Annotated in this window: 194 protein-coding genes, 1 other RNA gene and 2 pseudogenes (1 of these 197 only partly in view); 83 read left to right on the top strand and 114 right to left on the bottom strand. The window is 71.1% G+C overall.

Annotated features, from left to right (window positions below):
* Positions 1-69: 69 nt before the first annotated feature.
* From OHB13_RS09495 to OHB13_RS09485, 3 genes are all read right to left on the bottom strand, one after another.
* Positions 70-396 (bottom strand): antibiotic biosynthesis monooxygenase family protein, encoded by a 327-nt coding sequence (locus OHB13_RS09495; protein ID WP_328326079.1) that lies wholly within the window; start codon positions 394-396, stop codon positions 70-72.
* 44 nt (positions 397-440) lie between these two features.
* Complete coding sequence (locus OHB13_RS09490; protein WP_266857497.1) at positions 441-1,127, bottom strand: O-methyltransferase; 687 nt, start codon at positions 1,125-1,127, stop codon at positions 441-443.
* A 102-nt stretch (positions 1,128-1,229) separates the two neighbouring features.
* Positions 1,230-2,276: a DUF2330 domain-containing protein gene (locus OHB13_RS09485; protein ID WP_328380254.1), complete on the bottom strand. Its 1,047-nt coding sequence runs from the start codon at positions 2,274-2,276 to the stop codon at positions 1,230-1,232.
* A gap of 723 nt (positions 2,277-2,999) precedes the next feature.
* Here OHB13_RS09485 and OHB13_RS09480 point away from each other — a divergent pair.
* Complete coding sequence (locus tag OHB13_RS09480) at positions 3,000-5,024, top strand: bifunctional glycosyltransferase 87/phosphatase PAP2 family protein (protein WP_328380253.1); 2,025 nt, start codon at positions 3,000-3,002, stop codon at positions 5,022-5,024.
* 36 nt (positions 5,025-5,060) lie between these two features.
* On the opposite strand, the gene OHB13_RS09475 is transcribed toward OHB13_RS09480, so the two are convergent.
* On the bottom strand, positions 5,061-6,305 hold the full coding sequence (locus tag OHB13_RS09475; protein WP_328376757.1) for a cytochrome P450: 1,245 nt from the start codon (positions 6,303-6,305) through the stop codon (positions 5,061-5,063).
* A gap of 281 nt (positions 6,306-6,586) precedes the next feature.
* Between OHB13_RS09475 and OHB13_RS09470 the strand changes: the two genes are divergently transcribed.
* Entirely contained in the window at positions 6,587-7,756 is a 1,170-nt protein-coding gene (locus OHB13_RS09470; RefSeq protein WP_328376756.1) for a steroid 3-ketoacyl-CoA thiolase, read from the top strand.
* On the opposite strand, the gene OHB13_RS09465 is transcribed toward OHB13_RS09470, so the two are convergent.
* The 8 genes from OHB13_RS09465 to OHB13_RS09430 all read right to left on the bottom strand — a co-directional run bounded on the left by OHB13_RS09465 (position 7,740) and on the right by OHB13_RS09430 (position 16,549).
* Complete coding sequence (locus OHB13_RS09465; RefSeq protein ID WP_443062936.1) at positions 7,740-8,627, bottom strand: ECF transporter S component; 888 nt, start codon at positions 8,625-8,627, stop codon at positions 7,740-7,742. The two genes, OHB13_RS09470 and OHB13_RS09465, sit on opposite strands and share 17 nt — an antisense overlap.
* Complete coding sequence (locus OHB13_RS09460) at positions 8,624-10,225, bottom strand: ABC transporter ATP-binding protein (protein ID WP_328376755.1); 1,602 nt, start codon at positions 10,223-10,225, stop codon at positions 8,624-8,626. The genes OHB13_RS09465 and OHB13_RS09460 overlap by 4 nt, the downstream gene beginning before the upstream one ends.
* Positions 10,222-11,448 carry an energy-coupling factor transporter transmembrane protein EcfT gene (locus tag OHB13_RS09455; RefSeq protein ID WP_328376754.1) on the bottom strand — a complete coding sequence of 409 codons (1,227 nt, stop codon included), beginning with the start codon at positions 11,446-11,448 and terminating at the stop codon, positions 10,222-10,224. Before OHB13_RS09455 ends, OHB13_RS09460 begins: the two co-directional genes overlap by 4 nt.
* Positions 11,445-12,158 carry an SCO2322 family protein gene (locus OHB13_RS09450; RefSeq protein WP_405944786.1) on the bottom strand — a complete coding sequence of 238 codons (714 nt, stop codon included), beginning with the start codon at positions 12,156-12,158 and terminating at the stop codon, positions 11,445-11,447. The genes OHB13_RS09455 and OHB13_RS09450 overlap by 4 nt, the downstream gene beginning before the upstream one ends.
* On the bottom strand, positions 12,158-13,354 hold the full coding sequence (locus OHB13_RS09445; RefSeq protein WP_328376753.1) for a prenyltransferase/squalene oxidase repeat-containing protein: 1,197 nt from the start codon (positions 13,352-13,354) through the stop codon (positions 12,158-12,160). The genes OHB13_RS09450 and OHB13_RS09445 overlap by 1 nt, the downstream gene beginning before the upstream one ends.
* Before the next feature lie 399 nt (positions 13,355-13,753).
* On the bottom strand, positions 13,754-14,938 hold the full coding sequence (locus OHB13_RS09440; RefSeq protein WP_266857507.1) for an SPFH domain-containing protein: 1,185 nt from the start codon (positions 14,936-14,938) through the stop codon (positions 13,754-13,756).
* 11 nt (positions 14,939-14,949) lie between these two features.
* Complete coding sequence (locus OHB13_RS09435) at positions 14,950-15,210, bottom strand: hypothetical protein (protein WP_266857509.1); 261 nt, start codon at positions 15,208-15,210, stop codon at positions 14,950-14,952.
* A 193-nt stretch (positions 15,211-15,403) separates the two neighbouring features.
* Positions 15,404-16,549, bottom strand: a complete 1,146-nt coding sequence (locus OHB13_RS09430) for an MBL fold metallo-hydrolase (protein WP_328376752.1) — start codon at positions 16,547-16,549, stop codon at positions 15,404-15,406.
* A gap of 199 nt (positions 16,550-16,748) precedes the next feature.
* Between OHB13_RS09430 and OHB13_RS09425 the strand changes: the two genes are divergently transcribed.
* Together OHB13_RS09425 and OHB13_RS09420 are read left to right on the top strand one after the other, a co-directional pair.
* Positions 16,749-18,224, top strand: coding sequence for an aldehyde dehydrogenase (locus OHB13_RS09425; RefSeq protein WP_328376751.1), 1,476 nt, complete (start codon positions 16,749-16,751; stop codon positions 18,222-18,224).
* Positions 18,224-18,457: a ferredoxin gene (locus tag OHB13_RS09420; RefSeq protein ID WP_266857515.1), complete on the top strand. Its 234-nt coding sequence runs from the start codon at positions 18,224-18,226 to the stop codon at positions 18,455-18,457. Before OHB13_RS09425 ends, OHB13_RS09420 begins: the two co-directional genes overlap by 1 nt.
* Positions 18,458-18,529: 72 nt before the next feature.
* Here the strand turns inward: OHB13_RS09420 and OHB13_RS09415 are convergent, their stop codons facing one another.
* Entirely contained in the window at positions 18,530-19,150 is a 621-nt protein-coding gene (locus OHB13_RS09415; protein ID WP_328376750.1) for a TetR family transcriptional regulator, read from the bottom strand.
* A 208-nt stretch (positions 19,151-19,358) separates the two neighbouring features.
* On the opposite strand from OHB13_RS09415, the gene OHB13_RS09410 reads away from it, so the two are divergent.
* Genes OHB13_RS09410 through OHB13_RS09400 form a run of 3 tightly spaced genes read left to right on the top strand, consistent with a single transcriptional unit; the run spans position 19,359 to position 22,531 of the window.
* On the top strand, positions 19,359-20,681 hold the full coding sequence (locus OHB13_RS09410) for a glycosyltransferase family 4 protein (RefSeq protein ID WP_266857519.1): 1,323 nt from the start codon (positions 19,359-19,361) through the stop codon (positions 20,679-20,681).
* A 42-nt stretch (positions 20,682-20,723) separates the two neighbouring features.
* The gene (locus OHB13_RS09405; RefSeq protein WP_164265932.1) at positions 20,724-21,455 is read left to right on the top strand and encodes a class I SAM-dependent methyltransferase; all 732 of its coding nucleotides are present in this window, start codon (positions 20,724-20,726) and stop codon (positions 21,453-21,455) included.
* Entirely contained in the window at positions 21,452-22,531 is a 1,080-nt protein-coding gene (locus OHB13_RS09400; protein WP_328376749.1) for a prenyltransferase/squalene oxidase repeat-containing protein, read from the top strand. The genes OHB13_RS09405 and OHB13_RS09400 overlap by 4 nt, the downstream gene beginning before the upstream one ends.
* A gap of 31 nt (positions 22,532-22,562) precedes the next feature.
* On the opposite strand, the gene OHB13_RS09395 is transcribed toward OHB13_RS09400, so the two are convergent.
* Positions 22,563-22,853 carry a hypothetical protein gene (locus OHB13_RS09395; protein WP_328376748.1) on the bottom strand — a complete coding sequence of 97 codons (291 nt, stop codon included), beginning with the start codon at positions 22,851-22,853 and terminating at the stop codon, positions 22,563-22,565.
* 269 nt (positions 22,854-23,122) lie between these two features.
* On the opposite strand from OHB13_RS09395, the gene OHB13_RS09390 reads away from it, so the two are divergent.
* A complete protein-coding gene (locus OHB13_RS09390) occupies positions 23,123-23,899 on the top strand; it encodes a maleylpyruvate isomerase family mycothiol-dependent enzyme (RefSeq protein ID WP_328376747.1) in 777 nt (258 codons plus the stop codon).
* A 95-nt stretch (positions 23,900-23,994) separates the two neighbouring features.
* Here the strand turns inward: OHB13_RS09390 and OHB13_RS09385 are convergent, their stop codons facing one another.
* The 5 genes from OHB13_RS09385 to OHB13_RS09365 form a co-directional block, all read right to left on the bottom strand.
* Positions 23,995-25,005 (bottom strand): LLM class F420-dependent oxidoreductase, encoded by a 1,011-nt coding sequence (locus OHB13_RS09385; protein WP_328376746.1) that lies wholly within the window; start codon positions 25,003-25,005, stop codon positions 23,995-23,997.
* 134 nt (positions 25,006-25,139) lie between these two features.
* On the bottom strand, positions 25,140-26,006 hold the full coding sequence (locus OHB13_RS09380; protein ID WP_328376745.1) for a hypothetical protein: 867 nt from the start codon (positions 26,004-26,006) through the stop codon (positions 25,140-25,142).
* Positions 26,007-26,117: 111 nt separating this feature from the next.
* Positions 26,118-27,077 carry an N-acetylmuramoyl-L-alanine amidase gene (locus OHB13_RS09375; protein WP_328376744.1) on the bottom strand — a complete coding sequence of 320 codons (960 nt, stop codon included), beginning with the start codon at positions 27,075-27,077 and terminating at the stop codon, positions 26,118-26,120.
* Positions 27,078-27,139: 62 nt separating this feature from the next.
* On the bottom strand, positions 27,140-27,781 hold the full coding sequence (locus OHB13_RS09370; protein ID WP_266857533.1) for a class I SAM-dependent methyltransferase: 642 nt from the start codon (positions 27,779-27,781) through the stop codon (positions 27,140-27,142).
* Positions 27,782-27,929: 148 nt separating this feature from the next.
* Complete coding sequence (locus tag OHB13_RS09365; RefSeq protein ID WP_328376743.1) at positions 27,930-29,741, bottom strand: MFS transporter; 1,812 nt, start codon at positions 29,739-29,741, stop codon at positions 27,930-27,932.
* 187 nt (positions 29,742-29,928) lie between these two features.
* On the opposite strand from OHB13_RS09365, the gene OHB13_RS09360 reads away from it, so the two are divergent.
* The 3 genes from OHB13_RS09360 (at position 29,929) to OHB13_RS09350 (ending at position 35,259) form a co-directional block, all read left to right on the top strand.
* Complete coding sequence (locus OHB13_RS09360; protein ID WP_328376742.1) at positions 29,929-32,124, top strand: acyl-CoA dehydrogenase; 2,196 nt, start codon at positions 29,929-29,931, stop codon at positions 32,122-32,124.
* A 165-nt stretch (positions 32,125-32,289) separates the two neighbouring features.
* Positions 32,290-33,480, top strand: coding sequence for a lipid-transfer protein (locus tag OHB13_RS09355; protein WP_266857537.1), 1,191 nt, complete (start codon positions 32,290-32,292; stop codon positions 33,478-33,480).
* A gap of 315 nt (positions 33,481-33,795) precedes the next feature.
* Entirely contained in the window at positions 33,796-35,259 is a 1,464-nt protein-coding gene (locus tag OHB13_RS09350) for an MFS transporter (protein ID WP_328376741.1), read from the top strand.
* A gap of 61 nt (positions 35,260-35,320) precedes the next feature.
* Here the strand turns inward: OHB13_RS09350 and OHB13_RS09345 are convergent, their stop codons facing one another.
* Genes OHB13_RS09345 through OHB13_RS09330 form a run of 4 tightly spaced genes read right to left on the bottom strand, consistent with a single transcriptional unit; the run spans position 35,321 to position 38,871 of the window.
* A complete protein-coding gene (locus OHB13_RS09345) occupies positions 35,321-35,926 on the bottom strand; it encodes a response regulator transcription factor (RefSeq protein WP_266857540.1) in 606 nt (201 codons plus the stop codon).
* A 34-nt stretch (positions 35,927-35,960) separates the two neighbouring features.
* Positions 35,961-37,163: a sensor histidine kinase gene (locus OHB13_RS09340; protein ID WP_328376740.1), complete on the bottom strand. Its 1,203-nt coding sequence runs from the start codon at positions 37,161-37,163 to the stop codon at positions 35,961-35,963.
* An 11-nt stretch (positions 37,164-37,174) separates the two neighbouring features.
* Entirely contained in the window at positions 37,175-37,900 is a 726-nt protein-coding gene (locus OHB13_RS09335) for an ABC transporter permease (RefSeq protein ID WP_266857543.1), read from the bottom strand.
* Positions 37,900-38,871, bottom strand: coding sequence for an ABC transporter ATP-binding protein (locus OHB13_RS09330; protein ID WP_328376739.1), 972 nt, complete (start codon positions 38,869-38,871; stop codon positions 37,900-37,902). Before OHB13_RS09330 ends, OHB13_RS09335 begins: the two co-directional genes overlap by 1 nt.
* 352 nt (positions 38,872-39,223) lie before the next feature.
* On the opposite strand from OHB13_RS09330, the gene OHB13_RS09325 reads away from it, so the two are divergent.
* The 3 genes from OHB13_RS09325 to OHB13_RS09315 all read left to right on the top strand — a co-directional run bounded on the left by OHB13_RS09325 (position 39,224) and on the right by OHB13_RS09315 (position 42,257).
* Positions 39,224-40,078: a MaoC/PaaZ C-terminal domain-containing protein gene (locus OHB13_RS09325; protein WP_328376738.1), complete on the top strand. Its 855-nt coding sequence runs from the start codon at positions 39,224-39,226 to the stop codon at positions 40,076-40,078.
* 59 nt (positions 40,079-40,137) lie between these two features.
* Positions 40,138-41,214, top strand: a complete 1,077-nt coding sequence (locus tag OHB13_RS09320) for a Zn-dependent alcohol dehydrogenase (protein WP_266857549.1) — start codon at positions 40,138-40,140, stop codon at positions 41,212-41,214.
* A 101-nt stretch (positions 41,215-41,315) separates the two neighbouring features.
* Complete coding sequence (locus tag OHB13_RS09315) at positions 41,316-42,257, top strand: 3-oxoacyl-ACP reductase (protein ID WP_328376737.1); 942 nt, start codon at positions 41,316-41,318, stop codon at positions 42,255-42,257.
* A 193-nt stretch (positions 42,258-42,450) separates the two neighbouring features.
* Here OHB13_RS09315 and OHB13_RS09310 read toward each other — a convergent pair whose 3' ends face one another.
* A complete protein-coding gene (locus OHB13_RS09310) occupies positions 42,451-42,630 on the bottom strand; it encodes a hypothetical protein (RefSeq protein ID WP_328376736.1) in 180 nt (59 codons plus the stop codon).
* Positions 42,631-42,773: 143 nt separating this feature from the next.
* Positions 42,774-44,099 (bottom strand): hypothetical protein, encoded by a 1,326-nt coding sequence (locus tag OHB13_RS09305; RefSeq protein WP_328376735.1) that lies wholly within the window; start codon positions 44,097-44,099, stop codon positions 42,774-42,776.
* Between the two features lie 187 nt (positions 44,100-44,286).
* Here OHB13_RS09305 and OHB13_RS09300 point away from each other — a divergent pair, with 187 nt between their 5' ends.
* The 4 genes from OHB13_RS09300 (at position 44,287) to OHB13_RS09285 (ending at position 48,188) form a co-directional block, all read left to right on the top strand.
* Complete coding sequence (locus OHB13_RS09300; RefSeq protein ID WP_328376734.1) at positions 44,287-45,324, top strand: ABC transporter substrate-binding protein; 1,038 nt, start codon at positions 44,287-44,289, stop codon at positions 45,322-45,324.
* Positions 45,325-45,409: 85 nt separating this feature from the next.
* A complete protein-coding gene (locus OHB13_RS09295) occupies positions 45,410-46,273 on the top strand; it encodes a Nif3-like dinuclear metal center hexameric protein (RefSeq protein ID WP_328376733.1) in 864 nt (287 codons plus the stop codon).
* A complete protein-coding gene (locus tag OHB13_RS09290; RefSeq protein ID WP_266861126.1) occupies positions 46,270-47,013 on the top strand; it encodes a zinc ribbon domain-containing protein in 744 nt (247 codons plus the stop codon). Before OHB13_RS09295 ends, OHB13_RS09290 begins: the two co-directional genes overlap by 4 nt.
* Positions 47,013-48,188, top strand: a complete 1,176-nt coding sequence (locus tag OHB13_RS09285) for a bifunctional RNase H/acid phosphatase (RefSeq protein ID WP_328380250.1) — start codon at positions 47,013-47,015, stop codon at positions 48,186-48,188. The genes OHB13_RS09290 and OHB13_RS09285 overlap by 1 nt, the downstream gene beginning before the upstream one ends.
* 101 nt (positions 48,189-48,289) lie before the next feature.
* On the opposite strand, the gene eda is transcribed toward OHB13_RS09285, so the two are convergent.
* Together eda and yaaA are read right to left on the bottom strand one after the other, a co-directional pair.
* Positions 48,290-48,907 carry a bifunctional 4-hydroxy-2-oxoglutarate aldolase/2-dehydro-3-deoxy-phosphogluconate aldolase gene (gene eda / locus OHB13_RS09280; protein ID WP_266857559.1) on the bottom strand — a complete coding sequence of 206 codons (618 nt, stop codon included), beginning with the start codon at positions 48,905-48,907 and terminating at the stop codon, positions 48,290-48,292.
* A gap of 175 nt (positions 48,908-49,082) precedes the next feature.
* Positions 49,083-49,865: a peroxide stress protein YaaA gene (gene yaaA, locus OHB13_RS09275; RefSeq protein WP_328376732.1), complete on the bottom strand. Its 783-nt coding sequence runs from the start codon at positions 49,863-49,865 to the stop codon at positions 49,083-49,085.
* Positions 49,866-50,083: 218 nt separating this feature from the next.
* Here yaaA and OHB13_RS09270 point away from each other — a divergent pair, with 218 nt between their 5' ends.
* Both OHB13_RS09270 and rnpB read left to right on the top strand, forming a co-directional pair.
* The gene (locus OHB13_RS09270) at positions 50,084-50,662 is read left to right on the top strand and encodes a Uma2 family endonuclease (protein WP_328376731.1); all 579 of its coding nucleotides are present in this window, start codon (positions 50,084-50,086) and stop codon (positions 50,660-50,662) included.
* Between the two features lie 52 nt (positions 50,663-50,714).
* An RNA gene (rnpB, locus tag OHB13_RS09265) (RNase P RNA component class A) lies at positions 50,715-51,119 on the top strand.
* 69 nt (positions 51,120-51,188) lie between these two features.
* Here rnpB and OHB13_RS09260 read toward each other — a convergent pair.
* The 4 genes from OHB13_RS09260 to OHB13_RS09245 form a co-directional block, all read right to left on the bottom strand.
* Positions 51,189-51,974, bottom strand: a complete 786-nt coding sequence (locus OHB13_RS09260) for an SAM-dependent methyltransferase (protein WP_328376730.1) — start codon at positions 51,972-51,974, stop codon at positions 51,189-51,191.
* Positions 51,975-52,085: 111 nt separating this feature from the next.
* Positions 52,086-52,922, bottom strand: coding sequence for a sugar phosphate isomerase/epimerase family protein (locus OHB13_RS09255; protein ID WP_328376729.1), 837 nt, complete (start codon positions 52,920-52,922; stop codon positions 52,086-52,088).
* Positions 52,923-52,942: 20 nt separating this feature from the next.
* On the bottom strand, positions 52,943-54,739 hold the full coding sequence (locus OHB13_RS09250) for a thiamine pyrophosphate-binding protein (protein WP_328376728.1): 1,797 nt from the start codon (positions 54,737-54,739) through the stop codon (positions 52,943-52,945).
* A gap of 2 nt (positions 54,740-54,741) precedes the next feature.
* Positions 54,742-56,334: a GMC family oxidoreductase gene (locus OHB13_RS09245; protein ID WP_328376727.1), complete on the bottom strand. Its 1,593-nt coding sequence runs from the start codon at positions 56,332-56,334 to the stop codon at positions 54,742-54,744.
* A 305-nt stretch (positions 56,335-56,639) separates the two neighbouring features.
* Here OHB13_RS09245 and OHB13_RS09240 point away from each other — a divergent pair, with 305 nt between their 5' ends.
* Positions 56,640-57,695: a LacI family DNA-binding transcriptional regulator gene (locus OHB13_RS09240; RefSeq protein ID WP_328376726.1), complete on the top strand. Its 1,056-nt coding sequence runs from the start codon at positions 56,640-56,642 to the stop codon at positions 57,693-57,695.
* Positions 57,696-57,697: 2 nt separating this feature from the next.
* On the opposite strand, the gene hisD is transcribed toward OHB13_RS09240, so the two are convergent.
* From hisD to OHB13_RS09225, 3 genes are all read right to left on the bottom strand, one after another.
* Positions 57,698-59,026: a histidinol dehydrogenase gene (gene hisD / locus OHB13_RS09235; RefSeq protein WP_328376725.1), complete on the bottom strand. Its 1,329-nt coding sequence runs from the start codon at positions 59,024-59,026 to the stop codon at positions 57,698-57,700.
* A gap of 84 nt (positions 59,027-59,110) precedes the next feature.
* Positions 59,111-60,604, bottom strand: coding sequence for a CoA-acylating methylmalonate-semialdehyde dehydrogenase (locus tag OHB13_RS09230; protein ID WP_266857578.1), 1,494 nt, complete (start codon positions 60,602-60,604; stop codon positions 59,111-59,113).
* Between the two features lie 148 nt (positions 60,605-60,752).
* Positions 60,753-61,859 (bottom strand): zinc-binding dehydrogenase, encoded by a 1,107-nt coding sequence (locus OHB13_RS09225; RefSeq protein ID WP_328376724.1) that lies wholly within the window; start codon positions 61,857-61,859, stop codon positions 60,753-60,755.
* A gap of 444 nt (positions 61,860-62,303) precedes the next feature.
* Between OHB13_RS09225 and OHB13_RS09220 the strand changes: the two genes are divergently transcribed.
* Positions 62,304-63,908, top strand: coding sequence for a PucR family transcriptional regulator (locus OHB13_RS09220; protein WP_328376723.1), 1,605 nt, complete (start codon positions 62,304-62,306; stop codon positions 63,906-63,908).
* Here OHB13_RS09220 and OHB13_RS09215 read toward each other — a convergent pair whose 3' ends face one another.
* From OHB13_RS09215 to OHB13_RS09205, 3 genes are all read right to left on the bottom strand, one after another.
* Positions 63,909-65,603, bottom strand: coding sequence for an APC family permease (locus OHB13_RS09215; RefSeq protein WP_328376722.1), 1,695 nt, complete (start codon positions 65,601-65,603; stop codon positions 63,909-63,911).
* 431 nt (positions 65,604-66,034) lie between these two features.
* Positions 66,035-67,519 carry a sodium:solute symporter family protein gene (locus OHB13_RS09210; RefSeq protein WP_328376721.1) on the bottom strand — a complete coding sequence of 495 codons (1,485 nt, stop codon included), beginning with the start codon at positions 67,517-67,519 and terminating at the stop codon, positions 66,035-66,037.
* Positions 67,516-67,749 carry a DUF3311 domain-containing protein gene (locus tag OHB13_RS09205; RefSeq protein ID WP_401600238.1) on the bottom strand — a complete coding sequence of 78 codons (234 nt, stop codon included), beginning with the start codon at positions 67,747-67,749 and terminating at the stop codon, positions 67,516-67,518. The genes OHB13_RS09210 and OHB13_RS09205 overlap by 4 nt, the downstream gene beginning before the upstream one ends.
* A gap of 382 nt (positions 67,750-68,131) precedes the next feature.
* Here OHB13_RS09205 and OHB13_RS09200 point away from each other — a divergent pair, with 382 nt between their 5' ends.
* Positions 68,132-69,277, top strand: a complete 1,146-nt coding sequence (locus tag OHB13_RS09200; protein ID WP_328376720.1) for a D-alanyl-D-alanine carboxypeptidase family protein — start codon at positions 68,132-68,134, stop codon at positions 69,275-69,277.
* Between the two features lie 74 nt (positions 69,278-69,351).
* Here the strand turns inward: OHB13_RS09200 and OHB13_RS09195 are convergent, their stop codons facing one another.
* From OHB13_RS09195 to OHB13_RS09180, 4 genes are all read right to left on the bottom strand, one after another.
* Entirely contained in the window at positions 69,352-70,242 is an 891-nt protein-coding gene (locus tag OHB13_RS09195) for a PhzF family phenazine biosynthesis protein (protein WP_328376719.1), read from the bottom strand.
* A 29-nt stretch (positions 70,243-70,271) separates the two neighbouring features.
* Positions 70,272-70,607, bottom strand: a complete 336-nt coding sequence (locus OHB13_RS09190; RefSeq protein WP_328376718.1) for a MazG-like family protein — start codon at positions 70,605-70,607, stop codon at positions 70,272-70,274.
* Positions 70,608-70,689: 82 nt separating this feature from the next.
* Positions 70,690-71,148 (bottom strand): lamin tail domain-containing protein, encoded by a 459-nt coding sequence (locus OHB13_RS09185; protein WP_328376717.1) that lies wholly within the window; start codon positions 71,146-71,148, stop codon positions 70,690-70,692.
* A 201-nt stretch (positions 71,149-71,349) separates the two neighbouring features.
* On the bottom strand, positions 71,350-72,102 hold the full coding sequence (locus OHB13_RS09180; RefSeq protein ID WP_328376716.1) for an SDR family oxidoreductase: 753 nt from the start codon (positions 72,100-72,102) through the stop codon (positions 71,350-71,352).
* Between the two features lie 145 nt (positions 72,103-72,247).
* On the opposite strand from OHB13_RS09180, the gene OHB13_RS09175 reads away from it, so the two are divergent.
* From OHB13_RS09175 to OHB13_RS09145, 7 genes are all read left to right on the top strand, one after another.
* Entirely contained in the window at positions 72,248-73,525 is a 1,278-nt protein-coding gene (locus tag OHB13_RS09175; protein WP_328376715.1) for a multidrug effflux MFS transporter, read from the top strand.
* 192 nt (positions 73,526-73,717) lie between these two features.
* Positions 73,718-74,878, top strand: coding sequence for a beta-ketoacyl-ACP synthase 3 (locus OHB13_RS09170; RefSeq protein ID WP_328376714.1), 1,161 nt, complete (start codon positions 73,718-73,720; stop codon positions 74,876-74,878).
* Entirely contained in the window at positions 74,875-76,101 is a 1,227-nt protein-coding gene (locus tag OHB13_RS09165) for a beta-ketoacyl-[acyl-carrier-protein] synthase family protein (RefSeq protein WP_266857600.1), read from the top strand. The genes OHB13_RS09170 and OHB13_RS09165 overlap by 4 nt, the downstream gene beginning before the upstream one ends.
* A 3-nt stretch (positions 76,102-76,104) precedes the next feature.
* Positions 76,105-78,048 (top strand): acyl-CoA dehydrogenase family protein, encoded by a 1,944-nt coding sequence (locus OHB13_RS09160; protein WP_328376713.1) that lies wholly within the window; start codon positions 76,105-76,107, stop codon positions 78,046-78,048.
* Between the two features lie 305 nt (positions 78,049-78,353).
* Complete coding sequence (locus tag OHB13_RS09155; RefSeq protein WP_328376712.1) at positions 78,354-78,617, top strand: acyl carrier protein; 264 nt, start codon at positions 78,354-78,356, stop codon at positions 78,615-78,617.
* Positions 78,614-79,840 (top strand): beta-ketoacyl-[acyl-carrier-protein] synthase family protein, encoded by a 1,227-nt coding sequence (locus tag OHB13_RS09150; protein WP_266857602.1) that lies wholly within the window; start codon positions 78,614-78,616, stop codon positions 79,838-79,840. Before OHB13_RS09155 ends, OHB13_RS09150 begins: the two co-directional genes overlap by 4 nt.
* Before the next feature lie 214 nt (positions 79,841-80,054).
* Entirely contained in the window at positions 80,055-81,092 is a 1,038-nt protein-coding gene (locus OHB13_RS09145; RefSeq protein ID WP_328376711.1) for a small ribosomal subunit Rsm22 family protein, read from the top strand.
* Between the two features lie 194 nt (positions 81,093-81,286).
* Here OHB13_RS09145 and OHB13_RS09140 read toward each other — a convergent pair whose 3' ends face one another.
* Complete coding sequence (locus OHB13_RS09140; RefSeq protein ID WP_328376710.1) at positions 81,287-81,811, bottom strand: VOC family protein; 525 nt, start codon at positions 81,809-81,811, stop codon at positions 81,287-81,289.
* A gap of 77 nt (positions 81,812-81,888) precedes the next feature.
* Here OHB13_RS09140 and OHB13_RS09135 point away from each other — a divergent pair, with 77 nt between their 5' ends.
* The gene (locus OHB13_RS09135; RefSeq protein ID WP_328376709.1) at positions 81,889-82,323 is read left to right on the top strand and encodes a winged helix-turn-helix transcriptional regulator; all 435 of its coding nucleotides are present in this window, start codon (positions 81,889-81,891) and stop codon (positions 82,321-82,323) included.
* Positions 82,324-82,511: 188 nt separating this feature from the next.
* Here OHB13_RS09135 and ddaH read toward each other — a convergent pair.
* Positions 82,512-83,342, bottom strand: a pseudogene (ddaH, locus tag OHB13_RS09130) (dimethylargininase); the annotation flags it as partial.
* 201 nt (positions 83,343-83,543) lie between these two features.
* Here ddaH and OHB13_RS09125 point away from each other — a divergent pair.
* Both OHB13_RS09125 and OHB13_RS09120 read left to right on the top strand, forming a co-directional pair.
* Positions 83,544-84,230 carry a TetR/AcrR family transcriptional regulator gene (locus OHB13_RS09125; protein WP_328376707.1) on the top strand — a complete coding sequence of 229 codons (687 nt, stop codon included), beginning with the start codon at positions 83,544-83,546 and terminating at the stop codon, positions 84,228-84,230.
* A 99-nt stretch (positions 84,231-84,329) separates the two neighbouring features.
* Positions 84,330-85,058, top strand: a complete 729-nt coding sequence (locus OHB13_RS09120) for a bifunctional DNA primase/polymerase (RefSeq protein WP_266857613.1) — start codon at positions 84,330-84,332, stop codon at positions 85,056-85,058.
* Positions 85,059-85,156: 98 nt separating this feature from the next.
* On the opposite strand, the gene OHB13_RS09115 is transcribed toward OHB13_RS09120, so the two are convergent.
* From OHB13_RS09115 to efeO, 4 genes are all read right to left on the bottom strand, one after another.
* Positions 85,157-86,128: a hypothetical protein gene (locus tag OHB13_RS09115; protein WP_328380249.1), complete on the bottom strand. Its 972-nt coding sequence runs from the start codon at positions 86,126-86,128 to the stop codon at positions 85,157-85,159.
* Positions 86,016-86,984, bottom strand: coding sequence for an iron uptake transporter permease EfeU (efeU, locus tag OHB13_RS09110; protein ID WP_266857615.1), 969 nt, complete (start codon positions 86,982-86,984; stop codon positions 86,016-86,018). The genes OHB13_RS09115 and efeU overlap by 113 nt, the downstream gene beginning before the upstream one ends.
* 94 nt (positions 86,985-87,078) lie before the next feature.
* A complete protein-coding gene (gene efeB / locus OHB13_RS09105) occupies positions 87,079-88,404 on the bottom strand; it encodes an iron uptake transporter deferrochelatase/peroxidase subunit (RefSeq protein WP_328376706.1) in 1,326 nt (441 codons plus the stop codon).
* Positions 88,405-89,550 carry an iron uptake system protein EfeO gene (efeO, locus tag OHB13_RS09100; RefSeq protein WP_328376705.1) on the bottom strand — a complete coding sequence of 382 codons (1,146 nt, stop codon included), beginning with the start codon at positions 89,548-89,550 and terminating at the stop codon, positions 88,405-88,407. It lies immediately after the preceding gene.
* A gap of 449 nt (positions 89,551-89,999) precedes the next feature.
* On the opposite strand from efeO, the gene OHB13_RS09095 reads away from it, so the two are divergent.
* Positions 90,000-90,713, top strand: a complete 714-nt coding sequence (locus tag OHB13_RS09095) for an urease accessory protein UreF (protein ID WP_266857620.1) — start codon at positions 90,000-90,002, stop codon at positions 90,711-90,713.
* 142 nt (positions 90,714-90,855) lie between these two features.
* On the top strand, positions 90,856-91,875 hold the full coding sequence (locus tag OHB13_RS09090) for an urease accessory protein UreD (RefSeq protein ID WP_328376704.1): 1,020 nt from the start codon (positions 90,856-90,858) through the stop codon (positions 91,873-91,875).
* 27 nt (positions 91,876-91,902) lie between these two features.
* Here OHB13_RS09090 and map read toward each other — a convergent pair whose 3' ends face one another.
* The gene (gene map, locus OHB13_RS09085; RefSeq protein WP_266857623.1) at positions 91,903-92,760 is read right to left on the bottom strand and encodes a type I methionyl aminopeptidase; all 858 of its coding nucleotides are present in this window, start codon (positions 92,758-92,760) and stop codon (positions 91,903-91,905) included.
* A 30-nt stretch (positions 92,761-92,790) separates the two neighbouring features.
* Between map and OHB13_RS09080 the strand changes: the two genes are divergently transcribed.
* Positions 92,791-93,024, top strand: a complete 234-nt coding sequence (locus OHB13_RS09080; protein WP_266857625.1) for a hypothetical protein — start codon at positions 92,791-92,793, stop codon at positions 93,022-93,024.
* An 81-nt stretch (positions 93,025-93,105) separates the two neighbouring features.
* Here the strand turns inward: OHB13_RS09080 and OHB13_RS09075 are convergent, their stop codons facing one another.
* Together OHB13_RS09075 and OHB13_RS09070 are read right to left on the bottom strand one after the other, a co-directional pair.
* Positions 93,106-94,401, bottom strand: coding sequence for an MFS transporter (locus OHB13_RS09075; RefSeq protein WP_328376703.1), 1,296 nt, complete (start codon positions 94,399-94,401; stop codon positions 93,106-93,108).
* Positions 94,402-94,444: 43 nt separating this feature from the next.
* Entirely contained in the window at positions 94,445-95,047 is a 603-nt protein-coding gene (locus OHB13_RS09070; RefSeq protein ID WP_266857629.1) for a hypothetical protein, read from the bottom strand.
* 94 nt (positions 95,048-95,141) lie between these two features.
* Here OHB13_RS09070 and npdG point away from each other — a divergent pair, with 94 nt between their 5' ends.
* Together npdG and OHB13_RS09060 are read left to right on the top strand one after the other, a co-directional pair.
* Positions 95,142-95,846 (top strand): NADPH-dependent F420 reductase, encoded by a 705-nt coding sequence (gene npdG / locus OHB13_RS09065; protein ID WP_266857630.1) that lies wholly within the window; start codon positions 95,142-95,144, stop codon positions 95,844-95,846.
* Between the two features lie 65 nt (positions 95,847-95,911).
* On the top strand, positions 95,912-96,103 hold the full coding sequence (locus OHB13_RS09060) for a hypothetical protein (RefSeq protein ID WP_328376702.1): 192 nt from the start codon (positions 95,912-95,914) through the stop codon (positions 96,101-96,103).
* 37 nt (positions 96,104-96,140) lie between these two features.
* On the opposite strand, the gene OHB13_RS09055 is transcribed toward OHB13_RS09060, so the two are convergent.
* Positions 96,141-96,941 (bottom strand): site-2 protease family protein, encoded by an 801-nt coding sequence (locus tag OHB13_RS09055; RefSeq protein ID WP_266857632.1) that lies wholly within the window; start codon positions 96,939-96,941, stop codon positions 96,141-96,143.
* Between the two features lie 120 nt (positions 96,942-97,061).
* Here OHB13_RS09055 and OHB13_RS09050 point away from each other — a divergent pair, with 120 nt between their 5' ends.
* A complete protein-coding gene (locus tag OHB13_RS09050) occupies positions 97,062-97,454 on the top strand; it encodes a DUF6578 domain-containing protein (protein WP_266857634.1) in 393 nt (130 codons plus the stop codon).
* A 28-nt stretch (positions 97,455-97,482) separates the two neighbouring features.
* Positions 97,483-100,893, top strand: coding sequence for an AfsR/SARP family transcriptional regulator (locus OHB13_RS09045; protein ID WP_328376701.1), 3,411 nt, complete (start codon positions 97,483-97,485; stop codon positions 100,891-100,893).
* A 35-nt stretch (positions 100,894-100,928) separates the two neighbouring features.
* Here the strand turns inward: OHB13_RS09045 and OHB13_RS09040 are convergent, their stop codons facing one another.
* The 3 genes from OHB13_RS09040 to panB form a co-directional block, all read right to left on the bottom strand.
* Complete coding sequence (locus OHB13_RS09040; RefSeq protein WP_266857637.1) at positions 100,929-101,765, bottom strand: ABC transporter permease; 837 nt, start codon at positions 101,763-101,765, stop codon at positions 100,929-100,931.
* Positions 101,762-102,796 carry an ATP-binding cassette domain-containing protein gene (locus tag OHB13_RS09035; RefSeq protein WP_328376700.1) on the bottom strand — a complete coding sequence of 345 codons (1,035 nt, stop codon included), beginning with the start codon at positions 102,794-102,796 and terminating at the stop codon, positions 101,762-101,764. The genes OHB13_RS09040 and OHB13_RS09035 overlap by 4 nt, the downstream gene beginning before the upstream one ends.
* A 132-nt stretch (positions 102,797-102,928) precedes the next feature.
* A complete protein-coding gene (panB, locus tag OHB13_RS09030) occupies positions 102,929-103,813 on the bottom strand; it encodes a 3-methyl-2-oxobutanoate hydroxymethyltransferase (protein WP_266857640.1) in 885 nt (294 codons plus the stop codon).
* Between the two features lie 171 nt (positions 103,814-103,984).
* Here panB and OHB13_RS09025 point away from each other — a divergent pair, with 171 nt between their 5' ends.
* The 4 genes from OHB13_RS09025 (at position 103,985) to OHB13_RS09010 (ending at position 108,842) form a co-directional block, all read left to right on the top strand.
* On the top strand, positions 103,985-105,595 hold the full coding sequence (locus tag OHB13_RS09025) for an MFS transporter (protein WP_328376699.1): 1,611 nt from the start codon (positions 103,985-103,987) through the stop codon (positions 105,593-105,595).
* A gap of 25 nt (positions 105,596-105,620) precedes the next feature.
* Positions 105,621-106,250 (top strand): TetR/AcrR family transcriptional regulator, encoded by a 630-nt coding sequence (locus tag OHB13_RS09020; RefSeq protein WP_266857643.1) that lies wholly within the window; start codon positions 105,621-105,623, stop codon positions 106,248-106,250.
* A gap of 152 nt (positions 106,251-106,402) precedes the next feature.
* Positions 106,403-107,437: an endonuclease/exonuclease/phosphatase family protein gene (locus tag OHB13_RS09015; RefSeq protein ID WP_328376698.1), complete on the top strand. Its 1,035-nt coding sequence runs from the start codon at positions 106,403-106,405 to the stop codon at positions 107,435-107,437.
* A gap of 181 nt (positions 107,438-107,618) precedes the next feature.
* Complete coding sequence (locus OHB13_RS09010) at positions 107,619-108,842, top strand: MFS transporter (protein WP_266857647.1); 1,224 nt, start codon at positions 107,619-107,621, stop codon at positions 108,840-108,842.
* Here OHB13_RS09010 and OHB13_RS09005 read toward each other — a convergent pair.
* The 4 genes from OHB13_RS09005 to OHB13_RS08990 all read right to left on the bottom strand — a co-directional run bounded on the left by OHB13_RS09005 (position 108,814) and on the right by OHB13_RS08990 (position 114,170).
* Positions 108,814-110,565 (bottom strand): NAD+ synthase, encoded by a 1,752-nt coding sequence (locus OHB13_RS09005; protein ID WP_328376697.1) that lies wholly within the window; start codon positions 110,563-110,565, stop codon positions 108,814-108,816. The two genes, OHB13_RS09010 and OHB13_RS09005, sit on opposite strands and share 29 nt — an antisense overlap.
* Positions 110,566-110,771: 206 nt before the next feature.
* Positions 110,772-112,724, bottom strand: coding sequence for a S53 family peptidase (locus OHB13_RS09000; RefSeq protein ID WP_328376696.1), 1,953 nt, complete (start codon positions 112,722-112,724; stop codon positions 110,772-110,774).
* Between the two features lie 109 nt (positions 112,725-112,833).
* Entirely contained in the window at positions 112,834-113,421 is a 588-nt protein-coding gene (locus tag OHB13_RS08995; protein ID WP_328380248.1) for a DUF305 domain-containing protein, read from the bottom strand.
* A 68-nt stretch (positions 113,422-113,489) separates the two neighbouring features.
* A complete protein-coding gene (locus OHB13_RS08990) occupies positions 113,490-114,170 on the bottom strand; it encodes a DUF3105 domain-containing protein (protein WP_328376695.1) in 681 nt (226 codons plus the stop codon).
* Positions 114,171-114,312: 142 nt separating this feature from the next.
* Here OHB13_RS08990 and OHB13_RS08985 point away from each other — a divergent pair, with 142 nt between their 5' ends.
* From OHB13_RS08985 to OHB13_RS08955, 7 genes are all read left to right on the top strand, one after another.
* Entirely contained in the window at positions 114,313-114,486 is a 174-nt protein-coding gene (locus OHB13_RS08985; protein WP_328376694.1) for a hypothetical protein, read from the top strand.
* On the top strand, positions 114,483-114,941 hold the full coding sequence (locus OHB13_RS08980) for a monovalent cation/H+ antiporter complex subunit F (RefSeq protein ID WP_266857657.1): 459 nt from the start codon (positions 114,483-114,485) through the stop codon (positions 114,939-114,941). The genes OHB13_RS08985 and OHB13_RS08980 overlap by 4 nt, the downstream gene beginning before the upstream one ends.
* Positions 114,934-115,200: a DUF4040 domain-containing protein gene (locus OHB13_RS08975; RefSeq protein WP_266857659.1), complete on the top strand. Its 267-nt coding sequence runs from the start codon at positions 114,934-114,936 to the stop codon at positions 115,198-115,200. The genes OHB13_RS08980 and OHB13_RS08975 overlap by 8 nt, the downstream gene beginning before the upstream one ends.
* Complete coding sequence (locus OHB13_RS08970; RefSeq protein WP_266857661.1) at positions 115,197-115,946, top strand: MnhB domain-containing protein; 750 nt, start codon at positions 115,197-115,199, stop codon at positions 115,944-115,946. Before OHB13_RS08975 ends, OHB13_RS08970 begins: the two co-directional genes overlap by 4 nt.
* Complete coding sequence (locus tag OHB13_RS08965) at positions 115,946-116,293, top strand: sodium:proton antiporter (protein WP_266861136.1); 348 nt, start codon at positions 115,946-115,948, stop codon at positions 116,291-116,293. Before OHB13_RS08970 ends, OHB13_RS08965 begins: the two co-directional genes overlap by 1 nt.
* A 14-nt stretch (positions 116,294-116,307) precedes the next feature.
* A complete protein-coding gene (locus tag OHB13_RS08960) occupies positions 116,308-118,056 on the top strand; it encodes a complex I subunit 5 family protein (protein ID WP_328380247.1) in 1,749 nt (582 codons plus the stop codon).
* A gap of 271 nt (positions 118,057-118,327) precedes the next feature.
* Positions 118,328-119,689 (top strand): glutamine synthetase family protein, encoded by a 1,362-nt coding sequence (locus OHB13_RS08955; RefSeq protein WP_266857663.1) that lies wholly within the window; start codon positions 118,328-118,330, stop codon positions 119,687-119,689.
* 89 nt (positions 119,690-119,778) lie between these two features.
* Here OHB13_RS08955 and OHB13_RS08950 read toward each other — a convergent pair.
* Positions 119,779-120,335, bottom strand: a pseudogene (locus OHB13_RS08950) (GNAT family N-acetyltransferase); the annotation flags it as partial.
* A 346-nt stretch (positions 120,336-120,681) separates the two neighbouring features.
* On the opposite strand from OHB13_RS08950, the gene OHB13_RS08945 reads away from it, so the two are divergent.
* A complete protein-coding gene (locus OHB13_RS08945) occupies positions 120,682-121,515 on the top strand; it encodes an NAD(P)H-binding protein (RefSeq protein ID WP_328376693.1) in 834 nt (277 codons plus the stop codon).
* 214 nt (positions 121,516-121,729) lie between these two features.
* On the opposite strand, the gene OHB13_RS08940 is transcribed toward OHB13_RS08945, so the two are convergent.
* Positions 121,730-121,876 (bottom strand): hypothetical protein, encoded by a 147-nt coding sequence (locus tag OHB13_RS08940; protein WP_328376692.1) that lies wholly within the window; start codon positions 121,874-121,876, stop codon positions 121,730-121,732.
* Between the two features lie 86 nt (positions 121,877-121,962).
* Here OHB13_RS08940 and OHB13_RS08935 point away from each other — a divergent pair, with 86 nt between their 5' ends.
* The 3 genes from OHB13_RS08935 to OHB13_RS08925 all read left to right on the top strand — a co-directional run bounded on the left by OHB13_RS08935 (position 121,963) and on the right by OHB13_RS08925 (position 126,811).
* On the top strand, positions 121,963-122,640 hold the full coding sequence (locus tag OHB13_RS08935) for a PstS family phosphate ABC transporter substrate-binding protein (protein WP_328376691.1): 678 nt from the start codon (positions 121,963-121,965) through the stop codon (positions 122,638-122,640).
* Positions 122,641-122,845: 205 nt separating this feature from the next.
* The gene (locus OHB13_RS08930) at positions 122,846-123,601 is read left to right on the top strand and encodes a DUF3472 domain-containing protein (protein ID WP_266857680.1); all 756 of its coding nucleotides are present in this window, start codon (positions 122,846-122,848) and stop codon (positions 123,599-123,601) included.
* Between the two features lie 204 nt (positions 123,602-123,805).
* A complete protein-coding gene (locus OHB13_RS08925; RefSeq protein WP_328376690.1) occupies positions 123,806-126,811 on the top strand; it encodes a bifunctional [glutamine synthetase] adenylyltransferase/[glutamine synthetase]-adenylyl-L-tyrosine phosphorylase in 3,006 nt (1,001 codons plus the stop codon).
* A 16-nt stretch (positions 126,812-126,827) separates the two neighbouring features.
* On the opposite strand, the gene OHB13_RS08920 is transcribed toward OHB13_RS08925, so the two are convergent.
* The 3 genes from OHB13_RS08920 to OHB13_RS08910 form a co-directional block, all read right to left on the bottom strand.
* A complete protein-coding gene (locus tag OHB13_RS08920) occupies positions 126,828-127,742 on the bottom strand; it encodes a phosphatase PAP2 family protein (RefSeq protein ID WP_266857682.1) in 915 nt (304 codons plus the stop codon).
* A 68-nt stretch (positions 127,743-127,810) separates the two neighbouring features.
* Positions 127,811-128,872, bottom strand: a complete 1,062-nt coding sequence (locus OHB13_RS08915) for a LacI family DNA-binding transcriptional regulator (protein ID WP_266857683.1) — start codon at positions 128,870-128,872, stop codon at positions 127,811-127,813.
* A gap of 25 nt (positions 128,873-128,897) precedes the next feature.
* On the bottom strand, positions 128,898-130,511 hold the full coding sequence (locus OHB13_RS08910) for a glycoside hydrolase family 13 protein (RefSeq protein ID WP_266857684.1): 1,614 nt from the start codon (positions 130,509-130,511) through the stop codon (positions 128,898-128,900).
* A gap of 295 nt (positions 130,512-130,806) precedes the next feature.
* Between OHB13_RS08910 and OHB13_RS08905 the strand changes: the two genes are divergently transcribed.
* The 6 genes from OHB13_RS08905 to OHB13_RS08880 all read left to right on the top strand — a co-directional run bounded on the left by OHB13_RS08905 (position 130,807) and on the right by OHB13_RS08880 (position 137,303).
* Complete coding sequence (locus tag OHB13_RS08905; RefSeq protein ID WP_328376689.1) at positions 130,807-132,078, top strand: extracellular solute-binding protein; 1,272 nt, start codon at positions 130,807-130,809, stop codon at positions 132,076-132,078.
* 87 nt (positions 132,079-132,165) lie between these two features.
* Entirely contained in the window at positions 132,166-133,146 is a 981-nt protein-coding gene (locus OHB13_RS08900) for a carbohydrate ABC transporter permease (protein WP_328376688.1), read from the top strand.
* A 33-nt stretch (positions 133,147-133,179) separates the two neighbouring features.
* A complete protein-coding gene (locus tag OHB13_RS08895) occupies positions 133,180-134,097 on the top strand; it encodes a sugar ABC transporter permease (protein WP_328376687.1) in 918 nt (305 codons plus the stop codon).
* 51 nt (positions 134,098-134,148) lie between these two features.
* Entirely contained in the window at positions 134,149-135,822 is a 1,674-nt protein-coding gene (locus tag OHB13_RS08890) for a glycoside hydrolase family 13 protein (RefSeq protein ID WP_328376686.1), read from the top strand.
* The gene (locus OHB13_RS08885; RefSeq protein WP_401600670.1) at positions 135,807-136,841 is read left to right on the top strand and encodes a LacI family DNA-binding transcriptional regulator; all 1,035 of its coding nucleotides are present in this window, start codon (positions 135,807-135,809) and stop codon (positions 136,839-136,841) included. Before OHB13_RS08890 ends, OHB13_RS08885 begins: the two co-directional genes overlap by 16 nt.
* A 114-nt stretch (positions 136,842-136,955) precedes the next feature.
* Positions 136,956-137,303: a 5-carboxymethyl-2-hydroxymuconate Delta-isomerase gene (locus tag OHB13_RS08880; RefSeq protein ID WP_266857695.1), complete on the top strand. Its 348-nt coding sequence runs from the start codon at positions 136,956-136,958 to the stop codon at positions 137,301-137,303.
* A gap of 116 nt (positions 137,304-137,419) precedes the next feature.
* Here the strand turns inward: OHB13_RS08880 and OHB13_RS08875 are convergent, their stop codons facing one another.
* Together OHB13_RS08875 and OHB13_RS08870 are read right to left on the bottom strand one after the other, a co-directional pair.
* A complete protein-coding gene (locus OHB13_RS08875) occupies positions 137,420-138,145 on the bottom strand; it encodes a TetR/AcrR family transcriptional regulator (RefSeq protein WP_328376685.1) in 726 nt (241 codons plus the stop codon).
* Between the two features lie 113 nt (positions 138,146-138,258).
* Positions 138,259-139,392 carry a CaiB/BaiF CoA transferase family protein gene (locus tag OHB13_RS08870; RefSeq protein WP_266857699.1) on the bottom strand — a complete coding sequence of 378 codons (1,134 nt, stop codon included), beginning with the start codon at positions 139,390-139,392 and terminating at the stop codon, positions 138,259-138,261.
* A 180-nt stretch (positions 139,393-139,572) separates the two neighbouring features.
* Between OHB13_RS08870 and OHB13_RS08865 the strand changes: the two genes are divergently transcribed.
* The gene (locus OHB13_RS08865; protein ID WP_328376684.1) at positions 139,573-140,742 is read left to right on the top strand and encodes an acyl-CoA dehydrogenase family protein; all 1,170 of its coding nucleotides are present in this window, start codon (positions 139,573-139,575) and stop codon (positions 140,740-140,742) included.
* Between the two features lie 24 nt (positions 140,743-140,766).
* Here OHB13_RS08865 and OHB13_RS08860 read toward each other — a convergent pair whose 3' ends face one another.
* The 8 genes from OHB13_RS08860 to OHB13_RS08825 all read right to left on the bottom strand — a co-directional run bounded on the left by OHB13_RS08860 (position 140,767) and on the right by OHB13_RS08825 (position 151,467).
* The gene (locus tag OHB13_RS08860; protein WP_328376683.1) at positions 140,767-141,837 is read right to left on the bottom strand and encodes a hypothetical protein; all 1,071 of its coding nucleotides are present in this window, start codon (positions 141,835-141,837) and stop codon (positions 140,767-140,769) included.
* Between the two features lie 196 nt (positions 141,838-142,033).
* Positions 142,034-142,738, bottom strand: coding sequence for a Clp protease N-terminal domain-containing protein (locus OHB13_RS08855; RefSeq protein WP_328376682.1), 705 nt, complete (start codon positions 142,736-142,738; stop codon positions 142,034-142,036).
* A 113-nt stretch (positions 142,739-142,851) separates the two neighbouring features.
* Positions 142,852-144,348, bottom strand: coding sequence for a PucR family transcriptional regulator (locus tag OHB13_RS08850; RefSeq protein ID WP_328376681.1), 1,497 nt, complete (start codon positions 144,346-144,348; stop codon positions 142,852-142,854).
* Positions 144,349-144,473: 125 nt separating this feature from the next.
* Entirely contained in the window at positions 144,474-147,755 is a 3,282-nt protein-coding gene (locus OHB13_RS08845) for a GH92 family glycosyl hydrolase (RefSeq protein WP_328380246.1), read from the bottom strand.
* Positions 147,756-148,069: 314 nt separating this feature from the next.
* Positions 148,070-149,149, bottom strand: a complete 1,080-nt coding sequence (locus tag OHB13_RS08840) for a PDR/VanB family oxidoreductase (protein WP_328376680.1) — start codon at positions 149,147-149,149, stop codon at positions 148,070-148,072.
* Between the two features lies 1 nt (position 149,150).
* Positions 149,151-150,050: a metal-dependent hydrolase gene (locus OHB13_RS08835; protein WP_328376679.1), complete on the bottom strand. Its 900-nt coding sequence runs from the start codon at positions 150,048-150,050 to the stop codon at positions 149,151-149,153.
* 129 nt (positions 150,051-150,179) lie between these two features.
* On the bottom strand, positions 150,180-150,584 hold the full coding sequence (locus OHB13_RS08830) for a nuclear transport factor 2 family protein (protein WP_328376678.1): 405 nt from the start codon (positions 150,582-150,584) through the stop codon (positions 150,180-150,182).
* A 37-nt stretch (positions 150,585-150,621) separates the two neighbouring features.
* Positions 150,622-151,467 (bottom strand): DUF1684 domain-containing protein, encoded by an 846-nt coding sequence (locus OHB13_RS08825; protein WP_328376677.1) that lies wholly within the window; start codon positions 151,465-151,467, stop codon positions 150,622-150,624.
* 297 nt (positions 151,468-151,764) lie between these two features.
* On the opposite strand from OHB13_RS08825, the gene OHB13_RS08820 reads away from it, so the two are divergent.
* Positions 151,765-152,730: an NAD(P)/FAD-dependent oxidoreductase gene (locus OHB13_RS08820; protein WP_328376676.1), complete on the top strand. Its 966-nt coding sequence runs from the start codon at positions 151,765-151,767 to the stop codon at positions 152,728-152,730.
* A 103-nt stretch (positions 152,731-152,833) separates the two neighbouring features.
* Here the strand turns inward: OHB13_RS08820 and OHB13_RS08815 are convergent, their stop codons facing one another.
* From OHB13_RS08815 to OHB13_RS08800, 4 genes are all read right to left on the bottom strand, one after another.
* The gene (locus tag OHB13_RS08815; protein ID WP_443062991.1) at positions 152,834-154,783 is read right to left on the bottom strand and encodes a hypothetical protein; all 1,950 of its coding nucleotides are present in this window, start codon (positions 154,781-154,783) and stop codon (positions 152,834-152,836) included.
* Positions 154,784-154,842: 59 nt separating this feature from the next.
* Positions 154,843-157,944: an alpha-N-acetylglucosaminidase gene (locus tag OHB13_RS08810; protein WP_328376674.1), complete on the bottom strand. Its 3,102-nt coding sequence runs from the start codon at positions 157,942-157,944 to the stop codon at positions 154,843-154,845.
* A gap of 548 nt (positions 157,945-158,492) precedes the next feature.
* Entirely contained in the window at positions 158,493-159,140 is a 648-nt protein-coding gene (locus OHB13_RS08805; protein WP_266857719.1) for a response regulator transcription factor, read from the bottom strand.
* A complete protein-coding gene (locus tag OHB13_RS08800) occupies positions 159,104-160,393 on the bottom strand; it encodes a sensor histidine kinase (protein WP_328376673.1) in 1,290 nt (429 codons plus the stop codon). Before OHB13_RS08800 ends, OHB13_RS08805 begins: the two co-directional genes overlap by 37 nt.
* Before the next feature lie 234 nt (positions 160,394-160,627).
* On the opposite strand from OHB13_RS08800, the gene OHB13_RS08795 reads away from it, so the two are divergent.
* Positions 160,628-162,739 (top strand): MMPL family transporter, encoded by a 2,112-nt coding sequence (locus tag OHB13_RS08795; protein ID WP_328376672.1) that lies wholly within the window; start codon positions 160,628-160,630, stop codon positions 162,737-162,739.
* A gap of 130 nt (positions 162,740-162,869) precedes the next feature.
* On the opposite strand, the gene OHB13_RS08790 is transcribed toward OHB13_RS08795, so the two are convergent.
* Together OHB13_RS08790 and glnII are read right to left on the bottom strand one after the other, a co-directional pair.
* Positions 162,870-163,433, bottom strand: coding sequence for a winged helix-turn-helix domain-containing protein (locus tag OHB13_RS08790; protein ID WP_328376671.1), 564 nt, complete (start codon positions 163,431-163,433; stop codon positions 162,870-162,872).
* 380 nt (positions 163,434-163,813) lie between these two features.
* Positions 163,814-164,833, bottom strand: coding sequence for a glutamine synthetase (gene glnII, locus OHB13_RS08785; protein ID WP_328376669.1), 1,020 nt, complete (start codon positions 164,831-164,833; stop codon positions 163,814-163,816).
* A 154-nt stretch (positions 164,834-164,987) separates the two neighbouring features.
* On the opposite strand from glnII, the gene OHB13_RS08780 reads away from it, so the two are divergent.
* Positions 164,988-165,959 (top strand): Gfo/Idh/MocA family protein, encoded by a 972-nt coding sequence (locus OHB13_RS08780; protein WP_328376667.1) that lies wholly within the window; start codon positions 164,988-164,990, stop codon positions 165,957-165,959.
* Positions 165,960-166,018: 59 nt separating this feature from the next.
* Here OHB13_RS08780 and OHB13_RS08775 read toward each other — a convergent pair whose 3' ends face one another.
* The gene (locus tag OHB13_RS08775; protein ID WP_328376664.1) at positions 166,019-166,378 is read right to left on the bottom strand and encodes an ArsC/Spx/MgsR family protein; all 360 of its coding nucleotides are present in this window, start codon (positions 166,376-166,378) and stop codon (positions 166,019-166,021) included.
* 129 nt (positions 166,379-166,507) lie between these two features.
* Here OHB13_RS08775 and OHB13_RS08770 point away from each other — a divergent pair, with 129 nt between their 5' ends.
* On the top strand, positions 166,508-166,765 hold the full coding sequence (locus OHB13_RS08770) for a hypothetical protein (protein WP_266857733.1): 258 nt from the start codon (positions 166,508-166,510) through the stop codon (positions 166,763-166,765).
* A gap of 144 nt (positions 166,766-166,909) precedes the next feature.
* Here the strand turns inward: OHB13_RS08770 and OHB13_RS08765 are convergent, their stop codons facing one another.
* The 6 genes from OHB13_RS08765 to OHB13_RS08740 all read right to left on the bottom strand — a co-directional run bounded on the left by OHB13_RS08765 (position 166,910) and on the right by OHB13_RS08740 (position 172,285).
* Positions 166,910-167,740: a putative protein N(5)-glutamine methyltransferase gene (locus tag OHB13_RS08765; RefSeq protein WP_328376661.1), complete on the bottom strand. Its 831-nt coding sequence runs from the start codon at positions 167,738-167,740 to the stop codon at positions 166,910-166,912.
* Between the two features lie 211 nt (positions 167,741-167,951).
* Positions 167,952-169,328, bottom strand: a complete 1,377-nt coding sequence (locus tag OHB13_RS08760) for an alpha-amylase (protein ID WP_328376659.1) — start codon at positions 169,326-169,328, stop codon at positions 167,952-167,954.
* Positions 169,329-169,544: 216 nt separating this feature from the next.
* A complete protein-coding gene (locus OHB13_RS08755) occupies positions 169,545-170,309 on the bottom strand; it encodes a (2Fe-2S)-binding protein (protein ID WP_328376657.1) in 765 nt (254 codons plus the stop codon).
* A gap of 62 nt (positions 170,310-170,371) precedes the next feature.
* Positions 170,372-171,238, bottom strand: coding sequence for an Fpg/Nei family DNA glycosylase (locus OHB13_RS08750; protein ID WP_328376655.1), 867 nt, complete (start codon positions 171,236-171,238; stop codon positions 170,372-170,374).
* Positions 171,239-171,355: 117 nt separating this feature from the next.
* Entirely contained in the window at positions 171,356-171,727 is a 372-nt protein-coding gene (locus tag OHB13_RS08745; RefSeq protein ID WP_266857740.1) for a nuclear transport factor 2 family protein, read from the bottom strand.
* 207 nt (positions 171,728-171,934) lie between these two features.
* Positions 171,935-172,285 (bottom strand): hypothetical protein, encoded by a 351-nt coding sequence (locus OHB13_RS08740; protein WP_328376653.1) that lies wholly within the window; start codon positions 172,283-172,285, stop codon positions 171,935-171,937.
* 358 nt (positions 172,286-172,643) lie between these two features.
* Here OHB13_RS08740 and OHB13_RS08735 point away from each other — a divergent pair, with 358 nt between their 5' ends.
* The gene (locus tag OHB13_RS08735; protein ID WP_266857744.1) at positions 172,644-174,611 is read left to right on the top strand and encodes an amidase; all 1,968 of its coding nucleotides are present in this window, start codon (positions 172,644-172,646) and stop codon (positions 174,609-174,611) included.
* Between the two features lie 105 nt (positions 174,612-174,716).
* Here the strand turns inward: OHB13_RS08735 and OHB13_RS08730 are convergent, their stop codons facing one another.
* Complete coding sequence (locus tag OHB13_RS08730) at positions 174,717-175,388, bottom strand: response regulator transcription factor (protein WP_328376652.1); 672 nt, start codon at positions 175,386-175,388, stop codon at positions 174,717-174,719.
* Between the two features lie 9 nt (positions 175,389-175,397).
* On the bottom strand, positions 175,398-177,380 hold the full coding sequence (locus tag OHB13_RS08725; protein WP_328376651.1) for a sensor histidine kinase: 1,983 nt from the start codon (positions 177,378-177,380) through the stop codon (positions 175,398-175,400).
* Positions 177,381-177,592: 212 nt separating this feature from the next.
* Between OHB13_RS08725 and OHB13_RS08720 the strand changes: the two genes are divergently transcribed.
* Positions 177,593-179,005, top strand: coding sequence for a GntP family permease (locus tag OHB13_RS08720; RefSeq protein ID WP_328376649.1), 1,413 nt, complete (start codon positions 177,593-177,595; stop codon positions 179,003-179,005).
* A 147-nt stretch (positions 179,006-179,152) separates the two neighbouring features.
* Here OHB13_RS08720 and glnA read toward each other — a convergent pair whose 3' ends face one another.
* On the bottom strand, positions 179,153-180,562 hold the full coding sequence (gene glnA, locus OHB13_RS08715; protein WP_266857753.1) for a type I glutamate--ammonia ligase: 1,410 nt from the start codon (positions 180,560-180,562) through the stop codon (positions 179,153-179,155).
* A gap of 209 nt (positions 180,563-180,771) precedes the next feature.
* Between glnA and OHB13_RS08710 the strand changes: the two genes are divergently transcribed.
* Positions 180,772-181,239 (top strand): RDD family protein, encoded by a 468-nt coding sequence (locus tag OHB13_RS08710; protein ID WP_266857754.1) that lies wholly within the window; start codon positions 180,772-180,774, stop codon positions 181,237-181,239.
* 172 nt (positions 181,240-181,411) lie between these two features.
* Here the strand turns inward: OHB13_RS08710 and OHB13_RS08705 are convergent, their stop codons facing one another.
* The 4 genes from OHB13_RS08705 to lipB all read right to left on the bottom strand — a co-directional run bounded on the left by OHB13_RS08705 (position 181,412) and on the right by lipB (position 184,606).
* Positions 181,412-182,107, bottom strand: a complete 696-nt coding sequence (locus OHB13_RS08705) for a DUF4191 domain-containing protein (protein WP_266857756.1) — start codon at positions 182,105-182,107, stop codon at positions 181,412-181,414.
* Between the two features lie 19 nt (positions 182,108-182,126).
* The gene (locus tag OHB13_RS08700) at positions 182,127-182,333 is read right to left on the bottom strand and encodes an SCO2195 family GlnR-regulated protein (protein WP_266857758.1); all 207 of its coding nucleotides are present in this window, start codon (positions 182,331-182,333) and stop codon (positions 182,127-182,129) included.
* Between the two features lie 351 nt (positions 182,334-182,684).
* The gene (lipA, locus tag OHB13_RS08695; protein WP_266857759.1) at positions 182,685-183,638 is read right to left on the bottom strand and encodes a lipoyl synthase; all 954 of its coding nucleotides are present in this window, start codon (positions 183,636-183,638) and stop codon (positions 182,685-182,687) included.
* Positions 183,639-183,808: 170 nt separating this feature from the next.
* Complete coding sequence (gene lipB / locus OHB13_RS08690) at positions 183,809-184,606, bottom strand: lipoyl(octanoyl) transferase LipB (RefSeq protein ID WP_266857761.1); 798 nt, start codon at positions 184,604-184,606, stop codon at positions 183,809-183,811.
* Between the two features lie 220 nt (positions 184,607-184,826).
* Here lipB and OHB13_RS08685 point away from each other — a divergent pair, with 220 nt between their 5' ends.
* Positions 184,827-186,308, top strand: a complete 1,482-nt coding sequence (locus tag OHB13_RS08685; RefSeq protein ID WP_328376645.1) for a regulator — start codon at positions 184,827-184,829, stop codon at positions 186,306-186,308.
* 135 nt (positions 186,309-186,443) lie between these two features.
* On the opposite strand, the gene OHB13_RS08680 is transcribed toward OHB13_RS08685, so the two are convergent.
* Positions 186,444-187,838: an NAD(P)/FAD-dependent oxidoreductase gene (locus OHB13_RS08680; RefSeq protein ID WP_328376643.1), complete on the bottom strand. Its 1,395-nt coding sequence runs from the start codon at positions 187,836-187,838 to the stop codon at positions 186,444-186,446.
* A 240-nt stretch (positions 187,839-188,078) separates the two neighbouring features.
* A complete protein-coding gene (locus tag OHB13_RS08675; protein WP_328376642.1) occupies positions 188,079-188,966 on the bottom strand; it encodes a TIGR01777 family oxidoreductase in 888 nt (295 codons plus the stop codon).
* Between the two features lie 70 nt (positions 188,967-189,036).
* Between OHB13_RS08675 and OHB13_RS08670 the strand changes: the two genes are divergently transcribed.
* Positions 189,037-189,534 carry a GNAT family N-acetyltransferase gene (locus OHB13_RS08670; protein WP_328376640.1) on the top strand — a complete coding sequence of 166 codons (498 nt, stop codon included), beginning with the start codon at positions 189,037-189,039 and terminating at the stop codon, positions 189,532-189,534.
* 33 nt (positions 189,535-189,567) lie between these two features.
* Here the strand turns inward: OHB13_RS08670 and OHB13_RS08665 are convergent, their stop codons facing one another.
* Positions 189,568-190,086: a DUF4240 domain-containing protein gene (locus OHB13_RS08665; RefSeq protein ID WP_266857770.1), complete on the bottom strand. Its 519-nt coding sequence runs from the start codon at positions 190,084-190,086 to the stop codon at positions 189,568-189,570.
* A gap of 148 nt (positions 190,087-190,234) precedes the next feature.
* Between OHB13_RS08665 and OHB13_RS08660 the strand changes: the two genes are divergently transcribed.
* Complete coding sequence (locus tag OHB13_RS08660; protein WP_328376638.1) at positions 190,235-192,229, top strand: hypothetical protein; 1,995 nt, start codon at positions 190,235-190,237, stop codon at positions 192,227-192,229.
* A 70-nt stretch (positions 192,230-192,299) separates the two neighbouring features.
* Positions 192,300-193,223, top strand: coding sequence for an SDR family oxidoreductase (locus tag OHB13_RS08655; protein WP_328376637.1), 924 nt, complete (start codon positions 192,300-192,302; stop codon positions 193,221-193,223).
* 44 nt (positions 193,224-193,267) lie between these two features.
* Here OHB13_RS08655 and OHB13_RS08650 read toward each other — a convergent pair whose 3' ends face one another.
* From OHB13_RS08650 to OHB13_RS08620, 7 genes are all read right to left on the bottom strand, one after another.
* Positions 193,268-194,392 (bottom strand): helix-turn-helix transcriptional regulator, encoded by a 1,125-nt coding sequence (locus tag OHB13_RS08650; RefSeq protein ID WP_328376635.1) that lies wholly within the window; start codon positions 194,390-194,392, stop codon positions 193,268-193,270.
* 39 nt (positions 194,393-194,431) lie between these two features.
* A complete protein-coding gene (gene aceE / locus OHB13_RS08645; RefSeq protein ID WP_328376633.1) occupies positions 194,432-197,101 on the bottom strand; it encodes a pyruvate dehydrogenase (acetyl-transferring), homodimeric type in 2,670 nt (889 codons plus the stop codon).
* Positions 197,102-197,307: 206 nt separating this feature from the next.
* Entirely contained in the window at positions 197,308-197,931 is a 624-nt protein-coding gene (locus OHB13_RS08640) for a GntR family transcriptional regulator (protein WP_328376631.1), read from the bottom strand.
* 124 nt (positions 197,932-198,055) lie between these two features.
* On the bottom strand, positions 198,056-199,813 hold the full coding sequence (gene sucB / locus OHB13_RS08635) for a 2-oxoglutarate dehydrogenase, E2 component, dihydrolipoamide succinyltransferase (RefSeq protein WP_328376630.1): 1,758 nt from the start codon (positions 199,811-199,813) through the stop codon (positions 198,056-198,058).
* A 111-nt stretch (positions 199,814-199,924) separates the two neighbouring features.
* Positions 199,925-201,313: a dihydrolipoyl dehydrogenase gene (gene lpdA / locus OHB13_RS08630; RefSeq protein ID WP_266857783.1), complete on the bottom strand. Its 1,389-nt coding sequence runs from the start codon at positions 201,311-201,313 to the stop codon at positions 199,925-199,927.
* 306 nt (positions 201,314-201,619) lie between these two features.
* Complete coding sequence (locus OHB13_RS08625; protein ID WP_266857784.1) at positions 201,620-203,149, bottom strand: leucyl aminopeptidase; 1,530 nt, start codon at positions 203,147-203,149, stop codon at positions 201,620-201,622.
* 187 nt (positions 203,150-203,336) lie between these two features.
* A complete protein-coding gene (locus OHB13_RS08620; protein ID WP_401600340.1) occupies positions 203,337-204,101 on the bottom strand; it encodes an adenosylcobinamide-GDP ribazoletransferase in 765 nt (254 codons plus the stop codon).
* A 68-nt stretch (positions 204,102-204,169) separates the two neighbouring features.
* Here OHB13_RS08620 and OHB13_RS08615 point away from each other — a divergent pair, with 68 nt between their 5' ends.
* Positions 204,170-204,949, top strand: coding sequence for a hypothetical protein (locus OHB13_RS08615; protein ID WP_328376628.1), 780 nt, complete (start codon positions 204,170-204,172; stop codon positions 204,947-204,949).
* Here OHB13_RS08615 and OHB13_RS08610 read toward each other — a convergent pair.
* The 4 genes from OHB13_RS08610 to OHB13_RS08595 form a co-directional block, all read right to left on the bottom strand.
* The gene (locus tag OHB13_RS08610) at positions 204,838-205,605 is read right to left on the bottom strand and encodes a hypothetical protein (protein ID WP_266857787.1); all 768 of its coding nucleotides are present in this window, start codon (positions 205,603-205,605) and stop codon (positions 204,838-204,840) included. The genes OHB13_RS08615 and OHB13_RS08610 overlap by 112 nt on opposite strands.
* The gene (locus OHB13_RS08605) at positions 205,602-207,368 is read right to left on the bottom strand and encodes a phosphatidylglycerol lysyltransferase domain-containing protein (RefSeq protein WP_328376626.1); all 1,767 of its coding nucleotides are present in this window, start codon (positions 207,366-207,368) and stop codon (positions 205,602-205,604) included. Before OHB13_RS08605 ends, OHB13_RS08610 begins: the two co-directional genes overlap by 4 nt.
* A gap of 176 nt (positions 207,369-207,544) precedes the next feature.
* On the bottom strand, positions 207,545-208,699 hold the full coding sequence (cobT, locus tag OHB13_RS08600; protein WP_328376625.1) for a nicotinate-nucleotide--dimethylbenzimidazole phosphoribosyltransferase: 1,155 nt from the start codon (positions 208,697-208,699) through the stop codon (positions 207,545-207,547).
* Positions 208,700-208,810: 111 nt separating this feature from the next.
* Positions 208,811-210,016 (bottom strand): bifunctional adenosylcobinamide kinase/adenosylcobinamide-phosphate guanylyltransferase, encoded by a 1,206-nt coding sequence (locus tag OHB13_RS08595; RefSeq protein ID WP_328376623.1) that lies wholly within the window; start codon positions 210,014-210,016, stop codon positions 208,811-208,813.
* Between the two features lie 139 nt (positions 210,017-210,155).
* Here OHB13_RS08595 and OHB13_RS08590 point away from each other — a divergent pair, with 139 nt between their 5' ends.
* Positions 210,156-210,398, top strand: a complete 243-nt coding sequence (locus OHB13_RS08590) for a hypothetical protein (RefSeq protein WP_328376621.1) — start codon at positions 210,156-210,158, stop codon at positions 210,396-210,398.
* 88 nt (positions 210,399-210,486) lie between these two features.
* On the opposite strand, the gene OHB13_RS08585 is transcribed toward OHB13_RS08590, so the two are convergent.
* The 3 genes from OHB13_RS08585 to OHB13_RS08575 all read right to left on the bottom strand — a co-directional run bounded on the left by OHB13_RS08585 (position 210,487) and on the right by OHB13_RS08575 (position 213,092).
* Positions 210,487-211,602, bottom strand: coding sequence for a S1C family serine protease (locus OHB13_RS08585; protein ID WP_328376619.1), 1,116 nt, complete (start codon positions 211,600-211,602; stop codon positions 210,487-210,489).
* 99 nt (positions 211,603-211,701) lie between these two features.
* Complete coding sequence (locus OHB13_RS08580; protein ID WP_266861144.1) at positions 211,702-212,454, bottom strand: methyltransferase domain-containing protein; 753 nt, start codon at positions 212,452-212,454, stop codon at positions 211,702-211,704.
* A 41-nt stretch (positions 212,455-212,495) separates the two neighbouring features.
* Positions 212,496-213,092, bottom strand: a complete 597-nt coding sequence (locus OHB13_RS08575) for a DUF3043 domain-containing protein (protein WP_266857796.1) — start codon at positions 213,090-213,092, stop codon at positions 212,496-212,498.
* 277 nt (positions 213,093-213,369) lie between these two features.
* Between OHB13_RS08575 and OHB13_RS08570 the strand changes: the two genes are divergently transcribed.
* The 5 genes from OHB13_RS08570 to OHB13_RS08550 all read left to right on the top strand — a co-directional run bounded on the left by OHB13_RS08570 (position 213,370) and on the right by OHB13_RS08550 (position 219,977).
* The gene (locus OHB13_RS08570; protein WP_371538648.1) at positions 213,370-214,149 is read left to right on the top strand and encodes a PspA/IM30 family protein; all 780 of its coding nucleotides are present in this window, start codon (positions 213,370-213,372) and stop codon (positions 214,147-214,149) included.
* Between the two features lie 9 nt (positions 214,150-214,158).
* Positions 214,159-214,437, top strand: coding sequence for a PspA-associated protein PspAA (gene pspAA, locus OHB13_RS08565; protein ID WP_266857799.1), 279 nt, complete (start codon positions 214,159-214,161; stop codon positions 214,435-214,437).
* Between the two features lie 248 nt (positions 214,438-214,685).
* Positions 214,686-215,948, top strand: a complete 1,263-nt coding sequence (locus OHB13_RS08560) for a sensor histidine kinase (protein WP_328376616.1) — start codon at positions 214,686-214,688, stop codon at positions 215,946-215,948.
* Positions 215,945-216,625: a response regulator transcription factor gene (locus OHB13_RS08555; protein ID WP_328325744.1), complete on the top strand. Its 681-nt coding sequence runs from the start codon at positions 215,945-215,947 to the stop codon at positions 216,623-216,625. The genes OHB13_RS08560 and OHB13_RS08555 overlap by 4 nt, the downstream gene beginning before the upstream one ends.
* Before the next feature lie 178 nt (positions 216,626-216,803).
* Positions 216,804-219,977, top strand: a complete 3,174-nt coding sequence (locus tag OHB13_RS08550) for an efflux RND transporter permease subunit (protein ID WP_328376615.1) — start codon at positions 216,804-216,806, stop codon at positions 219,975-219,977.
* A 114-nt stretch (positions 219,978-220,091) separates the two neighbouring features.
* Here the strand turns inward: OHB13_RS08550 and nadA are convergent, their stop codons facing one another.
* Positions 220,092-221,273: a quinolinate synthase NadA gene (gene nadA / locus OHB13_RS08545; protein WP_328376614.1), complete on the bottom strand. Its 1,182-nt coding sequence runs from the start codon at positions 221,271-221,273 to the stop codon at positions 220,092-220,094.
* Positions 221,274-221,594: 321 nt separating this feature from the next.
* On the opposite strand from nadA, the gene OHB13_RS08540 reads away from it, so the two are divergent.
* Positions 221,595-221,951, top strand: a complete 357-nt coding sequence (locus OHB13_RS08540) for a HesB/IscA family protein (protein ID WP_164264231.1) — start codon at positions 221,595-221,597, stop codon at positions 221,949-221,951.
* Between the two features lie 146 nt (positions 221,952-222,097).
* Here the strand turns inward: OHB13_RS08540 and OHB13_RS08535 are convergent, their stop codons facing one another.
* Both OHB13_RS08535 and OHB13_RS08530 read right to left on the bottom strand, forming a co-directional pair.
* Positions 222,098-223,603: a hypothetical protein gene (locus OHB13_RS08535; protein ID WP_328376612.1), complete on the bottom strand. Its 1,506-nt coding sequence runs from the start codon at positions 223,601-223,603 to the stop codon at positions 222,098-222,100.
* Positions 223,604-223,765: 162 nt separating this feature from the next.
* On the bottom strand, positions 223,766-223,978 hold the full coding sequence (locus OHB13_RS08530; RefSeq protein ID WP_266857814.1) for a hypothetical protein: 213 nt from the start codon (positions 223,976-223,978) through the stop codon (positions 223,766-223,768).
* Between the two features lie 135 nt (positions 223,979-224,113).
* Here OHB13_RS08530 and OHB13_RS08525 point away from each other — a divergent pair, with 135 nt between their 5' ends.
* On the top strand, positions 224,114-225,088 hold the full coding sequence (locus OHB13_RS08525) for a carbohydrate kinase family protein (RefSeq protein WP_266857816.1): 975 nt from the start codon (positions 224,114-224,116) through the stop codon (positions 225,086-225,088).
* 58 nt (positions 225,089-225,146) lie between these two features.
* On the opposite strand, the gene OHB13_RS08520 is transcribed toward OHB13_RS08525, so the two are convergent.
* Positions 225,147-226,595, bottom strand: a complete 1,449-nt coding sequence (locus OHB13_RS08520; protein WP_328376611.1) for a cysteine desulfurase/sulfurtransferase TusA family protein — start codon at positions 226,593-226,595, stop codon at positions 225,147-225,149.
* A 259-nt stretch (positions 226,596-226,854) separates the two neighbouring features.
* Between OHB13_RS08520 and ctaC the strand changes: the two genes are divergently transcribed.
* Positions 226,855-227,634 carry the 5' portion of an aa3-type cytochrome oxidase subunit II gene (ctaC, locus tag OHB13_RS08515; RefSeq protein WP_266857820.1) on the top strand. 186 nt of this gene lie beyond the right edge of the window, so 780 of the gene's 966 nt are visible here — the first part of the coding sequence; the start codon lies at positions 226,855-226,857; its stop codon lies beyond the right edge, outside the window.

Here is a 227,634-nt window from a genome sequence, read left to right as displayed (position 1 = left end):
GGGCGGCAGAACTGCGGCTCGCGCTCCGCACCCGCCGTGAGGTGGCGGAGCGCGGAGCCGAAGCTCTGATCAGCCGTTCTTCGGGGCGGCCTGCTGGACGACCTCGAAGGACCACAGGGAAGAGCCGGAGGCGGCGGGCTTGGGCCGCTCGCCACCCTCCGCGCCGCCGGCGTGGGCGCCGCGCATGGAGGTCGCCATCCACTTCTCGAAGTCGGCCTCGCTGGCCCAGCGGGTGTAGACGAGGTACTGGTCGGTCCCCTCGACCGGGCGCAGCAGCTCGAACCACTCGAAGCCGTCGGAGTTCTCCACGGACCCCGCGCGGGAGGCGAACCGCTTCTCCAGCACCTCGCGCTGCTCGTCGGGCACGGTCAGGACGTTGATCTTCACGATGCTCATATCGCCCATCCTGCCGTACCCGCCGCTCACCGGTGCCGGGCGGGTCAGGCGACCACCCGCGCCAGGACGAAGCCGTCGTACCCCTTGCTGCCCACCGTCTGGAGCGCGGTCGCGCTGAGCTTCGGGTGGTCGGCGATCATCTCGATCATCGCCCGCGTGCCCCGGACCCGCGGATCCGTGTTGGCCGGATCGACGACCGCGCCGTCGCGCACCACGTTGTCCCCGATGATCACGCTGCCCGGCCGGGTCAGCTTCAGGACCCACTCCAGGTAGTGCGGGTTGTTCGGCTTGTCGGCGTCGATGAAGACCAGGTCGAAGGGGCCGGCGCCCTCGGCTGCCAGTACCGGCAGGGTGTCGAGGGCCGCTCCCGTCCTGACCTCGGCGACCGAACCGAGCCCGGCACCCGCCAGATTGGCGCGGGCCACATCGGCGGCCGCCGGGTCCGCCTCCAGGGAGACGAGACGGCCGTCGGACGGGAGCGCCCTGGCCAGCCAGATGGTGCTGTAGCCGCCGAGCGTGCCGATTTCGAGGATGGTGCGCGCGCCCTGGATACGGGCCAGCAGATGCAGCAGCTTGCCCTGGTTCGGGGCGACGTTCATCGGGATCAGGCCGGCGGCGTCGCTGGCGGCCAGCGTGGCCTCCAAGGCGTCGTCGGCCGGGACCAGATGGTCGGTGAAGTACCGGTCGACCTCGGTCCACCGGTCCTGATCCTGGTGCTGGATCTCGGGCATGGATTCCTCCCACGGGTCCGCCGAAAAATGAGTTCCCGGTAAGTTCCTTCTGGGAACTCACCCAGGAATCTACCCGTGGCCCGAGTGCGCGCCCCCGGCGGGTCAGGAGAGCGGCGGTGGTACGTGCACCGGTGGCGGGGGTACGACCGGGCGACGGTGGCGGGCCGGCACCAGCAGCAGCGCCGCCACCACGAGCACCAGCAGCACCCCGCCCGCGGTCAGCAGCCAGACCGGGACCCCGCCCGCTGTCAGCAGCCTCTCCTCGTAGATCACCCGCTGGTAGGGCCGGTCGGACGAGGTACGGCGCAGCTCGTGGTCCCCATTGATCCGGGACGGCACGGGGAAGCTCTGCTCCAGCGCGGTCAGATACCGTTCCCCGTCCGCGAAGCGGCCCAGCGCGCCGGTCGACGGGATCCGCCCGGCGTACGTCACCTCGGGCGGCAGCCCGCCGATGGTGCCCCGCGGCTCCATCCGGTGCGCGGCCAGTACGTACAGCCCGAGCGTCTGGGGGTTCCGCGCACGCCGCGACAGCCGCATCGGATAGACCAGCCGGTCGCTGGCGAAGCTCAGCCGGAGCGGGTCGAGCACGCCGGTGAGCGTGCCGCCCTTGCGGTCGGGGGCCAGCCGTACCGCGACGTACTCCCACTTCTGGTCGACGTACGGCTTGAGGTCCTCCGACATCCCGGCGGGCATCCGGAAGCCGTTCAGCCGGAGCCAGCTGTCCAGGGCCGCGGGGTCGGTGGCTGTCAGCCGCGCGACGTCGAAGGGCCCCAGCCGTTCGCGGCCGACCACACCGACAGCGGGAGCGCCCGCGGGGCGCGCGGCGGCGGACGCGCCGTCACCGGAGGACCCGGAGCCGAACGGCCAGTCGTTGCCGTGCGGCCAGAAGTGGTGACGGGTGCGGTGCACCGGCGCGGTGACCGAATCCAGCGCGTCGAAGAGCGCGTTGTCGCCGAGCGTGACCGTGGCCCGGTGCGGTACCGGCATGATCCAGGCGGCCTGCGCCGCGTTCCCCGCGACCGTCAGGCTCATCACGATCTGCTCGCTGTGCCCGTCCCAGCGCACCGCCGACGTCTCCCGGTCGACGTTCAGCCGGGACGCCGGGTCGTGCACCAGCGCACCGCACCCGCAGGCGTACGCCGGTGCCATCAGCGATCCCAACTGCACCGCCAGCAGCGCGAGCACGACAAGGAGCGTTCGGCTCCGCAGCGTCCCCGCGAGCCTCCTCGCACCCAACGGTCGCTGCGCCCGGCCCCCTCCCCGTATCTGCCGAGCCCGGGGCTCACGTGCCTGTATGCCCCGCCGCCACATCCCCTGCACCCGCCGTACCCGCCGTACCTGCCGTACCCGCATCCCCCGTGGCCTCTCCCCGTCGCCGTGCCGTCGCCGTGCCGTCGCCGTGCCGTGCCGCGTCCGACACGAGCACAGACGGCGGGCGGAGGGGGCCGGTTCCGGACAACCCTGCCGGTGGTCCGGGGCCCTTCGCGAGGCCGCGGGCTGACGCCGTGCCACAGGGGTCCACGGACCGAGCGACCTGCGGACCGGCGCGGGCAGTGCTTGAATGGCCCGGTTGGACAGGCCCAGGAGGTCGGTCACCGGCCGGCCGGGGCGGCGATCCCGGCGGTGGTGTCTCCGTACCCCCAACGGTCGTCCTCACCGCGACCCTTGGCCGGAACCGCAGGGGCCGGGTCAGGTGAACAGGGGGTTGCCTGCGTCCTTACTCCGGAGCAGTGCGAGTCTCTATCAGACACAGGTACCGGGCATTTCCGGTGATGAAAACGGGTGGAGGGCCGGCGCGGCGTGGCGAACGACGGGCACAGCGGGGCGCGGACTGCGGTGGGCGCAGGAGCGGGAATCGAGCGGGCACGGGCGGTGCTCTGGCTGGTCGTCGCCGCACTGGCGGTCCGGCAGGTGGCCGCCATACTGCGGTTGCCGCCCAGCAGACGCCTCACCGACCTGGAGACGTGGACGGGCGCCGACGGCGTGCTGCACATCGGCGGGCCGCTCTACGCGACCGGGAAGTTCACCGGGACCCCGTTCTCCGGTCTCGTACTGAAACCGCTGACCCGTTCCGCCGAGCAGAGCCTCGGTGTCGCCTGGACCTTCGGGTCGCTGCTGCTCGTCGTCGTCCTCGGCGTGGTCGTGGCGCGCGCGCTGCCGGGTGAGGTCTCCCGGCGCACATCGCTGATCGCCGCCCCCGTCGCGATCAGCCTGCTGATGCTCTCGCTGCCGGTGCGCAACGCCTTCCACCTCGGCCAGACCAGCATCATCCCGGTGCTGCTCGTCCTGCTGGGGTGCTTCGCCGTACGGGACGAGCGCGGCTCCGGAGCGCTCATCGGGCTCGGGGCCGCGCTCCAGCCCACCGTGCTGCTCTTCGTGCCGCTGCTCTGGCTGACCGGCCGCAGGCGCGCCGCGCTCTCCGCCACCGCCGCCTTCGCCGTCTGCACGGCGCTCGCCTGGGCCCTGATGGCGCGTGACTCCTGGACGTACTGGATCCACCACGTGGCGGGAGCCGGCCTCGGCTCGCACCCGGACGGGCTCGCCAACCAGTCGATGCACGGCGCGCTGCTGCGCTTCGGTCTGCACGGGCCGCTGGAGATCGTGGTCTTCCTGGTCCTCGCCGTGGCGGTCTCGGTGCTCGCGCTGCGCCGCGCGGCGCGCTACGCGAAGGACGGACAGCTGCTGCTCGCCGTCGCGGTGACGGGCTGCGCCGCGGTCGCCGTCTCGCCGACCGCCTGGCAGCACCAGCTGCTGTGGGTGCTGCTCGCGGTCGTCGGCCGGGTCGGCCGGCGCGCCGCCGACCGGATGGTCTGGCCCGCCGTGGTCGTGCTGGTGAGCACCCTGCCGGGCACGATGCTGCTGCCCAACATGGCGGCGCTGTACCCGGTACGGGACAACGTGGTGCTGCTGACCGCGCTGGCCGCCGCCTGCGCCGTGCCGTTCATGGGCCGCACCGCGCCCGGCTGGGACGCGGCGGAGCCCACCGTCTACGCCACGCCCGTCCCGGCCCGCTGGAGCCGGGTCCCGCTGCTGCCGTTCTGGCGGCGGGTGCTGACCCGCCCCAATCTGCTGCTCGAACTCCTCGCGATCCGCGTCGGCTACTCGGTGTACTCGCACATCCGGGCCGCCGCGACCGGCGGCCGGTCCGCCGCCGAGGCGCACGGTCGTACGGTCGTCTCGATCGAGAAGGCCCTGCACATCAACATCGAGCACTGGGCCAACCACGCGGTGGTGAAGGTCCACTGGCTCGAATCGTTCTTCAACTTCTACTACGAGTCGTTCCACTTCGTGGTGCCGCTGGCGATCCTCGCCGTGCTGTACGTCCGCCGCCCCAGCGACTACCGCTGGGCCCGTACGTCGCTCTCGTTCGCGACCCTCCTCGGGCTGGTCGGGTTCTACTTCTTCCCGCTGGCCCCGCCCCGGCTGATGCCGGGCCTGGGCTTCATCGACTCGGTCCACGGGGTGCAGGACCTGGCGCACCCGGACTACGGCGCGATGACCGCGATGACCAACCAGTACGCGGCGATGCCCTCGCTGCACTTCGGCTGGGCGCTGTGGTGCGGGGTCACCGTCGCCGTCCTGGTCCCGAAGCGCTGGATGAAGGCGCTTGCGCTGCTGCACCCGCTCTTCACGGTCAGCGCGATCATCGCCACCGCCAACCACTGGGTGCTCGACGCGATCGGCGGGGCGACGGTGGTGGCGCTCGGCTTCGGGCTCACCTATCTGCTGGCCGGCCCGCGCACGCTGCTGGCACCGACGGACGGGACGGCGGAGGTGCCGAACGCAGCCTCTCCGTCGCCGGACCTGTCGTCCGAGCCCGAGCCTCCGTTGTCCAAACCGTCCGAGCCCGAGCCCCCGTCGTCCGAGCCGGAGCCCGAGGCGGCCGGCACCGGCTGACGGGCCGGGCCTCAGAGGGGGCGCCGGCCCGGCCCGTCAGCCGCGGTTCACCTGGAGCCCCTTGATCCCGTTCAGCCAGGCCGAGCGCAGCCGCCGCGGGTCACCGGTCAGCTTCAGGTCCGGCAGCACGTCCGCGATGGCGTTGAAGATCAGGTTGATCTCCAGTACGGCGAGGGACTTGCCCAGGCAGAAATGCGGGCCGCCGCCGCCGAAGCCGAGGTGCGGATTGGGGTCGCGGGTGATGTCGAACTGCTCCGGGTTCTCGAAGACCTCGGGGTCGTTGTTGGCCGACGAGTAGAAGATGCCGACCCGGTCACCCGCCTTGATCTGCTGCCCGCCCAGCTCCAGGTCCTGGGTCGCGGTGCGCTGGAAGGACACCACCGGGGTGGCCCAGCGCACGATCTCCTCGGCCGTCGTATCGGGCCGTTCGGCCTTGTAGCGCTCCCACTGCTCGGGGTGCGTGAGGAAGGCGTGCATACCGTGACTGATCGCGTTGCGGGTGGTCTCGTTGCCCGCGACCGCGAGCAGGATGACGAAGAAACCGAACTCGTCCGACGACAGGTTCCCCTCGCCCTCTGCCGCGACGAGCGTGGACACGATGTCCTTGGCCGGGCACTCCTTGCGGTCCGCCGCGAGGTTCATCGCGTACGAGACGATCTCCATCGCCGCTTCGGCGCCGACCTCCTCCGTGATCGCGTACTCCGGATCGTCGTACGCCGCCATCTTGTTGGACCAGTCGAAGATCTTGGCCCGGTCCTGCTGCGGTACGCCGATGAGCTCCGCGATGGCCTGGAGCGGCAGCTCCACCGCGATGTTGGTCACGAAGTCGAAGGAGCCGTCGTCCGCCGCACCCGCCAGCGCGGTCTCGACGATCGAGCGGGCGCGCCGGCGCAGGGTGTCCTCCAGCGAGCGGATGGCGCGCGGGGTGAAGCCGCGCTGGACGATCTGGCGGACCCGGGTGTGTTCCGGCGGGTCCATGTTGAGCATGATCAGCCGCTGTACGTCGATCTGGTCGCGGCTGATGGACTCGTTGAACCGGATGACGGCGGTGTTGGTGTTGGACGAGAACAGCTCCGGGTGCGTGGAGACGTACTTGACGTCCGCGTGCCGGGTCACGGCCCAGTACCCCTCGTCGCCGAAGCCCGCGATCCCGGTCGGCTGGGTGCACCACCAGACCGGAGCGGTCTGCCGGAGCTGGGCGAACTCCGGGTGCGGGACCCGGGATTGGAGCAGATCAGGATCCGTGAAGTCGAACCCTTCGGGCAGATGGGGGCAGTGCATCGGCTCCTCCAACTCCAGGTCTGGCTGGCTGTGTCCGGCCGCTCAATCGTCTGACGACCCATCAGATGTGCTCCGAAAGATAGTAACGAGTTCTACAAGGAGCAAGGGTTCCGGACGGAGTTGTTGCGTGCGGAATGGGTGCCCGGCACCGCAAGACCCGTGCACAGGCCTTGCGTACCGGGGGTAGCACTCATAAGACTGCACAGAGAACTAGAACGCGTATCAGTTCTTCCGCGCGGGCGCCGGGACGCCTCAGCGGACGTGGAGGAGAGGACGAGCTCATGGCCGCGGAACCCGTCATCGTCGAAGCCGTACGTACCCCCATCGGCAGGCGTGGAGGCGCCCTCGCCAATCTCCATCCCGCCTATCTGCTGGGCGAGACCTACCGTGAACTCCTGGGCCGCACCGCCATCCACGCCGACTGCGTCGAGCAGATCGTCGGCGGTACGGTCACCCACGCGGGCGAGCAGTCCATGAACCCGGCGCGCAACGCGTGGCTGGCCATGGGGCTGCCGTACGAGACCGCTGCGACCACCGTGGACTGTCAGTGCGGATCCTCGCAGCAGGCCAGCCACATGGTGGCCAACATGATCGCGGGCGGAGTCATGGACATCGGCATCAGCTGCGGTGTCGAGGCGATGTCCCGGGTGCCGCTGGGCAGCGGCTCCAAGCACGGTCCCGGCAAGCCCTTCCCCGACGAGTGGAACGTCGACCTGCCGAACCAGTTCGAGGCCGCCGAGCGGATCGCCCGCCACCGGGGGCTGACCCGCGAGAACGTCGACTCGCTGGGCCTCATCTCGCAGGAGCGGGCCGCCGCCGCCTGGGCCGAGGAGCGTTTCAAACGGGAGACCTTCGCCGTCCAGGTCCCCACCACCGAGGACGAACAGGCCGCGGGGCAGGGCATGTGGCGCCTCGTCGACCGTGACGAGGGGCTGCGTGACACCACGATGGAGGGGCTCGCCCGGCTCAAGCCGGTGATGCCGGTCGCCGTGCACACCGCGGGGAACTCCTCGCAGATATCCGACGGCGCCTGCGCGATCATGTGGGCGTCCAAGCGGATGGCGCGGGCGCTCAAGCTCAGGCCGCGGGCGCGGATCGTCGCCCAGGCGCTGGTGGGTTCGGACCCGCACTTCCATCTGGACGGGCCGGTCGACGCGACGCGTGCGGTGCTCGGCAAGGCGGGGATGTCGCTCAAGGACATCGACATCGTGGAGATCAACGAGGCGTTCGCGTCGGTGGTGCTGAGCTGGGCCCAGGTCTTCGAGCAGGACCTGGAGAAGGTCAACGTGAACGGTGGGGCGATCGCGCTGGGGCATCCGGTGGGGGCGACCGGCGCGCGGCTGATCACCACCGCACTGCACGAGCTGGAGCGCAGGGACAAGGAGTTCGCACTGATCACGATGTGCGCGGGCGGCGCGCTGGCCACCGGCACGATCATTCAGCGGCTGTAGCCGACCCGGTCCCGGGGCGGGCCGGACCGGGAAGGTCCGGCTCTGCCTCGGAGACGGCCTGTACGCCGGGTACAGTCGCCGCTTCGAACGCGGGCTCCGCGTCGAAGGCCGCGCGCCGGGTCGCCCGGCGCAGCGCCTTCAGGACGGTCGAGCCGACGACCAGGGTCAGGACGACGGTGACGGCCGCCCGCCCCAGGTCCCAGCCGAGCGAAGTGGCCGCGCAGTACGCGAAGAAGCGCGTCAGGTTCGCCCCGACGGCGTCACCGGGATGGAAGGAGATCCCGGTGGAGAGCCCGCCGATGTACGTCCAGCCCTGCAGGTTCATGACTGTGCCGTACGCGAACGCCGCCACGCACCCGTATCCGGCGAGCATCAGCAACTCGGCCCGCCCGCGCAGCCGCCGGGCGCCCGGCAGCAGTCCGGCGCCCATCGTGAACCAGCCCATAGCCAGCATCTGGAAGGGCATCCACGGCCCGACCCCGCCGGTCAGCAGGGCGGAGGCGAACATGGTGACCGAGCCGAGCACGAAGCCGAATCCGGGCCCCAGCACCCGCCCGCTCAGCACCATCAGGAAGAACATCGGCTCAAGTCCCGCCGTGCCCGCGCCGAGCGGGCGCAGCGCGGCGCCGACCGCCGCCAGCACACCGAGCATCGCCACCGCCTTCGCGTCGAGACCGGCGTCGGCGATGGTCGCCACCACCACGGCCACCAGCAGCGGAAGCAGCGCGGCGAACAGCCACGGGGCGTCCTGCGAGTGCGCGAGCCCGGACCCGGAGTCGGCGAGCAGCGGCCAGCCGAAGGCGAACACCCCGATCACCGTGATCAGGACGAGCGCGGCGACCGAACGGGGCCCGAGCCCGATGGCCCTCACAGCGCCTCCCGCACCTGGGCCACCGTGAGCCAGTCCTGCGGCGCCAGGATCTTCGAGACCTGCGGCGCGAAGGACGGCGACGAGACCACCACCTCCGGCGTCGGCCCGTCCGCGACGATCTCGCCGTCGGCCAGGATGACGACCCGGTGGGCGAGTTCGGCGGCCAGTTCCACGTCATGAGTGGCGAGCACGATGGCGTGCCCGTCCCGGGCCAGCGCGCGCAGCACCCCGACCAGCCGGCCCTTCGCCGCGTAGTCCAGGCCGCGTGTCGGTTCGTCGAGCAGCAGCAGCGGGGGGCGCCCGGTCAGCACGATCGCCAGCGCCAGCGCGAGGCGCTGCCCTTCGGAGAGATCACGCGGATGGACGGAGTCGGGGAGGCCGGGGAGCAGCTCGGAGACGAGAGCGCGGCAGCTGCCGGGGTCGGCGCCCGCGTCCGCGTCGGCCGCCGCGCACTCGGCGGCGACCGTGTCCGCGTACAGCAGATCGCGCGGCTCCTGCGGTACGAGCCCGACCCGGCGGATCATCTCGCGCGGCGGGGTCCGGTGCGGGGTGCTGCCGCCGACCTGTACCGACCCGGACGACGGCTCGTGCATCCCGACGAGCGTGCCGAGCAGCGTGGACTTCCCGGCGCCGTTACGGCCCATCAGGGCGACCGTCTCGCCGGGGCGCACCGAGAGGGAGATCTGCCGCAGCGCCTCGATCCGCCCGCGCCGCAGACCGAGCCGGTCCACGGTGGCGACCGGTCCCGCGGGCGGCGGAGCGGGCGGGTCCGTGCGGACCCGGCCGTCCAGCCGCTCGCGCAGCGCCGCGGCGCTGCGCCTGGCGTCCCGTACGGACAGCGGCAGCGGATCCCAGCCCGCCAGCCTGCCCAGCGCCACGACCGGCGGGAACACCGGGGACACCGCCATCACATCGGCGGGCGCCCCCATGACCGGCGCCTCGCCGGGACCGGGCAGCAGGATCACCTGGTCCGCGTACTGCACCACCCGCTCCAGCCGGTGCTCGGCCATCAGCACGGTCGTGCCCAGGTCGTGCACCAGCCGCTGGAGGACGGCCAGCACCTCTTCGGCGGCTGCCGGGTCCAGTGCGGACGTCGGTTCGTCGAGCACCAGCACCTTGGGGTGCGGGGTGAGCACGGAGCCGATCGCGACCCGCTGCTGCTGACCGCCGGAGAGCGTCGCGATCGGCCGGTCGCGCAGCTCGGTGAGGCCCAGCAGGTCGAGGGTCTCCTCCACCCGCCTGCGCATCACGTCCGGGGCGACCCCCAGTGACTCCATGCCGTACGCGAGTTCGTCCTCGACGGTGTCCGTCACGAAGTGGGCGAGCGGGTCCTGGCCCACCGTGCCCACCAGGTCGGCGAGTTCGCGGGGTTTGTGGGTCCGGGTGTCCCGGCCGTCTACGGTGACCCGGCCGCGCAGCACCCCGCCCGTGAAGTGCGGCACCAGACCGGACACCGCACCGAGCAGTGTCGACTTGCCGACACCGGACGGGCCGACGAGCAGCACCAGCTCGCCTTCGGGCACAGTCAGGTCGACCCCCTGGACGGCGGGCTCCCGGGCATCGGCGTAGGTGACCGACACCTGCTCGAACCGGATCACTTACACCCTCCTCCTTCTCGGTACGGGGGCTGTGGGACGGGGGCCTGCGGCGCGGGAATCCGCGGCGCCGGGTCCACCGGCGCGGGGCCCTTCGCCCCGGGCGGTTTCGTCATGGTCGCCTTCCGCACGGGCGCTTCCGGTACGGGTGCCACGAAGGCCGGGACCAGCCCGATCAGCACGGCAGCCGCGGGCCACAGCGGCAGCACCGGTGCGACCAGCGGGACCACACCGGGGTGCAGAGCCGTCGCGTCGCGTCCGCTCGCCCAGATCATCAGCGCCGCCACCGCGATCCCCGACCCCGCGACCAGCCAGGCGCGCGGGCCCCAGCGGTCCGGCCGGTAGCGCGTCCGCACGGAGCGGCGGCCGCCCAGCCTGAGCCCGGCCAGCGCGGCCAGCAGCCCCACGCCGAGCACCGGCAGACCGTACGAGGCGCCCTCGGCGGCGAGCAGGCCGTACGTCCCCGCGCAGACCCCGAGCAGCCCGCCGAGCGTCAGCACGGTCGTGGTGTGCCGGACCGCACGCGGCACCTGCGCCGTTCTGCCGTACCCGCGCGCGTCCATCGAGGCCGCCACGGCGACCGACCGCTCCAGCGCGCCTTCCAGCACCGGCAGTCCGATCTGCAGGACCGCCCTGACCCCACCGGTGGGACGGCCGCGCAGCCGCCGCGCGGTCCGCAGCCGCACCACGTCGGCGACCATGTTCGGCGCGAAGGTCATCGCGACGACGACCGCCACCCCGACCTCGTACAGGGCGCCCGGCAGTGACTTGAGGAGCCGGGCCGGGTTGGCGAGCGCGTTGGCCGCGCCCACACAGATCAGCAGGGTGGCCAGCTTGGCGCCGTCGTACAGCGCGAACACCAGCTGCTCCGCCGTCACCCGGCCGCCGATCCGGACCCCCTGCGCCCAGTGAGGCAGCGGGAGTTCCGGCAGCGTGAACAGTGTGTGCGAGCCGGGGACCGGGGAACCGAGCACGACCGAGAACACCAGCCGGATACCGATGACGAACAGCCCGAGCCGCACGAACGTGCCGTACGAGCGGGCCCACGGCGCGTCCGTGCGCCGGGCCGCCACCACATAGCCCGCCACGCCCACCAGCAGGCCGAGCAGCAGCGGGTTGGTCGTGCGGGACGCGGCGGTGGCGAGCCCGAGGGCCCACAGCCACCAGGCCCCCGCGTGCAGGGCGTTGCTGCGGCCGACGGCAGGGGCGCGGAGTGACACCGTCATCCGCTGTTGCGCCTGCGGCGCGCCTGCCACACACCGGCCGCGCCGAGTACGACCACCGCGGCGACCCCGCCGACGAGCCCTGCGGACGGCCCGCCGCTGTCGTTCTGCGGGGCGCTGCCGGTCCGCCGCTCGTGGCCGCCGCCCTTCTGGGTCCCCGAGACCTGATCGCCGCAGCCGGTCCCGGGGAAGCCCGCGATCGAGCAGAGCAGCGCGTCGCTGTTGTAGCGCAGCGGCCGGGCGACGGCGGCGAGCGCCTCCGCGCTGGTCGCGTCCCCGCCGACCCGCGCGCACACGGTGCGCTCGGCCGGCGGCTTCTCGCCGTCCGGAGCGTCGGCCGCCGTACCGAAGTCGATGACCAGCGCGATCCGCTTGGAGCCGCCCTTCGCCGGGGTCTTCGCGCAGATGCCGTCGAAGGTGAGGGGACCGCCGTGCGCCGGGACGCGCGGCTTGCTCGCGTCCTGGGAGTCCGCGCTGACGGCGAACCGGAAACCCTGTACGTCCCCGTCGGCGGGCCGGGCCGTCGACGGGCCCTGGGTGGCGTACTGCCAGCCGCTGCCCGAGCGGTCCCAGAACGACCAGTACCGGTACCCGGCGGCCTGTGCGGGAGCGGCGCCGAACGCGGTGAGTGCGGCGCCCACCGCGACGGCCAGGGCCATCAGCCGGACGGAACCGGTCCGCACGGGGTGCTCACGGGGTATCGGGCGGCGCATCAGCGCTGCCGCTTCCTGCCGCGCATGCTGAGCAGGAAGCCGATGCCGAGTCCGGCGACCAGGCCGATACCGATGATCCACCAGACGCTGAAGCCCGAGCTGTCGCTGTCCTTCTTCGAGTCGGCGGCCTGCACCGAACCGGCGGGGGCGGGGCCGGTCGCGTTGAGCTGCTTGACCAGGTCCGCGCCGCCGAAGTCGTGCGGGTCGATACCGTTCGCACGGGCCGCGAAGATCAGCTGGGCGTACGCGGCGGGGCCGCTCTGCCTGGCCCATCCCGCAGAGTGCTGCTCCAGCCATGCGAGGGGCTGCCTGGCCTGCGCGATGAGGCCGTCGGCGCCGAGCGCGGTCACCGCGTCGGCGGTGTTGCCGTAGTCGGGCTGGTCCTCGGCGCCCGGCATCGCGGACTTCAGATAGGCCTTCCCCGCGGTCGCCCCGGCGAGGTAGGTGGCGCCGTTGTGCGCGGCCTGGGCGGGAGTCGAGGCGTTCAGACAGCCGGTGCCGCCGACGTCCTTGCCGCCGGGGCCCGGTGCCAGACCGGCGCCCAGCGCGCCCAGTACGGCGGCGCCCGTCGCGTCGGCGTTCGCGTACAGCTTCCCGGACTTCTTGTCGGGCTGGTACGCGAATCCGCCGCCGCCCTCCTTGGCGTCGCACGGGATCGAGAGCGAGACCAGCACCTTCTTGGCACCGGCGGTCGGCTCCCCGGCCGCGGCGAGCGCGCCGATCACCACGGATGTGGAGTTCGCGTCGCTCGGGCCGCCCGGGTTGTAGCTCCAGCCGCCGTCCTTGCCCGCCACCGACTTCAGCCAGCCGGCGCCCTTCTTCACAGCGGCGTCGTGCCCGCCGAGCGCCTTGAGCGCCTGCACGGCGGCCGCGGTGGCGTTGGTGTCCAGGAGTTCCTTCCCGCCGCACGGCTTCGTCACGTCGGCGCGGAAGGAGGTGAAGGCGCCGTTGGCGCACTGCTGGCCGGTCAGCCAGTCGACGGCTTTCGCGGCGGGCCGGACCCCGGTGGCGTCCTGCGCGATCAGCGCGAGGGACTGCCGCCAGACTCCGTCGTACTTGGGGTCCGTCTTGCCGTACAGACCGGAGGGGAGCACCGGGGACGGCGAGGGCGACGGCGAGGCGAAGGCCGTGGGCGCAGCGGCCGCGCAGAGCACGGCGGATACGGCGAGCGCGGTGGCGCTGCGGCGAAGGATCATGGCGGCGGGGCCTCTCCTGCGGGGGGCCGGGACACGGGCCCGCTCAGGCACCGGGGCTCCGGCTCCGTATACCTCGACGGTGCCGGCCACCGGGGGCTTCCGGTGGCACGAGCCGGTCACTTCCGTACAGGGCGGTCCGGCTCACCGCCGTGGCGGCGGTTCACGGACGGGGCCTCCCCCGGTCGAGCGGAGCCGAGAGCTTGGGGAAGGGGTCAGCGCCGGAATTGCACCGGCTTCCCCCTGTGCGGGTGTGATGACGACCGTCTTACTGTACCGGCCGCCCCCGGGCGCCTTCGGGGGCGGCCAGGGGAAACGGACGGCGGCGCACCCGCTGAACCGGGTGCGCCGCCGTCCGTACTCGTCGTTCTCGTCCCTGAAGCCCGGAGGCTGTGGACGGTCCTACTTGATGTCGATCGGCCCGTTGTCGCCGTTGTCCTTGCCGGACTTCCCGCCGAGGTAGCGCTGGATCTCCGCGCCCCGGCCGCCCTGGTGGGCGTCGTCGTCCTGCGCGCCCAGGTTCTTCCGTACCGAGTCGAGGATCGTCAGGCCCTGGCCCACCAGACCGGCCGCGATCTCGCCGAGGCCGTCCGCGCCGTTGAGCACGTTGACATTGGCGCCCGCGAGGCCGGACGCGGCCTCCTTGACGATCTGCGGGAGCTGGTCGATCAGCATCCGGTCGAGCGCCACCCGGTCGTACGAAGCGGCAGCCGCGGCCTGGATCTTCATCCGTTCGGCCTCGGCCACGGCCAGCACCCTGATGCGCTCCGCGTCGGCCTCGGCGGGCTTCACGATCTCGGCGACCAGCTGCTGCTGGCGCAACTGGGCGGCGCGCTCGGCCAGTTCGGTCTGGGCCGCGAGCACCTCCTGCTGCGCGTGCGCCTGGGCGAGCGGGCCGGCCTGGGCGGCCTGCGCCTGCGCCCGGTCCACCTCCGCCGAGTACTGCGCCTGTACGACGGCGGTCTGCCGCTGGTACTCGGCCTGGTTACGGGTGGCTTCCTGCTGCGCCTCCACGGACTGCTGGGTCGCCTGCGCCTGGGCGATCTGCGCCTGCCGCTGGATGGCCGCCGTGTGCGGGGCGGACATGGCCGCGATATAGCCGGTCTCGCCGTCGTCGATCGACTGGATCTGGAGCGAGTCCACGATCAGACCGATCTTGGCCATCTCCGTCTTGGAGGTCTCCAGCACCTCCGTGGCGAGCTTCTGCCGCTCGGTGACGATCTCCTCGACGGTCATCGAGCCGATGATCGAGCGCAGATGGCCGGAGAAGATCCGGCCGGTCAGCACCGACATCTGGTCCTGGTCGGAGAGGAAGCGCTGGCCGGCGTTGACGATGCTCTCCGTGTCGTTGCCGACCTTGAACGCGATGACGGCCCGCACCGTCAGCACGATGCCCTGCCGGGTCACACAGGTCTCGGCGACCTCCGCCTCGCACATCGCCAGCGTCAGGAAGCGGGTCTTGCGGAAGACCGGAAGTACGAACTTGCCGTGGCCGGTCACGACCCTGAAGGGCGCACCGCCCAGACCACGCCTGCCTCCGGAGATGAGCATGGCCTCGTCCGGCGCTGGAACGCGATAACCCAACATCCTTGGTCTCCTTAGTCGGTGTCGCCGGGGTCGAGGGTCAGCGCATCCAGCGGATCCACGGGATCGGCCCACTCGATGACGTCGACCTGGCGAGTACCGCGGGATTCGATCACGAGCACTGTCGCCCCGTACGACAAGGGCTCCTGGGACCAGGCGAGAAAGGCTTCCCAGCCTCCTCTGACCTGGATCAGGACCTCACCGGGACCGGCGGATCCGCGCGTTGCCAGGATCAGCTTCCCCGTGCAGCCGATCACAGCCTCGTCCGGCGCCATCGGCGGCCGCCCCCCTCGTGATGTGCGGTACTGAATGCATGACCCTAACGCTACTCCGACCAGCGGACTATCCTCCGCTGGTCCCGAGTTCGGCCGCGGGCGGGGAGCGGGTGGCATGCGGGCGGCGGGCCTGATCCGGCGTGGTCGCGGCCGCCTCGCGCGGGTGCCGGGAGGGCCGGGCCGTTGTTTCCCGCTATACCGCCATATAGGTCACGGGGTCACTGCCGGTGAGAGCTTCCGCCTGCCCCAGTTTCACCAGCCGCCGCAGATGGGCCTCGGCCTCCGAGACCGCGATGTTGCGTGAACCGTGCGGAATCTGCTCCCAGGGGCGGTTCCACTCCATCCGCTCGGCGATCTGCCAGAGGGTCTGCGGCTGGGCCAGCAGGGTCAGCAGGTCCCGGAGCCGGTCCTCGTGGTGGGCCAGCAACTCCCGTACCCGGGAGGCGGCGTCGGTGAAGGCGTACTGGTGGGCGGGGAGCACCTCGGCGGGGGCCAGCCGGCCGATCCGCTCCAGGGAGTCGAGGTAGTCGCCGAGGGGGTCCCCCCGCTCGAACGAAGCTGAGAGTGGGTGGGGGTCCCCCCGCTCGAACGAAGCTGAGAGTGGGGGCGGGTCCCCCTGCTCGAAGGGGGCCGAGAGGGGGTGGGGATCGGCGGCCGTGGCGTCGTCCCGGTCCTCGTAGAGCCCGATGTGCGGGGTGATGCCCGGCAGCAGGTGGTCACCGGAGAAGAGCCGCCCGTTGCCCGGCCGGTTCGCCGGGTGCTCCTCGTCCAGATGGAGGCAGACATGGCCGGGGGTGTGGCCGGGCGTCCAGATGGCGCGCAGTCGGCGGCCGGGCAGCGGCAGCAGGTCGCCGGGGACGATCTCACGGTCGGGTATGGCGGCCCGCAGCCCGGGGAGCGTCCGAATCCTGCCGGCGGCGCGGGCCCGGCGCAGCGGTGCGAGGTGCTCGTCGGGCGCTCCGGCGGCGGCGAGTTTCCGGGTGAGGTACTCCAGCCAGACGGCCGGTTCGGCGCTGCGGGTGCGCTTGACGATCTCGGTGTCGGCGGCGTGCATGGCGAGCCAGGCCCCGGATGCCTCCCGTACCTGGCCGGAGAGGCCGTGGTGGTCGGGGTGGTGGTGAGTGATGAGGACGCCGTGGATGTCCGCGACGGAGAGGGACAGCGCTGCCAGGCCCCCGGTCAGCGCGTCCCAGGAGGTGGGGTCGTCCCAGCCGGTGTCGATCAGTACGGGGCCGCTGTCCGTCTCGATGACGTGGACCAGGGTGTGGCCCAGAGGGTTGTCCGGAATCGGGACCTCGATGGACCAGACGCCTCCGCCGTGCTCCGTCACCTGCGCCATGGCGTCCTCAACTCTCTTCCGGGGCACTGCCTTTGATCACGACTCACTATAACTAGAACCGGTTCCAATGACCCCGCAGGTTCTGCCGGGGCCGGTTCCGGTCGGTCACGGCGCTCTCCTGGGGGTTCCGGATGCGAAGTAGAACTGGTATCAGTTTCTGATACAGCGTCAGAAAGTGTCCCCCGGGAGGCAGTCAGTCATGACCGAGCTTGTGGAACACCGGCAGCTCTTCATCGGCGGGGAGTGGGCGGAACCACTCGGCACCGACGTCATCGAAGTCGTCTCGCCCCACACCGAGCAGGTCATCGGGCGCGTGCCGCACGCCTCCGAGGCCGATGTGGACCGCGCTGTCGCCGTGGCGCGGCAGGCGTTCGACGAGGGCCCCTGGCCCCGGATGTCGCTGGACGAGCGGATCGAGGTGATCACCCGGATCAAGGACGCGTTCGCCGTGCGGTACGAGGAGATCGCCCGGGTCATCAGCGCCCAGAACGGCACCCCGTACACATCGAGCACCATGGTCCAGGCGCTCGCCGCGATGATGGTGTGGGACGCGGCGATCACGACCGCCCGCGCCTTCCCGTACGAGGAGAGCCGGGACGGTGTCCTCGGCAAGCTGCTCGTACGGCGTGAGCCGGTCGGGGTGGTGGCCGCGGTGGTCCCGTGGAACGTCCCGCAGTTCACGGCGGCCGCCAAGCTCGCCCCGGCGCTGCTCGCCGGCTGCCCCGCGATCCTGAAGGTCTCGCCGGAGACCCCGCTGGACGCCTATGTGCTCGCCGACATCGTCAGCGAGGCGGGGCTGCCGAAGGGGGTGCTGTCGATCCTCCCGGCCGACCGCGAAGTGAGCGAGTACCTCGTCGGGCACCCCGGCGTCGACAAGGTGTCGTTCACCGGCTCCGTCGCCGCGGGCAAGCGCGTGATGGAGGTCGCGGCGCGCAATCTGACCCGGGTGACCCTGGAGCTCGGCGGCAAGTCGGCGGCGATCATCCTGCCCGACGCGGACCTGGAATCGACGGTCGCGGGGATCGTGCCGTTCGCCTGGATGATCAACGGGCAGGCGTGTGTCGCCCAGACCCGGATCCTGGTCCCGCGCAGCCGGTACGACGAGATCGCCGAGGCGTTCGCTGCCGCGGCGGGTGCGCTCAAGGTCGGCGATCCGCTGGACCCGGCGACCGAGGTCGGCCCGCTGGTGGCGCGCCGTCAGCAGCAGCGGTCACTGGACTACATCCGCATCGGCCAGGAGGAGGGCGCCAAGATCCTCACCGGCGGCGGCCGCCCGGCGGGCTCCGAGGCCGGCTGGTACGTCGAGCCGACCCTCTTCGGGGACGTCGACAACTCGATGCGGATCGCCCGCGAGGAGATCTTCGGCCCGGTGATCTGCCTGCTGCCCTACGGCGACGAGGAGGAGGCGGTGAAGATCGCCAACGACTCCGACTACGGGCTCAGCGGCAGTGTGTGGACGGCGGACGTCGAGCACGGCATCGACATCGCACGCCGGGTCAGGACGGGCACGTACAGCGTGAACACCTTCAGTCTGGACATGCTCGGGCCGTTCGGCGGCTACAAGAACTCCGGCGTGGGAAGGGAGTTCGGGCCCGAGGGGTACGGCGAGTACTTCGAGCACAAGATGATCCATCTCCCCGCCGGGTACGAACCGGCAGCGGGCGAGGCGGAGTAATGGGGGACCGCTGGCACGTGGAGGTCGACCGGTCCGTCTGCATCGGCTCCGGGATGTGTGTGAACCACGCACCGGACGGCTTCGCACTCGACTCCGCGCGCCAGTCCCACCCGCGCTCGCCGGAGACCGACGCGAGCGAGAAGGTGCTGGCCGCTGCGGAGGGCTGTCCGGTCGAGGCGATCATGATCACGCTGCGGGAGAGCGGCGAGGCGGTCTTCCCACCCGACGAGTAGTCACGGACGAGCAGCCACCCGATGAGCAGCCGTCCGACGAGCAGGGCGACGGCGCGAGCGCGCGGACACGGCTCAGGCCGTGTCCGGGCCGCTGTCCGGGCCGGTCAGGTCGATCAGCCGGCAGACCGTCTCGATGTCGATCTTCACCTGGGCGATCGACGCCCGCCCGGACAGCCAGGTGATCAGCGCGGAGTGCCAGGTGTGCTCGATGACCCGGACCGCCGAAAGCTGCTCGGGGGTGGGGTGCTCCAGGCCCATCGCGTCCAGGATGATCGCCGTCGTCAGACGGGAGACGGTGTCCACCTCGGGGCTGACGCTCCGGTCGGCGAAGGTCAGCGCCCGCACCATCGCGTCCGCCAGATGCGGCTCGCGCTGGAGCGCGCGGAAGGCACCCATGAGCGTCGACGCGACGCGCTCGGCGGGGGTGTCGCCCGCGGGAGGCCGCTTGCGGAGGGTGGTGTGCAGATGCTGGAGCTGGTCCTGCATGGTGGCGACCAGCAGATGGATCTTGGAGGGGAAGTACCGGTAGAGCGTGCCGAGCGCCACCGACGAGTCCTCGGCGACCTCGCGCATCTGCACCGCGTCGAAGCCGCCGCGGCCGGCCAGCTGGGCGCTCGCGTGCAGAATCCTGCGGCGGCGCGCCTCCTGGCGCTCGGTCAGCGGTGGCGACGCCGGCTTGGCTTCCACAGTCATCTGTCCCATCCGATCCCGCCGTGGCGCGAATCACCTGATCCGGCTGTTACGACGGAGCTACCTGCCGGTAGATTCGAAGCTCATTGAACGATCAAGTCTGGCTGAGTTCTTCCGGGGGCGCCCTCGGGCCCCAGGCTTGCGAGAACTTGTTCTAGATTAGCGTGAGCGACTACGCTCCGCCGGGACTGCTGCGAGAAGGGGGCCGAGTGTGACCGCTGAGGCCATAGAAGCGGGCCCCCTTGCCGGTGGATCCGCCGCCGGTGCCCGGGGCCCGTTGCGTATCGCGTTCCTCACGTACAAGGGCAATCCTTTCTGCGGAGGCCAGGGCGTCTACGTCCGGCACCTCTCACGGGAGCTGGCCCGGCTCGGCCACAGTGTCGAGGTGATCGGCGCCCAGCCCTTCCCGGTGCTGGACGAGGGCGTACCGCTCACCGAGCTGCCCAGCCTCGACCTCTACCGCAGCCCGGACCCCTTCCGTACCCCGGGACGCGACGAGTACCGCGACTGGATCGACGCCGTCGAGGTGGGCACCATGTGGACCGGCGGCTTCCCGGAGCCGCTGACGTTCTCGCTGCGCGCCCGGCGCCATCTCCTCGCCAGGCGCGGGGAGTTCGACGTCATCCACGACAACCAGACCCTCGGCTACGGGCTGCTCGGCGACCTCGGCGCGCCGCTGGTCACCACCGTCCACCACCCCATCACCGTCGACCGGCGGCTCGACCTGGCGGCAGCGGACGGCTGGCGCCGCCGCGCCTCCGTACGCCGCTGGTACGGCTTCACCCGGATGCAGAAGCGGGTCGCCCGCAGGCTCCCGTCCGTCCTCACCGTCTCCGGCTCCTCGCAGCAGGAGATCATCGAGGACCTCGGGGTGCGGGAGGACCGTATCCACGTCGTGCACATCGGCGCCGACACCGAACTCTGGGCGCCCGACCCGGCCGTGGCCGAGGTGCCCGGCCGGATCGTGACGACATCGAGCGCCGACGTACCGCTCAAGGGCCTGATCCATCTGGTCGAGGCGCTCGCCAAGCTCCGTACCGAGCACCCGGCCGCCCACCTCGTCGTCGTCGGCAGGCGCGCCGAGGACGGACCGGTCGCACAGGCCATCGAGCGGTACGGACTCGACGGCGCGGTCCGGTTCGTCAAGGGCATCAGTGACGAGGAGCTGGTCGACCTGGTGCGCGGCGCGCAGATCGCCTGTGTGCCCTCGCTCTACGAAGGCTTCTCGCTGCCCGCGGCCGAGGCGATGGCCACCGGCACCCCGCTGGTCGCGACGACCGGCGGAGCCATCCCGGAGGTCACGGGCGCCGACGGCGAGACCTGCCTCGCGGTGCCCCCCGGCGACGCGGGCGCACTGGCCGGCGCCCTGTCCCGGCTGCTCGCCGACCCGGTCCTCCGCACCCGCCTCGGCGCAGCAGGGCGCGAACGCGTCCTGGCCCGCTTCACCTGGAAGCAGGCCGCCATCGGCACCGCGGAGCGCTACCGCGAAGCCATCGCTGCCCGCCGCCCCGGCGCTCCGTCCGTGCAGGCGTAGCCCGTACCCCTCCCATCCTCCTAGCGAAGAAGGCAGACCCCCGTGCTGACCGTGGACTTCTCCCGCTTCCCGCTTGCTCCGGGCGACCGTGTGCTCGACCTCGGCTGTGGCGCGGGCCGTCATGCCTTCGAGTGCTACCGGCGCGGTGCGCAGGTGGTGGCACTCGACCAGAACGGCGAGGAGATCCGCGAGGTCGCCAAGTGGTTCGCCGCCATGAAGGAGGAGGGCGAGGCCCCCGCGGGCGCCACCGCCACCGCCATGGAGGGCGACGCGCTCAACCTGCCGTTCCCCGACGCCTCCTTCGACGTCGTGATCATCTCCGAGGTCATGGAGCACATCCCGGACGACAAGGGAGTGCTCGCCGAGATGGTGCGGGTGCTGAAGCCCGGCGGCCGGATCGCGATCACCGTCCCCCGGTACGGACCCGAGAAGGTCTGCTGGGCGCTCTCCGACGCCTACCACGAGGTCGAGGGTGGCCACATCCGGATCTACAAGGCGGACGAACTCCTCGGCAAGATCCGCGAGGCGGGGCTGCGCCCGTACGGCAGCCACCACGCGCACGCGCTGCACGCCCCGTACTGGTGGCTCAAGTGCGCGTTCGGCGTCGACAACGACAAGGCGCTGCCGGTCCGCGCCTACCACCAGCTGCTGGTCTGGGACATCATGAAGAAGCCGCTGGCGACCCGGCTCGCCGAGCGCGCGCTGAACCCGGTCGTCGGCAAGAGCTTCGTGGCGTACGCGACCAAGCCGCACACGCCGCGGGTGGGCGCGTGACCTCACCGGGCCGTACGGAACATCTGGTCCTGCCCGGAGTCCTCACCGCCGAGCAGGCAGCCCGCACGGTCGCCGGGATCCTCGCCGTCCAGCGCGAGGACGGCGCGATCCCGTGGTTCCGCGGGCACCACCTCGACCCGTGGGACCACACCGAGGCTGCCATGGCGCTCGACGCCGCGGGCGAGCACGAGGCCGCGGAGCGCGCGTACGCCTGGCTCGCCCGGCACCAGAACGAGGACGGCTCCTGGTACGCCGCCTACCAGGACGGCGACGCGGCTCGGATCACCGACCGGGGCCGGGAGACCAACTTCTGCGCGTACGTCGCGGTCGGCGTCTGGCACCACTATCTGGCCACCGGCGACGACACGTTCGCCGACCGGATGTGGCCCGTCGTGCGGGCCGCGGTCGAGTTCGTGCTCCAACTCCAGCAGCCGGGCGGCGAGATCGGCTGGAAGAGGGAGCCGGCCGAGGAGGGCGGGGCGGTCGTCGAGGACGCGCTGCTGACCGGTTCCTCGTCCGTCTACCAGGCGCTGCGCTGTGCGCTCGCGCTCGCCGACGAGCGCGAGGAGCCGCAGCCCGACTGGGAGTTGGCGACCGGCGCGCTCGGGCACGCGATCCGCAGCCACCCCGAGCGGTTCCTGGACAAGAGCCGCTACTCGATGGACTGGTACTACCCGGTGCTCGGCGGCGCGATCGGCGGAGCTGCGGCGAAACAGCGGATCGACGCGGAGTGGGACCGCTTCGTCGTACCGGACCTCGGGGTGCGCTGTGTGCTGCCCAACAACTGGGTGACCGGTGGCGAGAGCTGTGAACTCGCCCTGACGCTCTGGGTGATGGGGGAGTCGGACCGGGCGCTGGAAATCCTCCAGTCGATCCGGCACCTCCGGGCGGACGACGGGATGTACTGGACGGGGTACGTGTTCGACGACCGGGCACTGTGGCCACTGGAACGCACCAGCTGGACGGCGGGGTCGCTGCTGCTCGCGGTGGCCGCGCTCGGTGGGGACGAGGCGACCACCGCGGTCTTCGGCGCGGAGCGGCTGCCGGCCGGGCTCGAACCGGACTGCTGCCGCTGACGGTTGCGGCGCCGGCCGTGCGACTGGCGGCTCAGTGCCGGCGCACCCGGCCCGCGACGAGGTGGCCGATGAAGAGGTACACGACCGCCGCGAGGCCATAGCCTGCGACGACCCGGGCCCATGCCTCGTTGAAGGTGAACAGGTCGCGGGACCAGCCGGCCAGCCAGTCGGCCGCGTGGTGCACGAAGGTCACCAGGTCATTGGCCCGGTTCGCCTCCAGGAGATACATCAGAATCCACAGGCCCAGGATGAAGGCCATGACATCGGCGATCACCATGATGACGTTCGCCGCCGGGCTGCTTCCGCTCGAATATCTGGACATGGTCGAACGTGTTGCCGCTTGTGCGTGCGTGAAACCCCTGGCGCGTGAAAGCCGGCGCGCCCCATACGTACCGCCGGGGCCCCCAGGGGCTGTCGTCAAAGTGCCGCCTGCCGCGCGGCGTCTGGCACGCACGCTCGCGGCGTTGCCGAAATGCCCTAGTAGCTCCGCTGCGAGAACATTCCGGCGCCTTGCGATCGCACGCACCAGACGCCGCGCGGCTGCCCTTCGGGCAACGACGGCACTTTGACGACAGGCCCTAGGGTGGGGCCATGACGCTACTGGGGCATGACCGCTACTGCGACGAACTGCTGCGGCAGACCGACCTGTTCGGGGCGGCGCTGGCCGGAGCCGACCTGACGGCGACGGTGCCGACCTGCCCGGAGTGGAGCCTGGGGGAGCTGACCCGTCATGTGGGCCGCGCGCAGCGCTGGGCCGAGACGATCGTACGGACGAAGGCCACCGAGGCGGTTCCGCCCGAACAGGTGCCGGACAGCGCCGGTCCGGGCGACGATGACCCCGATGCCCTGAGCGACTGGCTGGCCGCGGGCGCCGCGCGGCTCGCGGCGACGCTGCGGGCGGCGGGTCCGGACGCCGAGGTCTGGACGTGGGCGGCCGATCAGCGCACCGGGTTCTGGGCGCGCCGGATGGTCCACGAGACGGCGGTCCACCGGGCGGACGCGGCCCTGACGGCCGGTGTGCCGTTCGAGGTGGAGGCGGACGTCGCCGCGGACGCCATCGACGAGTGGCTGGACATCCTCGTCTTCGCCCAGGCGTCCGGCGACAAGAGCGTGGCCGACCTGCGGGGAGCGGGCCGGTCGATCCATCTGCACGCCACGGACGCGGCCGGTGCGGAGTGGCTGATCGAGTTCGGTGACGACGGGTTCACCTGGCGCCGGGCGCACGAGAAGGCGACGGTGGCGCTGCGGGGTCCGCTGACCGACGTGCTCCAGGTCTTCTACCGGCGGCTGCCCGCCGGGAGTGACCAGGTGGAGGTGCTGGGGGACCGGGAGTTGCTGGACTTCTGGCTGGAGCGGGCTTCGTTCTAGGGCCTTTCGTTATGGATCACCTCGCCAGTCCCGGCCGCCCCTGTCCGGCTGTCCCGTCCCCGGCGGGGCAGCCGGTGCGGGACAGCCGGTGCGGCTCAGGTGGTCAGCTCTGCCAGCACCCGTAGCGTCGTCGGGTCCGGAGCCGTCACCAGCAGGTCCGTCACCGGGCCCTTGCGCCACAACTCCAGCCGCTCGGCTATCCGTTGGCGTGGACCCACCAGCGAGATCTCGTCGGCGAACGCGTCCGGAACCGCAAGCACCGCCTCCTCCTTGCGGCCCGCGAGGAACAGCTCCTGGATCCGCTGGGCCTCCGCCTCGAACCCCATCCGCGCCATCAGGTCCGCGTGGAAGTTGCGGGCCGCGTGACCCATGCCGCCGATGTAGAAGCCGAGCATCGCCTTCACCGGGAGCAGGCCGTCGGCCACGCTGTCGCAGACGTGCGCACGGACCATCGGCGCGATCATGAAGCCCTCGGGGAGACCGGTGAGCGACGCCTCGTAGACGTCGACGCGGGTCGGCGACCAGTACAGGGGGAGCCAGCCGTCCGCGATACGGGTGGTCTGGGCGATGTTCTTCGGCCCCTCGGCCCCCAGCAGGATGGGCAGTTCGGCCCGCAGCGGATGGGTGATCGGCTTGAGCGGCTTGCCGATGCCGGTGCCGTCCGCACCCCGGTACGGGTGCGCGTGGAAGCGCCCGTCCAGCTCGACCGGGGCCTCCCGCCTGAGGACCTGGCGGATGACGTCGACGTACTCACGGGTCGCGGTGAGCGGACTGCTGGGGAACGGGCGTCCGTACCAGCCCTCCACCACCTGGGGGCCCGAAAGCCCGAGCCCCAGCATCATCCGGCCGCCGGAGAGGTGGTCCAGGGTGAGTGCGTGCATCGCGGTGGCGGTGGGGGTGCGGGCCGCCATCTGGACGATCGCGGTACCCAGCCGGATACGGGAGGTGTGCGCCGCGATCCAGGTCAGCGGGGTGAAGGCGTCGGAGCCCCAGGCCTCGGAGGTCCAGACGGAGGCGTAGCCCAAACGCTCGGCCTCCTGGGCCAGTTCGAGATGACCGGGGGTCGGCCCGCGGCCCCAGTAGCCGAGGGCGAGTCCTAGACGCATCGTAAAGCCTCCCGGTCGCACGCTAACTGACACATCGTCAGGCGACTGTAAACGCAACGGCCCCCGCCCGGAAGGGGCGGGGGCCGTGCGGCATCAGGCCTGAACGTGACGTTGTCGGGCCTGAACGAGAGCTGCTAGCCGCGCTGGATACCCGTGGTGTCCTGGAGCACGCCGCGCCGGCCGTCCTGTGTCTGTGCGATCAGACCCGGGCCGCGCTGCTCGACCGCGAGGTACCAGGTGCCCGGGGCCAGTTCGGCGATGGGGGCCGGAGAGCCGTCCTCCCCGTACAGCGGACGGGCCACCGGAACCGCGAACCAGAACGGCGCGAACTCCCCGGCGGGCGCGTCGGCCGAAGGCTGCGGCTGGGCCGCCGTGGGCTGGTGGGTGTCCTGCGGCTGACCGGGGTGCCCGGCCTGGGCTCCGAACGCCGCGGGCTGCGGATGGCCCGGCTGCGGCTGGGCGCCGTAAGGCTGTTGGGCCTGCGCGCCCGGGTACCCGTAGCCCTGGCCCGGTGCACCGGCGGCCTGCACGCCGTACGGGGACGGCGTCACGGCGGCCGGCTTCGGGGCGCTCAGCAGCGGGCCCTTGAGCGCGGGGAGGAGCGGGCCGGCGACAGCCGCGCCCGCGAGCACCAGCGCCGCGATGAACCCGAGAATCAGTCCGGCCCCCCGGCTCGACGCGTCGACCAGGGTCCAGAACCCCGTCCACGCGGCGAAGATGGTGAACGCGACACCGAACTGGGCCATGTCGAGACCCACGACCTTGCGCGGCTGCGGCAGGGCGCGGGCCACGGTGATCAGGGCTGCCCCGATGACGCCGGCCAGGTAGATGCCCATCAGCGTGCCCAGTGAGTCCCACGCGCTGGGGTTGTTCAGGTTGGCGCAGTACGAACCGCTGCACTGGTTGCCGTAAGAGGTGAGATCGAGGAACGAGGCGATGAACAGCACCACCGCTGCTCCGATCACCACGCCGTCGCCTCGTGTGAGGGAGCGGATGTTCACGTAAGAATCCTTAGTAGGTCGGCTCGTCGGGGCGGCGTGGAGCTCGGGGGCGGCTCCCCATCGTAGGGGTGAATCTATCGTCTGCCCCGGCGGGTCGTGTGCCGGGTCTCGTCACTCCGCGTGGAGAAAGCTGCTGATGCCGTCCGCGATCCCCTGTGCGGCCTTCTGGCGCCAGCTTCCACTCGTGAGCAGAGCGGCATCTTTGGGATCACGCATATTGCCGCATTCGATGAACACTTTGGGCACAGTTGAGAGATTGAGCCCGCCGAGATCGCCCCGGGTGTCCAACCCCGTACCGCCACCGATGTAGTTGGAAGGAGCGGTTCCGGTGTCCCGGACGAACTTTCCGGCGATCCGGGTCCCGAGGTCGTGCGACGGGGCCACGATGTCGGCCGTGTCGGCCGCACCCGCTTTCACCAGGGCGGGAAGGATCACGTGGAAGCCCCGGTGGCCGACCGACGAGCCGTCGGCGTGCACGGAGACGGCTGCGTCGGCTTTCGCTTTGTTGCCGAAGGAGGCCCGTTCGGTCACACAGGGACCGAAACTGTGGTCGTCGTTCTGGGTCAGCCTGACCTTCGCGCCCTGCTTTTCGAGCAGGGCGCGCAGCCGGTGCGACACATCGAGAGTGAACTGGGCCTCGGCATAACCGTTATTGGTCGAAGTGCCGGTGGTGTCGCATTCTGTTGTGCCGTTGCCGATATTTACCCGGCGGTTGATTTCGGTCGGGTGACGGTAATTGTTCGGGTTGTGCCCCGGGTCGATCACGACGACTTTTCCCGCGAGCGACGCATGACCGGCGGGTGCGCCGTTGCCGGGTTTGTCGTCGCCCTGCTTGTTGTCGCCGTCCGCCGCGTGCGAGGGCTTCGCCGGGGTGGTGCTCGGGGTGCTGTCCTGGGTCTCTGCCGTGGCCGGGCTCTTCGCCGACGTTCCCTCCGGACCGCCCACGGAATGCCAGATCAGCCAGCCGGCCAGACAGGCGGGCACCAGGGCGGCGACCGTGATCACCCCGGGTGACTTCCGGAGGCGGTGCGAGAGGGAGGGGCGGTTGTCGTCATCGTCGTCGTACAGCACGGCGCGAGCTTAGCCCGGCCTTCCCGTCGCCGCCCGGTCGCGGGCGCGGTGGTCCCGGGTGCTCAGATTCCCGGTCCGGTGCGCCGCAGGACGCGGAGCGAGCCGGTCACGGAGATCTCGGTGAAGGCACCGGACGCGAGGGCCCTGAGGTAGACGCGGTACGGGGCCTGGCCGCCGTCCGCCGGGTCGGGGAAGACGTCGTGGACGAGCAGCAGCCCGCCCTCCGCGAGGTGCGGGGCCCAGCCCTCGTAGTCGCCGCTCGCGTGCTCGTCGGTGTGACCGCCGTCGATGAACACCAGGCCGAGCGGGCCGCCCCAGGCCTTGGCGACCTGCGGGGACCGGCCGACCATCGCGATCACATGGTCTTCGAGTCCGGCCTTGTGCAGGGTGCGGCGGAAGGTGGGGAGCGTGTCCATGAGGCCGACCTCGGGGTCCACGACGGAGGGGTCGTGGTACTCCCAGCCGGGCTGCTGCTCCTCGCTGCCGCGGTGGTGGTCGACGGTGATCGCGGGGACGCCGGCCGCGCGCGCGGCGTCGGCGATGAGGAGGGTGGAGCGGCCGCAGTAGGTGCCGACCTCCAGGAGCGGGAGGCCGAGCCCGGCGGCCAGCACGGCCGCCTCGTACAGCGCGAGCCCTTCGTCCGCGGGCATGAATCCCTTGGCGGCCTCGAACGCGGCCAGGGTCGCTGGCGTGGGGGCGGCCATGGGGATCCTCCTGTTACGGGGCGGGCTTGCCGGTGTGTTGTGGCCGGCCGGCCGGGCCATGCTAGTCCGGGGGATCCGGGGGCCTCGCGCGGGCCCCCGGACGCCGTTGCCGTACGTTCCGTGGGCCCGCCCCGGCCCCCGGCAACGGTTACCGGCCCGCGTTCGCCGGCACGGTCGATCCCAGCTTCAGGTCCACCGCCACCAGTTGGTCCACGCTCGTGTACGCGACATGGGTGGCCAGCGGCGGGAGGCCGGGCGCCGTGGCGGCGAGGATGTACGTACCGGCCGACCGGGCGGCGAGCGCGAAGGCTCCCGCGCCGTCCGCGACCACGATTCCCGACTGCCGGCCGCGGTGGTCGATCAGCGTGACCGTGGCACGCGGCACCGGAGTGCCCTCGGCGTCGAGCACCCGGCCCTGGAACCCCCGGAAGTCCTGGAGGTTCCGGTCCTCGGCGTCGAGGATGGCCGCCGCCTCCTCGGCGACGGTGGCCGAGCCGCCCTCATGTGCGGCGACGGGCCGCGACTGGGCGGCCGTGCGCTTGCGCGAGGGGAGGAACGCCGCGAACACCAGGCCGATCACGACCGCGGCCGTGGCGATCATGAACGAGGTGCGGAAGCCGCTCATGCTCGGTACGGACACCGGGCCCAGCGCGGTCGAGGAGTGCGCGAGCACCATGCCGATCACCGCGCTCGACACCGAGGTGCCGATGGAACGCATCAGCGTGTTGAGGCCGTTGGCCGCGCCCGTCTCGGAGGGGTCGACCGCGCCGATGATCAGCGCGGGGAGCGAGGAGTAGGCGAGACCGATGCCCGCGCCCACGACGACCGAGATGATGATGGTCTGCCAGGGCGCGCTCATGAGGGCGAGCCCCGCCCCGTACCCGATCGCGATGATCAGCATCCCGATCATCAGCGAGACCTTGGGCCCGTACTTCGCGGCGATCCTGGCGTAGACCGGCGCGGTGAGCATCATCGTGAGGCCGAGGGGCGCCACGCACAGGCCCGCGACCACCATCGACTGGCCGAGGCCGTAACCGGTCGCCTTCGGCAGCTGGAGCAGCTGCGGCAGCACCAGCGAGATGGCGTAGAACGCGACACCGACCATGATCGACGCCAGGTTGGTGAGCAGCACCTCGCGGCGGGCCGTGGTCCGCAGGTCCACCAGCGGGGCCGCGACGCGCAGCTCCATCACGCCCCACAGCAGCAGGATGGCGAGGGCGCCGGCGAAGAGGCCGAGTGTGGTGCCCGACGTCCAGCCCCAGTCGGAGCCCTTGGTGATCGGCAGCAGCAGGCAGACCAGACCGGCCGAGAGGCCGAGCGCGCCAAGGATGTCGAAGCTGCCGCGGGCGCGGGTCGAGGACTCCGGTACGAAGATGAGGGTGAGCGCCATCGAGATGACGCCGAGCCCGGCGGCGCCGAAGAACAGGGCGTGCCAGTCGGCGTGCTGTGCCACCAGGGCGGCGGCCGGCAGGGCGAGCCCGCCGCCGACGCCGATGGAGGAGCTCATCAGCGCCATGGCCGAGCCGAGCTTCTCGCGGGGCAGCTCGTCACGCATGATGCCGATGCCGAGCGGGATGGCGCCCATGGCGAAGCCCTGGAGTGCACGGCCGACGATCATGATCAGCAAGTTGTCGGTGAACCCGCAGATCAGCGAGCCGACCACCATGACGGAGAGGCTGGCGAGCAGCATCCGCCGCTTGCCGTAGAGGTCACCGAGCCGTCCCATGATCGGGGTGGCTATCGCGCCCGCGAGCAGCGTGGCGGTCATGACCCAGGTGGCGTTCGACGGGGCGGTGCTCAGCAGTGTCGGCAGGTCCTTGATGACCGGGACGAGCAGCGTCTGCATGACGGCCACGACGATGCCTGCGAAGGCGAGTACGGGGACGATGCCGCCCCTGCCACGGGTGGTGCGCGGTTCCTCGGCGGTTGTCTCGGGCAGCGAGGGAGCGGCCTGTGTCATGCGTGAAGCCTCCAGGTAAGGCAGACCGGCAGGGGACCGGGCGTCCAAGTGGTTGCATCATGAAGCTTCCGGAGGGGTTCAGGTATTCCGGTAAACGCCATATAAGTGCCGCGTGATCTGTATCACCTGGTCCGACCTCAGTAGCTGACCTTCCGTCAGAATGTAACGTGTTCTAGTCTCGCTGGGCATGGGCATCGGAATCACGCAGGAGCAGAAGGAGTTGGCCGACGCCGTGCGGGGGCTGCTGGCGCGGGAGGCACCACCCGCGAAGGCCCGCGAACTGCTCGACGCGCCACCCGGCGGCGACGGTGACAACGACGGTGGCAGTACCGGTGGCAGAGGCGGGCCGCCGGCTCACTGGGCGGCCCTCGCCGCGCAGGGGCTGCTGGGCGCGCACCTCCCCGAGGAGTACGGGGGAGGGGGCGGCGGCCTCCTGGAGCAGGCCGTCATCCTGGAGGAGGCCGCCGCTGCGGCGCTCCCCGGCCCCTATCTCCCGACCGTGCTGGCCTCCGCCCTGCTGCACCGGGCGGGCCGCCCCGACCTCGCGGCGCCGCTCGCGGACGGGCGGTGGCCCGGCGCGGTGGCCCTGGGTGACGCGGGTGATCCGGTACTCGGCGGCGCGGAGGCGGGTCTGGTTCTGCTGCGGCACGAGGGGCGCTGGGCCGCTGTGGACGCCGCGGATCTTGAGGTGCGTGCCCAGCGGAGCGTGGATCCGACCAGGCCGACCGCCGAGGTGCGGCTGAGAGCGGAGGTGCCCGCCGACCGGCTGCTGACGCTCGACGACGGGCTCGTCACCGATCTGGCGGCCGTCCTGTTCGCCGCCGACGCCTGCGGCACGGCGGCCTGGGCGCTGCACACCGCCACCGAACACGCCAAGGTGCGCGAACAGTTCGGGCGGCCCATCGGCCAGTTCCAGGCCGTCAAGCACCTCTGCGCCGACATGCTCCTGCGGGTCGAGCAGGCCAGGGCGCTGACCTGGGACGCGGCGCGGGCCGCCGGAGCGGGCTGCGACTCCTCCGGGGCGAGTGCTGAGGTGAGCCCCGAGGGGGGCGCCGAAGCGAGTGCCGAGGTGCGCGGGCTCGTCGCCTCGCTCGCGGCCGCCACCGCGCTGGACGCCGCCCACAGCTGTGCCAAGGACTGCATCCAGATCCTCGGCGGCACCGGCTTCACCTGGGAACATGACGCCCACCTCCATCTGCGCCGCGCCGTCGTCGCCCGGCAGCTGCTCGGCCCCGGCGACACCCACCGGGCGCGGGCCGTGCGGCTCGCCGCCGCGGGCGCACGCCGGGAACTGCGCCTGGAACTGCCCGCCGAGGCCGCGCCGCACCGGGAGCGGGCCCGCGAGGTGATCGGGGTGGCCCGCGGCCTGGACCCCGCCGAGGCCCGCCGCGTCCTCGCCCCCACCGGATACGCGGCGCCCCACCTGGCGGAGCCGTACGGCCTCGGTGCCGGCCCCGTCCAACAGCTCGCCGTACAACAGGAGTTGGCGGCAGCCGGGGTGCGGATCAGCGATCTGGGGATCGCCACCTGGGTGGTGCCCTCGCTCCTGGCGTACGGGACGGACGAGCAGCGCGCCCGCCATCTGGCCCCGACGCTCCGCGGCGACGTGCACTGGTGCCAGCTCTTCTCGGAGCCCGGGGCCGGGTCCGACCTGGCCTCGCTGCGCACCCGCGCGGACCGTGTCGACGGCGGCTGGCTGGTCAACGGCCAGAAGCTCTGGACCTCGGCCGCGCAGTGGGCCGACTACGGGATCCTGCTCGCCCGCACGAACCAGGAAGCCCCCCGGCACAAGGGGCTCACCTACTTCCTGGTGGACATGAAACGGGCCGCCGGGATCGACATCAGGCCGCTCAAGGAGATCACCGGCGACTCCCTCTTCAACGAGGTGTACTTCGACGACGTGCTGCTGCCCGATGACGCGGTACTCGGCGCGGTCGACGACGGCTGGCGGGTGGCCCGCAACACCCTCGGCAACGAACGCGTCCACATGGCCGACCAGTTGACCTTCCCCACCGGGCTCGAAGCGCTGATCGCCCGGTCTGACGGGCTCGACGGTGCCCAGCGTGCCCGGATCGGCGCGCTCGCCGCCGAGGCGCACGCCCTCGCCTGCATCGGGCTGCGCACCACCCTCCAGCAGGTGTCCGGGCTCGAACCGGGCGCCGGCGCCTCGGTGCGGAAGCTGGTGCAGACCCCGCACCAGCAGAAGGTCGCGGAGCTGGCCCTCGAACTGCTCGGCCCGGCCGGGGCGGTCCGTGAAGGGGCTGGTGAGCAGGCCGTCCACGGCTTCCTGATGTCGCGCTGCCTCACCATCGCGGGCGGGACCACTCAGGTACAGCTCAATGTCGTCGCCGAGCGCCTGCTCGGCCTGCCGCGCGATCCGTGAGCCCCGGCTGACACCCATATCCCGGCACTCACCGGCCACGCGGCCTTCCGCTGGCCGCCTTCCGCTGCCACTATCTAGGTATCTGACGGATCGTCAGATATGAAGCGTCCGGCGGTGTGTCCGGACGCGGACAGGGGCAGCGGGCCCGGGAGGCGGGACAGGACCATGAAGGCGTACATCGTCGGCGTCGGGATGACCAAGTTCGAGAAGCCGGAGAGCCGTGACTGGCAGTACTGGGACATGGCGAAGGAGGCAGGCACCCAGGCGCTCGCCGACGCCGGGGTCGGCTATGAGCAGGTGCAGCAACTGCCCGTCGGCTACTGCTTCCAGGCCTCCACGGCCGGGCAGCGTGCCGCCTACGAGCTGGGGCTCACCGGGATACCCGTCTACAACGTCAACAACAACTGCGCCACCGCGTCGACGGCGCTGATGATGGCGCGGCAGTTCGTCGAGGGCGGCATCGCGGACTGTGTGCTGGCGCTCGGCTTCGAGAAGATGCAGCGCGGCGCGCTCGGCGGCGGCGCGGACAGCGGGGACTTCAAGACGTCCCCGGTGGCCAGGCACTACGGGATCATGGCCGCAGGACACGGCTTCGAGATGTCGCCGCCCACCGCCCAGATCTTCGGCAACGCGGCGCGGGAGCACATGGAGCGGTACGGGACGACCGCCGCGCAGCTGGCCGCGGTCGGCGCCAAGAACCATCGGCACTCGGCGGACAACCCGCGCGCCCAGTTCCAGGACGTCTACACGGTGGACGAGATCCTGGCGGCGAAGACCATCCACCGGCCGCTCACGAAACTCCAGTGCTCGCCGACCTCGGACGGTTCCGCAGCGGCGGTCGTCGTCTCGGAACGGTTCGTCGTCGAACACGGCCTGCACGACAAGGCGGTGGAGATCGCGGGCCAGGCGATGACGACGGACACCGAGGAGAGCTTCGCATCGGGTTCGTGCATCGACGCGGTGGGCCGGCCGATGTCGCGCGAGGCGGCGCGGCAGGCGTACGAGCGGTCAGGGCTCGGCATCGAGGACGTGGACGTCGTCGAGCTGCACGACTGCTTCTCGGTCAATGAGCTGCTGACGTACGAGGCACTGGGCATGTGCGCCGACGGGGAGTCCGGCAAGCTCGTGGAGAGCGGGGCGACGACACATGGCGGCCGGTGGGTGGTGAACCCGTCGGGCGGGCTGATCTCCAAGGGCCACCCGCTGGGCGCGACGGGCCTGGCCCAGGCGGCCGAACTGGTCTGGCAGCTGCGCGGTGAGGCAGAGGGCCGGCAGGTCCCGGGCGCCCGGGTCGGCCTCGCGCACAACATCGGTCTCGGCGGGGCCGCGGTGGTGACAGTGCTGCGGCGGGAGTGAGACGGGAGCGAGACGGGGGCTAGATGGTGCTGCGGAGGGAGTGAGGCGGGAGCGGGACGGTGCTGCTGCGGGAGTGAGACGGGAGCGAGACGGCGCTGCGGGAGTGAGACGGGAGTGCGGCGGGCGTGCGGTGGCATCGAGACGGGAGCGAGGCGCCCCGGTCCGGCCTCCTGACCGGCACGGTCCGCCCTTCCGGCCTCGCCCGGTCCGGAAGGGCAGACCGGGGGGCAACAAGGGCCGTAGGACCTGCGGACCGTGGCCACTGCGCCGATATGCGGATGCACCGTGCAACGAACGGATGCCACGATGGCACTCATGCTGCGCACATCTTCGAACGCCCGCACCACCGCGCGACGGTCCGCCCCGACCCGCACCTGGCTGGTGGTGCTCGCCGCGTGCGCCGGGCAGTTCCTCGTGGTTCTCGACGTCTCCGTCGTCAATGTCGCCCTGCCCTCGATGCGCACCAGCCTGGATCTCAGCGCCACCGGACTCCAGTGGGTGGTGAGCGCGTACGCCATCGCCTTCGCCGGGTTCATGCTGCTGGGCGGGCGGGCCGGGGACCTCTTCGGCCGCAAGCGGATGTTCCTCGTCGGCCTCGGGCTCTTCACCCTCGCCTCGCTCGCCGGGGGACTGGCCCAGGAGGGCTGGCAACTGCTCGCCGCGCGCGCCGTGCAGGGGCTCGGCGCCGCCGTGCTGGCGCCCTCGACGCTCACCATCCTCACCTCGGCCGTCCCGGAGGGCGCGGCCCGCGCGAGGGCCATAGCTACCTGGACGGCCGTCGGCGCTGGCGGCGGCGCGGCGGGGGGCCTGGTCGGCGGAGTCCTGACCGACGCGCTGTCCTGGCGCTGGGTGCTCCTGATCAATGTGCCGGTCGGCGCGCTCGTCCTGCTGGGCGCGGCCCGCTGGATCTCCGAGAGCCGGGCCGACGGCGCGCGCCGGCTCGACCTGCCCGGCGCTGTGCTGGTCACCGCCGGTACGGCGACCCTCGCGTACGGCATCGTGCAGACCGAGGCCGAGGGGTGGACGGCCGCGGCGACGCTGGTGCCGCTGTTCGCGGGCCTCGCGCTCATCGGCCTGTTCCTGACCGTCGAGGCGCGCACCCCGCTGCCCCTGATGCCACTGAAGCTGTTCCGGGTGCGCTCGGTCGCCGCCGCCAACGCCGCGATGTTCGTCTGCGGTGCCGGCAGCTTCGGTATGTGGTTCTTCATGACGCTGTACGCCCAGAATGTGCTGGGCTACACACCGTTCATGGCCGGACTCGGCCTCGTACCCAGCTCGTTGAGCGTCATCGCCGGGTCCAAGTTCGCCCCGCGGCTGATGGCCCGCTTCGGTGCCAAGAACGTGGCGGTGGCCGGGATCCTGATCACCGTGGCCGGATTCGGCTGGCAGTCGACGATGACCGCGCACGGCGCGTACCTCACCTCGATCATGCTGCCCGGCATGCTGATGATGGCCGGCGCCGGTCTCTCCATGACACCGCTCGCCTCGCTCGCCACATCGGGGGCGGCGCCGGGCGACGCGGGCCTGGTCTCCGGTCTGGTCAACACCTCCCGCACGCTGGGCGGTTCGCTGGGCCTCGCGGTCCTCTCCACCGTCGCCGCCTCCCGTACCCGGGGCGGCACCGGGACGGAGGCACTGACCGAGGGGTACGCGCTGGCGTTCCGGTGCGGCGGGCTCGTCCTGCTCGCCGGTGCGGTGCTGATGCTGGTGTGGATGCCCGGGGTGCGTACGCCGGTGATCGGCCGCCCGGTCTCGGCGTCGGAGCCGTCCGGCGACTGACCGCGACCCGACTTCGGGGCTACGGCCGGCCCCACTGCGCGGAGCTGCCCCACCCGCAGGGCTACAGCCAGCCCTGCTGGCGGGCCGACCGCACGGCCTCCATGCGGTTGCGGGTGCCGGTCTTGCCGATCGCGGACGAGAGGTAGTTGCGGACCGTCGACTCCGAGAGGTGCAGCTTCCCCGCGATGTCGGAGACGGTCGCACCGTCCACCGACGCGTTCAGCACGTCGCACTCGCGCGCGGTCAGCGGGCTGGGCCCCGCGCTCAGCGCGGCCGCGGCCAGGGCGGGGTCGATGACCGTCTCACCGGCCAGCACCCGGCGGATCGCGGCGGCCAGGTCCTCCACCGGACCGTCCTTGACCAGGAAGCCCGTGGCGCCCGCCTCCATCGCGCGGCGCAGATAGCCGGGCCTGCCGAACGTGGTGAGGATCAGCACCCGGCACCCCGGAGCCTGTGTCCGCAGATCGGCGGCGGCGTCGAGCCCGCTGCGGCCGGGGAGTTCGATGTCGAGCAGCGCCACATCGGGGTTCGCGTCCAGGACCGCCGCGACGATCGCGTCGCCGGTGGCCACCTGGGCGACCACCTCGATGTCCTCCTCAAGGCCGAGGAGCAGAGCGAGCGCTCCCCGCATCATGCCCTGGTCTTCGGCGAGGAGGACTCGGATCATTCGCTGCTCTCCCAATCTGGTCACTGCCTGCTGGTCACTCCCGGGTACACACCGCCCCGGGCGCCGTGTCCGGTGCGGCGTTCTCCACCGGCAGTTCGGCCACCAGACGGAAGCCGGACCGGCCGGGGCCCGCGTCCAGTGAGCCGCCCGCCGCCGCGAGGCGTTCGGTCAGGCCCTTCAGCCCGCTGCCGGGTGGCGTCGAGCCTACGCCGCGCCCATTGTCACTGATCACCAGCCGCACACGTTCGGGTTTCTCGCCGTCCACGGCGATCTCGCACCGGGTGGCCCTGCTGTGCCGCACGGTGTTGGTGACGGCCTCCCTGACGACCCAGCCGAGCAGGGACGCGCTCTGCGGCTCCAACGGCGGCCCCGACTGCCGTACGACGGGCTCGATCCCGGCGGCGGTCAGCATGGAGCGGGCACTGTCCAGTTCGCTGGCGAGGCTGGCGGACCGGTACCCGGTGACCGCCTCGCGGATCTCGGTGAGGGCCTGCCTGCCGACGGTCTCGATGTCGGAGATCTGGCCGAGCGCCGCGTCGATGTCGCGCGGTGCGAGCCGCCGGGCCGCCTCCGACTTCACCACGATCACCGAGAGGGTGTGGCCCAGCAGATCGTGCAGGTCGCGCGAGAAGCGCAGGCGTTCCTTCTCGACTGCCGAACGGGCCAGCTCCTGACGGGTGGCACGCAGTTCCATGACGGTTTCGGAGAGCGCCAGGAGCCCGGCGGTCACAGCGCCCGAGATGAACGTGCCGTACCCCAGGGTCCAGGGGTCCCACGGGCTGTGCCCCTCGCTGCCCGAGATGTACCCGGCGGAGCCGGAGATGACCATCAGGGTGAAGCCGAGCCGCCGGTCGCGCAGCGTGGTGCCGACAGCCAGCGAGAGCAGCGGGAAGTACAGCAGCCAGCTGCCCCCGTAGCCGAGAGCCAGACCGTAGGTGATGGCCGCCAGCGCGCCGAGCAGCCAGAGCGTCGTACGGCTCTGGCGCTTCTCCTTGTTGAACGCCCGGAACGCCACGGATACGTACAGGGAGTTGAAGGCCAGCAGCCCGACCCCGCCGATCCACGGGTTGGGGGTCTCGCCGCCGATCAGATTGGAGAAGCTGCCCAGGCCGAGCAGCAGCCACGGCAGCAGCGTGAAGGCGTTCGGCGGGCCCGGCCGCTTCCGCGCCCTGATGTCCTTCCGCCGCTGCACCCAGGTCCTGTGGTGCCGTCTCAGCAGGTCCAGCTTCGCGTGCATGTTCTCTCCCGTCACACGGTCTTCGCGGACCGACGGTACGAGATCACCGCGTACGTGCCGAACGCCAGCAGCCAGGCGGCGAGCACCGCCACCGTGGAGAGGGCGGGCGCACTGCCCTGGGTGGTGGACCAGCCCAGCTCGGCGAAGCGGTTGGTCGGGGTGTAGCGGGCGACGGACCGCAGCCAGCCGGGGAAGGCGTCGACCGGGAACCACAGACCGCCCACGATGGCGAGCCCCATCAGACAGGCCACGTTCACCACGCCCGTGGTCTGGGCGGTCAGCCGGTATCCGTTCCCGATCCCGAGCAGTGTGAACGGCAGCGCGCCGACCCACAGCAGCAGCGTGAGGACGGCCCACTGCCAGGCGTCGATCCGTACGCCGTTGACGAGCGCACCGGCCAGGAGCACCGCCACGATCCCCGGCAGCACGGTCACCGAACCGGAGACCGCCCGGCCCAGCACCACCTGCGTGGGCGGCAGCGGAGTCACCCGCAACTGGCGCAGCCAGCCGAGGGACTTGTCCGAAGCGACCCCGGTGCCGACTCCCAGGGCGGCGCCCAGCGCGCCGTATGCCGCCATACCGACCATCGAGGTGACCCGCCAGGCCGCCGAGTCCGGGTTGCTCGGGCCGATGTTGGTGAACAGCAGATACATCACCACCGGCATACCGATGCCGAAGATGACGAACCCGGGGTCGCGCAGCGTCCGCCGCACTTCGAGCTTCACGTATTCCAGCATCAGACCGCTGCCTTCTGTCCAGTGCGCGGGGAGATCCCGGCAGATCCGGGGCCGGGAGGGGTGTCGTCAGGGGCGTCCTGCGCGGTGAGGGCCAGGAAGGCGTCCTCCAGCGTCGCAGGGGCGACCGCGAGGCCGCGGATCGCGCCCTGCTCCGCCAGGGCGACGACGGTGGCGTCCGAGTCGTCCGTACGCAGCGAGGCCCGGTCCCCGCGGATCTCCACGGCGGTGACACCGGGCAGCGTCTGGAGCCCCCCGGAGCCGGCCCCCGCGAGGTCGAAGGAGACCAGGCTGCCGCCTGCCGCCCGCTTGAGCAGCTCGGAGCTGCCGTCGGCGACGATGCGGCCCTGGTGGATGACCACGATGCGGTCGGCGTTGCTGTCGGCCTCCTCCAGATAGTGCGTGGAGAAGAGGACGGTGTTCCCGCGCTGTGCGTACGCCCGCATCGAGTCCCAGAACGCCCGCCTGGCCTCCACGTCGAGCGCGGCCGTCGGCTCGTCGAGCACGATCAGCTCCGGATTCCCGGCGAGCGCGACGGCGAACCTGACCCGCTGCATCTGGCCACCGGAGAGCTTGTCGACCCGGCGTGCCCCGTACTCGCCGAGCCCGGCCATGTCCAGCGCCTCGTCGACCGGGAGCGGGCGCGGATACGTACTGGCCACGAAGGCGACCAGCTCCCGCACCGTCACGCGCGGGATGGGCTGCCCCGCCTGGAGCATCGCGCCCACGAGCCCGGCCGCGACCGCCTGCTCGGGTGTCCGGCCGAAGACCCGCACCTGCCCGCTGTCGGGCTCGTCGAGGCCGAGCAGCAGACTGATCGTGGTGGACTTTCCGGCCCCGTTGCGCCCCAGCAGGGCGACGGTCTCCCCCCGGCGGATCTCCAGGTCGGCGCCGTCCACGGCCCGCACCGCCCCGAACGTCTTGACCGCTCCCGTGAAGCTCACCGCGGGTCCGGTGTCTGCTGTCTGCGTCATGCCCCACACGCTACGGAGCCGCGGCGTTCCGCGGACAGATGCGGTTGTACGCAGCTGCCCGGGACAAATGTCACGGCCGCGCGCGGTGGCCCGGCTGTGGTGGCCGGATGCCGAGGGCCGGCTGTACGGGCCCCGGCCGCAGTGGCCGGATGTCGCGGGCCGTTCGTCCGACCCGAATCTGACGTGGCGTCAGCAGTCTTCACAACTCATGAGGGGTGCGTTATACATGGGGCCATCGGCCTAGAACGCGTTCTACAAAGGGCGCCGGAGGCCGGTCCCGTACGACCTCGGTGCGCCTGACGGTGCGGACGGTCGCACCGAGGTCTTTCCACCGTCAAGGAGCGCTTGCCCCATGCCCATTGATGCCGCGCAGGCCATCGCCGCCGAGCCCCGCTCCGGCGAGATCGCCTGGGACCACAAGGACATCCAGCTCTACCACCTGGGAATCGGCGCCGGCCGGCCGGCCACCGACGCCGACGAGTTGCGCTACACCCTGGAGTCCAGGCTCCATGTCCTGCCCAGCTTCGCGACCGTCGCGGGCGCCGGCATGGCGCTGATGGGCGGGCTCGCCGCACCGGGCATCGATGTGAACCTGGCGTCCGTCCTGCACGGCGGGCAGACCATCACCCTGCACCGGCCCATCCCCGTCAAGGCGTCGGCGCGGTCCACCGCCCGGGTCCAGGCGGTGTACGACAAGGGGAAAGCGGCCGTCATCGTGCTGCGCTCCGAAGTCTCGGACGAGCAGGGCCCGTTGTGGACCAGCGACTCGCAGATCTTCGTACGCGGCGAGGGCGGCTTCGGCGGCGAGCGCGGCCCCTCCGCGCGGCTCGACGTCCCCGACCGCGCCCCCGACCGCACCGAGGACCGCCTGATCCGTGAGGACCAGGCGCTGCTCTACCGGCTCTCCGGGGACTGGAACCCACTGCACGCCGACCCGGAGTTCGCCAAGCTCGCCGGGTTCGACCGGCCCATCCTGCACGGGCTCTGCTCGTACGGAATGACGCTGAAGGCCGTGGTCGACACGGCCCTGGGTGGCGACGTGGCCCGCGTCGACTCGTACACCACCCGCTTCGCCGGTGTCGTCTTCCCCGGCGAGACGCTCAGGATCCGGATGTGGCAGTCGCCGGGTCAGGTCCGGGTGACGGTCTCGGCCGTCGAGCGGGACGAGGCGCCGGTACTCGCCGACACGGTCGTCACCCACCACTGAGGCCGCCCGGCCATCCACTCCTGATCCATCAGAACCAGCCGTATGTGAGGAGCCGCACCATGCGCGCAGCCGTACTGCACGAGATTGGCCAGGACAAGCTCGAAGTCCTCGACGACATCGAGGCGGTGGGCTTCGGCCCCGGCAAGGTCAGGATCAGGGTCCGGGCCACCGGCCTCTGTCACTCGGACGTCTCGGCGATGAACGGGGTGCTGCCGCAGCCCGCGCCGTTCGTGCCCGGCCACGAGGGCGCCGGCGAGATCCTCGACGTTGGCGACGGGGTGACGGGCGTCAAACAGGGCGACCGGGTGGTGATCTGCTGGCTGCCCGCCTGCGGCGTCTGTCCGGCCTGCAAACGCGGCCAGACCGAACTCTGCCTCGCCGGCTTCATGAACGCGGGCACCCCCAACTTCAAGCGCCCCGGCGGCGATGTCTTCGGCTTCGCCGGGACCGGCACCTTCACCGAGGAGGTCGTCGTGGGCGCCGGCTGCGCGGTGCCGATCCCCGACGACGTGCCGTTCGAGATCGCGGCGCTCATCGGCTGCGGAGTGACCACCGGCCTCGGCGCCGCCATCAACACCGCCGATGTGGAGGCCGGTTCGTCGGTCGCGGTGATCGGCTGCGGAGGCGTCGGCATCTCCGCCATCCAGGGCGCACGGCTCAGGGGCGCGTCGCAGATCATCGCCGTCGACCCGGTGGCCTCCCGCCGGGAGGCCGCGCTGACCTTCGGCGCGACGGAGGCCGTCGCGCCGGACGCGCTGAACGACGCCAAGCAGCGCATCACGGCGGGGGAGGGCTTCGACTACGTCTTCGAGGTCGTCGGCAAGTCGGCCACCGCCCGCACGGCGTACGAGACGACCCGGCGCGGCGGCACCCTCTGCATCGTCGGCGCTGGCGCCATGGACGACTTCCTCCAGCTCAACATGTTCGAGCTGTTCTTCGACGAGAAGCGGATCCTGCCCTCCATGTACGGCGGCGGGGACGTGGTCCGTTCGTACGAGCGGGCCATCTCGCTCTGGCGGTCCGGCCGCATCGACCTCGAAGGGCTGATCACCCACCGGGTCAAACTCGCCGGGATCAACGACGCGCTGGACCAGATGCGCTCCGGCGAGGCGCTGCGCACCTGCATCGAGATCTGACCACCGCAGCACCGGCGCCCCTGGCGCCCTGAGTACGAGAGTGCCCGGTGCGCCCGGAGCCGGAGCGCCGGCACCCGCAGACCCGTAAGGAGAGCTCGTCCATGTCCTTGCCACTTGATGGCCTGTCCGCGATCGTCACCGGGGCCGGCCGCGGCCTCGGCCGTGCCGAAGCGCTCGAACTCGCCCGGCTCGGTGCGAGCGTCGTCGTCAACGACTTCGGCCAGCCGGGCCGCGACGGTTCCGGCGAGGCGTCCGCCGCACCCGCCGAAGAAGTCGCCGCCGAGATCCGCGCGTCCGGCGGACAGGCGGTCGCCCACCTCGGCGACGTCGCGGACCACGAACAGGCCCGTGCTCTCGTCCAACTGGCCGTCGACACCTACGGAAAGCTCGACATCCTGGTCAACAACGCGGGCATCCTGCGGGACCGGATGGTCTTCTCGATGACGGAGAACGAGTGGGACTCGGTGATCCGGGTCCACCTCAAGGGCCACTTCAACACCACCCACTTCGCTTCGGTGCACTGGCGCGAGCGGTCCAAGGCGGCGGGTAGCCCGGTCTACGGCCGGATCGTCAACACCTCGTCGGAGGCGTTCCTCGCAGGCTCGGCCGGCCAGCCGAACTACGCGGCGGCCAAGGGCGGCATCGTGGGGCTCACCACGTCGACGGCGCTGGCACTCGCCAAGTACGGCGTCACCGCCAATGTGATCTGCCCGCGCGCCAGGACCCGGATGACCGAGGACGTGTTCGCCGGGTTCGGCGAACCGGACGCGGGCGAACTGGACTCGCTTGCACCCGAACACGTCTCGCCGCTCGTCGGCTATCTCGCCTCCCCGGCGGCCGCGAAGGTCAACGGCCAGCTGCTCGTGGTGCACGGCGGGATGGTCGCCGTGGTGGAACGGCCCAGGGTGGCGGCGAAGTTCGACACCGCGAAGACGGTGTTCTCGTACGAGGAACTGGACGAGGTGATCTCGCCGTACTACGCGGACCGCCCGCCGAACGAGACCTTCGCGGCCGCGGAGGTGCTGGGCCTCAAACACGGCTGACGCCCCGGCGGCACGACGGAAGGGCCGGCCCCCGCCTGAAACGGGGACCGGCCCTTCCGGTGTGCGTGAATCGGTTGTGCGCGAGCGGTTGTGCGTGAATCGGTTGCGCCTGAGCGGTTGCGCCTGAACGATTCTGCGTGAGCGAATTGTCCGTGCGCGGTTCTGCGTGCGCAGTTGATGCGTACGCGGACCGTCAGGCCGCGTTCGAGTGCTGCTGCTCCGCCGAGCGGCGATGGCGGCCGTTGGTCTCCGCCTCGGACGCCTCGGTGGGCGCCGCACCCCCCCGGTGCTTTCCGGAGCCTCCGGCTTCGCCCCGGCCGGCGGCCGCAGGCTGCGGGCGCGACTGGGCGGTGTCGGTCCTGGCTTCAGACATGATGGGAAATCTCCCCCGTCAAATCGCTGTGTTCGCTTCTTTGCCGTGCTGTGCTGCCGTGCTGTGTTGTGCTCTGCCGTGCTCTTCCGTGCCTGAAGTGATCACGCGTACGCGATCACTTCTGCGTGTGCAGGCCCGCGATTCTAACCACGCTGCGGGCGGCTCGTCAGAGGCGCCTGCTGCAACGGTACGGGCTTGCACACAACAGGAGACATCTGGGCCGCACATGGTTCCTGACCAGCGACTTCCGTTTGTGCGGGTTCTGTGCCCCCGTCACCCGGCGACTCCATCCGGGGATCGAGCGGCAGCCCGCCGAGCGGTGCGATGTCCAGCACGCCGACCGGCACGGCCCCGGTGGTGCAGGGCAGTCGGAGCACCCCCTCCGTGCTCCACAGCCCCGCGCCCGCCAACCACCCTTCGGGGGATGCCAGTTGCAGCAGCCGCCGCCCCGCAGGGCGCCACACCCCGAGCCAGCTGCCCGTCGCGCTCGCGATCCGCAGCGCGACCCCGCAGCTCTCCGGCATGAGCATCTGCCCCGGCTGCACGGCGAACGGCGTCAGCACCGCGTCGTCGAGCCGCAGGGACTCCGGGAACCGGATCGGCCGTCTGCTCCCCAGCACCCCCCAGCCCAGCCGGTCGTCCCCCGGCGCGTCCGACCGTACGAGCAGCAGACCGCTGTCCGGGTCGGCGAGCAGCAGCCGGTCGTCGCTTCCGTCGGCGATCTGGAGCAGCGGAGTGACCTCGCCGCCCCGCTCCAGGTCGACCGCTACGGCCTTGGTGACCCCGCCCGTCTCGCGGTCCAGCGCCAGCATCCGGCCCGTACGGTCCAGCCACACCCCGCCGGTGCAGCGCCCCGGCACATCGGCGACGTGCTCGGGCCCGAAGGCGCCGCCCGCCACCAGCCAGACGGTGGTCGTGTGCGGGCCGGGCTCCAGTGCGTACGCGCGGCAGCCACCGGGCACGGGCGGCAGCAGCGTCAGCCGCTCGCACTCGACGGCGCCCAGCGGCAGTTCGCCGGTGCCGGGCCCGGTCGGGTACAGCAGCGAGAAGGCGTGCCGCCCGTCCACGGACCGCCGGATCAGCACCCGCCCGTCGGCCATCGGCAGCACGTCGGAGCCGGGCTCCTCGGGCTGGTTGCCGGGCAGCTCCACCGCGTACGGCTCCGGTCCTTCCAGGGTCCAGCGCTCGGGGAACCAGGCGTCCCCGGTGCGGCGGGCCAGCCGGGCGGCGTAGGACCCGTCGTCGGTGATGGTGAAGTCCATCTCCGGTGCGGCGCCGCTCTCAGCACCGCTGTCAGCGCTGCTCTCCGGGCCGCCTTCCCGGTCGCCTTCCGCGCTGCCCTTCGCGCCGCTTTCCGGACCGCTCTCCGCACTGTCCTCTGCGGCGGTCCGTACGGTGATCCGCACGGGGGTCCGTACGGCTGTCGGTGTCGCTGTCGGTGTCGCGGTCTTCGTGGCCGAGGCCGTCATATTTCGGTCACCTCCGGACACCGAAGCTAGTTTTCGCACGTCCTGCCGAGTCGGCCCTGGCCTGCCGCTTCACACATACGGGTGGCTGTCCCGGTGTTCGCCTGAGAGGGAGGGGGCGGATGTGCTCGTGGACCGGAGGCCGTTTAAGGTAAGGCACACCTAAGTGGTTTCTGTCAGGAGCTTCGCCATGTCCGTACGTCGCCGCAGCACCGCTGCCGCCGCCCTCGCGCTCACCGGCGCGCTCGCCCTCACCGCCTGCGGAAGCGGCGACAGCGGTGACGGGGGTTCCAGCAAGGCCGGCGCAGCCGCCAAGAAGGACGTGGCCACCGGAGGCAAGGACTTCGGCGACGCGGCGACGAAGACCGCCGCACTCGGCACCGACGCGAAACCCGGCCAGTTCCCGCGCACCATCACCCAGGCCATGGGCAAGACGGTGCTCAAGGCGAAGCCCAAGCGGGTCGTCGTGCTCGACGTCGGCGAGCTGGACAACGTCGTCTCCCTCGGCATCAAGCCCGTCGGCTACGCGCCCACCGAGGGCAGCGACGGCATCCCCGGCTACCTGAAGAAGAACGCGGGCAACCCGAAGAACGTCGGCACCATCAACAGCCTCAACCTGGAGGCCATCGCCAACCTCCACCCGGACCTGATCCTCGGCAGCCAGCTGCGCGCCGCGGACAAGTACGACCAGCTCAAGAAGATCGCGCCGACCGTCTTCTCCATCCGCCCCGGCTTCACCTGGAAGCAGAACTACCTGCTGAACGCCGCGGCCCTGGACCGGACCGCCCAGGCCGAGGCCGAGCTCGGCGCGTACGAGAAGCGCGCCAGGAAGCTGGGCGCCGACGTCGGCCCCCACAAGCCCACCATCTCGATGGTCCGCTACATGCCCGACCGGATCCGCCTCTACGCGGAGGACTCCTTCATCGGCACGATCCTCAAGGACGCCGGGCTGCCGCGGCCCAAGAGCCAGCAGGTGAAGGACCTCGCGGTGGAGATCAGCCCCGAGAAGATCGACTCGGCCGACGCGGACTGGATCTTCACCGGCGTGTACGGGGACCCCAAGGCGACCAAGCGCGACACCGTCCAGGCCAACCCGCTCTGGAAGAACCTCAAGGCGGTCAAGGACGGACAGGCGAAGAACGTCCCGGACGAGACCTGGTACCTCGGTCTCGGTGTGACGGCGGCCAACAAGGTCCTCGACGACCTCCAGAGCTACCTGGTCAAGTAGGACCGCGGGCCGGGACCCGGCCGGGCAGGCGGTCCGGCGGGACCGACCGGCAGCAGGGGCACGGGGCGCAGGTAACCTGGTAACCGTGCCCCGTCTGTCTGAAGTCCTCTCCGCACTCGACGCCCTGTGGCCGCCCGAGCGGGCCGAATCCTGGGACGCCGTCGGCACGGTCTGCGGTGACCCCGCGGACCCCCGTGACACCGTCGACCGCGTCCTCTTCGCCGTCGACCCCGTCCAGGAGATCGCCGACGAGGCCGTGAAGCTCGGTGCCCAGCTGATCGTCACGCACCACCCGCTCTATCTGCGCGGTACGACCACGGTCGCGGCCGACACCTTCAAGGGCCGGGTCATTCACACCCTGATCAGACACGGCATCGCCCTGCACGTCGCGCACACCAACGCCGACACCGCCGACCCCGGGGTCTCCGACGCCCTCGCGGGCGCGCTGGACCTGCGGGTGGTGGGTCCGCTCGTACCGGACCCCACCGATCCGCTCGGCCGCCGCGGTCTCGGCCGCGTCTGCGAGCTGGACCATCCGCTGCCGCTGCGGGAGTTCGCCGCACTGGCCGCCGCCCGGCTGCCCGCCACCGCGCAGGGTGTCCGCGCAGCGGGCGACCCCGACGCACTCGTCCGTACCGTCGCGGTCAGCGGCGGATCAGGCGACAGCCTCTTCGGCCGGGCACGCGCGGCCGGAGTCGATGCCTTCCTCGCCGCTGACCTGCGCCACCACCCGGTGTCGGAGGCCGTGCAGCAGTCACCGCTCGGCCTGCTCGACGCCGCGCACTGGGCCACCGAGTGGCCCTGGTGCACCCAGGCCGCGGCCCAGCTCGACGAGATTTCCGACCGCAACGGATGGGGTCTGCGCACCCATGTGTCCCGTACGGTCACAGACCCCTGGACCGCCCACGCGGCGTCCACCGCAACCGATCATTCTGGAGCCCCCAACTGAACGCCGCGCACGCCGACCAGATCCGACTTCTCGACGTCCAGTCCCTCGACGTACGCCTGTCGCAGCTCGCGCACAAGCGCAAGTCGCTGCCGGAGCACGCCGAGATCGACTCCCTGACGAAGGACCTCACCCAGCTCCGTGATCTGCGCGTCGCCGTGCAGACCGAGGAGAGCGACACCGCCCGCGAGCAGACCAAGGCCGAGCAGGACGTCGACCAGGTCCGCCAGCGCTCGGTCCGCGACCAGCAGCGCCTCGACTCCGGCGCGGTCAGCTCGCCCAAGGACCTGGAGAACCTCCAGCGCGAGATCGCCTCGCTGGCCAAGCGCCAGGGCGACCTGGAGGACGTGGTCCTGGAGGTCATGGAGCGCCGCGAGTCCGCCCAGGAGCGGGCCGCCGAACTGACCGAGCGCGTCTCGTCCGTCGAGGCCAAGGTGGCCGATGCCACCGAGCGCCGGGACGTGGCCGCCGCGGAGATCGACCGGGAGACCGGCACGCTCACCAAGGAGCGCGAGGTCGTGGCCGGTTCGGTCCCCGCCGACCTGATGAAGCTCTACGAGAAGCTGCGGGAGCAGCAGGGCGGCGTGGGCGCGGCCCGGCTCTACCAGCGGCGCTGCGAGGGCTGCCGCCTGGAGCTCAACATCACCGAGGTGAACGAGGTCAAGGCGGCGTCCCCCGACACGGTGCTGCGGTGCGAGAACTGCCGTCGCATCCTGGTGCGCACGGCCGACTCGGGCATCTGATGCGGGAGTTCGTCGTGGAGGCGGACGGCGGTTCCCGGGGCAACCCGGGGCCCGCCGGCTACGGCGCCGTCGTACTCGACCCGGTCAGCGGGGAGACGCTCGCCGAGGCCGCGGAGTACATCGGCATCGCGACGAACAACGTGGCCGAGTACCGGGGCCTGATCGCCGGGCTGCGCGCAGCCGCCGCGCTGGACCCGGCGGCCCGGATCCGGGTCCGGATGGACTCCAAGCTCGTCGTCGAGCAGATGTCGGGGCGCTGGCAGATCAAGCACCCCGACATGAAGCCGCTGGCTGCTCAGGCGGCGGCGGTGCTGCCCGGCCCGCAGGTGACGTACGAGTGGATCCCGCGCGCGCAGAACAAGCACGCGGACCGGCTCGCCAACGAGGCGATGGACGCGGGCCGGGACGGCAGGCAGTGGGAGCCGTCCGCCTCGACAGCGGAATTCACGGCCCGGGGCGCCGCTGTTCACGACGAGGCTGCCCGGGGCGGGTCCGCCCGGGACTCCGCTGCTGCGGCGCCGGCCGTCGGCTGGGCGGCCCCGGCCGATCTGGGCGCCCCGGCGACCTTCGTCCTGCTGCGCCACGGCGAGACGGCGCTCACTCCGCAGAAGCGGTTCTCCGGCAGCGGGGGCACGGACCCCGAGCTGTCGGCCGTCGGCCGCGGACAGGCGGCCGACGCCGCGACCGCGTTCGCGGCCCGCGGCACGATCCAGGCGGTTGTCTCCTCACCCCTGCGCCGCTGCCGTGAGACGGCCCGGACGGTCGCCGACCGGCTGGGTCTGGAGGTACGGATCGAAGAGGGCCTGCGCGAGGCGGACTTCGGCGCCTGGGAGGGGCTGTCCTTCGGCGAGGTACGCGAACGCTACCCGGCCGACATGGACGCCTGGCTCGCTTCGCCGAAGGCGGCGCCGACGGGTGGCGGCGAGAGCTTCGCGACGGTGGCCCGCAGGGTCGCCGCGGCCCGCGACCGCCTGATCGAACGCCACCGGGGTACGACAGCCCTGCTGGTCACGCACGTCACACCGATCAAGACGCTGGTACGGCTCGCGCTGGGCGCACCGCCGGAGTCCCTGTTCCGGATGGAGCTGTCGGCGGCCTCGGTGTCGACGGTGGCGTACTACGCCGACGGCAACGCGTCCGTACGGGCGCTGAACGACACGTCGCACCTGCGCTGAGCGCTGAAGCTCCGAGCAGCAGGGCGAGTTGGGCCGAGCGGGGGCCGGGGCCGGCCGTGCGGGACCGGGGGCCGGCCGTGCGGGGCCGGACCCCCGGTGGTTCAGCCGCGCAGCGCCGCGGCGCCCCGGGCCAGCAGCTCCACCCGGTCCCAGTCCCGCGCCGCCACCGCATCGGCCGGCAGCATCCAAGTACCCCCCACGCATGCCACGTTGGGCAGCGCCAGATACGAGGGCGCCGACGCCAGCGAGATACCGCCCGTGGGGCAGAACCTGGCCTGCGGAAGCGGCCCGCCCAGGGACTTGAGATAGGCCGTGCCGCCCGCCGCCTCCGCGGGGAAGAACTTCATGTCGGTGATCCCGCGCTCCAGCAGCTCCACGACCTCGGACGTGGTGGAGACCCCCGGCAGGAACGGCACGCCGGATTCGGTCATCGCGCCGAGCAGCCGGTCCGACCAGCCGGGGCTGACCAGGAACCGGGACCCCGCGGCCACCGCCTGCGCCACCCCGTCGGGGGAGATCACCGTGCCGGCGCCGACCACGGCCTCCGGAACCTCGGCGGCGATGGCGCGGATCGCGTCGAGCGCGGCGGGCGTCCGCAGCGTTACCTCGATCGCGGGCAGCCCGCCCGAGACCAGGGCCCGCGCCAGCGGCACGGCATCGGCGGCATCGTCGATGACGACTACAGGGACGACGGGGGCGAGGTCAAGCACGGAAGTCATACAGGCATCCTGCCCCGGCACACACGTCCTGCGCAACGAGCGTTGCGCAGCGTGCAACGGCCGTGGTGGGTCCTGTCCTCTGCGCCCACCGAATCCCGCCCCACCGCCCAGCCCGATCCGGCCCGGCCCGACCTCGCCCGGCCCCGCCCGCCCGATCCCGCCCGCCCGATCCCGCTCAGTGGATCTCGGTCACCAGGACGTCCAGCTCCCGGGGCTTCCCCGGCTTCACCGGGGCCGGGGTCTCCACCTCGTAACCCAGTTCCCGCAGCACCTCCACCAGCTCGTCGGGCCCGGCCGGAGCCGCGTCCGCGAGGAGCAGGTCCCGTACGATCCGCCCCTTCGTCGCCTTGTTGAAGTGGCTGACGACCTTCCGGGTCGGCGCGTGGAGTACCCGCACCGAAGCCGTACGGCCGGCGACCTCGCCCTTCGGCTTCCACGCCGAGGTGTACGCGGCGGACCGGAGATCGAGCACAAGCCCGTCGCCCGCGGCCCCCGGCATGACCTCGGCCATCGGCCCGCGCCAGTACGGGCCCAGCGCCCCGAGCCCCGGCAGCTTCACACCCATCGAGCAGCGGTACGAGGGGATCCGGTCACCGATCCGTACCGCGCCCCACAGCCCCGAGAAGACCATCAGCGAGTCCTCGGCCCGCTGCCGCGCCGCCGCGTCCAGCGAGGCGAGGTCGAGCGCGTCGTACAGCACCCCGGTGTAGATCTGCCCGGCGGGCCGGGCGCCCGCGGTCCGCAGCCCGGCGTTCTTGGCGACCTCACCGCGCAGCCCCTCGCTCAGCCCGAGGACCTCGCGTGCCTTCTCCTCGTCGGCCGCGCACAGGTCGACGAGCTCGTCCAGCACGGCGGCCCGCGCACCGGCCAGCCCGGGCAGCGAAAGCGACTCCGGCTTCAGCGGGGCACCGGAGCCGCTCACGGCCTTTCCCTCGGACGGCGGCAAGAGCACGAGCACAGCAGGTCTCCTCATGTACGGACAACAGCGTCTGACCAGGGTAGAGGGGCGGCCCGTCTCCCTGCGGCCCAGCCGGTTCCGACGCATTCGCCACAGGAACCGGGAGCAGCGCCCGGCCCGTACCGGCGTGTGCCACGATCGGGGGAAGATCTCCCATCTCACGGACAGTGGAGCAGCTGATGTCCCACGCTGGCGAGCGACCGAGGAAGGGGCGTGACATGACTGCCATTCCGCATGAACCGCTCACGCAGGCAGAGGTCCTGCTGGAGGGCTTCCTGGCGCTGGAGACGCCGGAGGGCTTCCGCGCGGAGCTGATCGAGGGGGAGATTGTCGTGACGCCGCCGCCGGACGGGGATCATGAGGACTACATCAATCTGGTGGCGAAGCAGGTGATCAGACGTTCGCGGACGGAGATGGATCTCTCTGGGAACAAAGGCCTGAAGCTGCGGAGCGGCGGAGCCTGCCCCAAGAACCACGCCATCCCCGATGGCACGTTCGCCCCCACCGCTCAGCGGTTGTTCCGGGGCGCCGAGCCCTGGATGCCCTGTGACGGTGTGGCCCTGGTGGCCGAGGTCACCTCCAGCAAGCCGCAGGCCGACCGGGAGGGCAAACGCCGCTGCTACGCACGCGGGGCCATTCCCCTCTACCTTCTCGTCGACCGCGAGGAGTCCTCGGTGACGCTGTTCAGCGACCCGGAGGCCGACGACTACCGGCAGCACTGCACCATCCCGTTCGGCAAGTCGCTGGCCCTCCCGGAGCCCTTCGGCTTCGAGCTGGAGACCGCCGACTTCGTCTGAAGTCCGGGTACGGGGGGCGTCGACCCGCAGGTAGCATGGCCGGTACGGCAGACGAGTCGGCCGGACGGCCGCGTGGAGATCCTCCGGATCTTCCCGAGGAACGTCCGGGCTCCACAGAGCAAGGTGGTGGCTAACGGCCACCCGGGGTGACCCGCGGGACAGTGCCACAGAAAACAGACCGCCGGGGTCCGCAAGGCCCCTGGTAAGGGTGAAACGGTGGTGTAAGAGACCACCAGCGCCTGAGGTGACTCAGGCGGCTAGGTAAACCCCACCTGGAGCAAGGTCAAGAGAGGCCGTCGCACGACGGCTTTGCGCGGACGTTCGAGGGCTGCTCGCCCGAGTCCGCGGGTAGACCGCAGGAGGCCGGCAGCAATGCCGGTCGTAGATGGATGGCCGTCTCCCCGGCGACCGCGAGGTTTCCGGGCGACAGAACCCGGCGTACAGGCCGGCTCGTCCTGTCGCAAGGGGCCTCTGGCCAGCTTAATTGCTGGTCAGAGGCCCTTTCGCATACCCGGTGCGGCCCCGCTCAGGGCTTACGGGCGACGAGTCCCCACTGGTCGACGGCTGTGGGGTTCTCTTCCGTCGGGCGCCAGAACGCGATGGATCCGAAGCCCGGTTCGACCAGTTCCAGGCCATCGGCGCATCGGGTGATCTCTTCCGGTTCCCGTACGAGGTAGGGAGGGTTGTCGCCCGAGTCGTACGCCTTCTGCGCCGCCAGCGTCTGCGGTGTCTTCACCGTGTCGCAGAGCACCAGATAGCTTCCCGACGGCATCCGGGCCATGTATCGCTGAACCACCTTGATCCCGTCGGCCGGGGTCAGATGTCCCAGGGTCGACAGCAGAAGCACGGCCACCGGCTCGGACAGGTCCAGCGTCTTCGCTGCTTCGTCCACCACCGCGTCCGTGTCGGACAGATCCCCCTCCACATAGTCCGTCCGGCCCTCCGGAGCGCTGACCAGCAGCGCCGTGGCATGGACCAGGACGATGGGGTCGTTGTCGACGTAGACGATCCGGGCGTCCGGTGCGACGGACTGCGCGACCTCGTGAGTGCTGTTCTCCACCGGCAGCCCGGTTCCCACGTCCAGGAACTGACGCACACCCAAGGAGGCCAGGTGGTGGACCGCCCGAGCCTGGAACGCCCGCGAAGCCTGCGCGATATCGGCCATCTGCGGGTACGCGGCGGTCACCGCGGCGGCCAGCTCCCGGTCCACCCGGTAGTTGTCCTTCCCGCCGAGCCACGCATTCCACACCCGCGCGGAGTGCGGTACGTCCGACCGGATCTTCTTCCGGAACTCGCCGTCATCAACAGCCATCACGTTCTCCTACTCGCCTTGCACCGAGTGCAGTTGGCCAGGTGGTACCGGGTCGCGCCCACGGCATGACCGTACCCTTGCCCCGACGAGAAGTTGCTCGTACGGCGTCCCTCAGGGCGCGTGCTTGTCGATGAGCCCGGACAGGTGCTGGTAGCTCTTGGTGGCCGCTTCCAGGGACGCGCACTCCACGGAGAGCACCAACTCGTGATCGGCGCGGGCGAGTGTGGCGACGACGCGGTCCCAGTCGATGACCCCTTCGCCGCAGGCGCAGCCGAGCATGCCGCGTACCTTGCCCCGGTAACGTGCGGCGTCCTCGTGCGATATGTCCTTGGCGTGCAGGTGGGTGACGCGGCCGACGATGTCCTCCAACCACTGGTGCGGGTCGTTGCCGCTCAGATAGCTGTTGCCGGTGTCGAGATTGATGGTCAGCGCCGGGCTGTCGACGAGCCCCATGAGGCGGTCGAGCCGCTCGGGCGTGGCGGTGTACTCGCCGTGCGTCTCGATCGCGATGGCGATGCCCCGCGCCTCCGCCACCAGGGCCGCCTCCTGGAGCGTGTACCGCATGAGGGTGTAGTTCTCCTCTTCGGTGGTCCAGGACGGCAGCGGCCCGTCGTCAATCATGATCATGGGGGCGCCGCACTCGGCGGCGTAGCGGATGGACTGGCGCAGGTACTCGACGCTGACCTCCGGCTTGGCCAGCGGTGCGTGGCTGGACAGCGAGGAGATGCTCAGCCCCCGGCTCTCCGCGGCGTGCTTCAGACGCAGCGGGTCGTCGAGCATCGAGAGACTGTGGAAGTAGCCGGCCGCGCTGAGCAGTTCACGGCCCCAGTGGACCATTGGCTCGACGTACTTGTAGCCGATGGCCGCGGCCTGGTCCATGGCCCAGTCGAAGGACCCGTTCTCGAAGCGGGCGAACTCCAGGTTCAGGCCGAGTTTGATGTTGCCCATGGTGTGTACCTTCCCTCCGGTCAGAAGCCGCGCTGGACGACGTACTCGTCACGGGTCGGCCCGTGGTACGCGGGGACGGTGATGTCCCACCAGCCGGTCGGGTGCATCTCGGTCCAGGGCAGTTCGTGCGCGCTCATGGCCTCGATGACCACCGGGCCGGGAGTGGCGAAGGCGCGGCGGACCGCGTCCGCGAGTTCGGCCGGGTTCTCGACGCGTTCGGCTGTGCAGCCCAGCGAGCGGGCGAACTCGGTGATGTCGGCGAAGTACGGCTTGCCGTCCTTGGTGGTCCAGCCGCTGACGATCTGGCGTTCCTTGCCGAAGAGATTGATCTGGAGGTCCTTGATCGCCTCCCAGCCGCCGTTGTTCAGCACGACCACGACCAGCGGAAGGCCGAGCATGACCGCGGTGGCCAGTTCGGTGCCGGTCTGCAGGAAGCTGCCGTCACCCACCATCGCCAGGACCGGCCGGTCACCGACGGCGGCCTGGGCGCCGATGGCGGCGGGCAGGCCGAAACCGATCCCCGACATGCCGCCGGCCACGATGTTGGTACGCGGCCCGTAGACGGGGAACTCGTTGAAGGCCTGGTTGGCCGGATTGCTGGAGTCGGTGACCAGGATGCCCTCCCGGGGCAGAGCCTCGCGGATCTCCACCATGGCCCGGGAGTTGGTCATCGGCAGGTGGTCGGTGGTCCGCATCGGGCGCAGGTGCTCCTCCCACTGCGCCTTGAGGTCCTGCAACTCGGCGAAGTACTCGGAGGAGCGCCAGTCCGGGGCGTCGCCGAGCGTGTTCAGCTCGCCCAGCAGGGCGCTCAGGCTCGCCCTGGCATCGCCGACGACACCGACCTCGGCGGGGTAGTTCCGCCCGATCTCGAAGCCGTCGATGTCGATCTGGACGAGTTTGGTGCCGGGGATGTCGAAGGTGACGCCCGGCTTGTAGGAGGAGGTGATGCGGTCGCTGAAACGGCAGCCGACCGCGAGGATGACGTCCGCGGTGCGGGTCACGCCGTTGCCGGGGACGGAGCCCATGTCGCCGCAGGGCCAGGCGTACAGGTCGTGGTCGGCGGGGAAAGCGCCCTTGCCCATGAAGGAGTGGGTCACGGGCGCGCCGAGACGTTCGGCGACGGCCACCAGTTCGGCGCCGGCCTCGGATGCGATGACGCCGCCGCCCGCCAGGATGACCGGGCGCCGGGCACCCGCCAGCAGCCGGGCGGCCTCCGCGATGCGCTCGGGGTCGCCGCCGGGGCGGCCGTGCGCGCGCCTGCGGCGGGTCTCCTCCGGCTCGTACGCGCCGTACTCGGCCTGGAGATCCTGCGGGATGTCCAGGAGGACGGGGCCGCGGCGGCCCTCGTACATGGTGTTGAAGGCCTGGGCCAGGACGGTGGGGAGCTGGTCGACCCGGCTCGGCTGCCACCAGCGCTTGACGACGGGCTCGGCCATGCGCGGGAAGTTGTTGCCGTGCGGCCGGTCGATCTCCTGGAGCACCCCGTGGTTCTCCATGTAGGTGTGCACCGCGCCGGTGATCAGCAGGAAGGGCTGGGAGTCGGCGAAGGCCGTGGTCAGACCGGTGAGCGTGTTGGTCGCACCGGGACCGATGGACGTACAGCAGGCGGCGACCTTGCCGGTCGCACGGTAGTAACCGTCGGCCATGTGGGCGGCGCCCTGCTCGTGCATGGCCGGGACGACTTCGATCTCGTCCTTGCGGTCGACGAAGGCGTCGATGAGGGCGGTGTTGCCGTGTCCCGGGACGGCGAAGACTTTCTCCACCCCTTCGCGGATCAGGAAGTCGACGACGATCTGGCCGCCGGTGAGCCTGGGCATATCTACCTCTTGTTCGTGTGCTGGACGTTCGTGTGCTGGGCGGGGGCGGCTGCGGGGGAGGCGCCGGTGAGGTGGTCCGCGACGCGCAGGGCGTTCGCGGCGATGGTCAGCGCCGGGTTCATCACCGGCAGCGACGGGAAGAAGGACGAGTCGACGACGTAGAGGTTGTCGACGCCGTGCGAGCGGCAGTTCGCGTCCAGTGCGGAGGTCGCGGGGTCGGTGCCGGCCCGGACGGTGCCGGCCTGGTGGGAGTTGACCTCGATGCCGGTCCGCTGGCTGAACACCAGGGGAAACCCCATGCGGCGCAGGATCTTCCTGGTCTCCCGGACGAGGACCTCGTGCGCACGTACGTTGTTGGGCTTCCAGTTGATCCGGATGTCCCCGGCGGACGTCAGGGTGACGCGGTTGTCCGAGTCGGGCAGGTCCTCGGTGAACAGCCACCAGTCGATGCTGCGGTGGGCGGCGTAGCGGAGTGCCCAGGCGGGGATGGCGGGGCGCTGGCCGGCCATCATGTCCGCCTGGAGCTTGCCGATGAGCTGGACGTGCCCCAGCGGGTAGGGGTGGTCAGCGGTGCCCTTGGTGTAGAAGTCGTTGAAGTACAGGGTCTTCTGGAACTCCGCGGTGTTCTTCCGGGTCGGGTGGACGCCGACCATCACGGAGTTGTTGTGGACCATGTAGTGGCGGCCGACTGTGCCGGAGGAGTTGCCGAGCCCGTCCGGGTGCTGCGGGCTCGCCGAGCGCAGCAGGAGGGCTGCGGAGTTGACGGCGCCGCAGGAGACGACCACGGTGCCGGCGCCGACAGTGATGGGCGCTCCGTTGCGGAGCATCTCCACGCCGGTCGCCTTGCTGCCGGAGTCGTTCGTGAGCACCCGGGTGACCCGGGCGTTGGTGACCAGCTCGACCGAACCGGCGGCCAGGGCGGGCCGGACACAGCAGACATCGGCGTCGGACTTGGCCAGGACCCGGCAGGGGAACCCGTCGCAGAAGGCACAGCGGATACAGGATCCGCCGTCCCGCAGGTCCAGGCCGAGCGGGATGCTCGACGGGGTGAGCCCCATGCGGGTCAGGGCGTCGGCGGCCTCCTGGACCGGCGGCTCGTGTCCGATCGCCGGGTAGGGGAAGGGTTCGGACCGGTCCAGGGTGGGGTCGTCGAACTGGTCCCCGTGCACGCGGAAGAGCGTCTCGGCGCGCAGGTAGTACGGCTGCAGGACTTCGTACGGGAAGGGCCACTCCGGCGAGGTGCCGGCCTCGTGCTCCGTCGCCCGGAAGTCCTCGCGGCGGAACCGTACGAGCGAGGAGCCGTAGAGCTTCGTGTTGCCGCCGACGTAGTAGTAGTTGCCGGGTGTGAAGGCCTTGCCGCTCCCGTCGTACCACTGCTCCGCGTTCTGGTAACGGTGGCGGCGGAAGATGGCTCCGGCGTCCCAGTTCTGCTTCTCCTGCGGCAGGAAGTCACCGCGTTCGACGAGAAGCACGCTGGCGCCGACGTCCTTGAGGGCGTAGGCCATCGTGGCGCCGCCCATGCCGGAGCCGACGATCACGAAGTCGTAGTGCGACCCGGTGGGGCCGTCATTGGGGAGAGCTGGTTTTCCGTTCATGGGGTTCGTCCCTGGCTGGAGCTGGAGAGGGGTGCGTGCGGAAGATCCGCTACGGGGTGGCGGGGGGTGCGGAGACCGCTCGTCCGCCGGCACTGCGGTGTGCGGCACCCCATGGCCCGGAAGGGTGGCGGGACGGGCTGCGAGTCTTCGGTGATCACTTTAGTTATTCGATTAACCGACGCGAGGCTAACATCGCGACCCGGGCTGTCAACAGAGGTGAATGCGGCCCGCAACGCCCGGAAGCGCGCTGGGTAGGGTTGCCGGCGAACCACGCCGACGAGGGGAAGCAGGCGCCAGTGGTCACCATGCGTGATGTAGCACGGGCGGCGGGTGTCTCCCAGGCGGCCGTCTCCTACGCGTTCAGCCGGCCGGAGAAGCTGTCCGCGGCGCAGCGCGAACGCGTCCTGCAGATCGCCGAGGAACTCGGATACACCGGTCCGCACTCGGTCGGCCGTACGCTGCGGACCGGCCAGGTCGGGGCGCTCGGCCTGATGGTCACGGACTCGCTGCCCTACGCCTTCGACGACCCGGCCACCGCCGCGCTGCTGCGGGGGATCGCCGAGGTCGGCGAGGTGTCCGAGACGGCGCTCACCCTGCTGCCGTGTCCGCTGGAGTCGGAACGCCTGACCCAGAACTCCGGTGTGTTGCTGCGGGGGCTCGTCGACGGCTTCCTCGCCTACGCCCTGCCCGAGGGGCATCCCGCGGTGGAGACCGTGCTGCGCAGGCGGTTGCCGGTGGTGGTCATCGACGGTCCCAACCCCGGAGGGCTTCCCTGGGTGGGGATCGAGGACCGTGCAGCCGCCCGGTCGGCCGCCGCTCACCTGCTGGCCCTGGACCACCGTTCGGTCGGCATCCTGGTCGACCGGCTGGTGCCCGACGGCTACCGCGGCCCTGTCACTCCCGCCCGGCAGCGCGCGGCACGCGACCGGGTGATGAAGGAACGGCTGGCGGGCTACGCCGCCGCCTTCCGCGCGGCCGGCCTGCCGTGGAGGGAGGTCACCGTCATCGAGGCGGGAGGCTTCGACGAGACCGCTTCGCTGGCCGCGGCCGGGACCCTGCTGGCGGAAGCCGGCCCCATCACGGCCGTGCTCGCCGGTACCGACGTCCTGGCGCTCGCGGCGATGCGGACCGCCCGCAGCCGCGGCCTGCGCGTTCCCGAGGATCTCTCGGTGATCGGGTTCGACGACCTTCCCGGTGCGGCCGGCGCACAACTGACCACCGTGCGCCAGCCGTTGGTCGAGAAGGGACGAAGCGCCACCCGGCTGCTGCTGGATGTGATCGCGGGCGCCGGGCCGAAGGAGATCCTCCTGCCGACGGAACTGGTCGTACGGGCGACGACCGCCCGGCCCGGGCACGGCTGACCTCACCTGCCGGATCCGCCGAGGCGTACGTCGTGGTCGCTCCACGACAGGCCCGCCTCGCCGTACCGGGCCGCGCGCAGGTCACCGGAGCGGGCGTGACCCTCGAAGTTCTCCAGGCGGGAGGCCCGACCGCAGATCTCGCCCAGCAGCGCACTGCTGGCCTTGTTCCGGACCTCCTGGTAGGTCACGGTCTTGAGGTACTTGCCCACCCACAGACCGCCGGTGTACCGGGCTGCGCCCATGGTCGGCAGGACGTGGTTGGTCCCGATGACCTTGTCACCGTAGGGAACGCAGGTGTCCTGGCCGAGGAAGAGGGCGCCGTAGTCCCGCATGCCGGTCAGGGCGTCCCGCGGTTCGGCGGTGAAGATCTGCACGTGCTCGCTGGCGTAGGTGTCGGCCAGGGCGAAGGCCTCGTCCTGGCTGTCCACCACCACGACCTCGCCGTGGTCGCGCCAGGCCGCACCGGCGACCCTCCCGGTCGGCATGGCGGGCAGCAGTTCGCCGATGAACTCGATCGTGCGCCGGCCGACCTCGCGGGAGGTGGTGATCAGGACCGCCGGGGAGTCCGGGCCGTGCTCGGCCTGGCTGAGCAGGTCCACGGCGACCGTGAACGGGTCGGCGGTGTCGTCGGCGACGATGAGCACCTCGGTGGGCCCGGCGAACAGGTCGATCCCCACCTCGCCGAACAACTGCCGCTTGGCCTCGGCCACATAGGCGTTGCCGGGGCCGGCCAGCATATGGACCGGGTCGACGGTCTCGGTGCCCAGGGCAAGGGCGGCGACCGCCTGCACTCCGCCGAGTACGTAGATCTCCTCCGCGCCCGCCATGTGCATGGCGGCGACGCTGACCGGCGGCGGGGCGCCCTCGTTCGGAGGGGTGGTGGCGGCCACCCGCTCGACGCCCGCCACCTTCGCCGTGACGATGGTCATGTGCGCGGAAGCGGTGAGCGGGTAACGGCCGCCCGGCACATAGGCACCGGCCGCCGAGACCGGGATGTTGCGCTGTCCCAGGAACACGCCCGGCAGGGTCTCGATCTCGAAATCGTGCAGGGAGTCGCGCTGTGCCTGTGCGAAGTTCTGCACCTGCTGCTGCACGAAGCGCAGATCTTCGAGGACGCCGGCGGGAACCGACGAGACGATGGATTTGATCTCCTGTGCGCCGAGCCGGTAGGACGGCCGGTCCCAGGAGTCGAACTTCGCCGAGTACCGGCGGACGGCGTCGTCGCCGTTGGCCCGCACGTCGGCGATGACCTCGGCGACGGTGTCGACGACCTCCGGGCGGCTGCTGCGCGCACCGCTCTTGGCGGCGGCGGACTTCAGTACAACGGGCACGGCTGGTCTCCTTGAGGAAAGGGAAAGCGGAGGGGGGAACTGTTCGGCCTGAGGGGAACTACTCGGCCCGCGGAGGGGCGGCGATCAGGTGTTCTCGGGGAATCCGAGGTTGATTCCGCCGTGGCTGGGGTCGAGCCACCGGGTGGTGATGACCTTGCCGCGGGTGAAGAACTGGACGCCCTCGGTGCCGTGGGCGTGGCTGTCACCGAACAGGGAGTGCTTCCAGCCGCCGAAGGAGTAGTAGGCCATGGGGACGGGGACCGGGACGTTGACGCCGACCATGCCCACCTTGATCTCGTTGGCGAACTGCCGTGCCGCACCACCGTCGTTGGTGAAGATCGCGGTTCCGTTGCCGTACGCGTTGCGGTTGATCAGCTGGACGGCTTCGTCGTAGGTGTCCACGCGGACGACGGAAAGCACCGGCCCGAAGATCTCGTCGGTGTAGATGCTCATGTCGGTGCCGACGTGGTCGAAGAGGGTGGGGCCGACGAAGAAGCCTGCCCCGTCGGCGTCCGGACGCACCTCGCGCCCGTCGACCACCAGCGTGGCGCCGGCCTTCTCGCCGGCGTCCACATAGCCGGACACCCGCTGCTGGGCCTGCGCGGTCACCAGGGGGCCCATGTCGCAGTCGCGGGTGCCGTCGCCGGTGCGCAGCTGGAGCGTGCGCGCCTTTATTCTGGCGACGAGTTCATCGGCGATGTTGCCGACAGCAACCACTGCTGAGATGGCCATGCACCTCTCGCCCGCTGAGCCGTACCCGCCGTTGACGGCCTGGTCGGCGGCGAGATCGAGGTCGGCGTCGGGCAGCACGACCATGTGGTTCTTGGCCCCGCCGAGCGCCTGGACGCGCTTCCCGTGGGCGGCGGCCGTCTCGTACACGTACTGCGCGATCGGCGTGGACCCCACGAAGGACACGGACTCCACGTCCGGGTGGGTCAGCAGGCCGTCAACGGCGGACTTGTCCCCGTTGAGGACGTTGAAGACACCGTCGGGAAGTCCCGCTTCCTTCCACAGCTCGGCCAGCCACAGCGCGGCGGTGGGAACCTTCTCGCTCGGCTTGAGGATGACGGCGTTGCCCGCCGCGATGGCAATGGGGAAGAACCACAGAGGCACCATGGCCGGGAAGTTGAACGGCGAGACGATGCCGACCACGCCGAGGGGCTGGCGCACGGAGTGCACGTCGACCCTGGTCGACGCGTTCTCGGTGAAGCCGCCCTTGAGCAGGTGGGGGATGCCGCAGGCGAATTCGACCACCTCCTGGCCCCGGCTGACTTCTCCGAGTGCGTCGGAGAGCACCTTGCCGTGCTCGGAGGTGATGATCTCGGCGAGTTCGGGCTTGCGGGCGTTCAGCAGCTCGCGGAAGCGGAACAGGACGCGGGTCCGCGCTGTCAGCGATGTGTCGCGCCAAGCGGGGAAGGCCGCAACTGCCGCCTCCACGACGGCATTCACGTCGCTCTCGGCGGCCAGCGCCAGCTGAGCGGTGACCTCTCCGGTCGCCGGGTTGGTGACGTCGGAGTACCGGTCGCCGATGCCTTCGAAGGCCGTACCGTTGCGCCAGTGGTGCAGCGTGAGTGCCATGGACTGATCCATTCTGCTGTCGTCTCTGCTGTCGTCGGAATCGCTGCTGAGGGAGTCCGCAGCGGGGAGAGGCCGCCCGGGCCGGCGGCTGGTGCCGCGTCCACACGGGGCCGGGAGCGCTGCTGATGAACGCGGGGAGTGCGAGGTGTCAGGCGTCGGGGTCGATCTCGATGAGAGCCCGACCGACGATCTTTCCTTCGCTGAGGAGCCGGTAGGCCTGGTCGGCCTGGTCCAGCGGGAAGCGCCGGCTGATCAGGGCCCCGGGGTCGAGACGCCCGTCGGCCACGAGCCGGCCCAGGTGCGCCAGGTCCTGCCGGGGGCGTCCGCCGAAGGACCCGCAGACCTGGATCTTGCGGCGTACGAGCCGGGTGATCTCGATCTCGGCGGTGCGGCCTGCCGGTGCGATGCCGATCATCACGCACCGGCCGCCGTCGGCTGCCATCTCCGTGGCTTGCCGGAAAGTGCCCGGCTGCCCGATCGCTTCCACCACGAGACGGGCCCCTCCTCCGGTGATGTCGCGGACCGCCCGGACCGGGTCGGTGGTGGAGGCATTGACCGTGTCGGTCGCCCCCAGGCGTGACGCGGTTCCCAGCCGGTCGTCGGCGACGTCGACGGCCACGATGCGACCGGCGCCCAGGGCCTTGGCCACGGCTACGGCGCTGAGGCCGACACCGCCGGCGCCCACGATGACCACCGAGTCGCTCTCCCGCAGTTCGCCGACGTGGACCAGCGCGCCGTAGGCGGTCAGGAAGGCGCAGCCCAGGATCGCGGAGTCCCTGAGGTGGCCGCCGGAGGGGATCGGCGCCGCACCGAGCGCGGGCATGACGGCGTACTCGGCCAGGCCCGCCATGGAGTACATCCACACCGGATCGCCGTTGGCGTCGAAGAGCCTGGTCGTCCCGTCGTAGAGCGTTCCGTTCAGCCGGTTGTGTGCGAAGAACGGCTCGCACAGTTCCTCCCGGCCCGACGTGCACATCGCGCAGGAGCCGCACGGCATGATGAATGCGCCGACGATGCTCTGGCCGGGGCTGAGGTGGTCCACACCGGCCCCCGTGTCGACAACCGTTCCGGAAATCTCATGCCCCAGAACCGCGGGGAACGGGAAGGCCACCGAGCCGTCATGGATGTGCAGATCGGTGTGGCAGACACCGCAGGCGGCGACGCGCACGAGGATCTCTCCCGGCCCGGGCCGGGGCATCCGCAGGTCTGCGATGCCGAAGGGTCCGGACGGGCGCGGAACGACGGCGGCTCTCATGGTGGTCCTCCAAGTACAGATGGAACGTCCTGGCGCGGCGGGATCCGGGTCAGCGAGGTCCTGGTGCCTCGCGCTGCGGGGGAGCCGGCACCCGGCCGGCTGCCGACGCGCTCGCGGGGCGGGGCGCCGCTCCGGTCCGGCGGGAGCCCCTGCCCCATCGCGCTCGCGGCCTGCGCTGCGCGACCAAAGCTGTGGCGTCCACCAGCATGAAGGCGAGGGCCACCCGCAAGGCAGACACAGACTGTGCAAGGATGTCGCCGAATGCTGCATCATTCGTGCAATCCCAGGACCCACCGCGCAGGGCACGATGGGGACCTGCCCCCTGACCGTGGCTCCGGGCGTCCTGCGTCCGGCACCCGTCCCGGCCAGTTGCATCGGCGCAACCCCCGCTGCGCCACCCGTACACCCGGGTGAAGTTCCTACTTGTTCCGAAGAGGTTCCGTCATGGCTCTGTCCGTAGCAGCCGCACTCCAACTGGAGGTCTTCAGCCGGACCGAGGTCCGTGTGTACGCGGGTGAGGAGAATCTGGACCGGACCATCCGCTGGGTCCATCCTGTGGAGATCCCCGACGTCGCCCGTTTCCTGACGGGCGGCGAGTTGCTGCTGACAGCCGGGCTCGGGGTCGGCCGTACGGCAGGTGAGCAGCGGCGTTACGTCCAGGAGGTCAGCGCCGCGAACGCTGCCGCACTCGTCGTGGAACTGGGCGGGAGGGCGTTCACCACGATGCCGTCGGCGCTGGTGGACGAAGCCCGGCAGCTGGGCCTTCCCCTGATCGGCCTGGTGGACGAGCTGCCGTTCGTCGAGGTGTCCGCGCAGGTGCATGAGTTGATCTCCGACGAGAGGACCGCCGACCTCCTCGCCTTCGAGCGGCTCAACGCGGACTTCATCCAGCTGCTTCTGGCCAGTCGCAGCCATGTGTCCTTCGCTGAGACGCTCGCCCACCACGTGGGCTCTCCCGTGGTCCTGGAGGACACCGACCACCAGGTCGTGGCGTACGCCGGGGGCACAGCGGACACCGATCTGCTGATGAAGAACTGGGGGCTGCACGCCAGGATGGCCCACCGGACCGGGGCTCCCAGCGAGCACAGCAGGTCAACGGTGGTTCAGTCGCACGAGGAGCCGGGCTGTACGCGCCGCATGATCGTCCTGCGCGGCGAGGCGTGGGGCTGGATCCACGTCTTCAACGGAAGGGCGGCGCTCTCGGGCGCCCACGCCTATGCCCTCGACCGCGCCGCGGACACGATCGCCATCGCCCTGCTCGGCGACCGGGAGAGCGGTGCACGCGCCTCTCACCGGCAGAGCTCACTGATCAACCGGCTGCTGCTGGGCGACATCACCGGCGAGCAGTTCGTCGACCGGGCGCTCAAGGTGGGCCGTGATCTGCGCGACCGGCCGCTTGCCGTGGCCGTCGTCTGCAAGGAGCCCGGTGACGACCACTCCGCCAGGCTGGCGCTGGAGCCGGTGCTGAAGAGCATGAAACTGCCGGCCGTCCTGGCCGACACCGGCGATCAGGTGCTGGCCGTCGTCGGTCTGACCCACCAGGTGTCCGGGCAGCAGCTCACCGAGCAGCTCGACGCCCAGGGCGCCCGAGCAGGGGTGAGCCGCAGCGGCCCCGCCGAGCACCTCGTGGACGCGGCACGGCAGGCCCGTACAGCGGCGTCGGTGGCCGTCACCAGGGAGAAACCCACCACGCTCCACTTCGACCGGCTGGGCGTCCTGCGCCTGCTCGTGGCACTGGCCGACGGGCCCGAGCTGCACCGGTACGTCGATGTCGAGCTCGGGCCGCTCCTGCAGCACGATGCGACCGAGACGAACGCGCTGCTGCCGACGCTGCAGGCCTACCTCGCCGCCGACGGCAACAAGACACGGGCCGCGGAGGCCTTGTTCATCCAGCGGCGCACGCTCTACTACCGAATCGAGCGTCTCAACGCGCTACTCGGCAGGTCCGTCGACGACCCCGAGGTGCGGGGCGGCCTCTCCCTGGCACTCCGCGCCCTCGACCTGATGGGCCCGCACCGTTCCGGCACGCCCGACAACCAACGCCGGTAGTCACTCCCCGGGAGAACCGGTGTTGCTACCGGGGCCGGCCGTGCTGGGGGACGACGGCTTGGCCGCCCTTCTCGCGTCGTGGTGCTCCCCGGAGCCACCGCCGATGTTCGCGTAGACGTCGGGGCGGGTCCTGCGCCACCGCAGGGCGACCAGGACACCGGTGACGACAATGGCGACCAGGAGCAACTGCTGTCCGTACGCGAGCCATTGCGGCGCGCCGATCGACATCGAGTAGTAGACCGAAGTCAGCGTGAGAAGGAGTACGAGTCCGGCGAGTGCGAGGATCGGTGCGACCGAGGTGTTCCAGATCCTCTCCCCGTGCTCGATGATCCGGAAGTAGCGCAGGACCGAGACGGTGGTCAGCGTGAACAGGATGAGCAGGGCGAACGTTCCGAGCGCGAACATGGACGAGTACATCGCCACGGCATCGAGCCTGCTGAGAAGGAACGGGAGCATACAGATCACCGCTGCTCCGGTGGCGAAAGCCGATGCGTTCGACGGGGAGCCGTGCCGGCCGTGGGCCTTACCGAGGAAGGAAGGCAGGATACGGTCGCGGCCGAGCGAATAGAGGTACCGCGACAGTGAATTGTGGGTGGACAGCGCACCGGCGAAAACGCTGGTGACGACCATCACGATCATGATCTGGGTGAAGGTGTCACCCATGTAGTGGCGGAAGCCCTCACTGAACAGAGTCGTAGGATTCGCCGAACCGGCCGCGGCCACACGACTCGGCCCCCAGAAGGTCACGATCGCCCATGAAGTGAGGACGTAGAACGCTCCGAGGCCGGAGATCGCGAGATAGGTCGCACGCGGGATCGTCTTTTCGGGCCGTTTGACCTCGTCGCGGTAGATCGCGGAGGACTCGAAGCCGAGAAAGCACGTGATTGCGAAGAGAGTTGCGACGCCGAGGTCCCCCTGGAACACATGCGCCGGCTGGAAGGACTCAACCTGGTAGCCCTGTGGGCCGCCAGTGAAGAGAACGGGCGCATTGAACAGCATGACCAGCACGACTTCCGCGACCATGAAGGCCGAAAGAACCTTGCCGGAAAGCTCGACATTGAAGTGCCCGAGTGCGGTGATGATGACGCAACAGAGCGCAGCCCAAAGCCACCAGGGCGTACTCGGTGCACCGAAGGAACTGAGTACGTTCTCGATGGAAACCCCGAAGAACGCGTAGCTGCCGATCATGAAGACCAGGTAAGTGAAGGCGGCGAGGAGTCCCGTGCCGAGGCCGAGCGTTCGGGAGAGCCCCGCGGTGATGTAGGTGTAAAAGGCGCCGGGCTTCGGCAAGTTGCGGGTCATCGTGGTGAATCCGACGGCGAACAGCAGAAAGATCACGCCGACGAACGCGTAGATCACAGGCGTACCGATCCCGTTACCGCGGGTGATGCCGAGCGGCAGTACGCCGGTTACGTTCCCGATGGGCGCCGACATGGCGAGCACGGTCAGAGCGAGCTGAAGGGTGCCCATGGTGCCGCGCAGGCTTCCAGCGGGTTTTTCGGATGGCACGGAAAGGCTGGCTTTGCCGGCTTCGGCAGGTATCCCGCTTCGAGAGCGGACTCCGGTGCTTTCGGCGCTCATGGTGTCCTTTCTGAGCCGCACTCGGACGAGCCGGGGATGCGCTCGCGCGAGCCACGTAAAGGGGGGCGTGCCCCGCCGATACCGGTCGACAGCGAAACGCGGCCGGTCGGGCATGGTATCCGGCGTACCGGCACGGGCGCGGGGGCGTCGCCCTCTGTGAAGAAGGGTGAACTCGGTGAATTCGGTGACTGCTCGTCGGACGTCTTCGAGTGGGCGGCGCGCAAGTATTCGGGGGGCCTGTGGCTGTCCGTCGATCGGTCACTGCAAATTCGCGATGAATAGTAGAATGCGCCAACGTGACCGGGCATTGAAAGACACACTCTGTGCAGCGATGCACTCCGTGCTGCACAGTCCGGGAAGCGCCGTGCTCACAGTCCGCGGAGCGCCGTGCTCACAGTCCGCGGAGCGCCGTGCTCACAGTCCGCGGAGCGCCGGAGAGCGAGTCATCGATTCCGTACGGTGGCTGGAGCCCTCGTTGCGCCGAGAAGCCCCACCATGCGCGGCATGGCGGGGCTTCTCCGAACCGGTGTGCGGTGGCCGGGCCGTCAGACGGCGCCGACCTTCGGTGCCGTTTTCGCGGGGGCTTCACTCACCGAGGTGCGGGTGGCCGCCGAGACCGCGAACATCACGAGGGCGTTGGCCACGAGGGCGATGACGCCGACGTTGAGGTCCTTGACGGCCTGCGGCAGCCCCGGCAGCAGACTTCCGACGGTGGCGCCACTGATGGTCACCGCGCCGACGACCAGGACGCCCACGACGATGCCCGCTGCCGCGCCCTGTTTGCTGACCAGCTTGCGCGGGGCCAGGCTGACCAGCAGTGCCGGGAAGAGCTGCGTGACCAGCGAGTAGCCCATGAGCATCAGGTTCACGATGCTGCTGCCTCCGTTGAAGGTGAAGAACAGCGCGATCAGCGCCAGTACGGGCACCAGCAGCTTGGCCAGCCGGCCCACCGACTGTTCCGACGTCGCCGGGCGGGCGAGCTTGTAGACGTTCTTGGCCAGGCAGGTCGCCGAGGTCAGCAGGAGCAGCGAACCGGGGACCAGCGCGGTGAGCACACCGGCGCCGCCGATGACCCCCACGAACCACGGGTCGAAGGACTTGACCGTGATCCGCAGCATCGACAGGTCGGCGTCGGCACCCTTCAGGCCGGGAACGGCGATCAGCGCGGCGAATCCGGCCAGGAAGACGAAGAGCAGGACGAGTTGGTAGAGCGGCATGAAGATGGCGTTCCGGCGGAACACCCGCTCGTTCTGGGCGGTGTAGGAGGCGCTGAACGAGTGCGGCCACATGTAGAAGCCCAGCGTGGACAGCAGGACGGTCGAGACGAACCAGGACGGGCTGAGGCCGCTGTGCTGGAGGGTCAGGAAGCCCGGTTTCGCGGTGTTGATGGTGTGGAACATGTGGCCGACGCCGCCTGCGTAGTGCAACGGCAGGTAGATGCCGAGGAACAGCACCACCGAGAGGATCAGGACGTCCTTGAGGACCGCGGTCCAGGCCGAACCGTGGATGCCGGAGATGGTCACGTACACGGTCAGCGCGACCGTGCCGATGATCACCGCGATGGTCTTGGAGATATGGCCGTACGAGGCCTCGGAGACGATGATCCCCATACCGGTGAGCTGGAGGACCAGGTACGGCACCATCGCCACGACGCCGACCAGGGCGACCAGCGCGCCGAGCAGGGGACTGTCGAACTTCTTGGCGAAGAAGTCGGACTGGGAGACGAGCCGGTGCTCCTTGGCGTAACGCCAGATCGCCGGCAGCAGCCAGTACGACATCACGTACCCCAGTGCGCCGTAGCACAGGATGTACAGGGCGGGCCCGCCCTTCCCGTACGCCCAGCCCGAGGCGCCGAGGAAGGTGAAGGTGGTGTAGATCTCGCCGGCGAGCAGCAGGAAGACGAAGGTCGTTCCGAAGCTGCGGCCGCCGACGGACCATTCTTCGAGGTCCATGTCCTTGCCGCGGCGGGCCTGTAGCCCGAGGCAGATGGCGACCAGGAGGAAGCCGAGGATGACGACGAGTGCGGTCATGCCGAGTGCTCCTCCCGGTTGCGGGGATCGAGTTTGTAGATCACGGCCATGACCACCGAGATCAGGGCCACCCACAGGACGATCCAGAACAGGATGAAAGGCATTCCGAGTACGTAGGGCGTCACCCGGTTGGCGAACCAGATTCCGCCGAGGATCCCGATGAACGGGATCGCCCCGATGAGGGGGAGCAGGGCGCCGCCAACCGGACGGGGTTTGGACACAGGGGGCATGGGGACGTCCCGGGGTAGTGGTGAGCGCGTGTTATTCCACTGTGTGATCCGCAGTGCGTATTCCGTCATGCTTGTATTCCGTCATGCGGAATTAACTTTCCGGCATGAGCGTAGCCGCCGGTGCGGGATCTCTGTCAAGGCTCTGGTGGGCACCGCTTTCAATTCAACACTTCGTTGAATTCGCCCTGGTGGGAGGGGTTTTGGCGGCTGCGGACCAGTGTGCGACCGCCCGCCCGGACACCCCGCCCGCGCAACCGCGGTTCTCCTGACCTGGGTGCGGCCGCGGGGGCCGCCCGACCGCGTGACGCGCCCCCTGAAGCATTTCGGGTGATCCGCACCCCCCGGCGCACCCGCGCACAGCTCCGGTTCGTACGATCCCTCAGTGACCAGCGACGCTTCGCCCTCCAGGCGCGCAGTGCTCGGCCTCGCCGCCGCTGCCGTGCCCGCCGCTCTTCTTGCCACCGGGGCCGCACCGGCCTCGGCCGCCACCGCCGTGGGGGGTGAGCGGCTCGGCCTCGACGGGATACAGGTGAGTCCCGGCGGCGCACCCCGGCTTCCGCACCTTGCCGCCCAGTCGTGGCTCGTCGCGGACTACGAGAACGGGGAGGTGCTGGCCTCCTACCGCGCGCACCACCGGCTGCCGCCCGCCTCCACGCTCAAGATGCTCTTCGCGGACACCGTGCTGCCCAAGTTCGACAAGACGCTGAAGCACCGGGTCACCGCGGCCGATCTGGCGGGCATACCGGAGGGCAGCAGCCTGGTGGGCGTCGAGGCCGGTACGTCCTACACGGTCGACCAGTTGTGGCACGGGGTCTTCCTGCGCTCCGGCAACGACGCCGTCCATGTGCTCAGCGCCATGAACGGCGGAGTGCCCGCCACCGTGCGCGAGATGGCGGCGAAGGCCGTCGACCTGCAGGCTCTCGACACCCATGTCGTCAGCCCGGACGGATACGACCACCCCGGGCAGGTGTCATCGGCGTACGACCTGTCGCTGTTCGCCCGGCACGGGCTGCGGAACGCCGACTTCCGGGGCTACTGCGGGACCCGGATCGCCGAGTTCCCGGCCCGGGGCGGCAAGAAGTTCCAGATCCAGAACACCGACCGGCTGCTCGGTGTGTACAAGGGCATGATCGGCGTCAAGAACGGCTACACCACACACGCGGGCAACACCTTCACCGGCGCCGCCACCCGCGACGGCCGCACCCTGCTGGTCACCGTCATGCATCCGGTGAACGGCTACGACCAGGTGTACAAGGACACGTCGGCGCTCCTCGACTGGGGCTTCCGGGCCGCGGGCAAGGTCACCCCGGTCGGCACGCTCGTCGCCCCGGTCAGCGAGGGCGGCCGCCCCTCGGCCGCCGCCACCCCGGCGCCCGGCCCGAACGCGGCGCGGGCCGGCTCCGGCGGGTCCGGCGGCTCCTCGTCCTCATGGCCGCTGTTCGGCGCGGGCGGCGGGGCGGCCGCGCTGCTCGCCGCCGGCACGGTGGCCATGCGCAACCGCCGGCCGCGCCGTACCCGCAAGCACTGAACCGCCCGCCGGGGCGGCCGGGCACCCGCCCGGCCGCCCCGGTCAGCCGGTCGCTGGGGGGCCTTGCGCGCCGGTCAGCCGCTCTCCGCGATACGGGTGCCCGTGCCGCTCACCCGTACCCGCGCGTCGCCCGCCCGCAGAGCGACCGTCAGCTCGCCGGGGCGGCCCATGTCCGCGCCCTGGTGGAGCGTGAGCACCGCGTCCTCCGCGACGAGGCCCAGCTCACGCGCGTACGCACCGAACGCCGCGGCGGCGGCCCCGGTCGCCGGGTCCTCGACCACGCCGCCCACCGGGAACGGGTCCCGGACATGGAAGACCGTCTCCGACTCCCGCCACACCAGCTGGAGCGTGGTGAGGTCCAGGGTGTGCATGAACGCGGTCAGCCGGTCGAAGTCGTACGTGAGGTCCGCCAGCCGGGACCGGGTCGCGGCTGCCAGCACCAGATGCCGCGCGCCCGCGTAGGCGATACGGGGCGGGAGGGCCGGGTCGAGATCGGAGGTCTGCCAGCCCAGTGCGCCGAGTGCTTCGCCGACGTCGTCCCCGGCCACGTCGAGAACGGCCGGCTCGACGCTCGTCAGGGTCGCCCGCAGCGCGCCGCCCTCCTCGGCCACCGTGACCGGCACCGTGCCCGCACGGGTGGCGAGGAGGAGATCACCGGGACCGTGCCGTTCGGCGAAGGCGATGGCGGTGGCGACCGTCGCGTGCCCGCAGAACGGGACCTCGGCCTGCGGGCTGAAGTACCGGACGGTGAAGGCCCGCCCCGGTTCCCCGCCGAGCCCGGCCGGCGGCGCGGTGAGAAACGCGGTCTCGCTGTACCCGAGCTCCGCCGCGATCGCGAGCTGCGCCGCGTCGTCGAGCCCGGCGGCGTCCAGCACGACCCCGGCCGGGTTGCCCCCGGCGGGGTCGGTGGAGAACGCGGTGTAGCGGAGCATTTCGGAGCTGCGGCGTGCGGCGGGTGGCGTCATGTCCGTTGCCAACTGCCGATCCCGCGTGATCATTCCCCGGCGGGGTCCGGCCGGCTCAGGGAGCGGTTCGCGACCCGCGCCAGATGACCGGCGAAGACCTCGGCCGCGTCCGGGGTCAGCGTGCGCAGCGCCACCATCGCCGTCACGATCACATCGCAGAGCTCGGCCTCCACGTCCTGCCAGCTGTGCGATGTGCCCTTGCGGGGGTTCTGGCCGGTGGCGCCGATCACCGCCTGGGCGACCTCGCCGACCTCCTCGGAGAGCTTGAGGATCCGGAACAGGGTCTCCTCATGCGGGGGCCGGGAGGCGGAATCGGCCAGCCAGGCGTGGAGTTGGGAGACGGTGGTCCAGGCGTGTTCGTCCATGGACGGCACCCTGCCATGCCCGTCCACCGGTTCCCGCGTCAGCGGTTCCCGCGCCGGTGCTGCTGCCGGTGCACTCAGCGGGTCAGCTGGTGACGTACCCCTTGCCGGGGTGCGACCACGAGACGCTGTCCTTCTTCTTGCCCTTGGAGTCGGTCAGTGTCGCCGTGTCGCGGTCGTTGTTCCACACATACGCGCCGCGCCCCTGGTACTTGGACGCCGTCGTGTTCGTGCCCTTGCCCGTGTACACGGTGACCGACTGGTTCCGCTTGAGGGTGACGCTGCCGAAGGTGTACGTGTGCCGGCTCGCGTCGGTCACCTTCCAGCCCTTGATGCTGACAGTCGACTTGCTCCGGTTCTGGAGCCGTACCCACTCGCCGTTGAGGCTCTTGTTGGTGCGGGTGTCCTTGCCCGGCGAGTCGTACTGGACCTTGCTGATCTGTACGGGCGATGTGGCCGCCGAAGCGCTCGGAGCGGTGGCGAGCAGCGCCCCCGCGAGGGCGGTGGCGAGCAGTGCGGCGGAGGCCGTGGAACGTATGCGCAAGGTGCGCTCCTGGTGTGGAAAGTGTGAAGGAACCTTGAAGTAGTGGAGTGTAGAGGGCAGAAGAGGCCGCCGTGCCCGCTTTCCGCCAAGTCGCTTCTCCACAACTCACTTCTCCTCAACTACCCGGCCCGTACGGCCCGGTGCGGTGCCCACGGGTTCGGCCCCACCCACCGCCCGGCCCCCGTCACCCCCCCGCCCGGCTCAGCCGCGTCCCACGTACGGCATCGACGTCGCCAGCACCGTCGCGAACTGCACATTCGTCTCCAGCGGCAAGTCCGCCATGTGCAGCACCGTGCGCGCCACGTCCGCCACGTCCATCACCGGCTCGGCCAGCAGCTCCCCGTTGGCCTGCTTGATGCCGCTGCGCATCCGCTCGGTCATCTCGGTCGCCGCGTTGCCGATGTCGATCTGCCCGCAGGCAATGCGGTACGGACGGCCGTCCAGGGAGAGGGACTTGGTGAGGCCCGTCAGGGCGTGCTTCGTCGCGGTGTACGCGATCGAGTCCGGGCGCGGGGCGTGCGCCGAGATGGAGCCGTTGTTGATGATCCGGCCGCCCTGCGGGTCCTGCTCCTTCATGAGCCGGAAGGCGGCCTGCGCGCACAGGAACGAACCCGTCAGATTGGTGTCGACGACCTGCCGCCACGCCTCGTACGGAAGGTCCTCCACCGGCACCCCGCCGGGGCCCGAGATGCCCGCGTTGTTGAAGAGCAGGTCCAGTCGCCCCCAGCGCTCCCGCACCGCGCCGAAGAGCGCGCCCACCTCGTCGGGGGATGTGACGTCCGCCACTACGGGGAAGGTCTCACCCCCGGTGAGCGCGGCCGTCCCGGCCAGCTTCTCCATGCGGCGCCCGGCCAGCGCCACCGACCAGCCCGCGTCCGCCAGGGTGCGGGCGACACTGCGCCCGATGCCGGAACCCGCGCCGGTGACCACTGCTGTCTTCCGAGATGTGTTCATGGGGGCGCAGATTACGACAGGGCCGGTCCCGGGGCGGGCCCCGGTACCGGCGGGGGGCGCGGTCCCGACCGTGCGCCCGGCGTGCATCACCCCGGCTCGCGTGATCCGTCTTTATCACACCCGCTGAGCTGAGAGTATGGGGGCCATGCCGAAGACCTCTGCCCCGGAGCACATACGCACCGGGCTCCCCGCCCCTGCCGTCGCCCGCACCACCGGAATCCTGGTCACCCTCGTCCTCGGCGGGCTCACCGCGCTGCCCGCGCTCTCGATGGACATGTATCTCCCCGCGCTGCCCGAGGTCACGGACGCGCTGCACTCGCCCGCCGCCACCGTTCAGCTCACCCTCACCGCCTGCCTGATCGGTATGGCGCTCGGCCAGCTCGTCGTCGGTCCGATGAGTGACAAGTGGGGAAGGCGGCGGCCGCTCCTCATCGGCATGGCTGTGTACGTCGCTGCCACCGCGGTCTGCGCCTTCGCGCCGAGTGTCGAACTGCTCATCGGCTTCCGGCTGTTGCAGGGTCTCGCGGGCTCCGCGGGCATCGTGATCGCCCGTGCGGTGGTGCGCGATCTCTACGACGGTCTGGAGATGGCGCGGTTCTTCTCCACGCTGATGCTGATCTCCGGCGTCGCCCCGATCGTCGCCCCGCTCATCGGCGGCCAGATCCTCCAGATCACCGACTGGCGCGGAGTCTTCGTCCTGCTCACCGTGGTCGGCTCGCTGCTCACCCTCGTGGTGTGGAAGTGGCTGCACGAAACGCTGCCGCCCGAGCGGCGGCACACCGGCGGTGTGGGCCACGCGCTGCGGACCATGCGCACGCTCATCGCCGACCGGGTCTTCACCGGCTATCTGCTCGCCGGGGGTCTCGCCTTCGGGGCGCTCTTCGCGTACATCTCCGCTTCGCCCTTCGTCGTGCAGGACATCTACGGGGCGTCGCCGCAGATGTTCAGCCTGCTCTTCGGGATCAACTCGGTCGGTCTGGTCGCGGTCGGCCAGATCAACGGCAAGCTGCTCGTCGGCCGGGTCAGCCTGGACAAGGCGCTCGGTTTCGGGCTGATGGTCATCACACTCGCCGCCACGGCGCTGCTGCTGATGACATCCGGGGTCTTCGGCCACGTCGGCCTCTTCCCGATCGCCGCCGGGCTCTTCGTCCTGATGTCGGCGATGGGCCTGGCCATGCCGAACACCAACGCGCAGGCGCTGATGCGCACCCCGCACGCCGCGGGATCGGCCTCGGCGCTGCTCGGCAGCTCCACCTTCCTGCTCGGCGCGGTGGCGTCCCCGCTGGTCGGCATCGCGGGCGAGGCGACGGCCGCCCCGATGGCCGTGGTCCAACTGGTGTGCGGGCTGGGCGCGATGACCTGCTTCCTGGTGCTGTGCCGGCCGTGGCAGCGCAGGGCGCCCGCGGTGGCGGCAACACTGTAGACACCCGGGTGCGGCGGTGCGCCGCTTCGGCCGCCCGGCCGGTCCGTATCGAAGCGTCGCAGGTCATGGCGGTGTACGGACGCGGTTCGAACGGCTGACCAAGGGCCACCCGTTCGGCCCCGTGCTGCGAAACCCTTCCCCCTCGTAAGCCGTTCTGCTGCCGCAGACAGCGTACGGACGAGGGGGGACGGGGTGGCTCTGGTCGAGTCGGTGGCCGGGTGGGTGCCGCCGTGGCGCGTGACCAACGACGAATTACCCGCGCACTGGGGTGTGGACGACCACTGGGTGCGCACCCGGACCGGGATCGCGGCCCGTCACCGGAGCGGTCCCGGTGTCTCCACCGGGGACCTGGCGTACGCGGCGGCCCGGCTGCTCCTGGAGCGCGCGGGCCATCCGCGCGTCGACGCGCTCGTCCTGGCCACGGCCACCCCCGACCACCCGTGTCCGGCCACGGCTCCCGCCGTCGCGGCCCGGCTGGGCCTGGGTTCCGTCGCGGCGGTCGACGTGTCGGCGGTGTGCAGCGGCTTCATCTACGGGCTGGCCTGCGCCCAGGGTCTGGTGGCCGCCGGAATCGCCGAGCGTGTCCTGCTGGCCGGCGCCGACACGTACTCCGGCTGGCTCGACCCGGACGACCACAGGTCCGGGGTCGTCTTCGGCGACGGCGCGGGGGCCGCGCTGGTCGCGGCGGGGCCCGCCGGAGCCCCCGGGGAGCTGCTCGGCTTCGACCTGGGCAGCGACGGCACCGGACACGACCTGATCACCGTGGCGGGCGGCGGCTCGCGGGCGCGGTCCGCGCGGGGACCCGCAGCGCCGGGCGACGGCTACTTCCGGATGCGCGGCGGAGCCGTCTACCAGCAGGCCGTCGAGCGGATGACCGCCTCCTGCCGGACCCTCCTCGCCAAGCTGGACTGGGACCCCGGGCAGGTCGACCACTTCGTACCTCACCAGGCCAACGGCCGGATCCTCAGCGCGGTCGCCGAGCGGCTGGGCATCGACCCCGCCCGGTGCGTGACCCACCTGGACCGCGTCGGCAACACCGGCGCCGCCTCCATTCCGCTCGCACTCGCCGACGCGGACGCCAGGGGTGCGCTGCGGACCGGCGACCGCGTACTGCTGACCGCCTTCGGCGGCGGTCTGACCTGGGGGTCGGCGGCGCTGCGCTGGGCCGGTCCGGCCGCCGCTGCCGGCGGGTCAGCTGCTTCTGCCGCCTCCGCCCGGTCAGCCGCCTCTGCTGCTGGCTCAGCTGTTTCTGACGGCATCCCCGCTTCCCGTACGACTGCTTCCCGTACGACCGCTTCCCGTACCACCGCTGCGCGGCCCGCCGCGGCCGCACTCTCCGAGGAGCTCTCATGAGGACACCCGAGATCGCTGTGACCGGACTGGGGATGATCACCCCGGGTGGCGTCGGTGCGGCCGAGACCTGGGAAGAGGTCCGCGCCGGGCGGCCCACCGCCCGCCGGCTGCCCGAACTGCGCGGCCTGCCGGTCGACTTCGGCTGTCCCGTGGACGGGGTCGACCTGGACGCCGCGGTCGGCGGACGGAAGACCTGGCGGATGCACCGGTTCGTCAAACTGGCGGTGATCGCGGCCCGGCAGGCCGTCGCCGACGCCGGGCTCGACCCCGCGGGCTGGGACGGCGGCCGGGTGGGGGTCGTCATCGGCGTCGGAGTCGGCGGCGTCTCCGTTCTCACCGACAACGCCCTGCGGCTGAGCGCCGAAGGTCCGGGCGCGGTCTCCCCGCTGCTGGTGCCGATGATGATCCCCAACGCGGCCGCGGGCGAGGTCGCCATCGCGCTGTCGGCGCACGGGCCGAGTCTGGCGCCCGCCACCGCCTGCGCGTCCGGCGCCACGGCCATCGCCGTCGCCCGTGACCTGCTGGCGTCCGGGCAGTGCGACGTCGTGGTGGCCGGGGGAGCGGAGTCGGTGCTCCAGCCGCTCGTGGTGTCCGGATTCGCGCAGATGGGCGCCGTGTCGAGGCGCTGCGACGACCCGGCGGGGGCGTCCAGGCCGTTCGCCGGGGACCGGGACGGTTTCGTCATCGCCGAGGGCGCCGGGATGCTGGTTCTGGAGCGGGCCGCCGACGCGGCGGCGCGAGGGGGCCGGGCGCGGGCGCTGCTCGCCGGGGTGGGATCGACCACCGACGCGCACCACCCCACCGCCCCCGACCCGCGCGGCCGCTGTGCGCAGGCCGCCGTCGAGGAGGCGCTGCGGGACGCGGGCTGGAGTCCGTACGACGTCGGGCACGTCAACGCGCACGGCACGTCCACCCCGCTCAACGACGCGATGGAGGCCGACGTGATCGCGCGGGTCTTCCCGCACTGGCCACCGGTGACCTCGGCCAAGGGCGTCCTGGGGCACTCGCTCGCGGCGGCCGGGGCGATCGAGGCCGCGCTGACCGTACTGACCCTGGAGGAGGGCGTCATCCCGCCGATCGCCAATCTCGACGCCCCCGCTGTGGAGTTCGACCTGAACTGTGTGACCAAGCAAGCACGCCGCGAATCGGTGGAGCGGGCCGTCAGCCACTCCTTCGGCTTCGGCGGGCACAACGTGGTGCTGGCCTTCCAGCGCGGAGCGTGAGACATGACTGCGGAAACCCTGACCACGATTGCCGGCGCCGATGCCACCGACGCCAACGCTGCCGGGGCCGATGCCGGTACCGCGGGCAGCTCCGCCGTGCGCGGTGAGCTCGTCCGGGTGCTCTTCGGTGACGACCACCGGGCCGCCCACGGCCCCTGGCGCGCGCTCCTCACCACGGAACCCTTCCGGCGCAGGTCCGATCTGGCACCGGACGCGCAATTGCGACTCGCGTACGGGCGGCTGCGGACCCTCAACTCCACGCTGGACAGCGCCTTCCGGCTGGCCGCCGACCCGGTGGCGCTGGCCAACATGCACGAGTGGCTCAGCCCGGTCGACACCACGCTGACCACGGTCGCCGGCATCCACTACAACCTGTTCCTCGGCAGCCTGCTGGACCATGACGGCGACGTACGGCGGGATCTGTCCGCCTTCGCGGATCTGACCCGCATCGGGACCTTCCTCTGTACCGAGCTCGACCACGGCAACGACGCGACGGCGCTGGAGACGACCGCCGACTACGACCGGGCCAGGGACGGGTTCCTGCTGCGCACCCCGCATGCGGGCGCCCAGAAGTTCATGCCCAACACCAGTGCGGCGGGCGGCCCCAAGAGCGGAGTGGTGGCGGCCCGGCTGCTGGTCGACGGCAGGGACCTCGGCGTCTTCCTGTTCCTGACCGCGCTGACCGGGGCGGAGGGACCGCTGCCCGGTGTACGCGTCAGGCTGCTGCCCCGGCGCATGGGCAGCGCGGTCGACCACTGTCTGACCTCCTTCGACGGTGTCTTCGTCCCGCGCGAGGCACTGCTCTCCGGGGCGCAGGGCCGGCTGGACGCCGAGGGCGCCTTCACCAGCGAGGTCGTCAACCGGCGCAGCCGCTTCCTGCTGTCGATCGGCCGGGTCACCGCCGGGAAGCTGAGCATGAGCGCCTCCGCGGTGGGGTCCGTACGGGCGGCCCTGGCGGTGGCGGTGCGCCATGGATCGCACCGGCTGATCGGCGGGGTACGGGCATCCGAGCGGGTGCCCGTCATGGCGCACCGCAGCCACTACGCCCCCCTCGCGGGCGCGCTGGCCACGGCGTACGCGATGACGCTGCTGCACCGCACGGTCCTGCGCGCCTGGACGGAGTACGACCGGACGGAGCGCGACCGGACCGTGCACGACCGGACGGGCGTGGCCGGCCGGGTGGAGGCCGAGCGGCTGGTCGCCGTCGCCAAGGCGTGGATCACCTGGGAGGCGCGCGTTGTTATCACGCAGTGCCGCGAACGGTGCGGCGCCCAGGGGCTGTTGGAGAACAACGGCCTCGCCGCGCTGGTGACCGGCATCGAGGGAGCGATCACCGCCGAGGGCGACAACATCGCCATCCACGCCAAGGCGGCGGCCGGGATGGTGTCGGGTCACCGCCCGCCGAGGCCACCCGCCGACCCGGCCGGCCGTGAACTGACCGATCCGGTGTTCCTGCGGGAGCTGCTGGCCGCCGTCGAGTGCGTCGAACTCGACCGGGCCCGCGCCGGGATGCGTGCGGCGGCCCCGGGGGACGCGCTCGGCCGGTGGAACGCGGGGGCGAGCGCAGCGCTGCGGGCTGCCACCGCGCACGCCCAGCTCCGGGCCGCCGAGGCCGTCGCGGCGGCCGCGGACGCGTTGCCGCCGGACTCCGCCGCCGGGGAACTGCTGCACACCCTGGGCCGGCTGTTCGCCCTGGAGCGCATCGCGCCCCACGGAGGTGATCTGCTGAACGAGGGGTTCATGGCGGGCCGTCACATCAGTGAACTACCGGCCGAGACCGACCGGCTGGCCGCCCGGATCGCCGGGCAGGCGCAGATGCTGACCGGGGCGTTCGACCTGCCGGACGAGTGGCTGGCGGATGTGCCGGTCACGGACGCCGGGTACGCATCGGCGTACGACGACCCCGAAGGGCCCTGGCACCGTTCGGCAGTGGAGGCGCGGCGGTGAGCCGGCTGCTGCTGCGCGCGGTTCTGGTCGCGTACTGGGGCACGGTCCACGTGCTGTCCCGTTTCTGCCGCTAGGCCGTGTCCGCGGAGTCGCGCCCCGGTGGGCCCGGAGAGGCTTCCGGCGGCCGTCCCCGCGGGGTGAAAAAACCTTCCGTCACCGCGTAACCGGAAGATCGTCCAACCGTTGGACCGATATCTATGGGATGCGATTCATCCGTATTCAGTCTGTTTTGTAGGTCCATTTTTGCAGGCCTGTTCTGTGGGTCTGTTCTGTAGGTATGTCCGCTTTGAATGAAGGGGAATGTCATGTCCGAGCTGCACCCGACCCTTGTCGACGTCCTGACCAACACCTTCAAGGTCCCCGCCGTCGAACTCCGCCCCGAGGCCACCATGGACGACCTGGAGATGGACTCCCTCGCCGTCGCGGAGCTCGGGGTCATCGTCAAGGAGACCCTCGGTGTCGACGCCGACGCCGACACCGCCTACAAGGGAGCCACGCTCGGCCGGATCAGCGAGTTCCTGACCGCATCCACCGCATCCACCGCATCCACCGCGGCCGGCGCCCGATGACGCTTCCTCCTGTCGCCATCACCGGCCTGGGCATGATCACCCCGGCCGGCAACGACACGGAATCCACCTGGCGGGGTGTGTGTGCGGGCCGCTCCACGGCCCGTACCGTTCCCGAACTGGACGGCTGCGCCATCGACTTCGCCTGTCAGGTCACCGGAATCGACCTGGCGGACGCCGTCGGTGGCCGGACCGTCTACCGCATGGGACGCTACGTCAGGTTCGCGGTGCTCGCCGCCGAGGAGGCCGTCGCCGACGCCGGTCTCTCCCCGGCCGGCTGGGACGGCACCCGGGTCGCCGTCGTCATCGGGACCAGCAGTGCGGGTTCGACCGGGCTGTACGAGCAGTCGGTCGCCCTGACGAACCGGGGGCCCGAGGCGACCTCGCCCCTGGGTACCCTGCTCACCGTCCCCAACATGGCGGCCGCCGAGGTCGCCATCCGGCTGCGGACCACCGGGCCGAGCCTGGCGCCCTGCACGGCATGTTCGTCCGGCGCCACCGCGCTGTCGGTGGCGCGCGATCTGCTGGTCACCGGGCAGTGCGACATCGCCCTCGCGGGCGCCACCGAATCGATCATCGACCGGCTGGCCCTGACCGGGTTCGCGCGGTCGGGGGCCGGTGCGATGCGGGCGGGGGAGGAACCCCCGGCCATCAGCCGCCCGTTCGCGGCCGACCGGCGCGGTCTCGTGATGGGGGAGGGCGCCGCCGTCATGGTCCTGGAGCGGGAGGCCGACGCGCTGGCCCGGAACGTCGCCCCGCGCGCCCTGCTGGCCGGAACCGGCGCCACCACCGACGCGTACCACCCGACCAGCCCCCGGCCCGACGGCTCCGTCGCCCGGGCCGCGGTGGACGCGGCGCTGCGCGACGCGGGATGGTGCGCGGCGGACGTCGGCCATGTCAACGCCCACGGCACATCGACCCTGCTCAACGACGCCGCCGAGGCGGGGCTGATCGCCCGCGCCTACCCGCACCGGCCCCCGGTGACCGCGCCCAAGGGTGTGCTCGGTCACTGCATGGGCGCGGCGGGCGCCATCGAGGCCGGGCTGACCGTCCTCACCCTCCAGCACGGACTCGTACCGCCGGTCGCCAATCTGACCGCCCCCGCACCGGAGTTCGACATCGACTGTGTGACCAAACAGCCCCGCAGGGTACGGGTGTCGCGCGCGGTCAGCCACTCCTTCGGCTTCGGCGGGCACAACGCCGTGCTCGCCTTCCAGCACGCCTGACGGCCTCCGCAGGCCCCTTCCGTGGTGCCGGTCCGCTCTGACGCGGGCCGGCACTCCCACGCGTTCCGCGCCGCGCACTGGTCGCCCGGCTTCAACCCCGGCGTGCTCGTGCCCACGGGCCGTATCGTCGAGGACGAGAGGGTCTTCGGCTGCGTCGAGCTGGGCATCGGCACCAACGCACTGACCGGGACCGGACACCGCCTAGACTCCTCCGGTGAACGACTCCCTCCCCACCGCCGAAGCCCTGCGCACCGCCCTGGCCGGGCTCCTCGACGGACTGCCGCCCAAACAGGCCGCCCAGGCCGTCGAGCGGCTGATCGCCAACTACCGGGGGACCACCCCCACCGGTACCCCGCTGCTGCGCGACCGCTCGGACGTCGCCGCGTACGCCGCGTACCGGATGCCCGCCACGTTCGAAGCGGTACGGGCGGCGCTCGACGCCTTCCGTGCCGCGGTGCCCGGGTGGGTGCCCGCCCGGCACACCGACGTCGGCGGCGGCACCGGCGCGGCGACCTGGGCGGTGGCGGGGGCCTGGGACGGCCCGGACGGACGGGGCGGAGCGGACGGGCCGGACGGGGCGGCGACCCGGCGCACCACGGTGCTGGACTGGGCGGAGCCCGCGCTCGTACTCGGCCGTGAACTTGCCGCGCAGTCCGGCTCGTCCGCGCTGCGCGCGGCCGACTGGCAGCGCTCTCGTATCGGACCGGGGCTCACTTTGGAGAGCACTGATCTGGTCACGGTCTCGTACGTCCTGGGGGAGCTGACCGAGGCCGCCCGCACCGCCGTCGTGGACGCCGCCGCGCAGGCAGCCCAGGCGGTCGTCGTGGTCGAACCAGGCACGCCCGACGGCTATCTGCGGATCATGGCGGCCCGGGACCGGCTGACCGCGGCGGGTCTGCGGACCGCGGCCCCCTGCCCGCACAGCGACGCCTGCCCCATCGAGCGCGGCACCGACTGGTGCCACTTCTCGGCCCGGGTGAGCAGGTCGTCGCTGCACCGGAAGGTCAAGGGCGGCTCCCTGGCGTACGAGGACGAGAAGTTCAGCTATGTCGCCGCGTTCCGGGGCGAGGTGGCGACCGTCCCGGCCCGGGTCGTACGCAAACCGCAGATCCGCAAGGGCCTGGTCCAGCTGGAACTGTGCACGGCCGCGGGCGAACTCACCCGCGAGACCGTCTCCAAGCGCCACGGCGACCTCTACCGAGCGGCCCGGGACACCGCGTGGGGCGACGCATGGCCGCCGCCCCACGCGTAACTGCGTGCGCACCTGGGGGCTGAATCGGACACCTGCCGCCGGGCATCCTGTGGGAGGCGATACATAAGCCCGCAGAGGTGACCAGTGACAGTCAGCCGGTGAACTCCAGAAGGCCGCGACCGCGGAACCGTCCGGTGCTGGACGAGGGCGCCTCGCAAATGGCCCGCCGGGGCCGAAGGACGGCGTCTGGTGGTTCAGTTGCGGGCCGGAGCGGAGATGCCGGTCCCGCCCGGGAGGTCGGCGCCGAATTGCGCGATGACCGCGTCCAGGTCGAGCGGTGAGAATGCCACGGGGTCCACCTCGTTGATCCTGTCGGCGGGCACCAGCCAGCACACTTCGAACTCCAGGCCGTCCGGGTCGCTGGCGTACACCGACTTGGTGGTGCCGTGATCGGTCTCGTAGGCCAGTGCACCTGCCTGCTGCAGCTTGCCGCGGATCTGCTGGAACTCGGCCAGGGTGTCCACCTCCCACGCCAGGTGCGCGAGCCCGGGGCGTCGGCCCGGACTCTGCGGGGAAGCCGGGCCGTCGATCTGGAGGAAGGCCAAGTCGTGGTCGTTGGTCGACTCCTCGGCCTGCAGGAACGCGCCCTCGGGCACCTTGCCGCCGTCGGCGTGGAGGCGGAAGACGGTGCGGAAGTTCAGCAGGTCGGTGTAGAAGGCGACGCTGCGTTCGACGTCGCGGACGTAGAGCACGGCGTGGTTGAGACGCTGGACCGGCATGTCGCTCCTCGGTTGGTTACGATTAGTGCGTAGCCCCACCATAGGGATGCACCGAGGACCTCACAAAAGGCACATTGATGTACGCAGAGCACACCACTGACCCTGACCGTGCCGCCGCCCCGCACCCGGGAGACGCCCGGCCTGCCGATGTCCCCCACCCGTGCGAGAGCTGGCCGGACAACGGCCGAAGGTTCCGGGAGACCCTCGACCGGATCGGCGACAAGTGGTCGGTCCTGGTCATCGGTGTCCTCAGCCGCGATACCTTGCGGTTCGGCGCCCTGCACCAGCGGATTCCGGGCGTCTCCCAGCGCATGCTCACCCTCACCCTGCGCCACCTGGAACGCGACGGGGTCGTCTCCCGCACCGTCTACGCCGAGGTGCCCCCACGCGTCGAGTACCAACTGACGCCACTGGGCGAGAGCCTGCGCGCCATCGTCCACGCGCTCGCCCAGTGGGTCACGGACCACCATGAAGAGATCGACAGCGCGCGCCACCGCTACGACGCCGGATGACACTCGTGCCCCAGAGAGGGGAAGCCCCCTTTCTCACAGCACCGGCCGAAAGCCCGCGTACGTCCAGTACGAGGACTTCCGGCCGGTACTCCCCCTGCTGGCGGAGCTCGGGGAACGCGCCGTACGCCGCTCCCCGACCAGCACGCGCCGGCCTGTCGCGGCACAGGAGCCTTGTGATCATGCCGCGGCTACGAACGCAGCTCCTGTGTACAGCACTTGACGCTGCCGCCGCCCTTGAGCAGCTCGCTCAGATCCATGCCGAGCGGTTCGAACCCGCGGGCCCGCAGCGGCGCGTAGAGGCCGACCGCGGCCTGTGGCAGCAGCACATGGCGGCCGTCACTCACCGCGTTGAGCCCGAGCGCCGCGGCGTCCTCCGGGGCCGCGATCAGCGCGTCGGGGAAGAGCCTGGCCAGGACGGAGCGGCTGCCGGGCGAGAAGGCGTCCGGGTAGTACATGATCTCGTCCGCCGCGTCGTCCAGGACGCTCAGCGCCGTATCGAGGTGGTAGTAGCGCGGGTCGACCAGATCGAGGCCGATCACCGGGCGGCCGAAGAACTCCTGCGCCTCGTCGTGCGAGAGCGGGCTGGAGCGGAAACCCCGCCCGGCCAGGATGTACGAGGAAGTGACGGCGAAGTCGCCCTCGCCCTCGTTGACATGGGCGGGCCGGTGGATCCCGGTGAAGCCGTGTGCGCGGAACCACTCCAGGTGCGCTTCGGCCTCCTCGGCCCGCTCCGCGTGGGCGAAGCGGGCGCCGAGCACGCGCCCGTCGATCACCGTCGCACCGTTGGCCGCGAAGACCATGTCGGGCAGGCCGGGCCCGGGGTCCAGGATGTCGACCGTGTGGCCGAGCGTGCGGTAGCGGTCGCGCAGGTCCTCCCACTGGGCGAGGGCCAGGGGCAGTTCGACCGGTTTCGAAGGGTCCATCCACGGGTTGATGGAGTACGTCACCCTGAAGTGTGCCGGTGGGCACATCAGATAGCGCCGGGGTCTGGCGTCACGAGGCAATGAGGGCTCCTCACGGCGGACATGGGCTGCGGGTGTGCAGCCGACTGTTTGCCATGGTCCGCCCTGCGGGGCCCGCGCGCTGTGCACCGATCGGGTGGTTCACCCACCGTGGCCGTGGGCGCGTCCGCCGGGCGCGCCCGGTGCCGGTACGGAGCGCCACATCACGCGGATACCGAGACGATACGTATCGGATCCGCCGATGTTAGATTCCCCTCCATGGCCGACTCCCCGTCCCCCGCAGCGAAGCCGCCCGCCGGACACCAGCCCGGAGACCCGCCCGCCGCCCGGCCCACGAGGGCTCCGGACGCCACCCGCCGCAGCGAACGCTCACGCCGGGCGATCCTCGACGCGGCGCTCTCCCTGGTCTCGGAGGCCGGCTACAACAAGCTGACCATCGAGGCCATCGCTGCCCGGGCCGGAGTGGGGAAGCAGACGATCTACCGCTGGTGGCCCTCGAAGGCGGCCGTTCTGCTCGACGCGTCCCTCGCCCTCGCCGGGGACGCCGAGACCGAGGGCGCGTGGAGCGGCTTCCCCGACACCGGGGACATCGCGGCCGACCTCAAGCATGTGCTGCGGCTCACCGTCGACCAGTTCAACGACGAGAAGTACGAGGCGTCCACCCGCGCCCTGACGGCGGCCGGGTGCACCGATCCGGAACTCGGCAGGCGCTTCACCCGCGAGCTGCTCGAACCGGCCCTCGGGCTGTACGAGGAGCGGCTGCGGTCCGCCGTCGCCGCCGGGCAGATCGGCGCGGACGTGGACATCCGGATCGCCGTGGAGATGCTGGTCGGGCCGCTCACCCACCGCTGGCTCCAGCGCACCAATCCGCTCACCCACGCCTTCGCCGATACCTGTGTGGACCAGGTACTCCGCGGCATCGGGGCCCGCCCGGACGGTGGCTGAACCACCCCGGCCGGTAAGTGTGGTCACCCGGGGCGCAGGATGGTGGCAGCATGGAGGGTCCGTGGAGCAGGCAGCGGCAGCGGTGAGGTGAGGGGATAGATGGGAACAGAGTTCGGCCGAGACCGTGGCCCGGCGAGCAGGATGACCCAGTGGCTGCGCCGCCGCCCCAGACAGTCCCCTGACGACAACCTCACCCGCGAGAAGCTCTTCGTCGCCGCCGCCGAAGCCGGGCTGCCCCTCTCGCCTGCCGCGCACCCCGTCGGGTACCGGTGTTCCTGCGACCGGGTGGGCTGTCCCACCCCGGCCAGGCACCCGCTCTCCTTCGCCTGGCAGACGCAGTCCACGACCGACCGCGCCCAGGTCGAGCGCTGGGTCCGCAACCAGCCCGAGGCCAACTTCATCACCGCGACCGGCATGGTCCTCGACGTCCTGGACGTGCCGCTCGACGCGGGGCGCAGCGCGCTGGAGCGGCTGCTCGCCGACGGGATCCAGGTGGGACCCGTCGCCCAGTCGGGCATCGACCGGATGCTCTTCTTCACCGCCACCCGCGGTACGCCCGAGGACGAGGACGAGTGGTGGCCGTGTGAGCTGGACTGCCACCCCGAGACGATGGACGAGCACCCGGGGCTGCGCTGGCACTGCCGCGGCAGCTATGTGCTCGTACCGCCCGCCCGGCTGCCCGGCGAGGCGAGTGTGGACTGGGTACGTGGACTCGAACATCCGCTGCCCGACCCGCTGACCCTCCTGGAGACGCTCACCGACGCCTGCGCGCGCCATGCCGACGGCGACCAGGACGCCCACGCGGTGGCCTGGCCACTCGGCCGCTGATCCGGACGAGGGGTCCTGGCCCGGCCGGACCCGTGAAGCCGTACCGTGCCGCACCCGGACACGCGTACGCGGTGTACGCGTAACCGGCTGGCCGGACGTTACGAGCCCTTCGCCGCCGTCAGTCCGGCCAGCCGGTTGAGGATCGTGACCTGCCCCTTCGCCGGGACCAGCGCCACCTGGCTGGAGACGCGTTCCTTGGTGACGGTGCTCGTCGCGTCACCGGTCATCAGCGCCTTCACATCCGCGGGCACCGTCAGATGCAGACCCTTCGCGGCGGTCTGCTGCTCGTAGTGCCGGGTGGAGAAGAAGACCAGCGCCCCGCCGCCCCGGAGGGCAAGACCCAGCGGCCGGTAGTCGCCGTCGGTGAGCGACCGGTCGACGTACTGCGTGGAGAGCCCCGGCAGATTCGCGTTCTTCGCTCGTGTCTCGCGCCAGACGGTGGTGTCGTTGCCGGGGGCGAAGTGGTCCGGGCTCCCGCTCTTGAGATACCCGGCGTACTCGCCGCTGAGCTTCTCCGGAGCAACCGCGAGCGAGGGGTCGGCCGGTTCGGCGGGCTCCGCCCAGCCGTCCTTGTCCATGGCGAAGTCGGGGACCGCCGACGAGCGGAGGACCGAGAGATAGGCGGCCTTCCACGGCTGGTCGGCCGCGTCCCGTACGAACACCACGAGCCAGCGGGTGTCCAGCCTGCCGCCGCCGTCCTGGTCCTGGTTGGAGTCCGTGTTCGCGACGAACCACCGCGGCCAGCCGGCCTTCTTCGGGATGACGAACTTCGCGTCGGTGAGCTTCAGGTCCGAGTGGTGCGCGTTGCCGGCCGGAGTGGTGACGTGCCGCGCCTTCAGCCCCGCCTGGTGGATGGCCCCGAGCGGCCCGGTGACCCGGCCCGCGTCGAGAGCCGGGTCGTACGCCTTGTCCGCCTTGTTGTACGCGACGGTGAAGGCGGCGAGTGCCCGCGCCGCCTCAGCCTTCGTCGCTGACGGTACGACCTCCAGCTCGCCGTGCACCGTCATGCACCCGCTCGCCGTCAGCGACATCGCCGCCGTCGTCGCGAGCCCCGCTGCCAGCCGCCCCAGCCTGCCCATGAGTTGCCTTCTGCTCCTGCGATCCCGCTGCCTTCGAGGACGTGGTGAACCCTACCGGGGCGAAGAAGAACACGAGCGTGGGGACCAGATACAGCACCCATACCGTTGCCTGGAGCACCGTCGGGTCGGGCTGGAAGTTGAACACGCCCTTCAGGAGCGTCCCGTACCAGCTGTCCGGCGGCACGGCCGAGCTGATGTCGAACGCCAGGCTCTGCAGACCGGGGACGAAGTCGGCCTCCTGCAAGTCATGGAAGCCGTACGCCAGCACACCCGCGGCCACGACCACCAGCATCCCGCCGGTCCAGGTGAAGAACTTCGACAGGTTGATACGGACCGCGCCCCGGTAGAAGAGCCACCCGAGCACGACGGCGCTCAGGATGCCGAGCAGGGCGCCGATCATCGGCCCCTGGGCGCCGTCGGTCGAGGTGTGCACCGAGGACCAGATGAACAGCGCGGTCTCCAGGCCCTCCCGGCCCACGGCCAGGAACGCCGTCGCGACCAGCGCGCCCGTCCCCATCTGCAAGGCGGTGTCGAGCTTGCCGTGGAGCTCGGTCCTGAGGTGCCGGGCGGTGCGCCGCATCCAGAAGACCATCCAGGTCACCAGGCCCACGGCGACGATCGACAGGGAACCGCCGAGTGCCTCCTGGGCCTTGAACGTCAGCTCCTCCGAGCCGAATTCGAGCGCGAAGCCGAAGGCGAGCGCCACCAGGACCGCGGTGGAGATACCGATCCACACCGGGCGCAGCGCGTCACGCCGCCCGGTCTTGACCAGATAGGCGATGAGGATGCACACGACCAGGCTCGCTTCGAGCCCCTCGCGCAGACCGATCAGATAGTTGCCGAACACGTCGGGTCCTTTCTGGTTGCAGGAACCGGATTACGAGAACGACGGGAGGACGGAAGGACGGAAGGAGGATGAGGGAAAGGGGAGGCGTGGCGCGTCAGGTGAACAGCGCACGGCCCCACCAGTCGCTCTTGTCACGGACACCCGGCGGGACGGCGAAGTGCGCCGAACCCACGTGCTGGATGTACTCGTTGAGCGCGTCATGGCGGGCCAGACCGCGCTGGAGCGGGATGAATCCCTGCCGGGTGTCCTTCTGGTACGCCAGGAAGAACAGCCCCGCGTCCAGCCGCCCCAGACCGTCCGTGCCGTCGGTGAACGAGTAGCCGCGGCGCAGGATCCGGATCCCGTGGTTGCTGTCCGGATGGGCGAGACGTACGTGCGAGGTCGGCAGCATCGCCTTCAGGAACGGCTCGTCGCGCTCCTTGGCCTTGCCGACCGGTGCGCCCTCGCCCTTGTCGCGGCCGAAGACGTCCTCCTGCTCCTGGAGCGAGGCGCGGTCCCAGGTCTCGATGTGCATCCGGATACGGCGGGCCACCAGATAGGAGCCGCCGGTCATCCAGGCCGCCCCGTCCTTCTCCACCGCCCACACATGCTGTTTCAGCGCGGCCGTGTCGGTGCCCGAGATGTTCCGGGTGCCGTCCTTGAAGCCCATCATGTTGCGCGGGGTCTGGGCGTCCGGAGTGGTCGAGGAGGTCTTGCCGAAACCCAGCTGCGACCAGCGGATCGCGATCTTCCCGAAGCCGATCCTGGCCAGGTTGCGGATCGCGTGCACCGCGACCTGCGGGTCGTCCGCGCACGCCTGGATACACAAGTCCCCGCCGCTGCGCGTCGCTTCGAGGTTGTCACCGGGGAACTCCGGCAGATCGACCAGCGCTTCGGGGCGCCGGCCCTCCAGGCCGAACCGCCCCTTCTCGAAGAGCCCGGGGCCGAAGCCCACCGTCAGCGTCAGCCGGGACGGCTTCAGACCGAGGGCCTCGCCGGTGTCGTCCGGAGGGGCCTCGGGGAGACCGCCGTACGCCCCGTCGCCCACGGTGTGCCCCTGCGTCATCAGGGCGGCCGCCGCCGTCCAGTCCTTGAGCAGCTGGATCAGCTCGGCCCGGTCGGTGGTCGTCACGTCGAACGAGGCGAAGTGCAGCCGGTCCTGGACCGCGGTGGCGATACCGGCCTGGTGCGCGCCGTGGAAGGGCACGGCCGCGCCGGACTCCGCCACCGGAGCGCTGTCGTCGCCGGTGCGCAGCGCGGCGACGGCGCCGCCCGCCGCCACCGCCCCGATCGCGAGCCCGGCGCCGCCCCAGCCGATCAGGGAACGCCTGGAAGGGGAAGGGACGGCGGTCTCGTCAGCCGTACGGTGATCCGGCTTCTGCTGTCCGGAACCCTGCTGTCCGGAACTCTGCTGTCCGGCCGTCTTCTCCGTGTGGGTCATCTACTTGGCGACCACGGCCGCTGCGAGCTTCGACAGCGGCTCGGCCAGGGCGTTGACGGCGTCCGACAGCTTCTTGCGGTCCGCCTCCGAGACCTTGTCGTACGACGTGAAGTCGTACGAGGTCTGGTCCTTGCGGTAGTGGTCGAGCAGCGAGTTCAGCGCGGCGAACTGCTTGTCCAGCTCCTTGGCCAGGGCCGGCTGGTTCTTCGACGCGACCGGCTTCAGCAGCTCGTACGCCTGCTGCGCGCCCTCGACGTTCGCCTTGAAGTCGACCAGGTCGGTGTGGCTGTAGCGGTCCTCCTCACCGGTGATCTTCCCGGTGGCGACCTCGTCGAGCAGCTCCTTGGCGCCGTTGGCCATCGAGGTCGGGGTGATCGCCGCCGTGCCCACCCGCTTCTGCCAGTCGGCCAGGTCGGTGTCCAGCTCGTTCGCGAGGGACTTCTCGGTGGCGCCGGTCTTCCCGTCCTGCCAGAGCGACTTCTCCAGGCGGTGCCAGCCGGTCCACTTCTGGCCCTTCTCCAGGCCGTCCGCGCGGGTGTCGGTCTTCGGATCGATGTCGCCGAACGACTCGGCGACCGGCTCGGTGCGCTCCCAGCCGATGCGCGAGGGGGCGTACGCCTTCTTGGCCGCTGCCAGGTCGCCCCTGCGGATGGCGTCCGTGAAGACCTTCACCTTCGGCAGCGTCTCGTCGGCCTGCTCCTGGGCGTACTTGCGGTACGCGGCGACCGCGGCGTCCAGCTTCGGGTCGCGCTTGACGGCCTTGCCACCGGTGACGGTGACCTTCTGGCGGATGCCGTTGCCCTTCATCCCGGGCTTGCAGGCGATCTCGTACGAACCGGCCTTCACCTCGGCGGTCAGGTTCTGCTTCAGGCCGGGGCCTATGTTCTCGCGCTCCGCGACGATGCGGTCGTCCGGGAAGAGCAGATAGACCTCGGTGACCTTGGAGCCCTTGTTCTCCAGGGCGAACTGCACGTGTCCGGCCGGGAATTCGGTCGTGGACACCTTGCAGGAGGAGTCGCTCGCGGTGACGGAGACGACGCCGCTGCCGCCCGCCTTGGCATCGCTCTTCTCGGCGCAGCCCGTGACGGCGGTCAGAGCGGCCACCGCCGTGGCGGCGGTGACAACAGAGAGTCGGACGGGTCTCATAGGGGCTCCGCGCTGGGTGAATGGTCGAGTGAGGCAGCCCTAACTTAACCGAGGCTTACCTCACCGATACCTGCCCGTGTTGTGATTCAGGTCTCATTTCTCCTGGGTCCGGTCCTGGCCGGTCACCGCCGCGGCTGGGCCGGCTGTTGCCCGATCGAGCCCGCCCCGCGCCGGTGCGGCGCCGCTCACTCCAACGGGCCGACTGGAGTGGCAGGTCCGCCCGGCTCTCGTAGCGTCGGAAGCGCGGCCTTCGCCGTGCCCGACTCCACTTCACTCAGTGATCTGCCCGAATCAGTGATCTGTTCGAACTGCCGAAACGAGGCAACCATGGCCGGCCAGCCGGTGTACCCGTACGGAGATGACCCCCCGGTCGTCCCACGTGCCGACGGTCCGCTCGGAGCCGAATCGGGGCGCCGCGTGCCGTGCTGCCCGCCCTGCCCCCGCGTCCGGTGACGCCCGCAGACCCGGTCGTCCCGGGCCCGTACGCTTCCCTGCTGGTCAGCCTGCAACTGGCGGACCCCGAGTTCCCGGGCGGCGGGTGCAACCCCGCCTACGAGTGGGACTGCCTGGTCCAGCCGCACCGGGTGGACCGGGCCGGCCTGGAGCCCCTGCTCCACGCCCTGCTGCGCCGTGGCGTCGGCCCGTCCGACGCGACGGCCCTCGCCCTCGCCCACGTCGCCGCTTCGGAGGGCTGCTGGGGTGAGGTGGCCGAGATCGACGAACGGCTGCACGCCACCAAGCTCGGCCGGGAGCAGCGGGCGGCAGCGACCCGGACCGGCCGGCGGATGCTCGACCTGGGCCGTGCCGTGTTCCCCAGCGAGGCCGTGGAGGAGTTCGCCGCCCTGGTCGCGCGCAGGGAGGCACCCGGCAGCCGGGCCGTGGTCTCCGCGGTCATCCAGGCCGGTGCGGGCGTACCGCGCCAACAGGCCGTGGCCGCGGACCTGTTCGCGTTCTGCGCCGCCTTCGCCGACGCGGCCCGGCGGACGGGCGCGGCCGACCACGGCGCCGCGCAACTGCTGCTGCGCGCGGCGGTCCCGGTGATCGGGGAAGTGACGGCGGACGCCCTCTGCCGTGAACTCGCCGATCTGGGCGGCTGTGTGCCCGCGGCCGAAGCCCTGTCGGGGCTCCCCGGCCGTGCGCCGGCGCCGGCGTCCGCCGGCTGATCCGGTACGCAGCGCACGACCTGCCGGCCCACCGGCCGCCAGAGACCGGAAGGAATCACCATGAACGACAGGGTGTTGCGTGCGGTCCGCTGCCACGCCGGACTCTCTTTGCCAGGTGTCCTGCACGGGGCGGTGGTCTGACATGGCGCTCGTCACGGACGAGATGCCCGAGACCTCGGGGACGGGACGCGCGAAGGGGGAGTCGCGGCTGTCCGCCGCGCACCACACCCCCGGCCGGATACCGCCCGAGGTGGCCCGGCACCTGCCCGACGCCGGTGAATCCGCCGGCGAATCCATCGCTGGATCCGCGGAACCGTCCACCCGGGTCGGTCTCCTGGAGATGGGATTCGAGCGGCTGAGCGGACGCACCGAACTGGTCCGCCGGTACAGCAGGATGCCGCTGCGGACAGGCCGGCCGCAGTACCCCGACCCGCTGCGGCCACAGATGGCGTTCGTCCGGCTGGCGCCGGTCGTGGGCGGCCTGATCCAGGAGGACCGCCAGCGCATCGATGTCTGCTGCGGTGCCGAGACCGAGGTGCATCTCTCGACGGGGGCCGCGACCGAGGTCCGGCCGATGGAGCGGGGCTGTGCCACCCGGCTGGTCAACCTCTCGGCGGGGCCCGACGCGTATCTGGAGTATCTGCCGGATCCGCTGCTCCCCCTCCCCGGCGCCCGGCTCTACCAGCGCACCGTGATCACCGCGGACCCCGCCGCCACCGTCGTCATCGGTGAGACGGTGGCGGCGGGACGTCCGGGCCCCGGTGCACGCCATGGGTACGACGTGCTCGGCCTCGACCTGGAGGTGCGCCGGCCGCACGGCAGGCTGCTGGCCCTGGACGCGGTACGGCTCTGCCCCGACCGGCACGATGTGGCAGGTCCTGGCGTGCTCTCCGGGCACACCCAGCTGGCTTCGCTCTTCGTCGTGACCGGCCGGACGCCCGCCGCCGAGGTGGCCGACGCCCTGCACGCCGCCCTTGACGGTATGGGGCTGCCGTACGGGGTGAGCGTGCTGCCGCACGACTGCGGCGCGTGGCTGCGGATACTCGGCGACGACGAGGCGGCGGTGGCGTCCGCCCGGTACGCGGGCTGGGACGCCGCCCGCCGGCTCCTCACCGGCTCGCGCGCCCCGGCGCCCGAGGTGAGCAGGCGCCGGGCGGTGTGAACTCCCGCGAGCGGGCCGTGAGCGGGCTCAGGGCAGCGTCAGGATCTCCGCCCCGGTCTCCGTCACCACGAGCGTGTGCTCGAACTGCGCGGTCCGCTTACGGTCCTTGGTCACCACGGTCCAGCCGTCCTCCCACATGTCGTACTCGTACGAGCCGAGGGTGAGCATCGGCTCGATCGTGAACGTCATCCCGGGCCGGATCAGCTCCGTGGCGTACGGGCTGTCGTAGTGCGGGACGATCAGCCCCGAGTGGAACGACGTGCTGATGCCGTGCCCGGTGAAGTCCTTGACGACGCCGTAGCCGAAGCGCTTGGCGTACGACTCGATGACCCGCCCGATGATGTTGATCTGGCGGCCGGGCCGCACCGCCTTGATGGCACGGGCGAGCGACTCCCGGGTGCGCTCCACCAGGAGCCGGGACTCCTCGTCGACGTCCCCGCAGAGATAGGTGGCGTTGTTGTCCCCGTGCACCCCGTTGATGTACGCGGTGACGTCGAGGTTCACGATGTCGCCGTCCCGGAGCACGGTGGAGTCCGGAATCCCGTGGCAGATGACTTCGTTGACTGAGGTGCAGAGAGACTTCTTGAACCCGCGGTAGCCGAGGGTCGACGGATAGGCGCCGTGGTCGCACATGAAGTCATGGGCGACCCGGTCGAGTTCGTCCGTCGTCACACCGGGCACGATGTGCTTGGCGGCCTCCGCCATCGCCTGCGCGGCGATACGGCCCGCGACGCGCATACGCTCGATGGTGTCGGCATCCTGGACTTCCGGCCCGGTGTACGGCGTCGGCGCGGGCTTGCCCACGTACTCGGGACGCCGGATGTTTCCGGGTACGGAACGGGTGGGAGAAAGCTCCCCTGGTACGAGCAGTGACTGGCCAGACATGCCAGCGAGTGTATGAGAGAGGAACCGGCCATGGCTTTGTTCAAGAGGCGAACGACCGCGCAGCCGGGCGACTGGTACTACTGCCTCCAGCACAAAAAGGTCGAAGACGGTCCCGAGTGCCCGGGTAAGAACCGCTTCGGCCCCTACGCCACCCGCGAGGAGGCGGCGCACGCGATGGACAAGGTGGCCGAGCGCAACCTGGAGTGGGACACCGACCCCAAGTGGAACGACGACAAGAGCGCCCCCACCGACGAGGAGGGCTGACCGCCCCGGCGCCGGCATCCCGGCCGGCCGGACCCGACCGCTCCGCGGGTCCGGCTGCTCCGGCAGGTCCGGCGGGTCCGGTCAGATGGCCGCCGCAGCAGCCGCCTCCTCCTTGCGGGCGCGGCGCAGCTGCGCGTCGGTGTCCGTGTCCGCGTCGTACGTCAGCAGCTTCGGCAGCACCGCGGCGAGCACGCCCACCGACGCGACACACGCGAGACCACCGCTCCAGATCGCGTTCCGGGTCCCGGTCCAGCCTGCCAGGGTGCCCGCCCTGACCTGGCCCAGCTGCGGCCCGACGCTGTAGGAGAGCACCTCGATGCCCGCGAGTCTCCCGCGCAGCTCCTCCGGGATGGTCTGGTTCCAGATGGTGGAGCGGCCGAGTCCGCTGAGCATGTCGCCCGCGCCCGCGAACACCAGGCAGAGCAGCACCAGCCAGACATTGGCGAACCAGCCGGCCGCCGTGATCGCCAGGCCCCAGCCCGCCGCCCCGAAGACCACGAAGAGCCCGTGCCGTCTGACCCGTGACGTCCAGCCGCTGGTCAGGCTGAGCAGCACGGACCCCACCGACCCGGCCGCGTACATCAGACCCAGCGCCCAGGTGGCATGCAGATCGTCGGCGAGGAAGGGGAAGACCGTGTTCGGGTAGGCGAAGAACATCGCGGCCAGGTCGATCGCGTACGTCCCCAGCAGCACCGGGCGGCTCCACGCGTACCGTGCGCCCTGCGCGATCCCGCGCAGCGAAGGCCGCTCGGCACCGTGGGACGGCGGCGCGGGCGACAGCCGGGTGCACATGGCCACCGAGACGGCGAAGCCCAGCACGGTGACGCTGTATGCGGTGGGGTATCCGGCGTACGCCACGACCACGCCCGCCAGCGCCGGGCCCGCGATCGCACCGGTCTGCCAGCGCAGCGCGTTCAGCGCGGCGGCCGCGGTGAGCTGGTCGTGCGGCACGATCCGCGCCAGCAGCGAGTCGAGCGCGGGCCGCTGCAGCCCGGCGAGGGCCGAGACCCCGGCCGCCACGACGTACAGCGGCCAGAGCATCGGCGCGGGGATCAGCGCGTTCACCAGGAGCAGTACGGCCAGCAGCCCGAGCCCCGCCTCGGTGGCCAGGATGACCTTGCGCCGGTCGGCCGCGTCGGCGAGCGCGCCGCCGTACAGCCCGAAGACGACCAGCGGCACCAGCTCCACCGCCCCCATCGCACCCACAGCTGCCGGGGAGTCGGTGAGGTCCTTGATCTGGAGCGGCAGCGCGATCAGCGCCATCGAGCTGCCGAAGAAGGCGATCAGGCCCTGGACCCAGAGCAGCCGGAACTCCCGCGACGAGCGCCAGGGGGTGAGGTCGGGGAGGATCGCGCCGAGCCGCGTGCGAGGAGCCACAAGGGGTCATGCTCGGCCGCTTCGCGCCCCGGCCGCAACCGGTTTACCAGCGGCCCGGCGGGGGAGCCGTCAGCTGGTCGGCGAGGCGCGACAGACGGTCGCGGAAGCGTGGCTTGCCACGTTGCGCGGGCAGGCTGTTCTCCCCGGCGGCCGCGCTGACCAGGTGCTGCACGGTGTCGAGATCCACCTCGTCGCCGTCCGCCACGGTCAGCGTCTCGTGTGCGAGTCCGTGCACCTCCGGATCCCCGCCGTCCAGCGTCAGCACGGTGGCACCCGCCCGCCGCGCCCCGTGCACCCGTTCGAGAAGCCCCGCGCCCGGCAGCCCCGGCGCGACGACGAGCAGCGTCTCGCCGCGCCCCGCCGCCTCGATCCGCCCGAGCCCCACGGAGAGATGCGCGGGCTCACCGCCCCCGACCCGGTGCCGTACCAGCGTGGGCGCCAGCTCGGGCAGCCCCGACCAGGCGGCCTCGTCCACGAGATGGGCCGCCAGATGCCAGGGCTCGTACCGCTCGGTCCCCACCAGGAGCAGCCCCCCGCCGTGCGGGACCACGGACGACCGCAGCGCGGTGGCGAACCGGCGGGCGGCGCGCGGCCACTCGGTCCCGGCGAGTACTTCCCGGAGCAGCGCCACCCGTACGGCATCCATGGCCCGGCATCCTGCCCCACCGGGCCGCCCGGCGCGGGCCGTTGGCCGGTCATCACCCGTACGGGCATCGGGCGCCGGCAAGTATGGTCGGGCCATGACTTCCACCGACAGTGCACAGCAGCCGGCCGCCAAGGACCCCTGGGACCTGCCCGACGTCTCGGACCTGGTCGTCGGCGTCCTCGGCGGGACCGGCGACCAGGGGCGCGGGCTCGCCTACCGGCTGGCCAGGGCGGGCCAGAAGGTGATCATCGGCTCGCGCGCCGCCGAGCGGGCCGAGGCCGCGGCCGGAGAGCTCGGGAACGGTGTCGAGGGCGCGGAGAACGCCGAGTGCGCACGCCGCAGCGATGTGGTGATCGTGGCCGTGCCCTGGGACGGGCACGCCAAGACCCTGGAGTCGCTGCGCGAAGAGCTGACCGGCAAGCTCGTGGTCGACTGCGTCAACCCGCTCGGCTTCGACAAGAAGGGCGCGTACGCCCTGAAGCCCGAGGAGGGCAGCGCCGCCGAGCAGGCCGCCGCCCTGCTGCCGGAATCCCGGGTGGCCGCCGCCTTCCACCATCTCTCGGCCGTACTGCTCCAGGACCCGGCGATCGACGAGATCGACACCGATGTGATGGTGCTGGGCGAGGAGCGCGCCGACGTCGAGATCGTGCAGGCGCTCGCCGGGCGGATCGCCGGGATGCGCGGAGTCTTCGCCGGCCGGCTGCGCAACGCCCACCAGGTCGAGTCGCTGGTCGCCAATCTGATCTCGGTCAACCGCCGCTACAAGGCCCACGCGGGGCTGCGCGTCACCGACGTGTGAGTGCGATCGGGCATGGGGGACACTGGGGGGCGAACCGACTCAGCCCCCGGACAGGAGCCGCCCCCATGCCCCGCCTCGCTCTGTACGCCCTCGTCGTCTGCGCCCTCGCCGTAGCAGCGGCCGTGGTCTCCTTCGTCCAGGGCAGCTTCATCGGGATCGTCTGGATCCTGCTGGCGGGACTCTCCTCGAACATGGCCTGGTTCTATCTGCGCAAGAGCCGCGCCGCGAAGTCGGCGAGCGCCACCGCCACCCGCTGACGCCGAGCCGCCCGCTGACCCGGCCGCGCCGCTCGCGCTACCGCGGGCAGAAGAACCCGGCGGGCTGCCCGTACCAGAAGCGGTAGAAGTTCTGCCCGCAGTACGTGTCGTTGCCGCTGACCCCGACACCGCGCAGGATCGCGTCGATCAGGTCGAAGAACGCGTGGTTCAGTGACGGGATCCACAGGAGCGCGAACACCGCGATCATCCCGACCTGCCCGAACGGCTCGACCTGGCGGCGGACGCTGTGCGGCAGCCAGGGCTCGATCACGCCGTACCCGTCGAGCCCCGGCACCGGCAGGAAGTTCAGGATCGCCGCCGTGAACTGGAGCAGCGCGAGGAAGCCCAGCGCGTAGCGGAACAGCGGCGGTACGCCGTCCAGCGCGTGCAGCCAGAACGGCGCCGTGCAGACGAACGCGAACAGCACATTCGTCAGCGGTCCCGCCGCCGAGATCAGACTGTGCCGCCAGCGGCCCCTGATCCGGCCCCGCTCGATGAAGACCGCGCCACCGGGCAGACCGATCCCGCCCAGCACCAGGAAGATCAGCGGCAGCACGATGGAGAGCATCGCGTGTGTGTACTTCATCGGGTTGAGGGTGAGATAGCCCTTCGCGCCGACCGAGATGTCACCGCTGTGCAGGGCGCTGCGCGCGTGCGAGTACTCATGCAGACAGAGCGACACCACCCACGCCGACGTCACGAAGAGGAACACCGAGAAACCGGGGACCTTCGCGAAGTCCGCCCACACCGCCCAGCCGGTGACCGCCATGACAGCGACGATCCCCAGGAAGACCGGACTGATCCGCCGCTCGCTGCGGCGGGTGAAGGCGGTGGTCATGGACGGAGCTCCTGATGGGTGGGCGGTGCGTGGGCGGCCGTGTCTCAAGAGCTCCGACCGTACAGGTGACACGCGCTAAACGTCTCGCGGTCGGGGAGGGGTTCCGGGCAGGGTGGGGGCATGACGGTATGGCAGGTGGTGTACGCGGACTGGGAGATGGAGTGCTGCGGCACCCCGTTCTCGGTGGGCGACGAGGTCACCTGGACCGTGGGCCCGTACGCCGGGGCCGGCCCCGGCCTGCCCGACGGGACGCTCCGCGTCTCGAACCACAGCATGGGCGGTCCGGAGGCGGAGCCGCTGACGGCGCGCGTCCGGTCGATCCAGGTGATGACGGAGGAGTTCGTGGAGGCGACGAGCGGGTCCGGGTACGAGCCCGTGCCGGGGCGGCTCGGGCTGCGGTCCGTGCGGCGCTGCCCGAAGTGGTTCAGCCGGGAGGCGGACGGGGCCGGCGCGCCGGGTCACGACAGGCGTGCGACCGGTGTCCTGGTCGAGCTGGAAAGACCGGGCGGCTGAGGTGCGCCGGGTAACGGACAATGGGCCCGTGCGCTACCGGATCCTCTCCACGACCCAGGCGCTCCGCCCCGACGGCACGGCCGTCGCCCTCGGCGGGGCGCGGCTGCGTGCTCTCCTCACCGTGCTGGCGCTGCGCGTCGGACGGACCGTCCCGGCGGCCGTGCTGGTCGGCGAGGTGTGGGACGGCGAGCCGCCCGCCGACGCCACCGGCGCGCTCCAGGCGCTGGTGGCCCGGCTGCGGCGGGCCATCGGACATGCGGCCGTCGTCTCCGTGGACGGCGGGTACCGGCTGTGCGCCGATCCGGACGACGTCGATCTGTACCGGTTCGAGCGGCTGGCGGGGGAGGGGGCGCGGGCGCTGGACGAGGGCGACCCGGCCAAGGCGGCCGTTCTCCTGGAGGACGCGCTGGCGCTGTGGCGGGGGATGGTGCTCGCCGACCTCCCCGACCGCACGGCGGTGGCGGCCCGCTGGGAGGCCCGGCGGCTGGACACGCGCCGGGCGGCGCTCGGCGCCGCGCTCGCGCTCGGCCGGGCCGATGAGACGCTGCCGGAGCTGGCCGCGCTCTGCGCCGGCCATCCGATCGACGAACCGCTGCAGGCCCTGCGGATCCGGGCGCTGCGGGACGCGGGGCGGACGGCGGAGGCGCTGGTGGCGTACGAGGAGGTGCGGCGCGGCCTCGTGGAGCGGCTCGGCGTGGACCCGGGGCCCGAACTGCGCTCGCTGTACGCCGAGTTGCTGTCATCCGGCGAGCCCGCCGCAGAGCACCGGCCGGACGGGCAGGCCCCGGCCGCACCCGCCGCCGGACCGGAGACCCCGGACCAGCAGCCCCCGAGCGGGCAGATCACTGACCGGCAGCCGCCGGGCCTGGACACCTCTGAGCAGGCGAGCCCCGCCCCGGCCCCCGGACGCCCGCCCGGCAACCTGCGGGCCCGGCTGACCAGCTTCGTCGGACGTGAGAGCGACATCGACGCCCTGCGCGGCGACCTCGGGTCGGCCCGGCTCGTCACGCTGCTCGGCCCCGGCGGGGCCGGCAAGACCCGGCTCTCGCAGGAGGCGGCCGAGGCCGCCTCCGGAGCCTGGCCCGACGGGGTGTGGCTGGCCGAACTGGCCCCGGTGGACGACCCGGAGACCGTGCCCGAAGCGGTACTGGGCGCACTCGGCGCCCGCGAGACGGTGCTGCGCGGTGCGGGCGCCGAGGAGATACGCGCCGCCGACCGGCACGCGGACGACCCCCTCACCCGGCTCGCCGAGCACTGCGCGCGGCGCCGGATGCTGCTCCTGCTCGACAACTGCGAGCACGTCATCGGGGCCGCCGCCACCCTCGCCGAGGAACTCCTCGCACACTGCCCCGGTCTGACGATCCTCGCCACCAGCCGGGAGCCGCTCGGGGTGCCCGGCGAGGTCGTACGCCCCCTCGAACCGCTGCCCCAGCCGTCCGCGCTGCGGCTGTTCGCCGAGCGCGGGAGCGCCGCGAGACCGGGCTTCCGGATCGACGACGACCCGGCGGCCGCCACCGAGATCTGCCGCCGCCTCGACGGACTGCCGCTGGCCATCGAACTCGCCGCGGCCCGGCTGCGGATGCTCTCCCCGCGCCAGATCGCCGACCGCCTCGACAACCGGTTCCGGCTGCTCACCGGTGGCGCCCGGACCACCCTGCCGCGCCAGCAGACCCTGCGGGCGGTCGTCGACTGGTCCTGGGACCTGCTGGACGGGCCGGAGCGCACCGTACTGCGCAGGCTCTCCGTCTTCGCCGGGGGCTGCGGGCTCACCGCGGTGGAGGCGGTGTGCGGCGCCGACGCCCTGGACGTACTGGGTTCACTGGTCGACAAGTCCCTGGTGGTGGCGGCCCCTTCGGGCGAAGGCGACATGCGCTACCGGCTGCTCGAAACCGTCGGCGAGTACGCGGCCGAGCGGCTGGACGAGGCCGGGGACCGCGCCGATGCCGAGCGCTGCCACCTGGTGCACTACCGGGAGCTGGCCAGGCGGGCCGACCCCGAACTGCGCGGGCACGGGCAGCGCGCGGCGATCGACCTGCTGGTGCGCGAGTACGAGAACGTGCGCACCGCCCTGCGCCGGGCCGTCGCCGCGGGCGACGAGCAGGAGGCGCTGATCCTGGTGCACTCCCTCGCCTGGTTCTGGCAGATGCGCGATCTGCGCAGCGACTCCAGGCACTGGACCGCCGCGACCGCGGAACTCGGCCCCGACCCGTTCGAACCGCCGGTCGTGAAGGCCCCGCCGCTGCACGCGCGGTGCACGGACGCCCCGCCGCCGATGAGCCCCGAACTCCTGGAGGAGGCGCGGCGCGGGGTGCGGCTGATCCACCTGACCTCGGCCGACCACGACTTCGACGACTGGAACACACCGGAGAGCAGGGAGCGGCTCAGCCGGGTGGTGGAGGCCTACGGCCCCGGGCTGCCGCAGACCTGCCGGAGCCCCGCCTCGCTCTGGTTCTTCGCCGTCATGCTCACCGGCACCGGCTCCCCCGACCAGCTGCGGGTGGTGCTCGACGAGACGGTGCGTTCCTGCCGGAACTTCGGCTACGAGTGGGAGCTGGCCTCCGCCCTGCAGATGCGGGCCAACATCCTGGCCAATCGCAGCGACTGGGCGGGCGACGCGTCCAGGGACGCCGAGGAGGCCCTCGACATCTTCATCCGCCTCGGCGACGCCTGGGGCGCCGGCGAGGCGCTCTCGGCGCGGGGCGAGGCGCGTGAGCGGCGCGGCGACTTCCTGCTCGCTGGTGAGGATTACCGGATGGCCCTGGGCTACGCCGAGAAGCTCGGCGCCCGGACCCAGGTCGCGGTGTTGCGGGCGCGGCACGCCGGGGTGCTCCTCGAAGCGGGCCGCGGCGATGAGGGCGAGGCGATCCTGCGGGAACTCCTGGCGGAGGAGCAGGGCCCCGACCTCGGGCACGAGGTCTGGCCGATGGCCCGGATGTTCCTCGCGATGTGGCTGGGCCGCAGCGGCCGGACGGCGGAGGCGCGGGTCGAACTGGACCTGCTGCACGAGAAGTTCACGTCGGGGCCGCTCGCCGTCTTCGAGGGCATCCTGCTCGGTCTGACGGCCTGGCTCGACAACGAGGAAGGCCGGTACGCCGACGGCATCGACCATGCACGGAAGGCGCTGACCCGGACCCGTGATCCGCTGTCGCTGATGGTGGCCCCGCAGATGCCCGCCACTCATCTGGTGACGTATGCCTGGTCGCTGGCGGGCCTCGGCGATCCGGCGGACGCCCGGGACGCGGCGCGGCTGATCGCGGCATCCGACGCGCAGCTGCCGCCCGGCCACTTCAGCGCGGCCACGGAGCGCGCCAACCGAGGGAAGGCCGAGGCGGCCGCCCGCGCGGCGCTGGGGGACGCCGGCTACGAGCGTGCGTACGCCGAGGGCGGTGGCCTCACCCCGGAGGAGGCCACCGCCCTGGTGGAGCGACGCGATCGGTGAACGGGACCGCCGGGCCGGCGGACCCGGCGGCCCGGTCAGGTCTTCTTGCGGAACTTCCGGATCGCCAGCGGAGCGGTGAGCGCGGTGATCGCCACCGACCAGCCGAGCGTCATCAGCACGGAGTGGGCGACCGGGCCGCCGTTCACCAGGTTCCGTGCCGCGTCCGCGAGGTTGGAGAGCGGGTTGTAGTCGGTGAACGCCTGGAGCCAGCCGGGCATCGTGGTGGGCGGGGCGAAGATCGACGAGCCGAACTGCAGCGGCATCAGAACCAGCATGGCCATCCCCTGGACGGCCTGCACCGTCTTCATGGTCAGTCCGAGCAGAATGAAGATCCACATCAGCGAGGCGCCGAACACCAGCGAGAGGCCGATCGCCGCGAAGAGCGAGAGCACCGAGGTGTGGATGGTGAGGCCGAGGATGAAGCCCACGGTCAGCAGGATCGTGATGGCGACCAGCATCCGGCCGATCTCCACGACGATCTTCGCGATGAGGACGGACGACCGGGCGATGGGCATACTGCGGAACCGGTCCATCACCCCCTTCTTGAAGTCGTCGTTGACCCCGGTGCCGACGGCCATGGCGATGTTCATGCCCATCATCGCCATCAGGCCGGGGACGACGTAGTCGACGTACTGCGTCTGGTTGCCCTTGCCCGCGATGGCGCCGCCGAAGACGAACACGAACAGCAGGGTGAAGATGATCGGCATGAACAGGACGTCGAACATCGACTCCGGATCTGCCTTGATCTGCAGCGCGTTGCGCCGGGCCAGCGCTCCGATGTGGCGCAGATTGGCCCGCAGCCCGATCCGCCCCTCACCGGCGGTCGCGGCAGTCACGGCGGGTGCCGGTTTCTCGATCGTTGCCGTGCTCATACCGCGGCCTCCTGGACCTGGTCCGTCTTCTCGTTCTCGTCGAAGCCGTCCTGCACGGTGGGCTTCTGGCCGGTGATGGCCAGGAACACCTCGTCCAGGCTGGGCAGATGGGTACCGATGTTGGTGATGCCGAAGCCGCGCGAGGCCAGCAGGCCGACCACCGCGGTCAGTTGCTCGTCGCTGAGGATCGGCACATTGAGCAGACCCTCGTCGGGCACCGCCTGCGAGCCGGCGACACCGTCGAGCCCTGCCTCAGCCAGGGCGCGCGCCATGGCGGGCAGCTGGGCACGGTCGCTCGGCTCGATCCGGAGGGTGCGGCCGCCGACCTTCGCCTTCAGCTCGTTCACCTTGCCGTTGGCGATGACCTTGCCCTTGTCGATGACCGTCAGCTCGTTGGCGAGCTGCTCGGCCTCCTCCATGTACTGGGTGGTGATGAGCACGGTCGCCCCCTCCGCGACCATCCGCTGCACCTCGTCCCAGACCTCGTTGCGGGTACGGGGGTCGAGACCGGTCGTCGGCTCGTCGAGGAAGAGCACGGACGGGCGGCCGATCATGGAAGCGGCCAGGTCGAGCCTGCGGCGCATCCCGCCCGAGTAGTTCATCGCGGCCTTCTTGGCGGCCTCCGTCAGCGAGAACCGCTCAAGCAGCTCGTCCGCGCGGCGCCTGGCGTCCTTGCGGGGGAGGTCGAGCAGCCTGCCGATCATGTAGAGGTTCTCCCGGCCGGAGAGCTTCTCGTCGACCGATGCGTACTGCCCGGTGAGACCGATGACCCGGCGCAGCTGCCGGGGCTGGGTCAGGACGTTGTAGCCGGCCACGGTCGCGGTGCCCGAGTCGGGTTGCAACAGGGTGGAGAGGACTCGTACGAGGGTGGTCTTCCCGGCGCCGTTGGGCCCGAGCACACCGAGGACCGTGCCCTCCCGGACGTCCAGGTCCACGCCGTCCAGGGCCTTCGTGTCCCCGTAGTGCTTCACCAGCCCCCGCACCTGTACGGCGGGTCCGCCGTTCCCGGGGTTCTTGTCGATTCGCGTCATGCCGACTATCAGACCAGCCACCACTGACAAGTCACCGACAGAATGCCGACAGCCCGCCGATGGGGGATGTCGGCGGGCTGTCGGTCCGTGCGGCAGTGGCCTCGAAGGGGCCCGGGAAGGGCCGGACAGGACCTAGTGGAAGGTGTGCTGCTCCTGCGGGAACGTCCCGCCGACGACCTCGTCGGCGAACTCCTTCGCCGCGTCGCCGAGCGTCCGGCGGAGGTCCGCGTACTGCTTGGTGAAGCGCGGCACCTTGCCGCCCGTCAGACCGACCATGTCGGTGTAGACGAGCACCTGCGCGTCGCACTCGGGGCCGGCGCCGATCCCGACCGTCGGAATGTGCAGGATGCGGGTGACCTCGGCGGCCAGCTCGGCGGGTACGAGTTCGAGTACGACCGCGAACGCGCCCGCGTCCTGCACGGCCTTGGCGTCGCGCAGCAGCTGCTGTGCGGCCTCCTCGCCGCGGCCCTGCACCCGGTAGCCCATGGAGTTGACGGACTGCGGCGTCAGCCCGATGTGCCCCATGACGGGGATGCCGGACCGCACCAGCAGATCGATCTGCTGGTGGGAGCGCTCGCCGCCCTCCAGCTTCACCGCGCCCACGCCCGCGTCCTTGATCAGCCGCATCGCGCTGCGCAGTGCCTGGACGGGGCCTTCCTGGTAGCTGCCGAAGGGCAGGTCGGCGACGATCAGCGCCCTTGAGGTGCCGCGTACGACGGCGGCGGAGAGCATCGTCATCTCGTCGAGGGTGACCGGGACCGTGGTGTCGTAGCCGAGATGGCAGTTGCCCATCGAGTCGCCGACGAGCATCACCGGGATGCCTGCCTCGTCGAAGACGGAAGCGGTCATCGCGTCGTACGCGGTGAGCATGGGCCACTTCTCGCCGCGCTCCTTGGCGCCGCCGATGTCGTGGACGGTGATGCGCCTGCTGCTCCGGCCGCCGTACAGCGCCTTGCTGCTGTCGGCGGGCTTCCCGGCGGAGGCGGTGGGGCTCTGGGGGTTCAACGCGCGCGTCATCGCAACGCTCCTGTTCGTCATCTCGAGGCGCCCTGACGGCGTCCCCGGACCGCCTCCATGGTTGCACCGGACCGCCGTCGTACGGAAGTGGGCTCCGGGCCCGCAACCGGCCGCCGGGTAAAATCTTTTCGATACGAGACGGTGTCGTATCGAAATTGCTAAGCTGTCCGCATGACCAACTCCACGGGGCCAGTCGCAGCGCCCCGCATACCCGAAGCCGTACACCGGCGCCGCTGGGCGATCCTGGCCGCGCTGATGCTGAGCCTGCTGATAGTGGTGCTCGACAACTCCATCCTCAATGTGGCGGTCAAGACCATCGCCGCCCCCGCGCCGACCGGACTCGGCGCCACCCAGAGCCAGCTGGAATGGGCGATCAACGCCTACACGCTGGTCTTCGCCGGACTGCTCTTCACCGCGGGTCTCCTGGGTGACCGCATCGGCCGCAAGAAGGTCCTGCTCTTCGGGCTCGCGGTCTTCGGAATCGGCTCGGTGCTCGCCGCGCTCTCCACCTCGCCGGCCGAACTCGTCGCGTTCCGGGCCGTGATGGGCCTCGGCGGGGCCTTCGTGATGCCCGCCACTCTCGCCGTGCTGATGAACGTCTTCGAGCGCGAGGAGCAGCCCAAGGCCATCGGTATCTGGGCAGGCGGCGTCGGCCTGGCCATCGCCATCGGCCCGATCACCGGCGGAGTGCTGCTCGAACACTTCTGGTGGGGCTCGGTGTTCCTGGTCAATGTGCCGGTGGTGATCGTCGCGCTGATCGCGATGGTGCTGCTGGTCCCCGATTCGAGGGACCCCAACCCCGGCCACATCGACCCGGTGGGCGTGAGCCTGTCCATCGTCGGCCTGGTGCTGCTGGTGTACGGGATCATCCGCGGCGGCGAACTGGCCGACTTCACCGCGCCGTCCGTACTGCTGACCACGCTCGGCGGGGTCGCGGTGCTGACCGGCTTCGTGCTGTACGAGAAGCACAGCAGCCACCCGGCCATCGACGTCACCTACTTCAAGAACCCGGCGTTCTCCGCGGCCGTCGCCGCCATCGCGCTGGTCTTCTTCGCGCTGATGGGCGTCACCTTCTTCTCCGCGTTCTACATGCAGAGCGTCCGCGGCTACAGCGCGCTGGAGTCCGGCGTCCTGCTGCTCCCGCTCGCCGCGGCCCAGATGATCTTCTCGCCGCGGGCCAGGCTCGTCGTCGAGCGGTTCGGCGCCCGCGCCGTCTGCACGGCCGGCATGGTGCTGGTCGCCGCCGGGCTCGGCTGTTTCGCGTTCTTCGGCGCTGGTACGCCCATCTGGGTGATGGAGGCCGTCTTCTTCGTCATGGGCACGGGAATGGCCCACATCATGCCGCCGGTCACCGTCTCGATCATGCAGTCGCTGCCCCGTGAGAAGGCCGGTTCCGGTTCCGCGATCAACAACACCTTCCGCCAGGTGGGCGGGGCGCTCGGGGTCGCCGTCCTGGGGTCGGTGCTCTCCGCCTCGTACCGGAGTGGCATCGAGGGTCACCTCGGCGCGGTGCCGCCCGGTGCGCGCAAGGCGGCGGGGGAGTCGATCGAGGCGACGCTGGGCATCGCGGAGAAGCTCGGCCCGGCCGGCCGCGCACTCGCGGGCCGGGCGGACACCGCATTCCTGCACGCCATGCATGTGACGGCACTCGGCTCGGCCGGGGTCGCCCTGCTCGGCGCCGTCGTGGTGGTGCTCTTCCTGCCCGGCCGTCCGAAGTCCGGCGGCGCCGCCGGAGCGGAGGTGGAGGCGGTCCCCGCGTCGGCGACAATCGGTACGGACTGAACGGACAGCGAGAGGTGGAGCGGGCGTGCCCCCGACGGAACACAGGCCGGCTGAGCAGCGGCGCGGACGGCCGCGCTCGGAGGCGGTCGAGCGGTCGATCGTCGAGGCCGTGGTGAAGCTGCTGGAGGAGGGCGTCCCGCTCACCGAGGTGTCCATCGAGCGGGTCGCCCGCACCGCGGGCGTCGGCAAGGCGACCATCTACCGCCGCTGGAAGGGCAAGGAAGAACTCTTCATCGATGTGCTCAAGGCCATCGAGCCCGCTGCCCCGGAGCTGCGGGGCACCTCGGTCCGCGACTATCTGGTCGCCATGCTCGAATCGCTGCGTCGGCAGGGCCTCGCGAAGCGCTCATCGACACTGCTGTACAACGTCTTCGCGCAGATGCAGAGCTATCCGGAACTCTGGCGGGCCTACCACGACACGGTCGTCGAGGCCCGCCGCCGGATGGGGGCGGAGATCGTACGCCGGGGGATCGAGGAGGGTGAGATCCGCTCCGACCTCGCCCCGGACCTGATCAACGACCTGTTCGTGGGGCCCATGCTGCTGCGCACCGTGCTCCGCCCCGAAGCGGAGCTCGATGACGATCTGGCCGCCCGGGTCGTGGACGCGCTCCTGGAGGGGCTCGCTCCGCGCGGAAGCGAGGGGCAGCACAGCTGAAATATGCGCATTCCGTCACAACCGGAACTCCAGGTGCCACCCCCACGTCCTCGTGACAGTACGGCCGTGTCCCCACGGCGCGGAAAGTGCCGTTCCATCGCTTAGTGTCAAGGGCGGGACGGCGTGCACGGCAAGGCAGCGAGGGCAACGGTATGGCGCAGGCGCACTTCACGGACACGGAACACGGCGGCTCGGAGCACGGGCATTCCGAGTCCGGTTCCCGGCGTCTGTTCGGCGGGCGCTGGCGGGGTGACCAGGGCATCTGGCGCCGCGGCATCGTCCTCGCGTGCTTCGCCGTTCTGCTCACGCTGACGATGCTCTTCCACGGGCATCTCCCCAACGACATCGGCAACCTCGGCAGTCTCACCGAGACCTTCCTGCCCTGGCTGGGCCTGATCGGCATCCCGGTCCTGCTCGTTCTGGGGCTGCTGCGCCGCTCGGCCACCGCGCTGATCGCCCTGCTGCTGCCCGTCATCGTCTGGCTGAACGTCTTCGGCGGACTGCTCACCGACAAGTCGGCCTCCGGCGGCGACCTGGTGGTGGCCACCCACAACGTGAACGCGGCGAACCCCGACCCGGTGGGCACCGCGAAGAAGGTCGCCGCTTCGGGCGCCGACGTGGTCGCCCTGGAGGAGCTGGCGGCGGGCAAGGTCTCGACGTACTCGAAGGCCCTCGCGGCCACCTACCCGTACCACGCGGTGGAGGGCACGGTCGGGCTCTGGAGCAAGTACCCGATGAGCGACACCGAGCCCGTCAATATAAGGCTCGGCTGGGTCCGCGCCCTGCGGTCCACGGTCACCACACCCAAGGGCAAGGTCGCTTTCTACGTCGCGCACCTCCCCTCGGTGCGGGTGAAGCTCGACGCCGGGTTCACCGCGTCGCAGCGCGACCAGAGCGCGGACGCGCTGGGTGCGGCCATCAGGAAGGAGCCGCTGAAGGACGTGGTGCTCCTCGGTGACCTCAACGGGACGATGAACGACCGTTCGCTGAACGCGGTGAGCGCGCAGATGCGCTCCACCCAGGGCGCAGCGGGCAACGGCTTCGGCTTCAGCTGGCCCGCGAAGTTCCCGATGGCGCGGATCGACCAGATCCTGGTCAAGGGCGCCGACCCGGTCTCCTCCTGGACGCTGCCCAGGACCGGCAGCGACCATCTGCCGATCGCGGCCCGCATCAAGCTCCAGGGATAGGCGTTCCCGGGAGACGCACATCACTTAACGGGGCGTTCACCTGCCGGAACAACACGGTGGGGACACTTTGTTCAGCAGGAGAACTTACGCTGGTCCTCGGGCACGCCGCCGTGCCCCCGTTTCCCGTACTCCCCGTGATCCCGTCCCCGTGTTCCGCTCTCGTAAGAGAAGGTCTCCCTTCATGCCCCTGGCCCTGCTCGCGCTGGCCATCTCCGCGTTCGGCATCGGCACCACAGAGTTCGTGATGATGGGCCTGCTGCCCAATGTCGCCGACGACCTGGGCACCTCCGTGCCCACTGCGGGCTATCTCGTCTCCGCCTACGCGATCGGCGTCGTCGTCGGCGCCCCGCTCCTCACCGCCATCGGCTCCCGGATCCCGCGCAAGCGGATGCTGCTGCTCCTGATGGCCCTGTTCACCGTCGGCAACCTGGCATCCGCCTTCGCGCCCGGCTTCGGCTGGCTGCTGGCCGGGCGGGTACTCGCCGGGCTGCCGCACGGCGCCTTCTTCGGCGTCGGCGCGGTCGTCGCCTCAGGCCTGGTCGACGAGGGCAGGCGCGGCCGCGCCGTCGCCACCATGTTCCTCGGCCTGACCATCGCCAACATCGTCGGCGTCCCCGCCGCCACCCTGCTCGGGCAGCACCTCGGCTGGCGCGCCACCTTCGTCGTGGTCGGCGTGATCGGCCTGGTGGCGCTGGCCGCGCTGGCCCGGCTCATCCCGTACGTCCCCGTCGACGCACACCAGAGCCTGCGCCACGAGGTGCGCGCCCTCGGCAACCGGCAGGTGCTCCTCGGGCTGCTCACCGCGGTCTTCGGCTTCGCCGGGGTCTTCGCCGTGTACAGCTACCTCGCCTCGATCACCACCGAGGTCATGGGCTTCTCCGAGTCCTCGGTGACCCTGGTGCTCGCGCTCTTCGGTATCGGTATGACGCTGGGCGCGCTGGCCGCCGGGCCGCTGAGCGACCGGGCGCTGCGCCCCACGGTGTACGGCTCGCTGGCCGGGCTCGCCGTCGTGCTGGTCGCGTTCGACTTCACCGTCCATGTGAAGTGGGCCGCGCTGCTGAGCGTGGTGCTCCTCGGCGCGGTCGGCTTCATGACCACGACCCCGCTCCAGATGCTGGTGATGGAGAAGGCCAGGTCGGCCCCCACCCTCGCGTCGGCCTCCAACCACTCCGCCTTCAACCTGGCCAACGCGGGCGGCGCCTGGCTCGGCGGGGTCGCCATCGCGGCAGGCTGGGGCTGGATGTCACCGACCCTGGTGGGCGCGGCGCTCGCCGTGATCGGTCTCGCCATCGCGGTGACCGCGGGCGTGCTGGACCGCGGTACGCGGAAGGGGGCCTCCCGCGTGGTCGCGGAAGGCCCCCGTACGGAGCGTGCGCTCAGCTCGTCTCGCGCCAGCGGTTCGTGATCGGCAGCCGCCGGTCCTTGCCGAACCCCTTCGCGGAGATCTTGGTGCCCGGCGGGTACTGACGCCGCTTGTACTCGGCGGTGTCCACCATCCGGAGCGTCTTCGCCACCAGCTCCGGGTCGAACCCGGCCGCGACAATGGAGTCGAGGCCCTGGTCGGCGTCGACGTACCGCGCCAGGATCGCGTCGAGCACCTCGTAGTCCGGCAGCGAGTCCGTGTCGACCTGACCCGGGCGCAGCTCGGCGCTGGGCGGCTTGGAGATCGAGTTCTCCGGGATCGGCGGCGTCTGGCCCCGCTCGGCCGCCGCCCGGTTCCGCCACTCGGCGAGCCGGAAGATCGAGGTCTTGTAGACGTCCTTGATCGGGCCGTACGCGCCGACCGAGTCGCCGTAGAGCGTCGAGTACCCCACCGCCAGCTCGGACTTGTTGCCCGGCGCGAGCACGATCTGGCCCTCCTGGTTGGAGATGGCCATCAGCGTGGTGCCGCGCAGCCGCGACTGGAGGTTCTCCTCGGCCAGGCCGGTGAGCGAGAGCGACTCCATGTACGCGTCGAACATCGGCGCGATCTCCACGGTCCGGTAGTTCAGCCCGGTACGCCGGGCCAGTTCGGCCGCGTCGCCCCGGGAGTGGTCGGACGAGTACTTGGACGGCATCGAGACGCCGTACACGTTCTTCGCACCAATGGCGTCGCAGGCGATGGCCGCGACGAGCGCCGAGTCGATACCGCCGGAGAGCCCGATCAGCACCGAGGAGAAGCCGTTCTTCGCCGCGTACGCCCGCAGGCCCACGACCAGCGCCGTGTACAGCTCCTCGTCGTCGTCGAGCCGGTCGGCGTAGCCGCCGGGCAGCTCGGCCGGGTACTCGGGAACCGGCTTGTCGGAGAGCGTGACGTGCTCGATGCGCAGCCCGTCGGCGACCACGCCGGAAGGGACCGGGCCCGCGGCGGGCAGCTCCAGGTCGACCACCACACAGCCCTCGGTGAACTGCGGTGCCCGCGCGACGACTTCGCCGTCCTGGTCGACCACGATCGAGTCGCCGTCGTAGACCAGCTCGTCCTGGCCGCCGGTCATCGCGACGTACGCGGTGGTGCAGCCGGCCTCCCTGGCCCGCTTGCGGACCAGCTCAAGGCGCTGGTCGTCCTTGTTCAGCTCGTACGGCGACGCGTTGATCGAGACCAGCAGCCCGGCGCCGGCCGACCGGGTGGCGGGGACCCGTCCGCCGTCCTGCCAGAGGTCCTCGCAGATGGCGAGCGCGACATCGACGCCGTGCACCCGGATCACCGGGAGGGTCTCGCCGGGGACGAAGTAGCGGAACTCGTCGAAGACGCCGTAGTTCGGCAGGTGGTGTTTGGAGAAGGTCAGCGCGACCTCCCCGCGGTGCAGCACGGCCCCGGCGTCCCGCGGGGCGCCCGCGGGCTGCCCGTAGCGGGGCTGGGCCTTCTCGGTGCGGTCGAGGTAGCCGACGACGACGGGGACCTCCCCGAACCCTTCGGTGTCCAGCCGGGCGGCGAGCGCGCGCAGCGCGGCCCGGGACGCGTCGACGAAGGACGACCGCAGGGCCAGGTCCTCGACGGGGTATCCGGTCAGCATCATCTCGGGGAACGCCACCAGATGGGCGCCCTGCTCGATGGAGTGCCGGGTCCAGTGGACGATCGCCTCGGCGTTCCCGGCGAGGTCACCGACGGTCGAGTCGATCTGATTCAGTGCGAGGCGTAGTTGAGGCACGTGGCCAGTGTAATCGTCTCTCTGACGCGATGTCCTGCTGGGAGGGTGCGCGGTATGTCACTGCGGCAGGCCGCTGCGGCATGTCACAGCAGTGCCGCCCCGCCCCCACCCGCGATGCGGGGTTGCAGGGGGCGGGGCGGCGACTGTGACTACCGCGTGCGACGACGGGTCGCCGTACCGCGGACGTCAGTGACAGCCTGCGGCGGTCAGCGACGGGCGAACGAGCTGATGTACGTCCGTCCCGGGCTGCCGACACCCGTCACGTCGTCGTAGCCGACGGTGGCGGTCAGCGAGGAGTCCGCGCCGAGCGTCCGCAGCGAGGTCAGCAGACCACCGCTCGCGTCGACACTGTTGGCGAAGTCGACCCGGACGACCGACTGGGTGTGGCCCGCGCCCAGCGGGTGGTCGGTGACGTCGTGGTACGCCGACGTGCCGTAGCGGGAGTAGATCGACGGGTTGGCGAACCCGATCGGAACCCCGTGCTGCGCCTGCTGCGCCAGCGCCTGGATGCCCGCGATGACCGGAGCCGCCAGCGAGGTGCCGCCGATGCGGTACTCGCTGTACTGCTGCGAACCGTCCGGGAAGGTCTGCGTCTGGCCCACCAGGAAACCGGTGTTCGGGTCAGCGATCGCCGAGATGTCCGGAGTGGTGCGCATGGCCGTCTTGCCGTTGGCCTTGGCGAGCTTCCCGGGGACCACACCGCGCTGGTAGAACGGCTGCGCCACGGTCTTGCTGGTGCCGCCGCCCGCGCCGCCGTTGAAGGTGCCGGGGAAGGCCGTCCAGGTCTTGTTGTCGGCCGAGAGGCTCGACTTCAGGGTGCCCCAGCCGGTCTCCCACTGGTACTTGTCGCCCTTGCCCACGGCGAGCGAGGTACCGCCGACCGCCGTCACCCAGGCGGAGTTGGCCGGGGTGTCGACCTGCTTCGTACCGGTGTTGGCGACCTCGTCGCCGTTGTCGCCGGTGGAGAAGTAGAAGCCGATGCCCTCGACGGCGCCCAGCTGGAAGACCTGGTCGTAGGCGGCCGCGACGGCCGGGGTCTCGTTGGCCTCGATGTCGCCCCAGGAGTTGGAGACGATGTCGGCGAGGTGGTTGTCGACGACCTTGCCGAGCGAGTCGAGCAGCGCGTCGTCGTTGCAGGACGCGGCGCCGACGTACACGATGTCCGACTTGGGTGCCACCGCGTGGACGGCCTGGACGTCGAGGGTCTCCTCGCCGTACCAGCCGGCCGCGCCGCACTCGTCGATGTCGGTGTAGTCGCTCGGCAGCACCTGCGAGAGCTGGCCGCCGGCGTACGCGCTGTCGCCGTTGCGCTTGGCGTACTTGGTCGCGTCCTGCGCGATGGTCGGCGAGGCGTAGGCGTCCGTGATGGCGACCGTGACGCCCTTGCCGGTCTTGTTGCCCGCGCCGTACGCGGAGCGCAGCTGCTGACCGGTGTAGCCCTTGATCGCGTAGGGGGCCTTCTCGCCGTACGCGTTCGGAAGCGTCTTGTTGACCTTCGAGCCGTAGTACGACGACATCGGCCCGGCGTTCTTGAAGACCGCGCTGGGCGGGGGCAGCGTCGTGGTGTCGTGCTTGACGTTGTGCGGCGCGTTGTCGAGGCCGACCACCGTCAGCACCGCACCGCGGAGGGACGCGGGCGCAGAAGCCGTCGACGTCGGGGCGCGGTAGGTCTTGCTGCCCTTACGGTAGTTGTGCAGCTGCGTCGAGAAGGCCTTCTCGGCCGCGCTCACGTCACCGCTGACCGAGACGTAGTGCTGGTTCGAGCCGGTGACCTTCAGACCCGAGGACTTCAGCCAGGCGGTGACCTGCTTGATCTGCTCGGGCGTCGTGCCGAAGCGGGCCTTGGCCTGCTTCGCGCTCAGGTACTTGCCGTAGGAGGCGGACTGCGGGTCCGACACCTCCTTCGCGTACGCCGTCAGGCCCTGGGCGTCGCGCCCGGCCAGATAGACGCGCGCGTTCACCTGGCCCGAGTTCGCGCTCGCGCCACGGTCGGCGGAGGCCTTCGCCCACAGCGGCTTGGTGCCCTGAAGTGCATGGCGGCTGCCCGTACCGGAGTCGGCGTTGGCGCTGGGTATGGACAGAGCCAGCGCGCCGGCGAGCAGTGGCAGTGTCGCTGCCACGCTCAGCCCGGCGCGCATTTTCGAGCGGCTGGATCTCATGGAACCCCCTGTGTTGCGGTTCGTCGCAGGTACGCGTGTACGCCACACCCTGCCCGATGAACAGCTCATGCCAGGGGTATGTGATGACCAAGAAGAGATCAAGGAACGGTCATGAACCGGCAGTTGATCCCGTTGTTGCCGAAGCGCCCCTTTCCTTCAGCAGATCGGCCATGAGCTGCACCTCGGACTGCTGGGCGGCCACCATTCCCTGCGCCAGCTTCTTCTCCGCGCCGACCTTGCAGAGCTGCACACACCCCTCCGCCATGTGGATACCGCCCTTGTGGTGGGCCGTCATCAGCTGGAGGTAGAGGATCTCCGCCTTCCTGCCGCTCAGCTTCCGCAGGGTGGAGAGCTGCGCCGTGGTGGCCATGCCGGGCATCAACGCCCCGTCCGTGGAAGGCTCCTGGCCCATCCCCATCCACTGCATCGGCAGCCGGTCCGCGTCGCTCACCGGCAGCCCCCACAGGTTCAGCCAGCCCGTCATCATGCCGCGCTGGTTGGCCTGGGTGTTGGCGATGTCGTACGCGAGACGGCGCACATCGGCGTCGTCCGTGCGGTCCCGCACGATGAACGACATCTCCACGGCCTGCTGGTGATGGACCGACATGTCACGGGCGAAACCGGCGTCCGCCGATCCCTCGGTGGGCGTCCGCGCGGCGGGAGCGGAGTGCGTGCCGGGGCCCCTGGTGAACGCCATCGTCCCGGCGGCCGCGCACAGCAGGACGAGAACGGCGGCGGCGACGGCCAGCAGCCGGGTGCCCCTGCTCACTGGCCGTCCAGCCCGCCCGTGCACGCCGCGCCCGGCTCCGGGGTCTGCGGGCCCTGCACGTACTTGGTGAAGAACTGGTTCACCCTCGGATCGTCCGCGCCGTCCACCGTCACCTGCTTGCCCCAGGCGCTGAGCATGATCGCACCCGACTGGCCCGGGTACGGGCTCATCAGCGAGTACGGGGTCCTCGACACCTTCGCGCCGAGCTTCTTCACATCGGCCGCCGGGGCCTTGTCCGTGTAGGTGACCCAGACCGAGCCGTGCTCCAGCGAGTGGACGGCGTTCATGTCGGGGAGCGGCTTGGTGTAGACGTTCCCGTTGCAGTCCATCCAGACCTGGTTGTGGTTCCCGCCCACCGGCGGCGTCATCGGATAGTTCACCTTCGTGGTGACGTGGGTGCGGCCGAGCTTCTTGATGTCCCAGTCCCGCTCACCCTTGATGGGCCCGGCTGTCGTCGCGCCGTCCGCCGTGCTGTCGGACGCCGTGCTGTCCGACGCGGTGCTGTTCGACGAGCTGTCGCTGACGAGATACGTACCGAAGCCCACAAGACCCGCCACGGCGACCGCCGCCACCGTGATCGCGGCGATACGGACACGGCGCTCACGCGACTTCTCGGCGCGGCGCATCTCCTCTATTCGGGTCCTGCGATCGTTCTTCGAGCCCTGCGTCGAAGCCATCGATGAGTCCTCAAGTCCTGGTGGGATACGGACGGTCCGGGGGCTCAGATCGTAATGGCGGGGCATGCGGCATGGCACAGGGGCCGGACAGCACAAGTGCGGCACTGTGGCCGGGGCACTGGCGTACGGAGGTGGACGAAGGGTGCACAAGTATGCGATCGCCGCGGAACTGCTGCTCTGGTGGGCGGCTCTGACGGCGCTGTGGCTGGTCCTCATCAGCACCGTGGACGTACTGGAAGCAGTGGTGGGAGCGGCGTTGGCGCTGCCGGCGGCAGTCGCCGCCCGCGCGGCACGGACGGCGGTGAGGCAACGGTGAACGGCTGGCTCTTCGCCGCCGCAGCGCTGCTGGTCTGCGGGCTGGCGCCGGCCCTGTGGGGGGTGGCCACCGGCCCGCTGCGGCGCCGCGTCGTCGCCCAGAACCAGGCCACTCTGCTGGTCTGCCTCGCCCTGCTGCTGCTCGCCCAGGGGTTCGGCCGCTCCTCCGCGTACACCGATCTCGCCCTCGTTCTCGCGGTACTCGGCCCGGTCGGCACCCTGGTGTACGCCCGGCTGCTCGCCGACGACCTGGCGGACGACCCGCCGCACAGCTCCCGGACCAGCTGGCCGGCCGTCGCCGCCACGGTGCTGGTCGTCCTGCCGCTGTGCGTGGTGACCGGGCCGGGCCGGGCGACGGTCAAGCTGCTCGTCATCGGGGCCCTGCTGGTCGTCGGCAACGTCGTCGCTTCACGGGCGCTGGACGACCCGGTCCCGGAGGCGGCGCCCCATGACTGACGCGCTGATCACCATCGCGCTGCTGCTGGTCGCGGCCGCCGCGACCGCCGCCGTCCTGGTCCGGGACCCTGCCCGGCAGGCGCTGGTCCTCTCGGTACTCGGCCTCGCCCTGGCCGTGCTGTTCACCGTCCTCCAGGCCCCGGACGTGGCGCTCTCCCAGCTCTCGGTGGGCTCCGCGCTCACCCCGCTGCTGGTGCTCCTCTCCGTACGCAAGGTCCGCCGCAGGCGCCGGGGCGAGCGGAAGGAGCGGAGCGGATGAGCCGACGGCTGCGACTGTGGGTGCTGGCCCTGGGCCTGGCCGGACTCGCGGCCATGCTCGCCGGCGCGTACCGGCTGCTCCCGCGCTTCGGCGGTGCTGTCCACCCGTACGGCGAGCGCGCGGTGCGGGCGGCGCTGAGCCGGCACACCGCCAACGTCATCTCCTCCGTCAACTTCGACCAGCGGGCCTTCGACACCCTGGGGGAGGAGAGCATCCTCTTCGGCGCGGTCCTCGGCACGGTCGTGCTGCTGCGCCAGACACGGGGCGAGCGGCAGCACCGCCCCGAGCCCGCCCCCGTCCTGCGCTCCGTGCGCCGCTACGCGCTGGTGGCGCTGCCCGTCACCCTGCTCGCGGGGGCGTACGTGGTCGCGCACGGCCAGCTCAGCCCCGGCGGCGGATTCCAGGGCGGCGTCGTGATGGCCACCGCCCTGCATCTGCTCTACATCGCGGTCGACTACCGGGCGCTGGAGCGGGTCCGGCCCATCGGCGTCTACCACATCGGTGACGCGGCGGGCGAGGGCGCCTATCTGGTCCTGGGGCTCGCGGGACTCCTCTGCGGGACCTCGTTCCTCGCCAACTTCCTGCCGTACGGCACCTTCAACACCCTCGCGTCGGGCGGGACCGTGCCGCTGCTCAACGCGGCCATCGGGGTCGAGGTCGCCTGCGCGGTGGTCGTCCTCCTCGCCGGCTTCCTCGACCAGGCACTGGAGATCGAGGAGACAGAGACGGAGACAGCGACGCGATGATGTCCGCACTGCCGTACGCGATCGCCGGATGGATCTTCGTCATCGGTATCTACGGCCTCGCCACCAGCCGCAATCTCATCCATGCCGTGGGCTGCCTCGCCGTCTGCCAGTCCTCCACCTATGTCCTCCTCCTCTCCGTCGGCTACCGCGACGGCGGCACCGCCCCGGTCTTCTCCGATCTGAAGCCGGGCTCACGGCCCCTGGTGGATCCCGTCGTGCAGGCCCTGGCCCTGACCGACGTGGTGGTCGGCGCCACCCTCACCGCACTGCTGCTCGCGCTCGTCGTGCAGGTCGACAAACGGCACGGCACCGTCGACCCCGACGAACTCTCCGAGCTGCGCGGATGAACGGGTCCGGGCAGCTGAACCAGCTGCTGCCGCTGATCGTGGCGCTCCCGCTCGCCGGGGCCGTCGCCCTGGTCGCCGCCGGCCGCAGGCTGCCCAGGTCCGCCGCCGAAGTGATCGCCGCCGCCTTCGCCGCGGGCACCGCGGCGCTCTCCGCCGTCCTGTTCGCGGGCGGCACGGACCACGCAGCCGAATGGGTCGGCGGCTGGACCCCGGAGCACGGGCAGAGCGTCGGCATCGTCCTCACCGGCGACCCGCTCGCGCTGGGCATCGCCACGCTGATCTCCCTGCTCGTCGTCGCCGTACTCGCCTACTCCTGGCGGTACTTCGACGAGCCACCGCTGCGGCACGCCGGGGCGTTCCCCGCGCTCGTCCTGCTCTTCCAGGCAGGAATGTGCGGCTTCGTGCTCACCGGGGACCTCTTCAACGCCTTCGTCTTCTTCGAGCTGATGAGCGTGGTCGCCTATGCGCTCACCGGCTACCGGGTCGAGGAGGCGAAAGCGGTCCAGGGCGCCCTCACCTTCGGCATCGTCAACTCGCTCGGCGCGTACGCCACGCTCACCGGGATCGTGCTGCTCTACGCACGGACCGGTGAACTCGGTATGCGGGCCATCGGGCGCCGCCTGGACGAGCAGGGCGGACCGGACGCCCTCGTCCTCACCGCCTTCGTCCTCATCCTCACCGGGCTGCTCGTCAAAGCGGCCGCCGTCCCCTTCCACTTCTGGCTTCCCGACGCGCACGCGGTCGCCCCCACCCCGGTCTGCATGCTGCTCTCCGGTGTGATGGTCGAGCTCGGTGTGTACGGGACGGGGCGGGTCTACTGGACGGTCTTCGGCGGCCCGGGCGGCGTCCCGGCGCACGACGCCGAGCGGGCCCTGGTGACCCTCGGCGTACTGACCGCCCTGGTCGGGGCGGTCATGTGCTGGTACCAGCGCCATCTCAAACGCCTGCTCGCCTTCTCGACCGTCGCGCACACCGGCCTCTTCCTCGTCGGCCTCGGACTGCTCACCCCGCAGGCGTCTGCGGGCGTCGCGCTGTACGTGCTGGGGCACGCGGGTGTGAAGGCGGCGCTCTTCGCCTGCGCCGGGATCCTCCTCGACCGTTACGGCTCCATCGACGAGCACGAACTGCACGGCCGGGCGCGTGGACTCCCGTTCGTCGGTGTGCTGTTCACGGCCGGCGGTCTCGCACTCGCGGGGCTGCCGCCGTTCGGCACGGCCCTGGGCAAGGCAGTCATCGAGGAGTCGGCAGGCATCCCCCTCACGGTGCTCTGCGTCGCGGTGTCGGTGCTCACGGGGGGAGCGGTGCTGCGCGTCGCCGCGCGGGTCTTCGGCGGTTTCGGCAGGCCCCCGGAGGAGAGCCGCCGGTACGAGACGAGCGGTGAGCACGAGGAGCCCGAGACCGGCGACCGGCCGCTGTCCCGCGTCCCCGACACCATGCTCGCCGTGCCGGCGGTGCTGCTCGCCGGGGCACTGGCCGCCGGTGTGGTGCCGGGTATCGCCGGCGCGGTCGGCCACGCGCTGGACGAGGCGATTCCGGGGAAGGCGGACCACGGGCCCGCGTGGTCGGCTGCCGGAGTGCTCCTGGGACTGCTGTCCACGGTGCTCGCGGCGGCCCTGGCCACCGTGGCCGTGCGCCGGCCGGACCGTCTCGGCGGCCCCGACCGGTTCCGGCCACTGCGCCGGCTCCACTCGGGGCACGTCGGTGACTACGTCGCGTGGCTGGTCGCGGGGGCGTCCCTGCTGGGCGCGCTGGTCCGCTGGTAGCCGGCCGGCGGCCCGCACAACATCAACTCCGTACGCGGGTGTTCGACGTGCCCGCCGCCCGCGCGGGGGCCGTCCGGGAGGGCAGCGACCCTGACTCGTTCACGGCCCCCACGTGACTCACAATGGAGGCTGCGGTACACCCGAACGGGGTCAGATGTTCGGACGAGGGTTCGCAACATGCTGGAAATCGTGTGGTGGGATGCTCATGAGCCCCGGTGACTCCGGAGGCGTGGGAGCAGGTGGCTGACCAGCAAGGATAGGTAGGAACGGTATGGATAAACAGCAGGAATTCGTACTCCGTACGCTGGAGGAGCGCGACATCCGCTTTGTGCGCCTGTGGTTCACCGACGTCCTCGGGTTCCTGAAGTCGGTCGCCGTGGCACCCGCCGAGCTGGAGCAGGCCTTCGACGAGGGCATCGGTTTCGACGGATCGGCCATCGAGGGATTCGCGCGGGTCTACGAGTCCGACATGATCGCCAAGCCGGACCCCAGTACCTTCCAGATCCTGCCGTGGCGCGCGGAGGCTCCCGGTACCGCCCGGATGTTCTGCGACATCCTGATGCCGGACGGCTCCCCGTCCTTCGCCGACCCCCGCTATGTGCTGAAGCGGATCCTGGCCAAGACCTCCGACCTGGGCTTCACCTTCTACACCCACCCGGAGATCGAGTTCTACCTCCTGAAGGACAAGCCGCTCGACGGCACCCGCCCCACCCCCGCCGACAACTCCGGCTACTTCGACCACACTCCGCAGAACGTCGGCATGGACTTCCGCCGCCAGGCGATCACCATGCTCGAATCCATGGGCATCTCGGTCGAGTTCAGCCACCACGAGGGCGCACCGGGACAGCAGGAGATCGATCTCCGGTACGCCGACGCGCTGTCGACCGCCGACAACATCATGACCTTCCGGCTGGTCATGAAGCAGGTCGCGCTGGAACAGGGGGTGCAGGCCACCTTCATGCCGAAGCCGTTCAGCGAGTACCCGGGCTCGGGCATGCACACCCACCTCTCCCTCTTCGAGGGCGACCGCAACGCCTTCTACGAGTCGGGCTCCGAATACCAGCTCTCCAAGGTGGGCCGGTCCTTCATCGCGGGCCTGCTGACGCACGCCGCAGAGGTCTGCGCGGTCACCAACCAGTGGGTCAACTCCTACAAGCGGATCTGGGGCGGCTCGGCGCGCAGCGCGGGGGCGGGCGGCGAGGCCCCCTCGTACATCTGCTGGGGGCACAACAACCGCTCCGCGCTGATCCGCGTCCCCATGTACAAGCCGGGCAAGACCGGCTCGGCGCGGGTCGAGGTCCGCTCCATCGACTCCGGGGCCAACCCGTACCTGACCTACGCGCTGCTGCTCGCGGCGGGGCTCAAGGGCGTCGAGGAGAACTACGAACTCCCGGCCGGCGCCGACGACGACGTGTGGGCGCTCTCCGACTCGGAGCGCCGCGCGATGGGCATCGAGCCGCTGCCGCAGAACCTGGGCGAGGCGATCGAACTGATGGAGCGCAGCGAACTGGTCGCCGAGACGCTCGGCGAGCATGTCTTCGACTTCTTCCTGCGCAACAAGAAGCAGGAGTGGGAGGAGTACCGCAGCGAGGTCACCGCCTTCGAGCTGCGGAAGAACCTGCCGGTGTTGTAGGGGCAGGTCAGCGAGGGTTTCCCGCTCGGTTTTCGTTCCCGGGCCCGCACTTCGCAGTTGCGGGCCCGGAAGGCCGGATCCGGCGGCCATACCCGGGTGATGTGGCTGAAGCCGAGGGAGGTCAGTCCTCCGGCCTGACACAGCCGGTCGGAGGGGCCGCTGACCTCGGTCTGGAGGAGTTGGTAGGCAGCGCCGTGGGACTGGCCCCAGTGCATCGCGGCCCGCCACAGCATGCGGCCCAGTCCCAGCTCCCGCGCCCCGGGCAGGACGGCGAAGTACTGGGGCATGAGCTGAGGGCATCCGATGGCATCGGGGCGTACCTCCATGAGGCCGATCGCGCCCACGATGCGGTCTTCGACGGAGGCAGCGAGGACCGGGCCGCACCGGCCGGCCTGCATCTGGGTGTGAAGGAAGGCCAAACCAACGCCCGCCATGGCCTCGGCGAACGGAACGAAGGTCTCCTGCACGGTGGTCGGCCAGTCGGTGACCGGGCGGACCGGGCCGCCGGGGTCGGGGCAGGAACGGGCCGTGAAGTCCTGGAGCTGGATGCGAGGTCGACGGTGAGCGCGTGCGGGTGGACGGGACCGAGAGTCGGCACGATCGGCGCGGTCAGTACGGACCGGAGCCAGTCCCAGCGGAAGAACATGAGCGGCATCCTGAGGGGCGGCCGGTCGGGGTTCGGGCCCCGGCGTGAACGAACCGGGGCCTGAACGGAATCGACCGGGCCGTGTCGGTCAGTGGGGGTTGTCGTCACCGGCGTCGCAGGAGCACTCCGCGCTCTCCACGACGTCATCCAGGCTGCCCCTCGGCTGTAGCCCTCAACGGGTGTCGCTTGTCGACGAGTTCGGATGCCAGTGGAGGGTCTGCGCGCTTCTGGATACCAGTGAGTTCCGATGTCGCTCGACGAGCGTGCAGGCTTTCCTTGACCTGAAGTGCGATTGAGCTTTTAGCGTGTCCTCAAGTTGCTCACCTGCCGACGGGAGAACGCGCTCATGATCCTCGTGACCGGAGCCACCGGAAACATAGGAAGTGCACTGCTGGGGGAGTTGCACGCATGCGGTGCGGGGCCGCTGAGAGGGTTCACCCGTGACGCCTCACGGGCGGCGTTCCCCGCAGAGGTCGAGGCCATTGAGGGTGACTTCGCGGTGCAGGAGTCGTTGAAGCCCGCTCTGGGCGGGGTGCGCTCGCTGTTCCTGTTGTCGCGTGTGGGCCCGGACGCGAACATCCTCGCGGCAGCCCGTCGGGCGGGTGTGGAGCACGTGGTGCTGGTGTCGTCCATTACCGTCCAGACCCATCCGCACCTGGGCCCCGCCGGCGAGAACCTGGCGGTCGAGCGGCTACTCAAGGACAGTGGCATGGCCTGGACGATCCTGCGGCCGACGCAGTTCGCCTCGAACGCTCTGATGTGGGCGGCGTCGATCCGCGACCGTGAGGCGGTCCGCGCGCCGTATGCGGACACCGGGCTGCCCACGATCCACCCCGCGGACATCGCGTCGGTGGCGCGGGTTGCGCTGACCGAGCCCGGCCACCAGGGGCGGACGTATGCCCTGACCGGTCCGGAGCCGGTGACAGCCCGGCAGCAGGTCAAGGCCATCGCGGCAGCCCTCGGGCGGGAGGTGCCCTTCATGGAGATCAGCCGGCAGGAGGCCCATGCTCAGATGGCCGCGGTCTTCGGGCACGAGGCAGCGGATGCAGTGCTCGACGTCACGGGCGGAGACGTCAATGACGAGTTGCTCGCGGTGCGCGACACGGTTTCACAGGTCACCGGCTCGTCGGGCAGACCGTTCCGGCAGTGGGTTGCGGAGAATGCCAACATCTTCCGCTGAGACACCCGGCCGGTGAGAGCCGACATCCTGGCGCGGTGGTCGCGGCGGATCGGCCCATACAGATCAGCCTCGGATTTCGACAGGCGCATCGGTCGCCCGCACTCCCCAAGCGCCCTTCTGCCGGGGACAGTGCCTGATCGGTGCGCGGGCAGGCGACCCGTTTTCCCATCTGCCAGGGGTGATTCTGTCCGGGCAGGTGAAGGCTGCCGGGTAGTCATGTGGACGACGTGGCCCCTTTGCTCTGGTTTTTGATCATCTGACGGAGGCTGGTGCGGGCGGCGGTGAGCTCGTCTTCGAGCTCGGTCACGCGGTGGGCGAGGCCGTTGGCCTCGACGGTCTTGGTGGCGAGGAGTGCTTCCAACTCAACTTTGGAATGGTTGAGTTCATAGACTCTGGTGGTGAGATCGGCGGCGCCGATCTGGTCGAGTTGGTGGCCGAGGTGGAGGCGTGCGTTGCGCTGGAGCTGGTCGCGTTCCGTGCGAAGTTTTCGGATCTCCTCGCGGGATCGACAAGCTCTCCCTCGACCAGCTCGACGCCGCGCTCTCCACCACCCGCAACCGCGGCGGCAAGGCGGCCAGGACATGGGGGGATCTGGGCGTGACCGGTGACTGGGCCGACAAGCCGATCCATATCGTCGGGCTTCAGCCGTGGAACGGATTCGAGGAGTTCGCACGCCAGAGGGTGCTCGACCACAACGGCAAGCGCGGTGAGTGGAGGCCGGGCGCGGCTGACGGCAGTACGCCCGCGGACCCGAACGTGCACTGGGAGAAGACGGTCTTCAACCTGGCCAAGGACGTCCACGACGATCCCTACGCCATCGGGTACACCGGCATGGCCTGCGTCGACCAGGGCGTCAAGGTCCTCTCGCTCAGCGATCACGTCGGTGACGCCGCCTACGCCCCCACGTACGAGAACGTCGCCTCGGCCGCCTACCCGCTGAGCAGGGTTACGTACTTCAACGTCAACAAGCGGCCCGGGAAGCAGCTGGACCCGGTGATGGAGGAGCTGATCCGTTTCATCCTCAGCAAGCAGGGGCAGCACGTGGTGGCCGGACAGCAGGTCTTCCTTCCGCTGCGCTCCGGCCAGGCGACAGCCAGCCTCCGGGCACTGAACACCGCGCCCTGACGCCGTCCGCCGATTCCCGGTGTGGCCGGGCCCGGCGAAGTGGCTCTTGGACTTTGGCAGGGCAGCACTTGTCTTTTCGTCACCAGCCGTTGACGAAGCGTCAGTTGGTGCGTGAACGTGCTTGTCCAAAGCCCTCGGTGAACAGAACCACTCACCAGGCTGCACAACGCCAGCAGTGAACTCCACCCCCACACAGGAGACACACATGCGGATGCGGCACCTGCTCACCACCGGAACACTGGCCACGGCGGCGGGCGCCGCCGTGCTGCTCATGGGGCCAGCGGCCCCCGTACAGGCCGCCGACACCGGGCAGACCCCCGGTACGTACGCCTACTGGAGCGCACCCTCCGACGTCACATCGGTCTCCATCCCGATGACGCTCCAGCACTCGCCCGGCAACTACAACGCCTACTGGTCGACCCAGTTCAACTTCGCCGGCAGCGGGGCTTCTGGGTACATGGGGTTCCAGACCCACCAGGACGGCGGCGGGATGTTCCTCGTCTCGATCTGGAACGGTACGGAGGCCACCGCGGGCGGCTCCGGAACCTACTGCCAGGACTTCGACGAGGGCGGCACCGGCAAGACCTGCCGGCTCGACCAGCGGCCCGTCGAAGGGCACCAGTACGCGATGGAGGCGGCGCAGCAGTCCGGCTCGTACTGGAAGTACTCCATCGTCGACAGGACCGCGGGCACCACCACGGTCCTCGGGAACATCAAGATCGACGGCGACCATCCGATGGCCGGATCCAGCTTCGACAGCTGGACCGAGTACTTCGACTGGAACAACCCCGCCACCGTCTGCGCCGACGCCAAGTACTCCAAGCTGCTGTTCGGCATTCCCACCACCAGTGCGGGCAAGGGCACTTACAACTCCTCCAGCCTCAGCGACACCTGCCAGTCCATCGCCAAGGTGACCCTGGACGCCTCCGGGGCGACGGAGGAGAACGGCATCGGGCAGTAGCCGGGCCTCCGACCGTCTGCCACGGCACAAACGCCACCCGCGGCACAAGCGGCACCCGCCGTCGGCCGGGTCCCCGGGGACCCGGCCGACCCCCGCAGTGCGATGCGGCAACGCCACCGCAGCCCGCTGCGACTACGCTCGGAACCGGACTTCGATCAACCGGTGTTCCGGCCAGCCGGGTGCCACGTGACGAGAGGCGGCAGCATGAGCGTGCCGGGACGCAGAGGCAGTACGTTCACCCGGCTGCTCCGGCACGGTTTCACCGACCCGGCGGCGGCCGAGCGGCTGCTCGACGCCCCCGAGCTGGCCTCCGTACGCGATGACTCCGTCCTGCTCGACGCGCTCGGTGCCACCGCCGACCCGGATCTCGCCCTGCTCGGGCTGGTCCGCATGGCCGAGTCCCAGCAGCCCGACGAGCGGCAGACGCTGCTGGACACACTGATCGCGGCCAAGCCGCTGCGCGACCGGCTGCTCGGGGTGCTCGGCGCGTCCGAGGCGCTCGGCGACCACCTGGCGCGGCACCCGCACGACTGGCACGCCCTCGTCACGTACGAGACGGCCGATCTGCATCCCGGCGTTCCCGAGTTCGAGGAAGGGCTCGCCGGGGCGACCGACGCGGTGGAGCTGCGGATCGCCTACCGGCGGTGTCTGCTGGCCATCGCGGCCCGGGACGTCTGCGGCACGACCGACGTGCGGGAGGCCGCCGCCGAACTGGCCGACCTGGCAACCGCCACCCTGCGCGCCGCCCTCGCCATCGCATCGGCCGCGGCCCCCGAGGACGCCGCGCTCTGCCGCCTCGCGGTCGTCGCGATGGGCAAGTGCGGCGGGCACGAGCTCAACTACGTGTCCGACGTGGACGTCATCTTCGTCGCGGAGCCCATCGAGCCCACCGGCATCGGCGAGAGCGCCGACGAGGCCGGGGCGATGCAGGCCGCCACCCGGCTCGCCGCACACCTCATGCGGATCTGCTCCGACACCAACATCGAGGGCACCATCTGGCCCGTCGACGCGAACCTGCGGCCCGAGGGGCGCAACGGACCGCTGGTCCGTACGCTCTCCAGCCATCTCGCGTACTACGACCGCTGGGCCAAGACCTGGGAGTTCCAGGCGCTCCTCAAGGCCCGCGCGGTCGCGGGCGACGCCGCGCTCGGTGTGGAGTACACCGAAGCGGTCGGGCCCCTGGTGTGGCAGGCGTCCGAGCGGGAGAACTTCGTCGCCGACGCCCAGAAGATGCGCCGCCGGGTCATCGACAACATCCCCCCGGACCTCGTCGACCGCGAACTGAAACTCGGGCCCGGCGGGCTGCGGGACGTGGAGTTCGCCGTCCAGCTGCTCCAGCTCGTGCACGGCCGCAACGACGCGACCCTGCGCAGCGGCAACACCCTGGACGCCCTCGCGGCCCTGGCAGCCGGCGGCTACGTGGGCAGGACCGACGCGGCGCAGCTCGACGCGGCCTACCGCTTCCTGCGGGCCATGGAGCACCGGATCCAGCTGTACCGCCTCCGGCGCACCCACCTGGTGCCGGAGGACCCGGCGGACCTGCGCAGGCTCGGGCGCTCGCTGGGACTGCGCACCGAACCTGTCGCCGAACTCACCAGGCAGTGGAAGCGCCATGCGGCGGTCGTCAGGCGGCTGCACGAGAAGCTCTTCTACCGGCCTCTCCTGGACGCCGTCGCACAGCTGGCGCCCGGCGAGATCCGGCTCAGCCCCAGGGCGGCGGGCCAGCGCCTCGAAGCGCTCGGCTACGCGGACCCGGCCGGCGCCCTGCGGCATCTGGAGGCGCTCTCCTCCGGGGTCTCCAGGAAGGCCGCCATCCAGCGCACCCTGCTGCCCGTGCTGCTCGGCTGGTTCGCGGACTCCGCCGACCCGGACGCCGGGCTGCTCGGCTTCCGCAAGGTCTCCGACGCGCTGGGCAAGACCCCCTGGTACCTGCGGCTGCTGCGGGACGAGGGCGCCGCCGCCGAGAATCTCGCCCGGGTCCTCTCCGCTGGCCGGCTCGCCCCCGACCTGCTGCTGCGGGCCCCGGAGGCGGTCGCGCTGCTCGGTGCGCGCGGCGGGCTCGAACCGCGCCCTCGCGAGATCCTGGAGCAGGAGGTGCTGGCGGCCGTCGGCCGCGCCGAGACCCCCGAAGGCGCTGTCGCGTCCGCGCGCGGAGTGCGCCGCCGCGAACTGTTCCGTACCGCGGCTGCCGACCTGATCAGCTCGTACGGCACCGAGGAGAACCCCGCGGAATCCGATCCCGGGGCGCTGGTCGACCGGGTCGGCAACGCCGTCACCGATCTGAACGCCGCCACCATCGCGGGCGCGCTGCGGGCCGCCGTACGGGCGCAGTGGGGCGACACCCTGCCCACCCGGTTCGCGGTCATCGGCATGGGCCGCTTCGGCGGCCACGAGCTGAGCTACGGCTCGGACGCCGACGTGCTCTTCCTGCACGCGCCGCGGGACGGCGTGGACGACCAGGAGGCGGCCCGCGCCGCGAACGCCGTCGTCGCCGAGATGCGCAGGCTCCTCCAGCTGCCGACCGCCGACCCGCCACTGGTGATCGACGCGGACCTGCGCCCCGAGGGCAAGAGCGGCCCGACGGTGCGGACACTGGCCTCCTACGCCGCGTACTACCGGCGCTGGTCGCGCGTCTGGGAGAGCCAGGCGCTGCTGCGCGCCGAGCCGATGGCCGGCGACGCGGAGCTGGGCCGCGGCTTCATCGAGCTCGTCGACCCGCTGCGCTATCCCGTCGAGGGGCTCGGGGACGACGCCGTACGCGAGATCCGCCGTCTCAAGGCGCGGATGGAGTCCGAGCGGATGCCGCGCGGCGCCGACCCGACGCTCCACGCGAAGCTGGGCCGGGGCGGGCTCAGCGACGTGGAGTGGACCGTGCAGCTGCTGCAGATGCAGCACGGCTGGGAGGTGCCGGGGCTGCGGACCACCCGCACCCGGACCGCGCTCTCCGCCGCGCACGCCGCGGACCTGATCTCCACGGAGGACGCGCAGACGCTGGACGAGGCGTGGGTGCTGGCGTCGCGGGTGCGCAACGCGGTGATGCTGGTGCGGGGGAGGGCCGGTGACACGTTTCCCTCGGACGGGCGGGAGCTGGCCGCGATGGCGCGGTACCTGGGGTACGAGACGGGGCACGTGGGGGACATGCTGGACGACTACCGGCGCGCGACGAGGCGGGCCCGCGGGGTGATGGAGGAGCGGTTCTACGGGGCGTAGGTGCGCAGGGGGCGCCTCAGCGGTCCGACGGGACCGATTTGGCCGGTACCGGCTTCAGCGTGCCGTGGATGCCCTGGGTGAAGGTACCGCCCTTGCCGCTGGCTCTGACCTTCTCCGGGACCCGTGGCAGCCGGTGCGGCAGTGCTCCGTACCAGGCGTACGAGAGGCCGGTGCCGAAAGCCAGGCAGAGTACGCCGCCCACCGCGTCCAGCCAGAAGTGGTTCGCCGTCGAGACGATCACCAGGAGGGTCAGGGCCGGGTACACCAGGCCCAGGATCCGGACCCAGGGGGCACGGGCCAGGGCGAAGATGATCAGGCCGCACCAGAGGGACCAGCCGATGTGCATCGAGGGCATCGCGGCGTACTGGTTCGACATGTTCTTGAGGTTGCCCGAGGCCATCGAACCCCAGGTGTGGTGCACCAGCACCGTGTCGATGAAGTGGTTGTTGTTCATCAGACGCGGCGGTGCCAGTGGGTACAGGTAGTAGCCGGCCAGCGCCACCGCGGTCGTCGCGAAGAGCGCCAGACGGGCCGCCGCGTAGCGCCCCGGATGGAAGTGGAACAGCCAGACCAGGACGCTGATGGTCATGATGAAGTGCAGTGTCGCGTAGTAGTAGTTCATCGCGACGATCAACCATGTCACCGAATTTATGGCGTGGTTGATGTGCTGCTCGACCGAAATACCGAGAAAGTGCTCGGCGTGCCAGATCCAGTCCGCGTTGCGCAGCGCCTCCGCCTTCTGCTCCGGTACCGCGTTGCGGATCAGGGAGTAACCCCAGTAACTCACCGCGATCAGCAGTACTTCGAACCAGATACGGGGGCGGCGGGGCGTACGCAGACGCCCGATGAATGAGATGTGAGGCTCCTTGGCCACGACGGGTGACGCGGTGGCCGAATGGCCGTCCAGTGTCTTCACAGTCGTTTCACCCATAGGGGAAGAGTCTGCCAGAAACTCGGCTTCCCACAGATCATCCCTCGGGAGGGACGCGTCCGCACCCGCTACGCCTTGTTGACGTCCTCGCCCCGGGATACCGGGCCCGACGCGGATCCCGGCGCGGCCGCGGTGGAACCACGGACTACCAACTCGGTCATAAAGACGAATTCGCTGTGCGGTGCAGGGGTGCCGCCGACCTCTTCGAGCAGGGTCCGGACAGCTGCCTGGCCCATGGCGGTGACCGGCTGCCTGATGGTGGTCATCGGCGGGTCCGTGAACGCTATGAGCGGGGAGTCGTCGAAGCCGACCACCGAGATGTCGCGCGGAACGTCGAACCCCAGCTGGCGGGCGGCCCTGATGGCACCGAGTGCCATCATGTCGCTGGCGCAGACCACCGCCGTACAGCCCGACGCGATGAGCTCGGACGCGGCCGCCTGGCCGCCCTCCAGCGTGAACAGCGAGTGCTGGATCAGCTTCCCGCTCTCGGCCGCCGACAGCCCGAACCTGGCCCGCATCTCGGCCTGGAAGCCCTCTGTCTTGCGCAGTACGGGCACGAAGCGCCGCGGTCCGAGCGCCAGCCCGATCCGGGTGTGGCCGAGCGACGCGAGGTGGGTGACGGCCAGCCGCATCGCCGCGCGGTCGTCGGGCGAGATGAAGGGCGCCTGCACCTTCGCCGAGAAGCCGTTGACCAGGACGTACGGCACACCCTGGGCGCGCAGCTGCTCGTAGCGCCGCATGTCCGCCGTGGTGTCCGCGTGCAGTCCCGAGACGAAGATGATGCCCGCGACCCCGCGCTCCACCAGCATCTCGGTGAGCTCGTCCTCGGTGGAGCCGCCCGGTGTCTGGGTGGCCAGGACCGGCGTATACCCCTGCCGGGTCAGGGCCTGGCCGATGACCTGGGCCAGCGCCGGGAAGATCGGGTTCTCCAGCTCGGGCGTGATCAGACCGACCAGACCGGCGCTCCGCCGCCGCAGCCGTACCGGACGTTCGTAGCCGAGTACGTCGAGTGCGGCGAGTACGGACTCGCGGGTGGCCGCCGCTACCCCGGGCTTGCCGTTGAGGACCCGGCTCACCGTCGCTTCGCTGACCCCCGCCTGAGTTGCGATGTCGGCAAGCCGTGCGGTCATGGGAAGGGACTGTACCGGGCGTGTGTCAGATTGCCCACCAGGTGCAGGAATCACCGGGAATGCGCACGGATTCACCGGAGATGTCCGGGGCGGCCGACGACAGCAGCGGCCTTCCCGGTACGCGCAGTTCGACGGAGTCCGGCAGGGTGTTGACGGTGCAGACGAAACCGGGCCGGGTGAAGACGAGTACCCCGTCGGGCCCTTCGAGCCAGCTCATCGGACCGTCGCCCAGACCGTCCACCCGGCGCCGGAGCGCGAGCGCGGCGCGGTACAGCTCCAGGGTCGATCCGGCGTCCCCGGTCTGCGCCGCAACGGAGAGCTCCCCCCAGCCTGTCGGCTGCGGCAGCCATCCCGGGGCGGGCCCGAATCCGTACGAAGGCCCTTCTCCGGTCCAGGGGATCGGCACCCGGCAGCCGTCCCGCAGCCCGTCCTGTCCCGCGCCGCGGAAGAACGACGGGTCCTCGCGCAGCTCGTCGGGCAGGTCGGTGACTTCGGGCAGCCCGAGCTCCTCGCCCTGGTAGAGGTAGACGGAGCCGGGCAGCGCCAGCATCAGCAGCGCGGCGGCGCGGGCCCGGCGCAGTCCGGCCGCCCCGTCCCCGTACCGCGTGACATGGCGTACGACATCGTGGTTGGAGAGCACCCAGGTGGTGGGCGCCCCCACCGAAGCCGTCGCGGCCAGCGAGTCGTCCACCACCGCGCGCATCGCCGCCGCGTCCCAGGGACACCGCAGGAACTGGAAGTTGAAGGCCTGGTGCAGTTCGTCGGGGCGCACGTACAGGGCGAGGCGCCCGGCGGACGGGGCCCACGCCTCGGCGACCCCGATGCGTTCCCCCGGGTAGGAGTCGAGCAACGTCCGCCAGGAGCGGTGGATCTCGTGCACCCCGTCCTGGTCGAAGAAGGGGAGCGTCTGGGAGCCGATCATCCGCACCTGCTCGGCGGTGCCGATGTCGGGCAGCCCGGCGGCCTTGACCATGCCGTGCGCCACGTCGACACGGAACCCGTCCACGCCGCGCCCGCCGAGCTCCAGCCAGAACCGCAGCACCGACTCGAACTCCGCACGTACCTCCGGGTTCTCCCAGTTGAGATCGGGCTGTTCGGGGGCGAAGAGATGGAGGTACCAGGAGCCGTCGGACACCCGCGTCCAGGCCGGGCCGCCGAACACCGACTGCCAGTCGTTGGGCGGCAGTTCACCGTCCGCACCCCGGCCGGGCCTGAAGTGGTAGCGGGTGCGGGCCGGGCCGCCCGCCAGTGCCTCCCTGAACCACACATGCCGGTCCGACGTGTGGTTGGGGACCACGTCCACGATCACCCGCAGCCCCAGCCGGTGCGCGGCGCGCAGCAGCGACTCGGCGTCGGACAGCGTCCCGAACAGCGGGTCCACGACCCGGTAGTCGGCGACGTCGTAGCCCCCGTCGGCCTGCGGCGACGCGTAGAAGGGGGTGAGCCAGACCGCGTCGGCGCCCAGCTCGGCGAGGTACGGCAGCCGCTCCTCGATGCCCCGCAGATCCCCGATGCCGTCCCCGTCGCTGTCCGCGAAGGACCGCACGTACACCTGGTAGATGACGGCGTCCCGCCACCATCGGGTGCGGGCCCCGGATGCGGTGGCCGCGCCGGTGAGCTGCTGCGTCTGCTGCGTCATGAGGGGATGGGTCCCTTTCGGAAGGCTGCAACGTACGGGAACAACGCCGGTGCCCTCCGAAAGTAACAGTCTTGCAAGGGCTTGCGAAGGCCGCCGCGACGCCCAGCGCGGCGTGCAAAGAGCCCCAATGCCCCGTTTGACAAGGGTCATCACGGCAACCGTGCGGACACGCCGAGGTAACGAAGGCGGCTTCTTGCAGAAATTCTTCGCAAGGTCTTTCGGTCGTCTTTCATCCTTGTTACGTTCCTCGACGACCCGGAGCCGTGACGGCACGGCACCCCTCGAAGGAGTTCACATGCGACGTGGCATAGCGGCCACCGCCCTGGTCGCGGCCCTGGCGCTCGCGGCGACGGCTTGCGGCAGTGACAGCGGCAGCGGCAAGGCGGACGGTGTCACCACCATCACCTGGTGGGACACCTCGAACGCCACGAACGAGGCACCGACCTACCGGGCGCTGGTCAAGGAGTTCGAGGCGGCGAACAAGGGCATCAAGGTCACCTACGTCAACGTCCCCTTCGACCAGGCGCAGAACAAGTTCGACACGGCCGCCGGTGCCAAGGGCGCCCCGGACGTGCTGCGCTCCGAGGTCGGCTGGACCCCTGCCTTCGCCAAGAAGGGCTACTTCCTCCCGCTGGACGGCACCGAAGCCCTCAAGGACAAGGCGCACTTCGAGCCCAACCTGCTGAAGCAGGCGCAGTTCGACGGCAAGACCTACGGTGTCCCGCTGGTCACGGACACCCTCGCCTTCGTCTACAACAAGGCGCTCTTCGCCAAGGCCGGCATCACCAAGGCCCCCGCCACCTGGGGCGAGCTGAAGAGCGACGCGGCCGCGGTCAAGTCGAAGACCAGGGCCGACGGCTACTGGGCCAGCACCGCCGGGTACTACGCGCAGCCCTTCCTGTACGGCGAGGGCACCGACACCGTCGACCTCGCGCACAAGAAGGTCACCATCGCCGGTGCCCCCGCGGTCAAGGGCCTGGAGACCTGGAAGGGCCTCTTCAGCGGCCCCGGTCTGCACAAGGCGGACACCACGGCCGACGCCTACGCCCACCAGCAGGACGCCTTCGTCAACGGCAAGGTCGCCTCGATCATCCAGGGGCCCTGGGAGATCACGAACTTCTACAAGGGCTCGGCCTTCAAGGACAAGAAGAACCTGGGCATCGCCACCGTCCCGGCCGGCTCCACCGGCAAGGCGGGCGCCCCCACCGGCGGCCACAACCTCGCCGTCTACGCGGGCTCCGACAAGGCGCACCAGGCCGCGTCGCTGAAGTTCCTGAACTTCATGACATCGGCGAAGAGCCAGGAGCAGATCGCGCTCAAGAACTCCACACTGCCGACCCGCTCCGACGCCTACACCGCCGAGGTCACGGCCGACCCCGGCATCGCCGGCTTCCAGAAGGTGCTCGGCGCCTCGCAGCCGCGGCCGGAACTGCCCGAGTACAGCTCGCTCTGGGGTCCGATGGACACCGAGCTGCCCAAGGTCGCCGACGGCAAGGAATCGCTCCAGGACGGGGTCAAGTCCCTGAGCGAGAACATGGCCAAGCTGGTCCCCGGCTTCACCAACTGATCAGCCGGCCGCCGGCCCGCAAGCACCCGCGGGCCCGGCGGCCCGATCGTCGTGCGTCACGCCGAACTCCCCTGAAAAGGTGTCAAGATGACCGTTGCCGTCGCAGGCGCGGGCCCGAAGCGTCGCAGTCCGGCGCAGCGCATCAAGCAGTCCTGGCAGAAGCACTGGTACGCCTACGCGATGGCGGCCCCGGTCGTCGTCGTCCTCGGTGTCCTGGTGGGCTATCCGCTGGTCCAGGGCCTCTACCTCACCCTGACCGACGCGAACAGCCTCAACTCGGCCCGCACCATCGGCGTCAACCACATCGACGCCACCTACAAGTTCATCGGGCTGCACAACTACGCGGACATCCTCTGGGGGCCGACCGCCTGGGACCGCTTCTGGTCCCACTTCCTCTGGACCATCGTCTGGACCGCCGCCTGTGTGGCCCTGCACTACTGCATCGGCCTCGGCCTGGCCCTGCTGCTCAACCAGAAGCTCCGCGGCCGGACCCTCTACCGGATGCTCCTGATCCTGCCCTGGGCGGTGCCGACCTTCGTCACCGTCTTCTCCTGGCGGATCATGCTCGGCGACTCCGGCATCGTGAACTCGGTGCTGGGCGGCCTCCATCTGCCCCAGCCCGCCTGGCTGGAGGAGCCGCACTTCCAGCAGCTCGCCGCGATCATCGTCAACACCTGGTGCGGGGTTCCGTTCATGATGGTGTCGCTGCTCGGCGGGCTCCAGTCGATCTCCGCCGACCTGTACGAGGCCGCCGAGATGGACGGCGCGAGCCCCTGGCAGCGGTTCCTCAACGTCACCCTGCCCGGCCTGCGTTCGGTGAGCTCCACCGTCGTCCTGCTCGGCATCATCTGGACGTTCAACCAGTTCGCCATCATCTTCCTGCTGTTCGGCAACGGCGCACCGGACGCCCAGATCCTCGTCACCTGGGCCTACCGCCTCGGCTTCGGCCAGCAGCCCAGGGACTACGCCCAGTCCGCCGCGTACGGCGTGCTGCTGCTCTCCATCCTGATCGTCTTCACCTCCTTCTACCGGCGCTGGCTGGCCCGTAGCGAGAAGGCCAGCAGCTGAGACCGGCCGGACACACAAGAAGGCAGGCCCCCGATGACGACCCAGACGACCCTCACCACAGCGACCACACCGGCGGAGCAGACACCGCCGCCCGTACGGCGGCCCGCCCGCACCGTCCGCCGCGACCGGCCGAGCCGCAGGGCCACCGTGCTCTCGCACACCGCGCTCAGCATCGCCAGCCTGATCGCGCTCTTCCCGATCGCGTGGCTGGCCTTCCTCTCGCTCGGCCCCGACAAGAGCGACTATCTGCACCCGGGCCGGATCTGGTCCAAGGTCTCGTTCTCCAACTACTCGTTCGTCCTGGAGCACACCCGCTTCTTCACCTGGCTCGGCAACACCGCCCTGATCGCCGTCGCGACCAGCGTCATCGGGGTCTTCATGGCCGCCACCGCCGGCTACGCGGTCTCCCGGATGAGGTTCCCCGGCCACAAGAAGCTGATGTGGCTCCTGCTGGTCACCCAGATGTTCCCGGTCGCCGTCCTGATGGTGCCGATGTACGTGATCCTCGCGGACCTCGGCCTCATCGACACCTTCGGCGCCCTGATCCTGGTGTACTGCTCCACGGCCGTCCCGTACTGCGCCTGGATGCTCAAGGGGTACTTCGACACCATCCCGTACGAGATCGACGAGGCGGGGCGCGTCGACGGGCTGAGCCCCTTCGGCACCTTCTGGCGGCTCATCCTGCCGCTCGCCAGGCCCGGTCTCGCGGTGGCCGGCTTCTACACCTGCCTGACCGCCTGGGGCGAGGTCGCCTTCGCCTCGACGTTCATGCTCGACGACAGCAAGTACACCCTCGCGGTGGGCCTCTCCAGCTTCGTCAGTGAGCACGACGCCCAGTGGAACTACATGGCGGCCACCGCTGTCCTCATCGCCATCCCCGTCTCCGTCATCTTCTACCTGGTGCAGAAGCACCTGGTCACAGGTTTGACCGCGGGCGGGACCAAGGGCTGAGCCGCACCCCTTCTTACGCCCCATGACGCATCTGACTCACCCAGGGAAGACATGACTCAGCACTCCGCCGCCCCTGCCGCCCCCGCCAGCCCGGCGACCGCCGCCAGCACCGGCTGGTGGCGGGACGCGGTGATCTACCAGGTCTATCCGCGCAGCTTCGCCGACAGCAACGGTGACGGCATGGGCGACCTCGAAGGCGTCCGCGGCCGGCTGCCGTACCTGCGCGACCTCGGCGTCGACGCCGTCTGGCTCTCGCCGTTCTACGCGTCGCCGCAGGCCGACGCCGGGTACGACGTCGCCGACTACCGGGCCATCGACCCCATGTTCGGCACGCTCATGGACGCCGACGCACTGATCCGCGACGCCCACGGCCTGGGCCTGCGGATCATCGTGGACGTGGTGCCCAACCACTCGTCCGACCAGTGCGAGTGGTTCAAGCGCGCCATCGGCGACGGCCCCGCGTCGCCGCTCCGCGACCGCTACCACTTCCGCGAGGGCAAGGGGGAGAACGGCGAACTCCCGCCCAATGACTGGGAGTCCGTCTTCGGCGGCCCCGCCTGGACCCGGGTCGCCGACGGTGCCTGGTACCTCCATCTCTTCGCCCCCGAGCAGCCCGACCTCAACTGGGAGAACCAGGCGGTCGCTGACGAGTTCCGCTCGATCCTGCGGTTCTGGCTCGACATGGGCGTGGACGGATTCCGGGTCGACGTCGCCCACGGGCTCGTCAAGGCGCCCGGCCTGCCCGACCTCGGCAGCACCGACCAGCTCCGGCTGCTCGGCAATGACGTCATGCCGTTCTTCGACCAGGACGGCGTCCATGAGATCTACCGCTCCTGGCGCACCATCCTCGACGAGTACCCGGGGGAGCGGATAGCCGTCGCCGAGGCGTGGACGCCGACCGTGCAGCGCACCGCGAACTACGTACGCCCCGACGAGCTGCACCAGGCGTTCAACTTCCAGTACCTGGCCACCCACTGGGACGCCGCCGAGCTGCGCGAGGTCATTGACGTCTCGCTGGCCGCGATGCTCCCGGTGGGCGCGCCCGCCACCTGGGTGCTCTCCAACCACGACGTCACCCGGCACACGACCCGCTTCGCCAACCCGCCGGCCGGCACCCAGATCCGCACCCCCGGCGACCGGGGACTGGGCCTGCGGCGGGCCCGCGCGGCGACCCTGCTGATGCTGGCGCTGCCCGGCTCCGCCTACCTCTACCAGGGCGAGGAGCTGGGCCTCCCGGACGTCACCGACCTGCCCGACGAGGTCAGGCAGGACCCGTCGTTCTTCCGCGCGGCGGGCCAGGACGGCTTCCGCGACGGCTGCCGGGTGCCGATCCCATGGACCGCGGAAGGCCCTTCGTACGGCTTCGGCAGCGGTGGCAGCTGGCTCCCGCAGCCCGCGGACTGGGGTGCGCTGAGCGTCGAGGCGCAGACCGGCGACCGCGGTTCCACCCTGGAGCTGTACCGCGGCGCGCTCGCCCTGCGACGGGAGCTGCCGGGCCTGGGCGCCGGCGAGTCCGTCGACTGGGTGCCGGGCACCCCGGACGGAGTGCTGGCGTTCACCCGCCCCGGCTTCCACTGCACCGTCAACACCACCGGCCGCCCCGTACGCCTGCCCGTGCCGGGCCGGATGGTGCTGGCCAGCACCGAAGTCGCCCTGGCGGAAGGCGAGCCGGCGGAAGGCGAGTTCGAGCTGCCCGCGGACAGCACCGTCTGGTGGTCGGTGTGACCGTCCCTCCCCGGCTCGCGCACATCGCCGCGCAGGCCGCCGTCAGCGAGGCCACCGTGAGCCGGGTGCTCAACGGGAAGCCGGGCGTCGCGGACACCACGCGCCAGCGGGTGCTCGCTGCGCTCGACGTCCTCGGCTACGAGCGGCCCGTGCGGCTGCGCCGGCGCAGCGCGGGCCTGATCGGCCTGGTGACCCCCGAGCTGACCAACCCCATCTTCCCGGCCTTCGCCCAGGCCGTGGAACAGACGCTCGCGGGACACGGCTACACCCCGGTCCTCTGCACGCAGATGCCGGGCGGCGCCACCGAGGACGAACTGGTCGAGCAGCTGGTGGAGCGCGGGGTGGCCGGCATCGTCTTCCTCTCCGGGCTGCACGCCGACACCTCGTCGGACCCCGGGCGCTACGCCGGTCTCGCCGAACGGGGGGTGCCGTACGTCCTGATCAACGGCTACAACGAGCGGATCAGCGCGCCCTTCGTCTCACCCGACGACCACGCGGCGGCGCAGATGGCCGTGCGCCATCTCTCGGATCTGGGGCACCGCAGGATCGGTCTGGCGGTCGGGCCGCTCCGCTATGTGCCCTCGCGCCGCAAGCGGGAGGGGTTCATCGAGGCGATGGCGGACCGGCTCGGCCAGTCCGCGGAGGAGGCCGGAGCCCTGGTCCAGCACACCCTGTTCAGCGTCGAGGGCGGCCGGGCCGCGGCGGGCGCGCTGTTCGACCAGGGGTGCACCGCCGTGGTGTGCGGCAGCGACATGATGGCGCTGGGCGTCGTACGGGCGGCCCGCGAACGCGGTCTCGAAGTCCCCGACGACGTCTCGGTGGTCGGCTTCGACGACTCGCAGCTGATCGCCTTCACCAGTCCGCCGCTGACCACGGTCCGCCAGCCCGTCCAGGCGATGGCCGCGGCGGCGGTGGGCGCGCTCCTGGAGGAGATCGGCGGCAACCCCGTCCAGCGCACGGAGTTCGTCTTCCGGCCCGAGCTGGTGGTACGGGGGTCCACGGCCCGCCGTACCGGCTGACCGGCGGCGGGACCGGCGTGCGAGGCTGAGCGGTGGCAGCGGCGCCGCTCCGCCCTGCCGACCGGACCGGACGCCGTCCGTTCCGGACCAGCAGCCCGCCGGGAGGAAACCGCCATGCCGCAGATCACCGTCGAGTACTCCGAGTCCCTGGAGGACGCCTTCGACCGCAGGGGCTTCGCGCTCGGCCTGCACCCGGTCGTCGTGGAGACGGTCTCCGCAGGACTCCCCGCGTGCAAGACGCGGTTCGTCAGGACTGCCGGGTTCGTCGTGGGCGACGGCACGGGCGACGACGCCGTGGTGCACGTGGAGATCGCGCTGCTGGCCGGCCGTACCGACGAGGCCAAGGCGCGGCTGAGCGAGGCGGTGCTCGATGTCGTACGCCGCCATCTGAAGCCCACCGGGAGCACGGTGCACCTCTCCGCCGAGACCCGCGATCTGGACGCGTCCTACCACAAGGGCTGAGCGCGGCCGGGTGTTCATGGGGCCGGGTGTTCATGGGCACGGGCCGGCAGGACCGCCCCATGACACCGCGCCCGCCGGGGCCGTTGGCCGGTACTGAGCCGGTACTGAGCAGGCGCTCAGCCGGTGCGCTGGGCCGGGAGGTCCGTCGCGGGCGGCGGCGCCAGCGAGAGCAGCCGGCCGACCAGATCCCCGAACGGCCCGTCGGCGGGCTCCTCGCTCAGTATCCGCCGTACGACCGCCGCCATCTCCGTGTCGTACGCGGCGCTCACCGCGGCCAGCGCGGCGAAGTCGTGCACCAGCTGCAACTCCAGCTCCGCCCGCGGGATGCTCCGCCCGTCGAGCCAGATCAGCGCGGTCGACTCGGCGAGCGACACCCATGACCTGACCACCAACTGGAGCCTGGCGGGCGGCTCCTGGACGTCCAGATGGGACAGGATCTGGAGATACGCGGCGGTGCGGACCTCGTCGATCATCGCGTTGGTGGTGGTGGAACCCACGGCCGGGCCGCCGCGCATCAGCGCGGAGAAGCCGGGCCCGTGCTCCTCGACGAAGTCGAAGAACCGCTCCATCACCCGCAGCAGCCGCGCCCCCAGCGGCCCTTCGCGCGGTTCGACGAACCGCTCGGCCAGCTCGTCGGCCGCGCGGCGCAGCGCCGCTTCGTACAGACTCTGCTTGCCGGGGAAGTAGTGGTAGACGAGCGGCCGCGAAATGCCCGCAGCCGCGGCTATCTCGTCGATGGAGACATCGTCGGGGGAGCGGTGGCTGAACAGTTCGAGGGCGACGCTGATCAGCTGCTGCCTGCGCTCTTCGACGCCCATCCTGCGGCGTACCCCGGTCGTCATGGGGACAGGGTACCGACTGCGGCGCCGCCGGGTGTTGGCCGTACCGGGGCCGGCTGCGTCACCCGCGCCGGGCGCGGGCGGCTGCCCGGACACCGGGCGGAGCGGTCCGCGGGTCAGCGGGTGAGCCAGTCGCGGAGTATCTCCTCGTGGTGCGCGTCGAGTCCGGGGGTGGTGGACGGCGGGGCGTCGGGGACGCCCTGGAACACGACGGGTTGGCGCAGCGCGGTCATGCCCGCCAGCTCCGGATCCCGGAACCGGCCGGTGACACCCCGCGTACCGACACTGCCGATGGCCTCCCTGAGGTCCTGCACCGGGCCTGCCGGGACGCCCTGTTCCCCGGCGAGCGCGACGATCTCGGCAGCGGAGTGCTGCCGGGTCCAGGCCTCGATGGTGGCGCGGACCTCCGGTTCATGGGCCGTGCGCGCCTCGTCGGTGCGGTACACGGGGTGGTCGGCCAGGTCCGGGCGGCCGATCAGGTCCAGCAGGCGCTGGAACGTACGGTCGTTGGCGGCAGCCAGGACCACCGGTGCGTCGGCCGCCCGGTAGACGCCGAACGGGGTGGACACCGGATGCCGGTTGCCGACCCGGGTGGGCGGGGCGCCGTCGGCCGCCAGCAGGCTGGCACCGGTGAGCTGGAGGGAGACCATCGCGTCCAGCATGGCGATGTCGAGATGCTGTCCCCGCCCGGTGCGGGCCCGTTCGACCAGTGCGGCGCAGACCGCCCATGACCCGTAGAGACCGGCTTGCAGATCGGCGATGGACTCACCGACCTTGGTCGGCTCGCCGTCCGGGGTGCCGGTGGTCTCCATGATCCCCGACATGGCCTGGATGATCAGGTCGTAGGCGGGGCGCGCGGACATCGCGCCCGACTGCCCGAATCCGGAGATGCTCGCGTACACCAGCCTCGGGTTGTGGGCGAGCAGCGCCGGTGCGCCGATGCCGAGCCGGTCGGCGACGCCCGGCCGGAAGTTCTCCACTAGTACGTCCGCCTGCGCGGCCAGCGACCACAGGGTCTCCAGGTCCCCGGGGTCCTTCAGGTCGAGTGCGATGCTCCGCTTGTCCCGGTTCAGCATCGCGAAGTAGACGCTGCGGTCCTTGGCGAACGGGCCGAGCCGCCGGGTGTCGTCACCGCCCGGCGGCTCGACCTTGACGACATCGGCGCCGATGTCGGCCAGCAGGGACGTACAGAACGGGCCGGCCAGTACCCGGGACAGGTCCAGCACACGAATACCGCTCAACGCCGGCATGGCAACTCCTCGGTTGGACACGGTTCGACTCGGTTCGACCGCACAGTGCGTACTGCGCAGTACGCCGAACGCTAGGAGCGCGGAGCGGCCCGGGGATATGTGCACAGCCACGGAGACAGCCGCCGTTGTTGTGCGGCCGCACATGGCGGTGGGCGGTCGGTGAGTGGATGACTTGAGTCCATGAGCACCTCTGAACAGACCTCCCAGGAGCACCTGCCGTACCGGATGCCCGACGAGTACGAGGACTTCCGGGCCTCCGTACGCGCCTTCGCCGAGGACCGGATCCAGCCGCTGGCGGACCGCGCCGACGCCGAGGACGTCTTCTCCGCCGACGGATACACCGAACTCGTCGCCGCCGGATTCCACGCACTCGGCGTCCCCGAACAGTACGAAGGGGCGGGCGCCGACGCGCTGGCCCAGGCCATCGCCATCGAGGAAGTGGCACGGGTGTCCGCGGGCATCTCCACCGTGCTGAGCTCCAACAAACTCGGCGTCACCCCGCTGCTGCTCGCCGGGTCCGACGAGCAGCGCGGCCGGTATCTGCCCGACGTGGCATCGGGCGAAGCGCTGTGCGCGTACGCGATCTCCGAGCGCGAAGCGGGCAGCGATGTCGCCGCGATGACCTGCCGGGCGGAGCCCGAGGACGGTGGCTGGCGGCTCTCCGGCACCAAGAGCTGGATCACAGCGGCGGGCGAGGCCGCCGTACTGATCGTGTTCGCGGTCACCGATCCCGGCCAGGGCAAGCGCGGTATCTCGGCGTTCGTCGTGGAGGGGACCGACGAAGGGATCTCCTACGGCGCCCCGGAACGCAAGATGGGGCTGCACGGTTCGGTCACCAGGGAGGTCCACTTCGACGGTGTCCGCATCCCCGCCGGCCGGCTGCTGGGCGAGCGGGGGCGCGGGCTGCGGCTGGCCCTGGCGACGCTGGACCACACCAGGATCTCCATCGCCGCCCAGGCCGTCGGCATCGCGCAGGGCGCCCTGGACTACGCGGCGGATTACGTACGCGAGCGCCGCCAGTTCGGCCGCCCGGTCGCGGAGTTCCAGGGCGTCCAGTTCATGCTCGCCGACATGGCGATGCACATCGAGGCGGCGCGCACCCTCACCTACCGTGCCGCGGCGGCCTCAGAGGCGGGATCCGGGGACCTCACCTTCCTCGGCGCCGCCGCGAAGTGCCTCGCATCCGACACGGCGATGGCGGTCACGACCGACGCCGTTCAACTGCTGGGCGGGGCGGGTTACGTCCGCGACCACCCCGTGGAGCGGATGATGCGCGACGCGAAGATCACCCAGATCTATGAAGGGACGAACCAGATCCAGCGGATCGTCATGGTGAGGAACCTGCCGTAGCGGGCGTCGACTTGTCGGGCCCGCTCACCGTCCACGAGGGGGTTCGGTGGCCTCCGCCGTCTGCAGTTCCGCATGGAGGCGTGCGAGTGCCGCGCTGACCGGGGGGACGACCAGTGCCGTCAGAACCAGCAGGCTCACCGCGGTCGGGACGATCTCCATCACGGCGCCCGTGGCATAGGCGTTGTCGTCCGTGAGCCACAGCACGGTGAGACCGACCGGATGGGCGAGAGGCTCCGCCGCGTGCGCCAGGGCGATGTACGCGGCGACGGCGACACCCATGACCGGTGCGGTGACGCGCAGCGCCCGCCACCGTCGCGGGTGGCCCGTCAGTGACCAGGACCGGCGTACGGCGGCCCGCGCGGTGGACGCGCCGTTCACCGCGGCGGCGGTGGCGAGGCTCAGACGGAGCCATACGAAGGCCCCGATGACGATGACGAGGGACGTCAGGCCGTTGGCCGACAGCCGGTAGCGCGTACTGCTCCAGTAGTCGAGCGGCTCGATATCGATGCCCATCATGCCGCCGTCGCGGAAGAAGGCCGCCACGAGATACGCCAGCAGCGCCAGCGGAGCCAGGCACACGATCGTCAGCAGCTGTACGCGGATGGCGAGCCCGATGTGGGGGCGGCTGCGCCGCCACAGCTCGCCGGAGCCCGGGCGGTGTCCGCCCGCCTCCGTGTCGCGGACGGCCACGGCATACGCGACATACAGCAGGGCGAGGACGAAGAGGGCGACCAGCAGCAGCAGCCCCATGAAAGGGAGGCTCCTGAGGAAGATGGAGGTGTACTGGCCCGGGTAGTAGCCCAGGGGCGGATCCTCGTACGCGATATCGGAGCGTGCCAGCTTCCAGGTGAGGGCGAAGTCGTGCCAGGTGAGAGCGAATGCCACCGTCACCAGCGCGGCGCCCGCGAGCGCGGTGAACAGCGCGACGCCGGAGGAGAAGCCGAACAGGCTGCGCCACCCGGTGCGGAAGAGCTCCAGGGTGCCCGCGATGAGGCCGCGCCGTGGCGGCGTCCCGCGCCGGATCCCCCCGCCTTCCGGGTACTCCGGGTCCTCCGCTCCGTCCGGCACCGCCGCCCGGCCCTTCTTCTGCGTCACTGCTCGCGCCCCTCTCCGTACGAGCATCACGCTCTCCCAACGGGTTCCCTGCGGTTGTTCTTCGAGGTGAGATGCAGGGGCAACCCCCGGAAGTTCCGGGCTTGATCGCCGTATGACAGGACCGTGACATACGGGCCTGAGAAGGCCGCGCGGGAGGCCGTGCCGGTCCCGGCCTCCCGCGGCGGCTGTCCGTTCGCTACTGCTTGCCGTGTGCGGCGGACCGCTTGGTGATCTCGGTCCTGACCGTCTCGTGCAACTCGTCCGACGTGAAGCCCAGGTTGCGCAGGATCTGCGCGGCCGGGCTCTCCCCGACGCGGACCAGACCCAGCAGCGCGTGTTCCGTGCCGACCCAGTCGTGGCCGAGGTCGGCCGACGCGCGGCGCGCCTGCTCGATGGCCTCCTTGCTCTCCGGCCGGAACGCGATGTGACCGCGCAGCGCCTTCTCCCCGGACGGCGGCATCGCTTCCTCGACTGCGTCGCGGACGCGTTGCTCCGATCCGGCCTTCGCGATCAGCACCTCGCAGGCCAGGCCCCGCGGTTCGCCGAGCAGGCCGAGCAGGAGGTGTTCCGTGCCGATGAAGTCGTGCTTGTGTGTTCGGGCGGCCTCCTGCGCCAGCACGATGCTGTGCCGGTTCAGGTTGGTGTACCGCTCGAAAGGGCCGGGGGCGTGGCGTTGTTGGGCGGCCTGCTTGGAGACCCCGATGGCGTCGCCGATCTCGGTCCATGACGCGCCGGTCTGCTTGGCCTTGCTGACGTAGTGGTCGATGAGCTGGTCACCGAGGTCGGACAGGGTCTGGGCGCGCAGTCGCGCCTCGCTGATACGGGCCAGTTCGTCGGTGCCGGGGAGTTCTTGGTCGAGACGGGCGATCAGGTCGGCGAGGCTGATGTCGAGTGGACTCATGCGTCAAGCGTAAGTTGACGCCCGGGGATCGTCAACCTGTAATTGACGATTGTTCCGGGTCTGCTCCCGCAGTTCCTTACGAGGGTCCGGTGCGGCTCGGCCCCATCAGCCCTTCAGCCCTCGGCCGGGCCGAGCACCTGGAGCGCCAGCCAGAGTTCCAGCCGGTCCTGGGTCGCCGTGAGCCGCTTGCCCAGCAACCGTTCGATCTGGCCGAGCCGGTAGCGCAGCGAGTTGCGGTGCAGGTTCATGGCGCGGCAGGTCTCCGTGACCGACCCGTCGTGTTCGAGATAGCTGCGCGCGGTGGCTTCCAGTGCCGCACCGTGTTCGGCGTCGTAGCGGCGTACGGGTTCGAGCAGGGCGGACGCCAGCTCAGCCAGCGGCAGTTCGGCGCTGCTCAGCAGCAGACCGGGCAGCGACAGGGTGCGGCACTCCTGCACCCCGGGCCCCTGGCGCTGGGCCTGCCGGGCCTCGTGGTATCCGATGCGGATGCCGTGCGCCCCCTGGTGCACCCCGCTGACCCCGACCGCCGTCGTCCCGGGCCCGCCGCCGATGTGGTGCAGCAGCCGGTCGGCGACGGTCCGGGCGTCGCCGTCCGTACCGACGACCACGACGATGCCGTCGTCCAGCGGGCACATCGGGTACGGGTCGGACTGCCCGTGCAGCAGCGCCGCCAGATCGAGGGGCCGCTGCCGCAGCAGGGCAGCCGCCTGGCCCGAACTCGCCACGACCACCCGGTGGCTGCCCCGCGGATCCACGCCGATCCGGGTCAGCTTGCGCTCCGCCTCGGGCCCCGCGAGGCCGTGGTGCAGGATGTCCGCGACGACCTGGCCGACCAGTTCACGGCGTCCGGACAGCAGCGCCTGACGGCGCGCGATCTCCAGGCCGACCAGACCGGCCACCGGCGCCAGCAACGTGACCTGCTCGTCGGCGCCCCGGGCCACGAGGTAACCGGCGACGGTGCCGTCCGCCCGTACCGGGAAGGAGACCAGACCCGGTCCCGGAGCGGCCGTTCCCGGGGCGTCCGAAGCGTCCGCGACCTCGTCGACGGGCCACCGCGCGGACCGGGGATGCTGCTCCAGCACCGCGCCGGCCGGATCGAGGACCGCCACATCGGCGCCCAGCCGGCGGGCCAGCAACGGGACGAGATGGCGCAGTCCGCGGCCGGCGAGCAGGGCGCCGGTGATCTCCTCCTGCAGCTGGATCATCAACCGGGTGCGCGCGTACTGCTCGGCGAAGATCCGGTCCGCCGCCCACCGGCTGATCTGGATGAACGGGATCTCCACCGGCGACGTCAGGAGCGCAAGACCGTGCCGCTGCGCCGCGGCCCGCAGCCCGGCGGGAACCCGGTTGTGGACCAGCCCGGTCCCGACGCAGAGGGCCGCGACCGGAACCGCCACCAGGTCGCGTACCAGCCGGTCCCACTGGTCGCGGGTGCGCCTGCGCAGCGCGGTGGTCAGCACCAGTTCGCCGCCGCGGAGGAAGGGGACCGGGTCCTCCAGCTCCGTGGTGGAGGACCAGCTGATGGGTACGTCGGCCCAGGAGCTCGGGGAGGTGACCGCGGTCAGCCGCAGTTCGGGCTGGGCCAGCAGATCGGACGCGAGGACGGGCACCAGCACAGGGTGCCACAGGCGCCCCGCGGCCCCGGGGTGGTGCAACCGCCCGGAGGAGAGAAGCGAACGGGCCGGCGCCGCACGGAATCCGTGCCGCGCCGGCCCGCCGGCCGGTGGCCGCCCCGTCAGGCGGTGGCCACCGCGAAGACGTGCAGCACGCCGCCGTCCGTCGTGGACGGCAGTGTCACGCTCGCCAGCTGCTTGCCCGCCTGGAGCGTGACCGGCGCGGTCGCGAAGATCTCCGTGCCGACCGGGTCCGTACCGCCGCCCTGTACATCGCGGTACGGGGTGTGCACCGCGACCGTGTTGCCGAACGACGGCTTGTCCGCTCCGCCGCCCAGCGTCCAGTCGCTGAAGCCGATGTCCGCCTTCTGCGTGGTGCCGTCGGTGTACGTCAGCGTCGCCGTACCGCTGGCCGAACCCTCCGCCGCGCTGCCCAGCAGGCTCAGCTTCGTGGCACCCTGCGCCGACGGGACGTTCAGCACCTGCGGGGTGTCCCCGGCCACCTCGATGTTGTCGGGGTCCCCGGCCGCCACCTTCGGCCAGGTGAAGTCGAAGCCGCCGGACGAGACCGTACCCCCGGGTGTGGCGCCCGCCGCTGCCAGCGCCTTGGCCGAGTAACTCCAGCCCTCACCGTCGAAGTTGGCCTGCGGGTTGTCGTCGTCGGTGGAGATGGCCGTGCTGTTGCGGTTCCAGAGCATGCTGTTCTTCGCGGCGACGGTCACCGCGACCGACGTCTTCGGAAGCTCGGTGCCCGCGGACGACTTCAGCGTGACCGGGACCGTGTAGCGGCCCTCCGCCGTGCCGGACGCGGCCGACACGGAGAGCTTCGCGCTCGCCGAACCGCCCGCCGGGACAGTGAAGTCGCCCTGCGCGGGCCGTACGGTGACACCGGCCGGCGGCGTCGCCGTCCAGTGCACCGTGGTCGGCTCCTTCTCCAGCGTCTGCACCTTGACCGTGGTGTCCGCACCCGCGGCGCCGGGCTCGATCTTCAGCTGCTCGGGGGTGGCGCCGGTGAAGTACTTCACGCCGCCGCCCGGGAAGGACGGCGGGGCGTCGGCAGCGGCGCTGCCCCACGAGGTGTCCGCCGTGGCGCCCAGCGTGTAGTCGAGGGTGCCGCCGTGAGTGACCAGTGAGGCGGGGACCCAGGGCTTGCCGGACGTCCGGCCGTTGACCTTCAGCCCGTGGATGTAGGTGTTGCCGGCCGAAGCGGCGGGGGCGTTGACGGTGATGGTCCGCCCGTGCCCGGTGTGCACCACCGCGTGCGGGAACAGCGGCGCGGACAGGGTCATGTCGGCGCGGCTGGGGTTCTGCGGGTACATGCCGAGCGCCGAGAAGACGTACCAGGACGACATGGTCCCGGCGTCGTCGTTACCGGGAATGCCGCCCGGGGCGTCGGTCCACAGCTGGTCCATCTCCGCGCGGACGGTCTCCTGCGTCTTGTACGGGGCGCCCAGGTAGTCGTACAGATAAGGCGTGTTGATGTCCGGCTCGTTGGTCGCGTCGTAGCGGGTGTCGTCCTTCGCCGAGAAGTCGAACTTGCCGTCCGGCGTACGGAAGAAGGCGTCCAGCCGCTTCACCGCGGTGTCGTCGCCGCCCATCGCGGAGGCGAGCCCCGCCACGTCCGAGTACACCATCCAGGTGTAGCGGGCGCTGGTCCCCTCGACGAAGCCGCTGCCGGTGCCGGGTGTGAAGGTGCCCGCCCAGGTGCCGTCGGCCTTGCGGTCGCGGATGTAGCCGCCCTGCGGTGTGGCGTTGGCGTCGAAGACGTTCGTCCAGTTCCCCGAGCGGTCCAGGAACTTCTTCGCGTCGGCGTTCTTCCCGGTCTGCCGGGACAGCTCGGAGAGCCCGTAGTCGGCTGCCGCGTCCTCCAGCGTCTCGGCCGCGCCGCCCCAGCAGTGGCAGTTGTCGGCCGGTACGTACCCGAGGTCGAGGTACTTGTCGAGCGCGGGGCGCTGGCCCACGCACTCGACGTTGCAGCCCGCACTGTCCGAGTCGTTGGCCGTCGGCACGGTCGCCGCCTTGACCAGCGACTTCAGCGCGCCCTTGACGTCGAAGTCATGGCCGCCGAAGGCGTAGATCCCGGCGAGCGCGGCGTCGGACGGGTCGCCCGACATGACGCTCGTCTTGCCGTTCTCCAGCAGCCAGCGGTCCCACTCGCCGCCGCGCTGGCCCGCATAGTTGTAGAGCGACTGGGCGTAGTCGCTGCCCGCCCGGGGGTTGAGCAGCGTCATCAGCTGCACCTGGGCGCGGTACTGGTCCCAGCCCGAGAAGGTGCCGTACTGCGCCTTCTGCCCCTTGGCCAGCCGGTGCGGCTTGCGGTCGGCGCCCAGATAGCGGCCGTCGACGTCGCTGGTCAGCGTCGGCTCCAGCATCGAGTGGTAGAGCGCGGTGTAGAAGGTCGAGCGCTGGGCGTCGGTGCCGCCGCCCACCTCGACCGACTTCAGCACCTTGTTCCAGGCGCCGGCCGCCCGTGACTTCACGGAGCTGAAGCTCTTGTGGGGCGCGTTCTCGGCGCGGAGGTTTGCCTCGGCGTTCTGGGGGCTGACATAGGAGACGGCGACCTTGGCCTGTGCCTCGGTGGTCCCGCCCGCGAAGGTGATGTACGCGCCCGAGCCCTTGCCCTCCACGGCGTTGCCGGACGAGCTGTAGCCCGTACCGCCGGACGCCGATGTGGAGCCCGGGCTGACCGTGCTGTCCTTCCAGGTGCCGACCTTGGCGAACGCCTTGTCGAAGTGGGCGGTGAAGTACAGCGTGTACAGATCGTGCCGGTTGTTCGCGCTCTGCGGACCGCAGAAGTTGCCCGCGGTGACCGAACCCGTCACGGTCCGGGTCTTCTTGTCGATCTTCACGGTGGCGTCCGTGCTGCCGCTCTCCGAGTTGGAGGTGCGGAAGAGCATGGTGGCCGGCTTGTCCTTGGGGAACCCGAACTGCCCGGAGCCGGTCCGCGCCGTCGTGGTGAGCGCGGCGGATGCGCCGTTGTCCAGACCGACCTTGTAATAGCCGGGCGATGCGCTCTCGTTGGCGTGCGAGAAGGTGCTGGCGTACTTCGCGTCGGTGGTGTCCGCGCTGGGCGAGGAGTCGACGTCACCCGTGTACGGCATGATCGGGATGTCGCCGTTCGCACCGGAGCAGCCCACCCCGTTGAGGTGGGTGAGGCTGAAGCCGCGGATCTTCGTGGCGTCGTACTGGTAGCCGCCGGGCGCGGGCGTGGAGACCTGCTTGCCCTTGGAGTTCTGCGGACTCCAGGCCAGCATCCCGAAGGGCTGCACCGCGCCCGGGTAGGTGTTGCCCGCGTTGGCGGAACCGATCAGCGGGTGGACGTACGACACCGGGTCCTTGACGGTGCCGTGCGGGGATGCGGCCGAGGCGGGGGCGGCGGTGGCCGCCATCCCCAGGGCGGCCATGGCGGTCACCACGACGGAGCTGAGCGCTCTGGTCCCGGTGCGCGTCCGACGGCTGTGCGTGTCTGACACCCGTTCCTGCCCTTCGTGTGTGACGGACTCGTTGTGACGGACTCTGTGTGACGGACTCTGTGTGACGGACTCTGTGTGGCGGTCGGTCAACGCGGCAGGAACGGGAGCGCCGTTGACCACTCCGGAGCGGCGCGCCGTTCAGACAACGTTGTCAACGACGTGAGGATGCTCCTCCTGCCGATCCGGGGTGTCAAGGCTCCCCGGGCCCGCGAACGGACCCGGGGAGCACCCGAGGCGCGTCAGAGCTACAGGTCCAGGACCAGTCGCCCGCCCCGCGCCCGTGACACGCAGATCAGCATCGAGTCGTCCCGCTCCGCGTCCGTCAGCAGTTCGTCCCGGTGGTCGATCTCGCCTTCGACGACGCGCTGTTGGCAGGTCCCGCAGAAGCCCTGCTCGCAGGAGTACGGCACATTCGCCACCTCCGCGCGGACGGCGGCCAGCACCGTGGAGCCGGGCGCGACCGTCACCGTACGGCCGGAGCGGCGCAGTTCGACGTCGAAGCTGTCCGAGTCCGCTGCGGCCGCCTGCGGCGCGAACCGCTCCAGATGGAGCGCGGCGCCGGCCGGGAGCGCCGCCGACACCGCTTCGAGCAGGCCCTCCGGTCCGCAGCAGTAGTACGCGGTCTCCGCCGGATCGTCCCCGAACTCCAGCTCCGGGTGGCCCAGTTCGTCCTGCGGGACCACCGTCACACGGTCCGTGCCGCCGCCCAGCTTCTCGGCCTCCGCCAGGAACGGCATCGATGCGCGCGTACGCCCGCAGTACACCAGCCGCCAGCGCGCACCCGCCGCTTCGGCCGCCCGGAGCATCGGCAGGACCGGGGTGATCCCGATGCCGCCGGCGACGAAGACGTACGAGGCGGCTTCGACCAGCGGGAAGCGGTTGCGGGGGCCGCGGATCTCGATCTCCGCGCCCTCATGGAGCTGTTCGTGCACCTCGCGGGAGCCGCCCCGGCCGTCCTCGATCAGCCGGGTGGCGACCGTGTATGCCGCCCCGTCGGCCGGGTCGCCGCACAGCGAGTACTGGCGGACGAGGCCGGACGGCAGCACCAGATCCAGATGGGCGCCCGGTGTCCAGGGGTCGAGCCGTTCGCCGGACGCGCTCTCCAGCCGGAGCCGCACCACGCCGTCGGCCTCCGGAGTGCGCTCGGTGATCAGCAGCCGCCGGCTGACGGTCCGGTGGCGGCCACGGCCCGAGACCGGGGTCTCCAGCGCGGGCAGCGGCCAGAGCGGGGACGCGGTGATACGGCGGCGCAGGGCGCGCTTGGCGAGCAGCGCCGCACCGGCGACCAGGACGACCGTACGGACGCGGGGCAGTGACGGCGCCATGTCAGTGAGCTCCGTTCGCGGCAGACGAGTTCGCGGCAGGCGAGTTCGCGAGATAGGCGACGGCCTGCGCGGTGCTGCCTTCCTGCGAGGGGTGGTACGTACGGCTCAGATAGCCCGGTACGGACCGGGCTATGGCCCCGGTCGTGGGCAGCAGCCCCTGCTTGCCGCGCCGGTGGTAGGCCCGCAGGGTCGCCCGGCCGTCCACGAGCAGCGGATCGTTCTCCATGAAGAACCTGACACCGCGCTGCCAGAGGAAGACCAGCGCGGAGAAGGCGGTCGCCCAGGTGCGCACCCTGCGGCGGTAGCCGCCGTCGATGTGCTGGAAGACCTCGAAGGCGACCGACCGGTGCTCGACCTCCTCGGCGCCGTGCCAGCGCAGCAGGTCCAGCATGGTGGGGTCGGCGCCGCGCCGGTCCAGAGCCTCCGCGTTGAGCACCCAGTCGCCGAGGAACGCCGTGTAGTGCTCGATCGCTGCGATCGTCGCGACCCGCTCCTTGAGCCACCAGCGGCTCGCCCGGCCGGGCGGCAGCGTCCGGTCGCCGAGCAGCTTCTCGAAGAGCCAGTCGACCTGGGCCGTGTACGGGGACGGGTCGAGCCCCTGTGCCGCGAGATGGGGGAGTACGTCGTCGTGCGCCTGTGAGTGCATGGCCTCCTGGCCGATGAACCCGATGACGTCCTCGCGCAGCCGCGCGTCCCGGATCAGCGGCAGCACCTGCTTGTAGACGTGCACGAACCAGCGTTCGCCCGCCGGGAGCAGCAGATGCAGCACATTGATGGTGTGCGTGGTGAACGGGTCACCGGGCACCCAGTGCAGCGGGGTGGACTCCCAGTCGAAGGAGACCTTGCGGGCCTTGAGTGCTATGTGCTCCGAAGCCACCGGGGCGGGCTGCGTATTAGACATGGCGTCAATGTACCGACGGGTACGGCCGAGGAACAGGGCCTTGCACGCAGCTGTTCGGCTGCGCGAGGGCCCTGGTCGGCCGTGGCTGGTGCGGGTCGGCCGGTGCCGTGGGGGCGGGTGAGGAGCTGCTCAGCGCCGGCCGGGCGATCCGGGCGACGGCATGGATTCGTTGAGCGGTACGACGTTGAAGTATTCCTCGATGCGGTCGATGAGGCCGCCGTCGAACCGGAAGTACATCGCCGCGTGTACGTCACTGCGGGACCCGTCGGTCATGGTCAGGTGGAGCACTTGCTGCTGGAGCACTTCGTCACCGTCCTGGAACTGCCGCACGATGTCGTACCGAAGGGTCTCGACGTCGGCGGCCAACTGCTTCAGCAGTTCCATGTTCTCGTCGATCGGCTGGTCGCCGCTTCCGTCGTTGTGCCACACGGTGGCGGTGCCGGTGCACAGGGATCGCATCGTGGCGTAGTCCCGCACCTCCCACTGCCGGAGGTAGTGCACCGCTGCTGCGCGAAGGTCCTGGTCGGGTGTCATTGTTTCTTCCTCTCGGGTGTGCCGGTTGCGGCGGATGTCAGACGGCGGGGCCGGCCGCGGTGCCCGCGGCCGTCTCCTCGCCGAAGACGGGGGCACGTTCCCCCGCCTCGATGCGCAGGGGGAGGCGGTTCTCCCGGGGCGGCAGCGGGCAGGGGAAGGCCGCCGAGAACATGTGGTGAGGAACAACAGCCCGGTTGAAGTCGATACGGGCCGTACCAGCGGCGGAGTTGGGCAGAGGCAGGATCAGCCACCGGCCCATGGCGGGCGTTTCCGTGCCGCTGGTGCCGTCGGTGAACGTGATCAGCAGAGTGTCGCCGCCCACACCGAACGCCCGGAGCGTGTGCCGCTCGCCTCGCAGATCCAGGACGAAGTCACCAGGGGACGGGAGGGTGTCCCGCATACTCGGGCTGGTCAGCCGGGTCACTTCCAGGAGACGCCCGGCGTCCGCCGGACGGTACTCCGCCTCGACGGCCCAAGCCGGATCCCATGGCCACGCCTCGATCCCGCGCAGGCCGACGAGGGTGGGCGCGGCCGGATCCCACACGACCAGGACATGGGCTCCCCGCAGTTCCTCGATGGTGCCGCGCCGTCCGCCGGGGAAGGACAGGCGGCTGGCGCTGGTCAGTTCCACCGCCCCGTCCACGGCTTGGTCATCGGCGGAGACGCCCTCCGCATGCGCCGCGGTGAGCGTCAGGCTCCCCGAGAGGCCGGTGGACGTCCACCGCCCGGGGACCTCGGGGATTTCCTGACCCGGTTCCGTGATCAGCCGAGAGGCGATGCGGCCCGCCTTCCCGTCCGGGCCGGCCATCTCCTCCCACCGGCTCCGACGCCACCGGTCGTACCCGGTCAACGCGCCGTCGTCACTGAAGCATTCGCTGGACACAGTGTTCTCCTCTGTAGGTGGCGGTCACCTGTGACCGCCGTCAGGACCGTCGCGGTCCGACCGGTCGTGGCGATGGTTCGGATGGTGCGCTCGCCCGAGAACATGAGCAAAGCTGTTTGCTGTTACGGCAAATGCGGGGAAGGTGCCGTGACGGTGATCGCGGGCGGCGAGCAGCGGATTGGCGTGCACGTGCGCGTCCGGAACGGCGTCCCACCGGCGGGTTTGCGGATTCGGCAAGTTCCTTTGCCTCATCGGCCAGGGCGGGTGAACATGCCTGATATGAACACAAACCAGTCCGTGGAAGTGATCGTCATCGGCGGCGGTGCCGCCGGTCTGTCCGGCGCATTGACCCTGGCCCGGGCGCGCCGCTCCGTGATGGTGATCGACTCGGGGGAGCCACGCAACGCGCCCGCTTCCGGCGTGCATGGATTCCTCTCACGCGACGGCATGCCGCCTCGCGATCTCGTCGTTCGTGGGCAGGAGGAGGTGGCCCGCTACGGCGGCAGTGTGGTGCCCGGTCGTGTGGTCTCGGCCGAGCACGTCGACGGCCTGTTCGAGGTCACGACGGAGACCGGCGAACGCTACAGCGCCCGGCGGCTGCTGGTGGCCACGGGGCTGACCGACGAACTGCCTGAGGTGCCCGGTCTCGCCGAGAGGTGGGGACGCGATGTTCTGCACTGCCCCTACTGCCACGGGTGGGAGATCCGCGACCAGCCCCTGGGAGTGCTGGGGACGGGGCCCATGTCGGTACACCAGGCGCTGCTCTTCCGGCAGTGGACCTCGCGCATCACCCTGTTCACCGCCGACCGCGTCGAGGTCACCGATGATCAGCGCGAACAACTGACTGCGCGCGGCGTCGACGTGGTGGAGGGCGCGGTGGCGGCCATCGAGGTGGACAAGGACCGGCTGACCGGGATTCGGCTGGCTTCCGGCCGGGTGGTCGAGGTGACGGCGGTGGCGTTGAGTCCACGGATGCGTGCCGGCAAGGTGCTGTCGAGCCTGGGCCTCGACCCGGTCGAGCACCCGATGGGAGTCGGCGAGCACATCGAGGCCGATGCGACCGGCCGCACCGCGGTGCCGGGCGTGTGGGTGGCCGGCAATGCCACCGACCTGGCCGCTCAGGTCGTCGGTGCGGCGGCGGCCGGCACGGTGAGTGCTGCCGCGATCAACGCTGATCTGGTGGCGGAGGACACCGGCATCGCCGTTGCCGCGCTGCGGCGCGCGCAGGAAGGCCGGGAGCGGGCGGAGAGCCAAGGGCTGTGAACGCCTGTCCGGTCAGCCCGGAACACGGAAGGGAGAGGGGCATGGGGACTTGAGCGTCCGGCTGGGCCGCTGGAGTGCCGGGCCGCCCCGCCCCCGCTCCGCGTCATCGCAGCGCGCTGACGCGGGTCCCGTCCGCCAGCCGTCCGGTCAGCTGCGCCTTCGCGCCCTGCTTCGCGGGCACGGCGAGCAGCGGGCCGGTCGCGCTGCCCGTCACGCCGCCCGTCGTGGCCAGCGAAGTGAACTGCGTACTGCCCGCAGCCAGCACGTACCACTGCCCGCCCCGCGACTTCCACAGCACTCCGGCGAGCACCCGCGGCTGCCGCTTCCCGCAGGCCGGTGAGTTCTCCGCCTTGGCCACCACCGTGTCGGGGTCCGGCCCCCTGCCACCAGGCACCCGGAACTGCGCGAGCACCCGGCTCCCGGCGCCGCGCCAGGTCTCCGCGCGGGTGCAGAGCCAGGCCGCCCGGCCGCCCGACGCGGGCAGTTGCTGGGCGGCGAACTGCCAGGAGTTCACCGTGCGTACGCCGTGCGAGCGGACCACGGGGAGCAGACAGGCGGTGTGCGCCCAGCTCGCCAGGTCCGCCGCACCCGTCACGTCGTGCGGCCCGGCCGGCGGACCGGCGAGCAGCCGGGCCGGGGGCAGCTCGCCCAGATCGGTCACCAGATGCGTGCCCGCGCCGTCGCGCAGCGCGAGCGCGTTCCAGGAGGTACAGGCGCGGGAGACACCGGGGCCCGGCACCGGATCGGTGACACCGTCGGCCGAGCGGCCCAGTGGCCGCGCCCCCGCAGAAGGGGCGAGCAGGTCCCGCACACTCGCGCCGCGCACCCAGGGCGCCGTCAGATAGCGGACGTTGCCGTCGGACCTGCCCACGACCAGCGCGTCCGAAGCGGCCTCGTCCGCGCCGTCCACCCGCGCGAAATCCAGTGCGCTGCCTCCGCCGCCGTCCTTCGCCTCGGCGTACCGCACCACCCGCAGACCGTCGTAGAGCAGCACGACCACCGCGTCGTCCACCGTGCCCGCGTACAGCAGCTGCGGCGCGCCCATCGGCGGCCCGGCGGGAGTGCCGGGGGTCGCCGAGACCTGTACGGAGTCGCCGGGGCGGGCCCAGACGGCGAGCGCGCGCCGGAGCAGCGCGGTGTCACCGGTGCGGTCGCCGCGCGCGGGCCACACGGAGAAGTCGGTACGGGACGACGTCTTCCACGCGGTGCCCGCGACCCGGGTCAGCTTCGCCGGATTCAGGGCCTGTTCGTACACCGGATTGCCGGTGTACGCAGGTGCTGCGGCCCGACCGGCACCCAGACCGCCGTCCGGCAGTGCCAGCAGGGTCCCGCACACCAGGACGGCGGCCGCCGCGACCAGCGCACCCCTGCCACGGCGCCTGCGCCGCAGCAGATCGGTCGGCCTGGCCTGGAGCGAACAGGGGTCGAACGCGGCGGACGCCAGCAGCCCGTACTGCGCCGCCGGGCCGTCCGCCCGGTCCAGCGCCGTTCTGGGGTCGGCCACTCCGGCGGCCTCCAGCACCCGCCGTACCCGGGTGTCGTCGAGCCCTTCGAGGCCGCGCAGCGCGTACGCGGCGCGGGCGGGCCCGGAGAGGGCGGAGAGCCGCTGGTCCAGGGCGAGTTCGTCGGCGCCACCGGACCGGGGGAAGAGCCGCAGCCCCCACACCTGGGGCAGCAGCGGCGGCAACTGGGCGCGGCGGGGCCAGGCGTTCCACCGCCGGGGCCGTGCGACCTCCAGCGCCGCCGCGACCACGCGGCCACGCACATAGGCGTAGGCCGGGTCGCAGTCGTCCGCCCGGCGGGGCGACGGAAAGGAATCGGCCGCCCCGGACCGCCGTCCGCGCGGCAGCGCCCGCTGCGCGAGGGAGTGCGCGGTCAGCACCCGGCGGTTGCGGCCGAGCGAGGGCGGCAGGATCAGATACGCCAGCCGGACCAGCCGGGGGTAGTGCTCGACGAGCGCGGCCCCGGCCTGTCCGGCGTCGACATCGGTGGCGGCATCGGCGGCGGCCGGGCCGGGCGCGGAGCGACGGGTGTTTGACGGCACATTCAGCAGAACGAGCGAATGGTGGGATGGTCACCCGGGGCCCCGCCGCGACGGGGCCCCGGCGCGGCTCAACTCAGCGACCAGCCGCTGAAGTCCACGGTCCCGCGCATCCCGTTTCCGCCGTTCGTCGCACTCATGAAGATCCCGGTGTCCTGGCTGTCCGCCGCACTCGGCACGGCGACGGTGGCGACCGCGCGCCAGCTGCTCCCGCCGTCCGTCGAGAAGGAGCCGGTGTACGCGGTGCCCGCCCGCGTGAGCCGCAGCACGACCGGTGCCTTGATCCCGGTGACGCGCTTGTAGGTGTCCAGCGCTCCGTCGCCGTCCGTGTCGTACGAGAGCACGACGCCCTGGCCGGGTGTCACCGCCAGGTTCAGGAACCCGGCAGAGCCCGGGGTGGCCAGGCTGTTGCGCACGACGATCCCGCACCGGGCCCAGCTCCCGGTGTCGTCCTGGGAGTCCACCCGTACGGTCACGCTGGTACCGTCGGTCATCGCCCCCGCCTGGAACGCGGTGCCGAACTGGGTGGTGCCCTTCCACAGGTCCTGCCCGCCGCCGTTGATCGCCAGCCGTCCGTCCAGCTGCCCGAACACGGCGTCGTTGCCGGTGTACGTCCGCCACCCGGCGGCGAGCGGAGCGGCCACGTACACCGCGCTCCGCTCCCGCACGTCCACCTGCTTCCCGCCCTGCGGTCCGAACCGGGTCAGCAGGGTGTACGGCATCGGGCGCAGCGGAGTGGTCAGCGGTTCGGAGGGGGCGGTGACCAGCCAGGAGACCGAGCCCGACGCGCCAGGACCGACACTCTTCAGGGAGGTGCCGCCCTTCGGTGTGCCGTTCAGGCCGGTCAGCGTGAAGTCGACCTGGCCGGTCGCGCGCAGCCCGTTGAGGTTGCGGAAGCCGGCCGTGACCGTGCCGGTGCTGCCCGGGGTGAAGGCGACGGGCTGCGCGGAGACGGTGGCGGCGCCCTGGTACGGGGCCGTGGCCAGGGTGTCGTACACCCGCTGCGCTGTGCGGTACGCGTCGCCGGTCGCCTTGACGGGGTACGACTGCGTCCCGTGGGTCCAGGACTGCTCGTCCGGGAACCAGTCGAAGGTCTTGGCGTCCCGTCCTTCGGCGAGCGCGGCCGCCAGTTCGTCCAGGAACGCCTGCCACTGCGGGAGGTGGACATCGCTGAGCAGCCCGTGCCAGTCGCGGTTCGCGTAGTTGCTGAGGTGGTCGGCTGCGGTGCGGTCGCCCCACGTGGTGATGAGAGTGCGGGCCGTCCACTCCAACTGCACCGCCTCGGCCGGGCTGGTGGCGAAGCGCTTCGCCTCCTCCAGCCAGGGACCGAGCAGGAACGCCTGGTGGCAGCCGGCCAGCGTGTCGGCGAGCCGCATCAGCTTCAGCCAGAGCGCGGACAGCGTACGGAGGGTGGCGGCGTCCTTGCCGGTGTAGGCGTCGTGCAGTTGGGGCAGCAGGATCCGGCCCCGGTCGGCGAGTGCCTGCCGGGCGAGATCGACGAGGTCGTAGCGGTACGCGTCCGAGCCGCGCAGCGGTGCGCCGACATCGAGCAGGGCGGCGAAGGCGGTGTCGAACCCGGCGGTGTCGAAGGCGGACTTGACGGAGGCGGTGAGGCTGGGCCGGCGGGCGAAGAGCGAGTCGACCGGGCGTCCGTCGGTGGTGGTCAGCTGGTACGCGGTGGTGGCGAGCGCGGCGAAGGCCGTGCGCGCGGCGCGGTCGTCGCCGCCGTAGCGCACGCCGGCGTACCGGGTGAACCACGCGGTCCGGTCGATCTTCTCGGTGCGCCAGGCCAGTTCGCTGAAGAGCTCGAAGGCGGCCGGGTCGCGCTCGGCTGCCTCCGGCATGTACGCGGTGCCGGCCAGCGCGCTGCCCGCCTTGTCGCGCCACGCCGTGAACTTCTCCGTCCAGCGGTCGGTGTCGGCCCCGATCGTCGTACGGCCGCCGAAGTCGGGGATGGAGCCGAAGGCGTACGGGGCGCCGCCCCAGTCCTTCTCCCGATCGGTGACGGTGTCGATGTCGGAGAGCCCGTCGACGATCAGGATCCGGTCGGTGTCCACGGCCCGGAGCAGTTCGGCGCGCGGGTTGGCGCCCCAGCCGAGGATGACCCAGGTGGCGTCGGGGTGGGCGGTGTGCAAGGAGGTCTCGACGGCCCGGGCGGCGTCGGCGACGGGGACATCACCGGGGGTGCCGCCCTCGTGGAGCAGGTCCATCTTGAAGTGCTGTGCCTCGCCGAGGAGTTCGGACTGGTGCCGGTAGAAGGCCGCGGCCACCCGGTCGAAGACCTCGCTCCTCGGGTCGAGCCAGTCGGGGCGCCGCAGCCCGTTCCAGGTGCCCTGCGGTACGACGTCGGCGCCGGGGTTGCGCTCGGGGAACTCGTCAGGCACGGTCCCGAAGTAGCCGGGGAACACCGGGTGCATCCCCAGTTCGCGCAGCCGGTCGGCGATCTGCCGGCCCAGGGCGGCGCGCCGGTCGATCAGCGCGGTGGAGAGCGGGCCGCCGTATCCGCTCATGTTCTGGAGGAGCCACCAGGGCTGGTGGGAAGGGGCGGGCAGCCAGGCGCGGGCCTCGGTGTCGGAGTACCCGAAGTCCTGGAGCAGCCGGTGGTAGACGGCTTCCTGACCGGGCGTGATGAGGACCTCGTTGCAGCCGTGCAGGGCCAGGACGTCGATCGTCCGCTCCCAGTGCGGCCAGTCCGCGTAGGGGGCGGTGTAGCCGTCGTGGGTGTCGTTGAGCGCGAAGCGGTGCGGGACGGTCGCCGACTGCTGGACGGCCGCGCCGGGTGCGGGCAGCCGTGCGGGGAGGTCGAGCTGCGAGGTGTTCCACGAGATGTGCGCCCGGCACACGTACTTGAGGTACCAGTGGACGCCGGTCAGTGCCGTGGCGGGGCCGGTGGCGGCGACCTCGATCCGGCCCGTGGAGCCGGTGACCCGGAAGCGTTCCGCGCCGGTGAGAAGCGTGAGCGTGAACTGGTCTGCGTGGCGCGGCAGCAGACGCTTCAGGGCGGCGCGGGCCGGGCCGGTGTTGAGGGGCTCCGGTGCCGCGGGGGAGCGTCTCGGGGGGATGGCGGCCGGTGCGCCGGCCGCTGCGGCGGGGGTCGCCTGTGCGCCGATCGCGGCGCCGGCGCCGATCGCGCCCGCGGTGCTCAGCAGCGTACGTCTGGACAGCTCGTGCATCGGCACTCCCTCGTGTTGCGCGTCAATGCTGCTGACGGTCCGTGCGATGACAGATGCATGCGATGCGCACGGTAATGACGAGGGGGAGGCGGAGCAATGGGGCGCACAGGTATGAGTGCGTAAAAGCGGCCCGGTTCCATCTTTCGGCCCGCCGGATTCATGGTTGGTCAGCCGTGGAGTTGGGTATCACGGCGATCTTCAGCAGGTCGATTACGGTCTGTTGGCAGCTGCTCGGGTGTACGGCGCTGACCTGCGAATTGTTCACCCGTTCCCGGCAGGGCCGTTCAGCTGCCTGCCCCGCCGGGCGCCGGCCTCCCGCTCCGGGAGATCTCCGATCAGCATTTCCGGTACGGACGGACCGTTCAATGAATTCGAGTGACCGGTATCAAGCCCGATCATTCGCGGCGGGGCGGCAAAGTCGCGCGGAAAGAAACCGGACCACGGAAAGGCCGGTTCTTTTCGGGGGAAAGGCCGCAGATGGGCCACGTTCGCTTATCCGCGGGATCTCGCTCCCGGTTCCGGTCCGTACGGTTCAACCGCCGGTACCGCTACCCCCGGTCGAGATAGGCGAGCACCGCGAGGACCCGCCGGTTGTCGTCGTCCGACACCGGCAGGCTCAGTTTGCCGAAGATGTTCGACGTGTGCTTCGCCACCGCCCGCTCCGTCACCACGAGCTGGCCCGCGATCGCCGCGTTGGAACGCCCCTGCGCCATCAGCTCCATGACCTCCAGCTCGCGCGGGGTGAGGCTGCCCACCGGCTTGTCCTGGGCCCGCCGGGACAGCAGTTGCTGGATCACCTGCGGGTCCATCGCGGTACCGCCCGCCGCCACCCGGCGCACCGCGTCGATGAACTGGTCGGCGTCGAACACCCGGTCCTTGAGCAGATATCCCACGCCTCCCGTACCGTCCGCCAGCAGCTCGCGCGCGTACAACTGCTCCACATGCTGCGACAGGACCAGGACCGGCAGCCCGGGCCTGGCCCGGCGGGCGGCCAGCGCGCACTGGAGGCCCTCGTCCGTGTGGGACGGCGGCAGCCGGACGTCGACCACAGCGACGTCCGGCTCCAACTCGGCGAAGGCCTTTGTCAGTTCGGGTCCGGTCTCGACCGCAGCCGCGATCTCGAAGTCGTACGCCTCCAACATCCGGACCAGGCCGTCTCTCAGCAGGAAGAGGTCTTCGGCGAGGACAACGCGCACGGAATCTCCATCGTCACCATGGTCGGGCCGCCCACCGGGCTGTTGACGGCCAGTACGCCGTCGAATGTACCCAGTCGGCGTTCGATTCCGCTCAGTCCCGAACCCTTTCCCGGCGACGCGCCCCCGCGGCCGTCATCGGTGACCGACATCCGCAGCATCCCCCGGGTGTGGTGGATGTCGACCCAGATCCGGTCCGCCCCCGCGTGCTTGACGGCGTTCGTCAGGACCTCGCTGACCGCGAAGTACGCCGCCGACTCGACCGGGGCCTCCGCACGGCCCGCCATGTCCACCTCGACCTCGGTCGGTACGGGCAGCCGCAGCGCCAGGGCCCTGACCGCGTCACCGAGTCCGCGCTCCGCCAGCACCGGCGGGTGGATGCCGCGCACCAGGTCCCGCAGCTCCGTGAGCGCCTCCGCCGACGACTCGCGGGCCATCGACAGCATCTTCTTCGCCTGCGCCGGGTCCTTCTCGATGAGCGCCTCGACGGTGGAGAGGTTCATGCCCATCGCCACCAGCCTGGCCTGCGCACCGTCGTGCAGATCCCGCTCGATCCGGCGCAGTTCGGCGGCCGAGCTGTCCACGGCGTCGTGCCGGGTCTCGGTGAGCCGGTCGATGCGCTCGCCCAGCTCGGCCTCCCTGGTCGGGGCCAGCACCGAGCGGGTGATGGCGAAGTGGGCGCGGATCAGAGCGGGCCCGAAACGCAGTCCGGCCGCGATCCAGCAGACACCGACCAGGGCCGCGAGCGCCGCGGTGGTCCAGCTGTCGACCCGGACGAACTCGTACCAGTACCCGCCGCCCGCACGGACGATCGGCTTCCACAGACCGAGCAGCAGCAGGATGCCGAAGACCCCCTCGCTGAACAGCGACAGCGGCAGCAGCGCGGTGACCGCGCCCGCCGTCATGTCGACGAGCAGCCAGCGCATGTCGCGCCACGTCGCGGGATCCTTCACCAGCACCGTGCAGCGCTCCACCTGACCGGCTGTGCCCGGCCGCGGCTGGAGCGGGAGCGGCCGGCGCACCACCGGAATGCGGGTGCCCGTCCACTTGGCCGCCAGCAGCCGGCGCTGGTCGGCGTGCGAGCGGATCAGGTCCAGCAGCGCCGGCGTGGTGAAGACACCGACACCGACCGGGATCAGCGCGATCGAGGTGACCGCCAGAGTGAAGAGCGTGATCGAGCCGATGAGTGACATCCCGGCCAGCGCCAGGCCCCGTACGGCCGCCACCCCCGCGTCGCGTGCCTTCGTCGCCCTCATGGTGATGTCCCTCTCGTCCCTGGCCGGGTGATCGCCGGCCTGGACACCAGTGTGGCCGCAAGGGGGCGCCCGGGGCATTGGGTTCCGCACCCGATTCGGGGGTGTAGCTGGCACCACCCCCCGCCCCTCGCCTTATGGCTCCGCACAGGGGGCCTCGACGGCTGGGGCCGTCCGCGGCCCGTTCCTAGCGTGGGAGGCGAATCAACCGACGCTTACAACTGGGGGCGAAACGCCATGAGGCTCAACCTCGCGGCCCGTATCGGTGTGTGGAGCGCGCACCACCGCAGAACAGCCATCATCGGCTGGCTGGTGTTCGTGGTGCTCGCCATGGGCATCGGCGGGGCCTCCGGCATGGTCAACATGTCCGACTCCGAGAACGGCGCGGGCGACTCGGCGCGGGCCACCCGCATCCTGGAGGACGCCGGTCTCAGCCGGCCCGCCGGCGAGATGGTCATGGTGTCGGGCAGGAGCGCCGGCGACTGGAAGCCCGCGGCCCGCGCGGTCACCACGGCCGTCGGGAAGACCGGAGCGGTACGGAACATCGCGGCGCCCGTCCCCTCCAAGGACGGCAGGGACGCGCTGATCACCTTCGACATGAAGGGCGACGCGGACACCGCGGCCGACCGGGTGGGGCCGGTGCTCGACGCGGTGTCCGGGGTGCGTGCCGGCCGGCCGGACGTACGGATCTACCAGTTCGGCGACGCCAGCGCGGGCAAGTGGCTCGGCGACCTGCTCTCCAAGGACCTCCGCTCGGCCGAATTCACCGCCGTACCACTGGCGTTGGGCATCCTCCTGGTGGCCTTCGGGGCCGTGGTGGCCGCGCTGCTGCCCGTCGGACTCGCGCTGACGGCGTGCATGGCGGCGTTCGGGCTGCTGTCACTCGCCAGCCACCAGCTGCACCTCTTCCAGACCACGTACTCGGTGATGTTCCTGATGGGCTTCGCCGTCGGCGTCGACTACTGCCTCTTCTACCTGCGGCGCGAGCGGGACGAACGGGCCGCGGGGCGCGACGCCGAGACCGCGCTGCGTATCGCGGCGGCCACCAGCGGCCGGGCCGTGCTCGTCTCCGGGGTCACCGTGATGGTGGCGATGGCCGGGATGTTCCTGTCCGGCCTGATGCTGTTCAAGGGCTTCGCGCTCGCCACCATCCTCGTGGTCCTCATCGCGATGCTCGGCTCGGTGACGGTGCTGCCCGCGCTGCTCTCCTGGCTGGGCGACCGGATCGACGCCGGCCGGGTCCCGCTGCTGAACCGGCGCGGCAGGCGCGGCGTGCGGCAGAGCGGCGCGACAGCCGGACGGCTGCTGAAGCCGGTGCTGGCCCGTCCCGCGGTCTTCGCGGCCGGAGCGGTGGTGGTGCTGCTGGCCCTGGCGGCGCCCGCGCTGGGTATGAAGACGGAGGAGCTCGGCCTGGAGAAGCAGTTCGGCTCGTCGTCCGAGCTGTCGGTCTCCTACCGCCATATCGCGGACACCTTCCCCGGCGGTCCCGCCCCGGCCACGGTGGTGGTCAAGGCCGACGACATCGGAGCGCCGGGCGTACGCACGGCACTCGCCGGCTTCGACCGGGTCACCGTGCACAGCCGGCAGAACGTCGCGGAGATCGAGGTGCCCCTGCCCACCGGCCGGGCCGGGCTGACCGAACTGCGGGACGAGCGGCTGCCCGCCGCCTTCGACGGCACCGGCGCCCATGCCTACGTCACCGGGGAACTGGCGAACTCGGTCGACTTCAACCATCAGCTGAAGCACGGCATCGTTCCGGTCTTCGCCTTCATCACGGCGGTGACCTTCCTGCTGATGCTCTTCTGCTTCCGCTCGTACGTCATCGCGCTGACGTCGGTCCTCCTCAACCTGCTCTCGGTGGCCGCCGCCTACGGGGTGATGGTCGCCGTCTTCCAGCACGGCTGGGGGGCGTCGCTGATCGGCTCGGAGAAGGCCGGTGCGATCGAGTCCTGGATGCCGCTCTTCGTCCTGGTCGTCCTCTTCGGTCTGTCGATGGACTACCACGTGTTCGTCGTGTCCCGGATCCGGGAGGCGCGCGAACGGGGGCTGAGCACCAGGGACGCGGTCGACGAGGGCATCCGGCGGACCGCGGGCGCGGTGACCGGCGCAGCAGTGATCATGGTCGCGGTGTTCTCGGTCTTCGGCTCGCTCTCGATGCAGGACATGCAGCAGATGGGCGTCGGACTCGCGGTGGCGGTCCTGCTGGACGCGACCGTGGTGCGGATGGTGCTGCTGCCCGCGGTGATGACGCTGCTGGGCGAGCGCAACTGGCGTACACCGAAGGGGGCTTCCCGGCTGCCCGGCCGCGATCACCGCGACGCGCCGCCGAAGGTACCGGCAGGCATCTGACCGTACGCACCCGGCGGCCGCACCGGTTCAGGATCAAAGGCAGCACAGCGCCCTCCCGGGCCGTGGGACAGGGGACCAGCCGGGGAGGGCGCTTCGGTGGGTGCGCGGAGACGGAGACGTACGGGTGTGATCAGGGCGCGTACTTGTACCCCACGCGGCGCACCGTACGGATCGTGTGCCGGTGCTCGGAGCCCAGCTTGCGGCGCAGCCGGGCCACATGGACATCGACGGTCCGGCCGTCGCCCACATGCCCGTAACCCCACACGGTGGTCACCAACTGGTCGCGGCTGTGCACCCGGTGGGGGTGCGCGACGAGATGCGCGAGCAGCTCGAACTCCAGATACGTCAGATCCAGCGTCCGCCCGTCCACCGAAGCGGTGCGCTGCGCACTGTCGATCCGCACCGCCCCGTCGGACGCGGTCGGGGCCGGTACCGGGCCCGGCTGGTGATCGGCGGGCACCAGCACCAGATAGCCGACCATCGGCGGCTGCCCGGGCACGGAGGGCAAGGTGTGCTGGGGTGCGGGCAGCCAGGTGGCGCCGGGCGGCAGGAAGTCCGCGACCGGGACCACCTCGTCACGGTCGACGGACCGCAGCCGGTGCCGGTGGGACGGGAGAGGTGTGGCGGTCGCGGCAGCCGCAGTGGTCGCAGCCGTCGCGGCGGTCGCTGCGGAGAAGGAACGGGTGTCAGCCATGAGTGGTCAGCTCTTTCACGCGGAGAGGTCGTCGAGGGACGTACGTCGTGCGCGCCGGCCGAAGGCTTCGAAGCGGAAGAGGCGTTAGAGGGCCGGCGCCTGTGTCGCACGGCAACACACTCGGTCGAAGTCGTGATGCTGACGGGACGGCCAGAACGGTTCGAGGTCGAAGCGACCGGTCGAGGTGTTCTGATGGCGGGCCATGTGCCCATTGAACCAGATGCGCCGGACCGGCAGCAGGGGCTCCCGGCAAAGGAACGGCACGGGGGCGCCCACCGGTGCGGCGGGCGCCCCCGTGGGGAACGCGGTGCGGAGGCGTACCCGGGTGCGCAGAGTGTTCTGGGCACTCAGGCACTCAGGCACTCAGGCACTCCGGGTGCTCAGACCTGTCCTGCCTTCTCCAGCGCGGTGCAGCAGGTGTCGGTGACCAACCGGGTCACCACGTACGGGTCGACGTTCGCGTTGGGCCTGCGGTCCTCGATGTAGCCCTTCCGGTCCCGCTCGACCTGCCACGGGATCCGGACCGACGCACCGCGGTCGGAGACACCGTAGGTGTACTCGTCCCACCGGGCCGTCTCGTGCAGACCGGTCAGCCGGTCGTCGATCCCGGCGCCGTAGTTCTTGACGTGGTCCAACGGCTTCGAGCCCTCGCCCAGCGCCTCGCACGCGGTGATGATCGCGTCGTATCCCTCGCGCATCGCCTGGGTGGAGAAGTTGGTGTGCGCGCCCGCGCCGTTCCAGTCGCCCTTCACCGGCTTCGGGTCGAGCGTCGCCGACACGTCGAAGTCCTCGGCGGTCCGGTAGAGCAGCCAGCGTGCGATCCACAGCTGGTCGGACACTTCGAGCGGCGACAGCGGACCGACCTGGAACTCCCACTGGCCGGGCATGACTTCGGCGTTGATGCCGGAGATGCCCAGGCCCGCGGCGAGGCAGTGGTCGAGGTGCTTCTCGACGATGTCGCGGCCGAAGATCTCGTCGGCGCCGACCCCGCAGTAGTAACCGCCCTGCGCGGCCGGGTACCCGCCCTCGGGGAAGCCGAGCGGCCGGTGGCCGTCGAAGAAGGTGTATTCCTGCTCGATACCGAAGATCGCCTCCTGCGCCTCGAACCGCCCGGCGACCTCGGCGAGCGCGGCCCGGGTGTTGGAGGAGTGCGGGGTCAGGTCGGTGTTGAGGACCTCGCACAGGACGAGTACGTGATCACTGCCGCGTATCGGGTCGGGGCAGCTGAACACCGGGTTGAGCACCAGGTCGGACGCGTGGCCCTGCGCCTGGCCGGTGCTCGAACCGTCGAAACCCCAGAGCGGCGGCGCCTCCCCGGTGGCCAGGATCTTCGTCTTCGAACGGAGTTTGGCGGTCGGCTCGGTCCCGTCGATCCAGATGTACTCGGCCTTGAACGTCACGGAAGCCATCCTTCGCTGGTGCGGCCCTGCTGGTGCGGCCCTGCGAGTGCGGCAGGTCCATGGCGGCAGCATCGCAATCCGCGGTTTCCCGGCCGTTGCCCGACTGTGAACGGGGTGTTTCCCGGCCCGGATCCGATGGCCGAGACTGGCCGGTATGACGAAGCCATCCGGTACGCAGCCATCCCGTACGCAGCCTTCCCTTGCGCAGCCATCCAGCGTGCAGCCACCCCGTACGAGGCCGCGCATCGGTCTCCTCGGCACCGGCCCCTGGGCGCGGTCCACCCACGCTCCCGCGCTCGCCGCCCACCCGGAGATCGAGTTCAGCGGGGTCTGGGGCAGGCGGCGCGAGGCGGCGGACGAGCTCGCCGCCGAACACGGGACGACCGCATACGACGAGGTGGACGCGCTCCTCGCGGCGAGCGACGCGGTAGCGGTGGCTCTCCCGCCGGACATCCAGGCCCCGCTCGCGGCCCGCGCCGCGGCAGCCGGGTGTCATCTGCTGCTCGACAAGCCGGTCGCCACGACGGTCGCCGGCGCACGCGACGTCGTTGCCGCGGCCGAGCGCTCCGGTGTCGCGTCCGTGGTCTTCTGCACGCTGCGCTTCACACCGGGGGTGGCCGAGTGGATCGCCGGACAGGCCGCTGTGGACGGCTGGTTCACCGGCCGCGCGGAGTGGCTCGGGGCGCTCTTCTCGCCCGGAGCGGACAGCCCGTACGCGGCATCCCCGTGGCGCAGGGAGAAGGGCGGGCTGTGGGACGTGGGCCCGCACGCGCTCTCCGTCCTGTTGCCGGTGCTCGGGGACGCGACGGAGGTCACAGCGGCCGGGGGCGCCGAGGACACCGTCCAGCTCGCGCTGCGCCACACCTCGGGCGCTTCCAGTTCGGCGACGCTCAGCCTGAGCGCCCCGGCCCGAGCGGCGGGCACCACCGTCGAGTTCCGCGGCGCCCACGGGGTCGCGGTGCTGCCGGAGCGCCGGGGCGGGGGTGCGCGGGTGCCGTTCGCCGCGGCGGTCGACGCGCTGCTCGCGGCCGTACGGACCGGTGAACCACATCCGTGCGACGTACGGTTCGGCCTGCGGCTGACCGAGATCCTGGCGGAGGCGGAGCAGCAACTGACCGGGAAGTGACCGGCGGTGGCCGCAGCAGGGCCGCTGAACCCCCGGCCGGGCAGCCCGGCCGGGGGAACTCACCGCCCGAGAGCGTCCCGGACCGCCTCCTCCGTACGCGCCACCACCGCTGTGCCGTCCTCCGCCGTGATGATGGGCCGCTGGATCAGCTTCGGGTGCCCGGCCAGCGCGGCGATCCACCGGTCCCGCGCCTCCGCGTCGCGCGGCCACTCCTTCAGCCCGAGCGCCTTCGCGTCCGGCTCCTGGGTCCGGGTGATGTCCCACGGCTCCAGTCCGAGCCGGCCGAGCACCGCCCGGATCTCGTCCTCACCGGGCACGTCCTCCAGGTATCTGCGGACGGTGTACGAAGCACCTTCCGCGTCCAGCAGGTCCACCGCACTGCGGCATTTCGAGCACGCGGGATTGATCCAGATCTCCATGGGGTCAAAGGTACGTGAGAGGCTGCCGGGACCCTTCTGGCCAGGGGCTTCTGTCAGTGCCCGGCAGTAAAATGGGGGCAGTTCGTGAGGGTCCGCAAGGGCCCCGTCACCAGCGCCTGGAGGTCGCCGATGGCCGTAGCCATGTCCCCGACGGAGTCACTGGTCAAGAAGAAGCTGCCCGCGGGAAAGCCCCGTGACTGGTACGTCTCGCACAACCGCAGGCTGAAGGCGATGCGCCTGGCCATCGCACTGCTCGACACCGGTGTCTACCGACCGGATCAGGCACCGAACCGGAAGATACGCTCCACGGCTGCCCTCGCGGGCATCCACCCGCCGTCCGACGCCACTTGCCGGATGGTGCGCGTCCTGATCCGCTTCGGGCGCTGAGCACAGCACCTGCCCGACCGATGTTTCACCGACTGCTTCACCGACTGCTTCACCGACTGCTTCACCAGTCGTTCGGCCGGTGGGGGCGGACGTCAGCCCGCACCCACCGGCCGAACGGCCCCCGGAATCCGGCCCGTTCGACCGTCAGTCCATGCCGCGTGTCCCGATGACGACCGTGGCGTACCGCTCGGCGCAACTGGCCACCCGCGCGGCCAGCCCGTCCCGGGTGACCGTCCGTACGGCCGCGGGCGCCTGCCGTTCGCTGGTCTCGAACAGCAGATGGCCACCCGGTGCCAGCCAGGGCAGCGCGGCCGCGGTCACCCGCCGCAGTACGTCGAGGCCGTCCGCACCACCGTCGAGCGCGACGCGCGCCTCGTGCACCCGGGCCTCGGCGGGCAGCAGCTCGATCTCCTCCGTGGGCACGTACGGCACGTTGGCCAGCAGGATGTCGACGCGCCCGCGCAGCGACCGGGGCAGCGGGCCGTAGAGGTCGCCCTCGTACACCCGGCCCCCCGCGCCGGCGACATTGCGGCGGGCGCAGCGGACCGCAGCGGGGTCGACATCGGCTGCGTGCAGCTCGGCTCCGTCCAGCGCGGCGGCGAGCGCGGCGCCCAGGGCGCCCGATCCGCAGCACAGGTCGACGACGACGGCCCCGGGCGGAGCGAGGGCGACGGCCTGCTCGACCAGGAACTCGGTCCGCCGGCGGGGTACGAAGACACCCGCGTCCACAGCGATGCGCAGACCGCAGAACTCGGCCCAGCCCAGCACGTGTTCGAGGGGGAGACCCACGACGCGCCGGTCGACCATGGCGGCCAGTTCGGCGGAGTCGCGGGCGGCGGAGACAAGCAGCTCCGCCTCGTCCTCGGCGAAGACACAGCCCGCGGCCCGGAGCCTGGTGACGACGGCGGAGAGCGGCAGCGGCGATTGAGGTGACGGCGGTGAGGGATGCGACAGATGTGACGGTGGGACCGGCATGTGAGCCTTTCGGGATACCTGTGGGGCTCCCTCGGTCACCTGGGTCAGATGAACCGCACGGCCGTGAGGGGGAGCGCCCGTCCTGCTACAGCGGTAATGGGGCTCACCTCCTCGGTACGGTCCACGGGTCGTGGGGAGGGCAACAGTACATGAGCGGGCGGCGCAGCCGGTGGGCGCACGAGCCGCACCGGTCGCGCCGCCCCGCTGTGGCCTACGACGTGGCGGCCGTGTCCAGAGCGAGTACGCCCTTGGCCGGGACCGTCGCGGTGACCTTGCCGTCGTCGCCGACCGTCACGGTGTTGCCCGCGCAGTTGTCCGGAGACGCCTTGGCGACGTTGCAGTACGTGCCGCCGGGCAGTGACGTGGTGAACGTCTGCTGGAGGTCGCCGTCCCCGTTGTTGAGGGCGACGTACCCCTTGGCGCCGCGCCCGAAGGCGATGGCGCTGCCCTGCGACCACCAGTCGGTCAACGCCGCGTCGCCGACGGCGTTGTGGAACCCGACCATCCCGGTGATCTCGGGGTCCGCGTGCATATTGGTCCAGCCGTCGCTGCCGCTGGGCGGTCCTGCGTCCTTGTCGGACCACTCGTAACCGGAGAAGACGTTCGGCGAGCCGTAGGGGTGCGCCAGCATGAAGGCGTTGGCGAGCTTGTAGGTGTCGCCGTCCTTGTAGCTGAGTGTCGACCCGTTGCGCTCGGTGTCCCAGTCGTCGACGAACGTGGTGGCCTTGTCACCGGCCAGCTTTCCGTCGGCGACGTTCTGCAGGCCGCTGAGGTCGCCGCCCTGGAAGGCGCTCTTGAGGTGGGTGCCGTAGCGGAACTCGTCGACGTCGCCGAGGCCCGTGTACTCGTCGGGCTGTACGGCCTCGCCGCTGCCGTAGATGACCTCCGAGACCCAGAACCCGGGGTCTGCCATCTTGCTCTTGATGCCCTGCAGGTCGGCGGCGGCCATGTGCTTCGCCGCGTCGATACGGAATCCGTCGACGCCCATCTTCCGCAGGCCGGTGAGGTAGCCGGCGATGGTGGACCGGACGTAGTCGCTGCCGGTGTCGAGGTCGGCCAGGCCGACCAGTTCGCAGGTCTGGACGTTCTCGCGATTGGTGTAGTCGGTGATGTCCTGGCGGCAGGTGTGGAAATCCGGGTCGCTGTAGGTCCCCGGGTAGTTGTACTTGCTGTACTGGGTGCCGCCGGTCCCGGTGCCCGACCCGGCCGACATGTGGTTGATGACCGCGTCGGCGATCACCTTGACGCCGGCCGCGTGGCACGCGCTCACCATGCCCTGGAACGCGTCGGCGTCCCCGAGGCGCCCGGCGATCCGGTAACTCACGGGCTGGTACGAGGTCCACCACTGGGGGCCCGCTATGTGCTCGGTGGCGGGTGACACCTCGACGTACCCGTAACCGGCCGGGCCGAGGGAGTCCGTGCAGATCTTGCCGACGTCCGCGTACGGGCGCTCGAAGAGGGTTGCGGTGACGGTCCGGTCGCCGGGAGGCGCGGCCTGCGCCTGCTGCGTCTGCAAGGGGGAGAGGGCGAGCAGGCCGCCGGCGGCCATGACCCCGGCCATGGACGTGCCGATCAGACGGTTGCGCATCGTTTGCGGCTCCTTCGCTGTGCGGGCAGTGCGGTGTCCCGGAGTGGCCGCGTGCGGTCGACCACCGTGGGGGGAGACGCAGAGGAGCCTGCCGCTAAGGCATGAGCACTTCAAGAGTTTGCGCAAAAGTTTCCTGCAAGTTGCAGAAAACTCTTGCCGGTTCATGCTTGCCGATTCATGGAGGAGCTGGTTCTTCCGGGGCGGGCCGCCGCCGGTCTAGCGGGCGGCGGGCCGGCTGCTGCGCGGATGCCGCAGGACGCAGTCGCCGCAGAGGCCGCCGCCCGGGACCCGGTAGTAGAGGCAGCAGTTGTTGCGCAGGAACGCGAAGCCGAGACCCTCCTCGACGATGAAATCGCCGCTGCCCGCGAGGGGTTCGCTCGCCAGCACGGCGGCCGCCAGTGCGGTGGCCCGCGCCTCGGCTTCGGGGCGCCGGCCGTTCAGTACGCGCACCGCCCCGACCAGCGCGGACGCCGCGTTGCCCCGCAGGGTGTGCGGCGAGAGGCCGTACCGGGCCCGCAGGGCCGCGTGGAACGGGCGCAGATGGGCGAGGTACACCGCCGCGAGTACGGCGCCGGCCGGGTGGTCCGGCTGCGGTCCCTGCGGCGCGAGTACCGGTACGGGCAGCCACAGTTCGAGCGGACCGTCGTCGGTGAGGCGGACCCGCAGCCGCTCCGGGGTCAGGTCCGGCAGCCGCCCGGCGAGTACGGCTGTGCCGAGCGCGACCGACCAGAGGCGGGCGGCGAGACCCAGCTGAAGGGTGGAAGCGGCCACCCGGAGCTGGTCGGTGCCCATCCGCCGGGCGTACAGACGCACATACGCACTGAGCGGGTCGGCCGCGCCGCCACCGTCGCCGGCGCCGTCCGTTCCGTACAGATCCGACAGCGGCCTGAAACCATCCGGGTCCGGCCTCTCGCCGTACCGGACTGTGAAGTACGCCCCTACGGAGTCCAGTTGGGCGAGTACGGCGGAGGCTTCAGTCACGGGGTGCACCAGAGGGTTCGACGGCGGTGGTTCGGTTCGAGCCACGGTGTCACGGGGCCGGGCTATTTCAGCAGCCGGGACATCCGCCGGTCCGCCAGGATTTTGCCGCCGGTCTGGCAGGTGGGGCAGTACTGCATCGCGGAGTCACTGAAGGACACCTCGCGGATCGTGTCCCCGCAGACGGGGCAGGGCTCTCCCGCGCGCCCGTGGACACGCAGACCGCTCTTCTTCTCGGCCTTGAGATTGCGCAGGGCCAGCCCGTGCGACCGTTCGACCGCCTCTCCGAGCGTCGTCCCGATCGCCGTGTGGAGCGCGGCCACCTCCTTCTCGGAGAGTTTGGCGGCCAGCCGGAACGGCGACATCCGGGCCGCGTGCAGAATCTCGTCCGAGTACGCGTTGCCGATCCCGGCGATCACGCTCTGGTCGCGCAGCACGCCCTTGATCTGGCGGCGCTCGCCCTCCAGCAGGCCCGTGAAGGCGGCCAGGGTGAAGGAGCCGGCGAGCGGATCGGGCCCCAGGCGCGCGATGCCCGGCACCTCCAGCGGATCCCGGACGACGTAGACCGCCAGCCGCTTCTGGGTCCCGGCCTCGGTGACGTCGAACCCCGCGCCGTCCGGCTCCTTCAGCCTGACCCGGAGCGCCAGCGGGCCCTTGCCCGGACGGGGCGGCGCCTCCGGCAGACGGTCGCTCCAGCGGACCCAGCCCGCCCTGGCGAGATGCATGACCAGATGCACTCCGCCGATCCCGAGGTCGAGGAACTTGCCGTGCCTGGTCACCTGGTCGAACGACTGCCCTTCGAGCGCAGTGAGGGGCGGGTCGTAGGTCTTGAGCGCGTTGATGGCCACCGGGTGGACACGGGCGACGGTACGGCCGACGACGTGCTCGCCCAGGAATCGGGTGAGGGACTCGACCTCCGGCAATTCAGGCATAACGTCATTCTGCCTCGCATCGGCGCGACCGGACCGCCGGAAGCCGCCGGACCGGTCCGCGCCGGATGTGTCCCTTCGTACGCCGTCGAGGGGCGGACCGGGCTACCAGGCCCTCGCTCAGGCAGCGGGGACGCGGTCCAGGAAGCCGTGCACCGTACGGATGCGGCCGTCCTCCGCGAGCGCGATCACATCGAACCCGGCGACGGGCGCCGAGCCGTCGGCGAGGGACACCAGTTCCCAGCTGAAGCGGGCGATGCCGTGGTGGCCGTCGACGGTCCCGGTCGGCCGGAACTCGAAGCCGGGGAACTGCTCCCCGGCCGCCGCGATCACGGCCGCGATCCCCTCGTGCCCGGTGACATCGGCCAGCGGGTCGGTATAGCTGCCGTCCTCGCTCCAGGCGGCGGCCACGGCCTTGGCGATCTCGTCGGGCCGCCCGGCGGCGTTCCAAGCCTCGAAGTAACGGGCGACAGCGGTCTCGTGCACAGACATGGTGGATCAGCCTCCGGCAGGTCGTACGGGCGACGGTTACCGAAACCCCGGGGGAGTGCGCCCCCCGGCCTTCGGATGGCTTCAGCCTGCCGTGCGAGCGCGGAGGGGTCGATTACGTCCGGGGTAATGGTGCCGGTCCGCCGGGATGCCGGACGGCGGCGACGGGCGTCGTGAGCCGGGTGCGGCGCCGCGACGCGGCTCAGCCCCTCACAGCCACCGCTGGGCCGCCTCGACGCTGTCGCCCCCACTGGTGTTGAACGCGATGGCGGCTTGCGGCGCGTGCTGCCGGACCAGATTCACCGCCTGCTCGAACAGGGGCAGGAGCGGCTCCGGCTTACGGATGCCACCCCCGACGACCACGACGTCCCACGCGCGCCCTGCCAGCGCCGCGACCATCGCGGGCCCGGCCGACTCGTCGAGCGCGATCAGCGCCATGGACGCATCGACGCCGAGCTCACCGAAGCGGGCCAGCTCACCGTCGAGAGCCGCACGAACGCCGTCGGCGTCGATACCGGGCACCACGTGGGGATCAATACCGAGAACGAGTACGGAAGCCATCCGGGCAGCCTACGACGGCACCCCGGCGGCGCCCTCACCGCGAACCCGGTCAGGGGGGGGCGGGCGGACTGCGGCGGACCACCGCAGCACCCGATCTGCCTCCATATCAGGAGCCGCGGTGAATGTTTTCCGACGGAACGGCTCCGGTTCTTCACCCCGTCACTAGAAACTGACAAAGTGACAGATCAGATGGCGCCGGGACACCGGGGGCCGTCTCCGCTCAGGAGACCCGACCCGCCCCGGTGTGCGTGAGCAGACCCCGAGCGCCATACCCCCACCATCCCCGGCCTCCGTGGGGCGAAGTGACAGCCGCCCAGCCGAAGGCATTCCGGGGTCAGTTGCACGGAAGGAAACACCCTTGCACAAGAGAAAAGGGAAGCGATGGCTGCCGGCGGCCGTCCTCGGCGGCACCCTGGCCGCAGGAGCCCTCGCTTTCCTGCCTGCCATCGCCCAGGCGGGGAACGAGGACGACGCGAAACAGCCGAGCACCGCGCAGGCCGACTTCAACGCAGCGGCTGCGGAGTTCAAGGTTCCGGTCTCTGTCCTCCAGGGCGTGGCTCACGAGGAGTCCGGCTGGCAGCAGCACACCGGTTACAGCGACACCGGTGGCTGGGGCCTGATGAACCTCACTGATGTGACACCGGCGATGGTGGCGGACGGTTCGGCCGGCGCATCGGGCCGCTCCGACCTCACCTCGTTCACCGACCACCCCGAACTGCACACCCTGCAGGCCGCCGCGAAGCTGACCGGTGTTCCGGCCGGACAGCTCCAGCACAACCGGCGGGACAACATCCGGGGTGGGGCCGCCCTTCTCGCCTCGTACCAGAAGCAGCTCACCGGCAGTACGTCCGCCGACCCGTCGCAGTGGACCGCGGCGATCGCCAAGTACAGCCGGATGACGGACCGGAAGGCGGCCACGTCGTACGTTCACGACGTGTTCGCCACCATCGCGTCGGGCGCCAAGCACGACTCCAAGGCCCCCGCCGGATCGAAGGCGGCGACGGCGGCCACGGCGCCCACCACCGCCGTCACCATGCACGCAGTGCCGTCCGCGAAGCCGGTCACCAGTCAGCTGAGCAAGCTCCGTCTGAAGGACACCTCGTCGCCGCAGGCCGAATGCCCGCAGTCGATGGACTGCCAGTTCGTCCCGGCGGATCCGTCCAACGGGCAGGTGTCCGACCGCCCCGCCAACGGCATAAAGATCAACCAGATCATCATCCACACCACGGAGGGGTCGTACGACGACGCGATCAAGACCTTCCAGACCCCGGGCGGCGCCTCGGCGCAGTACGTGATGCGGTCGTCGGACGGCGCGGTCACGCAGATGGTGGCCGACAAGGACGTCGCGTTCGGTGACGGCAACTACGACAGCAACCTCCACGCGGTCCAGATCGAGCACGAGGGCTTCTCCGCGCACGGCGCGGACTGGTACACGACGGCGGCCTACGAGCAGACCGCCAAGCTCGTGCGGTACCTGGCCGACCGGTACGGTATCCCGCTGGACCGGCAGCACATCCTCGGCCACGACAACGTGCCGGGACCGTCGGACGCCACCCTGTCGGGTATGCACTGGGACCCGGCCGACGGCTGGGACTGGACGCGCTTCATGCAGCTGCTCGGCGCCCCGTTCGACTCCGGCCTCCACGGTGTCGGACCCGTCGGGTCCGCTGTGACGATCACCCCCGGGTTCAGCAACAACCAGCAGACGTACACCGTCTGCCCGGCGGACGACCCGTCGGGTGCGGTCACCACCTGCACGCCGGTGACCGCGCCGTCGAGCGCCCTGTTCGTACGGAGCGCACCGAGTGACGACGCCCCGCTGATCCTCGACCCGGTCGTCCACCCGGACCCCGCGGCCAAGGGCGGCACCGACAGCGTCAGCGACTGGAGCGTCACCGTCCAGGCCGGGCAGCAGTTCGTCGTCGCCGGTCAGCAGGGTGACTGGACGGCGATCTGGTACGACGGCCAGAAGGGCTGGATCCACAACCCGGGCGGCAGCAACACCTCACCCGCCCCGGGCGCACGGATCCTCAGTCCGGCCGGTACCGCCGCCGCCCCGGTGTACGGCACGGCGTACCCGGACCCGTCCGAGTACCCGGCCGGGCTCTCCCCGTCGAAGCAGGCCCCGCTGACGGCGAAGAACTACTCGATCCCGGTCGGCCAGGCCTATGTGGCGGCCCAACCGCCGGTCGCCGGCCAGGACTTCTTCCCCAAGGGAGGACAGGTGGTCACCGGGGCCAAGCGCTACTACACGGTCCAGTTCAACCACCGGTACATCCTGGTCAACGCGGCGGACGTCACGGTGACCCGGACAGTGCGTCACTGACGGACGAAGGCGAAGGCCACCGCGACGGGTGGCGCGGGCGCGGTTCCCGGGGGCCCAACACCCCTGGGAGCCGCGCCTGTTGGGTGTTCCGGTTCCGGTTGCCGCTCACGGAATCCGGTACTCCTGCTCGGGGCGCCCGGTCGTCCCGTAGCGCAGTTTCATCTTCAGGAGACCGCTGGTGACCAGCCCCGCGAGGTAGCGCTGCGCGGTGGCGCGCGAGACGCCGATGAGGGCACCGACCTCGCCCGCCGACAGCGGGGACGCCGAACCCCGTACGGCGGAGAGCACCGCGTCGCCGGTCACCGTGCGGGCGGCGGGATGCCGGGCCGTACGGGTGGCCGGCGGGCTCCGCAGTGCCGCGTACGCGCTCTCGACCGTGCCCTGGTCGACGATCTCCGCGTCGGTCAGCTGGCGGAAGCGGGCGTAGCCGCGCAGCTTCTCGGACAGCAGTTCCGGCGTGAACGGCTTGACCAGATAGGCCAGTGCACCCGCCGACACCGCCCGCCGCACCATCGTTCCCTCGGCGGCCGCGCTCAGTACGAAGGCATCGCAGGCCAGGCCGCGCAGCAGGTCGATCCCGGAACCGTCGGGCAGATAGAGGTCGATCAGCGCCAGGTCCACCGGGGCATCGTCGGCGGCCCGCAGCGCGGCCCCGGCGGAGTTCGCCGTGGCGACGGCCCGGAATCCGGGTACGCCGTCCACGAGCGACGCATGGATCCCGGCAACCCGGAAGTCGTCGTCGACGACCAGCACGGAGAACGGCTCACGTTCGGTCATCGGCCTGCCTCATCCACGGTTCCTGCTCCACGGTTCCTGCTCCACGGTTCCTGCGACCACGGCTTCTGCGACCGCGGTTCCCGGCCCGGTCGCTCCTGGCTCCATGACTCCGGGCTCCATGACTCCGGGCAGCCGGGCCACGAACACGGCACCGCCCGAGACCCGCCCCTGCTCGGCGCCGCTCTGTCCGGATGCGGACGCCGTTGCTTCGTACGGCCCCGACGGGCCCCGGCGTCCAGCTTCCGGTTCGGGCGGACCCCCGTGCTCGGCGAGATGGACGTCGCCGCCCCTGACCCGCGCGATCTGCCGCGCCAGCGCCAGCCCGATGCCCCGGCCGCCGACGGCCGATGTGTGGTCCTTCGTCGACATGCCCTCGCGGAACACATCGTCGGCCGCTCCGGGCGGAATGCCGTCCCCGGTGTCGGCGACGGTGATGAGGAGGGTGGTGCCCTCGGCCATCAGCTCGACCTCGACCAGGGAAGGGGTGCGCGCCCCGTGCCGGGCGGCGTCGATCGCGTTGTCGACCAGATTGCCGAAGACGGTGGTGACATCGACCGGCGCGGTCACGGTCCCGTCGGCCCAGGTCGCCCCGCCGATCACCAGCGTCACCCCGCTCTCCCGCGCCTGGGCGGCCTTCGCGGAGAGGAAGGCCCGTACGTAGGAGTCGCGCACCGCGTCGATACCGGGCAGGGCCTCACCCAGCGGGCCGGTGCCGAGCAGTGTGCCGATGTACTCGGTCGTCTCCGCGAGGTGACCGCCGTGGACCAGCGCCGAGACCACATGCAGCCGGTTGGCGAACTCATGGCGCTGCGCGCGCAGCGCCGAACTCATCGCCTGGACCGCGTCGAGCTGGCGGGTCAGCGACTCGACGTCGGTGCGGTCCTGCACGGTCAGCAGCGTGCCGAGATCCTGCCCGTCGCGTTCGACGGGCCGCGCCGAGAGCACCAGGACGCGCTCGCCGACCGCCGCCATGACCGGGCTGCCGACGGGCGTACGGATCGTCTCCAGCACCCGCGGTGTCAGCCCCAGTGATGCGACGGACCGTCCGGGCCGGGCCGGGATCGCCAGCAGCCGGCGCGCCTCGTCGTTGACCACGGTGACGGTCCCGGCGTTGTCGACGGCCAGGACCCCTTCGCCGATTCCGTGCAGGACGGCTTCCTGCTCCTGCACCAGACCGGCCAGCTCCTCCGGTTCCAGGCCGAGCGTCAGCCGCTTCCAGCGCCGGGCCAGCAGCGCCGAAGCGCCGACACCGAGCAGCAGGGCGGCCACCAGCCAGCCGAGGCCGCCCAGCAGTACGCGGATCAGCTGCGCCCGCACGTCGGAGACGGCGACACCCGCGTTGGCCTCGCCGACGACCCGGTGCGAGCCCGGGGCGTACACCGGGACCTTCGCGACCACCTCGTCGCCGAGATGCGCGTGGTCCCGCGCCAGCACTTCACGACCGGAGAGCGCACCGCTGGGGTCGGTGCTCACCATCCGGCCCAGCTGGGCCCGCTGCGGGTGCGCCAGCCTGATGCCCCGGTCGTCGGTGACCACCACGAACAGCGAACCCGTCCTGGTGCGGGCCGCCTCCGCCGCCGTCTGGACCGGCCCGGCGGCGAGCGTCGCGCGCGGCGTGCTCGCGGCCCCGCCGCCGGGCCGGGAGTTGGCCGCCGAGTACTGCGCCGCGCCGCGCCGGACGGCGGGCTGGGCGGCGACCGTACGGGCCACCGCGAGCGCACGCAGCTGGTACTCGCTGACGAGCCGGTGCTCGTTGGTGTACGCGAAGGCGCCGAACGCGGTGGCCAGGGTCACCGCGACCACAGCGCACTGGAGCAGCAGGACCTGGGTGCGCAGCCGCACCCGCCCGCGTATCCGCAGGCGCGCGGAGGGCAGCCGGGCGGACAGCCTCCTGGCGGACGGCATCCCGGCAGCCGGTATTCCGGGAGCCGCCTTTCCGGCAGCCGGAATCCTGGCAGCCGGTTTCCTGGCGGACGGTCCGAAGAATCTCACCCGGTCGACGGTAACCGCCTCCGCCCGGTGCACAGAATGCACACAACGCGCGGATCAGGGGTTACGCGGGTTGTGCGCAGAACCTGGAGAGCAGTGGCAGGCGCCGGATAGCTTCCGCCCGGGACACAACGAGCCGCACCAGGAGTTCTCTTGCTGAAGATACCGCGCCCCGGACCACGGGCCCGCTCGCGTCGCACCCGCGGGGGCCTGCTGTGACGGGGCACACCTGGACGCTGCTGATCATCCTGGCGGCAGCCATCGCCGTACTGATCCTGCTGATCAACTCACGGTTGCGGTTCCACCCCTTCGTGGCGCTGATGACCGTGTCGATCGGTGTCGCGCTGGCCGCGGGCGAGCCGGTCGAGAAGATCGCGGAGTCACTGGAGTCGGGTGCCGGAGGCATCCTCGGCAACGTCGGTGTGACCCTGGCCTTCGGCGCGATGCTGGGCAGGCTGCTGTCGGGGTCGGGCGCCACGGACAAGATCGCCCGCCTGATCGTCGACCGGTCAGGGGAACGCTCCCTGCCCTGGTACATGGCGGGCGCCGCCTTCGTCATCGGCATCCCGATGTTCTTCGAGATCGGGCTGATCGTGCTGCTCCCGCTGATCTTCAGCGTGGCCAGGCGCCTCCAGGACACCCACCGGGTCAAGGGCTCGCCGTACGTCTTCCTCGCCACCCCCGCGATCGCCGCGCTCTCGACCCTGCACGGAATGGTGGCGCCGCACCCCGGCCCGCTGGTCGCGGTGGAGGGTCTGCACGCCAACCTGGGCATCACGATCGTGGTGGGCCTGATCTGCGCGATCCCGACGATCATCATCGCCGGTCCGGTGTACGGCCGCTGGATCGCGCCGCGTCTCGACGTACACCCCGACCCGGAACTGGTCGCGAAGTTCACCGGCCCCGAGCGCTCCGACGACACCACGGCCACTGCTGCCGACGGCTCCGCTCCTCCCGCCAACAAGGTCCGCACCGGCTGGGCCCTGACCGCCGTGCTCGTCCCGGTCGTACTCATGCTGCTGCGCACCCTCGCGGAGCTGGTGTACGACGAGTCGAGCCCGGTACGGCACGTCCTGACCTTCACCGGTGAGCCGGTGATCGCCATGCTCGCGGGCTTCCTCTTCGCGCTGTTCGCACTCGGCTACCGCAGCGACATGACCCCCGACGCCATCAGGTCGTCCCTGACGGACAGCCTCAAGGCGGTGGCCGGCATCCTGCTGATCATCGCGGGCGGCGGCGCGTTCAACCAGGTCCTGGAGGACTCGGGCATCGGCAAGGCCGTCGAGTCGGCCGCCTCGGGACTGCACATCAACGTGCTGATCCTGGGCTGGCTGCTGGCCCTGCTCCTGTCGTTCTCGACGGGCTCGGCCACCGTGGGGATCGTCGCGGCGACCGGCATCCTGGCCCCCCTGGCGGCATCCGGCAGCAGCCTGCACACCGCACTGCTCGTCGTCGCGATCGGAGCAGGCTCGATCGGCCTCAACTACGTGAACCACGCGGGATTCTGGCTGGTCAAGGAGTCCTTCGGGATGTCACTCGGCCAGGCCACGAAATCACACACGGCGATCCAGACGATCGTGAGCGTCTGCGGCCTGCTGATGGCCCTGCTGATCTCGGTCGTGGCGTGAACACGGCCTTCCTGCACACCGGATCACGCACCGGACACTGACCCACGACACGACCGAGGGCCGCCGCCCAGCAACTGGGCGGCGGCCCTTTCGCGGTACCGAACGCCGACCTGCGGGCATCCGCCCAGGCCGGCCGGCCGCACGCTCTTAGAGGTCGAAGTACAGCTCGAACTCGTGCGGGTGCGGGCGCAGCTGGATCGGGGCGATCTCCTGCGTGCGCTTGTAGTCGACCCACGTCTCGATCAGGTCGGACGTGAAGACGCCGCCGGCCTGGAGGTACTCGTTGTCGGCCTCCAGCGCGTCGAGGACCGCCGGGAGCGAGGTCGGGACCTGGGCGACGCCCGCGTGCTCCTCGGGGGCCAGCTCGTAGAGGTCCTTGTCGATCGGCTCGGCCGGCTCGATCTTGTTCTTGACGCCGTCCAGGCCGGCCATTAGCAGTGCTGAGAAGGCCAGGTACGGGTTGGACGACGGGTCCGGTGCGCGGAACTCGACGCGCTTGGCCTTCGGGTTCGAGCCCGTGATCGGGATCCGCATCGCCGCCGAGCGGTTGCGCTGCGAGTAGACCAGGTTGACCGGGGCCTCGAAGCCGGGGACCAGGCGGTGGTACGAGTTCACCGTCGGGTTGGTGAAGGCCAGCAGCGACGGGGCGTGCTTCAGGATGCCGCCGATGTAGTAGCGGGCCATGTCGGAGAGGCCCGCGTAGCCCTGCTCGTCGTAGAAGAGCGGAGAGCCGCCGGTCCACAGGGACTGGTGGACGTGCATGCCCGAGCCGTTGTCGCCGAAGATCGGCTTCGGCATGAAGGTCGCGGTCTTGTTGTTGCGCCAGGCGACGTTCTTCACGATGTACTTGAAGAGCATCAGGTCGTCGGCCGCGGCGAGCAGCGTGTTGAACTTGTAGTTGATCTCGGCCTGTCCCGCGGTGCCGACCTCGTGGTGCTGGCGCTCGACCTGGAGGCCGTTCTTGTCCAGCTCCAGGGAGATCTCGGCACGCAGGTCGGCGAAGTGGTCGACCGGCGGGGTCGGGAAGTAGCCGCCCTTGTAACGGACCTTGTAGCCGCGGTTGTTCTCCTCCGCACCGGTGTTCCAGGCGCCCGCCTCGGAGTCGATGTGGTAGAAGCTCTCGTTCGCCGAGGTCTGGAAGCGGACGCTGTCGAACACGTAGAACTCGGCCTCGGGGCCGAAGTACGCCGTGTCGGCGATCCCGGTGGAAGTGAGGTACGCCTCGGCCTTCTTCGCCACGTTCCGCGGGTCACGGCTGTACTGCTCACCGGTGATCGGGTCGTGGATGAAGAAGTTGATGTTGACGGTCTTGTCGCGGCGGAAGGGGTCGACCCGGGCGGTCGACAGGTCCGCGCGGAGCGCCATGTCGGACTCGTGGATGGCCTGGAAGCCGCGGATCGACGAGCCGTCGAAGGCAAGCTCCTCGGTCGGGTCGAAGACCGCCGCCGGGATGGTGAAGTGCTGCATCACACCGGGCAGGTCACAGAACCGGACATCGATGAACTTGACGTCTTCGTCGGTGATGAACTTCTTCACGTCGTCGGCGTTCTGGAACATCCAACTCCTCCTACTCCCGACCCGGGAGGGGCGGGGTTGCGGCTCGTTGTGGGGCCAGTGCGGTGGCACACGCTGGACCCGACCATAGGGACAGCGGATTTCTCAAGCATGACCCATTTGTTTCGCTGAAGTTAACCGGGCCGGGTGCGGTACCGCCGCGACGACCCCCGACCGTACGGATCGGAAGGGGGCCGCAGTACCGTGGACGGGTGGACAACAGGCAAGTAGTCGGATCGTGGCTCTCCGGGCCTGGCGAGGCCGCGAAAGAGATGGGCGCCGACTTCGGCTACCGGGGCAAGCGACTCGGTCTGCCGGAGGAAGGGCCGGGCGCGATCGCGCCGCTGGGCCGCCGGTTCGGGGCCGTTTTCATCGACTGGGCACTCTGCATGCTTATCGCATACGGGCTCATTTCGCGCGGCGGGCAGCAGTCGGCGGGGAACTGGGCCCTGCTCGTGTTCTTCGTGCTGAGCCTGCTCACCGTCTCGACGGTCGGATTCACCCCGGGCAAGCGCCTGCTCCGGCTGCGGGTCGTCGCGGAGGGCGGCGGGCGCCTCGGTACGGGCCGTGTCTTCGTACGCAGTCTGCTGCTCTGCGTAGCCATCCCCGCGCTCATCTGGGACCGCGACGGACGCGGCCTCCACGACCGGCTGGCCCGCGCCGTGCAGGTACGGATCTGACGTACGGCGGCGCACCGATCTGAGGTACGGCGGCGTACGGATCTCACGTACGGCGGCTGCGGATCTCACGAACGCCGCATTCGGTCGCCCGGCACAATCCGTCGCCCGGAGCACACACGACAAGGCGGCCCGGACCACCAGGTCCGGGCCGCCTTGTCGTGTGTGGCGTGGGTCAGCGCGTCTTTCCGCCGCGCGGGGCGCGGGCGCTCTTCGGCATGGGGCCCTTCGGTAGCGGCATGTTCGACATCAGGTCGCCCATCGCGCGCAGCCGGTCGTTGGCAGCGGTGACCTGGGCGCCGGTCAGGATGCGCGGCAGCTTCAGCAGCGTGGTGCGCACCTTCTTCAGCGGCACCTGGCCCTCGCCGTCGCCCACGATGATGTCGTGCACCGGCACGTCCACCACGACGCGCGCCATCTTCCTCTTCTCGGCGGCCAGCAGGGACTTCACCCGGTTCGGGTTGCCCTCGGCCACCAGGACCACGCCGGCCTTGCCGACCGCGCGGTGTACGACGTCCTGGTTGCGGTTCATCGCGATGGCCGGGGTCGTGGTCCAGCCTCGGCCCACGTTTTCGAGCACCGCCGCCGCAGCGCCGGGCTTGCCCTCCATCTGCCCGAAGGCCGCTCGCTCGGCGCGGCGTCCGAAGACGATCGCCATCGCGAGGAAGGCCAGCAGGAAACCCAGGATGCCCAGGTAGATGGGGTGACCGATCAAGAAGCCGACGACGAGGAGGACGCCGAAGACGACGATTCCCAGGCCACCGACGACAAGACCGACCTTGGGATCGGCCTTGCGGGTCATCTTGTAGGTCAGGGCGATCTGCTTGAGCCGCCCGGTGTTCTCAGAGTCTGCGTTTGCCTTCCTCGCCATGGCCAGAAGTTTACGCGGACTAAGAAGTGCGGGCCGCCACGGCCTCCAGTACGTGCTCTGCGTCGACCCGGTCCCTGGCCCGGCGGCGGTCCTCCAGGACCGATGTCCAGGCATTGCGGCGGGCGGTGCGCTGGCCGTTGCTCAGCAGCAGTGACTCGACCGCACGGAGTGCTCCGGTGACGGTCGGGATGGCGGTGGCGCGTACGGACTGGGTCGCGGCCTGCATGATGGGGTCCCCTCGGGACGGCAGCGGATACACAGTGGATACAGCGGTACGGCGAGTGGTGCTAGAGGCGGGTGGTGCGGCGCGTGAAGCGGAACGATTCTGCGGCGTCCGGAACGGTGCTTCCCGGGTCGTGCACCGGATTGTTGCGCCCGGATCGTTGCTCCGGACCGGTGCGTAGTTCCAGAGTCACTGATTGTTGTTACCAAGGCATGTCCGGGCGGTCAAACGCCCATGAAGGCCAGGTGATCCCCGCCGAACGGCCGACGCGGCCCGTAGCAGCCCCCGACCTGCGAGGACCGTACGAGCCGCGTCTCACGGCGACTACCGCACAGTAGTAGCTTGTGCTCAGATTCACACGGCGGCGGCGCCGCGCCGGTCCATCGCCTGGCGGAAGAGCCGGCCCGCGCGGTACGAGGACCTGACCAGCGGACCCGACATCACGCCGGAGTAGCCGATCTCCTCGGCCTCCTTCTGGAGCTCCACGAACTCGGCCGGCTTCACCCACCGCTCGACCGGGTGGTGGCGCGGGGAGGGGCGCAGGTACTGCGTGATGGTGATGAGCTCGCAGCCCGCGTCGTACAGGTCCTGGAGCGCCTGGCTGATCTCCTCGCGCTCCTCGCCCATGCCCAGGATGAGGTTCGACTTGGTGACCAGACCGGCCTCACGGGCCTTGGTGATGACTTCGAGCGAGCGCTCGTAGCGGAAGCCGGGGCGGATCCGCTTGAAGATGCGCGGCACCGTCTCCACGTTGTGCGCGAGGACCTCCGGGCGGGACGAGAAGACCTCGGCCAGCTGCTCGGGGACCGCGTTGAAGTCGGGGATGAGCAGCTCGACCTTGGTGCGGCCCTCGGCCCGCTCGGCCGTCATCGCGTGGATCTGCCGCACGGTCTCCGCGTACAGCCAGGCGCCGCCGTCCTCCAGGTCGTCGCGGGCGACGCCGGTGATGGTCGCGTAGTTCAGGTCCATCGTGACGACGGACTCGCCCACCCGGCGCGGCTCGTCCAGGTCCAGAGCGGCCGGCTTGCCGGTGTCGATCTGGCAGAAGTCGCAGCGCCGCGTGCACTGGTCGCCGCCGATGAGGAAGGTGGCCTCGCGGTCCTCCCAGCATTCGTAGATGTTGGGACAGCCCGCCTCCTGGCAGACCGTGTGCAGCCCCTCGGACTTCACCAGGGCCTGCATCTTCGTGTACTCGGGGCCCATCTTGGCGCGAGTCTTGATCCACTCGGGCTTGCGCTCGATGGGGGTCTGGCTGTTCCGGACCTCCAGACGCAACATCTTGCGCCCGTCGGGTGCGACAGCGGACACGTCCGGCTCCCTACAGCTTCGATTCTTCGGCGAACACCAGGGTACGCCCGTCATATGTATGGCTTGTTCTCCGGCCAACCCGTGGCCGCTGAGGCGCATTCCCCCGAACGGCCCGGACCGCTCCTCTTCCGGACGGGGACGGACCGCCCGGACGAAGCCCGCCGGCCGCGTTACGCGGTGGCGCTCTCGACCGTACGCGGTGCCAGGGCCGCGTTCTCCAGCACGTCCCGCAGGTGCTTCTCCACGACGGGCAGCACCTCGGCGATCGTGACCTCGCGGCCCAGTTCGTACGAGAGCGATGTCACCCCCGCGTCCCGGATCCCGCACGGCACGATCCGGTCGAACCAGGTGGTGTCCGGATTGCAGTTCAGCGCGAAGCCGTGCATGGTGACGCCCTTCGCGACCCGGATGCCCATGGCGGCGATCTTCCGGTCCTCGCGGCGCTGCCCGGCGTTGGACGGGGCGTACTCGGGGCCGTTCATCCGCGGGTCGAACTCCTCGTCGTGCAGCCGCGGGTCCAGATCGAGCGACAGCCCGCCGATCGACGGGCGCTGCTCCACCGGGTCGCCCAGCACCCAGACACCCGCGCGGCCCTCGACCCGGCTGGTCTCGACGCCGAACTCGGCGCAGACCCGGATCAGCGCCTCCTCCAGACGGCGCAGATGCGCGATCACGTCCACCGGGCGCGGCAGTTTCTGGATCGGATAGCCGATCAGCTGGCCGTAACCGTGCCAGGTGATCTTGCCGCCGCGGTCCACGTCCACCACCGGCGTCCCGTCGAGAGGGCGCTCGCTGTCATCCGTGCGCCGCCCCGCCGTGTAGACGGGCGGGTGCTCCAGAAGCAGCACGGTGTCCGGCGTCTCGTCGGCGAACCGTGCCGCGTGCACCTCACGCTGCTTCTGCCAGGCCTCCCGGTACTCGACGGCTTCCTCGCCGAACCCCAGACGGACAAACCGCAGCTCGCTCACGGCAGCTCCTCATCGCATACGGACAGCGCGCCCCGGAGGGCGCCACCCAGCAACTGTACGACCGCCTCGAACGGCACCCCTGGGCGGGCAGAAACGACACCTCCTCACACGATCGGATGAATCCGGGGCGAAGGTGGCGGAACGAGCGGTTGAGCCCGCTAAATTCGCGCCGTTCCATGAGGGCTGCTCCCGGCCCGGAAGGCAGGAGACCGCACAGCTGATGACGGAACGAACCCCGCAGCGCACGTCCAACCGCCAGCTCGCCGCGCTCATCGGAGAGGCAGGATTCTCCAACGCGGGGCTGGCCAGAAGAGTCGACCAGCTCGGCCTTGAGCACGGTCTCGACCTGCGGTACGACAAGACGTCGGTGACCCGCTGGCTGCGCGGCCAGCAGCCGCGCGGCACCACGCCCGCGCTGATCGCCGAGGTCTTCACCAGACGCCTGGGACGCAGGCTCTCCGCGCAGGATCTGGGGCTCGACGCCTGCGCGCCGGTCTACGCGGGGCTGGAATTCGCCGGTACACCCGAGGAGGCCGTCGACATCGTCAGCGGTCTCTGGCGCAAGGACTCCGGCAGCCACGCCGAACTGCGCAAGATCGCCTTCACCCCGGCCGGGCTCGTCGTGCCGAGCCGGGACTGGCTGATCGGCCGCCCGGACGACTGGGGTACACCCGGTTCGGCCGGTGGAGTGAGGCCGGGGCAGAACGGCCGCGCCGAGCCGCCCCGCTCCGGCGCCAGGGTCCCCGCGCAGCCCCGCCCGACGGTGCCGCGCCAGCGGCAGACCGACCGGACGACCGGGCAGCGGGTCGGGGCCGGGGACATCGCGGCGCTGCGGTCGGTGGGCGAGCTGTTCCGCACGCTCGACCACGCGTACGGCGGCGGCCACGCCCGGCAGGCACTGGTGCGCTATCTGGAGCACGAGGCGGAGCCCATGCTCCGCGGGACGTACGGGGAGACGACCGGCCGGCGGCTCTTCGCGGCCGCCGCTGATCTGACTCGGCTCGCGGGCTGGACCTCGTACGACATCGCGGCCCACGGGCTCGCCCAGCGCTACTTCGTCCAGGCCCTGCGGCTCTCGCAGGCGGCAGGGGACCGGGCGTACGGCTCGTACGTGCTCGTCACCATGAGCCGCCAGGCCGTCTATCTCGGGCACGGCAGGGAGGCGGTCCAGCTGGCGCGGGTGGCCCAGCAGGGCATCGGGAGCTCGGCGCCGCCGATCGTCCAGGCGCTGCTGCACGCCGTCGAGGCGCGCGGCCACGGGGTGCTCAGCGAGGTGCGGGCCTGCACGGCCTCCCTCGCCCGGGCCGAGCGGGCCCTGGAGGCGGCGCGTCCCGGCGACGAAGTGCCGTACTGGGCACGGTTCTTCGACGAGGCGCAGCTGGCGGACGAGTTCGGCCACTGCCACCGCGACCTCCAGCAGTACCGGCCCGCCGCGCAGTACGCGGAACGCTCGCTCCAGCTGCGCGCTCCTGCCTTCGCGCGCTCCCGGCTCTTCTGCCGGGTGGTGCTGGCCACGGCGCGGCTGGGCCTCGGTGAGCTGGACCAGGCGTGCGCGCTGGGGGCCGAGTCGGCGCAGCAGGCGGGGGAGATGCGGTCGGTGCGGGCCGTTGAGTATGTGCGCGAGTTCGAGCGGAGGCTGGAGCCGTACCGGGACGCGGCGGCGGTACGAGGGTACCGGGACCGCGTCGCGGCGATGGGCTGAGGCCGGGCGGCCGCCCCGCGGGTCTCCGTGCCCGACGGGCCCGCCCGCCCGGCATGCGGAGTCCGCCCGGGGAGCCATACCGGGCGGCCGGAAGTCGACGGCAGGAGGCCCCGGCAGCACGCGGCCGGAGTCGTGTCACGCGGTGAGCGGGAACTCGTCCACCTCGACGTCCGGTTTGATGCCGAAGTCCCGCATGACCGCCTGTGCGGCGCGCCGGCCCGAGGCGAGTGCGCCCTGGGCGCTGCTGGTGTCGCGGTGGTCGCCGCACACGTACAGACCCGCGAGCAGCCGGACCGGGCGGCGCATGTCGTGCGGCGGCGGCATCGCGGGGACCGCGTCGGGGGAGTGGTGGACGCCGAGGAGTTCCCAGTCGTCGGTCGGTGTGCCGTGGAGCGCGGCCAGCTGAGCGCGGGCCGCACGCTCCAGGCCGGGTCCCGGGGCGCCGAGCACCGTCGACGAGATCAGCGCGCGGCCGTCCGGGGCCCGCAGGGGGTCGACCTCGCTCATGACCGCGCTGTGCGAGACGGGGCCCGAGCGGTCGGCGTCCAGGACCAGGGCCGCGCCGGTGGGCGGAGGCGCCGGGGCGGTGTGGTGAAGGACCGTCACCGGGTGGAAGTCCGGGATCCGCAGACCGGGCAGCAGCCGGGCCGCCGAGCTGGCGTCGGTCGCCACGATGAGCGCACGGCAGTTCAGCGTGCCCAGCTCTGCCGTGGTGACCGAGCTGATGGAGGCGGCGGTGACGGTCACCCCGGTGCACACCGTGCCCGGCGGCAGCGTCGCCGCCAGCCGCTCGGGCAGGACGCCCGCGCCGCCCGCCGGTACGCACAGCCGGCCGCGGGCGTAACTCCGCAGGGCGAGATCAGCGCAGCGGCTCGACGTGGTCAGCCCGGGGTCGCTCAGCAGCGCGGACAGCAGGGGCTTGAGGACGCCGGTGGCAGTACGGGGCGGGAGGCCGTACGAGCGGAGCGCGGCGAGCGCGGTCTGTTCCGGGCGGGCCGGCAGCCGTTCCACCGGGGTGGCCGCGAGGCGGGCCAGCGCGGCGCCCAGCCTGGCCCGGTCGAGTGCGCCGCTCACGAACGCACCGCCGGCGAGGGCGCTTCCCGCGAGTGCACTGCCCGGGCGTCCGCCGCCCGTAAGCGCACTGCCCGCGAGGGCACTGCTCAGGGGGGCGCGTGAGGCGCTTCGAAGGGCGCGTGCGGCGCTGAATGCGCCCCGTGTGCCCCGGGCCTCGCCCGTACGGTGCAGACGGCCCCCGCTGTGCACGAGGACGCCCGGTGAGAACAGTCTGAGGTCCGTCTCGCCCAGACACGGAGCGCGGAGCAGCTCCGGGTACGAGGTGTTCAGGAACCCTCCGGCGCGGTCCAGGCGGAAGCCGCCGGTCAGCTCGGTGGACATGCGGCCGCCCGGCGAAGGGGCGGCCTCCAGGACGCTGACCGACACACCGGCACTGGTCAGCCGATGAGCTGCTGACAGGCCGGCGAGCCCGGCTCCGACGATGATCACGTCGGCATGGCGTGCGGTACTGAGCACGTGCCCCTCCCCGAGGTCGGCGCGGCCGCGGTCTTCCGTGCAGGGCTGATTCCCCCAACGGGCCGCGGAAATGCCCTGATTCGGGTTGAGAGTAGGGAGCGGGGCGGCGCGGGGCAGGCGCGCGGCGCGGGGGTACGGGGGCGCGGGGTCGCACGGCGCGGGGCCGGTGGGCGGCGTGGGGCCGCGGGGGCCGGGGAAGCCGCCTGTCTGTCGCCTTCAGCGCGGGGGCGTGAACGCGCCCTACGCCGCCGCCCGGATCGCCTCGTCGATCTCCGGGAACGCGAAAGTGAAGCCCGACTCCAGGAGTTTCTGTGGGAGGACCCGCTGGCTCCCCAGGACGTCCCCCGCGAACTCGCCCAGCGCGATCCGCAGCGCGGGGGCCGGTGCCGTGAACACGGTGGGGCGGTGCAGGACCCGGCCCATGGCCGCTGTCACCTCGCGGTTGGTGACCGGCTGAGGGCCGGTCAGGTTCACCGGGCCCGACAGGGTCTCCGTGTCCAGGATGTGGCGCAGCGCCGCGACATGGTCGTGCAGCGCGATGAAACTCCAGTACTGGCTGCCGTCGCCCATCCGGCCGCCGAGCCCCGCCTTGAACAGCGGGAAGAGCCTGCCCCAGGCCCCGCCCTCCTTGGCCACCACAAGTCCGGTACGGGCGAACGCCGTCCGGACGCCCGCCTCTTCGGCCGCGCGGGCCGCCTCCTCCCACTCGACGCAGAGCGAGGCGAGGAAGCCCTCACCGGGGGGCGCGCCCTCGTCGACCGCGCGGTCGCCCGTGTCTCCGTAGTAGCCGACCGCACTGCCGCACAGGAACACCGCCGGCGGCACGTCGAGCGAGGCGACGGCGTCGGCGAGGGTGGCGGTGCCCAGCACCCGGCTGTCCCGCAGCTCCTTCTTGTACGCGTCCGTCCAGCGGTGGTCGCCGACCCCCGCCCCGGCCAGGTTGACCACCGCGTCGCAGCCGGTCAGACCGGCCGTGTCCACGTGCTCCCGGACCGGGTCCCACGCCACCTCGTCCGCGGCCTGGGCGGTCCGGCGGACCAGCCGCACCACCTCGTGGCCGTCGGCGCGCAGGGAACGGCCCAGCGCCGTACCGATCAGTCCTGATGCTCCGGCAATCGCGATACGCATGGGCCCATCCTCACGCACCGCGGTGGAATTGCGCAGTGCCGCCGCCGGTGCCCGTGGCAGAGTGGCTCGTATGTCCGACCCGAACATACGTGTGGCCGTACCCGGTGACGGTGAGGTGCTCGGCGAGCTCGACCGGGCGACCTGGTCCACGCTGCACGAGGTCATGCCGCAGCCCCAGCCCCCGTATCGGCCCTTCTTCGACGAGCACCACCGGCCGGACGACCACCTGGTGGCCGAGCTGGCGGGCTCGGTCGTGGGCTACATCCGGCTGGTACGGCCGACCCCGCTCGCCAGCAACGCCCATGTGCGCCAGATCCAGGGCCTGGCCGTCGCCGCCACGGCGCGCCGCCACGGTGTGGGCCGGGCGCTGCTGAGGGCCGCGTGCGCCGATGCGCGGCGTCAGGGAGCCACCCGCATCACCCTGCGGGTGCTCGGACCCAACACCCCGGCCCGCGAGCTCTACGCCGCCGAGGGGTTCGCGGTGGAGGGCGTGCTGCCGGGAGAGTTCCACCTGGCGGGCCGGTATGTCGACGACGTACTGATGGGACGCGGCCTCACCGCGTACTGAGCCCGCAGCCACGACCGGGGGGCGCGTGCGCGCTCAGGAGCCGAACCGCTCCCACAGGCGCGGATACCGCTCGGCGAGCGCCTCGTCGTCGAAGTCGACGGGCGGCCCCTCCGGGTCGGCGGCCTGCGGCGGAATACCGAGGTCGGGCGTAGGCGCCCCGGTGAGCTGCTCGTACGCCTCGTCGGCCGCGTACCCCAGCTCCTCGCCGTCGCCGTCGATCTCCTCGTCGAAGTCGTCGAGGAGATCGGCCAGGGCGTCCGGGTCCTGCAGCGCGCCCTCGAAGATCTCCCGGCCCTGGCCGATGAGCCAGCAGCGGAAGTAGTCGAAGGAGTCGCTGTCGCTCTCGCGCAGCAGCACGACCGCCGCACCCCACAGGTCCCAGCGGTACGCACGGTTGTAGCGCGTCTCGAAGTACCGGGCGAACTCCAGTACGGACTCCGGGTCGAGCTGCGCCAATCGCTCGGTGAGCAGGTCGGCATGGTCCTCGGGGTCGCCGTCGGCGGCCGCGCGAGTGCTGTCGATGGTCTCCCAGAACTCCGTCTCGTCCCTCACGCGTCCAGCATCGTGGTTGGCGGGGCGCCGCGCACGCGGAGCGCCGATCAGCGGCCCTCTTGTTACCAGGCGATGTGACCGTCCGATGAATCACTCGTTTGACGGGTGAAGCGATTCGATCACTCACCCCGGAGGGGCCACCCCCGTCATGCGAACGCAAGAGCAACCGGAAGGGGCGCGGTCCGGCGCCGCCCGAGTGGGCGTGGAACAGGCCGAAGCCGCACTCGTCGAGCACTATCCGCGGCTCGTCCGCCTCGCCTACATCACGCTGCCCCCGTCCCTCGGCCGCCACCGCCGGGCGCTCGCCGCCCATGCGGCCGTCCAGCGGGCGCTGCCCGCCTCGCGTGACAGCGGCCCGGGCGGGCCGCGCGTGCCCGTCCAGCGCGGCACATCGGAGGACCCCGGGTACGCCCTGGTCAGACAGCGCGTGCTGGCGACCGCCCTGGCGTACGGACAGCGTCCCGGCTGGTGGCCCCGGCAACTGCCCGCGCCGCGTGCGCTGCGGCCCGCGCTGCCCGCCGTCTTCGGGCTGCGGATCTTCCCCCGGTCCGGCGGCGCCGACGAACTCGCCCTGGAACAGGCGCTGTCCGGGACCACGGCGGCCGCCAGGGCCGCCCTCGTGCTGCACCGCATCGAGGGCCTGAGCGAACAGGCCACCCGCACGCTGCTGACGGCTGCGGGCGCAACCGACGCGGGGTCGGCGCTGCGCACGGCGCTCCGGCTGGCCCGTACCCCGGCGGAGACGGGGGCCGACGCGCTGCTGCGGTCCGACGAGTTCGACCCCTGTCTGGTGCACACCCGCCCCACCGATCTGATCCGGCGCAGACAGCGCGTCAGGTTCGCGCGGTGCGTGGGCATCGCCGTGACCGTGCTCGCCGTGGCGCTGGTCGTGGTGGACCGCGACGGGAGCTCCGCGCCGTCCGCCGCGACCGGGCCGTTCAACCCCGCCGTCAGCGCCCGTGCGGTGGACCCCGCGCTGCTGCTGCGCGCCCCGGCGCAGCAGTGGGCCGACAGCTCGCGCATGGACTTCACCGTCTGGCCCGCGCGCGGCGCCCGCAAGGACGACACCGCGCTGCTCGGCCGGGCGCTGAAGGTCTGGGCGAGCCCGTCCCGTACGGTACGGATCTCCGCCACCCAGGGCGCCGCGACCACCCCGCCGGCCCAGCCGCCCCGGCTCCTCTACGCGGGCGACGTGGACGGTGCGGTGGTGGTCCTGTTCGCCGACGGTGAGCGGGTCGTCCGCTACGCCGAACCCACCGGCGGCAAGGGCGTGCCCGCGCTCGACTTCGCCCGCACCGACGGCGCCGACATCACCACCGGGGCCGCGGTGGTCGTCGGCCGTACCGACGGCAACGCGCGTTTCCTGCTGGCTCCCTGGGTCGCCGAGTCCGGCACCCGCGACCTCCTCGCCCCGGACGCCCCGGCGCGCAGGCTCGACGAGGGCAAGGGCGGGGTGACCGCCCCGGTGTCGAGCCCGGCCATGGTCGTGGGCGGCAAGGGATGCGGCTCCTGGCCCGCGCTCCAGCTCCGCTCATCGAGCAAGGTCGCGGAGAAGCACGCGTTCCTCCTCACCGACCTCGGTGACCTCACGCCCGTCCACCTCACCTACACCCCGCCGCCGGGCGGCGGCGTCCCGGCACGGCAGCCGAGGGAGGCGACCGGCAGCCAGGCGCTGCTCAGCTGGGCGCACACGGCCTGCTCGCTGACCGGTGTCCGCGGTAGCGGTGTACGCGCCGTGAACAACTGGGAGTACGCCCGCCAGCAGCTCCCCGACAACGGTGGCCGCGCCTCCTGGGTGTGCACCAGGGCGGACACCTGGCAGGGGCCCGGCCGGGTCTCCGTACAGCTCCAGCTCCCCACCGGGCCGGCGTCCCGGCCGGGCGTGATCGTGGCGCAGCAGAAGAACACCGCACTGTGCAGCCGCTTCGGCCAGAACGTACTGGCCGGCGCCAAGTGGAAGTCCGGCTCCGGGCGGTGGTACCTGCTGGCCGCGGGCAGCAGGGAGGTCCGCAGGATCGACGCGACCGGGGGAGTGCGGGCCACGGCGGACGGTACGACGCTGGCGGTACGGGCGGGCAAGGACGACCGGGCCGTCATGTCGGCCCGGCTGGCGAACGGGGACACGCTGAAGGCGCTGGGCTGAGACCGGATCGATCCGGACTGCCCCGGGAATCCGGACCGGAGCTGTCGGGTATTGCTGGCACGGTGGCCCCATGGAGACAGACAAGCCTTTGACGGGACGAATCGCCCTGGTCGCCGGGGCCACCCGGGGCGCGGGCCGGGCCATCGCCGTACAGCTGGGCGCGGCGGGCGCCACCGTGTACGCGACCGGGCGCACCACCCGCGAGCAGCGCAGCGAGGTGAGGCGTCCCGAGACCATCGAGGAGACCGCCGAGCTGATCGGTGCCGCAGGCGGGACCGGGTTCGCCGTGCCCACCGACCATCTGGAGGAAGAGCAGGTCCGCGCGCTGGCCGAGCGGATCGACCGCGAGCAGGGACGGCTGGACATCCTGGTCAACGACGTCTGGGGCGGTGACCATCTCGCCCGGGTCGGCGAGGAGAACAAGATGTGGGAGATCCCGCTGGAGGAGGGGATCAGGATGCTGGAACTCGGGGTGAAGAGCCACATCATCACCAGCAGCGCCGTACTCCCGCTGCTGGCCCGCACCCCCGGCGGCCTGGTGGTCGAAGTGACCGACGGTACTGCCGAGTCCAACCGCGACTACCGGGTGAACTTCTACTACGACCTGGCCAAGAACGCACCGATCCGGATGGCCGCCGGCCTCGCCCACGAGCTGAAGTCCGTCGGCTCCACGGCGGTCTGTATCACCCCCGGCTTCCTGCGCTCGGAGGCGATGCTCGACCACTTCGGGGTGACGGAGGCGACATGGCGGGACGCCATCGCCAAGGAACCGCACTTCGCCATCGCGGAGTCCCCGGTGTTCGTGGGCCGCGCGGTGGCGGCGCTCGCGGCCGACGCGGACCGTGCACGGTGGAACGGGCAGTCGCTGTCCAGCGGACAACTGGCCGCGGAGTACGGCTTCACGGACGCCGACGGCAGCCGGCCCGACGCCTGGCGGTACATCACGGAGGTCGCGCTCGGCGGGGCCGCCCGGTCGGCGGAGGAGTACCGGTAACGGCTGTCCCGGCTCGGGCGTACAGCGGTAACGGCCGGGCCGGCTCAGGCGTACAGCCGTGCCGCCGCCGTCAGTGCCTCGGCGAAGCGCGCCCGGAGTTCCGGCGGCTCCAGGACCTCCACCTCCGGTCCCAGCGCCAGCAGTTGTGTGTACGCCACCTCCAGCGACTCGACGGGCAGCGCGACCGTCACCCGGCCGAGATCGTCGGGGGCGGAGGCCGCGGTCAGCGCTTCGTTCGCCGCCGCGCGGTCCACGGCGTACGGGAGGGACTCGGCGCCGGACGCGGAGACCCGGACCACCACCTCCGCCCGGAGCAGCGATCGGGCGAACCCGGCGGCCCGCTGCTCCCAGAAGGCGGACAGGTCGAATGCCTCGTCCCGCACGAAACAGCCGTGCTCATCGTGCGCATGGAGCGTGAGCGCGGAGAAGCGGTCGATGCGGTACACGCGGAAGTCGGCCGGATCACACGGATCGGGCACGTCCGGCGGATCGGGCGTGCCCCGCGGATCGGGTATGTGACGCGAACCGGGCGCGTCACGTGAACCGGTTGCGTTCCGTGAACCGGCCGCGTCCCGCGAATCGGATATGCCGCGCGGGCCGCCGTCCGCGCGGGCGCAGACGTACCAGACACCGGCCTTCAGTACGAGTCCGTACGGCTCCAGGACGCGCTCCACCTCGGAGCCGTCCCGGCGGCGGTAGCGCGCCGACACCCGTCTGTCCGCCCACACCGCACCGGCCAGCGGCGCCAGCAGCTCCGGCGTGCTCGGCTCCTGGTACCAGCCGGGCGCATCCAGATGGAAGCGCCGGGCCGCCGATGCGGGGGCGTCGCGCAGCGCGGGCAGAAGGGCCGCCGACACCTTCAGGCGGGCCGCCGACGCGGCGTCATCGAGCCCCATCTCCCGCAGCGCGCCGGGCAGCCCGGAGAGGAACAGTGCCTCGGCCTCGGTGCGGGCCAGACCGGTCAGCCGGGTGCGGTAACCGCCGATCAGCCGGTACCCACCGGACCTGCCCCGCTCCGCGTACACCGGAACGCCCGCCTCCGAGAGGGCGAGGGCGTCCCGGGTGACCGTGCGCTCGGACACGGCGAGCTCCTGCGCCAGCTCGGCCGCTGTCATCATCGGCCGGGACTGGAGCAGGAGCACCATCTTGATCAGGCGGGCAGCGCGCATGGAATCAGCATGCACGCCACCACTGACAACGCCCCACGGTCACAGGCCGTAGCGCTCGCGAGCCTCCTTGACCGCCGATACGGGGACCTCGCCGCGCTTGGCGAGCGAGGCCAGCGCCGCGACGACGACCGACTGGGCGTCGACACCGAAGTGGCGGCGGGCCGCCTCACGGGTGTCCGAGAGACCGAACCCGTCCGTGCCGAGCGAGGTCCAGTCCTGCTCGACCCACTGGCTGATCTGGTCCGGAACCTGTCGCATCCAGTCGCTCACCGCGAGCACCGGACCGGGCGCACCGGCCAGCGCCCGGGTGACGTACGGGGTGCGCTGCTCACCGCGGAGCAGCGCCTCGTCGCACTCCAGCGCGTCGCGGCGCAGCTCGCCCCAGGAGGTCGCCGACCACACATCGGCCGTGACACCCCAGTCGGCCGCGAGCAGTTCCTGCGCCTCCAGCGCCCAGTGGATCGCCGTACCCGATGCGAGCAGCTGCATCCGCGGGGCGTCGGCGGCTGCCGCCGTGCCCTCCTTGAAGCGGTACAGACCGCGGCGGATGCCCTCCTCGACGCCCTCGGGCATCGCGGGCTGGTGCTTCGGCTCGTTGTAGACCGTCAGGTAGTAGAAGACGTTCTCCGCGTCCGGGCCGTACATCCGGCGCAGACCGTCCTTGACGATCACCGCGATCTCGAAGGCGAACGCCGGGTCGTAGTTGAGCGACGCCGGGTTGGTGGAGGCGATCAGCTGCGAGTGGCCGTCCGCGTGCTGGAGCCCCTCACCGGTCAGGGTGGTGCGGCCCGCGGTGGCGCCGACGATGAAGCCGCGGCCGAGCTGGTCGCCGAGCTGCCACATCTGGTCGGCGGTGCGCTGCCAGCCGAACATCGAGTAGAAGATGTAGAAGGGGATCATCGGCTCGCCGTGCGTCGCGTACGACGAGGCGGCGGCGATGAAGTCGGCCATGGCGCCGGCCTCGGTGATCCCCTCGTTGAGGATCTGGCCGTCGGTGGCTTCCTTGTAGTACATCAGCTGGTCGCGGTCGACCGCGTCGTACGTCTGGCCCTTCGGCGAGTAGATACCGGCCGACGGGAACAGCGACTCCATACCGAACGTACGGGCCTCGTCGGGGACGATCGGCACCCAGCGCTTGCCGGTCTGCTTGTCCCGCATCAGGTCCTTCATCAGCCGGACGAAGGCCATCGTGGTGGCCATCTCCTGCTGTCCCGAACCCTTGATGAGCGCCTTGAACGCACGCTCCTCGGGCTCCGGGAGCACCACCTGGTGCACCCGGCGGGCCGGGGCGGGGCCGCCGAGCTCGGCGCGGCGCTCCTGGAGGTAGCGGACCTCGGGGGAGTCGGCGCCGGGGTGGCCGTACGGCACCAGGCCCTCGTCCAGTTTCGCGTCCGGGATCGGCAGGTCCAGCAGGTCGCGCATGGCGCGGAACTGCTTGCCGTCCAGCTTCTTCATCTGGTGGTTGGCGTTGCGGGACTCGAAGCCCTCGCCGAGCGTGAAGCCCTTGACGGTCTGCGCGAGGATCACGGTCGGCGCGCCCTTGAACTCCAGGGCCGCCTTGTACGCCGCGTACACCTTGCGGGCCTCGTGGCCACCGCGCGAGGTGTGGAAGCACTCGGCGATCTTCGCGTCGGTGAGCAGCTTCGCCAGCTCGGCGAGCGCGGGCTCGGCACCGAAGAAGTGCTGGCGGATGTAGGCCACGTCGCGCGTCGCGTACGTCTGGAACTGCGCGTCCGGCACCTCGCGGAGGCGGCGGATCAGCGCACCCGTGGTGTCGAGCTGGAACAGCTCGTCCCAGGCGGAGCCCCAGAGCGTCTTGATGACGTTCCAGCCGGCGCCGCGGAACTGCGCCTCCAGCTCCTGCACGACCCGGAAGTTGGCCCGCACCGGGCCGTCGAGGCGCTGCAGGTTGCAGTTGATGACGAAGGTGAGGTTGTCGAGGCCCTCACGGGCCGCCAGGGTCAGCGCGGTCGTCGACTCGGGCTCGTCCATCTCGCCGTCGCCGAGGAAGGCCCAGACGTGCGACTGCGAGGTGTCCTTGATGCCGCGGCCGGTCAGATAGCGGTTGAACCGCGCCTGGTAGATCGAGGAGATCGGGCCCAGGCCCATCGAGACCGTCGGGAACTCCCAGAGCCAGGGCAGCCGGCGCGGGTGCGGGTAGGACGGCAGACCGTCGCCGCCCGCCTCCTGGCGGAAGTTGTCGAGCTGCTGCTCGCTCAGGCGTCCGTCGAGGAAGGCGCGGGCGTAGATGCCGGGCGAAGCGTGGCCCTGGATGTAGAGCTGGTCGCCCGAGCCGTCGCCCTCCTTGCCGTGGAAGAAGTGGTTGAAGCCGGTCTCGTAGAGCCAGGCGGCCGAAGCGAAGGTGGCGATGTGGCCGCCGACGCCGAACCGGGAGCCGCGGGTGACCATCGCGGCCGCGTTCCAGCGGTTCCACGCGGTGATCCGGCTCTCCATCGCCAGGTCGCCGTCGAAGGCGGGCTCGGCGGAAGTCGGAATGGTGTTGACGTAGTCGGTCTCCAGCAGCTTCGGCAGCGCGAGACCGTCGCCTTCGGCCCGCTCCAGCGTGCGGCGCATCAGATATGCGGCACGGTGGGGGCCGGCGGCCTTGGTGACGGCGTCCAGGGAGGCCGCCCACTCGGCGGTCTCCTCGGGGTCGCGGTCCGGGAGCTGGTCGAGCTCGCTGTGAAGCTTGCCTACGGGGTCGGTCATGGTCGCCGCCTTCCGGACAGAACAGGGGGTGCAGATAGGCCCGGTCTGGCAGGACAGGGCGACGGGCTGGGTGAAGCCCTCCGGAGACTGTAAATCGCTGATCGATGATCGATCAAAGGGTTGAAGGAAAAATCTTTCCGTAACGTAGAAAGTCGGCATTCGGTGTCAGCGATGAGGGCACGCGGTGCCGCGAAAAGGGCCTCTCATCAGGCCCGCGGTGCACATCCGAGCACGTGGTCCTTCACCAGAGGGCCGATCTGCGGGTCCCTCCGGCGGAAGGCCTCGACCAGCGCCTCGTGCTCTTCCGCGTAGGACTTCTGCACGGTCCCCAGCCAGCGGATCGACAGCGTGGTGAACACCTCGATGCCCAGCGACTCCCAGGTGTGCATCAGCACGCTGTTCTCGGCGGCCCGCACCAGCTCCCGGTGGAAGGCCACGGTGTGCCTGACCTGCGCCGCGCTGTCGCCCACCTGGTCGGCCCGGTAGAGCGCAGCGACCGAGGGCTCAAGGACGGAGACGTCGTCGGCCAGCCGGTCGACGGCCAGCTCGGCCGCGATCTGCTCAAGACCGGCCCGGACGGGGTAGCTCTCCTCCAGATCGGCCGCGGTCAGATTCCGTACGCGTACGCCCTTGTTGGGGGCCGACTCGATGAGCCGCAACGACTCCAGCTCACGCAGGGCCTCCCGGACCGGCGTCTGGCTGACCTCCAGCTCGACGGCGATCCGCCGCTCCACGATCCGTTCACCGGGCTGCCACCGCCCGCGGACGATGCCCTCCACGATGTGCTCGCGAATCTGCTCGCGCAGGGAGTGGATGACGGGCGGCGTCATTTTGTGCTCCTTCGGACCGCATTGGTCTGGGTGAGGCCGGTCGCGCGGACCAGGCTCCCCATGACAATACGGCGGCGCCCCCGTCCGGAAGGAGTCCGGAGGGGGGCGCCGCAGGTGAGGCTGGTTACAGGCCGAGCTCGACCTCGAACTCGCCGGCTTCCAGGATCTCCTTGACCGTCGTCAGGTAACGGGCCGCGTCGGCGCCGTCCACCAGGCGGTGGTCGTAGGAGAGAGCCAGGTACGTCATGTCGCGGACGCCGATGACGGTGCCCTCGGCGGTCTCGATGACGGCCGGACGCTTGACGGTCGCGCCGATGCCCAGGATGGCTGCCTGGTTCGGCGGGACGATGACCGTGTCGAACAGCGCACCGCGCGAACCGGTGTTGCTGATGGTGAAGGTCGCACCGGACAGCTCGTCCGGGCTGATCTTGCTGGACCGGACCTTGCCGGCCAGCTCCGCGGTCTTCTTCGAGATACCGGCGAGGTTGAGGTCGCCCGCATCCTTGATGACCGGGGTCATCAGACCCTTCTCGGAGTCCACCGCGATACCGATGTGCTCGGTGTCGAAGTAGGTGATCGTGCCCTCGTCCTCGTTGATCCGGGCGTTGACGACCGGGTGGGCCTTCAGCGCCTGGGCGGCGGCCTTGACGAAGAACGGCATCGGGGACAGCTTGACGCCCTCACGGGCGGCGAAGGCTCCCTTGGCCTGGTTGCGCAGCTTCATCAGCTTGGTGATGTCCACCTCGACCACGGTGGTCAGCTGAGCCTGGCTGTGCAGCGCCTTCATCATGTTGTCGCCGATGACCTTGCGCATCCGGGTCATCTTGACGGTCTGGCCGCGCAGCGGGGAGACCTCCAGCTTCGGCGCCCTGGCAGCGGCCGCCGGAGCGGCGGACGGCGCCGGGGCGGCGGCCTTGGCGGCCTCCGCGGCGGAGATGACGTCCTGCTTGCGGATGCGGCCACCGACGCCGGTGCCCTTGACCGAACCGAGCGCGACACCGTTCTCGGCGGCGAGCTTGCGGACCAGCGGGGTCACGTAGGCGCCGTCGTCAGCAGCGTTCGCCGCAGGAGCCGGGGCCGGGGTGACGGGGGCGGGGGCCGGAGAGGCGGCGGGGGCCGGTGCGGGCGCCGGCGCGGCCGGAGCCTGCTGGGCAGGCGCCGGAGCCGGAGCAGCCGGTGCAGGAGCGGCGGCCGGAGCAGCCGGAGCGGCGGGCGCCGGGGCGGCAGCGGGGGCCGGAGCCGGGGCGGCGGGCGCCGCGGCCGGGGCCGCACCCTTCGCACCGACGACGGCGAGCCGGGCGCCGACCTCGGCGGTCTCGTCCTCGCCGACCAGGATCTCCAGCAGGGTGCCCGAGACGGGCGACGGGATCTCGGTGTCGACCTTGTCGGTCGAGACCTCAAGCAGCGGCTCGTCCTCGGCGACGTCGTCGCCGACTTCCTTGAGCCAGCGGGTGACGGTGCCCTCGGTGACGCTCTCACCGAGGGCGGGAAGGGTGACGTCCGTGCCCTCGGCGGAACCGCCGGCGGCGGGCGCCTCGGCAGCCGGAGCGGCCGCGGGGGCCGGGGCCTCGGCGGCGGGCGCGGGAGCCTCGGCGGCAGGCGCCTCGGCGGCGGCGGGGGCAGGGGCGGCAGCGGGCGCGCCCGTGCCGTCGTCGATGACGGCCAGCTCGGCGCCGACCTCGACGGTCTCGTCCTCGGCGACCTTGATGGAGGCCAGCACACCGGAAGCCGGAGCCGGGATCTCGGTGTCGACCTTGTCGGTCGAGACCTCAAGCAGCGGCTCGTCGGCCTCGACGCGCTCGCCCTCGGCCTTGAGCCAGCGGGTGACGGTGCCCTCGGTGACGCTCTCACCGAGCGCCGGCAGGGTTACGGAAACCGACATGGTTTCAGTTGCTCCTTACGGATGGGGTCTCCCCTGCTCAAGCGCAGCCGAGAGCTTGGGGAAGTCTGGAAGTGGTCGTCGCGCCCAGGGACTGAGTGCCCGGGAGGGCTACTAGTCGTGGGAGTGCAGGGGCTTGCCGGCAAGGGCCAGGTGGGCCTCGCCGAGCGCCTCGCTCTGCGTCGGGTGCGCGTGGATGAGCTGCGCGACCTCGGCCGGCAGAGCTTCCCAGTTGTAGATCAGCTGGGCTTCGCCGACCTGCTCGCCCATCCGGTCACCGACCATGTGGACGCCTACGACGGCACCGTCCTTGACCTGGACGAGCTTGATCTCGCCCGCGGTCTTGAGGATCTTGCTCTTGCCGTTGCCCGCGAGGCTGTACTTGAGTGCGACGACCTTGTCCGCGCCGTACACCTCCTTGGCCTTGGCCTCGGAGAGTCCCACCGACGCGACCTCGGGGTGGCAGTACGTCACCTTCGGCACACCGTCGTAGTCGATCGGCACGGTCTTCAGGCCGGCCAGCCGCTCCGCGACGAGGATGCCCTCGGCGAAGCCGACGTGCGCGAGCTGAAGGGTCGGGGCCAGGTCACCGACGGCCGAGATCGTCTCGACGTTGGTCCGCATGTACTCGTCGACCAGGACATAGCCGCGGTCCATCGCGACGCCCTGCTCCTCGTAACCGAGGCCCTGCGAGACCGGTCCGCGGCCGATGGCCACGAGCAGCACCTCGGCCTCGAACTCCTTGCCGTCGGCCAGCGTGACCTTGACACCCTTCTCGGTGTACTCGGCCTTGTCGAAGAAGGTGCCCAGGTTGAACTTGATACCGCGCTTGCGGAACGCCCGCTCCAGGAGCTTCGAGCTGTTCTCGTCCTCGACCGGCACCAGGTGCTTCAGGCCCTCGATGACGGTCACGTCGGTGCCGAAGGACTTCCACGCCGAGGCGAACTCGACGCCGATGACGCCGCCGCCCAGGATGATCGCGGACTCCGGGACCCGGTCCAGCGTCAGGGCGTGGTCGGAGGAGATGATGCGGTTGCCGTCGATCTCCAGGCCGGGCAGCGACTTCGGTACGGAGCCGGTGGCGAGGAGGATGTGGCGGCCCTGGATGCGCTTGCCGTCCACGTCCACCGAGGTGGGGGAGGAGAGACGCCCCGCACCCTCGATGTAGGTCACCTTGCGGGAGGCGACCAGTCCCTGCAGGCCCTTGTAGAGGCCCGCGATCACGTCGTCCTTGTACTTGTGGACCCCGGCGATGTCGATGCCCTCGAAGGTGGCCTTGACACCGAACTGCTCGCTCTCGCGCGCCTGGTCGGCGATCTCGCCGGCGTGCAGCAGGGCCTTCGTGGGGATGCAGCCGTTGTGCAGGCAGGTGCCGCCGAGCTTGTTCTTCTCGATCAGGGCGACGTCGAGACCAAGCTGCGCCCCGCGCAGCGCTGCGGCGTAACCGCCGCTACCGCCGCCGAGAATCACTAGGTCGAAAACGGTGCTGGCGTCGTTCGCCACGTCACGTCCTCCATGCATGGTGCGCCGGTGCCGGTCTTCCCTGACCGGGCGGCGGCGGGTGTACGGCCGCTTTTATTTCGGCCCTGTGGTGGGGGCCCTGTCCTGCCGAAGACCCATCTTTGCACTTGTCGGCCGCCGACGAGACGCCGGGCCGTAGTGCGGTACGTCCCATCCGCCCTCCGGGCCGCTCACCCGGGCGTACGCACGTACGGATTTCGTTCAGGGCGAACACCGGCAAAGTCACGGCAAAGCCGTACGGCCCCGGGCGGGGAGCCCGGGGCCGTACGGGAGGTGCGGTGGCGTGGATCAGCCGAGGTCGCCGTCGGCGGTGCGCTCCGCGAGGCGCACCAGGGTGCGGATCGCCGAGCCGGTACCGCCCTTGGGGGTGTACCCGAAGGGGCCCGCCTCGTTGAAGGCCGGACCCGCGATGTCCACGTGGGCCCAGGTGATGCCCTCGCCGACGAACTCCTTCAGGAACAGACCGGCCACCAGGCCGCCGCCCATCCGCTCGCCCATGTTCGCGATGTCGGCGGTGGGGGAGTCCATGCCCTTGCGCAGGTCCGCGGGGAGCGGCATCGGCCAGGACGGCTCGCCGACCTCCTCCGCGATCTCGTGCAGCTCGGTACGGAAGGCGTCGTCGTTGGACATGATGCCGAAGGTGCGGCTGCCGAGTGCCAGCACCATCGCGCCGGTCAGCGTCGCCACGTCGACGATCGCGTCGGGCGTCTCCTCGGAGGCCTTCGCCAGCGCGTCGGCCAGCACCAGCCGGCCCTCGGCGTCGGTGTTGAGGACCTCGACGGTCTTGCCGCTGTACATCCGCAGCACGTCACCCGGGCGGGTGGCCGAGCCGGACGGCATGTTCTCGGCGAGCGCCAGCCAGCCGGTGACATTGACCTGGAGGCCGAGCCGCGCGGCGGCGACGACGGCGGCGAACACGGCGGCGGCGCCGGCCATGTCGCACTTCATCGTCTCGTTGTGGCCGGCCGGCTTGAGCGAGATGCCGCCCGAGTCGTAGGTGATGCCCTTGCCGACGAAGGCGAGCGACTTCTCCGCCTTGGAGTGCGTGTACGAGAGCTTCACCAGCCGCGGCGGGGCCTCCGAACCGACACCGACGCCGAGGATGCCGCCGTAGCCGCCCTTGGTGAGGGCCTTCTCGTCGAGCACCTGCACCTTGACGCCGTGCTCCTTGCCGGCCGCGGTGGCGACAGCGGCGAAGGACGCCGGGTTCAGCTCGTTCGGCGGGGTGTTGACCAGGTCGCGGGCGCGGTTGATCTCCTCGGCGACGGTCACGGCGCGCTCGGCGGCGGCCTTGTGCGCCTTGTCCCGCGGCTTGGCTCCCAGCAGGGCGGCCTCGCCGAGCGGACCCCTGGCGTCCTTGGGGACGGCCTGGAACGCGGTGAAGGCGTACGCCCCGAGGAGTGCGCCCTCGCCGATCGCCTGGACGTCCTCGGCCGCCGTGACGGGCAGCGCGAAGGCGGCCTTCTTGGCACCGGCCAGCGCGCGGGCGGCGACACCGGCCGCGCGGCGCAGCGTCTCCTCGGCGTACTCGGCCCCGGCGTCGCCGGCACTCCTGCTGTCCGGTTCGGCGCCGAGCCCGACGGCCAGGACGACCGGGGCCTTGAGGCCGGCGGGTGCGGGGACCTTGGTGGCCTCGCCCTCCGCGCCGGTGGCACCGAGGGTCTCCAGAACGGCGGCGAGCTTTCCGCCGAACGCCTTGTCCACGGCTTCGGCGCCCGGTGCGACCACGGGGCCCTTGGCGCCCTTCGCCACGCCTACGACGACGGCGTCGGCGCGCAGCGTTGCGGCGCCGGCCGTGCTGAGAGTGAGAGCAGTCACGGTGGTGAAATCTCGCTTCCGTTGAGTTGGTCGGTGGCCGATGGATGGGGCCGCCCCGCCGCAGAGCCTACGCTCGGTGACGGAAATCGCCCACGCGGGCTGCTTATTAGACAGAGCAGCAAATACGGCGGGGCGTGCGGACCGGGCGGTGCGCCCCGTGAAGACCCGCTGCCACCGAAGGCCGGCGTCACCCGAACGTCAGCACCACCAGGGCCGCCGTCGCCGCCGTCTCGGCCAGCGCGCCGAAGACATCGCCGGTCACCCCGCCGAAGCGGCGCACGCAGTGCCGCAGCAGGAGTTGGGCCGCGCCGAGCGCCAGCAGCACGGCCAGTGCGTGGCGCAGTGCGCCGTACGGACCGAGGAGCGCGCCCGCCGCCGCGCACACCGCGGTGACCCCAACGGCCGCGCCCAGCGCGGCCCCTGCGGGCACGGCCCCGGCCACCGCCGCGCCCAGCCCGTCCGGGCGGGCGGCCGGAACGCCCCGGCGGCAGGCGAGCGTCAGCGCCAGCCTGGCCGCGAGCGCGCAGACGACCGCGCCGGCCGCTCCGTGCGCCCAGCCCTCCCCGTACAGCCGGGCCAGCGCGGCGACCTGGGCGAGCAGGACGAGGACCAGCGTCACCACGCCGAACGGGCCGATGTCCGACTGCTTCATGATGCGCAGCGCGTCATCGGCAGGCTTCCCGCTGCCGAGTCCGTCGGCGACGTCCGCGAGCCCGTCCAGATGCAGACCGCGGGTGAGGACCGCCGGCACGGCCGCGCTCACCACGGCGGCGAGCAGCGGTCCCGGCCCGAGCAGCAGCACCGGTGCGCCGAGCGCCGCCGCGCACACCCCCACGACCAGCCCGGCCAGCGGGGCCCAGAGCATCCCCGAGCGCGCCGCGGCCCGGTCCCAGCGCGTCACCCGGACCGGGAGGACCGTGAGCGTGCCGAAGGCGAAACGTATGCCGTCCATGGCGCGCAGGTTATCCGCCGGCGCGGGCGGATAAGTTACGCGTAACAGCCATAAGGGAAGCAGGTGGCATGGGTCACTGGTGGGCACGGAACATCGTGGAACCCGGCAAGCTCCCGCTGACGCTGGCGCTGTTCTCGTTCGTGCTGTCCTTCGTGGTCGTGCGGTCCATCGCCCGGCTGATCCGGGCGGGCCGCGGACCGTTCCGGAACATCACCCCCGGCGGCATGCACATCCACCATGTGGTGCCCGGCGTCATCCTGGTGGTCATCGGCGGCTTCGGCGCGGTGGCCAGCGGGAGACACGGGGTGGGCGGCGCCGTCTGCGCGGTCATCTTCGGAGCGGGGGCGGGCCTGGTCCTCGACGAGTTCGCCCTGCTCCTCCACCTCGACGACGTGTACTGGAGCGAAGAGGGCCGCAAGAGCGTCGAGATCGTGGTGCTGACGGCGGCCCTGGTGGGGCTGATCCTGGGCGGCTTCCTGCCGTTCGGGGTCAACGAGCTGTCGCCCCAGGAGGCCCAGGACCGGGGGGCGTTCATCGTGAACACCGTGCTGGACTTCGCCTTCGCGCTCATCGCGCTGAGCAAGGGCAAACCCCGGATCGCCCTGATCGGCGCTGTGGTCCCGTTCGTCGCCCTGATCGGCGCCGTCCGGCTGGCCCGGCCGGTGTCCCCGTGGGCCAAGCGGTTCTACCGCACCAGGCACCGGGCCCGCGCCAGGGCGATCCGGCGCGCCTACCGTCACGACAGGCGCTGGGCGGGCCCCCGGCGCCGGCTGGAGGAGTTCATCGGCGGCGCCCCCGACCCGGCCCGGACCAAGCTGCCCGGACGGGACGGCGGACCGCCCCGCTGACGCCTGCGGTCCCGCCAGGCCGCGAGGGCGCAGAGCACCAGCGTCGCCAGGATCGCCGCCAGATGCTCCTTGCCCGCCAGGTTGTCCTTGACGACCAGCTCCAGGACCATGCCCACGATCACCGCGCCGGCCGTCCACCGGGCGCCGAGCCGCCAGCAGACGAAGACGGCGAGACCGACCACGGCGGCCGACGGGCCGGTGTCGACGATCAGCGCGTCCGAGGCCTTCACACCGAAGCTGTTGTCCGGCCCGAACGCGATCGCGGCGCGGGCGTACAGCGTCCCGGCGAGTGTGGTGACGTACGAGATCAGCAGCGTCCGCCACCAGCCGATGCAGATCTCCGCGATGCCGAACACCAGCAGGATCTGGACCAGGGCGCCCCAGACCGGCAGGTCCAGCGCCGGTACGAACAGCGAGAGCGGGGTGCGCAGCAGCGCGAGCCAGAGCGGGTCCATCGCCCGGACGAACCCGATGTCGTGCACCGGCCGCAGCCCCCACGACTGGTTCTGCACGATCTGGAAGCACGCGGTCAGGGCGACGGCGCCGAGCGTCAGCGGGACGGCACGCCACTTCCTGGTGACGAGCGCCGTCCGTACGGTGGTGAACAGCGGCCCCCACTCGCGGCGGGCCGCGGCGCGCAGCGCACGCCGGTTCACCGTCTGGTCCCGAGCTGCTTGCGGTGCAGCCACTCGGGCAGCCCCGGGGCCTCCAGGAACCCCTCGGCGCGCGCCGAGGCGACAGCGATGCGCAGCAGATCCGCGCTCTTCTCGAACAGCATGAAACGGGGCTCCCAGATCGGCCGGTACTTGGCGTTGGCGCGGTACAGCGACTCGATCTGCCACCACCGTGAGAAGAAGGTGAGGAACGAGCGCCAGAGCCTCAGCACGGGGCCGGCCCCGAGCTTCGAGCCACGTTCGAAGACCGATCTGAACATCGCGAAGTTGAGTGAGATCTGCGTGATCCCGATCTCCTTCGCCCGCTGCAGGAGTTCGATGATCATGAACTCCATCAGACCGTTCTCGGCCTCCCGGTCACGGCGCATCAGATCCAGCGAGAGCCCTTCGGGGCCCCAGGGCGCGAAACTCAGGACGGCACGCAACTCGCCGTCGCCGTCCCGGCATTCGAGCATCATGCAGCGCCCGTCCGCCGGATCGCCGAGCCGTCCGAGCGCCATCGAGAACCCCCGCTCGGTGGCTCCGTCGCGCCAGTCGTCGGCCCGGTGCACCAGGCGCTCCATCTCGGCCTCGGGGATCTCCTCGTGCCGCCGGGTCCGGACCGTGTACCCGGCGCGCTGCACCCGCTTGTACGCCTGGCGCACCGTCCGCATGGCCCGGCCCTCCAGGGTGAACTCCGCGGTGTCCACGATGGCTTCGTCGCCGAACTCCAGCGCGTCGAGGCCGTGCCTGGCGTAGACCGTGCCGGCCTCCTCGCCGGCCCCCATCACCGCGGGCAGCCAGCCGTGCTCGCGCGCCTCGGCCAGCCAGGGCTCGATCGCCCCGGGCCAGGCCTCCGGATCGCCGATCGGATCACCGGAGGCGAGCGAGACCCCGCCCAGCACCCGGTAGGCGACCGCGGCCTTGCCGGTGGGGGACCACACGACGCTCTTGTCGCGGCGCAGCGAGAAGTAGCCGAGCGAGTCGCGCTCACCGTGCCGGTCCAGCAGGGCGCGCAGCCGCTCCTCGTCGTCCGGGGTGATCGGGTCGACGGCACGCCGGGAGCGGAACGCCGCGAAGAGCACCGCGAGCAGCAGCGCGGTGGACATGACGTTGATGAAGACGTCGACCCAGGCGGGCGTCTCGATGCCCTGGATACGGGAGTCGTTGGGCACCAGCGAGATCAGCCGCATCACGCCGTACCGCCAGCGGTCCGGGAACGTCGAACGGTACGTGTCATGGGCCGTGTTGGTGACGGTGACCAGCAGCGCGGCCAGCAGCGAGCAGGCCAGCAGCCCGCCCACGGCAACGGCGGCCGCCAGCTTCGGGTTGGAGCGGTCACCCTTGGCGTAGTACTCCCGCCTGCCGATCAGCAGCGACAGGACGAAGGCGGCGGTCAGCGCCAGCGAGACCCAGTTCTGCGCGTACCTGCGGAACTCCGGGAAGCACATGGCCAGCACGAGCACCAGCAGGAAGAGCCCGCCCATGACCAGGTTGAGCAGCCAGGCGGCCCGCTTGCGGCGGCGCATGGTGATCGCCAGGAAGAGGCTGAAGGCACCCGATGCGAAGCCCGCGGTGAGCAGATAGGGGGTGAAGAAGTACTCGGTGTTGTGCCGCCGCACATCCTGGCCGAGGGAGACCCATGCGGCGCCCAGCAGGTTGATGAACGTCACGGCACGCAGGTACCAGACGGCGAATGCCGCACAGCGGCGCGACCGGACCGTGGTCAGGGGGGTGCCCCCGGCAGATGTACGGACGTCTCCCATGAAACGCGATGATATGGGGCGCCGGGTGTCCTGCCGGGACGTGCTGCGGCCGACGGCAGGCCGCCGGCCGCGGTGCTACTTCCCACTGTCTCCCGGCGATGGCCCCGCCGCCACCGAAGTCGCGCCATTCCCGGCCCGATTGGGGGTGTTTCCGGCCGGACGGCACGGACCGGGCACTACCGGGCGGAGGCGTCCTGGGCCGAGGCTTCTGCATCGGAGGCCTTTGCGTCGGAGGCTTCCGCGCCGGGGGTTTCCGTGGCGGCGGCGATCTCGCCGGCGCCGTCCGCCGTACGCTCCGGGAGCTCCGCCGCCAGAGCTGCCGCCGCCTGGACGAGCGGCAGCGCCAGCAGCGCCCCCGCGCCCTCGCCCACCGTCACGCCGTGGTCGAGCAGCGGGGTCAGCGCCATCCGGTCCAGCGCCTTCGCCTGGGCCGGTTCACCGCTGACCTGGCCGGCCAGCCAGGAATCGGGGGCGCGGAAGGCGGCCCGCTGGCCCACCAGCGCGCACGCGGCCGCGACCACCCCGTCGAGGATCACCGGCAGCCGCCGGACCGAGCACTGGAGCAGGAACCCGGTCATCGCGGCCAGATCCGCGCCGCCGACCGCGGCGAGCAGCTCCAGCTGGTCGCCGAGGACCGGCCGGGCCCGGCGCAGCGCGTCCCGGACCGCCGCGCACTTGCGCATCCAGCCCAGATCGTCGATGACCGCTCCACCGCGCCCGGTGACGACCGAGGCGTCCGTGCCGCAGAGCGCGGCGATCAGCGTGGACGCGGCCGTGGTGCCGCCGACGCTCAGATCGCCCAGCACGACCAGGTCGGTGCCCGAGTCGGCCTCCTCGTCCGCGATGGCCATGCCGAGACGTACGGCCTGCTCGGCCTCTTCGACGGTGAGGGCGTCCTCGACGTCGATCCGCCCGGTGCCGCGCCGGACCCGGTGCCGTACGACCTCGTCGGGCAGCAGCGCCGGGTCGCAGTCCAGACCGGCGTCGATGATCCGTACCGGCAGCCCGAGCCGGCGGGCCAGCACCGCGACCGGGCTCTCCCCGTCGAGCACGGCCCGCACCAGTACATGCGCGCTCTTGGCGGGCCGAGCCGACACATCGAGTTCGGCCACACCGTGATCGCCCGCGAAGAGCACCACGCGCACGTTGTCGACCGGCCTGACCGGTACCGCGGACTGCGCTGCCGAGAGCCACTCACCCAGCTCGTCGAGCCGGCCCAGCGCGCCGGGCGGGACGGCCAGCCGCTCCCGGCGTTCCTCGGCTTCGCGCCGTACGCCGCTGTCGGAACGTTCGATCAGATCGGAGAAGTCGTCGAGATTCAGCGCGCTCATTCGCCGAACAGTACCGGCACCTTTCCCGCGGGACGCCGCGCGGCCCGTACCTCCTGCCGATACGTCGATCCGTGCGCCGGATCGCCCGCATCGCCCCGTCGAGGAGCACGGTCAGCCGCGCAGCACGACCGCCTGCCCTGCGACGACCAGGAGAACGTGCTCGCACTCGGCGGCGAAGGCCGCGTTCAGCCGCCCGAGTTCGTCCCGGAAGCGCCGCCCCGACGCGGTCGCCGGCACCACACCCGAGCCCACCTCGTTGCTGACCGTGACGACCATGCGCCGGGTGGCCCTGACCGCGGCGACCAGCTCGCTCACCCGCTCGTGCAGCGCCCGTTCGCCGCCGTCCGCCCACCGCTCGTCCTCCCAGGCGCCCACCCGGTCCATCGCGTCGGTCAGCCACAGGGACAGGCAGTCGATCAGCAGCGGGGGCCCGTCGTGCTCCGCCAGCAGCGGCAGCAGGTCGCAGGTCTCCTCGGTCCGCCAGGAGCCCGGTCTGCGCTCGCGGTGCAGCCCCACCCGGGACGCCCACTCGGCGTCCCCGTCGCGGCTGCCGCCCGTCGCGACGTACACGACCCCCGGGAACCCCTCCAGACGCCGTTCGGCTTCCACGGACTTCCCCGAGCGGGCCCCGCCGAGCACCAGCGTGCGGCGCGGCAGGTCGGGCACCGCGTGGTACTCGCCGACGATCAGCGTCGTCCCGTCCGGTACCGCCCGCGCCCCCGCGGCGGCCAGCCGTCTCGCCAGCTCAGGACCCGGCGGCACCTCGTGGCCGAGGTGGACGGCGAGCACATCGGTGGTGGCACCGACGGCCCCGGCCGACCGCAGCCTGGCCAGGGCGTCCGGGCGTCCGACGACATCGGCCAGCACCATCTCGTACGGAGCCCGGCCGTCGTCGGGGAATCCCGCGGGTGAGGCGCCCGGCGGCAGGTACAGCAGCCGCTCGCCCTCCGGCGACGTCACCTCGTACCCGGTGCCGGGGGAGTCCATCGCGACCGCCCGTACCCGGTGCCCGCTGATCAGCGTCAGCACGCGTCCGTCGGCCACCCGGCCGGCCTGCGGCAGCCCGGCCGGCAGCTCCACCGGGGGCCCGTTGTGCGGATGGGTGAGCAGCACCTGGCGTACGCCGGCCAGCGAGTGCCCGGCGCGTGCGGCGGCCATGGCGGCCCCCGGAGTGAGGTCGAGCAGCAGTACGCCGTCGACGAGCAGCGCGGTCGCCGCCCGAGCCCGCTCGCCCCGGGCGGCCGCACAGACGGCGCAGGGACAGTCGGGACGGGGCAGCCCGTCGGGGGCACCGGTGCCGAGGAGAGTGAGTTCCACAGGAAGATCCTCCCGCGCGGCCGCTCGCGGTGCTCGCCCGGCTACGCTGCCAGCAGCTGTTGAACCCGCCGGGGAGACCCGTACGGGATCCCGGCCGGCCGAAGACAGCGTGGCATCCAGTGGCATCCAGGAGGCGGACATGGCATGGACGTGGCGGTTCGAGAAGTCCGACGGTACGGAGACCCAGCCGGCGGTGGCGCCCGATGAGTTCACCACGCAGGGCGACGCGGAGTCCTGGGTCGGCGAGGTGTGGAAGGAGCTCGCCGACGGCGGCGCCGACCAGGTGACGCTCTTCGAGGACGCGACCAAGATCTACGGCCCGATGAGCCTGCACCCGCAGGAGACGGCGGACGGCGCGGACGCGGCCGGTCCGGCGGCCTGAGACCCCCGTTCCGGCAGCGGTGAGGGGCGGCGCCCGCACGGGCACCGCCCCTCACCGCTGCGTGGACGCGCGACTTCGCGGACCCGGTCTACATCGTGCCGAGCGTGACCTCGGCCGTCTTCGCGCTGCCGTCCCGCTCGTAGCCGACCTTGACCTTCTGCCCCGGCTTGTACGAAGCCAGCACCTCGGAGAGCGCCGTCAGCGACTTGACCTGAGTGGCGGCCACCCGGGTGACGATGTCCCCGGTCTTCAGCCCGGCGGCGCCCGCAGCGCCGCCCTTCGTGAGGGAGACCACCGCGACCCCCGCGGGCTGGAAATTGGCGCCCACGACGGTGCGCCCGGTGATCCCCAGGGCGGCCCGGCCCGAGTTGGTGACCTTGCCGTCCTTGATGATCTGGCCCGCGATGTTGGTCACCATCGAGGCCGGGATGGCGAAGCCGATGCCGGGTGCGGCGCCGCTGCCCAGCTGCGGATCGGTCGCCGCCAGCGTGGGGATGCCGATGACCTTCCCGTCCAGGCCGACCAGTGCGCCCCCGCTGTTGCCGGGGTTGATCGCGGCCGAGGTCTGCACCATGTTCCCGATGGTGGCCCCGGTGCCGCCGCCGGAGCTGCCCTCGCTGACGGTGCGTCCGGTGGCGGAGACGATCCCCTGGGTGACGCTGCTGGAGAGCCCGAGGGGCGAGCCCAGCGCGAGCACGATCTTCCCCATGTCGACCTTGGACGACTGGCTGAAGGAGGCGGCCTTCAGCCCGGACGGCACCTTGTCCAGCTTGATGACCGCCAGATCCTGTGCGGGGTAGCTGGAGACGAGCCGGGCGTGCAGCTGGCCGCCGCCGGTGGCCGATGTGACCTTGAACTGCTTGGCCTTGCCGACCACATGGGCGTTGGTGACGATGTCGCCCTTGCTGTCGTAGACGATGCCCGAGCCGAGGTCGTTGCCCGACTCGATCTGGACGACCGAGGGCAGGACGTTCTTGATCACCTGCTCGTAGTTGCTCTGCAGGGCGTCCCCGCCGTCGGTGGCGGCGGGGTCGGCAGCCACCGACGGGGACGCCGAAGGACCGTGGCCGGCGGCGGGGCCTGTCGAGGAACCGGAACCTGAGCAGCCGCCGACCAGGGCGACGCCACAGATTCCTGCGGTCAGCGGCAGCAGCAACCGGTGCGCACGGCTACGGAAACGGCCACGGGTACGGGAGGAATCCATGTCCGTAGTGTCGCTTTTGCCAGGTGGGGTCTGCCTGCGGTGCGCCGCCGATCAGGGGAATCCCCGGAGGGCGGAGCCGGAAGCGGGCCCGGGCGGGCGTCAGCCCCGTACACCGCACAGATGCAGCAGCGCCGCCACGTTCTTGTACGGCTCGGTGCGCCCGGCACGGTCCTCGGCAGCCAGCAGCTGGTCCAGCTCGTGGGCGGACGGCAGCTCCTCGTCATTGCCCACGTTGTCCGTGAAGACCCGGACCCCGTACCAGGCATGGAGGGGGGCGGCGATACCGGCCAGGGTGGCGGTGACCGCTTCGAGCCGGTCGGCGCGGGCCTTCAGGCCCAGCCGGTTGGTGTACGTGTCGCTGTCGAAGGCGGCCAGTGCGCCGGGCCAGTCACCGGCCATCCCCGGCCGCATGGCGAGCGCGTCGGCGTTCCGCACGAGCAGCGAGAGCAAGCCGCCGGGTGCCAGCATCCGGGCGAGACCGGCCAGCATCGCGTCCGGCTCATCGGCGTACATCAGGACGCCGTGACAGAGCACCACGTCGAAACTGCCGGGCAGGAAGTGCGCACCGGTCTCCCGGCCGTCCCCGTCCAGCAGCCGCATCCGCGCGCGAATGCCCTCCGGCTCGGTGGCCAGCGCGTCACGGGCCACCTTGAGCATCGCGGGGTCGGACTCCAGGCCGGTCAGCGTGTGCCCGGCACGGGCCAGCCGCAGGGCCTGGGTGCCCTGCCCCGTACCGACGTCGAGGATCCGCAGCCGCTGCCCCACCGGGAAACGCGCTGCGAGCTGCTCGTCGAGCTGACGCGCGACGAGCTCCTGGCGAACGGTGTTGCGGAGCCCTCCCAGGCCCTTCAGCCATGCGGCCGAAGCGCCGTCGAACCCCGAGACGCCCGTGCTCAGGGCCGCTCTCCGCGCTTGACCTGCGGCTTCGGCAGACGCATCCGGCGCATCTGGAGCGTGCGCATCAGACCGTAGGCCAGGGCGCCGCCCTTGGGCTGGTCCGGGAAGCGCTCGTTCATCTGCTTCCTCATCCGGAACCAGACTCCGGCCGAGTCGATGATGATCAGCACGATCACGATGAGCCAGAGCAGCAGCGCGATGCTCTGGATGCCGGGCACCTGGATGACGCTCAGTACCAGGATGACCACGGCGAGCGGCAGGAAGAACTCGGCGAGGCACCAGCGCGAGTCCACGTAGTCCCGCGCGAAGCGGCGGACCGGGCCCTTGTCCCGGGCCGGCAGATAACGCTCGTCGCCGCTGGCGAGAGCCTCACGCTGCTTGGCCATGTCCGCACGGCGGGCCTCGCGCTGACGCTTGGACGCCTCCTTGCGGTCGGTCGTGGGAGTGACCGCGCGGCGTCGCTGGGACTGCGCCTCATTCCGCTTGGGGGTGGGGCGACCTTTGGGAGCCTGCGGGTCGCGGGGCTGCTTGGAGAGGTCCGGCGTCACCTTGGAGGTGCGGACCTTCTCTTCATTGGCGCGGCTTCGGAACACAAAACCCAAGGGTACGGGGTGCCGTGCGGGGCGCCAGGACCGAGGGGGAACGATCGCGCAACGGTCTGCCCGGCCGGGAGCTCCCTGCGCTGGTTCCGCCGGTTCTGCGGGGCTTTCCCCGAGGTGTCCCTACTCCCTGCGCGGGAGCGGAATCGCCTCACCTCGTCCTGGAGGAGGAGCGCATCCGCTCGCGAACAGTGCGGTAATGGATGCAGGGCCCGTAGTGTGGGTTCAAGTGCTGGAGCTGAAGTCCGTCAGAAGGGGGCGCGCGAAGCCCATGAGCGGTGTCATGAAGCGTATGGGAATGATCTTCCGCGCGAAGGCCAACAAGGCCCTGGACCGGGCCGAGGATCCGCGCGAGACCCTCGATTACTCGTACCAGAAGCAGCTCGAACTGCTTCAGAAGGTACGCCGCGGGGTCGCCGATGTGGCTACCTCGCGCAAGCGTCTCGAACTGCAGCTGAACCAGCTGCAGGGACAGTCCACCAAGCTGGAGGACCAGGGACGCAAGGCCCTCGCGCTGGGCCGTGAGGACCTGGCCCGGGAGGCGCTGTCGCGCCGTGCCGCGTTGCAGCAGCAGGTCACCGACCTGGAGACGCAGCACCAGACGCTGCAGGGCGAGGAGGAGAAGCTCACTCTCGCCGCTCAGCGTCTGCAGGCCAAGGTCGACGCCTTCCGTACGAAGAAGGAGACCATCAAGGCCACCTACACGGCGGCCCAGGCGCAGACCCGGATCGCCGAGTCCTTCTCGGGTATCTCCGAGGAGATGGGCGATGTCGGCCAGGCCATCGCACGGGCCGAGGACAAGACCGCCCAGCTGCAGGCCAGGGCGGGTGCGATCGACGAACTGCTCGCCTCGGGTGCCCTGGACGACCAGTCCGGCATGGGGAAGGACGACATCTCCGCCGAGCTGGACCGGATCTCCGGTGGTACGGATGTGGAGCTGGAACTGCAGCGCATGAAGGCCGAGCTGGCCGGCGGGTCCTCCGCTTCCCAGCAGGCCATCGAAGGCAGTGAGCCGCAGGACAGGCCCCATCCGAATCTGGACAAGCAGTAGGGACGCGTCATGATCGTACGGATCATGGGTGAAGGCCAGATGGAGCTGGCCGACAGCCACCTCACGGAGCTCAACAAGCTGGACGACGAGCTGCTCGTCGAGGTGCAGGGCGGCGACGAAGCAGGTTTCCGTCGCACACTCCACGCCCTGCTCGACAAGGTCAGGGACCTGGGAACGCCGCTCCCCGACGACTCCCTGGCACCGTCGGAGCTGATCCTGCCGCCCGCCGAAGCGACTCTGGCGGACGTCAGGGACATGCTCAACGACGACGGTCTGATCCCGGGCTGAGCCACCCGGGCCGCCGCTGGGCGGCCCGCCCGGACGACTCCGGCGACGTACTGTCCGGCGCCCCGTCCCGTCCTGCCCCCTCCGGCCGAGGGGACGGAACAGGGCGGGGCGCCGTGCTGTCGGCGGACGTGCTGCCCCCGTGCGGTGCGGTGCGGTGCGGGGAGAACACCGCGCGGAAACGCAGTGCAGTACCGGGGCGCCGGCCGAGCGGCCGGACCAGGTTGCGGCACGCCGTACCGTTGCTGGACGTGACCCCACCGTCGAAAGCCGCCACCCGCTACGCCCGGGCCAGCGGCTGGCTGCGCGCCCATCCGACGGCGCTCGACGCCGTGCTGGCCCTGGCGGTGCTCGTCTGCATGATCACCGGTTCGTTCGCCTCGGCGGGCGGCCCCGACGGCCCGACCTTCGGCACCCGGAGCCCCGAGCTGCGCAGCGTCATCCTGATGCTGGTCGGCGCCGCCGCTCTGGTGCTGCGGCGCCGCAGTCCGATGCCCGTGCTCGCGGTGACCGGCGCGGTCACCATGGTCGAGCTGATCGCGGGGGAGCCGCCCGCGCCGGTGGCGATGAGCGCGGTCATCGCGCTCTACACGGTCGCCTCCCGCACTGACCGCCCCACCACCTGGCGGGTCGGGCTGCTCACGATGGCCGTGCTGACGGCATCGGCGATGTGCTTCAGCCGGACCCCCTGGTACTCGCAGGAGAACCTCGGGATCTTCGCGTGGACCGGAATGGCGTCGGCGGCGGGCGACGCCGTACGCAGCCGCCGCGCCTTTGTCGACGCCATCCGGGAGCGGGCCGAGCGGGCGGAGCGCACCCGCGACGAGGAGGCCAGGCGCCGGGTCGCCGAGGAGCGGCTGCGGATCGCCCGCGACCTCCACGATGTCGTCGCCCACCACATCGCCCTGGTCAACGTCCAGGCAGGGGTGGCGGCCCATGTCATGGACAAGCGCCCCGACCAGGCCAAGGAGGCGCTGGCGCACGTACGGGAGGCCAGTCGCTCCGCGCTCAACGAACTGCGCGCCACCGTCGGCCTGCTGCGCCAGTCCGGCGACCCCGAGGCACCCACCGAACCGGCGCCGGGCCTCGCGGTGCTCGACGACCTGGTCGACACCTTCCGCAACGCCGGACTCCCGGTGGAGGTGGCCTGCAGCCACGAGCAGACCGCCATGCCCGCCGCCGTCGACCTGGCCGCGTACCGGATCATCCAGGAGGCGCTGACCAATGTGCGCAAGCACGCGGGGCCCGGCGCGCGGGCCGAGGTCAGCGTGGTGCGGGTGGGACCCGCCCTGGAGGTCACCGTCCTCGACGACGGCGCGGGCCGGGGCGCGGAGTCCGGGCCGGAGAGCGCCGGGTACGGCGCGTCGGCGGACGGCGGGGGCCACGGCCTGACCGGGATGCGCGAGCGGGCGGCCGCGCTGCGGGGTTCCTGCTCGGCGGGGCCCCGCTACGGCGGCGGCTTCCGCGTACAGGCGATACTGCCGGTCACGGCCGGAGCGGGGGAGGACGTATGACGATCAGGGTGTTGCTCGCCGACGACCAGACGCTGCTGCGCAGCGCGTTCCGGGTGCTGGTGGACTCGGAGCCCGACATGGAGGTCGTCGGGGAGGCGGCGGACGGCGCGCAGGCAGTGGCCCTCGCCCGCTCCGAGGCCCCCGATGTCGTCCTGATGGACATCCGGATGCCCGGCACGGACGGACTCGCCGCCACCCGCATGATCAGCACCGACCCCGAACTCACCGCGGTGCACGTGGTGATGCTCACGACCTTCGAGGTGGACGAGTACGTGGTCCAGTCCCTGCGGGCCGGTGCGTCCGGGTTCCTCGGCAAGGGCGCGGAGCCGGAGGAGCTGCTCAACGCCATCCGTATCGCGGCGGCGGGGGAGGCGCTGCTCTCCCCGGTCGCCACCAAGGGGCTCATCGCGCGTTTCCTTGCCCAGGGCGGCAGTTCGGACGGATCGGACCCCGAGGCGTACGCGGGACGGCTCGCCGCGCTCACCGTCCGCGAGCGTGAAGTCCTCGTCCAGGTCGGCGGCGGCCACTCCAACGACGAGATCGCCGAGCGGCTGTCCGTCAGCCCGCTCACCGTCAAGACACATGTGAACCGGGCGATGGCGAAGCTGGGGGCCCGCGACCGGGCCCAATTGGTGGTAATCGCCTACGAATCGGGCCTGGTCCACCCAAGGGCGTAGCGGCCGCCTACTCCAGCTGCGGTATGCGCCGGATAAGTAGGGCACCTGGGAGCGACGAATCCGGCCTGCCGGATGGCTGAAGGTAGACGTGGGTCACACGTGCCCCCCTCATACCCCGCCGTACGTTCAGTCATTCCTCCGGCTCCACCTGCCTCGCACGCCACAGAAGAGAGACCCCATGTCCTGGCTGTCCAGATTCAGCCTCGCGCAACGGGCCCTGATCGGGCTGATATCGATCGTCGCCGTCGTCTTCGGTGCGATCGCGATACCGCAGCTCAAGCAGCAGCTGCTGCCCACCATCGAACTGCCGATGGTGTCGGTGCTCGCCCCGTACCAGGGCGCGTCCCCCGACGTGGTCGAGAAGCAGGTCGTCGAGCCGCTCGAAGACACCATCAAGGCCGTCGACGGCATCAAGGGCGTGACCTCCACGGCGAGTGAGGGCAACGCCGTCATCATGGCCCAGTTCGACTACGGCAACGGCACCAAGCAGCTCGTCGCCGATGTCCAGCAGGCCGTGAACCGGGCCCGGGTGAAGATCCCCGACTCGGTCGACCCGCAGGTCGTCGCCGGTTCGACCGACGACATCCCGACGGTCGTCCTCGCCGTCACCTCCAACAAGGACCAGCAGGCCCTCTCCGACCAGCTCAACCGCTCGGTCGTCCCGGTCCTGCAGAACATCGACGGTGTCGGCCAGGTCAGCGTCGACGGCGTGCGGGACCTCCAGGTCACCGTCACCCCCGACTCCCAGAAGCTGGCGGCCGCCGGACTGAACGCGGCGACCCTCAGCCAGGCACTCCAGGCGGGCGGCGCCACCCTCCCGGCCGGTTCGTTCTCCGAGGACGGCAAGAGCCGCACGGTCCAGGTCGGCGGCGGCTACACCTCGCTGAAGCAGATCGAGGACCTGCGCGTCACCGGCCAGCCCGCGCCGGGCGGCGCCTCCGCGGGAGGCAAGGCCCCGAAGCCGGTCCGCCTCGGTGACATCGCCAAGGTCGCCGAGCAGCCCGCGACCCCGGTCTCCATCACCCGTACGAACGGAAAGCCCAGCCTCTCCCTGTCGCTGACGATGGACCAGGACGGCAGCGCCGTCGCCATCTCCGACGCGGTCAAGGACAAGCTCCCCGAGCTCCGCAAGACCCTCGGCTCCGACAGCGACCTGACGGTCATCTTCGACCAGGGCCCGTCCGTCTCGAAGTCGATCTCCGGCCTCACCACCGAGGGCGCGCTCGGCCTCCTCTTCGCCGTGATCGTCATCCTGCTCTTCCTGGCGTCGCTCCGCTCCACCCTGGTCACCGCGCTCTCCATCCCCATCTCGGTGCTCCTGGCGCTGATCGTGCTGTGGACCCGTGACCTCTCGCTCAACATGCTCACCCTCGGCGCGCTCACCATCGCGATCGGCCGGGTGGTCGACGACTCGATCGTCGTCCTGGAGAACATCAAGCGGCATCTGAGCTACGGCGAGGAGCGCCAGGCGGCGATCATCGGCGCGGTCCGGGAGGTCGCGGGCGCGGTCACGTCCTCCACCCTGACGACCGTGGCGGTCTTCCTGCCGATCGGCCTCGTCGGCGGCATGGTGGGCCAGCTCTTCGGCTCGTTCTCCATCACGATCACCGCTGCGCTGCTCGCCTCGCTGCTGGTCTCGCTGACGGTGGTCCCGGTCTTCTCGTACTGGTTCCTGCGCGCGCCCAAGGGCTCGGCCGGTGTCGACCCGCAGGAGCTGCGCCGCAGGGCCGAGGAGAAGGAGGAGCGCGGCCGCCTGCAGCGCTTCTACGTCCCGGTGCTGCGCTTCGCGACCCGGCGCCGTATCACCAGCCTGGTCATCGCGGCCGTGGTGCTCATCGCCACCTTCGGCATGGCCCCGCTGCTCAAGACCAACTTCTTCGACCAGGGCGACCAGGACACCCTCTCGCTCACCCAGAAGCTCGACCCGGGCACCAGCCTGCAGGCCGCCGACACCGCGGCCAAGAAGGTCGAGAAGGTGCTCGACGGCATCGACACGATCAAGAACTACCAGGTCACCGTCGGCTCCTCCGGCTTCGCCGCTGCCTTCGGCGGCGGTACGGGCGCCAACCAGGCCTCGTACCAGGTGACCCTGAAGAACGCGTCGGACTACGACGCGACCCAGGACCGCATCGAGAAGGGCCTCGCCAAGCTGCACGGCATCGGCGACGCCAGCGTCGGCAGCGGCGGCGGCTTCGGCGATCAGGACCTCAGCGTCGTGGTCAAGGCCGGCGACGGCGACACCCTCAAGAAGGCGTCCGAGCAGGTACGGGCCGCGGTGGCCAAGCTCGACCACGTCAAGGACGTGCAGAGCGACCTCTCGCAGAGCGTGCCGCGCATCTCGGTGAAGACCAACGACAAGGCGGCCGCAGCGGGCTTCAACGAGACGACGCTGGGCGCGGCCGTCGGCCAGGCGGTCCAGGGCACCAAGTCGGGCCAGATCATCCTGGACGACAGCGAGCGGGACGTCGTCGTGAAGTCGGCGCAGCCGGCCGCCACCCTCGCCCAGCTGCGGAACCTGAACCTCGGCGCGGTCAAGCTCGGCGACATCGCCACGGTCAAGCTGGTCCCGGGACCGGTCTCGATGACCCGTATCGACGGCGCCCGCGCCGCGACGATCACGGCGAAGCCGACCGGTGACAACACGGGCGCGGTCACCACCGCGCTCCAGTCCAAGATCAACGAGGTCAAGAAGGCGCTGCCCAGCGGTGCGACCGTCGAGATCGGCGGTGTCTCCTCCGACCAGAGCGACGCGTTCAAGAACCTGGCGCTGGCCATGCTGGCCGCCGTCGCGATCGTGTTCATGCTGCTGGTGGCGACGTTCCGCTCGCTGGTCCAGCCGCTGATCCTGCTGGTCTCGATCCCGTTCGCGGCCACCGGAGCCATCGGTCTGCTGCTCGCCACCGGCACCCCGATGGGTGTCCCGGCGATGATCGGCATGCTGATGCTCATCGGCATCGTGGTCACCAACGCGATCGTGCTGATCGACCTGATCAACCAGTACCGCTCGCAGGGCCTCGGCGTGGTCGAGGCGGTCGTGGAGGGCGGCAGGCACCGTCTGCGGCCGATCCTGATGACCGCACTGGCGACGATCTTCGCGCTGCTCCCGATGGCGCTCGGCGTCACCGGCGAGGGCGGGTTCATCTCGCAGCCGCTGGCGGTGGTGGTGATCGGCGGTCTGATCACATCGACGCTGCTGACGCTGCTGCTGGTGCCGACGCTCTACGCGCTGGTGGAGCTCCGCAAGGAGCGCCGGGCGGCGAAGAAGGAGGCCAAGCGCCAGAAGCAGTCGGGCGACGGGACTCCCTCGGGCGCCGACTCGACGTCGGACGAGCCGGAGCCGGCGAACGTCTGACACCCGGCACACGCACGAGCGGGCCCCGCACCGGCATCCGGTGCGGGGCCCGCTCGCGTTGTTCCGTGCTGCGGCCGGTTACCGGGGGATCCGGTGGTCCGGCCGCAGGCGCCGCTACGGCAGCGCCAGCATCCGCTCCAGCGCCAGCTTCGCGTACTTCTCGGTCTCCGGATCGACCTCGATCCGGTTCACCAGATTGCCCTCGGCCAGCGACTCCAGCGTCCACACCAGATGCGGCAGATCGATCCGGTTCATCGTCGAGCAGAAGCACACCGTCTTGTCGAGGAAGACGATCTCCTTGTCCGGGTGCGCGTTGGCCACCCGGCGCACCAGGTTGAGCTCGGTCCCGATCGCCCACTTCGAACCGGCGGGGGCCGCGTCGAGCGCCTTGATGATGTACTCGGTCGAGCCCACCTCGTCCGCGGCCGAGACGACCTCGTGCTTGCACTCGGGGTGGACCAGCACCCGTACACCGGGTATCCGCTCGCGGACGTCGTTCACCGAGTCCAGCGAGAACCGCCCGTGCACCGAGCAGTGCCCGCGCCACAGGATCATCTTCGCGCCACGCAGCTGCTCGGCGGTGAGGCCGCCGTTCGGCTTGTGCGGGTTGTAGAGGACGCAGTCGTCCAGCGACATCCCCAGGTCACGTACGGCGGTGTTGCGGCCCAGGTGCTGGTCGGGGAGGAAGAGGACCTGCTCGCCCTGGTCGAAGGCCCACTCCAGGGCGCGCTTCGCGTTCGACGACGTACAGATGGTGCCGCCGTGCCGGCCGGTGAAGGCCTTGATGTCGGCGGACGAGTTCATGTACGAGACGGGCACCACGCGGTCGGCGACGCCGGCGTCGGTCAGCACGTCCCAGCACTCGGCGACCTGCTCGGCGGTGGCCATGTCGGCCATCGAGCACCCCGCCGCCAGGTCGGGGAGCACGACCTTCTGGTCGCCTGTGGTCAGGATGTCCGCCGACTCGGCCATGAAGTGCACGCCGCAGAAGACGATGTACTCGGCCTCCGGCCTGGCGGCCGCGTCGCGGGCGAGCTTGAAGGAGTCGCCGGTCACGTCGGCGAACTGGATGACCTCGTCGCGCTGGTAGTGGTGGCCGAGCACGAAGACCTTGTCCCCGAGCTTCTCCTTGGCCGCGCGGGCGCGCTCCACCAGGTCCGGGTCGGACGGGGAGGGCAGGTCGCCCGGGCACTCCACACCGCGCTCGCTCTTCGGGTCGGCCTCGCGGCCGAGCAGCAGCAGCGCAAGTGCCGAGGGCTGTACATCGAGATCCTGACGGGGCTGGGCGGTGGTCACGACAGCACCCTTTCTTCTCAAGAAACACGTGCGGCTTGTGCCGCTCCGGTGGAGCCGGTGCGGGCACCGGGGCCTTCTCGTCTAAATGACGTTATCTATCATAGCCGCTTCACGTCAGATTGACGATGCCAATCTCGTCAGTGTGACGTATCCCTGGGCGCCCGGATCTGTGACGTGACGGAAAGGGTGTGCGAGCATGAAGGGGCAAAGAGAAGCGCCAGGCCCCGGAATGAATCCGTGGCCCTGCCGGTTGCAATGGTCGGCAAGCAGTCCGTACTTCCCCTGCCTCGGCGGGGAGACCCCATCCCGGGAGTGAAGCAGATGTCCGTATCGGACGAGAAGACCACGGTGAGCGACGGCATCCTCCTGTCCGACGCCGCCGCGTCCAAGGTCAAGGCCCTGCTCGACCAGGAAGGCCGTGACGACCTCGCGCTCCGCGTCGCCGTCCAGCCCGGCGGCTGCTCGGGCCTCCGCTACCAGCTCTTCTTCGACGAGCGCTCGCTCGACGGCGATGTGGTCAAGGACTTCGGGGGAGTCAAGGTCGTCACCGACCGGATGAGCGCCCCGTACCTGGGCGGCGCCTCCGTCGACTTCGTGGACACCATCGAGAAGCAGGGCTTCACGATCGACAACCCGAACGCCACCGGCTCCTGCGCCTGCGGCGACTCGTTCAGCTGAGCCCTGGCCGAGTTTCTCGGCAAGGCACGCAGAGGCGGCGGTCCCGGACATCCGGGGCCGCCGCCTCTGTCGTCGCCGGCTGTCGTCCCTGCCTGTTTGCGGTACGAGCTGTTTGCGGTACGGGCTGTTCGCGGTACGGGGCCGTCTCACATCCGGGGTACGGGGTCGCCGTTCGCCGCGTTGACGACCTGCCGGCTCCCCAGTGGCTGTTCCAGCACCACCTTCTGCGTCACCGCGCCGATGATGTCGGGGCAGACCGTCCCCGGCTTCGGGCTGGGCGCGCTCAGCGCCAGCCGCACCGTGTCCTTGTTCTCGGTGGTCCGTACGCCGTACCGGCCGCACACCCGGCCCATGATGCGCAGGGTCAGGGTCCGCCCGTCGGCGCGGTAGGCCGTCGGCGTCTGGTCCGAACCGCCGGGACGGTTTCCGTCCGCGGGCGGCTCCGGCTTCGCCAGATAGCGGTCCGCCACCGCCGTCGCGGTGACCGTGGCGGGTCCGGTCGTACCCTCCGGTCGTGTCCCGAACAGCCAGGAGGGGACGAGGATCTGCCGCCCTCCGGCCAGCCGCACCGCGAGCCCCAGCTCCGCGTGGCTCACGGTCACCTGCCGGGACTCGGGCGCCTTCGGCGGAGACGACGGTGCACAGGAAGCGGACGGCGGGGCGCTCGCCCGGCCGGCGGTGGTGCCGGCGCTGCTGCTGGAGGCGCTCTTACCGGTACCGGCGGCCGAGCGCTCGGTGAGCGGCTCCATGGTGGCGCAGCCCCCGCTCCCGGCGCCCGGGGCCCCGGCCGCGGGCGTGTTCAGCCGTTTCAGCGCGTCGGCCGCGCTGATCAGCGGATACTCCGCACCCTTGACGGGAGCCTTCAACGGGCCGCTGCCGCCGGTCAGCCGGCCGTCCGCTCCGACCTGGAGCCCGGTCGTCCAGCCGGACGTGGGCAGCCCGCCGATCTTCGGCTCTGCGTTCACCACCCGCACCGAACCCATCACCCGGCCGGCGTCGAGCTTCGCGTCACTCTCGCCCAGCGCCTTCAGCAGCGGAGCGGCCGCGGCCTTCGCCGCCCGCTCGCTCACGGCCTTCCCACCGCCGGCCGAGGCGGTCCCGCCGGTTGCACACTCTTTCCCCTGCGGGCAGTTGTCGCCGCGGCCGCTGCCGAACCGCGTGTACGTCCAGGTGCCGGGGGCCTGCCGGGCGACCTGGAGCAGCGGGCCCGAACCGTCCTTGGCCGCGCCCACCTTCCAGTCCGTACCCACGAGCCGCGGTGTGCCGGGCACGCCGAGCGCGTCGGCCAGCTTCGCCACGTCGGCGGCGCTGACGGTGCCGTCGGCCCGGTACACCGGAGCCGTCTTCGGCGGGTCCGGGAAGGTCCCTGCGGGGCGGTAGACGGTGCCCCGCGGGTCGGGTTCCCCCGGCGCGATGCCCGGGGAGCCGCTGCTCCGCGCCGACTGGTCCAGCGCGAGGGGAGGCGGGTCCGTGGTGCCGGTGGGGGCGCCGCTGGTCTCCGTGCCGCCGTTGTCGTGGCCGGCCGCGGTCGCCGCCCAGTAGGCCCCGCCGCCTCCGGCCAGCAGCACCGCTGCCGCAACCGAGGTGATGGCGGCGGGGGACCGCCGCCGACGGGGACGCGCCGTGTCGTGCTCGGGTCGCTCGCTGCTCACCGCATGCTCCTTCGACTCCGCTGCCGTCCACTGCCGTGTGGCCGTTCCCCCGTGTGGGGGAACAGGGGTGGGACGGGGCGGGGGAGCGCACGGTTCCCTGTGCTGTCTGTCCTGCTGCTTCGGCTGCCCGCTCAGCGCCGCTCAGGCGCCGTACCCGGACATTCAGTCGCCGTACTCGGACATGGCGTCGATCAGCCGCGCGGAGGCGGGCGGCACGGTGACCCCGTGGATCAGGGACGGGGGTACGGGAGTGGGCGCGGGCGCCACGGGCACCACCCAGTGCGGGGCCATGCGCGCGCAGTCGCCGCGCAGATCGGTCAGGTCGGCTTCGGACTCGGACGGAGCTGCGGGGTGCGGCGCGATGGAGTTCGGCATATCGCCACCGTAGGCACGGGTCGGCCTGCGGAGAAAGACCTACTATCGGGTAGTTTCCTCCCTTCGAGCCGAGAGGCGTGAACCGGTAGCGTGAGGTGTCAGCCTCCCTCCTCCGCATCCGCAGGAGTCCTCGCCGTGCGAATCGCAGTCACCGGCTCCATCGCCACCGACCACCTCATGACCTTCCCCGGCCGCTTCGCCGACCAGTTGGTCGCCGATCAGCTCCACACGGTCTCCCTCTCCTTCCTGGTCGACAACCTCGACGTACGGCGCGGAGGCGTCGGCGCCAACATCTGCTTCGGGATGGGCCAGCTCGGCACGGCCCCGATCCTGGTCGGCGCGGCCGGCTCGGACTTCGAGGAGTACCGCGCCTGGCTCGACCGGAACGGTGTGGACACCGAGTCGGTCCGGATCTCCGAGGTCCTGCACACCGCCCGCTTCGTGTGCACCACGGACGCCGACCACAACCAGATCGGCTCGTTCTACACGGGCGCGATGAGCGAGGCCCGCCTGATCGAGCTCCAGTCGGTCGCCGAGCGCGTCGGCGGTCTCGACCTGGTGCTGATCGGCGCCGACGACCCCGAGGCGATGCTCCGCCACACGGAGGAGTGCCGCACCCGTTCGATCCCGTTCGCTGCCGACTTCTCCCAGCAGATCGCGCGGATGACCGGTGAGGACATCCGTACGCTGCTCGTCGGCGCGACGTACCTCTTCTCCAACGAGTACGAGAAGGGGCTCATCGAGTCCAAGACCGGCTGGACCGAGGAAGAGATCCTCGACCGGGTCGGCCACCGGGTCACCACGCTCGGCGCCCGGGGCGTCCGCATCGACCGCAAGGGCGAGGACCCGATCGTGGTCGGCTGCGCCGAGGAGGAGGCGAAGGTCGACCCGACGGGCGTGGGTGACGCGTTCCGCGCGGGCTTCCTGTCCGGGCTCTCGTGGGGCGTCGGCCTGGAGCGCGCGGCGCAGATCGGCTGCATGCTCGCCACGCTGGTGATCGAGACGCTGGGTACGCAGGAGTACACCCTGGGCCGCACCAACTTCATGGACCGCTTCACCAAGGCGTACGGCCACGACGCGGCGGCAGAGGTCCAGATCCACCTCCCGTAGCCCACCGGCGGCAGGACCGGACCCCTGGGGCGCTTCCGTACGGCCCCGGCGGACCGGCTCACGACACGCGGCGCACCCGGAAGGCGGTCCCCCCGTCGACCGGGTGCGCCCCCTCGTACTCCTGCCCCCGCATCTCACACCACGCGGGCACATCGAGCCGCGCGGCCTCGTCGTCCGAGAGCACCGTCACCACCCCGCCCACCGGCACGTCCCCGATCACCTTGGCCAGCTCGATCACCGGGATCGGGCAGCGCTTCCCGAGCGCGTCCACGACAAGCTCCGCCGCGGGGCCGCCCTCGGGGTCCGGCACAGTCGCCCCCTCCGGCTCCGCCGCCGCTCCCCGCACCGGCCCCTGAGCCGCACCCGCCACCGGACCGTTTCCGGCACCCAGTCGCTCCCGTACGGAACGGACCACGCCCGGCAGCACCTCCAGGAACCGGTCGACCTCCGCCTCGGCCACGCCCAGCGGCAGCGAGACGCGGACGTTCCCCTCCGAGAGCACCCCCATCGCCCGCAACACATGACTGGGCGTCAGCGTGCTGCTGGTGCAGGACGAACCGGATGACACGGAGAAACCGGCCATATCAAGCTCGTGCAGCAGAGTCTCCCCGTCGACATAGAGACATGAGAACGTCACGAGATGCGGCAGCCGTCGCACCGGATCCCCGACCACCTCGACATCCGTCACCAGTTCGCCCACCGAGGCCCTGATCCGGTCCACAAGAGCGCGCAGCCGTACGGATTCGGCCGCCGCCCCGGCCCGCACGGCCCGCAGCGAGGCAGCGGCGGCCACGATCGCCGGGACGTTCTCGAAACCGGCGGCGCGCCCCGACTCCCGCTCGTCCGCCGGGCCTTGAGGGACGAACCTCACACCCTTGCGTACGGCGAGCAGCCCCACCCCGGCCGGCCCGCCCCACTTGTGCGCGCTGGCGGTGAGCAGCGACCAGTCCCCGTCGACCGGCCCCCACCCCAGCGACTGGGCCGCGTCCACCAGCAGCGGCACCCCGGCGGCCCGGCACGCGTCGGCGACCTCGGCTACCGGCTGTTCGGTGCCGGTCTCGTGGTTGGCGGACTGCAGGCAGGCCAGCGCGGTCCGGGCGGTCAGCGCGGCCGCGTACGTCCCCGGGTCCACCGCCCCGGTCCGGCCGACCGGCACTTCGGTCACCGAACCGCCGCCCGCCTCATGGGCCGCCGCCGAATGGAGCACGGAGGAGTGTTCGACCGACGACACCACCAGGTGGCCGCCGACACGCCGACGGCCAGAAAGTGCTCCAGTAATTCCGGAGTGGACCGCCCGAGTGCCGGACGAGCTGAATACGAGCTCGTCCGGGCGGCATCCGACCGCTTCGGCCGCCGCCTCGCGGGCCGCGTCGAGCAGCAGCCGCGCCTTCCGCCCCTCCCGGTACAGCCGGGCGGGATCGGCCCAGCCGTCGTCCATGGAGGCTTGCAAGGCCTGACGTGCGACGGGGTGCAGGGGCGCGGAGGACGCGGCATCGAAGTAGGACACGGCGCCACGCTAGTCTGCGGCTGCGGACGGACCGCCTGCCTCGTCGGGGGAGGGATCGTCAGATCCCCGCCGGAAGCCGGGATTCCACCCCTTCGGGGTGTCGGACGGCGCGTTGGGCACCCTCCCCGCGCGGCCCCAAATGGCCTCCAGTAGGGTTTGGTCCGCATAAACATCCAAACCCCTGCCCGAGCAGGACCGGCGACCGACCTCGATGCGGCCGCAGCCGGCCGCACGGGCGAGACTCTCGGGAAGGCGCTACGTGAGTCCCAACGGCTCCGACCGCTCGTCGCGGCGCCCGATGCGGCGGAAGCTGCCGCAGGTGCTGACTGCGGGCCTGATCCTTGTGACCGCTACCGGTTGCTCGTACAAGGATTTCCCCCGCCTTGGTATGCCCACCCCGGTAACGGAAGAGGCACCTCGGATCCTCTCCCTCTGGCAGGGCTCGTGGGCGGCAGCGCTCGCCACGGGCGTGCTGGTGTGGGGGCTGATCATCTGGAGTGTCATCTTCCACCGGCGTAGCCGGACCAAGGTGGAGGTACCTCCGCAGACCCGGTACAACATGCCGATCGAGGCGTTGTACACCGTGGTTCCTCTGATCATCGTCTCGGTGCTCTTCTACTTCACCGCGCGCGATGAGTCGAAGATCCTCAGTCTTTCGCCGAAGCCCGCCCACACGATCAACGTGGTCGGCTTCCAGTGGAGCTGGGGCTTCAACTACGTGGAGGACGTGGACGGCAACCCCTCCACGGGCAACGCGGCGAAGACCACAGAGCTGTCCGATATCCCGGACCGCTTCACCAAGGATTTCCCCAAGGGAGCCGAAGGCGTCTACGACGTCGGTACGCCGGCCTCCCGGAACCCGCAGACCGGCAACCCGGGGCCGACCCTCTGGCTGCCCAAGGGCGAGAAGGTCCGCTTCGTTCTCACTTCGCGCGACGTCATCCATGACTTCTGGGTGGTGCCGTTCCTCATGAAGATGGACGTTGTCCCGGGCCACACCAACTCCTTCGAGGTGACCCCCAACCAGGAGGGCACCTTC

The organism is Streptomyces sp. NBC_00440, from assembly GCF_036014215.1.
Lineage (GTDB): Bacteria > Actinomycetota > Actinomycetes > Streptomycetales > Streptomycetaceae > Streptomyces.
Note: the sequence above shows the minus strand (reverse complement) of the source record. Positions and strands in the feature narration are given on the sequence as shown.

Excerpts from the sequence above, each read along its gene's own strand:
- OHB13_RS09495 (WP_328326079.1), bottom strand. The coding sequence starts at position 396 with ATGAGCATCGTGAAGATCAACGTCCTGACCGTGCCCGACGAGCAGCGC.
- OHB13_RS09490 (WP_266857497.1), bottom strand. The coding sequence starts at position 1,127 with ATGCCCGAGATCCAGCACCAGGATCAGGACCGGTGGACCGAGGTCGAC.
- OHB13_RS09485 (WP_328380254.1), bottom strand. The coding sequence starts at position 2,276 with ATGGCACCGGCGTACGCCTGCGGGTGCGGTGCGCTGGTGCACGACCCG.
- OHB13_RS09475 (WP_328376757.1), bottom strand. The coding sequence starts at position 6,305 with ATGCACTGCCCCCATCTGCCCGAAGGGTTCGACTTCACGGATCCTGAT.
- OHB13_RS09470 (WP_328376756.1), top strand. The coding sequence starts at position 6,587 with ATGGCCGCGGAACCCGTCATCGTCGAAGCCGTACGTACCCCCATCGGC.
- OHB13_RS09455 (WP_328376754.1), bottom strand. The coding sequence starts at position 11,448 with ATGACGGTGTCACTCCGCGCCCCTGCCGTCGGCCGCAGCAACGCCCTG.
- OHB13_RS09450 (WP_405944786.1), bottom strand. The coding sequence starts at position 12,158 with ATGCGCCGCCCGATACCCCGTGAGCACCCCGTGCGGACCGGTTCCGTC.
- OHB13_RS09445 (WP_328376753.1), bottom strand. The coding sequence starts at position 13,354 with ATGATCCTTCGCCGCAGCGCCACCGCGCTCGCCGTATCCGCCGTGCTC.
- OHB13_RS09440 (WP_266857507.1), bottom strand. The coding sequence starts at position 14,938 with ATGTTGGGTTATCGCGTTCCAGCGCCGGACGAGGCCATGCTCATCTCC.
- OHB13_RS09435 (WP_266857509.1), bottom strand. The coding sequence starts at position 15,210 with ATGGCGCCGGACGAGGCTGTGATCGGCTGCACGGGGAAGCTGATCCTG.
- OHB13_RS09430 (WP_328376752.1), bottom strand. The coding sequence starts at position 16,549 with ATGGCGCAGGTGACGGAGCACGGCGGAGGCGTCTGGTCCATCGAGGTC.
- OHB13_RS09425 (WP_328376751.1), top strand. The coding sequence starts at position 16,749 with ATGACCGAGCTTGTGGAACACCGGCAGCTCTTCATCGGCGGGGAGTGG.
- OHB13_RS09420 (WP_266857515.1), top strand. The coding sequence starts at position 18,224 with ATGGGGGACCGCTGGCACGTGGAGGTCGACCGGTCCGTCTGCATCGGC.
- OHB13_RS09415 (WP_328376750.1), bottom strand. The coding sequence starts at position 19,150 with ATGACTGTGGAAGCCAAGCCGGCGTCGCCACCGCTGACCGAGCGCCAG.
- OHB13_RS09395 (WP_328376748.1), bottom strand. The coding sequence starts at position 22,853 with ATGTCCAGATATTCGAGCGGAAGCAGCCCGGCGGCGAACGTCATCATG.
- OHB13_RS09390 (WP_328376747.1), top strand. The coding sequence starts at position 23,123 with ATGACGCTACTGGGGCATGACCGCTACTGCGACGAACTGCTGCGGCAG.
- OHB13_RS09385 (WP_328376746.1), bottom strand. The coding sequence starts at position 25,005 with ATGCGTCTAGGACTCGCCCTCGGCTACTGGGGCCGCGGGCCGACCCCC.
- OHB13_RS09370 (WP_266857533.1), bottom strand. The coding sequence starts at position 27,781 with ATGGCCGCCCCCACGCCAGCGACCCTGGCCGCGTTCGAGGCCGCCAAG.
- OHB13_RS09365 (WP_328376743.1), bottom strand. The coding sequence starts at position 29,741 with ATGACACAGGCCGCTCCCTCGCTGCCCGAGACAACCGCCGAGGAACCG.
- OHB13_RS09360 (WP_328376742.1), top strand. The coding sequence starts at position 29,929 with ATGGGCATCGGAATCACGCAGGAGCAGAAGGAGTTGGCCGACGCCGTG.
- OHB13_RS09355 (WP_266857537.1), top strand. The coding sequence starts at position 32,290 with ATGAAGGCGTACATCGTCGGCGTCGGGATGACCAAGTTCGAGAAGCCG.
- OHB13_RS09350 (WP_328376741.1), top strand. The coding sequence starts at position 33,796 with ATGCTGCGCACATCTTCGAACGCCCGCACCACCGCGCGACGGTCCGCC.
- OHB13_RS09345 (WP_266857540.1), bottom strand. The coding sequence starts at position 35,926 with ATGATCCGAGTCCTCCTCGCCGAAGACCAGGGCATGATGCGGGGAGCG.
- OHB13_RS09340 (WP_328376740.1), bottom strand. The coding sequence starts at position 37,163 with ATGCACGCGAAGCTGGACCTGCTGAGACGGCACCACAGGACCTGGGTG.
- OHB13_RS09335 (WP_266857543.1), bottom strand. The coding sequence starts at position 37,900 with ATGCTGGAATACGTGAAGCTCGAAGTGCGGCGGACGCTGCGCGACCCC.
- OHB13_RS09330 (WP_328376739.1), bottom strand. The coding sequence starts at position 38,871 with ATGACGCAGACAGCAGACACCGGACCCGCGGTGAGCTTCACGGGAGCG.
- OHB13_RS09325 (WP_328376738.1), top strand. The coding sequence starts at position 39,224 with ATGCCCATTGATGCCGCGCAGGCCATCGCCGCCGAGCCCCGCTCCGGC.
- OHB13_RS09320 (WP_266857549.1), top strand. The coding sequence starts at position 40,138 with ATGCGCGCAGCCGTACTGCACGAGATTGGCCAGGACAAGCTCGAAGTC.
- OHB13_RS09315 (WP_328376737.1), top strand. The coding sequence starts at position 41,316 with ATGTCCTTGCCACTTGATGGCCTGTCCGCGATCGTCACCGGGGCCGGC.
- OHB13_RS09310 (WP_328376736.1), bottom strand. The coding sequence starts at position 42,630 with ATGTCTGAAGCCAGGACCGACACCGCCCAGTCGCGCCCGCAGCCTGCG.
- OHB13_RS09305 (WP_328376735.1), bottom strand. The coding sequence starts at position 44,099 with ATGACGGCCTCGGCCACGAAGACCGCGACACCGACAGCGACACCGACA.
- OHB13_RS09300 (WP_328376734.1), top strand. The coding sequence starts at position 44,287 with ATGTCCGTACGTCGCCGCAGCACCGCTGCCGCCGCCCTCGCGCTCACC.
- OHB13_RS09285 (WP_328380250.1), top strand. The coding sequence starts at position 47,013 with ATGCGGGAGTTCGTCGTGGAGGCGGACGGCGGTTCCCGGGGCAACCCG.
- eda (WP_266857559.1), bottom strand. The coding sequence starts at position 48,907 with ATGACTTCCGTGCTTGACCTCGCCCCCGTCGTCCCTGTAGTCGTCATC.
- OHB13_RS09270 (WP_328376731.1), top strand. The coding sequence starts at position 50,084 with ATGACTGCCATTCCGCATGAACCGCTCACGCAGGCAGAGGTCCTGCTG.
- OHB13_RS09260 (WP_328376730.1), bottom strand. The coding sequence starts at position 51,974 with ATGGCTGTTGATGACGGCGAGTTCCGGAAGAAGATCCGGTCGGACGTA.
- OHB13_RS09255 (WP_328376729.1), bottom strand. The coding sequence starts at position 52,922 with ATGGGCAACATCAAACTCGGCCTGAACCTGGAGTTCGCCCGCTTCGAG.
- OHB13_RS09250 (WP_328376728.1), bottom strand. The coding sequence starts at position 54,739 with ATGCCCAGGCTCACCGGCGGCCAGATCGTCGTCGACTTCCTGATCCGC.
- OHB13_RS09245 (WP_328376727.1), bottom strand. The coding sequence starts at position 56,334 with ATGAACGGAAAACCAGCTCTCCCCAATGACGGCCCCACCGGGTCGCAC.
- OHB13_RS09240 (WP_328376726.1), top strand. The coding sequence starts at position 56,640 with ATGCGTGATGTAGCACGGGCGGCGGGTGTCTCCCAGGCGGCCGTCTCC.
- OHB13_RS09230 (WP_266857578.1), bottom strand. The coding sequence starts at position 60,604 with ATGGCACTCACGCTGCACCACTGGCGCAACGGTACGGCCTTCGAAGGC.
- OHB13_RS09225 (WP_328376724.1), bottom strand. The coding sequence starts at position 61,859 with ATGAGAGCCGCCGTCGTTCCGCGCCCGTCCGGACCCTTCGGCATCGCA.
- OHB13_RS09220 (WP_328376723.1), top strand. The coding sequence starts at position 62,304 with ATGGCTCTGTCCGTAGCAGCCGCACTCCAACTGGAGGTCTTCAGCCGG.
- OHB13_RS09215 (WP_328376722.1), bottom strand. The coding sequence starts at position 65,603 with ATGCCCGACCGGCCGCGTTTCGCTGTCGACCGGTATCGGCGGGGCACG.
- OHB13_RS09210 (WP_328376721.1), bottom strand. The coding sequence starts at position 67,519 with ATGACCGCACTCGTCGTCATCCTCGGCTTCCTCCTGGTCGCCATCTGC.
- OHB13_RS09205 (WP_401600238.1), bottom strand. The coding sequence starts at position 67,749 with ATGCCCCCTGTGTCCAAACCCCGTCCGGTTGGCGGCGCCCTGCTCCCC.
- OHB13_RS09195 (WP_328376719.1), bottom strand. The coding sequence starts at position 70,242 with ATGACGCCACCCGCCGCACGCCGCAGCTCCGAAATGCTCCGCTACACC.
- OHB13_RS09190 (WP_328376718.1), bottom strand. The coding sequence starts at position 70,607 with ATGGACGAACACGCCTGGACCACCGTCTCCCAACTCCACGCCTGGCTG.
- OHB13_RS09180 (WP_328376716.1), bottom strand. The coding sequence starts at position 72,102 with ATGAACACATCTCGGAAGACAGCAGTGGTCACCGGCGCGGGTTCCGGC.
- OHB13_RS09175 (WP_328376715.1), top strand. The coding sequence starts at position 72,248 with ATGCCGAAGACCTCTGCCCCGGAGCACATACGCACCGGGCTCCCCGCC.
- OHB13_RS09165 (WP_266857600.1), top strand. The coding sequence starts at position 74,875 with ATGAGGACACCCGAGATCGCTGTGACCGGACTGGGGATGATCACCCCG.
- OHB13_RS09160 (WP_328376713.1), top strand. The coding sequence starts at position 76,105 with ATGACTGCGGAAACCCTGACCACGATTGCCGGCGCCGATGCCACCGAC.
- OHB13_RS09155 (WP_328376712.1), top strand. The coding sequence starts at position 78,354 with ATGTCCGAGCTGCACCCGACCCTTGTCGACGTCCTGACCAACACCTTC.
- OHB13_RS09150 (WP_266857602.1), top strand. The coding sequence starts at position 78,614 with ATGACGCTTCCTCCTGTCGCCATCACCGGCCTGGGCATGATCACCCCG.
- OHB13_RS09140 (WP_328376710.1), bottom strand. The coding sequence starts at position 81,811 with ATGCCGGTCCAGCGTCTCAACCACGCCGTGCTCTACGTCCGCGACGTC.
- OHB13_RS09135 (WP_328376709.1), top strand. The coding sequence starts at position 81,889 with ATGTACGCAGAGCACACCACTGACCCTGACCGTGCCGCCGCCCCGCAC.
- OHB13_RS09125 (WP_328376707.1), top strand. The coding sequence starts at position 83,544 with ATGGCCGACTCCCCGTCCCCCGCAGCGAAGCCGCCCGCCGGACACCAG.
- OHB13_RS09120 (WP_266857613.1), top strand. The coding sequence starts at position 84,330 with ATGGGAACAGAGTTCGGCCGAGACCGTGGCCCGGCGAGCAGGATGACC.
- efeB (WP_328376706.1), bottom strand. The coding sequence starts at position 88,404 with ATGACCCACACGGAGAAGACGGCCGGACAGCAGAGTTCCGGACAGCAG.
- efeO (WP_328376705.1), bottom strand. The coding sequence starts at position 89,550 with ATGAGACCCGTCCGACTCTCTGTTGTCACCGCCGCCACGGCGGTGGCC.
- OHB13_RS09090 (WP_328376704.1), top strand. The coding sequence starts at position 90,856 with ATGGCGCTCGTCACGGACGAGATGCCCGAGACCTCGGGGACGGGACGC.
- map (WP_266857623.1), bottom strand. The coding sequence starts at position 92,760 with ATGTCTGGCCAGTCACTGCTCGTACCAGGGGAGCTTTCTCCCACCCGT.
- OHB13_RS09080 (WP_266857625.1), top strand. The coding sequence starts at position 92,791 with ATGGCTTTGTTCAAGAGGCGAACGACCGCGCAGCCGGGCGACTGGTAC.
- OHB13_RS09070 (WP_266857629.1), bottom strand. The coding sequence starts at position 95,047 with ATGGATGCCGTACGGGTGGCGCTGCTCCGGGAAGTACTCGCCGGGACC.
- npdG (WP_266857630.1), top strand. The coding sequence starts at position 95,142 with ATGACTTCCACCGACAGTGCACAGCAGCCGGCCGCCAAGGACCCCTGG.
- OHB13_RS09060 (WP_328376702.1), top strand. The coding sequence starts at position 95,912 with ATGCCCCGCCTCGCTCTGTACGCCCTCGTCGTCTGCGCCCTCGCCGTA.
- OHB13_RS09055 (WP_266857632.1), bottom strand. The coding sequence starts at position 96,941 with ATGACCACCGCCTTCACCCGCCGCAGCGAGCGGCGGATCAGTCCGGTC.
- OHB13_RS09050 (WP_266857634.1), top strand. The coding sequence starts at position 97,062 with ATGACGGTATGGCAGGTGGTGTACGCGGACTGGGAGATGGAGTGCTGC.
- OHB13_RS09040 (WP_266857637.1), bottom strand. The coding sequence starts at position 101,765 with ATGAGCACGGCAACGATCGAGAAACCGGCACCCGCCGTGACTGCCGCG.
- OHB13_RS09035 (WP_328376700.1), bottom strand. The coding sequence starts at position 102,796 with ATGACGCGAATCGACAAGAACCCCGGGAACGGCGGACCCGCCGTACAG.
- panB (WP_266857640.1), bottom strand. The coding sequence starts at position 103,813 with ATGACGCGCGCGTTGAACCCCCAGAGCCCCACCGCCTCCGCCGGGAAG.
- OHB13_RS09025 (WP_328376699.1), top strand. The coding sequence starts at position 103,985 with ATGACCAACTCCACGGGGCCAGTCGCAGCGCCCCGCATACCCGAAGCC.
- OHB13_RS09015 (WP_328376698.1), top strand. The coding sequence starts at position 106,403 with ATGGCGCAGGCGCACTTCACGGACACGGAACACGGCGGCTCGGAGCAC.
- OHB13_RS09010 (WP_266857647.1), top strand. The coding sequence starts at position 107,619 with ATGCCCCTGGCCCTGCTCGCGCTGGCCATCTCCGCGTTCGGCATCGGC.
- OHB13_RS09000 (WP_328376696.1), bottom strand. The coding sequence starts at position 112,724 with ATGAGATCCAGCCGCTCGAAAATGCGCGCCGGGCTGAGCGTGGCAGCG.
- OHB13_RS08995 (WP_328380248.1), bottom strand. The coding sequence starts at position 113,421 with ATGGCGTTCACCAGGGGCCCCGGCACGCACTCCGCTCCCGCCGCGCGG.
- OHB13_RS08990 (WP_328376695.1), bottom strand. The coding sequence starts at position 114,170 with ATGGCTTCGACGCAGGGCTCGAAGAACGATCGCAGGACCCGAATAGAG.
- OHB13_RS08975 (WP_266857659.1), top strand. The coding sequence starts at position 114,934 with ATGACTGACGCGCTGATCACCATCGCGCTGCTGCTGGTCGCGGCCGCC.
- OHB13_RS08970 (WP_266857661.1), top strand. The coding sequence starts at position 115,197 with ATGAGCCGACGGCTGCGACTGTGGGTGCTGGCCCTGGGCCTGGCCGGA.
- OHB13_RS08965 (WP_266861136.1), top strand. The coding sequence starts at position 115,946 with ATGTCCGCACTGCCGTACGCGATCGCCGGATGGATCTTCGTCATCGGT.
- OHB13_RS08955 (WP_266857663.1), top strand. The coding sequence starts at position 118,328 with ATGGATAAACAGCAGGAATTCGTACTCCGTACGCTGGAGGAGCGCGAC.
- OHB13_RS08945 (WP_328376693.1), top strand. The coding sequence starts at position 120,682 with ATGATCCTCGTGACCGGAGCCACCGGAAACATAGGAAGTGCACTGCTG.
- OHB13_RS08930 (WP_266857680.1), top strand. The coding sequence starts at position 122,846 with ATGCGGATGCGGCACCTGCTCACCACCGGAACACTGGCCACGGCGGCG.
- OHB13_RS08925 (WP_328376690.1), top strand. The coding sequence starts at position 123,806 with ATGAGCGTGCCGGGACGCAGAGGCAGTACGTTCACCCGGCTGCTCCGG.
- OHB13_RS08920 (WP_266857682.1), bottom strand. The coding sequence starts at position 127,742 with ATGGGTGAAACGACTGTGAAGACACTGGACGGCCATTCGGCCACCGCG.
- OHB13_RS08915 (WP_266857683.1), bottom strand. The coding sequence starts at position 128,872 with ATGACCGCACGGCTTGCCGACATCGCAACTCAGGCGGGGGTCAGCGAA.
- OHB13_RS08910 (WP_266857684.1), bottom strand. The coding sequence starts at position 130,511 with ATGACGCAGCAGACGCAGCAGCTCACCGGCGCGGCCACCGCATCCGGG.
- OHB13_RS08905 (WP_328376689.1), top strand. The coding sequence starts at position 130,807 with ATGCGACGTGGCATAGCGGCCACCGCCCTGGTCGCGGCCCTGGCGCTC.
- OHB13_RS08900 (WP_328376688.1), top strand. The coding sequence starts at position 132,166 with ATGACCGTTGCCGTCGCAGGCGCGGGCCCGAAGCGTCGCAGTCCGGCG.
- OHB13_RS08895 (WP_328376687.1), top strand. The coding sequence starts at position 133,180 with ATGACGACCCAGACGACCCTCACCACAGCGACCACACCGGCGGAGCAG.
- OHB13_RS08890 (WP_328376686.1), top strand. The coding sequence starts at position 134,149 with ATGACTCAGCACTCCGCCGCCCCTGCCGCCCCCGCCAGCCCGGCGACC.
- OHB13_RS08880 (WP_266857695.1), top strand. The coding sequence starts at position 136,956 with ATGCCGCAGATCACCGTCGAGTACTCCGAGTCCCTGGAGGACGCCTTC.
- OHB13_RS08875 (WP_328376685.1), bottom strand. The coding sequence starts at position 138,145 with ATGACGACCGGGGTACGCCGCAGGATGGGCGTCGAAGAGCGCAGGCAG.
- OHB13_RS08870 (WP_266857699.1), bottom strand. The coding sequence starts at position 139,392 with ATGCCGGCGTTGAGCGGTATTCGTGTGCTGGACCTGTCCCGGGTACTG.
- OHB13_RS08865 (WP_328376684.1), top strand. The coding sequence starts at position 139,573 with ATGAGCACCTCTGAACAGACCTCCCAGGAGCACCTGCCGTACCGGATG.
- OHB13_RS08855 (WP_328376682.1), bottom strand. The coding sequence starts at position 142,738 with ATGAGTCCACTCGACATCAGCCTCGCCGACCTGATCGCCCGTCTCGAC.
- OHB13_RS08845 (WP_328380246.1), bottom strand. The coding sequence starts at position 147,755 with ATGGCCGCCCTGGGGATGGCGGCCACCGCCGCCCCCGCCTCGGCCGCA.
- OHB13_RS08840 (WP_328376680.1), bottom strand. The coding sequence starts at position 149,149 with ATGGCGCCGTCACTGCCCCGCGTCCGTACGGTCGTCCTGGTCGCCGGT.
- OHB13_RS08835 (WP_328376679.1), bottom strand. The coding sequence starts at position 150,050 with ATGTCTAATACGCAGCCCGCCCCGGTGGCTTCGGAGCACATAGCACTC.
- OHB13_RS08830 (WP_328376678.1), bottom strand. The coding sequence starts at position 150,584 with ATGACACCCGACCAGGACCTTCGCGCAGCAGCGGTGCACTACCTCCGG.
- OHB13_RS08810 (WP_328376674.1), bottom strand. The coding sequence starts at position 157,944 with ATGCACGAGCTGTCCAGACGTACGCTGCTGAGCACCGCGGGCGCGATC.
- OHB13_RS08800 (WP_328376673.1), bottom strand. The coding sequence starts at position 160,393 with ATGAGGGCGACGAAGGCACGCGACGCGGGGGTGGCGGCCGTACGGGGC.
- OHB13_RS08795 (WP_328376672.1), top strand. The coding sequence starts at position 160,628 with ATGAGGCTCAACCTCGCGGCCCGTATCGGTGTGTGGAGCGCGCACCAC.
- OHB13_RS08790 (WP_328376671.1), bottom strand. The coding sequence starts at position 163,433 with ATGGCTGACACCCGTTCCTTCTCCGCAGCGACCGCCGCGACGGCTGCG.
- OHB13_RS08780 (WP_328376667.1), top strand. The coding sequence starts at position 164,988 with ATGACGAAGCCATCCGGTACGCAGCCATCCCGTACGCAGCCTTCCCTT.
- OHB13_RS08775 (WP_328376664.1), bottom strand. The coding sequence starts at position 166,378 with ATGGAGATCTGGATCAATCCCGCGTGCTCGAAATGCCGCAGTGCGGTG.
- OHB13_RS08770 (WP_266857733.1), top strand. The coding sequence starts at position 166,508 with ATGGCCGTAGCCATGTCCCCGACGGAGTCACTGGTCAAGAAGAAGCTG.
- OHB13_RS08765 (WP_328376661.1), bottom strand. The coding sequence starts at position 167,740 with ATGCCGGTCCCACCGTCACATCTGTCGCATCCCTCACCGCCGTCACCT.
- OHB13_RS08760 (WP_328376659.1), bottom strand. The coding sequence starts at position 169,328 with ATGCGCAACCGTCTGATCGGCACGTCCATGGCCGGGGTCATGGCCGCC.
- OHB13_RS08750 (WP_328376655.1), bottom strand. The coding sequence starts at position 171,238 with ATGCCTGAATTGCCGGAGGTCGAGTCCCTCACCCGATTCCTGGGCGAG.
- OHB13_RS08745 (WP_266857740.1), bottom strand. The coding sequence starts at position 171,727 with ATGTCTGTGCACGAGACCGCTGTCGCCCGTTACTTCGAGGCTTGGAAC.
- OHB13_RS08740 (WP_328376653.1), bottom strand. The coding sequence starts at position 172,285 with ATGGCTTCCGTACTCGTTCTCGGTATTGATCCCCACGTGGTGCCCGGT.
- OHB13_RS08730 (WP_328376652.1), bottom strand. The coding sequence starts at position 175,388 with ATGACCGAACGTGAGCCGTTCTCCGTGCTGGTCGTCGACGACGACTTC.
- glnA (WP_266857753.1), bottom strand. The coding sequence starts at position 180,562 with ATGTTCCAGAACGCCGACGACGTGAAGAAGTTCATCACCGACGAAGAC.
- OHB13_RS08705 (WP_266857756.1), bottom strand. The coding sequence starts at position 182,107 with ATGGCGAGGAAGGCAAACGCAGACTCTGAGAACACCGGGCGGCTCAAG.
- OHB13_RS08700 (WP_266857758.1), bottom strand. The coding sequence starts at position 182,333 with ATGCAGGCCGCGACCCAGTCCGTACGCGCCACCGCCATCCCGACCGTC.
- OHB13_RS08685 (WP_328376645.1), top strand. The coding sequence starts at position 184,827 with ATGACGGAACGAACCCCGCAGCGCACGTCCAACCGCCAGCTCGCCGCG.
- OHB13_RS08675 (WP_328376642.1), bottom strand. The coding sequence starts at position 188,966 with ATGCGTATCGCGATTGCCGGAGCATCAGGACTGATCGGTACGGCGCTG.
- OHB13_RS08670 (WP_328376640.1), top strand. The coding sequence starts at position 189,037 with ATGTCCGACCCGAACATACGTGTGGCCGTACCCGGTGACGGTGAGGTG.
- OHB13_RS08660 (WP_328376638.1), top strand. The coding sequence starts at position 190,235 with ATGCGAACGCAAGAGCAACCGGAAGGGGCGCGGTCCGGCGCCGCCCGA.
- OHB13_RS08655 (WP_328376637.1), top strand. The coding sequence starts at position 192,300 with ATGGAGACAGACAAGCCTTTGACGGGACGAATCGCCCTGGTCGCCGGG.
- OHB13_RS08650 (WP_328376635.1), bottom strand. The coding sequence starts at position 194,392 with ATGCGCGCTGCCCGCCTGATCAAGATGGTGCTCCTGCTCCAGTCCCGG.
- aceE (WP_328376633.1), bottom strand. The coding sequence starts at position 197,101 with ATGACCGACCCCGTAGGCAAGCTTCACAGCGAGCTCGACCAGCTCCCG.
- OHB13_RS08640 (WP_328376631.1), bottom strand. The coding sequence starts at position 197,931 with ATGACGCCGCCCGTCATCCACTCCCTGCGCGAGCAGATTCGCGAGCAC.
- sucB (WP_328376630.1), bottom strand. The coding sequence starts at position 199,813 with ATGTCGGTTTCCGTAACCCTGCCGGCGCTCGGTGAGAGCGTCACCGAG.
- OHB13_RS08620 (WP_401600340.1), bottom strand. The coding sequence starts at position 204,101 with ATGGACGGCATACGTTTCGCCTTCGGCACGCTCACGGTCCTCCCGGTC.
- OHB13_RS08615 (WP_328376628.1), top strand. The coding sequence starts at position 204,170 with ATGGGTCACTGGTGGGCACGGAACATCGTGGAACCCGGCAAGCTCCCG.
- OHB13_RS08605 (WP_328376626.1), bottom strand. The coding sequence starts at position 207,368 with ATGGGAGACGTCCGTACATCTGCCGGGGGCACCCCCCTGACCACGGTC.
- cobT (WP_328376625.1), bottom strand. The coding sequence starts at position 208,699 with ATGAGCGCGCTGAATCTCGACGACTTCTCCGATCTGATCGAACGTTCC.
- OHB13_RS08590 (WP_328376621.1), top strand. The coding sequence starts at position 210,156 with ATGGCATGGACGTGGCGGTTCGAGAAGTCCGACGGTACGGAGACCCAG.
- OHB13_RS08585 (WP_328376619.1), bottom strand. The coding sequence starts at position 211,602 with ATGGATTCCTCCCGTACCCGTGGCCGTTTCCGTAGCCGTGCGCACCGG.
- OHB13_RS08570 (WP_371538648.1), top strand. The coding sequence starts at position 213,370 with ATGAGCGGTGTCATGAAGCGTATGGGAATGATCTTCCGCGCGAAGGCC.
- pspAA (WP_266857799.1), top strand. The coding sequence starts at position 214,159 with ATGATCGTACGGATCATGGGTGAAGGCCAGATGGAGCTGGCCGACAGC.
- OHB13_RS08555 (WP_328325744.1), top strand. The coding sequence starts at position 215,945 with ATGACGATCAGGGTGTTGCTCGCCGACGACCAGACGCTGCTGCGCAGC.
- OHB13_RS08550 (WP_328376615.1), top strand. The coding sequence starts at position 216,804 with ATGTCCTGGCTGTCCAGATTCAGCCTCGCGCAACGGGCCCTGATCGGG.
- OHB13_RS08540 (WP_164264231.1), top strand. The coding sequence starts at position 221,595 with ATGTCCGTATCGGACGAGAAGACCACGGTGAGCGACGGCATCCTCCTG.
- OHB13_RS08530 (WP_266857814.1), bottom strand. The coding sequence starts at position 223,978 with ATGCCGAACTCCATCGCGCCGCACCCCGCAGCTCCGTCCGAGTCCGAA.